The sequence below is a fragment of the Pelagibius sp. Alg239-R121 genome (assembly GCF_947331435.1).
GTDB lineage: Bacteria > Pseudomonadota > Alphaproteobacteria > Kiloniellales > Kiloniellaceae > Denitrobaculum.
In genome coordinates this window covers 1-230,686 of record NZ_CAMZOF010000013.1, presented here as the reverse complement: position 1 = coordinate 230,686, position 230,686 = coordinate 1, and the positions used below count along the sequence as shown (strand labels likewise).

General features: G+C 58.5%; 204 protein-coding genes and 1 pseudogene (1 of these 205 cut by a window edge). 89 read left to right on the top strand and 116 right to left on the bottom strand.

From position 1 onward, the window contains the following. From QMZ18_RS33240 to QMZ18_RS33230, 3 genes are all read right to left on the bottom strand, one after another. Positions 1–125, bottom strand: the 5' portion of a protein-coding gene (locus QMZ18_RS33240; RefSeq protein ID WP_282610748.1) for a TetR/AcrR family transcriptional regulator. The gene continues 457 nt to the left of window position 1, outside the view; only the first 125 of its 582 coding nucleotides appear in the window; its start codon is at positions 123–125; its stop codon lies off the left edge, out of view. Positions 126–280: 155 nt separating this feature from the next. After that, positions 281–1,456 (bottom strand): MFS transporter, encoded by a 1,176-nt coding sequence (locus tag QMZ18_RS33235; protein WP_282610747.1) that lies wholly within the window; start codon positions 1,454–1,456, stop codon positions 281–283. Between the two features lie 60 nt (positions 1,457–1,516). After that, entirely contained in the window at positions 1,517–2,500 is a 984-nt protein-coding gene (locus QMZ18_RS33230) for an aldo/keto reductase (RefSeq protein WP_282610746.1), read from the bottom strand. A 111-nt stretch (positions 2,501–2,611) separates the two neighbouring features. Between QMZ18_RS33230 and QMZ18_RS33225 the strand changes: the two genes are divergently transcribed. From QMZ18_RS33225 to QMZ18_RS33200, 6 genes are all read left to right on the top strand, one after another. Further along, complete coding sequence (locus QMZ18_RS33225) at positions 2,612–3,517, top strand: LysR family transcriptional regulator (protein WP_282610745.1); 906 nt, start codon at positions 2,612–2,614, stop codon at positions 3,515–3,517. Positions 3,518–3,905: 388 nt separating this feature from the next. After that, positions 3,906–4,511, top strand: a complete 606-nt coding sequence (locus QMZ18_RS33220; protein WP_282610744.1) for a hypothetical protein — start codon at positions 3,906–3,908, stop codon at positions 4,509–4,511. 149 nt (positions 4,512–4,660) lie between these two features. Next, the gene (locus QMZ18_RS33215) at positions 4,661–4,993 is read left to right on the top strand and encodes a helix-turn-helix transcriptional regulator (RefSeq protein WP_282610743.1); all 333 of its coding nucleotides are present in this window, start codon (positions 4,661–4,663) and stop codon (positions 4,991–4,993) included. A gap of 50 nt (positions 4,994–5,043) precedes the next feature. Further along, a complete protein-coding gene (arsB, locus tag QMZ18_RS33210; protein WP_282610742.1) occupies positions 5,044–6,144 on the top strand; it encodes an ACR3 family arsenite efflux transporter in 1,101 nt (366 codons plus the stop codon). Positions 6,145–6,165: 21 nt separating this feature from the next. Then, complete coding sequence (gene arsC / locus QMZ18_RS33205) at positions 6,166–6,573, top strand: arsenate reductase (glutaredoxin) (protein WP_282610741.1); 408 nt, start codon at positions 6,166–6,168, stop codon at positions 6,571–6,573. 201 nt (positions 6,574–6,774) lie between these two features. Beyond that, a complete protein-coding gene (locus QMZ18_RS33200) occupies positions 6,775–7,182 on the top strand; it encodes an OsmC family protein (protein ID WP_282610740.1) in 408 nt (135 codons plus the stop codon). Between the two features lie 46 nt (positions 7,183–7,228). Here the strand turns inward: QMZ18_RS33200 and QMZ18_RS33195 are convergent, their stop codons facing one another. Next, positions 7,229–7,780, bottom strand: coding sequence for a MarR family winged helix-turn-helix transcriptional regulator (locus QMZ18_RS33195; RefSeq protein ID WP_282610739.1), 552 nt, complete (start codon positions 7,778–7,780; stop codon positions 7,229–7,231). A gap of 93 nt (positions 7,781–7,873) precedes the next feature. Here QMZ18_RS33195 and QMZ18_RS33190 point away from each other — a divergent pair, with 93 nt between their 5' ends. Genes QMZ18_RS33190 through QMZ18_RS33180 form a run of 3 tightly spaced genes read left to right on the top strand, consistent with a single transcriptional unit; the run spans position 7,874 to position 9,650 of the window. Beyond that, a complete protein-coding gene (locus QMZ18_RS33190) occupies positions 7,874–8,653 on the top strand; it encodes a hypothetical protein (protein WP_282610738.1) in 780 nt (259 codons plus the stop codon). Between the two features lie 60 nt (positions 8,654–8,713). Beyond that, positions 8,714–9,253, top strand: coding sequence for a redoxin domain-containing protein (locus QMZ18_RS33185; RefSeq protein WP_282610737.1), 540 nt, complete (start codon positions 8,714–8,716; stop codon positions 9,251–9,253). A gap of 37 nt (positions 9,254–9,290) precedes the next feature. After that, positions 9,291–9,650 (top strand): GFA family protein, encoded by a 360-nt coding sequence (locus QMZ18_RS33180; protein WP_282610736.1) that lies wholly within the window; start codon positions 9,291–9,293, stop codon positions 9,648–9,650. A 3-nt stretch (positions 9,651–9,653) separates the two neighbouring features. Here QMZ18_RS33180 and mgtE read toward each other — a convergent pair whose 3' ends face one another. Next, positions 9,654–11,054 (bottom strand): magnesium transporter, encoded by a 1,401-nt coding sequence (mgtE, locus tag QMZ18_RS33175; protein WP_282610735.1) that lies wholly within the window; start codon positions 11,052–11,054, stop codon positions 9,654–9,656. A 70-nt stretch (positions 11,055–11,124) separates the two neighbouring features. Beyond that, complete coding sequence (locus tag QMZ18_RS33170) at positions 11,125–13,410, bottom strand: NADP-dependent malic enzyme (protein WP_282610734.1); 2,286 nt, start codon at positions 13,408–13,410, stop codon at positions 11,125–11,127. A gap of 305 nt (positions 13,411–13,715) precedes the next feature. Between QMZ18_RS33170 and lipB the strand changes: the two genes are divergently transcribed. Together lipB and pabB are read left to right on the top strand one after the other, a co-directional pair. Next, positions 13,716–14,477, top strand: coding sequence for a lipoyl(octanoyl) transferase LipB (gene lipB / locus QMZ18_RS33165; RefSeq protein ID WP_322097562.1), 762 nt, complete (start codon positions 13,716–13,718; stop codon positions 14,475–14,477). Positions 14,478–14,486: 9 nt separating this feature from the next. Continuing rightward, entirely contained in the window at positions 14,487–16,385 is a 1,899-nt protein-coding gene (pabB, locus tag QMZ18_RS33160; RefSeq protein WP_282610732.1) for an aminodeoxychorismate synthase component I, read from the top strand. Between the two features lie 26 nt (positions 16,386–16,411). Here the strand turns inward: pabB and QMZ18_RS33155 are convergent, their stop codons facing one another. After that, on the bottom strand, positions 16,412–16,786 hold the full coding sequence (locus QMZ18_RS33155; protein WP_282610731.1) for a nuclear transport factor 2 family protein: 375 nt from the start codon (positions 16,784–16,786) through the stop codon (positions 16,412–16,414). Between the two features lie 163 nt (positions 16,787–16,949). On the opposite strand from QMZ18_RS33155, the gene QMZ18_RS33150 reads away from it, so the two are divergent. Beyond that, positions 16,950–17,852: a LysR family transcriptional regulator gene (locus tag QMZ18_RS33150; protein ID WP_282610730.1), complete on the top strand. Its 903-nt coding sequence runs from the start codon at positions 16,950–16,952 to the stop codon at positions 17,850–17,852. A gap of 43 nt (positions 17,853–17,895) precedes the next feature. On the opposite strand, the gene QMZ18_RS33145 is transcribed toward QMZ18_RS33150, so the two are convergent. From QMZ18_RS33145 to QMZ18_RS33130, 4 genes are all read right to left on the bottom strand, one after another. Next, positions 17,896–18,519, bottom strand: a complete 624-nt coding sequence (locus QMZ18_RS33145; RefSeq protein ID WP_282610729.1) for a LysE family translocator — start codon at positions 18,517–18,519, stop codon at positions 17,896–17,898. A 112-nt stretch (positions 18,520–18,631) separates the two neighbouring features. After that, positions 18,632–19,312, bottom strand: a complete 681-nt coding sequence (locus QMZ18_RS33140) for an isochorismatase family cysteine hydrolase (RefSeq protein ID WP_282610728.1) — start codon at positions 19,310–19,312, stop codon at positions 18,632–18,634. Beyond that, positions 19,312–20,271, bottom strand: coding sequence for a DMT family transporter (locus QMZ18_RS33135; protein ID WP_282610726.1), 960 nt, complete (start codon positions 20,269–20,271; stop codon positions 19,312–19,314). Before QMZ18_RS33135 ends, QMZ18_RS33140 begins: the two co-directional genes overlap by 1 nt. Before the next feature lie 7 nt (positions 20,272–20,278). Further along, entirely contained in the window at positions 20,279–20,566 is a 288-nt protein-coding gene (locus QMZ18_RS33130; protein WP_282610725.1) for a putative quinol monooxygenase, read from the bottom strand. Between the two features lie 338 nt (positions 20,567–20,904). Between QMZ18_RS33130 and QMZ18_RS33125 the strand changes: the two genes are divergently transcribed. Beyond that, entirely contained in the window at positions 20,905–21,558 is a 654-nt protein-coding gene (locus tag QMZ18_RS33125) for a PEP-CTERM sorting domain-containing protein (RefSeq protein ID WP_282610724.1), read from the top strand. 152 nt (positions 21,559–21,710) lie between these two features. Here QMZ18_RS33125 and QMZ18_RS33120 read toward each other — a convergent pair whose 3' ends face one another. Beyond that, on the bottom strand, positions 21,711–21,965 hold the full coding sequence (locus tag QMZ18_RS33120; RefSeq protein WP_282610723.1) for a PEP-CTERM sorting domain-containing protein: 255 nt from the start codon (positions 21,963–21,965) through the stop codon (positions 21,711–21,713). A 208-nt stretch (positions 21,966–22,173) separates the two neighbouring features. After that, on the bottom strand, positions 22,174–22,410 hold the full coding sequence (locus QMZ18_RS33115) for a hypothetical protein (RefSeq protein WP_282610722.1): 237 nt from the start codon (positions 22,408–22,410) through the stop codon (positions 22,174–22,176). A 347-nt stretch (positions 22,411–22,757) separates the two neighbouring features. On the opposite strand from QMZ18_RS33115, the gene QMZ18_RS33110 reads away from it, so the two are divergent. After that, positions 22,758–23,384 carry a hypothetical protein gene (locus QMZ18_RS33110; protein WP_282610721.1) on the top strand — a complete coding sequence of 209 codons (627 nt, stop codon included), beginning with the start codon at positions 22,758–22,760 and terminating at the stop codon, positions 23,382–23,384. 186 nt (positions 23,385–23,570) lie between these two features. Here the strand turns inward: QMZ18_RS33110 and QMZ18_RS33105 are convergent, their stop codons facing one another. Beyond that, positions 23,571–24,026, bottom strand: coding sequence for an AAC(3)-I family aminoglycoside N-acetyltransferase (locus QMZ18_RS33105; protein ID WP_282610720.1), 456 nt, complete (start codon positions 24,024–24,026; stop codon positions 23,571–23,573). Positions 24,027–24,059: 33 nt separating this feature from the next. After that, positions 24,060–25,289: an ROK family protein gene (locus QMZ18_RS33100; protein WP_282610719.1), complete on the bottom strand. Its 1,230-nt coding sequence runs from the start codon at positions 25,287–25,289 to the stop codon at positions 24,060–24,062. A 246-nt stretch (positions 25,290–25,535) separates the two neighbouring features. Between QMZ18_RS33100 and xylF the strand changes: the two genes are divergently transcribed. From xylF to QMZ18_RS33080, 4 genes are all read left to right on the top strand, one after another. Beyond that, positions 25,536–26,570 carry a D-xylose ABC transporter substrate-binding protein gene (gene xylF, locus QMZ18_RS33095; protein WP_282610718.1) on the top strand — a complete coding sequence of 345 codons (1,035 nt, stop codon included), beginning with the start codon at positions 25,536–25,538 and terminating at the stop codon, positions 26,568–26,570. 163 nt (positions 26,571–26,733) lie between these two features. Further along, positions 26,734–27,999 carry a sugar ABC transporter permease gene (locus QMZ18_RS33090; RefSeq protein ID WP_282610717.1) on the top strand — a complete coding sequence of 422 codons (1,266 nt, stop codon included), beginning with the start codon at positions 26,734–26,736 and terminating at the stop codon, positions 27,997–27,999. 3 nt (positions 28,000–28,002) lie between these two features. Continuing rightward, complete coding sequence (locus tag QMZ18_RS33085) at positions 28,003–28,809, top strand: ATP-binding cassette domain-containing protein (protein ID WP_282610716.1); 807 nt, start codon at positions 28,003–28,005, stop codon at positions 28,807–28,809. Positions 28,810–29,097: 288 nt separating this feature from the next. Continuing rightward, a complete protein-coding gene (locus tag QMZ18_RS33080; RefSeq protein ID WP_282610715.1) occupies positions 29,098–30,552 on the top strand; it encodes a sulfatase-like hydrolase/transferase in 1,455 nt (484 codons plus the stop codon). A gap of 210 nt (positions 30,553–30,762) precedes the next feature. On the opposite strand, the gene QMZ18_RS33075 is transcribed toward QMZ18_RS33080, so the two are convergent. Then, entirely contained in the window at positions 30,763–31,326 is a 564-nt protein-coding gene (locus QMZ18_RS33075) for a cysteine hydrolase family protein (RefSeq protein ID WP_282610714.1), read from the bottom strand. A 200-nt stretch (positions 31,327–31,526) separates the two neighbouring features. Here QMZ18_RS33075 and QMZ18_RS33070 point away from each other — a divergent pair, with 200 nt between their 5' ends. Further along, the gene (locus QMZ18_RS33070) at positions 31,527–32,117 is read left to right on the top strand and encodes a LysE family translocator (RefSeq protein ID WP_282610713.1); all 591 of its coding nucleotides are present in this window, start codon (positions 31,527–31,529) and stop codon (positions 32,115–32,117) included. Positions 32,118–32,389: 272 nt separating this feature from the next. On the opposite strand, the gene QMZ18_RS33065 is transcribed toward QMZ18_RS33070, so the two are convergent. Continuing rightward, positions 32,390–33,220, bottom strand: a complete 831-nt coding sequence (locus QMZ18_RS33065) for an AraC family transcriptional regulator (RefSeq protein WP_282610712.1) — start codon at positions 33,218–33,220, stop codon at positions 32,390–32,392. Positions 33,221–33,816: 596 nt separating this feature from the next. Here QMZ18_RS33065 and QMZ18_RS33060 point away from each other — a divergent pair. The 3 genes from QMZ18_RS33060 to QMZ18_RS33050 are packed head-to-tail and all read left to right on the top strand — an operon-like array spanning position 33,817 to position 36,159. Further along, positions 33,817–34,524, top strand: coding sequence for an ABC transporter permease (locus tag QMZ18_RS33060; protein WP_322097552.1), 708 nt, complete (start codon positions 33,817–33,819; stop codon positions 34,522–34,524). Next, entirely contained in the window at positions 34,517–35,278 is a 762-nt protein-coding gene (locus QMZ18_RS33055) for an ATP-binding cassette domain-containing protein (protein WP_282610711.1), read from the top strand. Before QMZ18_RS33060 ends, QMZ18_RS33055 begins: the two co-directional genes overlap by 8 nt. 26 nt (positions 35,279–35,304) lie before the next feature. Next, entirely contained in the window at positions 35,305–36,159 is an 855-nt protein-coding gene (locus tag QMZ18_RS33050) for a substrate-binding domain-containing protein (protein WP_282610710.1), read from the top strand. A gap of 9 nt (positions 36,160–36,168) precedes the next feature. Here QMZ18_RS33050 and QMZ18_RS33045 read toward each other — a convergent pair whose 3' ends face one another. Both QMZ18_RS33045 and QMZ18_RS33040 read right to left on the bottom strand, forming a co-directional pair. After that, a complete protein-coding gene (locus QMZ18_RS33045; RefSeq protein ID WP_282610709.1) occupies positions 36,169–36,846 on the bottom strand; it encodes a bifunctional 2-polyprenyl-6-hydroxyphenol methylase/3-demethylubiquinol 3-O-methyltransferase UbiG in 678 nt (225 codons plus the stop codon). Positions 36,847–36,861: 15 nt separating this feature from the next. Beyond that, positions 36,862–37,770 carry a helix-turn-helix transcriptional regulator gene (locus QMZ18_RS33040; protein ID WP_282610708.1) on the bottom strand — a complete coding sequence of 303 codons (909 nt, stop codon included), beginning with the start codon at positions 37,768–37,770 and terminating at the stop codon, positions 36,862–36,864. 199 nt (positions 37,771–37,969) lie between these two features. On the opposite strand from QMZ18_RS33040, the gene QMZ18_RS33035 reads away from it, so the two are divergent. From QMZ18_RS33035 to QMZ18_RS33010, 6 genes are all read left to right on the top strand, one after another. Then, positions 37,970–38,344 (top strand): VOC family protein, encoded by a 375-nt coding sequence (locus tag QMZ18_RS33035; RefSeq protein WP_282610707.1) that lies wholly within the window; start codon positions 37,970–37,972, stop codon positions 38,342–38,344. 262 nt (positions 38,345–38,606) lie between these two features. Further along, positions 38,607–39,032 (top strand): hypothetical protein, encoded by a 426-nt coding sequence (locus QMZ18_RS33030; protein WP_282610706.1) that lies wholly within the window; start codon positions 38,607–38,609, stop codon positions 39,030–39,032. 78 nt (positions 39,033–39,110) lie between these two features. Continuing rightward, on the top strand, positions 39,111–40,226 hold the full coding sequence (locus QMZ18_RS33025; protein ID WP_282610705.1) for an ABC transporter substrate-binding protein: 1,116 nt from the start codon (positions 39,111–39,113) through the stop codon (positions 40,224–40,226). A gap of 73 nt (positions 40,227–40,299) precedes the next feature. Next, positions 40,300–41,349, top strand: a complete 1,050-nt coding sequence (locus tag QMZ18_RS33020; protein ID WP_282610704.1) for an iron ABC transporter permease — start codon at positions 40,300–40,302, stop codon at positions 41,347–41,349. Continuing rightward, a complete protein-coding gene (locus QMZ18_RS33015) occupies positions 41,346–42,104 on the top strand; it encodes an ABC transporter ATP-binding protein (protein WP_282610703.1) in 759 nt (252 codons plus the stop codon). Before QMZ18_RS33020 ends, QMZ18_RS33015 begins: the two co-directional genes overlap by 4 nt. A gap of 94 nt (positions 42,105–42,198) precedes the next feature. Further along, positions 42,199–42,660 (top strand): GNAT family N-acetyltransferase, encoded by a 462-nt coding sequence (locus QMZ18_RS33010; RefSeq protein WP_282610702.1) that lies wholly within the window; start codon positions 42,199–42,201, stop codon positions 42,658–42,660. A gap of 45 nt (positions 42,661–42,705) precedes the next feature. Here QMZ18_RS33010 and QMZ18_RS33005 read toward each other — a convergent pair whose 3' ends face one another. Continuing rightward, a complete protein-coding gene (locus tag QMZ18_RS33005; RefSeq protein WP_282610701.1) occupies positions 42,706–43,284 on the bottom strand; it encodes a TetR/AcrR family transcriptional regulator in 579 nt (192 codons plus the stop codon). A gap of 69 nt (positions 43,285–43,353) precedes the next feature. On the opposite strand from QMZ18_RS33005, the gene QMZ18_RS33000 reads away from it, so the two are divergent. After that, a complete protein-coding gene (locus QMZ18_RS33000) occupies positions 43,354–44,028 on the top strand; it encodes a hypothetical protein (protein ID WP_282610700.1) in 675 nt (224 codons plus the stop codon). A gap of 399 nt (positions 44,029–44,427) precedes the next feature. On the opposite strand, the gene QMZ18_RS32995 is transcribed toward QMZ18_RS33000, so the two are convergent. Together QMZ18_RS32995 and QMZ18_RS32990 are read right to left on the bottom strand one after the other, a co-directional pair. Continuing rightward, positions 44,428–44,859 carry a DUF1801 domain-containing protein gene (locus tag QMZ18_RS32995; RefSeq protein WP_282610699.1) on the bottom strand — a complete coding sequence of 144 codons (432 nt, stop codon included), beginning with the start codon at positions 44,857–44,859 and terminating at the stop codon, positions 44,428–44,430. Between the two features lie 95 nt (positions 44,860–44,954). Then, positions 44,955–45,845: a dimethylarginine dimethylaminohydrolase family protein gene (locus QMZ18_RS32990; protein ID WP_282610698.1), complete on the bottom strand. Its 891-nt coding sequence runs from the start codon at positions 45,843–45,845 to the stop codon at positions 44,955–44,957. Positions 45,846–45,939: 94 nt separating this feature from the next. Here QMZ18_RS32990 and QMZ18_RS32985 point away from each other — a divergent pair, with 94 nt between their 5' ends. Continuing rightward, a complete protein-coding gene (locus QMZ18_RS32985) occupies positions 45,940–46,869 on the top strand; it encodes a LysR family transcriptional regulator (RefSeq protein ID WP_282610697.1) in 930 nt (309 codons plus the stop codon). A gap of 9 nt (positions 46,870–46,878) precedes the next feature. On the opposite strand, the gene QMZ18_RS32980 is transcribed toward QMZ18_RS32985, so the two are convergent. Next, positions 46,879–48,831, bottom strand: coding sequence for a hypothetical protein (locus tag QMZ18_RS32980; protein WP_282610696.1), 1,953 nt, complete (start codon positions 48,829–48,831; stop codon positions 46,879–46,881). A gap of 235 nt (positions 48,832–49,066) precedes the next feature. Beyond that, positions 49,067–50,023, bottom strand: coding sequence for a nitronate monooxygenase family protein (locus QMZ18_RS32975; RefSeq protein ID WP_282610695.1), 957 nt, complete (start codon positions 50,021–50,023; stop codon positions 49,067–49,069). Between the two features lie 210 nt (positions 50,024–50,233). On the opposite strand from QMZ18_RS32975, the gene QMZ18_RS32970 reads away from it, so the two are divergent. Next, positions 50,234–51,304 carry a DMT family transporter gene (locus QMZ18_RS32970; RefSeq protein ID WP_282610694.1) on the top strand — a complete coding sequence of 357 codons (1,071 nt, stop codon included), beginning with the start codon at positions 50,234–50,236 and terminating at the stop codon, positions 51,302–51,304. Between the two features lie 332 nt (positions 51,305–51,636). Here QMZ18_RS32970 and QMZ18_RS32965 read toward each other — a convergent pair whose 3' ends face one another. From QMZ18_RS32965 to QMZ18_RS32930, 8 genes are all read right to left on the bottom strand, one after another. Next, positions 51,637–51,978, bottom strand: coding sequence for a RidA family protein (locus QMZ18_RS32965; protein WP_282610693.1), 342 nt, complete (start codon positions 51,976–51,978; stop codon positions 51,637–51,639). A 65-nt stretch (positions 51,979–52,043) separates the two neighbouring features. Continuing rightward, positions 52,044–53,042 (bottom strand): ABC transporter ATP-binding protein, encoded by a 999-nt coding sequence (locus QMZ18_RS32960; RefSeq protein WP_282610692.1) that lies wholly within the window; start codon positions 53,040–53,042, stop codon positions 52,044–52,046. After that, positions 53,039–54,019, bottom strand: a complete 981-nt coding sequence (locus tag QMZ18_RS32955) for an ABC transporter ATP-binding protein (RefSeq protein WP_282610691.1) — start codon at positions 54,017–54,019, stop codon at positions 53,039–53,041. Before QMZ18_RS32955 ends, QMZ18_RS32960 begins: the two co-directional genes overlap by 4 nt. Then, positions 54,019–54,903 (bottom strand): ABC transporter permease, encoded by an 885-nt coding sequence (locus QMZ18_RS32950; protein ID WP_282610690.1) that lies wholly within the window; start codon positions 54,901–54,903, stop codon positions 54,019–54,021. Before QMZ18_RS32950 ends, QMZ18_RS32955 begins: the two co-directional genes overlap by 1 nt. 9 nt (positions 54,904–54,912) lie before the next feature. Beyond that, a complete protein-coding gene (locus QMZ18_RS32945; protein ID WP_282610689.1) occupies positions 54,913–55,857 on the bottom strand; it encodes an ABC transporter permease in 945 nt (314 codons plus the stop codon). Between the two features lie 93 nt (positions 55,858–55,950). Further along, entirely contained in the window at positions 55,951–57,537 is a 1,587-nt protein-coding gene (locus QMZ18_RS32940) for an ABC transporter substrate-binding protein (RefSeq protein ID WP_282610688.1), read from the bottom strand. 52 nt (positions 57,538–57,589) lie between these two features. After that, on the bottom strand, positions 57,590–59,632 hold the full coding sequence (locus tag QMZ18_RS32935; RefSeq protein ID WP_282610687.1) for a CocE/NonD family hydrolase: 2,043 nt from the start codon (positions 59,630–59,632) through the stop codon (positions 57,590–57,592). After that, entirely contained in the window at positions 59,625–61,625 is a 2,001-nt protein-coding gene (locus QMZ18_RS32930) for a CocE/NonD family hydrolase (protein ID WP_282610686.1), read from the bottom strand. The genes QMZ18_RS32935 and QMZ18_RS32930 overlap by 8 nt, the downstream gene beginning before the upstream one ends. A gap of 188 nt (positions 61,626–61,813) precedes the next feature. Between QMZ18_RS32930 and QMZ18_RS32925 the strand changes: the two genes are divergently transcribed. Beyond that, positions 61,814–62,659 carry a helix-turn-helix transcriptional regulator gene (locus QMZ18_RS32925; RefSeq protein ID WP_282610685.1) on the top strand — a complete coding sequence of 282 codons (846 nt, stop codon included), beginning with the start codon at positions 61,814–61,816 and terminating at the stop codon, positions 62,657–62,659. 10 nt (positions 62,660–62,669) lie between these two features. On the opposite strand, the gene QMZ18_RS32920 is transcribed toward QMZ18_RS32925, so the two are convergent. Then, a complete protein-coding gene (locus QMZ18_RS32920) occupies positions 62,670–63,986 on the bottom strand; it encodes an aspartate aminotransferase family protein (protein ID WP_282610684.1) in 1,317 nt (438 codons plus the stop codon). Positions 63,987–64,168: 182 nt separating this feature from the next. On the opposite strand from QMZ18_RS32920, the gene QMZ18_RS32915 reads away from it, so the two are divergent. Continuing rightward, positions 64,169–65,728, top strand: coding sequence for a trimethylamine methyltransferase family protein (locus tag QMZ18_RS32915; protein WP_282610683.1), 1,560 nt, complete (start codon positions 64,169–64,171; stop codon positions 65,726–65,728). Here QMZ18_RS32915 and QMZ18_RS32910 read toward each other — a convergent pair. After that, positions 65,719–66,483 (bottom strand): hypothetical protein, encoded by a 765-nt coding sequence (locus QMZ18_RS32910; RefSeq protein ID WP_282610682.1) that lies wholly within the window; start codon positions 66,481–66,483, stop codon positions 65,719–65,721. The two genes, QMZ18_RS32915 and QMZ18_RS32910, sit on opposite strands and share 10 nt — an antisense overlap. Then, on the bottom strand, positions 66,480–67,469 hold the full coding sequence (locus QMZ18_RS32905) for a LysR family transcriptional regulator (RefSeq protein ID WP_282610680.1): 990 nt from the start codon (positions 67,467–67,469) through the stop codon (positions 66,480–66,482). Before QMZ18_RS32905 ends, QMZ18_RS32910 begins: the two co-directional genes overlap by 4 nt. 145 nt (positions 67,470–67,614) lie before the next feature. On the opposite strand from QMZ18_RS32905, the gene QMZ18_RS32900 reads away from it, so the two are divergent. Both QMZ18_RS32900 and QMZ18_RS32895 read left to right on the top strand, forming a co-directional pair. Further along, a complete protein-coding gene (locus QMZ18_RS32900; protein ID WP_282610679.1) occupies positions 67,615–70,071 on the top strand; it encodes an FAD-dependent oxidoreductase in 2,457 nt (818 codons plus the stop codon). Continuing rightward, positions 70,068–72,497: an FAD-dependent oxidoreductase gene (locus QMZ18_RS32895; protein ID WP_282610678.1), complete on the top strand. Its 2,430-nt coding sequence runs from the start codon at positions 70,068–70,070 to the stop codon at positions 72,495–72,497. Before QMZ18_RS32900 ends, QMZ18_RS32895 begins: the two co-directional genes overlap by 4 nt. 78 nt (positions 72,498–72,575) lie before the next feature. Here QMZ18_RS32895 and QMZ18_RS32890 read toward each other — a convergent pair whose 3' ends face one another. Genes QMZ18_RS32890 through QMZ18_RS32880 form a run of 3 tightly spaced genes read right to left on the bottom strand, consistent with a single transcriptional unit; the run spans position 72,576 to position 77,298 of the window. Then, positions 72,576–73,757, bottom strand: a complete 1,182-nt coding sequence (locus QMZ18_RS32890; RefSeq protein WP_282610677.1) for an ABC transporter substrate binding protein — start codon at positions 73,755–73,757, stop codon at positions 72,576–72,578. Further along, positions 73,754–76,162 (bottom strand): MFS transporter, encoded by a 2,409-nt coding sequence (locus QMZ18_RS32885; protein ID WP_282610676.1) that lies wholly within the window; start codon positions 76,160–76,162, stop codon positions 73,754–73,756. Before QMZ18_RS32885 ends, QMZ18_RS32890 begins: the two co-directional genes overlap by 4 nt. 26 nt (positions 76,163–76,188) lie before the next feature. Then, a complete protein-coding gene (locus QMZ18_RS32880) occupies positions 76,189–77,298 on the bottom strand; it encodes a hypothetical protein (RefSeq protein ID WP_282610675.1) in 1,110 nt (369 codons plus the stop codon). A gap of 363 nt (positions 77,299–77,661) precedes the next feature. Here QMZ18_RS32880 and QMZ18_RS32875 point away from each other — a divergent pair, with 363 nt between their 5' ends. The 4 genes from QMZ18_RS32875 (at position 77,662) to QMZ18_RS32860 (ending at position 83,487) form a co-directional block, all read left to right on the top strand. Then, positions 77,662–79,776, top strand: a complete 2,115-nt coding sequence (locus QMZ18_RS32875; RefSeq protein ID WP_282610674.1) for an ATP-binding protein — start codon at positions 77,662–77,664, stop codon at positions 79,774–79,776. Continuing rightward, on the top strand, positions 79,773–80,234 hold the full coding sequence (locus tag QMZ18_RS32870) for a response regulator (protein WP_282610673.1): 462 nt from the start codon (positions 79,773–79,775) through the stop codon (positions 80,232–80,234). The genes QMZ18_RS32875 and QMZ18_RS32870 overlap by 4 nt, the downstream gene beginning before the upstream one ends. Before the next feature lie 21 nt (positions 80,235–80,255). Beyond that, positions 80,256–81,479, top strand: a complete 1,224-nt coding sequence (locus QMZ18_RS32865; protein ID WP_282610672.1) for a hybrid sensor histidine kinase/response regulator — start codon at positions 80,256–80,258, stop codon at positions 81,477–81,479. A gap of 544 nt (positions 81,480–82,023) precedes the next feature. Beyond that, a complete protein-coding gene (locus tag QMZ18_RS32860; protein WP_282610671.1) occupies positions 82,024–83,487 on the top strand; it encodes a hypothetical protein in 1,464 nt (487 codons plus the stop codon). Positions 83,488–83,538: 51 nt separating this feature from the next. Here the strand turns inward: QMZ18_RS32860 and QMZ18_RS32855 are convergent, their stop codons facing one another. The 4 genes from QMZ18_RS32855 to QMZ18_RS32840 form a co-directional block, all read right to left on the bottom strand. Beyond that, positions 83,539–83,952, bottom strand: a complete 414-nt coding sequence (locus QMZ18_RS32855; RefSeq protein WP_282610670.1) for a hypothetical protein — start codon at positions 83,950–83,952, stop codon at positions 83,539–83,541. Positions 83,953–84,585: 633 nt separating this feature from the next. Further along, positions 84,586–86,565 carry a tyramine oxidase gene (locus QMZ18_RS32850; RefSeq protein WP_282610669.1) on the bottom strand — a complete coding sequence of 660 codons (1,980 nt, stop codon included), beginning with the start codon at positions 86,563–86,565 and terminating at the stop codon, positions 84,586–84,588. 178 nt (positions 86,566–86,743) lie between these two features. Next, positions 86,744–87,163: a nuclear transport factor 2 family protein gene (locus tag QMZ18_RS32845; RefSeq protein WP_282610667.1), complete on the bottom strand. Its 420-nt coding sequence runs from the start codon at positions 87,161–87,163 to the stop codon at positions 86,744–86,746. Between the two features lie 241 nt (positions 87,164–87,404). Continuing rightward, positions 87,405–88,256: a hypothetical protein gene (locus QMZ18_RS32840; RefSeq protein ID WP_282610666.1), complete on the bottom strand. Its 852-nt coding sequence runs from the start codon at positions 88,254–88,256 to the stop codon at positions 87,405–87,407. Between the two features lie 169 nt (positions 88,257–88,425). Between QMZ18_RS32840 and QMZ18_RS32835 the strand changes: the two genes are divergently transcribed. Continuing rightward, entirely contained in the window at positions 88,426–89,007 is a 582-nt protein-coding gene (locus QMZ18_RS32835; RefSeq protein WP_282610665.1) for a helix-turn-helix domain-containing protein, read from the top strand. Here the strand turns inward: QMZ18_RS32835 and QMZ18_RS32830 are convergent, their stop codons facing one another. Next, on the bottom strand, positions 89,008–89,880 hold the full coding sequence (locus tag QMZ18_RS32830) for a LysR family transcriptional regulator (protein ID WP_282610664.1): 873 nt from the start codon (positions 89,878–89,880) through the stop codon (positions 89,008–89,010). Between the two features lie 120 nt (positions 89,881–90,000). Between QMZ18_RS32830 and QMZ18_RS32825 the strand changes: the two genes are divergently transcribed. Together QMZ18_RS32825 and QMZ18_RS32820 are read left to right on the top strand one after the other, a co-directional pair. Further along, positions 90,001–90,723, top strand: a complete 723-nt coding sequence (locus QMZ18_RS32825) for a hypothetical protein (RefSeq protein ID WP_282610662.1) — start codon at positions 90,001–90,003, stop codon at positions 90,721–90,723. A gap of 77 nt (positions 90,724–90,800) precedes the next feature. Beyond that, on the top strand, positions 90,801–91,316 hold the full coding sequence (locus QMZ18_RS32820; protein WP_282610661.1) for a hypothetical protein: 516 nt from the start codon (positions 90,801–90,803) through the stop codon (positions 91,314–91,316). 25 nt (positions 91,317–91,341) lie between these two features. On the opposite strand, the gene QMZ18_RS32815 is transcribed toward QMZ18_RS32820, so the two are convergent. The 6 genes from QMZ18_RS32815 to QMZ18_RS32790 all read right to left on the bottom strand — a co-directional run bounded on the left by QMZ18_RS32815 (position 91,342) and on the right by QMZ18_RS32790 (position 99,490). Next, on the bottom strand, positions 91,342–91,971 hold the full coding sequence (locus QMZ18_RS32815) for a MarC family protein (protein ID WP_282610660.1): 630 nt from the start codon (positions 91,969–91,971) through the stop codon (positions 91,342–91,344). A gap of 79 nt (positions 91,972–92,050) precedes the next feature. Continuing rightward, a complete protein-coding gene (locus QMZ18_RS32810) occupies positions 92,051–93,394 on the bottom strand; it encodes a C45 family autoproteolytic acyltransferase/hydolase (protein ID WP_282610659.1) in 1,344 nt (447 codons plus the stop codon). Between the two features lie 136 nt (positions 93,395–93,530). Beyond that, a complete protein-coding gene (locus QMZ18_RS32805; RefSeq protein ID WP_282610658.1) occupies positions 93,531–94,838 on the bottom strand; it encodes an FAD-binding oxidoreductase in 1,308 nt (435 codons plus the stop codon). Beyond that, complete coding sequence (locus tag QMZ18_RS32800; RefSeq protein WP_282610657.1) at positions 94,835–95,518, bottom strand: TetR/AcrR family transcriptional regulator; 684 nt, start codon at positions 95,516–95,518, stop codon at positions 94,835–94,837. Before QMZ18_RS32800 ends, QMZ18_RS32805 begins: the two co-directional genes overlap by 4 nt. Positions 95,519–95,522: 4 nt before the next feature. Then, positions 95,523–97,070: a trimethylamine methyltransferase family protein gene (locus QMZ18_RS32795; RefSeq protein WP_282610656.1), complete on the bottom strand. Its 1,548-nt coding sequence runs from the start codon at positions 97,068–97,070 to the stop codon at positions 95,523–95,525. Then, positions 97,070–99,490, bottom strand: a complete 2,421-nt coding sequence (locus tag QMZ18_RS32790; RefSeq protein ID WP_282610655.1) for an FAD-dependent oxidoreductase — start codon at positions 99,488–99,490, stop codon at positions 97,070–97,072. Before QMZ18_RS32790 ends, QMZ18_RS32795 begins: the two co-directional genes overlap by 1 nt. A gap of 292 nt (positions 99,491–99,782) precedes the next feature. On the opposite strand from QMZ18_RS32790, the gene QMZ18_RS32785 reads away from it, so the two are divergent. The 3 genes from QMZ18_RS32785 (at position 99,783) to QMZ18_RS32775 (ending at position 103,008) form a co-directional block, all read left to right on the top strand. Next, positions 99,783–101,306, top strand: a complete 1,524-nt coding sequence (locus QMZ18_RS32785) for an alpha/beta hydrolase (protein ID WP_282610654.1) — start codon at positions 99,783–99,785, stop codon at positions 101,304–101,306. 155 nt (positions 101,307–101,461) lie between these two features. Further along, positions 101,462–101,626: a hypothetical protein gene (locus QMZ18_RS32780; RefSeq protein WP_282610653.1), complete on the top strand. Its 165-nt coding sequence runs from the start codon at positions 101,462–101,464 to the stop codon at positions 101,624–101,626. Positions 101,627–101,646: 20 nt separating this feature from the next. After that, positions 101,647–103,008, top strand: coding sequence for an MmgE/PrpD family protein (locus tag QMZ18_RS32775; protein WP_282610652.1), 1,362 nt, complete (start codon positions 101,647–101,649; stop codon positions 103,006–103,008). 40 nt (positions 103,009–103,048) lie between these two features. Here QMZ18_RS32775 and QMZ18_RS32770 read toward each other — a convergent pair whose 3' ends face one another. Beyond that, complete coding sequence (locus tag QMZ18_RS32770; protein ID WP_282610651.1) at positions 103,049–103,597, bottom strand: recombinase family protein; 549 nt, start codon at positions 103,595–103,597, stop codon at positions 103,049–103,051. 142 nt (positions 103,598–103,739) lie between these two features. Between QMZ18_RS32770 and QMZ18_RS32765 the strand changes: the two genes are divergently transcribed. Further along, a complete protein-coding gene (locus QMZ18_RS32765) occupies positions 103,740–105,176 on the top strand; it encodes an NCS1 family nucleobase:cation symporter-1 (protein WP_282610650.1) in 1,437 nt (478 codons plus the stop codon). Between the two features lie 60 nt (positions 105,177–105,236). On the opposite strand, the gene QMZ18_RS32760 is transcribed toward QMZ18_RS32765, so the two are convergent. The 4 genes from QMZ18_RS32760 to QMZ18_RS32745 form a co-directional block, all read right to left on the bottom strand. After that, the gene (locus tag QMZ18_RS32760; RefSeq protein ID WP_282610649.1) at positions 105,237–105,596 is read right to left on the bottom strand and encodes a cupin domain-containing protein; all 360 of its coding nucleotides are present in this window, start codon (positions 105,594–105,596) and stop codon (positions 105,237–105,239) included. Between the two features lie 82 nt (positions 105,597–105,678). Then, on the bottom strand, positions 105,679–107,370 hold the full coding sequence (locus QMZ18_RS32755; protein WP_282610648.1) for a thiamine pyrophosphate-binding protein: 1,692 nt from the start codon (positions 107,368–107,370) through the stop codon (positions 105,679–105,681). Beyond that, positions 107,367–109,316, bottom strand: a complete 1,950-nt coding sequence (locus QMZ18_RS32750) for an FAD-dependent oxidoreductase (protein ID WP_282610647.1) — start codon at positions 109,314–109,316, stop codon at positions 107,367–107,369. The genes QMZ18_RS32755 and QMZ18_RS32750 overlap by 4 nt, the downstream gene beginning before the upstream one ends. Continuing rightward, positions 109,313–110,848: a trimethylamine methyltransferase family protein gene (locus tag QMZ18_RS32745; protein ID WP_282610646.1), complete on the bottom strand. Its 1,536-nt coding sequence runs from the start codon at positions 110,846–110,848 to the stop codon at positions 109,313–109,315. The genes QMZ18_RS32750 and QMZ18_RS32745 overlap by 4 nt, the downstream gene beginning before the upstream one ends. 145 nt (positions 110,849–110,993) lie before the next feature. On the opposite strand from QMZ18_RS32745, the gene QMZ18_RS32740 reads away from it, so the two are divergent. Further along, positions 110,994–111,887, top strand: coding sequence for a LysR substrate-binding domain-containing protein (locus QMZ18_RS32740; protein WP_282610645.1), 894 nt, complete (start codon positions 110,994–110,996; stop codon positions 111,885–111,887). Here QMZ18_RS32740 and QMZ18_RS32735 read toward each other — a convergent pair whose 3' ends face one another. Both QMZ18_RS32735 and QMZ18_RS32730 read right to left on the bottom strand, forming a co-directional pair. Beyond that, positions 111,888–112,565 (bottom strand): HAD family phosphatase, encoded by a 678-nt coding sequence (locus tag QMZ18_RS32735; protein WP_282610643.1) that lies wholly within the window; start codon positions 112,563–112,565, stop codon positions 111,888–111,890. Positions 112,566–112,574: 9 nt separating this feature from the next. Then, entirely contained in the window at positions 112,575–113,438 is an 864-nt protein-coding gene (locus QMZ18_RS32730; protein WP_282610642.1) for a 2OG-Fe(II) oxygenase, read from the bottom strand. A gap of 189 nt (positions 113,439–113,627) precedes the next feature. On the opposite strand from QMZ18_RS32730, the gene QMZ18_RS32725 reads away from it, so the two are divergent. Beyond that, positions 113,628–113,912: a hypothetical protein gene (locus QMZ18_RS32725; protein ID WP_282610641.1), complete on the top strand. Its 285-nt coding sequence runs from the start codon at positions 113,628–113,630 to the stop codon at positions 113,910–113,912. Positions 113,913–113,955: 43 nt separating this feature from the next. On the opposite strand, the gene QMZ18_RS32720 is transcribed toward QMZ18_RS32725, so the two are convergent. Next, positions 113,956–114,909 (bottom strand): DMT family transporter, encoded by a 954-nt coding sequence (locus QMZ18_RS32720; protein ID WP_282610640.1) that lies wholly within the window; start codon positions 114,907–114,909, stop codon positions 113,956–113,958. Between the two features lie 313 nt (positions 114,910–115,222). On the opposite strand from QMZ18_RS32720, the gene QMZ18_RS32715 reads away from it, so the two are divergent. Further along, positions 115,223–116,200 carry a DMT family transporter gene (locus QMZ18_RS32715; protein ID WP_282610639.1) on the top strand — a complete coding sequence of 326 codons (978 nt, stop codon included), beginning with the start codon at positions 115,223–115,225 and terminating at the stop codon, positions 116,198–116,200. A gap of 23 nt (positions 116,201–116,223) precedes the next feature. Here the strand turns inward: QMZ18_RS32715 and QMZ18_RS32710 are convergent, their stop codons facing one another. The 9 genes from QMZ18_RS32710 to QMZ18_RS32670 all read right to left on the bottom strand — a co-directional run bounded on the left by QMZ18_RS32710 (position 116,224) and on the right by QMZ18_RS32670 (position 127,248). Continuing rightward, positions 116,224–116,718, bottom strand: a complete 495-nt coding sequence (locus QMZ18_RS32710) for a hypothetical protein (protein WP_282610638.1) — start codon at positions 116,716–116,718, stop codon at positions 116,224–116,226. Position 116,719: 1 nt separating this feature from the next. Further along, the gene (locus QMZ18_RS32705; RefSeq protein WP_282610637.1) at positions 116,720–118,723 is read right to left on the bottom strand and encodes a CHAT domain-containing protein; all 2,004 of its coding nucleotides are present in this window, start codon (positions 118,721–118,723) and stop codon (positions 116,720–116,722) included. 277 nt (positions 118,724–119,000) lie between these two features. Beyond that, on the bottom strand, positions 119,001–120,002 hold the full coding sequence (locus tag QMZ18_RS32700; RefSeq protein ID WP_282610636.1) for an ABC transporter substrate-binding protein: 1,002 nt from the start codon (positions 120,000–120,002) through the stop codon (positions 119,001–119,003). A gap of 156 nt (positions 120,003–120,158) precedes the next feature. Further along, complete coding sequence (locus tag QMZ18_RS32695) at positions 120,159–121,289, bottom strand: ABC transporter permease (protein WP_282610635.1); 1,131 nt, start codon at positions 121,287–121,289, stop codon at positions 120,159–120,161. Beyond that, positions 121,286–122,167: an ABC transporter permease gene (locus tag QMZ18_RS32690; RefSeq protein WP_282610782.1), complete on the bottom strand. Its 882-nt coding sequence runs from the start codon at positions 122,165–122,167 to the stop codon at positions 121,286–121,288. The genes QMZ18_RS32695 and QMZ18_RS32690 overlap by 4 nt, the downstream gene beginning before the upstream one ends. Positions 122,168–122,225: 58 nt before the next feature. Then, positions 122,226–123,059: an ABC transporter ATP-binding protein gene (locus QMZ18_RS32685; protein WP_282610634.1), complete on the bottom strand. Its 834-nt coding sequence runs from the start codon at positions 123,057–123,059 to the stop codon at positions 122,226–122,228. 184 nt (positions 123,060–123,243) lie between these two features. Then, positions 123,244–124,476, bottom strand: coding sequence for a Zn-dependent hydrolase (locus QMZ18_RS32680; RefSeq protein WP_282610633.1), 1,233 nt, complete (start codon positions 124,474–124,476; stop codon positions 123,244–123,246). 61 nt (positions 124,477–124,537) lie between these two features. After that, positions 124,538–125,815, bottom strand: a complete 1,278-nt coding sequence (preA, locus tag QMZ18_RS32675) for an NAD-dependent dihydropyrimidine dehydrogenase subunit PreA (RefSeq protein WP_282610632.1) — start codon at positions 125,813–125,815, stop codon at positions 124,538–124,540. 86 nt (positions 125,816–125,901) lie between these two features. After that, the gene (locus QMZ18_RS32670; RefSeq protein ID WP_282610631.1) at positions 125,902–127,248 is read right to left on the bottom strand and encodes an NAD(P)-dependent oxidoreductase; all 1,347 of its coding nucleotides are present in this window, start codon (positions 127,246–127,248) and stop codon (positions 125,902–125,904) included. Between the two features lie 454 nt (positions 127,249–127,702). Between QMZ18_RS32670 and QMZ18_RS32665 the strand changes: the two genes are divergently transcribed. The 3 genes from QMZ18_RS32665 (at position 127,703) to QMZ18_RS32655 (ending at position 130,002) form a co-directional block, all read left to right on the top strand. Further along, complete coding sequence (locus QMZ18_RS32665; protein ID WP_282610630.1) at positions 127,703–128,401, top strand: TetR/AcrR family transcriptional regulator; 699 nt, start codon at positions 127,703–127,705, stop codon at positions 128,399–128,401. A 13-nt stretch (positions 128,402–128,414) separates the two neighbouring features. Beyond that, positions 128,415–129,008: a hypothetical protein gene (locus QMZ18_RS32660; RefSeq protein WP_282610629.1), complete on the top strand. Its 594-nt coding sequence runs from the start codon at positions 128,415–128,417 to the stop codon at positions 129,006–129,008. 118 nt (positions 129,009–129,126) lie between these two features. After that, positions 129,127–130,002 (top strand): hypothetical protein, encoded by an 876-nt coding sequence (locus tag QMZ18_RS32655; RefSeq protein ID WP_282610628.1) that lies wholly within the window; start codon positions 129,127–129,129, stop codon positions 130,000–130,002. 12 nt (positions 130,003–130,014) lie between these two features. Here the strand turns inward: QMZ18_RS32655 and QMZ18_RS32650 are convergent, their stop codons facing one another. Then, entirely contained in the window at positions 130,015–130,203 is a 189-nt protein-coding gene (locus QMZ18_RS32650) for a hypothetical protein (RefSeq protein WP_282610627.1), read from the bottom strand. A 500-nt stretch (positions 130,204–130,703) separates the two neighbouring features. On the opposite strand from QMZ18_RS32650, the gene QMZ18_RS32645 reads away from it, so the two are divergent. Together QMZ18_RS32645 and QMZ18_RS32640 are read left to right on the top strand one after the other, a co-directional pair. Beyond that, positions 130,704–131,720 carry a hypothetical protein gene (locus tag QMZ18_RS32645; protein WP_282610626.1) on the top strand — a complete coding sequence of 339 codons (1,017 nt, stop codon included), beginning with the start codon at positions 130,704–130,706 and terminating at the stop codon, positions 131,718–131,720. 138 nt (positions 131,721–131,858) lie between these two features. Then, a complete protein-coding gene (locus tag QMZ18_RS32640) occupies positions 131,859–132,305 on the top strand; it encodes a GNAT family N-acetyltransferase (RefSeq protein WP_282610625.1) in 447 nt (148 codons plus the stop codon). A 56-nt stretch (positions 132,306–132,361) separates the two neighbouring features. Here QMZ18_RS32640 and QMZ18_RS32635 read toward each other — a convergent pair whose 3' ends face one another. Continuing rightward, positions 132,362–133,261: a LysR substrate-binding domain-containing protein gene (locus tag QMZ18_RS32635; protein ID WP_282610624.1), complete on the bottom strand. Its 900-nt coding sequence runs from the start codon at positions 133,259–133,261 to the stop codon at positions 132,362–132,364. A gap of 130 nt (positions 133,262–133,391) precedes the next feature. On the opposite strand from QMZ18_RS32635, the gene glyA reads away from it, so the two are divergent. Then, positions 133,392–134,714 carry a serine hydroxymethyltransferase gene (gene glyA / locus QMZ18_RS32630; protein WP_282610623.1) on the top strand — a complete coding sequence of 441 codons (1,323 nt, stop codon included), beginning with the start codon at positions 133,392–133,394 and terminating at the stop codon, positions 134,712–134,714. A gap of 7 nt (positions 134,715–134,721) precedes the next feature. Here glyA and hutG read toward each other — a convergent pair whose 3' ends face one another. Beyond that, positions 134,722–135,516, bottom strand: coding sequence for an N-formylglutamate deformylase (gene hutG / locus QMZ18_RS32625; RefSeq protein WP_282610622.1), 795 nt, complete (start codon positions 135,514–135,516; stop codon positions 134,722–134,724). Positions 135,517–135,711: 195 nt separating this feature from the next. Between hutG and hutC the strand changes: the two genes are divergently transcribed. The 5 genes from hutC (at position 135,712) to QMZ18_RS32600 (ending at position 140,922) form a co-directional block, all read left to right on the top strand. Continuing rightward, on the top strand, positions 135,712–136,437 hold the full coding sequence (gene hutC, locus QMZ18_RS32620) for a histidine utilization repressor (protein ID WP_282610621.1): 726 nt from the start codon (positions 135,712–135,714) through the stop codon (positions 136,435–136,437). Between the two features lie 218 nt (positions 136,438–136,655). Then, complete coding sequence (locus QMZ18_RS32615; protein WP_282610620.1) at positions 136,656–138,173, top strand: DUF4173 domain-containing protein; 1,518 nt, start codon at positions 136,656–136,658, stop codon at positions 138,171–138,173. A 229-nt stretch (positions 138,174–138,402) separates the two neighbouring features. Beyond that, a complete protein-coding gene (locus tag QMZ18_RS32610; protein WP_282610619.1) occupies positions 138,403–138,984 on the top strand; it encodes a LemA family protein in 582 nt (193 codons plus the stop codon). 19 nt (positions 138,985–139,003) lie between these two features. Beyond that, positions 139,004–139,942, top strand: a complete 939-nt coding sequence (locus QMZ18_RS32605) for a DUF3137 domain-containing protein (RefSeq protein ID WP_282610618.1) — start codon at positions 139,004–139,006, stop codon at positions 139,940–139,942. Continuing rightward, a complete protein-coding gene (locus QMZ18_RS32600) occupies positions 139,939–140,922 on the top strand; it encodes a DUF3137 domain-containing protein (protein ID WP_282610617.1) in 984 nt (327 codons plus the stop codon). Before QMZ18_RS32605 ends, QMZ18_RS32600 begins: the two co-directional genes overlap by 4 nt. A gap of 237 nt (positions 140,923–141,159) precedes the next feature. Here the strand turns inward: QMZ18_RS32600 and QMZ18_RS32595 are convergent, their stop codons facing one another. Both QMZ18_RS32595 and QMZ18_RS32590 read right to left on the bottom strand, forming a co-directional pair. Further along, positions 141,160–142,689, bottom strand: coding sequence for a PAS domain-containing methyl-accepting chemotaxis protein (locus tag QMZ18_RS32595; RefSeq protein ID WP_322097540.1), 1,530 nt, complete (start codon positions 142,687–142,689; stop codon positions 141,160–141,162). A 1,101-nt stretch (positions 142,690–143,790) separates the two neighbouring features. Beyond that, positions 143,791–145,554, bottom strand: coding sequence for a methyl-accepting chemotaxis protein (locus QMZ18_RS32590; protein WP_282610616.1), 1,764 nt, complete (start codon positions 145,552–145,554; stop codon positions 143,791–143,793). Between the two features lie 1,038 nt (positions 145,555–146,592). Here QMZ18_RS32590 and QMZ18_RS32585 point away from each other — a divergent pair. The 7 genes from QMZ18_RS32585 (at position 146,593) to QMZ18_RS32555 (ending at position 154,063) form a co-directional block, all read left to right on the top strand. Further along, the gene (locus QMZ18_RS32585; protein WP_282610615.1) at positions 146,593–147,756 is read left to right on the top strand and encodes an ABC transporter substrate-binding protein; all 1,164 of its coding nucleotides are present in this window, start codon (positions 146,593–146,595) and stop codon (positions 147,754–147,756) included. 99 nt (positions 147,757–147,855) lie between these two features. After that, positions 147,856–148,716 (top strand): branched-chain amino acid ABC transporter permease, encoded by an 861-nt coding sequence (locus QMZ18_RS32580; protein WP_282610614.1) that lies wholly within the window; start codon positions 147,856–147,858, stop codon positions 148,714–148,716. 4 nt (positions 148,717–148,720) lie between these two features. Beyond that, positions 148,721–149,569: a branched-chain amino acid ABC transporter permease gene (locus QMZ18_RS32575; protein WP_282610613.1), complete on the top strand. Its 849-nt coding sequence runs from the start codon at positions 148,721–148,723 to the stop codon at positions 149,567–149,569. Then, on the top strand, positions 149,566–150,342 hold the full coding sequence (locus QMZ18_RS32570) for an ABC transporter ATP-binding protein (RefSeq protein WP_282610612.1): 777 nt from the start codon (positions 149,566–149,568) through the stop codon (positions 150,340–150,342). Before QMZ18_RS32575 ends, QMZ18_RS32570 begins: the two co-directional genes overlap by 4 nt. Then, positions 150,335–151,042 (top strand): ABC transporter ATP-binding protein, encoded by a 708-nt coding sequence (locus QMZ18_RS32565; RefSeq protein WP_282610611.1) that lies wholly within the window; start codon positions 150,335–150,337, stop codon positions 151,040–151,042. The genes QMZ18_RS32570 and QMZ18_RS32565 overlap by 8 nt, the downstream gene beginning before the upstream one ends. Before the next feature lie 408 nt (positions 151,043–151,450). After that, positions 151,451–153,136, top strand: a complete 1,686-nt coding sequence (gene hutU / locus QMZ18_RS32560; protein WP_282610610.1) for a urocanate hydratase — start codon at positions 151,451–151,453, stop codon at positions 153,134–153,136. 90 nt (positions 153,137–153,226) lie between these two features. After that, on the top strand, positions 153,227–154,063 hold the full coding sequence (locus QMZ18_RS32555; protein ID WP_282610609.1) for a class I SAM-dependent methyltransferase: 837 nt from the start codon (positions 153,227–153,229) through the stop codon (positions 154,061–154,063). A 79-nt stretch (positions 154,064–154,142) separates the two neighbouring features. Here QMZ18_RS32555 and QMZ18_RS32550 read toward each other — a convergent pair whose 3' ends face one another. Next, complete coding sequence (locus QMZ18_RS32550) at positions 154,143–156,098, bottom strand: sodium:solute symporter (RefSeq protein ID WP_282610608.1); 1,956 nt, start codon at positions 156,096–156,098, stop codon at positions 154,143–154,145. A 266-nt stretch (positions 156,099–156,364) separates the two neighbouring features. On the opposite strand from QMZ18_RS32550, the gene QMZ18_RS32545 reads away from it, so the two are divergent. The 5 genes from QMZ18_RS32545 to QMZ18_RS32525 all read left to right on the top strand — a co-directional run bounded on the left by QMZ18_RS32545 (position 156,365) and on the right by QMZ18_RS32525 (position 163,378). Continuing rightward, on the top strand, positions 156,365–157,903 hold the full coding sequence (locus QMZ18_RS32545; protein WP_282610607.1) for a helix-turn-helix domain-containing protein: 1,539 nt from the start codon (positions 156,365–156,367) through the stop codon (positions 157,901–157,903). Between the two features lie 999 nt (positions 157,904–158,902). Then, the gene (gene queA, locus QMZ18_RS32540; RefSeq protein WP_282610780.1) at positions 158,903–160,003 is read left to right on the top strand and encodes a tRNA preQ1(34) S-adenosylmethionine ribosyltransferase-isomerase QueA; all 1,101 of its coding nucleotides are present in this window, start codon (positions 158,903–158,905) and stop codon (positions 160,001–160,003) included. Further along, positions 159,996–161,129, top strand: coding sequence for a tRNA guanosine(34) transglycosylase Tgt (tgt, locus tag QMZ18_RS32535; RefSeq protein WP_282610606.1), 1,134 nt, complete (start codon positions 159,996–159,998; stop codon positions 161,127–161,129). The genes queA and tgt overlap by 8 nt, the downstream gene beginning before the upstream one ends. A 12-nt stretch (positions 161,130–161,141) precedes the next feature. Beyond that, positions 161,142–162,272, top strand: coding sequence for a tRNA epoxyqueuosine(34) reductase QueG (gene queG, locus QMZ18_RS32530; protein ID WP_282610605.1), 1,131 nt, complete (start codon positions 161,142–161,144; stop codon positions 162,270–162,272). 80 nt (positions 162,273–162,352) lie between these two features. Continuing rightward, a complete protein-coding gene (locus QMZ18_RS32525; protein WP_282610604.1) occupies positions 162,353–163,378 on the top strand; it encodes a M23 family metallopeptidase in 1,026 nt (341 codons plus the stop codon). 45 nt (positions 163,379–163,423) lie between these two features. Here QMZ18_RS32525 and QMZ18_RS32520 read toward each other — a convergent pair whose 3' ends face one another. The 3 genes from QMZ18_RS32520 to QMZ18_RS32510 all read right to left on the bottom strand — a co-directional run bounded on the left by QMZ18_RS32520 (position 163,424) and on the right by QMZ18_RS32510 (position 165,335). Next, complete coding sequence (locus QMZ18_RS32520) at positions 163,424–163,816, bottom strand: VOC family protein (RefSeq protein ID WP_282610603.1); 393 nt, start codon at positions 163,814–163,816, stop codon at positions 163,424–163,426. Between the two features lie 143 nt (positions 163,817–163,959). Then, positions 163,960–164,316 (bottom strand): hypothetical protein, encoded by a 357-nt coding sequence (locus QMZ18_RS32515; RefSeq protein ID WP_282610602.1) that lies wholly within the window; start codon positions 164,314–164,316, stop codon positions 163,960–163,962. A gap of 92 nt (positions 164,317–164,408) precedes the next feature. Continuing rightward, positions 164,409–165,335, bottom strand: a complete 927-nt coding sequence (locus QMZ18_RS32510; protein ID WP_282610601.1) for an OmpA family protein — start codon at positions 165,333–165,335, stop codon at positions 164,409–164,411. Positions 165,336–165,918: 583 nt separating this feature from the next. Here QMZ18_RS32510 and QMZ18_RS32505 point away from each other — a divergent pair. After that, complete coding sequence (locus tag QMZ18_RS32505) at positions 165,919–166,848, top strand: trypsin-like serine protease (protein ID WP_282610600.1); 930 nt, start codon at positions 165,919–165,921, stop codon at positions 166,846–166,848. Positions 166,849–166,884: 36 nt separating this feature from the next. On the opposite strand, the gene QMZ18_RS32500 is transcribed toward QMZ18_RS32505, so the two are convergent. From QMZ18_RS32500 to QMZ18_RS32485, 4 genes are all read right to left on the bottom strand, one after another. Continuing rightward, positions 166,885–167,667, bottom strand: a complete 783-nt coding sequence (locus QMZ18_RS32500; RefSeq protein WP_282610599.1) for an SDR family NAD(P)-dependent oxidoreductase — start codon at positions 167,665–167,667, stop codon at positions 166,885–166,887. A gap of 201 nt (positions 167,668–167,868) precedes the next feature. After that, complete coding sequence (locus QMZ18_RS32495) at positions 167,869–169,044, bottom strand: PAS domain-containing protein (RefSeq protein ID WP_282610598.1); 1,176 nt, start codon at positions 169,042–169,044, stop codon at positions 167,869–167,871. A 72-nt stretch (positions 169,045–169,116) separates the two neighbouring features. Beyond that, a complete protein-coding gene (locus QMZ18_RS32490) occupies positions 169,117–169,671 on the bottom strand; it encodes a hypothetical protein (RefSeq protein ID WP_282610597.1) in 555 nt (184 codons plus the stop codon). Between the two features lie 23 nt (positions 169,672–169,694). Beyond that, positions 169,695–170,387, bottom strand: coding sequence for an AAA family ATPase (locus QMZ18_RS32485; RefSeq protein ID WP_282610596.1), 693 nt, complete (start codon positions 170,385–170,387; stop codon positions 169,695–169,697). Between the two features lie 462 nt (positions 170,388–170,849). Here QMZ18_RS32485 and QMZ18_RS32480 point away from each other — a divergent pair, with 462 nt between their 5' ends. Next, the gene (locus QMZ18_RS32480) at positions 170,850–171,947 is read left to right on the top strand and encodes a mandelate racemase/muconate lactonizing enzyme family protein (protein WP_282610595.1); all 1,098 of its coding nucleotides are present in this window, start codon (positions 170,850–170,852) and stop codon (positions 171,945–171,947) included. Positions 171,948–171,980: 33 nt separating this feature from the next. Here the strand turns inward: QMZ18_RS32480 and cysE are convergent, their stop codons facing one another. Beyond that, complete coding sequence (gene cysE, locus QMZ18_RS32475; RefSeq protein WP_282610594.1) at positions 171,981–172,784, bottom strand: serine O-acetyltransferase; 804 nt, start codon at positions 172,782–172,784, stop codon at positions 171,981–171,983. Positions 172,785–173,061: 277 nt separating this feature from the next. Here cysE and QMZ18_RS32470 point away from each other — a divergent pair, with 277 nt between their 5' ends. Together QMZ18_RS32470 and QMZ18_RS32465 are read left to right on the top strand one after the other, a co-directional pair. Then, entirely contained in the window at positions 173,062–173,679 is a 618-nt protein-coding gene (locus QMZ18_RS32470; protein ID WP_282610593.1) for a pyridoxamine 5'-phosphate oxidase family protein, read from the top strand. Further along, a complete protein-coding gene (locus tag QMZ18_RS32465; protein ID WP_282610592.1) occupies positions 173,680–174,531 on the top strand; it encodes a DUF4344 domain-containing metallopeptidase in 852 nt (283 codons plus the stop codon). It begins immediately after the preceding gene. A gap of 39 nt (positions 174,532–174,570) precedes the next feature. Here QMZ18_RS32465 and QMZ18_RS32460 read toward each other — a convergent pair whose 3' ends face one another. After that, the gene (locus QMZ18_RS32460; protein ID WP_282610591.1) at positions 174,571–175,197 is read right to left on the bottom strand and encodes a glutathione S-transferase family protein; all 627 of its coding nucleotides are present in this window, start codon (positions 175,195–175,197) and stop codon (positions 174,571–174,573) included. A gap of 29 nt (positions 175,198–175,226) precedes the next feature. Next, positions 175,227–175,658, bottom strand: a complete 432-nt coding sequence (locus QMZ18_RS32455) for an Lrp/AsnC family transcriptional regulator (protein WP_282610590.1) — start codon at positions 175,656–175,658, stop codon at positions 175,227–175,229. A 107-nt stretch (positions 175,659–175,765) separates the two neighbouring features. Here QMZ18_RS32455 and QMZ18_RS32450 point away from each other — a divergent pair, with 107 nt between their 5' ends. Then, positions 175,766–178,816 carry an aminotransferase class III-fold pyridoxal phosphate-dependent enzyme gene (locus tag QMZ18_RS32450; protein ID WP_282610589.1) on the top strand — a complete coding sequence of 1,017 codons (3,051 nt, stop codon included), beginning with the start codon at positions 175,766–175,768 and terminating at the stop codon, positions 178,814–178,816. Here QMZ18_RS32450 and QMZ18_RS32445 read toward each other — a convergent pair. Next, on the bottom strand, positions 178,813–179,439 hold the full coding sequence (locus QMZ18_RS32445; protein ID WP_282610588.1) for a TetR/AcrR family transcriptional regulator: 627 nt from the start codon (positions 179,437–179,439) through the stop codon (positions 178,813–178,815). The genes QMZ18_RS32450 and QMZ18_RS32445 overlap by 4 nt on opposite strands. 264 nt (positions 179,440–179,703) lie before the next feature. On the opposite strand from QMZ18_RS32445, the gene QMZ18_RS32440 reads away from it, so the two are divergent. Further along, positions 179,704–180,108 carry a DM13 domain-containing protein gene (locus tag QMZ18_RS32440; protein ID WP_282610587.1) on the top strand — a complete coding sequence of 135 codons (405 nt, stop codon included), beginning with the start codon at positions 179,704–179,706 and terminating at the stop codon, positions 180,106–180,108. Between the two features lie 130 nt (positions 180,109–180,238). On the opposite strand, the gene QMZ18_RS32435 is transcribed toward QMZ18_RS32440, so the two are convergent. The 13 genes from QMZ18_RS32435 to cysG form a co-directional block, all read right to left on the bottom strand. Further along, on the bottom strand, positions 180,239–181,021 hold the full coding sequence (locus QMZ18_RS32435; protein WP_322097531.1) for an ABC transporter ATP-binding protein: 783 nt from the start codon (positions 181,019–181,021) through the stop codon (positions 180,239–180,241). Then, the gene (locus QMZ18_RS32430; protein WP_282610586.1) at positions 181,018–181,854 is read right to left on the bottom strand and encodes an ABC transporter ATP-binding protein; all 837 of its coding nucleotides are present in this window, start codon (positions 181,852–181,854) and stop codon (positions 181,018–181,020) included. Before QMZ18_RS32430 ends, QMZ18_RS32435 begins: the two co-directional genes overlap by 4 nt. A gap of 1 nt (position 181,855) precedes the next feature. Beyond that, a complete protein-coding gene (gene nikC / locus QMZ18_RS32425; RefSeq protein WP_282610585.1) occupies positions 181,856–182,779 on the bottom strand; it encodes a nickel transporter permease in 924 nt (307 codons plus the stop codon). Next, entirely contained in the window at positions 182,776–183,789 is a 1,014-nt protein-coding gene (locus QMZ18_RS32420) for an ABC transporter permease (protein WP_282610778.1), read from the bottom strand. The genes nikC and QMZ18_RS32420 overlap by 4 nt, the downstream gene beginning before the upstream one ends. A 73-nt stretch (positions 183,790–183,862) precedes the next feature. Next, complete coding sequence (locus QMZ18_RS32415) at positions 183,863–185,449, bottom strand: ABC transporter substrate-binding protein (RefSeq protein ID WP_282610584.1); 1,587 nt, start codon at positions 185,447–185,449, stop codon at positions 183,863–183,865. Between the two features lie 145 nt (positions 185,450–185,594). Continuing rightward, the gene (locus tag QMZ18_RS32410) at positions 185,595–186,467 is read right to left on the bottom strand and encodes a DMT family transporter (RefSeq protein ID WP_282610583.1); all 873 of its coding nucleotides are present in this window, start codon (positions 186,465–186,467) and stop codon (positions 185,595–185,597) included. Between the two features lie 67 nt (positions 186,468–186,534). Next, complete coding sequence (locus QMZ18_RS32405) at positions 186,535–187,659, bottom strand: M14-type cytosolic carboxypeptidase (protein WP_282610582.1); 1,125 nt, start codon at positions 187,657–187,659, stop codon at positions 186,535–186,537. Between the two features lie 161 nt (positions 187,660–187,820). Further along, positions 187,821–188,132, bottom strand: a complete 312-nt coding sequence (locus QMZ18_RS32400) for a 2Fe-2S iron-sulfur cluster-binding protein (RefSeq protein ID WP_282610581.1) — start codon at positions 188,130–188,132, stop codon at positions 187,821–187,823. Between the two features lie 62 nt (positions 188,133–188,194). Then, on the bottom strand, positions 188,195–188,944 hold the full coding sequence (locus tag QMZ18_RS32395) for a phosphoadenylyl-sulfate reductase (protein ID WP_282610580.1): 750 nt from the start codon (positions 188,942–188,944) through the stop codon (positions 188,195–188,197). A gap of 10 nt (positions 188,945–188,954) precedes the next feature. Further along, positions 188,955–189,455, bottom strand: a complete 501-nt coding sequence (locus QMZ18_RS32390) for a DUF934 domain-containing protein (RefSeq protein ID WP_282610579.1) — start codon at positions 189,453–189,455, stop codon at positions 188,955–188,957. Continuing rightward, the gene (locus QMZ18_RS32385; protein WP_282610578.1) at positions 189,442–191,097 is read right to left on the bottom strand and encodes a nitrite/sulfite reductase; all 1,656 of its coding nucleotides are present in this window, start codon (positions 191,095–191,097) and stop codon (positions 189,442–189,444) included. The genes QMZ18_RS32390 and QMZ18_RS32385 overlap by 14 nt, the downstream gene beginning before the upstream one ends. 7 nt (positions 191,098–191,104) lie before the next feature. Beyond that, positions 191,105–191,422: a DUF2849 domain-containing protein gene (locus QMZ18_RS32380; protein WP_282610577.1), complete on the bottom strand. Its 318-nt coding sequence runs from the start codon at positions 191,420–191,422 to the stop codon at positions 191,105–191,107. Between the two features lie 14 nt (positions 191,423–191,436). Further along, positions 191,437–192,891, bottom strand: a complete 1,455-nt coding sequence (gene cysG, locus QMZ18_RS32375; RefSeq protein ID WP_282610576.1) for a siroheme synthase CysG — start codon at positions 192,889–192,891, stop codon at positions 191,437–191,439. 972 nt (positions 192,892–193,863) lie between these two features. Between cysG and QMZ18_RS32370 the strand changes: the two genes are divergently transcribed. Continuing rightward, positions 193,864–194,877, top strand: a complete 1,014-nt coding sequence (locus tag QMZ18_RS32370; RefSeq protein WP_282610575.1) for a crotonase/enoyl-CoA hydratase family protein — start codon at positions 193,864–193,866, stop codon at positions 194,875–194,877. A 185-nt stretch (positions 194,878–195,062) separates the two neighbouring features. Here QMZ18_RS32370 and QMZ18_RS32365 read toward each other — a convergent pair whose 3' ends face one another. From QMZ18_RS32365 to QMZ18_RS32335, 7 genes are all read right to left on the bottom strand, one after another. Further along, entirely contained in the window at positions 195,063–198,002 is a 2,940-nt protein-coding gene (locus QMZ18_RS32365) for an ATP-binding protein (RefSeq protein ID WP_282610574.1), read from the bottom strand. A 13-nt stretch (positions 198,003–198,015) separates the two neighbouring features. Then, a complete protein-coding gene (locus QMZ18_RS32360; RefSeq protein ID WP_282610573.1) occupies positions 198,016–199,614 on the bottom strand; it encodes an ATP-binding protein in 1,599 nt (532 codons plus the stop codon). A gap of 297 nt (positions 199,615–199,911) precedes the next feature. Continuing rightward, the gene (locus tag QMZ18_RS32355; RefSeq protein ID WP_282610572.1) at positions 199,912–200,328 is read right to left on the bottom strand and encodes a PPC domain-containing DNA-binding protein; all 417 of its coding nucleotides are present in this window, start codon (positions 200,326–200,328) and stop codon (positions 199,912–199,914) included. Positions 200,329–200,402: 74 nt separating this feature from the next. Then, entirely contained in the window at positions 200,403–200,966 is a 564-nt protein-coding gene (locus QMZ18_RS32350; protein WP_282610571.1) for a PPC domain-containing DNA-binding protein, read from the bottom strand. After that, complete coding sequence (locus QMZ18_RS32345; RefSeq protein WP_282610570.1) at positions 200,963–202,570, bottom strand: acyl-CoA synthetase; 1,608 nt, start codon at positions 202,568–202,570, stop codon at positions 200,963–200,965. Before QMZ18_RS32345 ends, QMZ18_RS32350 begins: the two co-directional genes overlap by 4 nt. Before the next feature lie 44 nt (positions 202,571–202,614). Further along, the gene (locus QMZ18_RS32340; protein ID WP_282610569.1) at positions 202,615–203,781 is read right to left on the bottom strand and encodes an acetyl-CoA acetyltransferase; all 1,167 of its coding nucleotides are present in this window, start codon (positions 203,779–203,781) and stop codon (positions 202,615–202,617) included. A 238-nt stretch (positions 203,782–204,019) separates the two neighbouring features. Continuing rightward, on the bottom strand, positions 204,020–204,928 hold the full coding sequence (locus tag QMZ18_RS32335; RefSeq protein WP_282610568.1) for a LysR family transcriptional regulator: 909 nt from the start codon (positions 204,926–204,928) through the stop codon (positions 204,020–204,022). Positions 204,929–205,056: 128 nt separating this feature from the next. On the opposite strand from QMZ18_RS32335, the gene QMZ18_RS32330 reads away from it, so the two are divergent. Continuing rightward, a complete protein-coding gene (locus QMZ18_RS32330) occupies positions 205,057–205,350 on the top strand; it encodes a DUF1330 domain-containing protein (RefSeq protein WP_282610567.1) in 294 nt (97 codons plus the stop codon). A gap of 283 nt (positions 205,351–205,633) precedes the next feature. Here the strand turns inward: QMZ18_RS32330 and QMZ18_RS32325 are convergent, their stop codons facing one another. Continuing rightward, positions 205,634–206,083 carry an ankyrin repeat domain-containing protein gene (locus tag QMZ18_RS32325; protein ID WP_282610566.1) on the bottom strand — a complete coding sequence of 150 codons (450 nt, stop codon included), beginning with the start codon at positions 206,081–206,083 and terminating at the stop codon, positions 205,634–205,636. Between the two features lie 12 nt (positions 206,084–206,095). Then, positions 206,096–206,908, bottom strand: coding sequence for a PAS domain-containing protein (locus QMZ18_RS32320; protein ID WP_282610565.1), 813 nt, complete (start codon positions 206,906–206,908; stop codon positions 206,096–206,098). A gap of 263 nt (positions 206,909–207,171) precedes the next feature. Here QMZ18_RS32320 and QMZ18_RS32315 point away from each other — a divergent pair, with 263 nt between their 5' ends. The 3 genes from QMZ18_RS32315 (at position 207,172) to QMZ18_RS32305 (ending at position 208,543) form a co-directional block, all read left to right on the top strand. After that, on the top strand, positions 207,172–207,570 hold the full coding sequence (locus QMZ18_RS32315; protein ID WP_282610564.1) for an NUDIX hydrolase: 399 nt from the start codon (positions 207,172–207,174) through the stop codon (positions 207,568–207,570). 137 nt (positions 207,571–207,707) lie between these two features. Then, positions 207,708–208,133: a MarR family winged helix-turn-helix transcriptional regulator gene (locus QMZ18_RS32310; protein ID WP_282610563.1), complete on the top strand. Its 426-nt coding sequence runs from the start codon at positions 207,708–207,710 to the stop codon at positions 208,131–208,133. Continuing rightward, a complete protein-coding gene (locus tag QMZ18_RS32305) occupies positions 208,130–208,543 on the top strand; it encodes a DUF2000 family protein (RefSeq protein WP_282610562.1) in 414 nt (137 codons plus the stop codon). Before QMZ18_RS32310 ends, QMZ18_RS32305 begins: the two co-directional genes overlap by 4 nt. A 34-nt stretch (positions 208,544–208,577) precedes the next feature. On the opposite strand, the gene QMZ18_RS32300 is transcribed toward QMZ18_RS32305, so the two are convergent. Continuing rightward, complete coding sequence (locus QMZ18_RS32300) at positions 208,578–209,924, bottom strand: dihydroorotase (protein WP_282610561.1); 1,347 nt, start codon at positions 209,922–209,924, stop codon at positions 208,578–208,580. 48 nt (positions 209,925–209,972) lie between these two features. Beyond that, entirely contained in the window at positions 209,973–211,025 is a 1,053-nt protein-coding gene (locus tag QMZ18_RS32295) for a glycosyltransferase (protein ID WP_282610560.1), read from the bottom strand. A 218-nt stretch (positions 211,026–211,243) separates the two neighbouring features. Between QMZ18_RS32295 and QMZ18_RS32290 the strand changes: the two genes are divergently transcribed. Further along, positions 211,244–212,170, top strand: a complete 927-nt coding sequence (locus QMZ18_RS32290; protein ID WP_282610559.1) for a folate-binding protein YgfZ — start codon at positions 211,244–211,246, stop codon at positions 212,168–212,170. A 102-nt stretch (positions 212,171–212,272) separates the two neighbouring features. Here QMZ18_RS32290 and QMZ18_RS32285 read toward each other — a convergent pair whose 3' ends face one another. Beyond that, positions 212,273–213,175 (bottom strand): LysR substrate-binding domain-containing protein, encoded by a 903-nt coding sequence (locus QMZ18_RS32285; protein ID WP_282610558.1) that lies wholly within the window; start codon positions 213,173–213,175, stop codon positions 212,273–212,275. 319 nt (positions 213,176–213,494) lie between these two features. Between QMZ18_RS32285 and QMZ18_RS32280 the strand changes: the two genes are divergently transcribed. Beyond that, entirely contained in the window at positions 213,495–214,697 is a 1,203-nt protein-coding gene (locus tag QMZ18_RS32280; RefSeq protein WP_282610557.1) for a M24 family metallopeptidase, read from the top strand. A gap of 112 nt (positions 214,698–214,809) precedes the next feature. Here the strand turns inward: QMZ18_RS32280 and betC are convergent, their stop codons facing one another. The 6 genes from betC to QMZ18_RS32250 form a co-directional block, all read right to left on the bottom strand. Beyond that, the gene (betC, locus tag QMZ18_RS32275) at positions 214,810–216,420 is read right to left on the bottom strand and encodes a choline-sulfatase (RefSeq protein WP_282610556.1); all 1,611 of its coding nucleotides are present in this window, start codon (positions 216,418–216,420) and stop codon (positions 214,810–214,812) included. A 71-nt stretch (positions 216,421–216,491) separates the two neighbouring features. Continuing rightward, positions 216,492–217,994, bottom strand: a complete 1,503-nt coding sequence (locus tag QMZ18_RS32270) for a sulfatase (protein WP_282610555.1) — start codon at positions 217,992–217,994, stop codon at positions 216,492–216,494. Positions 217,995–218,112: 118 nt separating this feature from the next. Then, positions 218,113–219,102, bottom strand: coding sequence for a TAXI family TRAP transporter solute-binding subunit (locus QMZ18_RS32265; RefSeq protein WP_282610554.1), 990 nt, complete (start codon positions 219,100–219,102; stop codon positions 218,113–218,115). A gap of 56 nt (positions 219,103–219,158) precedes the next feature. After that, complete coding sequence (locus tag QMZ18_RS32260; protein ID WP_282610553.1) at positions 219,159–221,063, bottom strand: TRAP transporter permease; 1,905 nt, start codon at positions 221,061–221,063, stop codon at positions 219,159–219,161. Further along, entirely contained in the window at positions 221,060–222,325 is a 1,266-nt protein-coding gene (locus QMZ18_RS32255; RefSeq protein ID WP_282610552.1) for an ROK family transcriptional regulator, read from the bottom strand. Before QMZ18_RS32255 ends, QMZ18_RS32260 begins: the two co-directional genes overlap by 4 nt. A 334-nt stretch (positions 222,326–222,659) precedes the next feature. Next, positions 222,660–223,559: a LytTR family DNA-binding domain-containing protein gene (locus QMZ18_RS32250; RefSeq protein ID WP_282610551.1), complete on the bottom strand. Its 900-nt coding sequence runs from the start codon at positions 223,557–223,559 to the stop codon at positions 222,660–222,662. Positions 223,560–223,735: 176 nt separating this feature from the next. Here QMZ18_RS32250 and QMZ18_RS32245 point away from each other — a divergent pair, with 176 nt between their 5' ends. The 4 genes from QMZ18_RS32245 to QMZ18_RS32230 all read left to right on the top strand — a co-directional run bounded on the left by QMZ18_RS32245 (position 223,736) and on the right by QMZ18_RS32230 (position 228,534). Next, positions 223,736–224,191 carry a hypothetical protein gene (locus QMZ18_RS32245; RefSeq protein WP_282610550.1) on the top strand — a complete coding sequence of 152 codons (456 nt, stop codon included), beginning with the start codon at positions 223,736–223,738 and terminating at the stop codon, positions 224,189–224,191. Positions 224,192–224,245: 54 nt separating this feature from the next. Then, positions 224,246–225,256, top strand: coding sequence for a serine protease (locus tag QMZ18_RS32240; protein ID WP_282610549.1), 1,011 nt, complete (start codon positions 224,246–224,248; stop codon positions 225,254–225,256). Between the two features lie 45 nt (positions 225,257–225,301). After that, complete coding sequence (locus QMZ18_RS32235; protein ID WP_282610548.1) at positions 225,302–227,314, top strand: LTA synthase family protein; 2,013 nt, start codon at positions 225,302–225,304, stop codon at positions 227,312–227,314. A gap of 137 nt (positions 227,315–227,451) precedes the next feature. Beyond that, positions 227,452–228,534, top strand: a complete 1,083-nt coding sequence (locus QMZ18_RS32230; RefSeq protein WP_282610547.1) for a PA0069 family radical SAM protein — start codon at positions 227,452–227,454, stop codon at positions 228,532–228,534. Between the two features lie 71 nt (positions 228,535–228,605). On the opposite strand, the gene QMZ18_RS32225 is transcribed toward QMZ18_RS32230, so the two are convergent. Both QMZ18_RS32225 and QMZ18_RS32220 read right to left on the bottom strand, forming a co-directional pair. After that, complete coding sequence (locus tag QMZ18_RS32225; RefSeq protein ID WP_282610546.1) at positions 228,606–230,108, bottom strand: pentapeptide repeat-containing protein; 1,503 nt, start codon at positions 230,106–230,108, stop codon at positions 228,606–228,608. A gap of 103 nt (positions 230,109–230,211) precedes the next feature. Beyond that, positions 230,212–230,535 (bottom strand): annotated as a pseudogene (locus QMZ18_RS32220) (hypothetical protein); the annotation flags it as partial. Between the last annotated feature and the right edge of the window lie 151 nt (positions 230,536–230,686).

Here is a 230,686-nt window from a genome sequence, read left to right as displayed (position 1 = left end):
CCCCTGTTGATCTCCATAACCGTCAAGAGGTCGTTGACCGATGTCGCTTCGTATCCGCGCGCCCAGAAAGCCCCCATTGCGCGGTCGAGCACTTCTTCTTCGTTGAACTGCTTTTCCCAAGGCATACTCGACGCTAGCAAGTTTGGAACGAACGGTCAACATAAGTGCATGCCTCTACTTTCGAGCAAGCTTATGAGAAAACGGCGGAGATTTGGGGTTAGTCGAGCACGACTCACCTTAACCGTGAAACCCTTCAGAAAGCGCCCACGCGGCCCGCGGTTCAATCCCCTTGTTTCGTGCTGAGTATGGCGATCAGCAACAGCACGAAGCAGATTGCGAAACCGACAGGGACCGCTTCGTGACTGGCAAGTTCCAGCACGGCACCGGCACCGATCATCCCCAAGGTTCCAGCCAAGGTGAAGCTCATTGAAAAGACCGCGCTGCCGGCGACCAGCATACCCCCGGCAAAGCGCTCGCCGAGTAACGTCAATGCCGTCGTGTAGACACCACCCAAACAGGCGCCCAGCACGATCAATGTGATCCAAATGCCTGCACCCTGAGCCGAAAGGAACGGCATTGCTGCGAAGGTCAGGGCCGAACCAGCGGCGCAGACAGCTGCGACCCGCAGACGCGGCAGCCGGTCGAGCGCATAGCCGGTCGGCAGGGCAAAAAGAATCATGCCCAGATGCACAATCGAAACCATGGTCGATGAAAGAGACGGCGCCATACCTTTTTCAAGGAAGTAGACCGGCATCATGGAAATCATAGTCCAGTCAGAGAAACCGAACGCCATCACCATGACGACCAGCAATGGCGCAGCGAACAGGAACTGCTTCAACGAACCGGGCGGTGCAATGCCCGTCCGTGCTTTGGCGCGCTTGGAAAGCAAAGCAATGACGATCGCCGTCATCGACACGAATACTGCACAGACCGCAAAGGGCAGCGCAGACGCAGTCCCGAACAGTGGAACACCGAGAGGTCCGAGCGCAAAGCCGATGGTCAGCGACATGGCATACCCGCTGACCGCCCGGCCCCGGATATTGTCGGCCGCCGCCTCGTTGACCCAGGCTTCGGTCAGAACAAAGACCGCGTTAACATTGAACCCCAGGAAGATCCGCAACGCGAACCAGACCGCGATATCGTCAGTCATCCCAAAAGCCAGGATGACGGCGGCCGACCCAAGCAGGCCAACCGTGATCAGAAATCCCGGACTGAAGCGCGCGGTGAGCCGGGACATGACCAACGTTGAGAGTGCAATCCCGATCCCCATCGCTGCCGCATTGAGACCAATGATGTGAGATGGAACGCCACGCTCAGCCATCAGCAAGGTCAGCAGAGGATAGGTCAATCCCAACGCCAGACCAAACGCTCCGATACCAAAGCTCGCTGCCAGAATGGATGGAAAGTCGCTTGTTTTGCGTGTCGCGATCGAGGGGACCATAGCTCTGGTTAGCACATCGGATGCCCCAATATAAGAGCCGTGCGAAGACGGTGGCTCCCCATAGCTCAGCCCGAACTAGGCATCCACGCCCTTCATCCCTTCTTCCGTATAGCGCGCACCGGACACGACATGCCGGGCGATTGCATCCGCAAGCACGCGTTCCTCGGCCTCGCTCAGCACAACCTCGGCAGCCGCCATGTTTTCTTCCAGATAACGCACACGCTTGGTACCGGGGATCGGCACGATCCGGTCACCCTGCGCAAGCAACCAGGCAAGCGCGAGCTGTGCTGGTGTGCAGCCCTTCTCTGCCGCCATTGACTTAACTGCGTCGACGATGGCCTGATTTGCCTGCAGGTTATCACCCGAGAACCGTGGCAGGTTCGCGCGAAAGTCGCCCGCCTGAAACGCGGTGCCGCTGTCGAAGCTGCCGGTTAGAAATCCTCGGCCTAGTGGTGAGTAAGGAACAAATCCCACGCCGAGTTCACGGCAGGTCGGCAAAATCTCTGCCTCCACATCCCGGGTCCATAGCGAGTACTCGGTCTGCACCGCAGCAACCGGGTGGACCGCGTGCGCGCGGCGCAAGGTCTTCGCGCTGACCTCGCAAAGACCGATATGGCCAATCTTGCCCTCGTTGACCAGATCGGCGAGCGCGCCCATCACCTCTTCGATCGGCCGGGAGCGGTCAACCCGGTGAACGTAGAGGAGATCGATCCGCTCGACCCCCAGACGCCGCAGCGATCCCTCGCAGGATTTGCGCGCATAGGCCGGACTGTTATCGATGCTGCGTGCGTAACTGTTGCCTTCACGGACAATCCCGAACTTGGTCGCAATAACCGCCTCGGGTCTTCGCTCTTTGAGAAAGCGTCCCAGCAGGTCTTCGTTGTGATGCAGACCATACATGTCGGCCGTGTCGAAAAAGCCGATTCCCAGATCCACGGCACGATGCAACACCCGCATCGATTCCTCGTCGTCCCGCGGCCCGTAAAATTCGCTCATCCCCATGCATCCCAGCCCAAGGGCGGAGACTTCGAGGTCGTCGGTTAAGTGGCGGGTCTTCATAAAAGCCTCTCGAAAAGTGGTGAGGTGCGCAGTTATCTAAGAAGATGGAATTCCATTTCTGCAGGTAACAGAGGTAAGATTGGAAAATTGAATTCCAAATATGGAAGATAAATGCCCAAGGATTCGAAACAGCTTTTGTGGGACGACGCCCGGGTTTTTCTGGCCATCGCGCGTAAGGGCACCCTCACCAGCGCCGCCGGCCTGCTGGGCAGTGGTGTCGCGACCACCTCCCGCCGCATCGACCGGCTCGAGTCGGTCTTGGGCGTTCCGCTCTTCGTCCGTCATCAGACTGGTTACCGCCTGACCGACGAAGGCGAAGCGCTCCTGCCCAAAGCGGAAGCACTGGAAAACGCGGCCCTGGCTTTCGAAAGCCAAGCCGATCATGAATCCGACACAGTCGGATTGGTTCGTATCGCAACAGCCGAGAACCTCGCGAACCCCATCATCATCCCCAGCCTGCCTGTCCTGCTCGCACGCCATCCGCAGCTCGAACTGGAGGTCGCAACCGACGTCGCTTCGGTCAATCTGCACAGGCGGGACGCAGATCTCGCGCTGCGTATGGTCAAACCCGAACGCGGGAACGTGACGCTCCGGCGGCTCGCAACACTCGGTTTCGGGCTCTACGGAGCTCAGGCGTATCTGGACAAGCGGCCGTCAGGTGCCGATACCGGTCCTCTCGATCACGACAGCTTCATCGGGTGGTCAGAGGCCCAAAGCCACCTGCCCGCAGCGCAATGGATCGAGCGCAGTCTTCGTGGGCGCGCCCCGGCGATTACAACAACGACCCTTTCGGCACAGCTTTCTGCCACCGCTGCTGGACTGGGGCTTGCAATCCTTCCGCATTTCCTGGCTCGAAGGTCCGGTCTCATCCAGCTGCCGATCGATCTAGGGGTGGATCAAAGCATTTGGCTGGTGATCCATGCGGACCTCGCGCAGTCACGGCGCGTGCGCGTCGTTGCCGATCATCTTGCTGAGGTCATTTATGGTCTCCGGAACAGTCTCGCCGGCGAAGCTTAAGCTGAAGATCTGCAAGTGAATCTGTCGCCGGGCACCAAACCGGCCTGCGTCATGAAAGGCCAGTCCGGCTCCTTTACAGCCGCAGATAGCTTCAGTAACCTTGCGCCCGATGATAGTTTTTCGCGAGTGAGCTATTCACGTTTTGGGAGCACATCACCTTGCGGGTTTTTCCGTAGCCCCGCGGCTTTTGATGGATCGAGAATCCAAAGCAACCGGCAACTCAATCTTCTATTCTCAAGGTCTCCAGAATTAAGTCCGGTCATTGAAAGGTTCGGCAGAAATGCGGCGATTTCTTCTCCTTGTTTTGCTTGCAGGATTATCCGCCTGCGCAAACCCCACAACGGACTTGAAACAGGTCAAGGCCAATAGAATCGGGTTGATCAACAACTTGCCTAGCCAAGCGGATGTCAACGACATCGGTATAACAATTCTGGAAAACGACTTCGACCAAGTCAGCCTCGAATGGAGCTTTCCGGAGATGGTTACCCAGAGCTTTCAGGAAGAAGCGGAGAGCCGCGGTGGCAAGGTCATCGACCTTAGTGAAATTCCTGAGATTAAGTCTCGAAGGGGCGCCTGGTTCCAGACAGGTTATTCCCTGAACTTGGGTCTGTCCGAACACAAAATCAGCGATGAGACTCAGAAGGTTCTAGTCAAGGTCATGGTCGACAAGCAACTCGACGTCATCCTCCTGCTGCGCCCCGATAACTACAATAGCGGCCTCTCCTACAACAAAAAGCCGCCTACCGGTGCATTCGGGCTCTATAAGCGGGTGGAAATCTTCGCCAGCAACCCGGTCCATACTTTCGTTCAGATTGAAGGCCGTGTGATCGCTGGCAATCCGCCGACTGTGATTGAGGATATAAACGGCAGCAATCTCTCAAGGAAAACTCCGGCAGACAAAAGCCTGAAAGTCACCAGCACAGACTTTCAGGCCGCCATTACCCGGCAAACCGGTTCGGCGGTCGACGAAATTCTTGGTGGATTGGGATTGTAGAATCCGACGGCTTCGATCTGCAGTAAACGATATTGGAACCGCCAAGACCCCATCGATTGACGCCGAATACAAACGATCGGAACCGTCCGCAACAACTTTGCTTCCTATAGCTTGTGGACTCTTCGATTTATATCGAGTATTCTTGATGTATGGATACAAAATATGCTCTTAATGCCTTTGCTGCCCTCAGCCAGGAAACCCGCCTGGAAGTTTTCCGCCTGCTCGTTCAGGCTGGCGAACGGGGCATGCTCTCCGGTGAAATCGGCGAACGCTTGGACGTCCGCCAGAACACCATGTCGACCAATCTTTCGATCCTCCTGAATGCAGGACTCGTCCGCAACGAACGCGAAGGCAGAGCCGTACGTTACTTCGCCGATTACGACGGAATGCGCGGTCTGCTGGGCTACCTGATGGAAGACTGCTGCGGCGGCAAACCGGAACTCTGTCAACCGACCATCGATCAGATCGCCTGCGCCTGCTGAACAAGGCTCCCTATCATCACCGCCTCCGTTTCAAAACCGAAAGCTACTACATGAGCACTCAACCCATCGCGCCGCCTTCAGATCCCTCCACGGAAGTCCTACCGGCGGGCGGAATTGGATTTTTCGAAAAATGGCTGTCGGTCTGGGTTGGTCTTTGCATCCTTGCAGGCATCGGCATCGGAACCGTAACGCCCGGCCTCTTTGAATTCCTCGCCAGCCTTGAGTATGCCTCGGTCAATCTGGTGGTGGCGGTGCTGATCTGGGCGATGGTTTACCCGATGATGGTGAATGTCGACTTTGCCAGCCTCCGCCATATCGGTGACCGCCCGAAGGGGCTGATCATCACATTGGTCATCAACTGGCTGGTCAAGCCCTTCTCTATGGCCGCACTCGGTGTCTTGTTTTTCGAGATCCTGTTTGCGGATTTGATCGCGCCCGCAGACGCCCAGGAATACATTGCCGGGCTTATTCTGCTGGGTGCGGCGCCCTGCACGGCGATGGTGTTTGTCTGGTCACAGCTGACCCGAGGCGATGCGACCTACACCCTGGTGCAGGTCTCGGTCAACGATGTGATTATGATCTTCGCCTTCGCACCGATCGTCGCGCTGCTGCTCGGCGTGACCGATATTGTTGTGCCTTGGGCGACCCTTATTCTCTCTGTTGGTCTCTATGTGGTCATACCCCTGATCGCGGGCTATTTGACCCGTCGCTGGCTCATGAGCCACACCCGGAAATCCGAAGCCGGTGAAGAGGCCGTGACCCGCTTCGTTGCAGGCATTAAGCCTTACTCCGTAATCGGGCTGTTGGCGACGGTGGTTCTGCTGTTCGGCTTTCAAGGCAACATCATTATCGAGCAACCCCTGCTGATCGCCCTGATCGCAACGCCGCTGATCATCCAGTCCTACGGCATATTCTTCGTGGCCTATGGTGCGGCCTGGCTGTGGCGCGTGCCCTTCAATGTCGCTGCACCCTGCGCTTTGATCGGCACCTCGAACTTCTTCGAGCTTGCAGTTGCCGTCGCCATCAGCCTGTTCGGATTGAATTCCGGTGCCGCCTTGACCACGGTTGTCGGCGTCCTGGTGGAGGTACCGGTCATGCTCTCCCTGGTCGCTTTCGCAAACCGGACCCGCAGGTCGTTTCCTGAAAGCTGACTTTCGATCAGAGGAATCCACATGAGCGTCACCATCTATCACAACCCGGACTGCGGCACTTCGCGCAACACCCTGGCGATGATTCGCAAATCGGGCGTCGAGCCAAGCGTGATCGCGTACTTAACGAGCCCGCCGACCCGCGAACGTCTGATCGAGTTGCTGGCGGAGATGAAGATGCCCGCCCGCGATCTGCTCCGGCAAAAGGGCGCACCCTACGCCGAGCTCGGCCTGGACGATCCCTCGCTCAGCGAAGATCAACTGATCGATGCCATGATGGACCACCCGATCCTGATCAACCGCCCGATCGTTGTGACCCCGAAAGCAACCCGCCTCTGCCGGCCGTCCGAAGTGGTGTTGGAGATCCTGGAGAATGTCGAGATCGGCAACTTCACAAAGGAAGACGGGGAAGCAGTGACTGCGGGCGCCTGACAAGCCCAAATGAATCGAAATCAAATTAGCTTTTTGCGACATCCGCGCCGACTTTGAAGATGAGCGGAGGACCGATTCCAGGCTCCGCCCGCTGAAAAATATGCTGCTGCACTGGATTTCAGGCTAAAGAGACGAATAGACTGAACCTACCATTGTTTTCAGACAAGGCGTCTGCATACCCGCAATGAAGGGAGCGCAAACATGGTTTCCATGACGGTTCAACTGCGTAATGTGGCGGGCACAGAAGCGGCGATGGGATGGGCCGGCGGGCACACCATCGTGGTGGACCGGCCCGACGGCACCGCCGGTGGTCTGGGGTTGGGTTTCAATGGCGGGCAGCTCCTGGCCCTGGCCTTAGGCGGCTGCTTTTGCAACGACGTTCGTTACGTCGCCCACGAGATTGGCGTGGGCCTGGAACGGATTGCAGTTGAAGTCACGGTAGAGATGGAAGGTGACCCGCTGATCGCCACAGCCGCGACCATGGAGGTCTCCTGTGAAACCGTGGACGGATCCGATCCTCAGGCTGTTATCGACAAGGCTAAGGGTTCCTGCATGGTCAGCAACTCCCTGCGGCGCGGTCTCCCGGTTACGATCCAGTCGACAGCTTAAGGACGTCCAGAGGAAGCGATGGGAGGCCCGTTGCCGGTCCAGCGGATCATGCAGCCGCCTCATGCTCATGGCAAAGCTGTTCGGTCTCTTCCGGCAATAATTCCACTTCCAGCAAGGCGCAGTGAGCGCCTGTCTTCCCTTTACGATGATGCCGGCAGGTCTTGCAGATACCGAAGCTGCGGCCTTCCCTCGCAGATAGCAAACACTTTGCCAGCGCCTTCATAGAGGTCGTCAGGTTTGCCGCATCCTTCGTGCCCAGATCCGCCAAGGCTGCATCTAGAAGCGTGTCGACCTCCAGGGCATTCTGACCTTCTGGGGTGACCTCATAGGACACGCTGCGCCGGTCACTCTCTGACCGCACCTCTATCACGAGCCCCTTACGGGCCAGCGCCTTCAGAGTCTGCGACACGGTTCCGCGCGTCGCTGAGAGGTAGTCTGCGACCTGCGACGGCATGCGCGAGAAACGGTTGGCGCGCGCCAGATAGGAAATCGCCGCGCGTTGGGTAGGATTGAGGCCGTCGCTCCAGTCTTCGGATGCACTGATGCGTGCAATCCGGTCAATCAGGAAGCGAAGCTCGGAACGGGTCTGCTTGGTCATCTCAATATAATAGCGACTCGAAATCACTATTGCAATAATATCGACTCGCTACTATTTTCACTCCACCAACAAACGATGGAATGGAAATTCGCTATGAAAACCCCTTCACCCGCCACGGCCCTTGCTCTGGCAATGATATCCCCCGCACTTCTCGCGGCTTGCTCCGCGTCCGCCGGCAGCGACCATGCCGGTCACGCCACTCACCAGGCCGACGCGGTCCGCTCACCTGCCGATAGCGGCAAAACAGCCTCTTTCGACATCCTTGCCGCCCATGTGCACCGGGACGGCCGAACGGTTACCTTCCATATGACGACCAACGGCACGGCTGGTGCCGACAAACCGGCGGCCGTCGGCGCCCTAGCAGGCGCACCCGTCCATGCTTACGTTTGGCCGACCTCCCTTGATCCTATGACCGTTGGTTTCGAGGGCGGTACCGGGATCCTGGCCCTGGCTGCAACCAGCCACCCCGACTTCGACGATACGCCGCTGTTCGATGAAGACGGTGACGGAGACCCGGCCAATGACGGCACGCGCTGGCACAGCCATTGGGTGGTCCTGACCCCAACCGAGACCTGCGGCCCCGGTGCACTTGGCGTGCGCGATATCCCGGACGGCGAAACACCGGCCATGCCCGCGACCTGGCCCGGCCTGCCTATTTTCATCGACAGTCCCGGCTACACACCGCTGTTCGACGGACCTGAGATCAAGGTGAATGTGCCCTTTGCCAAAGCCGAAAGTCTGGCAGGTGCGTCCTACGACGGCGTCACGTCGGCACTGCGGGTAAACGCCAACGTCCATGCGCCCCTGCTCTGCGTCACTGACATCTTCGACGTGGCTTCGGGTGACCTCAGTCTGCCCGGTAAAATTAAATGATCCGAGAGGCGCAGCCTTTTTTGGGGCTGCGCCTTTCTTCAATTCATGGAGAAAACAAAAATGAACGAAACGCCCGCCCCCGAACTTCACGTGTCTCAATGGTTCAACAGTCCGGAGGATTTACGCCTTGCGGATCTGCGCGGCCGGGTGGTCATGATCGAAGCCTTTCAAATGCTCTGCCCGGGCTGTGTCGCCCACGGCCTGCCCCAGGCCCAGGCGGTTCATCAGGCCTTCCCGCAGGACAAGATATCGGTCATCGGCCTGCACTGTGTGTTTGAACACCACGCTGCCATGACCCCGGTCTCGCTGGAGGCTTTTCTCTACGAATACCGCATCGCCTTCCCGGTCGGCGTCGACTTGACCGGAAATGACGCCCTCCCGCAAACCATGGCTGCCTACGAAATGCAGGGCACCCCCACCCTTATCCTGATCGACAAACAAGGCCGCCGCCGCGCGCAGTATTTCGGTCAGATTCCCGACCTGAGGTTGGGGCACGATATCGGCCTGCTGCTATCTGAGCTACCGGGCAAGGAAAGCTTCGAAGCCCCTGTGACAAAAGAAGAAACCCGCTGCGACGAAGAGGGATGCAGGTTAGAGTGACGCCCCCGTTTTGAGAAAAATACAAAGGAGCTACGCCATGATCCACGGGTCCTGCCATTGCGGCGCCGTCACCTTCGAACTGCTGGAACAGCCGAAGTGGCTGACGGACTGCAATTGCTCGGTTTGCCGTCGGATCGGCGCCCTCTGGGCACATGCTGATGTGGGAAAGATCAAGGTGAGCTGCGCTGACGACGCCACAATCGGCTACATTACCGGTGACAAGACCCTCATCATCCGAAGCTGCAAAACCTGCGGCAGCACGACCCATTGGGAAAACCTGGACCCGCCCCGGCACAAACATATGGCCGTCAATTGCCGCATGGCCGATCCCGAGGACATCGCCAGCCTGCGCATACGACGGTTCGACGGCGCGGAAAATTGGGAATATCTGGATTAAGGCCTAAAGCAAAAAGGCCGCAGCCAAACCGAGAAAGGCGAAGAACCCGATCACGTCGGTAACCGTGGTCAGGAACACGCTGGAGGCAATCGCGGGATCGACGCCGACTTTCTCCAGCCCGAGCGGGATCAGAGTGCCCGACAGACCCGCCACCACCATGTTGATGACCATGGCCGCGGCGATCACAAGACCGAGAGCCTGAGAATCGAACCAGAGCCAGGTCACGCCACCGGCCAGCAGCGCAAAGAGAACACCGTTGATCGAGCCGATCAGGAGTTCCTTGCCGATAAAGCGCCGTGCATTAGCCTCGGTGAGATCCTTCATGGCCAGTGAGCGGACTGCGACCGTCAGAGTCTGAGTGCCCGCATTGCCGCCCATGGAGGCAACGATGGGCATTAGAACCGCCAGTGCCACAATCTGTTCGATGGTCGCATCGAACAGACTGATTACGACCGATGCCAGAATGGCAGTCAGCAAATTGACCACCAGCCAGGTAAAGCGTGCTTTTGTCGTATCCAGCACGGCATCGTAGAGATCGGGCTCGCTCAAGCCACCCAGCTTCATGATGTCGTCGCCGGCTTCCTCGTCAATGATGTGCACCACGTCATCGACGGTGATCACACCCAGTAGGCGCCCTGGATCGTCGACCACCGGGGCCGACACCAGCCCATACTGGCGGAAGAGATACGCCACATCCTCCTGATCCATGGTCAGGGGAATGGTTTTCAGGTCGGTTTCCATGATCTCGGTCAGCCTGACATGACGCCGGGTACGCATGATCCGGCTGAGCGGCAGGAAACCGATCGGATGGTGTTTCGGATTGACGATGTAGATGTCGTAGAAATCGTCCGGCAGATCCCTTGCCGCACGCATGTAGTCAATGGTCTCGCCTACGGTCCAGGCCGAGGGCACAACCACGAACTCGCGCTGCATCAGGCGACCGGCGGAATCTTCCGGATAGGACAGGCCTTCTTCCAGGACCAGCCTGTGTGCCTGCGGCAGCTGGCTCAGGATGCGGTGTTGGAATTCCTCGTCCAGGTCCTCGAAGACCTCGACCGCATCGTCACTGTCGAGCTCGGTAACCGCCCGTGCCAAGCCGGTCGGGCCCAGCCACTCGATAACCTCCTCACGAACCGAGGCATCGAGGTTCGGCAGGATCTCGGGATCGAAGGTCGCCCCCAAAATCTCGACGAGGAGTTTCCGCTCATCCCGGCTTAGGCTTTCCAGCAGGTCAGCAGCATCGGCTTCGTGCAGGCCGGGGACCAGTTCCTCGACTTCGGTAACGCGTTCTTCCGCCAGCGCGTCCTGTACCGCAAAGACGAGTTCCATCGAGAGACCCGGGCTTTCGTCCGTGTCGCTCGACGGCGCTTCCTCGGCGCTGGGGGCAGGCTGCGGTTCGCTCATGGAGTCATCTTATAGCAGGAAGCCTACAAAACTATTTCTGTACGTCGCCGCTTACAGGCGACCTTCGTTTTTACAGGACATGTCCCAACTTATGATCCTGAGCATCGACCACCGCCACTGCCGACATATTGACCACACCGCGCGCCGTCACCGAGGGCGTCAGGATGTGCGCAGGCGCTGCGCAACCGATCAGGATCGGCCCCACTGAAAGTCCCTCACCCATCGACTTAACCAGGTTGAAGGAAATATTGGCGGCATCCAGCGTCGGCATAATCAGCAGGTTGGCACGGCCTTCCAGCCTGGAATTTGGGAAGACCCGCTCGCGCAGTTCCGGCTTCAAAGCAGCATCCGCATGCATCTCGCCTTCGACTTCCAGGTCTGGGTGGCGCTCATGCAGGATAGCAGCGGCGTCGCGCATTTTACGGGCACTTTCGGAATCCTGCGCGCCGAAGTTCGAGTGAGAAAGCAACGCAACCTTCGGCTCGATGCCGAAGCGCCGAACATGAGAAGCCGCCAGCACCGTCATCTCGACGATTTCGGTCGTATCCGGATTCTTGCTCACATAGGTATCTGCAATAAAGAAGGTGCCGTTGGGCACGATCAGAAGACTGAGTGCCGAGAAATCATGAACTTCCGGTCCTTTTCCCAAGACGTTAGAAATCTGCTCCAAGTGCTTGTTGTAACGACCAGCGGCACCGCAAACCATGGCATCGGCGTGCCCCAATCGGACGGCGATTGCCGCAATGGCCGTGGTGTTGGTGCGGATGATCGTTTTCGCGCCATCGGGTGAAATACCCTTGCGCTGCATCAGATCATGATAGGTCTTCCAATAGATGTTGAAACGCGAATCCTTCTCCGGATTGACGATCTCAAAATCCTCGTCCTGCACCAAACGGAGCCCCAGACGTTTGATCCGTGTCGAAATAACTTCTGGACGCCCGACCAGGATGGGTGTGCCGATCTGCTCGTCGACCACCACCTGCACGGCACGCAGAACCCGTTCGTCCTCGCCCTCTGCATAGATCAGGCGCTTCGGTTTCTGTCGGGCACGCTCGAACACCGGCTTCATCACCAGGCCGGAGCGGAACACGAACTCGCCGAGTTGCTGGCAATAGGCGTCGAAGTCCTTGATCGGCCGGGTCGCCACGCCGCTCTCCATCGCCGCCTTGGCGACGGCGGGCGAAATCTCCAGCATCAGGCGCGGATCGAAAGGCCGCGGAATCAGATACTCGGGGCCGAAGCTGCGCTCGCCGTCGCCGTAAGCCTTGGCCACGACTTCCGACTGTTCGGCCATGGCCAGATCCGCGATCGCCTTGACGCAGGCCAGTTTCATTTCCTCGTTGATGGTGGTCGCCCCGACGTCCAGCGCACCCCGAAAGATAAAGGGAAAACACAGCACATTGTTCACCTGATTGGGGTAGTCCGAGCGGCCGGTGGCGATGATGGCATCGGGCCGAGCCTCCTTGGCTTCTTCTGGCATGATTTCCGGGGTCGGGTTGGCCAGCGCCAGGATCAAGGGATTCTCGGCCATCATCTTGACCATCTCGGGCTTGAGCACACCCGGCGCTGAAAGCCCCATGAAGACATCCGCGCCTTCGATGACATCGGCCAGGCTACGTGCTTCGGTCGCCTGGGCATAGGTCGCCTTCAACGGGTCCATCTGTTCGGTCCGGCCTTCGTAGACCACGCCGGCGATATCGGTGACCCAGATGTTTTCACGCTTGATGCCGAGGGAGACGAGCTGATTGAGGCAGGCCAAGGCCGCCGCGCCCGCACCGGAGGTCACCAGTTTGACCTCGGCCAGATCCTTCTTCACCAATCTCAAGCCGTTGTACACCGCCGCCGCCACGATGATCGCCGTACCGTGCTGATCGTCGTGGAAGACCGGGATCTTCATGCGTTCGCGCAAACGCCGTTCAATTTCAAAGCACTCCGGCGCTTTGATGTCTTCCAGGTTGATGCCGCCGAAGGTGGGCTCGAGCGCCGCAACGATATCGACAAACTTATCGACATCCAGTTCATCCACCTCGATATCGAAGACATCGATCCCGGCGAACTTTTTGAAGAGAACCGCCTTCCCTTCCATCACCGGCTTGGAAGCCAGCGGACCGATCGCGCCCAGACCCAGCACCGCAGTGCCGTTGGTAACCACGCCGACCAGATTGGCACGAGCTGTAACTTCGGCGGCGACCTGCGGATCCTCGACGATGGCGTCGCAGGCGGCGGCGACACCGGGAGAATAGGCCAGCGCCAGGTCGCGTTGGTTCCCCAGCGGTTTGGTCGCCGTAACCTCGAGCTTGCCTGGTTTCGGAAATCGGTGATAGGCCAGTGCCGCGTCGCGTAGATTCTCGGCCAAGGTTCTCTCCTCCCTAAACTTTTTACTTCTGCAACGGCGGCAAGCCCCCAACTGCGCTCATACTTAACTGCCAAGTATCGGGCCCGGCTTGTCGGGTAATGACCTGGCAGGCGAATCCCACAACAACGATAATGCCCCGTGACCCGAACTACGGACTAGACTAAAAAGCCCCTTACAACCAGTCCGCCGTCGAATAATGTCGCTTTAGAGCCATTGCTCCCCTGCGGATTATGATTACTTAAGAGGCCTAACAGTCCCCTCGGGCGACTGCAAGGCGCTCAGGGATACAAGAGAGAATGCGTGCGATGGCGGCACCCGGTGCTCCTCAGCCAGAAACGAGTTCTGAGCCGGTCGACTGGCGTATCGACGATGCGCTTGTTGCCTATCCCGATGCCATTGCCTTTATGGAGCGGCGTGTTGCAGAGGTTCGCGCGGGGACAGCACCCGATAGCGTCTGGCTGCTCGAGCATCCGCCGCTATATACCGCCGGCACCTCGGCTCAGGAGGCCGACCTGATCGAGCCTGACCGCTTTCCGGTTTTCAAGACCGGCCGGGGGGGGCAGTACACCTATCACGGCCCGGGGCAACGGGTCGGTTACGTCATGCTCGACCTCAAGAAGCGCAACGGTGACCTGCGCCGCTACGTGCAGGACCTTGAAGAATGGATCATTCGCGCCCTCGCCAGCTTCAACGTAAAGGGTGAGCGCCGTGAAGGCCGCGTCGGCATCTGGGTGGACCGTGGACATGGCCGCGAGGACAAGATCGCGGCCATCGGCGTGCGGGTGCGCCAGTGGGTAACTTTTCACGGCATTGCCATCAACCTCGACCCCGACCTTACGCATTTCGGTGGGATCGTGCCCTGTGGCATCGCCGAGCATGGCGTGACTTCATTGGCCGATCTCGGACTGCCCGTAACCATGGCCGACCTTGACGTGGCACTGCGTGTGGCTTTTGAAGATGTCTTCGGGCATCAGGCCAGAGAGAATCTGGTCGGGGAGAATCTGGTCGGGGATAATCAGGATCACGGATCGCAAAACGACGCGGCAGCAGCTTCGATTTCAGCGTAGACCCAGGCAATGACTCGTAGCGGGACAACCAGCAGCGAAGCCTTCGTGCTTCTCGACGACAGCCTGACGGCCGGCGGTCAAACTCTGTTGTTTAAGAATCCGATCGAGGTCCTACGCTGCGAGTCGGCGGACGAGGTCGAAGCAACCTTCGCAAGAATGGAAGCCCTGAGTGCCGCCGGGCACTACCTTGCCGGCTATCTGTCCTATGAACTCGGCTATCTCTTCGAACCACGCTTGGCCCCTCTTCTTGAAGAGCGCGGGGCAGGAACCGAGCCCGCGACGCTTCTGATCTGGATGGCAGCCTTCAAGTCGCCGCAGACTCTTGATCAGACCAAGCTTGCGGCAAGCCTGCCCCCTGAGGGTGACTATGAAATCTCATCGCTTGAGCTCTCTCTCTCCCGCAGTGACTACATTGCCAAGGTCGAAAAGGTGCGCGACTACATCGCGGCCGGTGACGTCTATCAGATCAACTTCACCTTCAAGTATGACTTTAGATTTTCGGGTGACCCAATTGCTTTTTATCACGATTTGAGGAAGAAACAGCCCGTTTCCTACGGCGCTTTTATTCACGATCCCGATGCTGAGGGACACGGCTTCGATTTGCTGTCGCTTTCGCCCGAACTCTTTCTGCAGCGGGAAAGTGAACGTGTTTGGGCCCGGCCCATGAAGGGAACCGCCGCGCGCGGTCTCGACGACGAAGGCGACCTGCTGCAAGCGACTTGGCTGCGGAGCGACGAAAAGTCCCGTGCTGAAAATCTGATGATCGTCGATCTGCTGCGCAATGACATCGGCCGAGTATCCGAGACCGGCAGCGTTGAAGTCACGGATCTCTTTACCGTCGAGACCTATCGCACGGTGCTGCAGATGACATCCGGCATCACTGCCCGCCTGCGTGCCGGCATGACATTTCAGGACATCGTCCGCAACATCTTCCCCTGCGGCTCCATCACGGGCGCGCCCAAACTTCGCGCAATGGAGATCATCCACGAACTGGAATCCGAAGCCCGGGGCGTCTACACCGGCGCCATCGGCATGATCGAGCCAAACGGCGACTGCCGCTTCAACGTCGCCATTCGCACGGCGAAGATCGAAGCCGGTTTCAACGGTGATGACGGTGTTTCGAGGCATGGCCAAATGGGGATCGGCAGCGGCATTGTTTACGACTCCAACCCCGCTGACGAATATGACGAATGTCTGCTCAAAGGCCGCTTCCTGACTGAAGCGATGGAAGAGTTCGGACTGATCGAGACCTTGCTTTGGCAGCCCGGCGATGGCTATCACCTGCTGACCTATCACCTGCAGCGCCTCGAGGCCTCAGCCCGCTATTTCGGCTTTCGGCATGATCCCGCCGCTGCCGAGAGTGCTCTGAGCGAAGCTGCGGAAACGCTGTCGGACGGCGACCATCGCGTGCGGCTTTTGCTCGACCGACAAGGTCAGATCTCGATTACCAGCACGGCTTTGCAGCCGCCCGGTCGCGACGCGACATTTCAATTCGTCATTTCGGAGTACCGGATTGACAGCCGCGATCCCTTCTTCCGTCACAAAACCACAAGACGAGAACTCTACGACAGCGAGTTCGCCCGCCTGAGCAAGACCACGGGCTGCGACGAGGTTTTGTTCCTGAACGAACGCGACGAGCTGGTTGAAGGAAGCCGCACAAATCTATTCATCGAACGCGATGAAATGCTGGTGACCCCGCCGCTGGCCAGCGGCGCCCTGCCCGGCACCCTTCGCAGGGCCTTGTTGGAGGACCCTTCGCGCGTGGCGACCGAGGCCGTCCTTACGCTGCAGGATCTGGACTCCGCGTCGCGTATCCTCTTCGGCAACTCTGTCCGCGGCCTGCAATCGGCGAAACGGTTGCAGACGCCAGTCGCCGATGATCCTCCAAAAACCGCCAAGCAAGCCTGACGATTAGGCGCTCACCAGCACACGCTCTAGCCCAATGCCTCGAATTCGTCTTCGCGCAACAAGACCGAGCCATCGTCCTGCAGCACCCAAAGCTCTTTGGTGATTACGCCGTGGGCCTTGTTCATTTTCCAGCGTGACGTCAGCAATGCCGTCGTATCGTTCTGGGCGGTGAATTCCGGTTCGAGATATTCCACATCACTGAAACCGTCACCAATGACCTGACGCCACAAGGCTTCGATTTCTGATCGGCCATGAAAGCTTCCGAAGGGTTTGGCAACCACGACGGCCGTCTGCTCGTAACAGGCGGCGCAAGCTTCAGCGTCACCAGCATTAAAGGCAGCTTTCCACTTTTCACTCGCTGCCTTAGCAGCGGCAACGATAGCATTGTCTTGATTGGGCATTTTGATGTTCCTCTCGACCCGATTGTCTTCTGGCGCCGGATGCCCTCGCAGTCGAATTTCAGTGTCGGTCGGCGATCCGGCGATCGTGAAGGCAGATATAAGGAACATTACGTTTCACGATAATATCTTGCTTTTTGAAATGATTGTTTAGATAAATTTAACAATGAGTGTATCCCTTAAAGACATGATGGTTTTGAGCGAGGTCGTGGAAACGGGCTCTTTCACGGCGGCATCGGACAGGCTCGGCCGGACGAAATCTTCAGTCAGTCAAAGCGTTACACGCCTGGAAAAGGATCTCGGCGTCCGACTGATATTGCGGACAACCCGGCGGCTGACCCTGACCGATGCCGGGGAGAGGTTTTATCGTCATTGCACCAGCATTCGGGAGATCCACAAGCTTGCACAAGAAGACGCCCGCGAAGAATCCAGTGTGCTTTCCGGGCGCCTGAACATAACGGCACCACACGCGCTGGCGTCCGCGTTTGTCAGGTCAGCAGTCGAGAGCTTTCTGAAGGCGCATCCTGCCGTGGGCATTGGCTTTCTCACCGACGACCGGCAGATCAACCTCGTCGACCATTCGGTCGATGTCGCAATCCGTGTCGGGATGCCACGGGATCAATCCCTGAAGGTCTCCAAACTCGGTGAGTTTCACGACCTGCTCTGTGCCCACAAAAATCTGGTTACGGAAAATGGCGGCTTGCCTAAAAGCCTCGCACCCCTGGCCGATTGGAACCATATCGGCAACGAATGGCAGGGGACGCAGATCGAATACCGGCGCGGCAACGAAGCGCCGATCCGTGTAACGCCCCACATCCGCTGCAATGCCTTCAATGACGTGCTGGCTTTTCTGCGTGCCGGCTGCGGGGTCGCCCTCCTCCCCGATATAGCGGTCCGTGATGACCTGGTTTCAGGTAATGTCGTCTCACTCTTTCCCAATGACAGCGTCGTACCGGCAGCGATATACGCCGCCCATGCTTTCGACAGTTTCCCACCCAAGCGGGTTTCCGTCTTCGTTTCCCATTTGAAGAGCGTTCTGGCGGAAGCGGGAGAAACCGGCCTGCGCTGATGGGTCGAGGGATCCGTGAAGTGCTACGCGCCGGACTTTGCGGCTACTGGAGGCGCGCCGTCACGATTTTCAGACTTGCTGCGCCGAACGCCAGCGCGAAAACACCTTCAAACCATCGCCTGAGGCGCAGGTAGGTTCGCGTCGAGGCGGCACTGGAAAAGAGTAAGGCATAGGCATGGAAGATCACGAAGCTCTGAAGTCCTACAGCCAAAATGACCGTCGCCAGTGTCAATAGCGACGCGCTATGGGGGATCCCTATCGCGTAGAGGGAACCAAAAAACAATATCGCTTTTGGGTTCGTGATATGCAGTGCAAATCCCTTGGAAAAGATATGTCCCAATGCTCCCTTGATTTGACGCGGCTGTGACGCTTCGGGAGATAAGGCAGACCGCGCGGACTTGTAGGCCAGGAACATCAGGTACGCGGCGCCGAAGTATCTGATAACCTCAAAGACCCAGGCATTTGCCAGCATCAAAGCCCCAAGGCCAAAGGCTGCGGATACAGACCAGACCAGCGACCCTGTGGTAATGCCGGATGCCAGCACCAGACCCGCCCTTCGTCCGGACGCCATCGACGTCCCCGCAATCGCCAGCGTCGCCGGTCCCGGGCTCGCGCTTGCAATCAGAGCAGCCAACAAAATAACGGAGAGGTTTACGTCTTCAATCATCGAGCTTCTTTCCGCCGATCTGCCGCAGTGAGTTTCACGGCATTGAGCCCCACCGGCCGAACACTGTCAACGTGAGCAGAGGTGTTGAAATGGACCAAACGCAATTTGGACGTTAGGTCGACGCTTCTAAGCTCTGGAGTTCCGCCAGCAGTGCGTCGGTCGTCACCTGACGGCAGTAACCCTTGATCGTCTGCAGCGAATTGTCGTGCCGTTCCCGGGTGATCGAGGCGCAGGCATCGGTGACCTGAGTCACCAGATAACCGAGATCACAGGCGTCGCGGATCGCGCTTTCGACACAGTGGTCGGTCCTCAGGCCGCAGATCACAAGCTGCTTTACCCCGAGATTGCGCATGACATAGTCGATGTTGGTCGAGATGAAGACCGACGACGAGGACTTTGGAAAGAGCATCTCATCTTCGCCCGGCGCAAGTTCATCGATGACCTTGCCGTCCCACGATCCCTTCGGCACGTTGAAGCCTGAGATTTTGTAATCCACGCTGCGGTCCCGCCCATCTTGGGTCAGACTCTCGATCGTGGTATAGAGCACTTCGATGGACACTGCCCGAAACCCTGCCAGCAGCCGCTGCATATTTGGGATAGCAACGCGTTCGACCTGTTCGAAATAACCCGCATAGTCGCGCGTGATCTCCGCATCCGATAGCCCCTTGAACTCCCCGCCGTCGCGCCGGGCACAGAGATTCTGGACATCGACGATAAGCAGTGCGGAGTCCGCCGGAACGACTGGCAGATCGCGGGTCAGTTCACTATCCAGAGCCATTGTATTTCCATCCATTACGAGATTTCTTGAGCAGCATTCGCGGCGCGCCCCCTGCCCGGCCGCCAACCTGCCGCCAGCAGAATGCCGCCTGTGGCCAGCACGAGCCCGGTCCAGGCAAAGAAGCTCGGCCATTCTCCCAGCAAGGGGATCGCCAGCAGCGCCGCCATGCCCGGCACCATTGCCATCATCGCGGCAGTCGAGGACGTGCCGATGGAGCGGACCGCCGTGGTGAAACACAGCACCGCAATAACACTCGGTCCTAAGCCTTGATAGGCGCCTTGGAGCAGGATTTCCGACCAGGGCGCCGCAGCAATCCCTTTCGGCAGGAACAAGAGATAAAACGGCGCGAACCACAGTAAGTTGAGTGTCGGAATGCAGACCATGGTCTGCATAGGGGTCAGTTGCCAGGCCTTGGTGGCAATCATGAAGAAGGCAACGAACAACGTCGCGGCCAGAAACATGAGATGCCCGATCCAGACATCGGACGCCACGCCGCCGGTTCCCCGGTCCCATCCGATCAGCACGCATCCGGCCAGGATCACTGTCATACCGGCAACCCGCCAGCGGTCCGGCCGGTCTTTCAGCCAGACCCACCCCAGGATCGCTGCGAAAACCGGCAGCGTGCCGTTCATCATGATGCCGGCGTGCGAGGCCGGCGCGAACTTGAAGCCGCCGAAGGCCAGCAGCAAATAAGGCACACCCTGTCCACAGGCAACCAGTGCGATCTGCCACCAGCGCAGCCTTCGCGGCCAGAACCGCCAGACGAAGGGAGAGACGGCGACGGCGGCGACCGCAAACCGCAATATCAGCATGTCGTAGATCGTCAGGGTCTGGACCACGCCAAACCTGGACACCACGACCCAACCCGACCAGACGAAGACCACAGTAAGGGCGGCCAGCCACCCGAACAGTGGCCGCACGGGCGCCGGCACGGCAGTGGATATGGGTGCGGAGGCTCCGCTCCCAGCACTCATTGGGCCATTACGCGATTTTACTCATTTCGTTGAGCTGGAAGTCGGCAACCGCGCCCTCGGTCGCCGCCCGATAGGCCGCAATATGGGGTTGGTTCGTATGCGCCTGCCAAAGGTCGCGGTTCTCCCAGATTTCGTAAAAGACAAAGAACGCAGGGTTGGCGTTGTCCTGATGGAGATCGTACTGCACACAACCTTCCTCCGTTCGCGTCGGCGCGACGAGCCTTTCCAACTCGCTGCGAACGAGGTCCTCCTTACCGGATGCGGCAGTGATCTGGGCGAGAATAATCAAGGGCATGTGGCGAATTCCATTTGGAGGCTGAGAGAGGCAAATATCGGAGGAAGATCTCCACGATGCAAGTGCCGCAAGAGACCTCTCTTCAGATCTCATTGTTCCATATTGGACAAAATTGCCTGCATTTTGGACAAACTGCAGCTCGACCCTACCTTTTTCATTCGTAAACAGCCATGGATCACGCGCGAAGCCACGCAGCCCCCGTCTCGGTTGTGGGAAATGGCCTTGGCGCTTTATCGGCGCGCGGCACTCACGCCTCCTGAGGGGCGGCTTCGAAAACTTAATCCATTCGCCACCGATGTTCGGCATCGATGCGTCGGCGGCACGGCGGGAGACACGAAATGAACTTTTTTAAATCGGCATCAAAACCCAGGACGTCCACGCGTGTAGTGGCGTTCAAGACCTTTCTCGGAACGCTTCTGCTGGGCGGGCTCTTCGCTGGCTTCACCACGGGTGCACAGGCAACTCTGATCGGGCAAACGGTGGGTTGCTCAGCCTCAAGTGACCTCGGACCATTGACCTGCTCGTCAGGTAGTGCCGTGGTTCAAGCCACTGGCCCCGAATTCATTTTGAACCAGGCGAGCAGTGGTTTTCCTCTAACCTTAACTTGGGATATCGACATCGAGGAGTCCTCGGTTCGGATCGGCTATAGCTTCCAAAGCGGCAGTGGATTTAACGACGCGCAGCTCGATGTCCTCTTATCCAATTTGCTCTGGCTCGGAAGCCCGGACGCCGTCATCACCGGTTTCCTTCTCTCGGTGAGTGGCGTGACCGGATTTGATGAGGCAAACATATCTTTTTCTGACAATGCCATCGGATTTGATCTTGGGGGCGGCCTGAGAGACACAACTTGGACCGTTGGTTCGTCTGCAACCATCACCCTCATCACGGAAAACAGAGCGAGCGTGTCCGTGCCCGAGCCCGCCACGCTGGCGCTCTTCGGCCTGGGGTTGGCCGGTCTCGGCTTTGCAAGGCGCAGGAAGACGACGCGCTGATCGCCGACAACTTCCGCGCGTTCCTGACCAAGCGCGGCATCAAGTAAGGCCACACAGAAAACAAAAGACCGGCGCGTTACAGAATGATGGGAGCGCGCCGGTTTCTTGTGTTCAAGTCTGGAATCAAGATGTGGCTGGAATCAGGATGTGGATTAACGCCCTCGGCGCCGCGCCGCGAAGCCGAAGACCGCGAGCCCGGCGGCAAAGAGCGGCAGGCTGGTCGGTGCCGGCACGGCGATCACATCGGGCGCCTCGACGAAGTCGTAGGTCAGCGTCGCACTTCCCGAGAAGCTATTTTGCAACACAGTACTCTCCACGCCCCCGGTCCCGGTTACGCGGGCGAAGGCGAAAAGCGGCAGGTTCACAGGTCCGGAGAAAAAATCGTCCAGCGGCAAAAGCTCCAGCAAATCCAGCTCGCGCTGATAGTCGCCGGCAATGCGCCCGTTTCCGCCTGCCCCCAGTGCGAGTAACGGCGTAAATCTCGAGCCTACAGCACCGATAGAATCTCGCGTGGAAGATGGAAACGGGTCGATAAGGTTGATAGAGGAAATTGCGCCAACTTCGATACAGGCGGTAAGGTTCAGCGGCAGCGGTCCGGCACAACGGAGCGAAAAATCAGCCTGCGCTATGCCTTGTAATGTTGATCGTTACAGCATTCAGTGACCCCAGGGTTTGGTCGAAAGGATTAAAATTCAGGTCCGCTCGCAAAACCGACGACGCTGGGTTCCCCGTCGTGGTGATGACAGAAGACTCAGCAAAATTCCGGGTTTGCGTGATGAGGGTGGCGTTGGCCGAAAGCGGCGCAGCGAGCAGGCCCGCGAGGGCAATACCGAGCGGAAGCAGGCGTTTCATGGTGATAATTCCTGTTAATTAAATCCGGCGTCCCGCCGATGTACCGGCGGCCAGCATAAAAATTCAATTCCGGCCCGGCGGATACAAAGGCTGTCCACCGCGCTTTCTTCCATTAAATTTTGGGATTACAGCCACGCGCGCAATTCACCAAATTCGTATAACCCTATGCGAAATTGATGAACCCAACGAACGCGTTACCTAAGACATCCGACCTAAGTGCTCTAGAAACTTGCGAATTTTGCCGCACCACAGCACCAGCTCGATAAGATGCTTGATTGCTCCTAAGCGACCTTCTTGCTGGTCAGCTTCAGTGAAATTGAGACGGCGCCGAAAGGATTCCTCAAGTTATGTTCCGTAAGAAACCCGGTATTGAAATTGAAAGATGCGCGGCATTAACAAGTGAAATCCTCGATCTTTTTGATCGCCAAACAAGCGACGAAGTTCTCGAGGATCCAACGATGAATGCGCTGGAGTTTCTATGGGACCAGTCTAATTTCCTGGCCGAGTTAGTAGAGCAAAGGCCGGAAAATCAAGGCCGATCCGGGCAAGAGTACTTCGATGGTGTCAGGCTGGGTGAACTGGCATACGAGATTGCTCTCAGGCTCCGGCAAAGAGAGCTTCGAAATCCCGAAGAAATCGCCTTGAGAATTCGCTTAAAGGCACTCACCAGAGTGCAGGGTCATTATTACGATATCATCGGTCCCGCCATGATCGAGCACGCCCAAGTCCTCACCGAACTGGAACGATTCGCTGAAGCCAGACAGAATTACGATTGCGTTATTTCAGACTTTTCATGGCTTTTAGATGAGGTCGAGGATACCGGTAGCGAATTGGACGACGGAGACAAGGTTTCAATCGAATCTCTGCACACTGCGTTGGTTCGCCGCCTGAAACTGGGAGAGCTCTCACATGACACAGCAGCAGATCTGAAAAAGAAGCAGTCAAGGGCCGCTAAATTATTGTCCATTGCTTGATCCGCCCTTCTTTGGCCGAAAGAAAGATCTCTTTAAAATTTTCTCTCTTTTTTATGAGGATGGTTTTAGTACCGTCTGCGCATTGGGTCTCAAAACCGGTATCAAATCTGCTCGAACGATAACCCTAAAGACTGCGCGCAGGTATTAAACTGACGCCACCGGCGGAGGCGAGAACGCAAGTAAGTTTCAAGGAACCTCGATGTCAAAGTGCAGGACGTCTTCACGCGTTCCCAGCTTCGTATAGAGAGCAATGGCCGGCGGATCCGCCAGATCGGCCTGAACATAGATGACATAGGCCCCGCGCTCGGCGGCGATGCGCTTCAGGTCCTCGATCAGTGCCGTGGCGATCCCCTTTCGCCTTTGATCATCCGCGACTGCAAGGTCGTAGATATAAATCTCACTGCGTTCCTGCTCGAATTTCTTCAGGACATAAGCCGCGAGTCCACCGATCACCTGCTCACTCTGAATGGCGGCCAGCGCGATGAAATCCTCGCTGCCAAGCAAGCCCTCGAGATACGTCGTGCCGGGCTGCGCACCGCTGTAGGTGTCACTGTCCTCAAATGCGTCGCCGAAAACGGTGAGCAGATCGCGGAAGAGTTCCACATCGCCCGCTTCCAGGTGGCGGATAGAATAGTCGTTCACGCGCATTGCCCCTTCATTACAGGTTTCAACCGTTTAAGACGAAACCTGCAACGCCGCAATATCCTCTGTGTCCAGTCGGTTGAGCGCGCCCATGGCCAGTCCCTTAAAGACCAGTGCCGCCTCGTCGCCCAGAGTCTCGAAGACCAGTTCGCCGCGCAAATCCTCGACCAGGCTTTGCTCGAAGCCATCGCGCAACCCCTCCTCCAGAAGATCCATCGTGCGGGTGCCGCTGCCGGTGAAGGCAACCGGCACTGGGCCGATCAGGGCGAAGAGGCGCCCAAGGCCGAAACCGATGGCGCAACCTGCCTCCCGATAGGCAGCAAGTGCTTGTTCGTTGCCTTGCCGTGCCCGATCCTCGATCAATGCCATCTCCTCGGCGCTTGGCGGCGCGACCAGTTTCTGGTCGTCTTTACCCTTGGCCCGGCGCCAGATGGCATAGTCCGCCGCGTAGGCCTCCACACAGCCGCGCCGGCCACAACGGCAGAGCGCACCCTCCGGCACATGGTTCATATGGCCGAATTCCACGGCGGAATCGCGCAGACCGACCAGAGGTGCGCCATCCAGAAACAGCCCCATGCCGACGCCATAGCCGATCAGGATCGCGGCGAAACGCTCGCGATAACGCGGCGGGTCAATCCACTGCAGAGCTTCGGTCATGGCCGCACAGTCATTCATCACCGAAACCGGCACCCCGAAACGCCGGGAAAAGCGCCGGGCGAGATCAATCTCGCGCGCCCTCAAAACCGGCGACCAAAGGATCTTTTCCCCGGCCCCATCGGTAATGCCCTGGACCGAAACCTCGATGCGTGACAGCGGGCCGGCGGCGTTAAGCGTCTCATCGAGCAGGCTGAAGACCGCATCACCGATGGTGCGGATGAACTCGCCGCGTTGCATCTCCAGCGCCGCAACGTCGACATGGCTTTCGGTGCACTCCTTACCGGCATAGTCAACCAGCTTCAGACGGATGCGGTTGACTGCAATCATGACGGCCACAACGCAGCCGCGCAGCGGATTGAGCGATAGTTTGACCTGCGGCCGGCCGCGGGCCTTTGCCGTGCCGCTCTCGCCGTCGGCCTGCAACAAAACCCCTTCGTCCAGCATCGCCGAGGTGATGCCTGATATGGCGGCCGGACTGAGTCCGGTCACTTGCCCTAATGCCGTTCGTGACTGTGCGCCACCGCGGCGGAGCGCGCGCAGGATCAGGGCCCTATTGTTCTCGCGCACGAGGTCGATCGTTGCCTTGCGGATCGTCTCACCTCCCATTGCCTCACGTGCTTTTTTTGTCGGCCCAGAACCTGATCGGTTTTCACTGAACAGTGAAAAGCGTGAACCAGCCTCTACGCCATACAGTTGGAGAAGGTTCGTTCTCCAACGCCAGCACTTCAGCAATATGTTGACACAGAGAACGTCTCGTGTCACATTTTTTTCAGAGCGTGAAATAAATAAACGAAAGCGTCGGGATTGATTGCCCGCAGCGCTTCGACTGCAATAATACTCGGGAGGAAATCGATGAAAAAATTTATGCTCGGTCTGGCCGGCGCGGCAATGGCGGCAAGCTTCGCCGGGACAGCGCTCGCACAGGACATCACCGTCGGCGTTTCCTGGTCCAATTTTCAGGAGGAGCGCTGGAAGACGGACGAGGCCGCCATCAAGGCCGCACTTGACGCTGCCGGCGCCAAGTACATCTCTGCCGATGCTCAGTCCTCGTCGTCCAAACAGCTTTCAGACGTCGAAAGCCTGATCGCCCGCGGCGCCACGGCGCTGATCATTCTGGCCCAGGATTCGAGCGCAATCGGCCCGGCCATCGATGCGGCCGACAACGAAGGCATCCCCGTGGTTGGCTATGACCGCCTGATCGATGACGCCCGCGCCTTCTACCTGACCTTCGACAACGTTGAGGTCGGCCGCATGCAGGCCCGCGCCGTGCTCGCGGCTCAGCCCAAGGGCAACTACATCATGATCAAGGGTTCGCCGACCGATCCCAATGCAGACTTCCTCCGCGGTGGTCAGCAGGAGATCCTGCAGGCGGCGGTGGATTCCGGCGCCATCAAGATTGTCGGCGAAGCCTATACCGACGGCTGGCTGCCGGCCAACGCCCAGCGCAACATGGAACAGCTTCTGACTGCGAACGATAATAAGGTCGATGCGGTAGTCGCCTCTAATGACGGTACCGCCGGCGGCGTGGTTGCCGCACTGACCGCTCAGGGAATGGAAGGCATCCCGGTTTCCGGCCAAGACGGCGACCATGCAGCCCTGAACCGGGTCGCACGGGGCACGCAGACCGTTTCGGTCTGGAAAGATGCACGGGATCTCGGCAAGGCCGCCGGCGAAATCGCCGTCGCGTTGGCAAAGGGAACGGCTGCAAACGCCGTGGACGGAGCGCAGGCTTGGACCAGCCCCGGCGGCACCAAACTGACCGCCAAGTTCCTGGCACCGGTTCCCGTCACCCGGGCAAACCTGAATGCGGTGATCGATGCCAACTGGATCGCAAAAGACGCCCTCTGCGCGGGCGTGCCGGCAGGCACCGTCGATATCTGCGGCTGACGCTACTTCGGCGGCGCATTACTCGACAGGCGGCCCCGACCGGGAGCCAGCCCGGCAGAACGTCCGGGCCGCCTGATCGCCCTGTATCTAACATTTTTCAGCTGAGAGCCGGTGCACCGCAGTCTGGAGCTGTTGCGCGCTGATCTCGCAATGGAGGCTCATCATGCGTGACGCCTTATCCCGGGCCGTTCGCACTTTGCAGATAGATACACGCCTTTTGGGCATGATTGCCGCATTGGTGATCGTTTGGATCGTGTTCGACCTGCTGACGGAAGGGCGTTTCCTGACGCCACGAAACCTCTTCAACCTTTCGGTTCAAACCGCGTCGGTCGCGGTCATGGCAACCGGCATGGTGTTCATCATCGTGACACGGCATATCGACCTCTCGGTTGGTGCGCTGCTGGGTTTCATCGGCATGACCATCGGCTGGCTGCAGGCGCAGGTCTTGCCGGATCTGCTCGGTATCGGCCACCCCGCTATCTGGGTCATCACGATCTTCTGCGGAGCCCTGATGGGCGCAGCGATCGGCGCGGCGCAAGGATATGTCGTCGGTTACCTCGCAGTCCCCGCCTTTATCGTCACATTAGGCGGCCTGCTGGTCTGGCGCGGCGCGGCCTGGTGGGTTACCGGTGGGCAGACGGTTGCACCCCTTGATTCGACCTTCAACCTGCTGGGCGGTGGCGCGGAAGGCACGCTCGGCGCGACCTGGAGCTGGCTCTTGGCGGCCGTCACTTCGCTCGCTGCCGTTGGCTTGCTGTTTCTTTCCCGCAAACGCAAAAGCGACCACGGATTCGCGGTCAAACCCTTCGGCGCGGACATCGCATTAGCCGGGATATTCGTTGCGGTGATCTTCGGCTTTACTTCGGTGATGAACGCCTATGCCATTCCAGCCCGAGCCGCGGCGCGCATGTTTGCAGCCCGAGGTGAGACAATGCCGGAAGGCCTCGTCCTCTCCCACGGCATCGCCATTCCGGTGGTTATCGTGTTGATCGTCGCCACGGTCATGACGGTGGTCGCCCGGCGCACCCGCTTTGGCCGCTATATTTTTGCGACCGGCGGCAACCCGGATGCGGCGGAACTCGCCGGGGTCGATACCAAACTGCTGACCGTCAAGGTCTTCGCCTTGATGGGCTTCCTGACCGCCATCGCCGCGGTCATCGCTTCCGCCCGTCTGCGTTCGGCAGCCAACGACTTGGGCACCCTGGACGAACTCCGGGTCATCGCGGCGGCCGTGATCGGCGGCACCGCCCTTTCCGGCGGAATCGGCACGATCTATGGCGCCATTCTCGGGGCTGTGGTTATGCAGTCGCTGCAGTCAGGCATGGCTATGGTCGGCGTCGACGCACCACTGCAGTCTATTGTTGTTGGTCTGGTCCTGGTACTCGCGGTCCTTGCCGACATCATCTATCGCCGCAAGACGGGAGATTGAGCCATGAGCACGCAAGCTTCACACGCCGGACAAACCCCTCTCGTTGAACTGCAGGACATTCACATCGCATTCGGCGGCGTCAAAGCCGTCGACGGGGTCGATGTTGACCTTTACCCCGGCGAGGTCGTGGGTCTGCTCGGCCACAACGGCGCCGGCAAATCGACCCTTATCAAGACTCTCTCGGGTGCTTACCGGCGGGACAGCGGCAGCATTCGCATCAACGGCCAGGAGGTCACGATCGAGAACCCGCGCGACGCCCGGCACCACAACATCGAGACGATCTATCAGACCCTGGCGCTGGCAGATAATCTGGACGCGGCCTCAAATATTTTTCTGGGCCGGGAATTGGTCTCGGGCAGCGGATTTCTCGACGATGACCGTATGGAGGCCGAGACCCGCAAGATCATGGGACGGCTGAACCCGAACTTTCAAAAGTTCTCCGCCCCCGTCAAAGCGCTCTCTGGTGGCCAACGCCAATCGGTCGCCATCGCCCGCGCCATCTACTTTGACGCCCGGGTCCTGATCATGGACGAGCCCACCGCCGCGCTCGGCCCGCAGGAAACCGCCCAGGTCGGCGAGCTGATCAAACAGCTCAAATCCGAAGGCATCGGCATCTTCCTGATCTCCCATGACATCCACGATGTCTTCGACCTGGCCGACCGGGTCAGCGTCATGAAGAACGGCCAACTCGTGGGCTCGGCACGCACCGAGGACGTCACCAAAGACGAGGTGCTGGGCATGATCATCCTGGGCAAATGCCCGCCGGGTGCCACGCCGGGTCCGGGCGCGTTGGATGGGGATGCTAGTTGAGTAGGAAAGAGGCGCTCGCGCTCATCCTAGAGTTTCAGATTGGCTAGCGGGCGCCTCAGGGAAATTAGCCGTAACTGCTGTCAAGATCGACAGTACGTTCAGATTGTGCGTTCACGTTGCTCGGCTCGGCGCCAGCAGTTGATACCGCCGCCAAATGCTGTCATTGCGAATGGACACCGTTCTGACAGCCACCCGCCAATAACGGAAAACCAGGCCATTTTCTGAAGATTGTTTTCAGGCCGGTTCCGATACACTCTCCGGATTGCGGGTGCTGAAGTAGGAGGTCTCATGGCAAATCAGCCCAATATCGTTTGGATTGTGGCCGACCATTTGGCATATGGAAACCGCCCGACCTTGGCAACGGCGTTCAAGCTTCAATCCCGTCTGGCCCGCGAGGGAATGTGCTTCAGCCGTGCTCATACAGTTCTTCCAGTTTGCAGCCCAGCCCGGGCCTCCATGCTCACAGGGGTCTACCCGCATGCCCATGGCTTAACGGAAAACGATGGCAGATTTGGTGGTCGGGCAAGTATCAACGAAGCCGAATGGCTTCTGCATCAGCCATTGCGACAGCGGGGCTACCGCTGCGCCTGGTTCGGGAAATGGCACCTCGACAATAACCGATCTGCCCATGACTATGGCTTCGAGGGATTTTCACTTCCAGGGTACGGATATCCATACGGGACAGCCGAATATCGAGATTATCTCAGACAAATCTGTTGCTCGCCACCCGTCGCCGAGGTCGAATTGCCGGGAGAGTCAGGGCTTCAAAAAGGCACGCGGATAAATTTGACTGAGGCATATAAGTGGTTTGACTATGAGTCCGGAACCGCTCTGCTTGACGGGCCGGCCAAGAGCCACGAAACGTTTTTCTTATCGCATCTTGCTACGGATTGGCTCAACACAGTCGGCGACGAACCATTCTTCATGAGAGTTGATCCTTGGGGGCCGCACCCACCCTATCTTGTATCCCGCCCCTTTTTTGGGTCTGTGGAAGCAATGGGAATCGACTTAGGGCCAAACTTCGATTTCGAACTCCATCAGCGGCCGCCACATCATAGGGCGTATCGTGATTATTGGCGCAAGACCCTGAATTTTGACGCCTCCGAATGGAACCTGATGGCAGTGAGGTCGCTTGAACATGTAGCCCAGGTTGAAGCAGGCCTGAGTAACCTCCTGGACGCCCTCGACCATATGGGGTTTGCAGAAAATACCTTTGTGATCTTCTGCGCTGACCATGGGGATGCCGTTGCGTCAAATGGAGGCATCGCCAATAAAGGTGGTCTGATGGTTGAAGAGACGATGCGCATTCCATTGTTACTGCGTGGGCCTGGCATCCCGGCTGGCACGACCGTCGGACATCTGGTGAGCAACATGGATATTGTGCCTACCGTCCTCGAAGTGAGCGAGATTTTGACGCATCCCGAAATGCACGGGCAAAGCCTCGTTCCATTGTTTGACAATCCAAACGGTGCATGGCGAACCGGGCTGATGGCTCAACACTATGGATTACATGAACCGGTCCTTCAGCGTGCCTACTACGAAAAGGACTGGAAACTTGTCGTGCAAGAAGACGGATTTCTTGAATTGTACAATTTGGACAATGATCCCCACGAGATGCACAACCTGGCTTTTCTGAATGAGTTTGCTCATGAGTTGGAATGCATGAAGACCGGGCTACGGACCACCATGATTAAAACCGGGGACGATGGAACTCGAATATCAAATGTCATAGCCCCCATTTGATCAGAAATTTTCTGGGTGCGAAACCACGCTCATTGGTTACGACTGCCGGCGGTCGCTAACTAACGTCAATTGCAGCGGAGAGGAATAATGGTTGCGCCATGCAGCATTATAAGAATTCGCGGCGGACCAGGGATAAAATATAGAACGGCCAGCGTATGGGCACCGCTCGGATGGCCGAAATGCAGTCCAAGCCACAAGGTAACACGGCGATCAAGCTGAGGTGCGATTGAGCTTTGCGATGATCTGGTCGCTTGTCGTGACCGAGGCGATTTTGCCATCCATATACTTCAGTGACACTTGCGCATGTTCGTTGTCGTATGAGCCTATGCAGTCAGCGGCCAAGACGACGCGCATGTCACGTTGATAGGCATCAATCGCAGCCATCCTTATGCAAGCGTGCGTATTCACACCGGCGAGCACGGGCGCTGTCACCCCAAGATCCTTTAACACCTCATCCAACTCAGTTTGAAAGAAAGCGCTGTATCGTTTCTTGATGACCGTCATATCTCCTGACTCAAAAGCAAGATCGCTGTGTATTTGCGACCCTCGCGTCCCTTTGATGGTGATCGATATTTGCTTATCACGCATGTCAAGAAAGGCGTCGCTGAGATCAGGCTCGAACTCTTGGCGAACCCAAAGGACGGGAAGAGCAAAAACACGGAACGCCTCAATGAGCCTATTTGTACTCTCTATCAGCCTGTCGCGGCGATCCGCTTCCCATTGATCCAGGAAGTCATGCAACATATCGATGATGATGAGGCAGTGATTACGCATGGCACCTTGATACCACCTGTTGCACTCAGGCCCAATCCTACAGTGGATAAACTGCCTGAGCTTGCTGCTTATGCGTCGCGCCAGTTCCCAGAGGCCTACGCGCCGACTTTATGAGCAGAAACGGGACTGGCTACCTCCAGGAATAGCTGTTTCGGGTCGACACTCTCGACAGCTGAATTGAATTCCGTTATCAGCGACGCATGCTCACATTTGCCGCTGCCGTATTCTTCCTCCTCATCACGCCGGGGCCAGGTGTCCTTTCAGCGGCGGGCGTCGGATCCGCGTTCGGGTTCCGATCAGGGGCCCGCTATATTGTCGGGTTATTTATCGGCACGAATCTCGTTGCCCTGGCGGTGATATCGGGGCTCGCGGCAATCCTTCTGGCTACATCCGAAGTGCGGTTTCTTCTGCTGATTGCTTCGGCCTGCTACCTGGTTTTTCTCGCAGCGCGCATTGCGTTGTCAGGAACAAAAGTAGCCTTCATTGAAACCGCGAAGCCGCCTGGGGTCTGGGGCGGCATCACCTTGCAGGCCATCAACCCGAAAGCCTATGCGGTCAATACAACCCTCTTTACCGGATTTGCTTTTTGGCCGGAGAGCCTGGCGAGCGAGACCTTGATCAAGCTCGTCGTGATCAACGGGATCTGGATCCCGATCCATTTCCTCTGGCTTGGGGCCGGTGTCTGGCTCCATCGCCTCGATCTCCCGGCACGCGTCCAGTTTCGCATCAATTTGGCCATGGCGGTGTCCATGCTGGCCGTTGTCGCTCTAGCGGCACTAGCCCCAAAGTAAGATGCAGAAATGAAGTGGCGGCACTTAACGACGCTGCTCCAGAACGTGGTTCCCGGAACTCATAATCTTGTTGCCCGAGCGGGTCGTATTTAGGGAGGTTTTAGGAGCGTCGCCCCCTCTCACCGGGCCTGCTTTCGAGACCTCTCCTACCTAAAATCTCCCAAAATAAGATCAAGGCCATGAAGGAATATGAGTCCTTAACCTAGATCAGATCGCGGGCTTGTATGAAAAACGTATGCCTGGGGCTGTCAATTAGACCCTGAGCGTCACCTTTAACGCACCGGCACCCAAATCTCGACCTCGCCCCTGCCCGTCGTGCCGTCGAAACGCTCGTCATAAAGCTCGAAGTCCGGCCCGCCCGCGTGACTGACTTCAGCTTCGGGCAGCCATTTGTTCCAGATGCTATATACCGTTTTGCGGATGTCGGAGATGTGTCCGCTGTGGATGAAAACCGCATAGCGTTGCGCCGGCACCGTTATCCGCGCGAGGCCGTCATTTTCGTCCTCCGCACTGCCGACCTCCACACCCGCCATATAATCAAAGTTCCCCTCTGCATCGCCATTAAAACAGATGCCGTAGCTGGTTTTGCCGATTTGATTTGGAATCTGCTCGAAGTGGGGCGCAAAACGACGCCAGAGGTCCGGAATGCTGTGATTGGTCTCAAAACTGTAGCGCTCCGACAGGCCCGCGATTCTAAAGGCCTCCCGGTCGACGATGCGTGGCGGTTGGAGATCGGTCAGTAACGAAGCGTCCATGGCAATTGGCTCCACAAGCTGAAGGTTTTCGAGGCTGCGTGCCGCGCGGAGCGCTTCGGGCGTGATGCCGAAGAGTTCGCGAAAAGCCCGCGTGAAGGCTTCGTGGGATCCGTAACCTGCATCCAGAGCGACGCTCAGGATATCGTCCGCGCCGCCGACCAGCAGCCGGGCCGCTTCACTAAGCCGGCGCGCCCGTGCATAAGCCATGACCGAGCGGCCAGAGACACTTTGGAAGACGCGCGAGAGGTGAAAACGGGAGACACCGCAAGCCTGCGCGACATCCTCGAGATCGAACGCCTCGCGTCTGCGCCACTCCACGTACCAGACCACCTTCTCCAGAATGCTCATCTATGTTTCCCTTAAAGCCAACAGTGAGAATAAGGGCTTGCTTGCCTTCTCTGCTTGATCGCTCTTGCTGCTGGCTGATCGTGCCCCTGGCTTAAGAGGTATCTTGGCTCCGGAATCCATCTCCTAAAAGCCGGATGGCGTCACTGGTATCTTTCGTCAGCCAATCACACATGCGTTGAGTGGGTGTGGATTGGGTGGAGAAAACCTGCAACCATTGAACCTGCTTAGGCAAAATCGACAAAAGTCCCGTACTCGTGGAGATGGCAGGCTTGCAAAACTTTTCAGAGCGCTGACCGCTTTTGCATCGGCTTTGGCCTCGGACTCGCGATCGTTCTCATCTATGGCGATTTTGTCATCCATATTCCGGTCATTGTGGGCATTCTGGCGACCGCTCTTTATCTGACCAAGGAGAAGTGGTGGGCCTTTTGGGTCTAGCCGACGATCGGATTCCAGCCAGATCTGATCTGCCCTCGTAACCTCAAACTGCATTTACTGTCGTTTTTTGTTGTTTTTTTCCGTTTTTTCCCGAAAATCAAAAACCAACCACAAGGGTTCAGAAACGGTAGAGCCCTACGCCAGGATTGCAGGGAGCATACGTGCAGGATTTTGGGGCAGCTTTTGGCGAGGCCTTCGCGTTAATTGCGGGGCTGGACGCAGGCTTGATGGAGATTATCGGCCTCTCCATGCGCGTAACCTTCAGCGCCGTTCTGATCGCCTGCGTCATCGGCCTCCCCCTGGGTGCCGTCCTCGCGGTCGGGCGTTTTCCAGGCAGGCACATCCTGGTGGTGCTGGTCAGCGCCCTGATGGGCCTTCCCCCCGTCGTGGTAGGCTTGGCGGTTTATTTGATGCTTTCCGCGGCCGGGCCGCTGGGTGTGCTGCAGCTGCTGTACACGCCAACCGCCATGATCATCGCACAAGCCATTCTGGTGACTCCGATCATCGCATCTCTTACCCGGCAGGTAATCGACGATCTTCACGGCGAATACGACGAGTTGCTGCGCTCCATGGGTGCAAACCGCGTTGGCATGATCGCAACCCTTCTTTGGGACGCCCGTTATTCCCTGCTGACGGCGGCGCTCGCCGGGCTTGGCCGGGCGCTGGCGGAGGTAGGCGCGGTCATGATTGTCGGCGGCAACATCAACCACGTCACCCGGGTCATGACTACCGCGATTGCCCTGGAAACCTCCAAGGGCGCGCTGGCGCTGGCGCTGGGGTTGGGTATCATTCTGGTCGGCCTCTCAATCCTGGTGAACGCTGGTTTGATGGGATTGCGCAAGTCTGCGGAGCGGCTGGCCTATGCCTGAACCTATATCCCGCGCGAGCCATCTCTCGGTCATCGAAGCCGGGGTGAAACCGCCCGCGGTGGCGTTGCACGACGTGGTCCTTGAACGCCGTGGCAAGGCCTTGGTTGATGGCCTGACTCTTTCGCTCTCCACCAGCGGTACCACAGTCCTGATGGGCCCCAACGGAGCCGGCAAAAGCTTGACCCTGCGGCTGATGGCCGGGCTGATCGCGCCTGACGAAGGCCGGGTCCGCTGGAACGGTGTCGAGACGACGCCATCACAAAGCGTCGCGCTGGTCTTTCAAAAGCCGGTTTTGCTGCGCCGCTCGGTTCGCGCTAACCTCAAGCATGCCCTTAAGACCTACGGCGTGAGCCGGATCGAGAGACCGCGCCGGCTCGAGAAACTCCTGGAAATGGGTGAGCTGGAAAACCTGGCCGACCGGCCTGCGCGCGTGCTGTCGGGCGGCGAGCAGCAACGGGTCGCCTTGGTCCGGGCTTTGGCGGCGAGGCCAAAACTCCTGTTGCTCGACGAGCCGACCGCCAGCCTCGATCCGCAGGCAACCGCAGCAATTGAAAGCCTGATCCGTATGGCGGCGCAGAACGGCGCGAAAATCGTTCTCGTCACCCATGATCGCGGCCAGGCTCAACGGCTGGCAGACGAGATCGTGTTTCTGAATCACGGTCAGGTCGCGGAGGTTACACCGGCGCAACGTTTCTTCGATGCTCCACAGTCTCAAGAAGGCAGAGACTATCTGGATGGCCACCTTCTTCTCTGATGCAGGCAATTCCCAAGGAAGTTACAATGTTCAAACGCAGTATCCCGGTCTTGCTGTCCAGCGTCGTTATTGGAAGCGCGGCCCTTGGCAGCGCAGCCTTCAACACTGCGTCGGCCGAGGAGAAGTTCATTGTGGTGCAGTCCACGACCTCGACCCAGAACTCCGGTCTCTACGACGCGCTGTTGCCCCGGTTCACGGCAAAAAGCGGGATCGAAGTTCGCGTCGTCGCCGTCGGTACCGGACAAGCCATCAAGAATGCTCAGAACTGCGACGGCGATGTGCTGCTGGTCCATGCCAAATCAGCCGAAGAGAAGTTCGTGGCTGCGGGCCACGGCGTCTCACGCTCAGATGTCATGTATAACGATTTCATCATCGTCGGCCCGGCATCGGACCCGGCTGGCGTTGCCGGATCGAACGACGTAAAAACGGCGCTCGCCAATATTCAAAGAGCAAGGGCACCCTTTGCCTCCCGCGGGGACGACAGCGGCACCCACAAAAAAGAACTGGCACTCTGGGAATCTGCGGGAATCGACCTCTCCGGTGCAAGCGGCGGCTGGTACCGCGAAACCGGATCCGGCATGGGGGCAACGCTCAATGTCGCCGTGGGTATGGGCGCATATGTCATGACTGACCGGGCGACCTGGATCGCCTTCGGCAACAAGGCGGGTTACGGCATTGCCGTTGAAGGTGACGACGACATGTTCAATCAGTACGGCGTCATTCAGGTTAATCCGAAGATCTGTGCCAACGTGAAAGCGGAGCTGAGCAAGACCTTTATCAATTGGGTTCTCTCCAAGGAAGGTCAGACCGCCATCGCCGATTTTAAATTCAATGGTCAGCAGCTGTTCTTCCCCAACGCAGGGGACAAGCCAAACAGCTAAATCGAAATACTAAATCCCCGAACTTGCCGGGCTTGCACCTGGTCCGGCATTGAAGCGGCGGCGCGCGGCAAGTCGTTCCACCGCGGCTTCTCCCGCGTGCCGCCGTCCTTCTTCCAAACGAACAAAACCGCTCGTCGCTTCGACGATCAGGGCATCAGACAGCCACCGGGTAAGCTCGTCTTTGTCATAAAGTTTATCCGCGTTGTCGGGCCCCATCTCAGGCCGTTCCGCCTGGGCCTTGGAAAAGCCTTCCAACAGCAGCCAGCCATCGTGCGTAAGGGATTCATAGGCAAGTCGAACGGCCCGTTCCCGCAGTGCGGCCGTGCCGTGCAGATAGAGAATGCACGCCAGATCCCAGTTTCGCCCGGTCTCTGGCGCCCAATCGGCAAGATCAGCGGTAATGCGTTCCACTTTCACCCCAGCGGCATCGTCTCGCGCGAGCGCACGCCGGGTCGCTTCAGCTGAATGGTCAACAGCCGTCACGTCCAAACCCTGTTGCGCCAGCCAGGTCCCGTTTCTGCCGTCCCCATCCGCCAGGCAAAGGACCGTGCGCGGATTGAAGGCGCGGAAATCCCCGCGCGCGCAAAACATGCGCAGATATTCGTTCGGCACTTCGCCGAACAGCCCGCCATCGACCGCACCGTAGCGGGCGTCCCAGGCTTGTGCGCTGCCCAGCGGCTCACGCATTACAGATCGCGAACATCAGGCGCCGTTCCAATGTACACGGCCATGGCCGCTGAGGTTGTACCCGCCAAGTTCCTCTGCCTTGGCGGCAAAAGCATCTCCGCGGCAGAATTCCAGTAATGCCTGAAACGGCGGTTCGAACCAGCTGCGCCGATCGACGACCAGATCGAAACGCTCCTCCTGCGTTGGAACGAATGCCAGGCCGAACTGTTTGGCCATGGCTTCAAGACCGGGTGCAGCATCCGCCCGGCCAGAGGCGACGGCGACCGCGGCATCGGTTTCGGTCCGAGCCACGTCCTTACTGAAAGTGATCTCGTTTGAAGTGATCCCGGCCTCCTGCAGCAGATGATTCAGCAGGATACCTGCACCTGCCGCCGGCTGCCGGCGAACCAGACACTTGCCACGGAGATCTCCAATGCTCCGTACGGATTCAGCAAGCCCGGCAGACAGGATCAAGCCCTGGCGGCGGATTGCCCACTCGACCAGAACAACAGGTGCCGATCCCAGGCTATTGGTCACGTGCCTGATGTTCCAATCGTCCCTATCCGGCTCGAAGACGTGAAGCCCTGCCGCCATTGCATCGCCTGTTTCCAAGCGTGTTAAGCCGTCCAGGCTGCCGTCGAAGAAAGTCGCAAGACCGGAACCGGATTCTCGAATTGCCCAGTCGAGCAGCGGGTCGTGACTGCCCGCAACGACACTCGCCGGCGCTGGGCGGGCAACGGCCACGGCACGACCGCCTCCTACCGGCAGTTCGCCAACCAGCCAGGCTTCCAGCTCAACGCGTGGGAACAGGAGTTTGCCGGTCACGCGCCGGCAGGGAATCTCCTCGGCCGCCGCCATTTCATAGACCTTGCGTTCCTTGACGCGTAGCAACTCCGCCACCTCGCGGGTCGTCAGATACTCGGGGGGGCTGCTTCGAATTTCCATACCCTTCAATACACCGGCTGTGGGGGAAATTGAAACTGCTAAGCGTTCAACATCCACGTCAGCGCCCCAAGTTTAGCTCCGCCGGGTTGATGCGGTGGTATTGACAGAATTATCGTTTCGATGGTGTCATCTCCAGAAAATTTCAACTTTTCTTAGCAACTCAATCATACAGAAAGTCAATAGAACCATGATCCGCTCAATGCCCGTTCTTCAGGTCACCGACGTCACGAGAAGCGAGAGGTTTTATTGTGAGAAGCTGGGTTTTAAATCTCACGGCACCTGGGGCGACGGCCCCGACTTTTGCATTGTCCAACGTGGACAGGTGACGATCGCTCTGGACCGCTCCCGCGGCGACGGCCCTCTCCCCAACAATCAATACTGGGCAGCCTATATTTACGTCAAAGATGCCGATGCCCTACACGCGGAATTTAGCCGAAATGGCGTGGAGATCGCCCGCGCGCTGGAAGACACCTTTTACGGCTCACGTGACTTCGACATCCGCGATCTCGATGGCCATCTGCTCGCCTTCGGTCACGACCTCAAACCCGATACAGACGAGCCGGGTCTGGCGTGACGTCCAGCTTGGTATTGCGTTGGCTATGGGTGTCTCAAACAGTGAAACGCACATCTTCTGGAAATTTGCCGGAACACCAATCTAAATCGCGAATAATCGGCGCCACGTATGTAATACAAAAGCGGGTCGCTACCGTTTACATTCGCATCCTGTGCGGTCAACAGTTCTGGCATCTCTGCCAGCAACCACGCGAAAAACCGATTGACGGCATTGTGTAATACTATAACGTCACGCCATCGTTTTTTCGGCACGGGTTCCTCCCTTGGCTAAACTCCGCAAATTCCGACGATTGGCACTGCTGCCATTGATTGCTTGGCTGCTCGCGCAGATCGCGACGACGTCGGTCTTTGCCCAGCGTGTGGATGTCGCGTCTCCGGTGAAGTACGCGGCGGATTCCTTTTCTGCGGTCGAAGCTCTAGCCGTCGATACGCTGGTGATTTGCACGCCGAAGGGCCTTATGGTCATCAGTCTGGATTCCGAAGGCAGGGAACTGCCAGAAGAATCCACCTTCTACCCCGGTTGCCAGTGGTGCCAACCGTTCGGCGGATCGGCTGCAATCTCTGGCCCTGAACAGTCGGGCCCGACTGCTTCGCTCTCGACGACTTGTCACTACAGGATAAACATCGCGCAAGTTCTGCCGCGCGACGGTGGTGCGACAGCATTTCACAGCCGCGCCCCTCCCCTTTGAGCGCCGCATAAACCACAGACCACCGCAGCCCAGAATTGGACGCCGGTCGTTTCAATATGCTCAAAGGAAAAATCTGAAATGTACAAAGCTCTGAACGGGCTCGCTGCCGCCGTCGCCGCGATGGCCCTCTCTCTGTCACTTACTCTGGCTGCGTCAGCCGAAACCATCACCATCACCGACACCGAAGGTCGCGAGGTCGTCGTGCCGCATGGTGCGGAACGGGTTCTGCTGACTTTCTATTTCGAAGACTTCTACGCCATCGTTGGTAAAGGTGCCTACGACCGGGTCGTCGCGATCTCCCGCGAACCCTGGGAAGGTTGGCGCAACACCCAGTTTCAGGTCTACAGCAAGGCAATCCCCCGGATCACCGGTTTGATCGATGTTGGATACGAAGAGGCCGGCGGCTTTTCCATTGAGAAAGCGGTGGCGGCGAAGCCCGACGTGGCGATCATCGCCAGCTGGCAGTACCGGGGCCTAGGTGCAGAGGGAATCGCCAAGTTGGAGGCCGCCGGCATCCCTATTGTGGTCACCGACTACAATGCGCAAACCCTTGAGAAACATTTGGCGAGCACACGGATCATCGGCCAAGTCATGGCCAGTGAAGCGCGTGCCGAGAAGCTGGCAGACGAATACGAAGCCGCTGTCCTCGATGTGATTCAACGGGTTAAATCCAGAGGCAACGCCCCTGCCCCGGTTTACGTCGAACTCGGCAACAAAGGTCCGGGGACCTATGGTAACTCCTACGGTCCCACCATGTGGGGTGGCGTGGTCAAAATGGCCGGTGGCCAAAACATTGCCGAGAGCAAGATCGAAAACTGGGGCCCGCTGAATCCCGAGTATGTCCTGGCCAGCAAGCCCAAAACTGTCTTTCTGGCAGGTTCCGACTGGGCGGGCCGGGACAAAGCGGTTCTGATGGGCTTCGGTATCGAAGAAGACGTCACCCGCGCAAGGATACAGCCTTATGTCAAGCGGCCAGGTTGGAGCAACCTGCCTGCCGTACAGGAGGGCGAGATCCATGCCGTCTATCACGGTGGCGCCCGCACTCTCTATGATTACACCTTTCTGCAATACATCGCGAAGGTACTGCACCCGAAAGCCTTTACGGACGTCGACCCGGTCGCAAACCACAAGCGTTTCTACGAAACCTATCTACCGATCGAAGCCGAGGGCAGCTTTATGCTGAAGCTCGATTGAGTTTCGAGCAACACCACCGGTGCGCCTACCAGCGCACCGGCATCTCCCGCATTCGCACAAAGGGCGTCCTGACATGGCGTTAATTGGTTCGGAAACGCTGACCTACGTCGCGCTCGTCAGACGCCGCAGCCTGATCCTCTTTTCGGCAGCGATCGCCCTGACCCTGGTCGTCGTCATCGATATCCTTGTCGGGCCGGCATTTCTGGCATTCGGCGACGTGGTTTCCGCCCTCGTTCTACCGGCGAGCCAGGTCGATCCAACAGTTCATGTCATTGTCCGCGAAATCCGTCTGCCAATGACTCTTATGGCATTACTGGTCGGCGCCTCTCTCGGGACCGCAGGCGCCTTGATGCAAACCATCCTGGGCAATCCCCTCGCGAGTCCCTACACATTGGGTTTTTCGGCTGCTGCCGGTTGCGGGGCCGCGCTCGCGATCCTGACCGGCTTTGAACTGCCGGTGATTCCGGATTTTTCGATCCCTGTCGCCGCCTGTGTGGGTGGTGCGCTGGCCGCCTGCATCGTCTATGGCATGGCAAGGATGCGCGGCATGACGTCGGAAGTCATGATCCTGGCGGGAATCGCCACGCTCTTCATGTTCCAGTCCCTCCAGTCTCTGGTGCAATACATGGCCGCGCCCGAGGTTCTTCAGGAGATCGTCTTCTGGCTATTCGGCAGCCTGGTCAAGGCGAGCTATCTTTCCGTATCCATCACGTGCGGCATTCTCCTGACCGTCGCGCTCCTGCTGATTCCGGACGTCTGGAAGTTGACAGCACTCAGATTAGGTGACGAACGCGCTCAGAGCCTGGGTGTCGCAGTTGAGCGTTTGCGCCTCAAGATCTTTGCCTTGATCGTCCTGCTGACCGCCGGCGCCGTTGCTTTTGTCGGTACCATCGGTTTCATCGGTCTGGTGGCGCCGCATATCGCCCGCATGCTGGTCGGGGAGGATCAGCGGGTTCTGCTGCCCATGTCGGCGGTCACCGGCGCCTTTGTCATGGCCAGTGCCTCAGTGGCCTCTAAACTCATCTCCCCCGGCGCGATCGTTCCCATCGGCATCGTCACCGCAATTATCGGTGTGCCATTCCTGTTTCTTTTGATCGCCCGCGGCCGCCGGAGGTTCTGGTGACTTTAGCCGTTAAGGATCTGGCGGTCTCGCTCGGCGGGGTTTCCATCGTAAAGCGAACCAGCCTGACCTGTGCGGCCGGACAATTCGTCATGCTGATCGGTCCGAACGGTGCCGGTAAATCGACGCTGCTCAAGGCGGTGTCAGGCCTCCTGCCCTCGAAGGGCCAGGTCCACCTGCAGGATAAGCCCCTCGCAACGGCGGACCGGCAGAGCGTCATTGCCTATATGCCTCAGGATATCGGGCCGGTCTCCTCGCTTACGGTTCTGGAAGTGGTTCTCTTGGGTCGTCTTCGCTCGCTTGGCTTATCGGTTCCAGGCGCCCTCGCGGAAGCGGCGGGTGCCGCCCTGGATCAGTTCGGCCTGGCCGCACTGCAGGGCCGCACGCTCGATGCCATCAGCGGCGGTCAGAGGCAATTGGTTTACCTCGCACAGGCCCTGTTCCGGCAACCCGATGTTCTGTTGCTCGACGAACCAACGGCAGCCCTGGATCTACGTCATCAACTGGTGGTTCTAGAGGCCGTGCAGCAGCACTGCGCAGCGCATGGTACGATTGCCGTCGCCGCCATGCATGACCTGACACTCGCCGCACAGTTCGCCGATCAGATGATCTGCCTTTCCGAAGGCCTTATCGAAGCAAAAGGCCCGCCCGAGGACGTCCTGACGGCGGACCGTCTACGCCACGTCTACGGTGTCGAGGCCGAGGTCGCCTACAGTGAACGCGGGCGCCTGAACGTCACGCCGTTGCGCGCCGGTTAATGTGGCCCTGTCGGGTTGTTCGAACCGGATCTTTACGCTGAACGACCCATAGAGGACTTTGCCGTTTCGTTTTACTGAAATGCGGAAAGCCCTCATGCCTGAAGACACAACCGTTCGCGTCCCGTCACAATCTGAATTCGATCCGTGGCTGCGCCTTTGGGAGGGCTACAACAGCTTTTACAAAAGAGCCGGCCCAACGGCCGTTCCCGACGAAGTGACAAGAATGACGTGGGACCGCTTCTTCGATCCTTCCGAACCGGTTCACGCACTGGTCGCCGTGCGCGACGGCAAACTCGTTGGCCTGGTCCATTACATCTTTCATCGCAACACAACGATGCTGGGGCCGAATTGCTATCTGCAGGACCTCTTCACCGATGAGACGACGCGCGGCAAAGGTATCGGACGTGCGTTGATCAATGCCGTCTATGACCGGGCGAAGGCAGCCGGTGCAATCCGTGTGTACTGGCACACACACGAGACCAACGAAACGGCCATGAAGCTCTACGACAAGGTTGCGGAGCATTCGGGCTTTGTCATGTACCGCAAAAACTTCTGACAACCACCACAATCTCCGCGCGCCATCTCGACCCGCAACCAGGGTCTAGCGAAGGCATGACATCGCGGCGTCGGAAATAATCTCTAATCGGGTTTTATCCCTTGTCAGCCGGCCTGTGACACCGAGCCCTTGATAGCAGGACGCAAGATGAACTGCGAGAATGGCCGGATCCTTATCCGTTCCGAGGTCTCCGGCAGCCTGGGCCTCGAGCAGTCGATCCCTGAAGGCAGATTCAATGCGTGCTATGCCGGCCGCAACCCGTTCTTGGACCTGCGCATCGACGGAACCTATTTCTGTCGCCGAATTGGTCAACATGCAGCCCATCAGCTGATCCTTTGGCAATTCCACATAAGCCGTTCGAAAGAAGGCTTCGATTGCCTCCAGCGGCTTCCCGGCCTGCAGAACGGTCTCCACGCGCAGACCGACCACCCGCTCAATGTAGTAATCGATCACCGCGAGAAATAAGCCCTTCTTGCTGCCGAAGGCGTTGTAGATGCTGCCGGTCTGCAATCCGGTCGCCGCCTCCAGATCGACCAGGGAGGTCGCGCGGTAACCCTTGTCCCAAAAGATCCACATCGCGCGCTCCAGGACATCCTGTGCGTCGAACTCCTGATGGCGCCCCATAGTACCTCCTTGCATTAGCTGGCCCATATGATAACATTTTTGAGCAATCACTCAAGAATAGGTATTTCGATGACCAATCAGCTGTCTGCATTCGAGAAACTGGACGGTGTCGTTGGCGTATACGTCGCCCACAAAGGCAACCTGCGCTGTGCGGCGATTAGGTTGACGGATGGGCGCCTCTGCCTCTTCAGTCCGGTCAGGGGTATCGGCCCGACCGCCCTCGAAAGCCTCGCGGAGATTGGAGAGGTCGCATTTCTGCTCGCGCCAAACCATTACCACCACATGGGCCTACGAGAATATGCCGGGACCTTTCCTGATGCGCGGGTCTGCGCGCCGGATGGGGCAGCGCCGAGGCTGCGCAAGGTCACAGAGCTCCCTGTGGAAAGCCTGGAAGCCATCGAGAATCTATTGGGCGATGAGGCCAGCTTCATCACACCCGAGGGATTGAAGACGGGCGAGGTGTGGCTGCGCATCAAAGGCGCAAAAAAGACAAGTTGGCTTGTGGTCGATGCCTTTTGCGGCCCGCAGTTTCGTATTGACGCAATGACGTCAAGCGAGCCAGAGGTTCTCAAACCCTTTCCGACCTATGGAACAGGAAACAAACCGCTGTACGCTGCTTGGGCAACAGCCCAGATCCGCGACGACAAGCCCGAAATCCTTATCCCCTGTCACGGAACAATCGTCCGCGCGCAGGACTTACCGGCGAAGCTGGAAAAGCTGATCGAAGTGACATTCAAGACCTGAGAACTTAAGTGAACGGCTCCTTTTCCAAGCAAGCCCGCACACGGAGCCAATCTGATTTGACCAGGGACATCTGCCTGCGGGAAATCCAGTTATAGAACCAAGAGAAAAGTCTCGTTCGCGGCCGCGTCCTGAGTTTCTCACAAACCAATTCGCACACCTGCTCCTTGCTCCATGGAGCCCATTCACCCGCAGGTTTGCAGAGATTCGTCCAAAAAACGGGGGCGACTTCGGTACGCAGAATCTCTTCTGCTTCGTTCGCTGAAAAGCCCGCACGCCTGATATTATCCGCAATATGTTTGATATCGGTCGCGGACAGCTCCGTGTCCAAAAACAGATCTGACAGTGACTGCCACACAGACGACCTCCGCTCAATTTCGAGAACGTCGTGCATGCGTCACGCTAACCGGCACTCTGCTTTCTTGCGTGATAAGTCAGCGCCAGAGCGATGCAGTGCCTAAGCGCTTCGTCGTCAAGCTGATCGGCGGCGTCGAGGATCACTGCACGATTGCCCTCGAAGCGGAAGTCATCGGGATAGAGTGCACGAAAGCTCTCGATCAGCGAGGTCTGGCAGTGGCAATAGAGCGCGTAACGCCCCTCCTGCCCTTTTACCTGGTCAATCCGGATAGTGCTGCCGCTCTTCGATTTCGGTGTCAGATAGCTCGGCTGCCCCCACTTCAGGGTTTCCTGTAGCGGCCCGACGCCTTCTGTGTCTGCAGCCGTCTCAAGGATTAAACGGCGCAAGTGAAGCAGCTTGTCTTTCACCTCGACCGGATAGGCCACGAAAACCGCGCGCACAGCAGGATCGGCTATTTCTTCGCCCTGTTTCCCCATCGTCCCGGCTCTCTCATGCTACTGCTTTGAGTACAGGACAGGAGATTAACCGGCCACAGGCAATCTGCGCAATGGAGGCACCGCCGGACCGGACATCAAACAACGTCCCGGCAAAGTGCCTGGCAGAGGCAATGCACACCGCCGCCGCCCAGCGTGAACATGGACATATCCGGATCATAGACGGTGAAACCAAGCGCACGCATCTTCTCGTTGAGCTCACTCGCCCCCTTCATGGAGAGGACTTTGCCGTTGCCCAGTGCCACCAGATTGACCCCGAGATTTTTGGCCTCCCGGTAGGGCACGTCGACAAAATCAAACCCCCAGTCCTTGAGCTGTTCGACCACCCAAGGCTCCAACGCGTCGATGCAGGCAACCAGCAGCTTTTCGGCCAAAGGTACGACCAGCCCGTCCATATGGACAAATTCCCTGCTGATCGGTGCAGTGACGGCCTCCCAGCCTTCCTTCCGCACCATCTCAGCCACCTGTTCGGAGCCCTCTTTTTCCGAGCGCTCACCACAATAACCGATCAGCACCTTGCCCGGTTCCAGAATGACAAAGTCGCCGCCTTCGAAATGTCCCGCCGTTGCGTAGTTCCAGATCGGGACGCCGTTTTCCTGATAGAACTTAATCGCGGTGACATAGTCGGCCCGGCGGACCTTGAGCTGCATATGGCAGATCAGCGCACCCCAGGGCGTCATGGCTGAGCTATCGCGGGCGAAAAAATTACGGTGCAATACCGGATCGGCCTCTAGGTAGTGACAGGCAACACCGTTATCCTCGTAAATCGACACCATCTCGGCGTGCTGGGCCATTGCGGTCTGGAGGTCGAACTTCGCACCGGTCTTATGTGCGTTGGCCAGAGTCCGGCCAATCAAGGGTCCGGCCTCAACCCAGCGAAAATATTCAGGCTTACCCAGCAGGACATCGCGCAACGGCGCATAGTCGTTGTTGATGCCCCAGTTCTTGAGGATGGTATCGTCCGGCATAAGTAAACTCCTTCGCATGCGTGCCAAGGCTAGCGAAATACAAAGTTATTAAAAATATCGATTATTGGCTTCTTACTTGTATATAATTACAAATATGATAACGCATCGGTCTTCGCCCCTTGGAAAGCTATCCAAGACTGACCTTCATCATCTCGCGGTCTTCGCCACGGTCGTCGAAGCGGGCGGGTTTTCCGCCGCTCAGGTTTCGCTGAACGTGGCCACATCCACCATCAGCCGGCAGATCTCTGAGCTGGAAAGCCGTTTGGGCATGCGCTTGTGTCAGCGCGGCCGCGGCGGTTTTCGGATCACCGAACAGGGCTCAACGGTATTCAATGCAGCAAAACAACTCTTTGCCGCATTGGAAAACTTCCGCGGGACGATCGATGCCAGCCGCGGCCGCCTGACCGGCCAGCTATCCCTTGCCATCATAGAGAACTGGGTTGCTGACGAACGCTCTCCACTGGCGTCGGCCCTTGCTCAATTCAAATCCCTGGCTCCTGAAGTTCAGATTGATATCTATTCCCTTGCTCCCGACGAGATCGAACTGGCCGTCTTCGATGGCCGTGCAGACATCGGCATAGGCGTATTTCACCAGCACCGGCCGGGCCTGATCTACGAAACCATCGGAGATGACCCGGTCGAGCTCTATTGCGGCAAAGGACATCCGCTTTTCGAACAGGTCACAAACGGTCTGACCACCCGTGACCTAAAATCCGCAGAGTTGGTACGGCGTGCCTATCTGTCCGAAGAGCAGGTCGCACCCAGGACCGCCCATCTGGCCTCAACGGCAGCAGCACATCAGGTCGAAGGCGTCGCCTTCATGATCCTGTCAGGAAGTTTCGTCGGTTACCTGCCGGTTCACTACGCTGCACGTTGGGTGAAGGAAGGCCGCATGCGCTCCCTCCTGCCCCACCGCCACCGGCTCAACACAAAGATCGAGATTGTCACCAAACGGGGAAGTAATCCTTCAACCGCCCGCCAAACCTTTCTGGAAATCCTGGAACGCAAGCCCGTTGGCGGTTAACGCAACGTCTTAATAGCAGCCGTTTTCCTGCGCAATGGTGACCAAAGTCGGTTCTATCAAGACATCCAGATTCCGGTCATCGTTTTTCGCGCCCTTACGAAACAGACGGCCCACGATAGGCACGGTCGTTACTGGGCTTTTCTCCGGCAGAGTCGTGTGGACAACGACATCCATCGGCATGACAAAGTCCTCCTTCTTGATTTTGAACAGCACACCGATGGAACGCAGCCCCTTGTTCGCAGTTTCGAAGCCCATCAGCTTCCACAATCCAGCGTCCTGTGCCAAACCCTCTGTCAGCGAGGAAGCAACATAGACACTGCGTCCATCGTCGCTCCAACCGCCGCTTTCCTCTTTAACCAGCTCGTTGTCGACCCATTCCCGGTACGTCCAGGTCACAGTCAACTGCCACTCGTGCCAGAGGCCGTATAGCCGAATCTCATCCGGCGCCCTGCGTCGGCCCTCATAATCCTCCAGAAAAACCGACTGAAAAGTGCCATCGCCGGGCGAGTCCTCAATATTGATGCTGACGAGCAGGCCTTCGTTGGTCCAAACCGCCCCGGTGGCAAGCTCGACACCCTGAACCTCCTGGGTCACCTTGTCGTCGTCATCGATGGGATCGTCGTCGAGATCGGGTTTGGGCCCCAATGCGGGGCGGCCGCCACCGCCGCCGAAAGTGCTGCGTCCTTGACCGAATCCGCCACCGACTGAACTTCCGCCGCCGCCGCCCACTCCGAAGCCACCGCCAAATGCTTCCTTGGCTTTGTTCTTGAGGCGGGCGCCGCTTCCGATTTTGTCATTGGCACCGACCACAACCGCCAGATGCGCCGGCGGCATCGGACAGGCGTAAGCCGTCTTGGAGCTCTTGGGCTCGTTCTTACCGCCCTTCACGGGTTTTGACGTGGCGCCCTTCTTTTCAAGGCAGGGATAGTCGTCCGGGCAGGTCAGGGTTGTTTTCTCGCCGGCCGCCTTGGCCTGAGCGATACAGCGTTTCAGACAGTCGTAGTAGGCTTGACGCGCTTCGTCCGCATGGCGTTTCATCCACTTGGCATGTTCCCTCCAGCTGGCTGCTTCCGCTTTTGCTTTTTTCAGTGCTTTTCTGGCGAATTTCAGATCCCGCGTGTAGCGTTTCACCTCGTTTTCGGCCAGTGAAAGGTCCCGACCTGCCTTTATGACCGCCTGGCGCTCGGCGAAAGTACTGTCGCCGGAGATTCCCCGGCGGGTGATACGTTTGGCTTTGGCGGCGCGCTTTTCGCTCTCCGCCAGATCCGACTCCAGTTTCGAGACCGTCTTTTGCGCCTTGGCAGCATCCTCATTTGCCTTCTGAGCTCTGGCCTCGGCTTTCTTTTCTGAGTCCTCCCAGACTTTCATGTTGTCGTATTCGCCCTGGCAGCGGTGACGGCAGATGGCATCGGCAATGGTTTCCCCGGGAAGCGGCGTGATCTTCCATTCCTCCTCCGGCTCGTCCTCCTCGCTGCTGTCCTCTTCGGCGTCGTCTTCTTCGCTCTCCCCTCCGCCACCAGTCGGTCCGCCATCGCCGATCAGGCCGACCCGCGTGCATTCCAGCTCCAGCTTTTCGACAAATTCCCGCATTTTCTTGATCACTTGCGTGTGCCGGATCTGTTCTTCACCCGAAAGCACAGCGTTCTCGATGATCATATTGCGGATATCGACCCGGAAGCTGATCAGCCAGGCATTGCAGATCAGTTCGCCTGAATTGACGGTCAACTCCTCCAGCGCTCCGCTGGCGCCTCGAACCGCCCTGCCTTTCGTGGCCAGGGCACTTAGTTCGCTTCTGAGCGTGTCACCCAGGTTCTGCACCTGTTCGTTCATACCCGCTTCGCCGAGCGACTTGCCGACCACACCGGCCTGCGCTGGCGATTGCGCGACCGGGAATAACAAAATTACGGTTGCTAGGAGTAAACTGGCAACCGAAGCCGCAAACAAACGATGAAAATGACACATGAAAATTCTCCGCCGAAGAGAAAATACAATAGGTGACGCGACTTGCGCGCAATCGCAAAGTCTTATTTCTCATTATGCAGAGCTATACTACGTTATTTTTATCGCAATACACATGAAAAATGCAGTCACGAACACAACACTTCTGTAATTTCTGGTATAATAGTTAATTTATTAACGTTAATTTATCGAACTTAGATGAAATCAAATCCATAACAGATCAGAATCTGTTTCGCAGTCAGGTCAGGTAATTTTGCGCATTGGAGAGCAATTCTTCGGCCTGAGCCACAGTATCAGAGATAATTTCACCTGCGGGTTTGATGGCATGAATAAGATCCACGACCTCGCCGCCAATCACGACCCGTGTCGCATAGTCCTCAGCTTCTGCTTCGTTATAGCGTGTCCGCTCGGATTCATTTGCCTTTAAGGCGTCGATATCGCCGTGCCAGCGCCGTGAATAATCGTTCTGCAGAACCCGGCCTGAAAAATGCCAAGGCCAGTCCAGGCCACGCGCGACATCGAAGACCTTCGTGCGAAGAGTATCGTCACCCTTTGCTTCGACCAGACGCGCTTTCGCACTGTTCAGGCCATTGGCTTCTGTCGCAGCCCAAAATCGCGTCCCCATCATGATTCCGTCTGCGCCCAGCATCAACGAGCCTGCAAGCCCCCGCCCGTCGCCGATCCCACCGGCCGCAACGATGATTTGATCGGGCCCGGCTGCATCACGCACCGCCGGCAACAGGGTCGCCAGGCCGCGATCCATTCCATGCCCGCCAGCCTCCTGCCCCTGCACCACGATGACGTCGGTTCCCGCAGACAAGGCCTGACGCGCTTGCTCAACCCGATGTACCTGCCAGATCGACGGAACCCCGGCGTCGCGGCATTTCATCACAAATTCCGTTGCATCACCGAATGCGAAAATCATGGCACGTGGTTTGCGCTCCAGACAGAGATCCATCAGATGCGGTTTCTCCGCCAGAGCCCAGGTAATGAAGCCCACGCCAACAGGCTGGTTATTGGCCGCAGAAAATTGCTCCTCCAACCACTCCGCATCCCCATATCCACCCCCGATCAGCCCGAGACCGCCCGCCGCCGTTACTGCAGCGGCGAGGGTACCGCCGGACACCTTGTCCATCGGCGCCAGCAGGATCGGATGATCTATGCCGAACTTCGTGGTGAGCTTGGTGCGGATCAAAACAGATCTCCCTGATTTCAAATTTTGGATACTCGTCTCGTCGTTACAGGTTCGCAGCCGGTTCCACTCGGCGTCAAGAATCCTCATCAACGACCGGGTCACTGCGCGCTGGACACTCAACTTTCGGTGCCACAAGAAAAACACATACGTATACAAATGACTATGTTATGTTATGATAATATGTATACATATGATCAAGCGAACTGAGAAATGACGACACCCATTGATGAGGTCGGGCGGGCGAAGTTAATCGGTCAACGAGGGTCGGCCGACCGCGGGCAAACGCAAGCGTGTTTATCCGGTGCGGACGAACCCAAACGCTGGCACCACAGCCTCTTGCTGTTTCTGCTGGGCGCGCTCTGGGGCCTGCAATTCACTCTGCTCAAAATCGCGGCCGACGCCGAGCTGGACGAACTTTCCATCCTGACGATCGCGATGTTTCTCCTGGCGTTGGCTTTTCTCGCAGCAATGGCCTGCCGGCGTGCCTGGTTCCGCCCAACTCTAGGGCATATCTGGTTTTTCCTGATCAGTGCACTCTTCGGATTCGTCGTACCTCTCAGTGGCGTCATTCTGGTGGCGGAACAGCTTTCCGCGGGGCTGATCGTCTTTTTCGAATCTCTGACCCCGGTCCTCACCGTTGCAATCGTAGCGTTGCTCGGCACCGAGCGCTTGAAATTGCCTCGCCTGCTTGCCGTTGCCCTGGGTATGATTGGTGTGTTGCTCGTGCTCTGGCCCAACATCGTCAGGCCCGGATCTGCCCGCCTGGAGAGCATGTTGATCGCTCTTGTCATCCCTCTGGCCTACGCAATCGACGGTGTCTACGTCGCGGCGCGTTGGCCTTCGGATTTGAGGGCATTCCAGGTCGTCACGGGTGAAGCCGTTGCAGCAGCGACGATGCTGCTGCCGTTTTTATTATGGCAGACGCTCGCAGCACCTGCACAGTTGGCATATCTGACCGATCCCTGGTTCATCGAGACCTGGGGTTGGGGACATTGGGCGGTACTTGCCTTCGTTCCTGTGAGTTTTCTCGAGGCTTATCTCTACTTCTACCTGCTCAAGCATGCGGGTGCTGTCTTTGTCTCTTTCGGCAGCTTCATCTCACTCTTCGCCGGCATCTTCTGGGGCTTGGTCTTGCTTGGCGAGCGACATTCAGTCTTGGTCTGGATCGCAGTTCTGCTGGTCTCATTCTCGCTCTATCTGGTCAACTATGGTGCATTCCGACAAGACCGGACAAAGGCTCCCGTGCAACACAAAACGGCCATCCCCGCCACACCAGACTGATTCCGTGGATTTTACGTGTGACCGGCTTTCGGATCATTTTCCGAAACAGCATAGTTCGCTGAACAAGCGGCACTGCAGAAGGGCTTGTTCGCACCGGGTGTAAAGAGTGCCGGCGCGGGCCCGATACCCGACCAATAGGTCGACCCTTTTGTATCCCGACCGCATAGGGCACAAGGCCCTGATGCAAATTCATGGGCTTCGAGCTGGTCGTAGATAAAGGTCATCTGAAAAGCGCGCTCCAGAATCTTCCGCCTGGTATCAGGTTCGTCATTTCATATAGGAACTGTGCCGCTAATCCGCGAGGTAGGGTCTCCAAGTTTTGAGGCGCCGGTCTACTTCGCCGCGATCAATTTGACCTCCACCAGATCGCCGGGAGCAAGGTCGGTACCAACACAGGCCCGGCAAGGCCAGCCGTCATCCGGAATCCAGTCACACCAGACTTCATCCATCTCGGCCTTGGTGGCCATGTCGGTCAGATAGACAGTCGCTTCCAGAATACGGTGCTTGTCCGTGCCCGCCTCTTTCAGATTGTTCTCGATCTGCGCCAGAGTGCTGCGGGTCTGCTCCGCAACACTCGCACCCGTACCGGTCCCCACGGTCCAGACAAAGTCGCCATACGTGACTGAGCGGCAGCGGCCGCGCGCACCCCCTGGTGTTCTCTCAATCTCACTCATAAACGCACTCTCATCTCGGCCTGGGTGTCGGCACCCGGCAGGTGAAGGAAATGCGGACTATAACATCAAGCTTCCGCGTTCTGCCAATCCGCCGGCCAGTGACAGCGGTGGGAATGAACCTCGGACGAAGACTGCCATCCCGGCGGGGCGCCGGTTCTGCAGTTGTCGCGCACAAAAGGACAGCGCGGGTGAAATTCGCACGCGAGCGGCCGCTGGATCAGGCTCGGCGGCTCACCCTTTAACTCGATCCGGGCCAGTTGGGCATCGGGATCAGGCTCAGGATTGGCTGCCAGCAGGGCCAGCGTGTAGGGGTGTTGCGGTTGGGCAAAAATGTCGTCCGTCCGACCTTCTTCCACGAAGCGGCCAAGATACATGATGCCCATCCGGTCGGTGATATGCCGGACCACATTCAGATTGTGGGTAATAATAATGATCGACAGACCGAGCTTGTCCTGAAGGCGGGCCAGCAGATTGAGCAATTCACCCTGTACGGAGACGTCCAATCCCGCGGTTGGCTCGTCCGCAAGGATCAGCTTAGGATCGAGTGCCAACGCACGCGCAACGCCAATACGGCGTGCCTGACCGCCGGAAAGCTGATGGGGAAAACGTCCGGCAAAGTCTGCGGGCAATCCCACCATGGCTAACAGCCGCTTGGCTTCTGCCTCGAGATCGCGATCCTTCAGGCCCTGGATCCGGTATGGTTCGGTCAAGAGTGACTTGATGGTCAGACGCGGGCTGAGTGAGCCGATCGGATCCTGGAACATCATCGCGATATCCTTGCGGAACCCGCGGAACTGCGCCTCAGCCAGGCCGCGCAGATCCGCACCCTGGAACAGGATCGAACCTTCCTGAGCATGATGAAGCCCGCCGATCGCGCGTGCCAGCGTCGTCTTGCCCGAACCCGACTCGCCGACGATTCCATAGGTCTCGCCCTCCTGAAGAGAAAAGGAAATACCTGCCACGGCTTCTATGGAACCACCGCTGGAAAACCCAAGGCGCCCCAACAGCCCCTGCCCGCTGCCGAAGCGGACCTTTACGTCTTTGACCTCGAGAAGTGCCGTCATGATACTGTCTCCGTTTCGGCGAGATGACAGAGCGCATGGTGACCGGGTTTGCATTCATTCCATGCCGGCCGATTGGATCGGCACGCGTCGAAAACCTGTGAACAGCGGGGTGCAAACGCACAACCCGCAGGCAGGTTTACCAGATCGGGAATCTCGCCCGGAATTGTCGGCAAGCTCCGGGTCTTTTCCTTGATGTGGCCGGGATCGCAATCCAGAAGCGCTTTGGTGTAAGGGTGGCTCGGGCTGTGGAAAACGTCACGCACGCTGCCCTGCTCCACCACCTCTCCCGCGTACATCACAACAACCTCTTCGCAGAGTTCGGCGATGACACCGAGATGATGAGAGATAAAGAGGATGGAGCAACCGATTTCCGCCTGCAACTCGTGCAGCCGCTTGATGATCTGAACTTCCAAGGTGGCGTCCAGTGCTGTTGTCGGCTCATCTGCTATCAGCAATTTAGGTCGCGCCATCAGGGCCATGGCAATCGCAATACGCTGGCGCATACCTCCGGAAAATTCGTGAGGGAATTGATCGAGCCTTTGCACTGGATCGGGAATACCGACCAGTGCCAGCATGTCGGCCGCACGATTGCGTTTTTCGGCCGTCGTCGATTTGTCGCGGTACTGAATGTCGGTCATCTGGCGCCCGATGGTCAGCACCGGATTATGGGTCTGCATCGGATCCTGAAACACCATGGAAATATCGGTGCCGCGTAGGCCGCGCATCTGCGTCTCCGACAAAGCCAATAGATCCTGGTCATCGAATACGATGCTGCCCGAAGCGACCTTGGCGTTATTTGCCAACAGGCGGATGATCGTCGAGATCAATGTCGATTTGCCGCAACCGCTTTCTCCCACGACACCAACGATTTTGCCTCTGGGAACCGAGACGTTGACGTGGCGCAACGCTTTCAACGCTCCGCGCGGCGTGTCGTAGTGAATCGATAGATCGGTGATCTTTAGAATGTCGGCAGTCATCACCTACGCCCCCGGAGTTTAGGATCCACCACATCACGCAAGGCCTCACCCAGGAAAGTGAATCCTAACGTGGTCAGGATCAGCGGAACGCCGCCCGCAATGATGATCCAGGGCGTGTTGCGGATAAGCGAGTAACCATCGTTGAGGATCGACCCCCAAGACGGGGTTGGCGGTTTCACGCCCATACCCAGGAACGACAGACCTGCTTCCAACCCGACAACGGTCGGGATGTCCATGGCGGCAAGGACCGCCAGAGGGCCGAGCACGTTTGGCAGGATATGGACCGCGAGAATGCGGCCTACGGACGCGCCCATGGAACGTTCGGCCAGAATGAATTCGCTGTTGCGCAACGTGAGCGTCTGCGTGCGCACGACCCGGCCGTATGTTGGGATCGAGGTCATCATGATAACGAAGATCACGGTGGTGAGGCTCGGTCCGACCAGTGCCACGACGGCCAGGGCGAACATGACTGTCGGAAACGAACGCACGGTGTCAAAGAACAGGATGATCAGATTATCCAGCCAGCGCGGTCCGAATCCCGCAATCATGCCCAACAACACGCCGATGGTGATGGCACCGCCAATCGTCGGCAAGGCAACCTGGAGCGCAATGCGCCCGCCCATGATAACTCGGGAAAGTGTATCGCGGCCCAGCTGATCGGTTCCCATCAGATGGTTCATCGATGGTCCCTGCATGCGGTCCTTGATGTTCAGGGCGATCGGGTCATAAGGCACGATCCAATCGGCAAAGATGGCCGCGGTGAAGATCAGCGATACGATGATCAGGCCGGTCAGACCTAAGGGATCTCGAACCAGGTGATGCAGAACTTCAGCAAATTCGCCGCGAGTCTTGAAGCTGTCGCTTTTGGTTTCGGTTATTGCCATGGCCTTGTCCTACGAAGATTGCCGAATGCGCGGATCAAGCAGCGCATTGACGATGTCGGAAAGCGTCGTGGAAGCAACGAACAGGATCGTACTGACCAGGACGGAGCCCATGACCACCGGATAGTTCCGTGTGGTTATGGAATCGATCACCAGTTTTCCGAGGCCCGGTCTTGCGAAGACAATTTCGGCAAATACGGCCGCCGACAGCAGGAATCCCATTCCCACGCCGATCACGGTGATGGTCGGCAGGATCGCCAGTCTGAGTGCATAGCGATAGGTGATCCATTTTTCCGGAAGCCCAAAGGCCCGCGCGGTGCGGATATGCCCTTCGCCCATGATCTCCAGCATTGAGGCCCGCACCAGCCGGGCGATGTAGCCGACCCACGATAGGCCGATCGCAAAACTCGGCAGTACGAGATGCCACAATTGATCGCCGATATCGCCGGGTTCGCCGGCCCCGATCGCTGGAAACCATCTCAGCTCAACGGCAAAGAAAAGCAGAGAATAGAGCGCGATGACGAAGGCGGGTGCGGCAATGAAACTGACAGCCAGAACGCCCGTAAGCCGGTCGGCCAGAGAATTGCGACGCACCGCCGAAAAACACCCGAGGAAGATCCCCAGAACCGCCGACCAGATGATCGAGGCAAAGATCAGTGCCAGCGTATGGGGCAGCTGTTCGAAAACGATGGTTGCGACCGGCCGGTTCGAAAACATATCCATGCCGAGATCTCCGCTCAGCATGTTGCCGAAAAAGATCAAAATCTGCACCGGCAGGGGCTGGTCGAGCCCCATGCGGAGCTGCAGGTCGGCGATCAGTTCCGGCGTCGCGCGCGGGCCCAACATGGTCCGGGCCGGATCACCGGGGATCAGATGAATAATGATGAACAGCAAGGTGACTGATAAGGCAGCGATCACCGCTGCCAGAGCCAGTCGCTTGCCAACATATTTCAGCATGGCATCGAGCCTTCCTCAAGCGGATGAACCGGTTCGGGAATGGCGTTCAGCAAGAAATAGATCGTGCCGAACGCCTTCCTGGTCAGGACAACATCAGGCTTTGGCGAAATACCGCAGCAGCGGCAGGCCATCGGGACGCAGAGCCGGTTTGACGGAGTTACGATAGATTACCGGTGTCGCCTCATGAGTGAGGAACTTGTATGCACCGGTTTCTTCCATAAGGTCCTGGGCCCGGCGGTACATCGCATCCCGCTTGCCGGCATCGCCTTCCGCCTGGGCAGCCTCGTGCAGCTTGTCGAATTCGTCGATGCAGATGCGTTCCCAGTTCCAGACACCAACCTGCTCACATGTGAACCAGGCCGTCGCGTAGTAGGGATCAGGTGTCATCGAGAAACGGTTCAGCAGCAGTTCGACGTTCTTCCATTGGTCGCCTGCCGACTTGTCGCCGAGCGTCCAGAAGGTCGCACCCTCATGCAGACGCACTTCAAGTTCGATACCGATCTGCGAGAGATTGGCCTGAATGATCTGGGCAGCGGTTACGTTGGCCTGCTTGTTCAGCACATCGATCGCGAGTTTGGTTCCTGCGGCGCCGGATTCATCCAGAAGTTCCTGAGCTTTTGCAAGATCCTGCGCGGCCGGCACCAGACTGGCTTCACGATGTCCGGCAAGGCCCGGCGCGATGATCCCCGTCGAAGGCTTGGCCACGCCGAAGTATGCCGCCTCCATGATCGAGGGCACGTCGATGACATGCTGGATGGCCTGACGCAGTTTCTTGTTTTTGAGCTTGTCGTTTTCCACGTTCATGCCGACCCAGGCATAGTAGAGCGACGGAAACTCATCGACCGTCGAATCTTCCGGCGGACTGGATTTGAGCCGGTCGAGAGAAGCAAGCGACACGCGGGTGAAATCCAGTTCCCCGGCCTCGAATGCGATTTCAGCGGTCTTTTCATCGTCAATGTGGAAAATCTGGATCTCGTCGAAGGCGGCCTTTTCGCCCTTCCAATCCGGATTACGCACCAGCGTCGTCTTCTGCTTCGGCTCCCAGGATTTGTGCATATAAGGTCCCGAGGCTGCAACTGCGCTGGTTTCGATTTTTCCGCCGGCTTCCTCGAAGGCTTTCTTGGAGACGATATTACCGGTGATGTAAGGCAGGGTGATCGACCACAGCGGCTGAAAGGCATTCTTGAGAACGATCACGCCCTCGCGTTCGCCGGTCACTTCGACATGATCGAGCGGTCCCCAGTCCGGTTTGTTGGTTGATTTCAGGTCATCGTCGATGATGCGTTCAAAGGAATATTTAACATCCTCTGCGGTCATCGCGCCAAAACCATTGGTAAAGCCCATGTCATCGCGCAGGGAAAATTTGATATGGGTTTCGTCAACCTGTTCAACTGACGCCGCGGCATCCAACTGCCATCCCCATTCACGCCCAGGCTTGTACTGGATCAGTTTCGAATAGATCGGGGCATGAATTTCTTCGTCCACAACCCCCTGGCTGAACGCCGGGTCGAGCGAACGCATGTCGGCGTAGGTGCGTGATTTCAGGGTCGAGCCCTCGGCCCAGGCCGAGATCGGAAAGCCTGCGCCAGCGCCTGCGGCCAGCCCCAACGCGGAAGCGCCCTGCAAAAAACGCCGCCTCGGTATCGGCATCTTGGTCCATTCAATGTTTACTTTGCTCATGATTTCCTCCGTAGTCTTTTTTGGCTTGATTGCGTTTTCAGAGCGGTTCGTTTCAGTAGACCACTCTTGGTATCTTCACGTCCCAATCCCGCTCAAAGATGCGGGTTCCGTCCTCAACAGCGGCGATACGTCCCTTCAGGAAAAAATGGACAGCGTCGCAAGTTACGGTGAGTTCGCTCTCGGTGCTCACACACCAGTCGTCGCGCGCGAAAGAAAAATCCGCCCGGTACTCCGCGCGCGCCGATAAAGGATTGCCTCCGGTGATGATGTAGCGTTGGGCATTGTATGCACCGTAGCTCAGGCCGGTATTTTCAAAGTGGATTTCTCCGCCATCGCTTTCAACGTTGTAAACAACTTCGCCAGTCTCGACGTCCCTATGGATCTGGCGGCTGCCCGACCCTTTACGAAGCACTTGGTGCGGTGGCGGATCTGCCGCCAAAGGCTCATCAAACGGAAAATCGGTCTCGCCACCCGCATCACTCCGCCTGATCGGAAGCGTAAGCCTGGTGCTTGCCAGATCGACACTCAAAGTCGGCAAAGCGGATAAGGGCCAGGCCATGGGCCAAAGCTGGTTCGAGAGCGCGAGCCGCAAACGGTGTCCTGCTAACAGGCGCCAACCCGTATCGTTCAGCCGAACGGCCACATCCAACGCGTCGCCAGGAATAACGTCGGCAACCTGTTCGCGGCCATCGCGGAGTTTCAGGTTGAGAACGCCGTAACTGATGAGAGTCGAACTGCCGTCTGGCGCGACATCACAAAGTCGTGCGGCAACAAGGCCGAAAGGCATGTCGCTGGTCAGCCGCAGGTGCAGCCGCGGCGTGCCAAGAAGCTCGAGCGGATGAACCAGCGGTTCCGTATCGAAGCAGACCGAGCAGGCATCGTCGCTGCGTTGATCTTGAGGTAACTCCGCAACAGCGGTGATCGGCATGTACTCGCCTGTGGTAAGGCCGGTCGTCACGGGCGAGCATACATCGATCGATCCGGTTGATAACTCGTCCCTCTCCGACAGACGGCCCTGCGAGAGAAAATAATCGCTGGAATCGATATTGGGTGACGGCCAACATCTCTCACCGACCCAGCGGCCCGGGCGATCGCTTGGGTTGGGGTCCGGCACATGACTGTCTTGAATAAAGGCGAGCAGCGATGGCCGGTCCGCGGCCCCATTCTCGATTCCCTTCAGCCAGTGGTCCCACCATTCGAGGGCAAGCTGCAAAAAACCTGCCGACGGCCCAGGTCCGCCAAGGTTTGGATAGACATGTCCCCAGGGGCCGGAAACCGCGTGACAGGGTGCAGTAACATTTTCAAGCAGCCGGTTCATCGTATTCGGCCAGCAATCATTCCAGCCGCTCACACCCAGTACCGGCACCTGAATCCGGTCATACTGCTCACAAACCGAGCCCTGAACCCAGGTTTCGTCGCGCAGCTGGTGCTGCAGCCATTTTTCCGCAAACATCGGTGTCTGCTCCAGGCGCGCCAACCAGATATCGCGCCATTCTTCACCAACCACGTCGGGGTCCGGCGGGCGGATGCAGTAACCGAACATCACCCCACCCCATCCCAACCCCTGACCGGGGTAACCACCGACGAGATAAGCACCGTCATCGTAGTAGCGATCGACCGACGATCCGACCGGTATGATTGCCTTGAGCGCAGCCGGCTGTCTGGTCGCGGCCTGAAGGCTCGCGATGCCGCCCCAGGAGAGCCCCATCATACCGACGGAGCCGCTGCACCAGGGCTGCTTGGCAATCCACTCAATCACCTCGACAGCGTCGTCTTGTTCGCGCGGCAGATATTCGTCGAGCATGATACCTTCGGAATCACCGTGCCCGCGCATATCAGGGCGGATGCAGGCGTAACCGCGCGCGGCGAACCAGGCATGATTCCGATGATCCCGGATCGCCACCGAGTCCCGTTTGCGATAGGGAATGAACTCCAGAATGGCGGGAACCGGCTGAGCAACTGCATTCTTCGGCAACCAGATCTTCGCGGACAGACGAACGCCGTCGGACATCTCAATCCAGACATGCTCAATGATCTCGATGTCGTTGAGCACCGGAAAGTCCGTTGTATCTTGCTCGAGAGCTGCTTCAGACATGATCGCGCTCAATGCTTTCCTGCCAACTTCTTTTGAACAGGGTTTCGCCGTTCTCGAAGGCTTCCAGTTGAGCCGAGAGGTGAAAATGGGTTTCATCACAGGTCATGGCGCTCGATGAGCGTGTATTGACCTGCCAGTTCCCGCGCCGTGTCTCGAAGGTCCACGCCGCCTCGACTTCCGCCGAAAGAGGATCGTCCGGATTGATCCGATAGCTGTGGCGAACCGTGCTGGCCGTCTCCAACCCGCTTGAACGGCTCCGCATATGACCGAGATCGTCAAAGAGTTCGAAGGTGACAGTACCGTCCTTGCTGTAGTCGATGTCCTTTCGGTTACTGCCATCCCGCAGAATTTCGAAAGCGCCCTTCGGCGGTTTATTCGGCGCGTCGAACGGCACCGTCGCGCTGTCGTCTGAGGCTCTCACGGGCAGGGTCAGAGAGCTTTCGCCGACAATCAGGTTCACGTTCGTCGTCTCGGCACTCGGCCAGATCAATGGCCAATACCCGTTGGACAAAGCAAGTCGTACGCGATGTCCTTTCGCAAAAATGTAACCGGCGTCGGCCATCTTAATCCGGGCTCTGTAGGTCTTACCGGGAACAAGCGCCTCGGGTGTCTCATGGGAATGCATATGGGTCAGATTCATCGGCGCGAGAGAAACCCGCGTACTGCTGCCATCCGGAGCAACGTCGCAGAGGCGCGCAACGATCATTGCATTGGGATTGTCGCAAGAGAAGGTAAAGGCAATCTCCGGTGCGCCAAGGATGGCGAGTTTTTCAGACAGCGGGGCACTGTCGAAGACGACCGACTTCTCGTCATCCTGACACTGATCTCCGGGCAACTCGTCGTCGACCCGCATCCCGGGACAGAAGTTTCCGCTTTGAAGCCCCAGATCCTGTGGCGTCGAGATTGGGATCGATTCCGGATCGGGCGGATGATCAACCAGTCCGTTTCGCATTAGGAAATAGGCTTTGGGTGCGCGCTCCACCGGCGGCCAGTTCTCTTCCGCCACCCAAATGCCGACGCGCGTGCCGATCCGAGAGCTCGGTGGCGCAGACTCAAGCAGGTAAGCTCTGAGCGCCGGGCCGTCGTCTGCACCGTTTTCGATGCCCTTCAGCCAACGATCCCACCACCGCACACATTCCGCCAGAAAATCGATCGCTTGCCCAACCTTCGCGATATGCGGATAGCGATGTTCCCACGGCCCGATAATGCCCTTGGCCGGCGCGCTCAAGCCCGACAGCAGACGCGGTATTGCGTTGCTGTAGGCGTCGTGCCAACCGCCGACGGCCAGTACCGCTGCTTCGATCGCGGCGAAATCTTCACATACCGAACCATGTTTCCAGAAGTCGTCGCGGCGTGGATGCTTCAGCCAATTCGCCGCAAGGAAAGGCAGTTCCTCCAGCCGCTCCAGCCACAGCGTCTTCCAGCCGTCGCCAACCAGTTCCGGATCCGGCGGGCGGGAGGAGTAATTCAGCATCTGCTGCGACCAGGTCAGATTGTCATTGAGCAGGCACCCGCCCATGAAGTGGATATCGTCCGCATAGCGGTCATCGGTCGAGCAAACGGTAACGATGGCCTTCAACGCAGGCGGCCGCAGGGCTGCAATCTGCAATCCGTTGAAACCGCCCCAGGAAATACCGATCATCCCGACATTGGCGTCGCACCAATCCTGGCGGGCGATCCAATCGATGACTGCAACACCGTCTTTGAGTTCCGTGGCGGTGTATTCGTCTTCCATCTGCCCTTCGGATTCGCCGTTGCCGCGGATGTCGACCCGAACCCCCGCGTAGCCATGGCGCGCGAAGTAGGCATAGGTTTCGTCGTCGCGCGCATCTGTACCGCCACGCTTTTTGTAGGGAAGATATTCCAGTATCGCGGGGACGGGCTTTTGGGAGCTTTCATCGGGCAGCCAGATGCGCGCAGCGAGCCGCACGCCATCGCTGAGCGTAATCCACTCGTTTTCCAGAATCCGAAAGCCTTGATCAGATGGTGCCATGACGCCAATTCAGCCGATCCATTCGTTTTGCTGGACTCGAAGCTGTCAGACATCTCGGAGGCGCTCAATTGCGCCAGTCTGCGTCACTTGGCGCGAGTTTATGCGTTTAAAGCTTCAAGTCGCATAAATTTCAGTGCGAATTTTGAAGAAAATACGCTATTCTGCCGATCTGCAAGGGGGCGGCTAAAGTGCAACAGATCGATTTATCCCAGAATCTCAGGCTGCTCTGCAGCTTTGAAAAATCGGTATCCGAGGTCTGTCGGGCCATCGATATCAACCGGCAACAGTTCAACAAATACCTGAGCGGCGCCTCGAAACCCTCCGCCTTTAATCTTCAGCGGATCTGCGATTATTTCGAATTGCCGCCGGCGGAGCTGTACCTTTCGCACAACGAATTCGCCAGCCGTCTTCAGTTCCGCGCGGACGGCAGGGGTAAGGCCCGCGAGCCACATGCAAACCGCCTGCTGAAAAAAGCTTTTCCAGGGGACCGCCGCAGCCTCAGCCGCTACCTCGGCTACTACATGGCGCACTTCCATTCCTTCAGTTGGGAAGGTCACATCCTACGCTCTCTGGTCTGCCTCTACGAACAGGACGGCATGATCCTGACCAAGACGATCGAGCGCAGCAAGGATCCCGCAGACGACACCGTGTATCTTTCAAAGTACACCGGTTACGTCTCGATCCTCGGTAACCGCATCTTCGTCGTCGAATTCCAGACCCTGGCACAGGACGCCATCGTCGAGACGGTGCTTCATCCGGCCGGGCGCAGCGAACTGACCTTGTTGCGCGGTGTGACTTTTGGTCTCTCGAGCAAACACCGGAACCCTTACGTTTCACGCACAGTTTGGAAGTACCTGGGACGCAGCGTGGACCACCGCTCGGCGCTCAAGGCCCTGGGCATTCTCCCCACCTACTCTGCCGCCCTAGACCCGCGGGTCGTGCAAATCCTGGGTGACAAACCCTTCCCCAACGAGCACCTGCATTACGACCTGGAACCTCAGAGCGGGCAGCTGGGACCACCGCCGAACCGTTGAGGCGCTGACCTTAAGTTAGATCGGCCTGTGCAAAGCTCGCTTCCAGCGCTTCGGCGACCATCGGCAGATCGTCTTCCGACAAGCACAGAGGCGGCACCATTCTCAGGACAGACCGGTGTGGCCCGGATTTGGAGAGTATGAGACCTTGTTTTCGAGAGGCCTCAAAAACGCGGACCGTTTCCTCAGGCGCCGGCGCCTTGGAGTGACGGTCCTTCACAAGTTCGATCGCCAGCATCAGGCCGCGTCCGCGGACGTCGCCGATCACTTCGTATCGCTGTTGGAGGTCCCGAAGGATTTCGAGTAACCCGTTCCCGACCTTTCCGGCATTCTCCTGCAGTTTTTCCTCTGAAATCGCCTGAAGCACCGCCCGTCCTGCCGCACAGGAAACCGGATTTCCGCCGTAAGTGTGAAAGCAGAATTTATCGCCGATCGCATCGGCGACCTCGCGCCGCGCGATCACGGCGGCCAGCGGATAACCGTTTCCGATCCCCTTGGCCGCAACCACGACGTCCGGCACCACGCCATGAGCCTCGAACGCCCAGAAGCCATCACCTGTCCGGGCGAAACCTGACTGCACTTCATCGATCACCAGCAGTCCGCCATGCGCGCGGACCCGCTCGGCCGCACCTGCGATGTAACCCTCGGGCATCTCGACGATGCCGCCGTAACCCTGCACCGGTTCGATGATCATGCCGGCAAGATGGCCATTGGTCGCCCCGGTTATCGTGCGATCGATTTCATCCAGATAGGGCTCGCTGCCGGGTCCGAAGATGCCACGGTACTGGTTCGGTTCGGCAACGTGATGAATGCCACCCAGCAGCGGAACGTTGTGCCGAAAAGCCGCGATGCCGGTGAGTGACTGGGCACCAAAGGTAGCACCGTGGTAACCGCTGCGTAGAGCCAGAAAATCGACGTTTGCGGTCGCGGCCCGCGCCATCATCAGGGCGAGATCGATAGCCTCGGCGCCGGAATTCGTAAAATGCACCACCCAGTCGTGACCCGCAGGCATGGTCGCCGCCAACTCCTCCGCCAGGTGCGCAGGCGTTGGATGACAGAACATGGCGGTGCAGTGAGCAAGATTGGCTGCCTGTTCGCAGACCGCCTGCGTCACCCCCGGGTGAGCATGCCCCACGCTGATACAGACGTTCATACCCAGCAGGTCTGTGTACTTATTATCCTGCTCATCCCAAAGGTACTGTCCCTGCCCTCGCTTGAAGATCAGCGGCGTCTTATAGGGCATGAACGACCGTTGCGATGCGGCGTAATGCGCCTCTCGGCGTGCCAGGACGCTCTCGGTCGACCAATCGATCTCTGGCGCAAGCGACATCCCATTAACTCCTCGTAGAAATCCCTTTGTCGGCAGTCAATCTATCCGCCCTGGAGCCGCAATGACACCTTAGCCACCCAAGCATCAGTAAAACCTGGGGCACGCCATTAGGAAGAGGCCGGGCTATGGCTCGGCAATCCATTCAGGCGTAGCATCATCCTCATGAACCGGATGAGCCGAACATGACGAGCCGCCAATCAAGAGGTGGATCACGAGGGCGAACAGGCGGCGGGCGCCAGGCTCGCAGGGCAAGCCGCTTGCAAGCTTCCTCCGTACGGGCCCCCTATATCCAACGTAAGATCTCCACCTTCGATATCCTTTCGGAAGAAGGGCTTGAGCTGATCGAGCACAACGCCGACCTGATCTTGAAGGACATCGGCGTCGAGTTTCGCGACGATCCGGAGATTCTGGAACTTTTTCGAAATGCAGGCGCCGATGTTTCCGGCGAACTCGTGCGTTTCGAGCCAGGCCATTGCCGCAGCATCATCGCGACCTCTGCGCCGGCTCAGTTCAAACAGCATGCGCGCAATTCGGAAAACACGATCATCCTGGGCGGCAGCAACACCGTACTTGCACCGGGTTGGGGGCCGCCCTTCATCCACGATCTCGACGAGGGACGGCGCTATGGCACCATCGAGGATTTCCGCAAGCTGATCAAAATCTGCCACATGCTGCCTGAGTACCACCATTCCGGCGGTGTGATCTGCGAGCCGGTGGACCTGCCCGCCAACAAGCGTCACCTGGATATGCTGGCCAGCCATTTCCGCTATTCCGACCGGGCCGTGTTTGGCGCACTCATCGGTGCCGAGCGCGCGCAGGATTCGGTCAACATGGCCAAGATCGTCTTCGGAGAGGATTTCGTCGCCAACAACGCGTGCCTCTATGCGGTCAGCAACTCCAACGCGCCACTGGTTTGGGACAGCGCCATGACCGGCGCCTTAAAGGTCTACGCGCGCAACAATCAGGCTGTGGCGGTCACACCCTGGACGCTCGCCGGTGCCATGAGTCCCTGTACGGCGGCAGGCACCCTTGCGCAGGTTCTTGCCGAAGCCCAGGCCGGCCTCGCCCTAGCACAGTTAGTTAGTCCCGGCGCGCCCTGCCTCTTCGGCTCCTTCGCCAGCACCATCTCCATGCAGTCCGGCGCACCGACTTTCGGCTCTCCTGAAAGTGCCCATCTTGTTTTGGCGGCGGGGCAGCTCGCCCGCCGTCTCGGCGTCCCATTCCATACGGTGGGCGCTCTGACGTCTTCGAAAGTTCCGGACGGCCAGGCCATGGAGGAAGGTACCTGGGGGCTGATGATGTCGGTGATGGCAGGCGCCAACTTCATCAATCACGCAGGCGGTTGGCTAGAGGGCGGCCTGGTCCACGGTTTCGAAAAAGCGGTCATGGATGCCGACATCTGCGGAAAGGTCGCTGCTTTCGCCCAGGGTCTCGATCTGTCGGAAAAGGCCCAGGCTCTGGACGCCATCCAGGAGGTCGGGCCCGGTTCGCATTTTCTTGGCAGCAGCCACACCCACGCAAACTTTCAGACTGCCTTTTTTTATCCGCAGAACGCCGATGCCAACTCCTACGAACAATGGGTCTCGGATGGCAGCAAGGACGCAGCGGCACGCGCAAACAAACGCTGGAAGAAGCTGCTGCAGGACTACCAGCAACCACAGCTCGATCCCGCCATTGACGAGGCACTGGAAGACTACATAACCCGGCGGAAATCCGAGGCACCGGATCTCAGCTACGCCTGAACGGAGTATGTTCCAGCTTGGGCCTTTAAGCGTTCATAGAAGCCCCAATGATGCTCCAGGAAATCCTTGAGATGTGGTGCCTTTGCCGCCGCGGCCTCGAATACCGCGTCCGGATCAGATGCATCCTTACGGATACCGCTGGAGGAGAGAACATCCGCGTGCCAGCCCTCGACATGCTGCCAGCCTTCAGGCACGTCGCTGGTCCGCCATTCGAAAGCTTCTTTCTTGAAAGGCAGATCAGCAAATTCCCAAAGCCGGCCGATAACGCTCTTCGGGTTTTCGGAAACCGCCTCCGCTTCAATCACAAGCGGCTGGGCGCCGAGCGCGTCTCGCAGGAAGCAAAATTGCCGCCACTGGGCCTCAATTCCAATTTCTGTCAGCGACAGTTGGGGATCGAGTTTATAGTAGGAAGCGATCGACCGTCGTGGGTCGCGAACCAAAAAGACATTGCACAGCCGGTGCGCAAAAGCCTCATCCTCAAAGATCCGTGGCACCACATAGTAACTCATGTCCTTGAAGAATACGGGCCCGGCGTCGGCTGCCTCCAACAGCATTGAACGCACGTCGTTATAGTCCATCGGTGCGGTCTTTTCTTCGTCCAGCATCGGCAACGGCCGGACCGACCGATGAAGGTAGTAGTCTGCCAGAAAGGGTTCGTGGAACACTTCGCAGTCACCGCGCTCGCGCATGATCCGCTCGGTCGCGGTCGACATGGAACGCGGATGGGCCCAAAGCGCTACGATCGGATGGCTCATAAGATTGCCTCTGATTTATCCATCGGGCCCGCCTCGCCAAAGTCAGACGCTTCGGCACAGAGTGCCCCCAAGTCACCGATTGTCTGCTGCAGCCTCTCGGCAATTGAAACCGCCATACGTTCAGGGAGATCGCCGAGCTCACGGGCCCGGCTGACCACAGTGATTTCCCGCCGGAATCCGACCACGGGCAAAGGCGAGATCTCCAGCTTCATGCCTTCCTGCACCGCATCGAGCAGCAGTGTCGGACTCATGATGGCAAAGGCATGGCCGGCATGAACGGCAGCCGTCACCATGCTGGCCCGGTCTGCCTGCATCACACGCACCAGATCGAGACGCAGGCGCCGCAGGTGCTGGTCGATCCGCCGTCCGACCGGGGTTGAGTCGGAAAAGCGAGCAAGCGGTAGCTGCTGAGCCAATTCCGCCAAATCATCCTTTGGGCCGGTAAATCCGCGAGGCGTGATCAGCAGAAAAGCCTCGCTCATAATATGAAAGCGTTCGAGCCCGCTGGTGTCGTAGAGCGCATCGGACGTCACCACCATATCGGCGCGCCGGTTGCGCAGCAGGTCGGTGTGATCACTGGCCAGACCCGCGAAACAGGCGACTTCCGGAATGGCTTGCCGCTTGGCGAACTCCGTCACAACCGGCATGAGTGTGGTGGCGATCGAGGCCAGCATCCCAACCCGCAAATAAGGCACCGGCGCACTCTCCACCCGGCGCATTTTGGAACGCAAATCTTCGACTTCACTGAGGATAAGCCCGGTTTTGCCATGCAATACCACCCCCGACTTGGTGAGTTCGATCGGCCGGGCATAGCGGTCTATCAGTTTGGTCGCAAAGGCGCGTTCCAGCGACCCGAGGTGTTGGGAGGCCGCGGACTGAGTTATGCCGAGCATCTGCGCGGCCTTGGTGATGTTGCGTGTCTCGACGATCGCCGCAAAGACCTCCAGCGCACGCATCAGATTGAAATCGAAGCTCGAGCGCCTCATCGCATTGCTTTCCTCATCCCGAATTGTCGGATGATTGACCTTGAGAAACCATCATAAGTTATTCTTATTTTGGATGCATCCCATTGCGTCGCAAGCACATCCCGTCCTTCTATTGTGCGACTCAGATTCACAACCCGGGAAATCCATGGCTAGCGTTCCAGAAAGCGCCGAAATCGTCATCATCGGAGGCGGTGTCATTGGCCTGTCTGTGGCTTGCCATCTCGGTTGGCGCGGGGCGCAGGATGTAATTCTGCTCGAACGGCATCAACTGACCAGCGGAACTTCGTGGCACGCCGCCGGGATCATAGGTCCTCTGCGGGCGAACATGAACCTGACCCGACTGTCGGTCTACGCCATTGACCTTTTCGCGCGGTTGGAGCGCGAAACCGGGCAATCAACGGGTTACAAGCGTACGGGCGGCCTCTGGCTGGCGCAGACCACCGACCGCATGACCGAATTGAAGCGCACCGCTGACATGGGACTCCTGGCCGGGCTCGAGACGAGAATATTGGACAGGGCCGCGGTTCAGGAAAGGCTGCCTCTGCTTGAGACCGGGGATCTTGCGGGCGGCCTCTGGGTCGAAGAGGACGGACAGGCAAACCCGGTCGATGTCTGCATGGCCTACGCTAGGGCTGCGCGTCAGGCTGGCGTGCGTATTTTCGAAAACACACCGGTTGAGACCGTGAACACACGTGGCGACGCTGTGCATTCAGTGGCGCTCGCGGATGGCAGGAACATTCGCTGCAAGACCGTGATCAACTGTGCAGGTGCCTGGGCGCACGAACTGGGTGCCAGTACAGGGGTCGCCATTCCGCTGCAGGCGGTGGAGCATATGTATGTGGTGACCGAACCCATCTCCGATCTACCCCGGCCCTGCCCCATCGTCCGCGATCTCGACGCCCGCATCTACATCAAGGAGGACGCCGGACGCCTCGTCCTAGGCGGGTTCGAGCTCAACGCCAAGCTGTTCGACGTCGAGGCTGAGAGTGGCAATGTGCCCTTCCTCGAGCTTCCACAGGACTGGGATCAGTTCGAGCCTTTCATGCTGGCGGGCCTAAACCGCATTCCTGCCCTTAACGACAGCGGCATTCAGCACTTCATGAATGGGCCCGAGAGCTTCACCCCTGATACGAAACAAATCATGGGTGAAGCACCGGAATGCCGGAACTACTTCGTAGCCGCCGGATTCAACTCCATCGGCATCGTCTCCTCAGCCGGTGCCGGCAAGGTCATGGCCGATTGGGTCCTCGACGGCAGTCCGCCAATGGATCTTGCCGATGTCGATATCACCCGATTTGAATCCGACATGTCGGATTCAAAATTCCTTACTTCCAGAACACAGGAAGCGGTCGCCAGTCAGTTTGAGATGCATTGGCCTTACAAGCGCATGAAGACGGGACGAGGTCTTCGCCGCCTCCCCTGCGACGAGGTCTGGCGCCATGCAGGTGCCACCTTCGGTTCGCCCGCAGGCTGGGAACGTCCGCTTTGGTTTACCGCTGGTTCCCGCGTCAATGAGGAACGATACAGTTATGGCGATCAAACCTGGTGGCCGGCAGCACAGCAAGAGTGTCTCGCAGCCCGCGACGCCGCGGTTCTGATCGACCTCAGCCCCTTTTCCAAGTTCAGCATCTCGGGTTCCGCAGCCCTCGCAAATATTCAGCAGGTCTGTTCAGCCGACATGGATGTTGCAGCGGGTCATAGCGTCTACACACAGTTACTCAACCAACGAGGCGGGATCGAAGCCGACGCGACGGTCACACGGCTCGCTGAAGATCGATTTCTCCTGGTTGGTGCCGCGCCCTCCAGGCGCCGGGACCTCGCCTGGCTGGAACGGCACCTGACCCCGGTCATCGTCCACGACAAGACCCGTTCCCATGCCGTGCTCGGCCTGATGGGCCCGAAGGCACCGGAGATCTGGTCTGCTGCCGGTGGCGATCCGGGTGCCCTCGCTTTGGCCTTCGGTGCATCAGCCCAGTACATGCTCGGCAACACGAGGCTGAGAGCCACCCGGTTGAGCTTTATCGGTGAATTCGGCTGGGAGCTTTATCTGCCATGGAACGAAGCTGCTGCATTCGCGGAGCACCTCCTTCATATAGGCCAGCCGCTTGGCCTGCGTCCAATGGGTCTGCATGCCGTCGACAGTTGTCGCATGGAGAAGGGCTTTCCCCACTGGGGTCATGATATCGGCCCTGAAGACACACCGCTGGAAGCCGGTCTCGGCTTTTCGGTCTCATGGAAAAAACCCGATAATTTTATTGGCCGCAGCGTGCTTGAACGGCAGCGCGAAACGGGCATCGAACGGCAGCTGTTACAGTTCGCCGTCGAGGACGGCCACCCGCTTCTGCTGCATGACGAACCTCTGTTCCGTGACGGAAAACTTGCGGGGCATACCACCTCGGGGGCACGGGGTTTCCGCACAGGCCTGTCGCTCTGCATGGGCTACCTCGCGCTGGAGAAAGGCGAAACCCTGGACGCGCTTTCTGCGAGCAGCTTCGAAGTTTCGATCGCAGGTAAGCGCCACCCCCTTCGGCTTCTTGCCAGGTCACCTTACGATCCAAACGGCAGCCGCATGCGCGGCACGACGAAAGAAAATGGCTCATGACCCAACAGGCGCGCGTGATTATTATCGGCGGTGGCGCCATGGGTGTCTCCGCGCTTTACCATCTCGCCAAGCTCGGCTGGCGGGACGTGCTGTTGATCGAAAAGAACGAACTGACCGCCGGCTCGACCTGGCACGCTGCCGGTCTTTGCACTCACTTCGCCCATAATCTCACCATTCAGGCCCTGCGTGCCCATTCGGTGCGGCTTTACTCGGGCGAGCTGGAACAAGAGACCGGAAGCCCTGTGAGTTTCCACCAGACCGGCGCTCTGCGGATCACGCGCTCGAAGGATCGCATGGATGAGTTCCGGCACGTCAAGGGCATTGGCAAGTACTCCGGCTTCGACTTCAATCTCCTCTCGCCGAGCGAGTTAAAGGACATCTACCCTCTGGTCGAACTGGACGGGATCGTCGGCGCCATTCACGAACCGCTCGACGGTCACGTGGATCCTTCGCAAGCCACACACGCCATGGCCCAAGGGGCTCGTAATAATGGCGCGCGGATCCTGCGGCACACACTGGTGACCGGTCTCGCGCGAAGGTCATCAGGCGAATGGCGGGTAAGCACCGACAAAGGCGAATTCGACGCCGAACACATCGTCATGGCGGCTGGAACCTGGGCCTACGAGATCGGATGTATGGCGGGACTTGAGCTTCCGGTCGTTCCAATCCTTCATCAGTACCTGGTAACCGACCGCATCGAAGCCGTCGCCGCTCTGGAGCAGGAACTGCCGATCATCCGCGATCCGGAGGAAAGCTGGTACGTGCGGCAGGAGCGCGATGGTCTGATCATTGGGCCTTACGAGAAAACCGGAAAGCCCTGGTCTGTCGATCAGGTTCCGCCGGAGTTCGGGATGGAACTGCTGCCGTCCGCTCTCGATGATGTCGAACACATCGTGACCGCTGCGATGGAGCGGATACCGGTCCTCGCCGAAGGCGGCATCAAGACTGTCGTCAACGGGCCGATCACTTTCACACCAGATGCCAACCCACTGATCGGACCCGCCTTCGGGCTCGATAACTGCTGGCTGCTCACCGGCTCCAGTATGGGCGTGATGGAAGGAGGCGGCGCCGGTAAATTTCTTGCCGAATGGATCGTCGGCGGCGAAGCACCGATGGACGCCCTTGCCCTCGACCCGCGCCGCTTCGGCGCCTTTGCTGATCGCAGTTACAGGATTGACAAGGCAATCGAGAGCTTCGGCAATCAATTCGCCATACATTTTCCTTTTGAAGAGCGCGAAGCCGGACGGCCCCGCCTGACTTCTGCGATCCACGACGAAATGGATGCCGCCGGCGCCGTTTTCGGCCAAGCCTACGGCTGGGAACGTCCCAACTGGTTTGCGCCCGCAGGAGACGCTCGCCAGTCCACACTCGGCTTTGGTCGCGCCAACTGGTTCGACGCCGTCGCCAGTGAATGCGCAACCGTATCGCAGCGGGTCGGCATCGCGGATATGTCGGTCTTTTCGAAGTTCGAGATCTCCGGTCCCCAGGCATCGCAATTCATGGCGCAGCTCGGAGCCAATAGTGCGCCAAGGATCAACGGCCGGGTCGGCCTCATTCACTCCCTTACAAAGAGCGGCGGGGTCGCATCTGAATTCACAGTGGTCCGGCTGTCCAAAGACCGTTTTTATCTGACATCGGCGGCTGCGGCGCGCCGGCAGGATCACGATCTGCTCCGCCGGATCGGCGTGTCGCACGAGGGTGTTGGGATAGCTGACATCACGGAAAGCAAGGGCGTCATCGCCTTGATGGGACCAAGTGCGCCTGAGGTACTTCAAAGTCTCACCGGCAGCGACCTTTCCGCCGATGACTTTCCGTGGCTGAGTGCGCAGGAGATTGACGTTAATGGTCTCAGGGTACTCGCAATCAGGGTTTCCTACGTCGGCGAAACCGGCTGGGAACTGCACGCGGACAAAGGCGTTTTACACAAAATTTACCGCAGCCTCTTGACGGCAGGACGCGAGTTCGGCATTAGCCCCTTCGGTGCCTTCGCAATCAATTCCCTGCGGCTCGAAAAAGGCTATCCCGCCTGGGGGATGGATCTTTCGACCGAACGCTCGCCGTTCGAAGCCGGCCTCGATCGGTTCGTGAAATTCGACGGGCGAACCTTTACCGGATGCGACGCCATCAAAACACGGGCGATTGAAATGTCACTACAGCTTATCGAAATCGATACCCGTCAGGTGGATGCCTTTGCACTGCATCCGCTCTTTGACCGGGACCGCGTCTGCGGACTGGTCACATCCGGCGCATATGGACACCGGACCGCCAAGAGTCTGGCTCTGGCCTACATCGATACCGGCCAGCCCGAAAAGATTCACGACTTATCTGTCGAGATTTGCGGGCAGCGTTATCCGGCCCGGAGACTATCCAAAGCACCCTACGACCCTGAGAACCTGAAGCTGCGTGGAACGGCTGCACCCGTTTAAAACGAAACCGGCACCGGTCCGATGTATGGACCGATGCCGGTGTATTCTTCGACCTGCCGAGGCAGGGCCTAGAGCGGGTCAGCCGCCTGTGCTGCGCACGGCTTCACCGTCGTAGCCGTAGATAAAGCTGGCACTTTCGATGAAGCTAAAGGGAATCTCCAAACCGATTTCCCGCGCCTTCAGGAAGTTGATGGCGATGTCCGGAGGCGACACGATACCGACATCGAGATCACCGATGTTGGCCGTACGCTGCAGGACACTGTGGGCGTAGAGGCTTGCTAAGTGGGCATTGCTCTCAAAGCTGATGCCGATCGACATCACAGCACTGTCGGGGCCCTCGGCAACGACTTCCGGCACGACACTCAGGACCGGAACACGGTCTGAGTTGGCGTTGATCGTCTCGATTTCACGGAACACGGCGGTGCTGCCGGTGATCCAGAACAGGCTGCGTTCCAGCAGTGGGTCCGACTTGCGCATCGTCGTCACGGCAGAAGAAACCAAACCCTCGAGTTCAGCCGCTGCATTCGCCGGGTCCTCGACAGAAATCATCTGAACACTGATGCCTTTTTCCCGGGCCAACTCGGCCATGGGATTGGCCTGGGTTTCAACGGCACTGATGTTGCGGCTGTCGACCAGAATGGAGAAATTGCGTAGGTCCGGCATGAAGTCGACGATGTACGCCATCTGCACCTCGACCGGCATGTTGAGCGAGGTAAAGGCGAAGTTTGTGCCCGATCCCTGATCATAGGCCTCGGCCTGCCCCAGAAGCACAGGATCCTTCGAGCAAACGGATATGACGGGGATTGCGCCGCCCTTGTAGGTGTCCCAGAGGAAAGCCGTGGAACGGGAGCCCATGGAGAAGATCAGTTCACTCTCGCTCTGCTCGGCCAGCTTGATGGCATCCATGCCGCGCTGCTCATCGCCTTTGTAGTTATAGACGGTGATCTCGGCATTGACGCCTTTGTTCGCAAAGACCGACAGGATCTTCGAGATAGCGACCTTGTAGGCAGAAGAAGGCTTCGGATAGAGCACGAAGAGCTTGCGGACCGGGCCGACACCATCGGTTCGCGTGATCACCAGCTGATTTTCATCGCCAGGTACTTCATTGAATTTCCAGTGCGCCTCCTGTTCCGTTTCGTAGCGGAACCAGTTGGCATACGCCGGTTCCGCTGAAACTGCGGGCTGCCCTGCAAAAAGGGTCAGGCAAACGGCAAACAGGCAAGACGCCACGATGCGGGGAAGATGCTGTACAGCATTCATTGTGAAGATTCCTCTCTTTCGCCAACGCGATTGTCGATCGGTGTAAACCGAACCGCGAAAAACAAACCGAACACGGCAACGACGATGCCGATATAAAGAATAACCATTGGACTCTGGCCGTAGAACGCGAAGAGCTGTCCGATCAGCAGCGGACCCGTGACATGGCCGACGCGCTCCAAAAAGCGATAAGCGGCGGCTGCCGGCGCCTCGCCGATCTGCTGCGAGATCGGAGAATCCACAACGTGTGTGACGACAGGTGCATTGATCAGGCCGTGCGCCGCCCCGGTCGTAGCAGCACCGACGACCAGCAAAATGGTTGAAACCATTGGACTGGAAGGCAGGAAGGCGAGCGATTGACTCGAAGTCAAACCGATGATCACCATCCCAACGCCGGACAGGAGTGCGCCAAAAACGAGGACCGAGCGGGTTTGGCCCGAGCGATCGACGCTTCTGGAAATATATGCGCTGCAAACCACCACTGCGACGGCGTAGATCATCAAGACCTGACCGATGTCCTCCTGCCGGTAGCCGGCGGCCTGCATAAGGAGAGGCAGAGCAAAGATGATGACACCGGTGAGCACCGCTTTTGCCGGAATACCGATCAGCGTGATCGTGCGCAAAAATTCCAAGTTCCGAATCACATCCGAGATATCGGCGAAAACACTTCGAAGACCGCGGCCCGTTTCGTCGAGCGACGCGGTCGACTTAACCTTCGGAACCGCTGCGAAAGTGTAAACGGTCATGGTCAGCGCAACGGCACTCGCCACGAAGAACACACCCTGAGTACCAAGCTGGGTCACCAGCAGAGAACCGATGGCCATCCCCGAGATCATACCGCCCTGGAACCCGAATACGATAATGCCGGCGCCTCTGGTGCGTTCCGATGGCGCAGCAGCCGCAAGGATGTAGGACTGTACGCCGATAAACAGCATGCCCTGCCCCAAGCCGGAGAGTGTGCGCGCGACAAGAACCGCTTCAAATGTCGGCATCAGAGCAAGTGTCAACAGTCCCGAACCAGAGATGACAAGGCCCGCATACATCAGCGGGCGGGCGTCTTTTTTGCGCTGCGCGTAAAAGCCAGCGGGGATCAAGGTGGAGGCAAAGGCGATAAAGTAGGTCGTGAACGCCATCGACGCGGCGCCTTCGGAAAAACCTGCGGTCTGCGCTGCGGCCTGAACCAGCTGCGGCAAAAACGCGTAGGTCAGATGCTCCGACAAAACTGCGACAAAAAAGACGGGCTTGACCAGCAGCAGAGCCCTCTGCTGCTGCGTGCTGCTGGTCTCCGTTCCATCATCCTGCCTTGAGCGCTGCGCCATCTGGACCGAGCCTGCAAACTGCAGAAATATGCCAGCCATGAAGGCCGACGCCAGGAACAAGGCCGCAAAGTTTTTCACACTGCGCGCTGTTTGCCGCACGACGATATCACTCGGTACTGCCACCGCGACATGTACTGACCGGCCGGCGGAAACACCTAAGTCAACGGTGTATTCATAGTCACCCGCCTCGGTCGTCCACGACTTGCCGACCGCACCATCGTCGGTGTGGATACCGACTTGACCATCGATCACCAGTCCGGCCGAGCGGATGTCCGGATGCAACTGTTTGAAATCGAGAAAGACTCGTTCGAGCCCTTTAACCTCAAGGATGTTCAGGTTCAGACGCAGGACGTTGCCGATGCGCTGTCCCAGGGAATCTGCCAATCCTTTGGTCTTTGCCTGAGCGCCGTCTGAATAGAGAGAAACCAGCGTGGCAATCACAATTGCCGATATGCTGGTGAAAATCAGTCCATAGACGATCTGCATCCATCTTCGTCGCCGGCCCGCCAACTGCGGCGCCTGAAGGGCAACGAACAACCCAAAAGTGATGGCAGCAATGGCGGACGCAATCAATACCGGCTGGAAGCTTTTTTGCACCCTCTCCTCGACTAACGAGAGCGGCATGCTCAAAGTCAGGCTGCCAACTGTTTCAAACCGGTTGCGCAGCGGCAGTATGACCTGCAGCGTCGTTTCGCTCTGCCGGGCAGTGAAAGTTTTGGATTCGTTCTGGCCAAGCGGCTCAGCGTCGGCCAAGAGCTCGGCCGCGGCGGCGCCATGTTCAAAGGCAACCTGACCGCGCGCGTCGAAGGCGGCGATCGAAGAGATTGTGGCATCTGAAGTCAGGAGCGCTTCCGCGCTGGCACGAAAGCCGACGAACTGCTTCAACGGAAGACCGGGGCGCAGGAAATGTTCCATCTTGTTTTGCAGGCTACGGCCCTGCGCGGCGAGCTTCTCCACCTGGAAATGGGAAAAGGTGCGCTTGGCCTCCCCCGTCCCGACATAGATCAGCAACAGCAAAGAAAGGCCGGTGACGATTGCCATCGTCAGACCCTCCAGTGCCGAGCTATGCCAAGTGGTGCTTTGCTTCATTTCTCCGGCTCAATCCGCAGTTTTTTTTATCCGAGCGTCGACTGCGCGAACAATGTGTGTAGGTGGTGCACCGTGCCGCGGCGCTGACAAAACAGCAGGTCGATCCTGTCGGCGAAGAGCGAGAGCACGAGATCGTCGTAATCCATCCCATGTGCCGCAAGCCCGGCACTCACCAGACTGGTCTTGTCGCCGCTGGGCTGCTTGAGGTCCGGTTTCGGATTGGCTTCGAGGATGTAGAGCTCGCCATCGTCCGCCATACGCAGATCCAGGCGGACCAGCGTTTCAAGATTCAGACCCATAAAGACTTCGAGCGAGACTTCTTCGAGTTTGGCCACCGTATCGGCATCCATCTCCGTGGTGAGGAGGCGAAGGCGATCCGCCGAAATCGGTTTTTGATCCATCGATGTGAAGATCTGTTCGTCTTCCTCCAACACACGTTCGGTTGGCGAAAACACGAAAGGCTTGGTGTCGATCTGCAGCTGCTCACTGCGCGCCGTCACAGGGCCGGCAACCGCAACACAGAACTCTCTACCAGGGAGGAAGCGTTCGATCATCACGTGGTTCTGGGTCGCGTGAAAGACTTCGTCGACGACCGGCGCCAAGTCCTTGCGGTCTTCAACCACATGAACATGCAGGGAGGCTCTCCCGGAGGCGGGCTTGACGACAAAAGCGCCATCATAACCAGCAAACACAGTCTTGAAGTTGACGTTGCTCTCCGGGTCGAAAGTGCCTCGTGCCAGGTGCCAGGTCAGAAAAGGTGAGGTCCTCAAGCCGCGGGCTTCAACCTCGCGCTTAAAGAAGGGCTTATTATCCAGGATACTTGTTGTGAGAGGATCGTGCCCGAGATAGGGCACGCCGAACATTTCGAGCATCGCGGGCCCGTGCGCCATGGGATTATAACCCTGCGTGCCACCCGTATTAAGCCAGGCAAATTGGATCGATCGGCGGCGCAATTCGTCACCGAGATTCATATCTTCCGGCAGAACATGAATCGACTGAAAACCCAGGCGGCGTAAAGCGCCGGCAATGTCTTCAGCAACGCTCTCGTAGCTTTTCCAGGGGCGCGTGTTGGGAGTCTGATAAATCACGTTGCCGGGGACGCGTTTATCGCCGCCATAAATTACAGCGATGTTCATTCGCTGCTTAAAACAGGCGATTTGATCTTCAAGCTGAGAAATTCTGCTTTGCCTTCGGGGCGGGTGCTGCCGGGACTCAAGCCAACGAACCCGAAACTCAGGCTCTTGCTCCAAGGCTTGATAATTTATGTCCATAGGTCCCCCAATTGGTCTCACTCAAAGATGTGCCAGCGAGCGAAAAGGTAGATTATTAGTAGTTAAATTTCGATGAAAACGCCAAAGAACGAGTAAAGCTTTCAGCACCTTCGAATAAAGGAATACTTAATTACTGTTGTTTACATATGAGTGTAGTTTGAACGGGAAATTGGTCGGTAAGGCAGGCGTACTATGGAGGACGTGAGAGCGCACCAGGAGGGGGAACGAGTGTCAACCGATACAATCGATACGTCATCGGATGGCAGTTTTTTACAATCTCCGGAATGCAGTAACGACAGCAAAGTCGGCAGGTTTGACAATGACCTGCTGCTGCGCCTTTTACGTTGTCAGAGTGAGGTCCTCGGTCACATAACTCGTAAGGCTTCTACTGACGCAACCTTTTCACCGATCTTTACGGCCGCCCAGGAACAGCTGTCTCCGTTCGCCTGCGGCATCGAGATCCAGAGCCCGCGGTCGGGCCTGGTTTATCACCTGGCCCAGCAGGGACTACCAAAATCCTTCGTGCAACAGGGTGCACGGCACCCCTTAAAAGCGGGTAAGAGCCTTGGCGCACTCTGCATTGCAGAGGGTCAGACAATCCTAGTGCCAAATCTGAAAAATTCATCAAAGCCGCTCAGCGATGAATTACGCGACCAGATGTTGGAAACCGAAATCCAGGCCATGTGGGCGCTGCCAGTCCCCGATGACGAGGGTACGGTGCTGGGCGCTCTGACCTTCTATTTCGACCGGCCCTTCGAAGTTGCCAGCGAAGACTGGAATGTCGTTGAGTTCATGGCGGATATGGCAAGTCACGCCGTAATCCACAGGCTCAGCAGGCAAGCGAAGAAAGTCGCGGACAGCCGCTTCGATGTGCTGGCCGACGCTATTCCCGGCGTCGTCTACCAACGCATCGTAACACCGGATAATCAGATTCGTTATACCTACATCAGCGACGCTGCGGAGGATCTGTTTGGCGTTTCCGCGCGAGAAATCCTCGAAGATCCCAACGCACTGTTCGACTGCCATGGTGAAGGCTACCGGGAGAATTTTCGCGAGCGCCTGCTGGAGGCCTCCCGAAAGTTAGAGATATGGGACGTGGAGGCAACCATCGCCGCCCGCGACGGTACCACCAAGTTCACGCATGCAATCGCAAAACCACTAAAGCAAGCCGACGGTACAGTTGTCTGGAACGGTGTCATCCTCGATGCGACCCGCATCAAGGAAGCGGAAATGGAAGCTGCGGCGGCCGAAGCCAGAACCCGTCAGGCCATCGTTGAAAACCTGAATCAGGGCTTCGTACTGTTCGATGCGGAAGACCGGCTGATCATCGCGAACTCGAAGCTTCGAAGCTACTATCCTGATCTCATCGCCAAGTCTCATCCGGGCACAAGCCTGGAGGATTTTCTTGCTGCAGAACACGCGGCCTGCTGCGGAGACGACGAAAACTGCAGCACTGCCATTGGCGAGTCTTTATCGGGCGTGGAAGAGCGCAGCCTGCCAGACGGCTCCTGGTTGCTCGTACAAACTCACAAAGCCGAGGGCGGTGAGACGGTCATACTCTATACCGAGATCTCAGAACTGAAAGAACGAGAGGCCGCACTCGGACGCTCGAACCGGGAACTCCAGGATTTCGCCTCGGTCGCCTCCCACGATCTGCAGGAGCCGCTGCGCAAAATCGAAGCCTTCGGCGACCGCCTCGCCTCACGTTGTGAAGAGCAGTTGGACGAGCAAGGCCAGCTTTATCTGGAACGGATGCTCAGCGCCGCCGGAAGAATGCGCCTGTTGATCAACGACCTGCTCACCTACTCCCGCGTGACGACAAAGGGACGACCCTTCGAACCCTGCAATCTGGACACGATCGCCAAGGAAGTAGTTTCGGACCTTCAGGTTCGCATCGAAGAAACCGGTGCCGCCATCGACCTGGCGTCCCTACCAACCATCGATGCAGATCTGGTGCAGATGCGGCAGCTCTTTCAAAACATCATCAGCAATTCCCTGAAGTATCACAAGGAAGGTGTGCCTCCGAAAATTACGATTGGCGGCACCGTTGGGGATAAAGAGAGCCGATCATATTGTGCGCTTCAGTTCGCCGATAACGGGATTGGATTCGAAATGCGATATGCGGATCGCATCTTCAGCATCTTCCAACGTCTTCACGGCAATCAGGAATTTGAAGGCACCGGCATCGGCCTCGCAACCTGCCGCAAGATCGTTGAACGTCATGGCGGGCTGATCGAAGTGGACAGCGTAGTGGGTGAAGGTTCGACCTTTACCGTAAAGCTTCCTGTTGTTCAGAGAAGTGAGACGACGAAGAGTGATAAAATGGAGAAGAAGCCGCTATGACGCTAGGTAAGCCCATAACGATTTTGGTTGCAGACGACGACCCCGATGACCGCATGCTGATTGAGGATGCTTTCCTTGAGAGCAAGCTCAGTAATCGGCTGCATTTCGTAAAGGACGGGATCGAACTGCTCGAATATCTGCGGCATGAAGGTTCCTTTGCAGACCCAGAGTCGTCGCCCCGCCCCGGTATCGTCCTGCTGGACCTCAACATGCCGCGAATGGACGGGCGTGAGGCCTTGGCCGAGATCAAAGCCGACCCCAACCTCAAACAGATTCCGATTGTGGTGCTGACGACCTCAAAAGCGGAAGAAGATATCCTGCGCACCTACGACATGGGCGTTAACTCCTTTGTCACCAAACCCGTAACTTTCGAAGGTTTGGTGGACATGGTTCGCGTTCTGACCAGTTACTGGATTCAGATCGTCGAGTTACCTCCTGCTGAAGCTTTGGCAAGCTAACAAGTGGGGTCTTTGGTAAACATGCAGGACGAACGCACCATCAGGGTACTGCTCATCGATGACGATGAGGATGACGTCCTGTTGACGCGTGAGCTCTTTAGCGAGATCAATCAGAAGGACTCTCTGGTCCGATATGAACTGGTGTGGGAGCAAAGTCCCACTGCCGGATTTGATGCTTTGTGCCAGGATCAATTTCACGTCGCATTGCTGGATCATTATGTCGGCGGACGAACGGGAATTGAGATTGTCGCAGATGCGGTTGCCGCCGGAACCAATACGCCAATGATTCTGCTGACCGGCGCAGGTAACGAAGATATCGACTTTGCCGCGATGGAAGCCGGCGCGTCCGATTATCTGGAAAAAGGTCACCTGTCCGCGAGCTTGCTGGGTCGTTCGATCCGCTATGCAATTCGGTCAGCCCGCGTACGTGGCGAGCTGGCGGCCGCCAAGGATGCAGCGGAATCGGCTAACCGCGCGAAATCCGAGTTCATCGCCAACATGAGTCACGAGCTGCGTACGCCGCTCAATGCCATTATCGGCTTCAGCGATATCATGCTGAAGGAACTCAAAGGGCCGATCGGAAACGAAACCTACATCGAATACATCTGCGAGATTCGGCAGAGCGGAGAGCATCTGCTGAACCTCATCGTCAGTGTACTGGATATCTCCAAGATTGAGGCGGGTAAAACCGTATTGATCGAAGAGGAATTTGACTTGAAGTCCGTTGTGAAATCCTCGCTTGCTATGGTCGCTCCGCGCGCGGAGGCCGGTGGCGTGTATCTCGACATGACGGTCGACCCTAAGACTGAACGAGTCTTCGGTGACGCACGTGCCATGAAGCAGATCGTACTCAATCTGCTGTCCAACGCAGTCAAGTTCACCAATCGTGGCGGCCGTGTGTCGGTCTCGACAACGTTGGAATCAGACGGCGCGATCACTCTCTCGGTTGTTGACAACGGTATTGGGATTGCCGAAGACGCACTCGCGCGCATTCTGGAGCCTTTCGAACAGGCCGGCAGCGCTCTGACAAGGCGCTGGGAAGGCATCGGATTGGGATTGCCGATCGTAAAACGCCTGGTTCAGCTTCACGACGGCGAGTTGGTCATTGAAAGCGTCGAGAACGAGGGCACTTGTGTCCACATGCACCTGCCGGCTGAACGGACGATGGGCAAAGACGCCGTTGCCAAGCGGCTTGAAGAGGCCGCATCCGAAGAACTGGACTTGCCGCCGGCAATCCGCGCTTAGAACGCGATCTACCTGAACGACCAGGCACTCATGCCGATGGAACCATAGCTGCAGCTATGATGAAGCCTGCGGGTTGTTGCCCCCTCTCCTCCAGCCAACTAACTGTCAAAGGCCTGCGCCCAAGCGGGCACTGCCGTACCTTGAGCGCCAAGGCGCGCAGATTGTGTACGCTCGCGCCGGACCCGACATCGAATCGAGGCGCTTAGTCGCTCTGTAACAGACGTCAACGCCTTGAAGCTCGGCATCTACGTCGTCTACGACAGCAATCGCAGCCTTGTGCACAGGGTCCGGGCCTTCGTTGATTTCCTTGTGGAGTCCTACAGGACACGGCTCTAGGGTCCGGTCGCTGGGAACGCCTCTTTGCAAGCCAGCAACAGCCGGAAAGGCAGCAGATCGAAGGATCGGTTATCCGGTTACCGACGATATGCATCACGCTGCGCAGAGAGTGAGATTCCAGTGGCGCAGGGACGTTCCCTTGACGGATCTAGCGGTTTCCGACGAAACTTGGTCGTATGCACGATGGGCGCCCGGGGGCTAGGTGGCTATGAACGATGCAAATGAAAATCTTTGCTTGAAGGCCGTGGCGTCTTGGAAGCTCGAGGAACGCGGCGAAGAAAACGCGCGCTACTTTTTCGAGACCCAAAAGATCGCTGGCCTCTATAGCGGTGAGAACTGCTTTGTCATCGGGCGAAAGGGTTCGGGCAAGACAGCAATCGCCGAGCACATTCTGAACAAGCAGGACTACGGCACGTTCGCGCAAACACTGTCGTTCCGGAACTTCCCGTTCAACATCTTGGCAAAGTTCGAACAGGAGGGCTTCGCCACTTCGTCCCGATATACCAATATCTGGAAGTACATCACCTATATGACGATGCTCCAGACCTTTGCAAAGAACGAATCAGTTTCACCCGAACTCCGAACGCTTATCGACGAGGAAATGCCTCAAAATCTCGGTCGGGCCACATCCGATTACATCCAACGGATTACCGATCGCTCGTTTGGACTTAAAATTCTGAGCAGCGGCGGCAACGCATCGACCAAAAACACCTATCTTAGCAACGACACAGCGATCTATGAACGGGTGGCGATCCTGGAAAGCATCATCGATGAGCACATCGACGATAGCACCTATTTCATTCTTTATGACGACCTTGATGACGACTACGACCGCGAAAGCGCACACCCCGACAGCACCTACGCAAAGCTCCTCGGCGGACTGTTCAGGGCAACTCTGGACATCAAGGCAAAATTTTCGCGGCGCGCAAAAATATACCCGATCGTGTTTTTGCGAGACGACATCTATGACCTGCTCCGGAGCAATAACAAAGCCAAGTTGATGAGCGACATCATCGATCTGCGTTGGCAGAACTCGGTGCTCAACGACATGGTGTCCTATCGAATCCTGAAAGCAGCGGGCACCAACCCGTCAGAGATGGCGGCGGACTCTGCTGCCAACATGGAAAAAGCGCTGGGTCTGCTGTTCGAGAGCACCCGTGTTACGCTGAGCGGCAAACGACGGACCCGCCCCCTTATTACTGAGATCGAAAGGCGGAGTTACGGCCGCCCGCGCGACATCATCGCCTATCTGCAAATTGCCGCGAGTAACGCCGTTCAAAAAGGAGAGAAGCTTGTATCGGCGGACACACGTAAGAGCCTCGATCGGCTCTATTCCGAATACCTTATCACCGATCTGATCGACGAATTACACACGCGGATCCCGGATATAGAGGATGTGCTTGCGATCATTTCAAGCAGTGGAAAGGCCAGTCTTCATTACCAAGACGTGGAAACGCGCTTAAAGGAAAACCTAGGTCAGTTCAGCGAGCACACCCGTGCGCTCGGCACACGGGGGATCGTGGATTTACTGGTAAGGTCGAGCGTACTTGGCAAACAGCTGCCCGTCGAGAATCAGCAGGAGTTCCGCTACCAGAACCGCTTCATCCGTGTATCCTCTAACGATAAACTATATATTCACCGGGGCCTTCACAGCGGACTGATTGTATCGTGAGACGGTCGCACGAATAGTCTTCGCTACAGACCAATCCGCGGCGACAATTCATCAGTCGCGATTAAGAAACTGCGCCATTTCCGTAAGCGCAAATCCGGCCGTATCTTCGATGAGCGCAGATGCCTTCGGTTGCAACTTCACGTAACGCGGCCGCTTCTGCGGATCGCTAAGAGTCACAAAACCAGCTTCTTCCGCGATGGTGATTGCACGGCGCACCTGCGAAGCCGAAAGATGCGGCACAAACTTCTCGGCTTCCGACAAGCTGGTGCGACGCCCCTTGGCATCGTTGCGGTAAATCTGGGTCAGAAGCGGCCAGTAGTAGGCCGAATCCATTTTTTCGAACTTCGAGACCTCATCAAACCAGCGCATGCTCGCCTTTTCGACGGCCTGGATATAACCAATCACGCTGTCTGTCACATTGTCGGCTTGTTGGGTTTGTTCGGTTTTCGACATCTTGTCGAGCATGGTGAATTCCTTTCTCCCCGTCTTTGCGGTCAGACAGACGTTAAATTGCGCGCGTTATAATGTCAATATGAATGACAATAAAAAATTAATTTGCCATTCAATTAAATTTCAATTTGACAATTATATGAACCTAACCTACATAAGAGAACGTGAGACGCAAATGGTCTCACAGAGTTTCTACAGAGAAACGGCTAATAGGAGAGATGATCATGTATGCAATACAACATGGGAACCCTTCGCTGAGTTTGAAAACGCAGCGGTCATCCGTGGGTATCGCGATCGTCTTCACCCGGATGGCAGGCAGTCGAGCTGATCCCTTCGAGGACCCAGATCGCTGCCGACGTCAAGAGGAAGTTAGCCGCTTCACTGTGTCAGGCCTTTCAAGTTGATTGGGCACAGCTGCTGGTTTCACAATTTAAGGAATTGGTGAAGCAGAACATTCCTCAAAATTATTTTAAGTATCCAAAGCGACAGTTTTTTTATCAGGCGGCAGTCAATTGACTGCCGTTTTTTTTTGCTGCTTCGGGTTCGCGGCAAATTCTCCAGCCAGGAACGATTCATCCCCGGTACCGCAACGGACCGGTCACTCTCGGATCGCGCTTAAAACACCCAGCATGGTGAAAAAAACGCCCCCTACTCCCCCTTACGGATCGTCAGCGCAGGATTATGGGCGAAGAAATTGTGCGGCATGATGTGCACGGTCTTCCACTCCGTCGACATGACAGGCCAATCCTCCATACGCGGGATGTGGTGAAATCCGGCGGAGAACCAGGTGACGATGTCTTGGCCCATCAGGCTGCGATCTGCCTTGACCCATTCCGCAAGCGTGTCCGAACCGTCACCCTGCATGGGGAAAGTGCCGCCCGCGTAGCGCTGCGCCGGATCGTGGAGCGTATTCCAGACGCTGTACTCGATGTAGGCGTTACGTTTCATCGGCGGATCGTTCTCGAAATCGAAAGGACCGTAGGCGATGCTGCCGTGGTGGATCATGTAGCCGGGCGTGTGGCCCAATGGCCCCTTCCTGTCGGGGTTCATGAGGTGATAGTAGCGCGGCGACTTCGCGCTGACCTGATAGCGCGCTTCGAGCTCGGTCTTGGGCATCTTGTGCTCGACTGTCCACATGGAACGGCGCGGGCTGTCGGCATCTAGCTTGGCCGGCACGATCTCCATGACACCGAAGTTGTTCTTGGGCTGATCGATGTCGAAGTCCAGGCGGAAGTTGAAATAGTGATCGTGGAACGGCGCCACCAGATGGGGCGCGATCAGCGTGCCGAAGCGGGTGTCGGCGGCGGCGGTCGGATCATCCATCGAGGTCGCCGCCACACCCTTGACCGCGTCCAGACCCGTGGCGCCGATCTTGATGTAGATCTCGCCGTTTTGCTTGAAGCGGTAATCGATCAGGTAGTCGTAGTTCCCGACCTCGGACGCCGAACGGACAACCAGCTCGGTCTCCGGGCGTCCCTCGGCCGGCACAAAAGTCTCTTCGCTCTGTGCGAAGACTTCGAAATGCCGCCAGGCCGGGTCGCCGATGTTTCGTTCGAAGATGCAGATCGCATCGGGGATCTCGAGAGGCTGTCCCGTGTCATCGTTGATCACAGCCGGCAGGTAGGTGGCATATTCCGGACAATCGACCCCGGGTGTCAGCGGGGTCAGGAATAGGCCGAAGCCATATTCGCCGCTGTCCATGTAGGTGCGCCAGTACCAACCCTGGCCTGGGTCCATGTAGGGAACGAAGACCTCTGAAAGATGTGCCTGATAGAGCACCGAACGCCAGTCGCTGCCGTCGTTCACATCGATGTTGGAAAGCACTACCCCGGGGCGCTTGTCGATGCGGTAGCGGAAACGCCAGATGTCCCACTCGATCAGACTGCCCGTCACCTTGTAGTTCGGGCCGCCTGCCTGTGACAGCCCTGCCGGATTGCTTTCCGGGCGCAGAGCCGTCCGCGCCGCAACCTCCTCTTGCGTGTAACCCCAGGGATCCTGCGGCAGCGGGATAGCGCCCTCGTCAATCACACGCAGTGCCTCTTTGGTCGTGAGGTCAACCACGGCGAAAAGACCTTCGATCGGCTTGGCGTAGAAGTTGGAGCCAGTGGGATTCACGTAGCAAGGTACTTTCATCAGGCGTGTACCCTGGTACTCCTCCGTCAAGAAATTGCCTGCGGTCAATGGCAGGCAGAAGACATCTTCCGGCGTCAGGCCGCGCTTCTGAAGTCCGGCGACCATATCGGGATGCCCCAGCGCCGCCTCCATGGCGCTGATGAATTCGGCGAACAACACCATAGGCTGGCCGCCCGCAGGGCCGTGCTCGTCGATAAGGTCATCGGTGATGTTCACGATTGCGCTCTGGAAACCCAGGGCGTTGCTGTAGTGCACGCGGGCCCGGCGGTCGAGCACATCACCCTCGGACCAGGCCAGCACTTCGGCCTTAGAAGGCTCGATGAGTTCGATCAAGGGATACAGCGTTTGGTCGTCAGCCAACCCTTGTTCGCGCATAATCTCGCTGACCCTTGCGACCTCTTCGGCCGACAAACCATCGAGCGGATGGGCGGACAGCAATCCGCTCCACAAGGTCGTTCCCAGAAATCCTCCGATTAAAAGACCCTTGAACCTCATCGCACTCTCCCTTGGGCTGCCGGCAAGCGTTGTTTAACATGTTATTCGCGCCGGGATGGAATTCCCATTGGAAAAAACGGCAACGCCGTCGCTGGTCCCGCCACCAAACCTAAAGCTACGCGGAATACAGGATCATCACCTGTAGCAATCAGGCCGACGCAAATCAGGAGTTCCCAACCTAGGCTTCACATGCGGCGAGTGCGGTATGGGTATCGTAGTGCTCCATAAACTGGGTGGCTTTGCCATCCTGGAACATCCAGACATCGACCTTAGGTATCGTGATTTTTTTGCCGGTCGCCCGGTTGGTAAAGGAGATCTCTGCCAACGCCACGACACGCCCGCCCTGGGCGACGAATTCGTTCACGTGATAGAATTCCATCGACCAATCTCGGGCCAGGCCCTCGAAGTAACCGACAACTTCGGCCTTGGAAGCGCAGGGTTTCGTGAATTCCATGCCCGGTTTCCCGTCGGCGAGAGACCCAAATGAAATTTCGTCCGCGAGGATGCCGTACCAGACCTCTGCATCACCCTTGGTATCGTGCCAGGCCGCATAAGCTTTGCGCAATGTGGCTACATTGGCTTCTTCTTCCCCGGTCATCTCCGCCTCCCTTGGTTGCTGGACTTTTTGTTTGTACGCAATAGTAGCAAGTTTCGGAGAGACCGGCACCTGGGTTAATAGGCAAATCCAGATCAGGCTTTTGCCGCGCCGAGAGACTCCTGGCGCCCTTGCTGTTTCTTGCCGACGCCAATTCCGTTAAGAGCGATCATACTCTCGTCTAAATCTCTGCCGTGCTGAAAGGCGCCCGACAAAAAAACAGCGAGATTTGATAGTAAGCAGCTTAATCGATAAGCGCGTCGGCGCGCAGCCCCGCACGCTCAAGATGGATCGGCAGCACGCGGCCGTAGAGTTGAAGCGTCCGTTCAGGACTGCCCACCATATCCGGCTCTTCCACATAGGAGAAAATTGCAACGTAGCGTTTACGCGCGCCGCGCAGGGGCTTAACGCGGTGAAGGGAATAGCGGCCCTTGAAAATCTGCAGATCGCCCGGCTGAAGTTCCAGGGTCTTTATCCGGTCGCTTCCGCCGTCCAGGACGGCTTCCACGCCATTGTAATTCTCATGGTCCGGCGTACGGAGGTTCGGACAGTATTGAAACTCCCCGCCCTCGCTGCCGTTCTGGATGGCCAGAGTCACGGTGTAGTTGTTGGTATCGAAATGCCAGGGAAAGCCGCCGCCCTCTTCGGCAACATTTACGATCACGTCAGCCAGCGGATCTGCGTAACGGTGGAAACTGGCTTCGTTGAGTGCCGACTGAATCAAGGCCGGAAAGAAAGTCCATTCGTAGAGGCTGCGCAAGATACTGTCGGCGCCGAATTTATCGGCCGGTACAAAGGAATTCGACCGGTCGTAGAAGCGCCGCAGAGCGTGAGATTCCGGAAGGTCGGGGTTGTCCGTGGTGAAGTAAGCGTTTGTCCGGTTGAAGGAGCGATGGCCCTGCGCCGCAACACCGTCCGCTTCGGCCACGAGATCGGCGATACGTTCAGCACGAATGAAACCCCGCAGCACCGCGCAACCGTCTGCCTTCAGTTGGGCGCGTAGGCTGGACAACAGCTTGAGGCACTCGGAAGAATCGGGCGTGTCGATCGGATAGGTCTGGAGATCGACAAAGTCCCGGGCATCGGGTCTGAGCATAGACACTCCCTGGTTTCGGCACCACATCAGGTTTCGGGAAAAAGGGTAATCTGAAGTGTTTTTTCCTGCAATATTTAACGTATGATCATACAACACACTGTTATTAATATATCTATTGAAGAAGTTTGTTTGCTATACTGAACAACTTAACAACAAAAAAGCTGAAACCATGACGCGGGACACAGAGCAGCAGATCGGCGGGGAAGAGCTGGACCGCGTGGACCAGCGTCTCCGGCTCATCCGCGAAAAGTTCGGCTATTCCCAGCGCAAGCTGGCCAAACTGAGCGGTGTCAGCAATGCCGCGATCTCCATGATTGAAAAGGGCACGCTCAATCCCTCTGTCGGCACCATGGTCAAGCTCTTACGGGCTTTCCCGGTCTCCATGGCAGAGTTTTGGCAAACCGAACCGTCCAGCATGAAAAAGGTATTCTTCCGGTTTGAAGAGTTGCGGAAAATCACCAACAACAGAGTCCAATTCTGGCAGATCGCCGCCGACAGCGATCCCTCATTCCTTTTCCAATACGAATGCTACGAAGCAGGCGCCGATACGGGTCTATCGCAGATGGAAGAGGAATGCGAAATGGTCGGTATCGTCATCGAGGGAAATCTTCGTGTGCAAGTCGGCGATCACGACCAGATCATGAGAGCAGGCGACGTTTACAAATTCGATGGCCGCATTCCCCATCGCTTCAGGGTCCGCGGCAAGAAACCGGTGACCATGGTGTCCTGCACCTCGCCGGCGGTGTTTTGACTATCCCGCACGGCCTTCGATCAGGTCGCGCTTGCGGATAATTGCATCGGCCAGATGTCGCATCAGCGTCGAAACCCGAGGTGTGTCTTTTAGGTCGGGGTGGGTCAACACCCAGATATCGCGATCGGGTTCCGGCCGGGCGCCGGGCAGCCGGATCAAACCCTCTTCAGGATCCGCCAACAGACAGGCCTCGAAGATCAAGCCCTGTCCCGCCAGTGCAGCGGCATGACGCACCAACGGATCTTCGATCCGCAATCCCACCGGCACCTCGGGATAAGGACTCCCGCGCACCCAGTCAGGGCACTCGGAATCGTCCGGCCATCCGAGCCAGCGAAGGCTCTTTGAAGCGTGTGTCTCAATGTAATCAGGGGCCGCATAGCCGCAGCGGGCATATTTGAACAGCCGCCGCCCAACCAGATGATCCGGCGGCTCATTGGTGATCCGCACCACGAGATCCGCTTCACGCCGATCGAGGTCGGCGAAACCGTGGGAAGTCTGCAAGGTCAGTTTGATAGCGGGATAGGTCTCCTGAAAGCGACCTATATCCTCCATCAAGAGATGCCGCGCAAGGACGTCCGGCAGCGAGAGAGTCAGCACACCGCTCATGCCTTGCTCGCGCCCCATGGCTTCCCGCTCAGCCGCATAGACGGCGTCCTCCATCCTTAGGGCCGCCGCGACCAAAGACCCGCCCAGGGATGTAGGTTTATAGACGCCGTCCAGTCGTACGAAGGCCGGCGCGCCCAGGCGTTCGTTCAAACCGGCAAGCCGCCGCGACACCGTCGCATGATTTACACCCAGGATCTGTGCGGCGCCCCGGACCGAACCCGAACGCTGCAGTGCCAGGGCAAAGCGGTAATCATCCCATTCACTCATTGGTGCGTTTTTACACCAAACATTGACAAAAGAAAACCGAGACACCCCGGTTTACCTGAATATAACGTCATAAAAACGCACCAGTTAATCTGATATTTCTATGCAACAAGGATGTAAGCCATGCAGCAGAATTCGTCTTCGACCTTCAGCAAATCTGTAAAATCAGTAGGCGCAGCCGCCCTCATGACGGCAGCTTTCGCAGGACATGCGGCGGCGGAGTCCAATGGTCGAGCCCAGGGGCTTCTGCTGCTGCACGCAAAGGAACAGATTGCAGTGATGGAAGATGTTCTGCCGAAGCTCGCTCGGCAGGGCTGCACCCTCTGGCAGCGTGGGAGTCTTGTCGGCGCACAGGGCAACCTCGACATCGGATCGCCAGGACGCTTTGTTCTGCTCGATTGCAGTGAACCAGTGCTTTCGGGGGCGGAAAGCTACGCGGCGCTCGCCCCTCTGTTTGACGCGGACGAATCCCTGCGTGCCGTGGAAGGCCCCCTGCTCTTTCGAACGGCGGATGAGGCCAGTGACGACAAGCACGTGGAGCGCGATTACGTCTTGAAGATCAGCCACTACAACAACCGGGATCCGAAAGCGCGGAACGAGGATCTGGAGCAAATCAACAGCATCGCGGGTGGCCGGAAAAATACCTGGAAGACCGAAGGTTTTATCGCCGGCCTACGCGCCGTCGGTATGCCCACGCCGGACGAGGTGGTCGTCATCCATTACGACAATCCGCAGCAAGGCGAAGACTTCCGGAACAGCAATCCGGATATCCTGAAACAAATTGGCACCTTCAACGAACAGCACCTGACCGAATTCACCTACCTCTCGGCCGCGCCTGACCGGTAACAGGGCGGTTCTGTGGTTTCTATGCTAACGCCCTCCAGATATTGTTAGGCAGCGTTGCAATATATCTGGGACCAATGATGATCGAGCTGACGAGTGGACGCTGGCAGGAACTGAGCCACGCCTATGGGCCCGCTTCCGACATTCCCGATCTGCTCGCCAGCCTCGCATCCTGCCCAAAGTACACAGACTGGCGGAGCGAACCTTACTTCTCCCTGTGGAGCGCACTGTGCCATCAGGGAGAGGTCTACACGGCATCCTATGCGGCAGTCCCGCACGTCATCCAAATTGCACTGCACAATCCCGGGAACGCCCACTGGGACTTCATCCTGCTGCCAACTTCAATCGAACTTGCGCGGACGGATGAGCGTGGGCCTGAAGTGCCTGCAGATTTGAGTGACAGCTATTTCGCAGCATCGAAGCAACTGCCTGAAGTCATCGCCGGAATGCAGAAGTTTCAATCAAGCAACGACTTTGCCATTTCAGCCGCAGCAGGGATCGCCGTTGCGGGCGGTCACGCCAGCTTGGCCAAGGCGATCCTGGAACTATCACCCGATGTGATTCCGGACTTCTTGGAATGGGTTTCCAACAGATAAAGTGACAGCCTAGGTGCCTGGAGACCTAAGACAACAGGCCGCTGTTCGCCACCCCGTCGAAGATGAACTGTACTGCCAGCGCCGCGAGCAAAACACCAATCACGCGCGAGAGTACATGCAGCCCGGTTACGCCGAGCAGCCGCTGTACCTGGGTCGCCACCAGCATCAGCAGAAAAGTCAGCAGCACGATCGCCAGCATGGCACCGATCACGATGGAGATCTGTGTGGGATCACCGTCCGCATCGGCGACCAGCAGCACTGCGGCGCCGATCGCGCCGGGACCAGCGATCAAAGGCGTTGCGAGCGGAAAGACCGAGAGGTCTTTCTTGCCTTCCGCCTCCTTGTTTTCTTCGCTCGTGGTGGTCGTGCCACCGGACGGGCGTGCGAAGACCATGTCGATGGCGATCAGAAGCAACAAGATACCACCCGCTGTCCGTAAGGCCGGCAACGAGATCCCGAAGTTGGCCAGCACCACCTCTCCGAATAGTGCAAAAAACAACAGAATACCGGCCCCGATCAGCGACCCTTTCAGTGCCATGGCACGCCGCTCGGCCGCTGTGTTGTCGTGCGTAAGCGCGGCGAACAGCGCCGCGACATCGGGCGGACCGACGGTTGCGAAGAAGGTGGTCAGGGCAACAAACGCGGTTTCGGTCATAACGGTCTCGCAGAAATCACGCGTTCACTCTATGGGCAAGAGTTGTTCACGCGTCAATGGATTCATGACGAAGCCGACGTCACGAGTCCTTCGCTGATCCACGATTTCTGTAGGCCTCAAACAAATCCTGCACACGCACACCCGCTATGGTCATGCCCTTGAAGTTACAGTTCCGGGTGATCTCGACGTCGGAAAGATTGATGTTGTCGAGGCGCGCGCCGGCCAGGTTTATGTCGGTGAATTTTGCGCCGGCCATATTGGCGTTCTCAAAGAGTGCGTCCTTTAACGACACGTCTTTGAAGCTGGCACCGCTGAGGTCGGCATCGACGAAGGTTTTTTCGGATTCAGCGCCCCCACTTGCTGGGTTTTTTCGGGCGCGCCGGCTTGGATCAAAGGGTTTGAGCCTACCACCCAGTTGGCCTGTCAGTTGCGCGACCGTAAGATCGCTGCCCGTCACCCAGGCACCGAAGTCGAGTTGCATCGGCGTGGCATCGCCGCCAACGCCAACCAGCATCTTCCGCCGTGAAGCTTCGCAGACGAAGCTGTGCAGCGTGCCGCCGCCGCGTGTGTAGCCATGTGCGAAGACCGGTGAGCGTGAGGCATTGAGCCGAAAGAACAAATCCTCTGCCGCGATCAATTCCTGCGACCAGGCCTCCAGTGTTGGGAGCCGCCGGAAAGAGCCAGCGTTCCGCCGGTTTTGATCCTGCAGATCCGCCGACTGAAAATGGTTGGTACAGGCGAGCGCCGCGCCCTGGCGTACGGCAATCCCGGCGGGCGAGGCCTCGACCACGGCCGCGTTCCCCAGCGCATCGATCATGGAGTAGTTGAAACCGAGCCCGTGCGGCAAACGTTTTGCCAGATCCACGGCCTCTGCCGTGTTCGCACACTGATCCAACAGAATCCGGACGATCAGAATGCAGACCAGCCCGGGCTGCCAGTTGGCTTCATTGACATAGTGCAGGCCGACGCAAAGACCATGCTCGTTCATGCCGTCGTCGCGCCCGGTGAAGCGGTCGGAAAAGCCGATGCTCGCGTTCACGCCATCGGGCTGAATGGCGACAAGCAGGCGGTCGTAGCGCTTGGGTGAGAAGTCGTAGTTGCGTCCGTAAAGCCCGCCGGTCATGACCGCCGAGCAACCGCGTTTGGGATAACGCAGGCGGCCATTGGAAAACTCGGCGACCGCGCGCTCTAGAGAAATCTCCAAACCATCCGCGAGACCATGCAGCTCCTCCCAGATGTTCGGTGCGTACATCGTCAGAGCGGCCTCCGCATTCTTCAGGCTGAAGGCAAAGGGGCGGCGTTCCTTACGGCGCTTGAAGGCGCGGCCACGCGGTGTCTTTCGAAAGCCTTCCGCGACCTGCCGCCCGACGTCATAGGAACTGCCCCGGCAGGAAAGGACATCGACGTTCCACAATGCTGCCATAAGTGATGTCCTGTTATACCGGGATTATCTGGACAGGGAAGCTATCCCTAAAGACGATACTACAGCGGATTTGCCCAGCCGATCCAGTCGGTAACGCCGATTTTTGCGGCGATCACCAAACTTCGGATTTCCAGCATCACCCCAGAACCGAATAACTCGATTCCTGGTTAATCGGGCGCTTACGGGAATAGAAGCCCACGTCGATGCCCCGTTGAATATAGGGCAGCGTAAACTGCAAGGGCACCGAGTCGTGGTCATTGCCGTTTTCGCAGTAGTCGACCAGGGCCGCCATAAGCTTTCCGGCGATGGGGGCGTTCTTGTACTGATTGCCCGAGCTCCCGCAGGCCATATAGAAGCCATCGAGCGACGACTTGTCGTATATCGGAATCCAGTCGGTCGAGGCGTCGTAGAGATCGACCACGCCGCGGGTTCTGTTCGGGATCTTAAGGCCTGGCACGCGCTGGGCGTAGCGCATGGCCTGCGTCGTCCACTGGTCGGAAAAGTTGCGGTCGTAGTCGCTATCGTCCTCGACCCATTGGTGGGTATCGCAGGGCGGATCTTCACTGCCGACAAGGATATGGTTGCCGTGTTCCGGGCGGCAGTAACAGGCGATGTCGCTGTCCGAAACGATGGTGCCGTCGGCTTCGAAATCGAAGCCTTCCGGCGCGGGTACGTGCACGACCTCCTGACGCAGGGGGCGCGTTTCGATGGTCATATCGTCGAGCACGCCGGCCATCCGGTTGATGATCGAGGAGCCCGGCCCGGCCACGTTAATCACGACAGGCGCATGTATCTCCTCGCCGCCGGTCAGCCGCACGCCCCGCACCTTCCCGCCCTCGCTGAGGATTTCGGAAACCTCCACACCCAGGCGGAATTCCGCACCGTGCAGTTTCGCCGCATCGGCCAGATTTTGCGAGGAAAGCGCCGGATCCGTAACATAACCGGCCTTAGGCCAGTAGACGCCGCCCTTGAGTTGCGTGTCGTTGGGCAGTCCGAAGGCCGGGTCATCGCTACGCTTCGCCGGGGCATAACTTTCCAGCGAATAGATCGGTAGTTTTTCGATGATCCTTTCAGCGGACCATTCCTCGAACGGACAGTCCAGCGCGGCACTGTTTTCAATATGTTTGAACAGGTGCCCGTTGGCATCTGTCTTCATGACGAGGCAGCCGACCTCCAGAAACTTGGCCAGGTCCGTATCCGAACCAAGGCCTAAATAGTCCGGCCAGTCCCTCCAATAGTGATAGCCCTCCCAGGCAAAAGCCGTCCCGTCGAATGTGGAATAGTGCATTCGGATGATCGCGCAGGAGCCGGCGGTGGAGCCATGTCCGATCTGCCGGTTCCGGTCGAGCGACAGAGTCTTCCAGCCGGCTTTCGCCATCTCGAAGGCCACCGCCGTTCCGATAACGCCCGTTCCGATGATGATGGCATCCGGCGACTGACTCATTGGACTGTCCTTTCCTCAACCGATTTTGCAAAGACCTCGAACGCGCGGATCTCTTTGGGCCGTCCCTTCTTGCCGGTGAACGCGACCAGATAGTCGGGCAGCAGCTTCAGGCGCTCGCTCATGTCTTCCTTGAGGTCCGCCGTGTTGTAGCCGATCTGCATGTAGTAGAGTGTCCGCGCACGGGCGAGAGATTCCTTTTGGGGATAGCCGAAACGCCTGAACATCTCCTCCAGAGCCCCGATCCTTGCGCTGTCGGAGCGGTCCAGGACGGTGCGCACCTTGCCCGAACGCCGCGCCCATTCGCGCACCGCGAAGTCGAGAGCGTTGTTAAAGAGCGAGGGATCGACGAAACAGCGAAAGACATTGCAGACCGCCTCGGTAATGGTTTCTGCAGGCGCCTTCGACTGCCCGATCAAGGCGGCGGTGTTGGTTTGCTCCCAGTGCTCGAGCAGGGCATCGAGCAGATCCTGCCGGCTTTTGAAATACCAGTAGAAGCTCGAGCGCGACACCTCCAGGCGTTCCCCGATGGTCAGAACCTTGACCTGCTCGACGCCGTCACTGACCAGCAGGTCCATGGCGACATTCAACCAGTCCTGACGCATGACCTTTACATTGCCCGGCAGGCTGTCAGTCTGGCCGTCGTCTTGCGTTGGCAGAGGCGTGACTTTGGCTGCGCACATAGTTTTAACTCTCCGGCGGCGCGCCACCCGCCTCTGCGCGCGCCTCGATGTAATTCTGCAGGGCCTCGGCCCGTGACGGATCGACTTCAGGGTTCGGGGATGTCGCGAGAATCTCTCTCCAGACTTCCGTTGCGCGTTGATCCGCGTCCTTGGCACCCCGTTCCGTCCAGGTGCCGAAGTTCGCCCAGCTATGCAGGAAGGGTTCGTAGAACTCCGTCTGATAGCGCTCCATGGTGTGCGTTGCACCGAAGAAATGTCCGCCAGGCTGGACCTCTGACAGGGCCTCGAGCGCGATCTCGTCGTCACCGGCCTGCGCCTCGGAGCAGAGTTCGGCCACCATCTGCAGGACCTCGCAGTCGGTCACGAATTTCTCAAACGACACCGTCAGGCCGCCTTCAAGCCAGCCAGCCGCGTGAATGACGATGGTCGAGCCGGCGAGCAAACAACCCCAAAGGCCGAGCTGGGTCTCGTTGGCTGCCTGCGCGTCGTTGATGTTGGCGGCACTGCCGGTCGCGCTGCGCCAGGGCAGGCCGATTTTCCGCGCAAGCTGCCCAGCGGCGAGACTGGCGCGGAAATGCTCCGGCGTCCCGAAAGCGGGCGCGCCCGACTTCATGTCCACGTTCGACGTGAAGGTGCCGTAGGAGACCGGCGCGCCCGGCTTGACCAGCTGGGTCAGGGCGATCGCCGCAAGCGCTTCAGCGTGCGACAGGGTGATCGCGCCGGCGACGGTGATGGGCGCCATCGCTCCCATCAGGGTGAAGGGGGTCACGATGGAGACCTGTCCGGCCCTGGCGAAATCGATCAGGCCCTGGGCCATCGGGATATCGATCTGACGTGGCGAATTGGTATTGATGATGGTGTAGCAGTGACTGCTGGCATGGAACTCTGCATCGGAAAGACCGCGAAAGTCCCGGATCATCTCGAAAGATTCCGTCACCTGCGGCGTACCCCTCGAAAAGACGAATGGCACCTTGGTTGACAAGGTCAGCTGTGCCAGCGCCGTCTCATAGTGCCGCAGATGAATGGGCACATCCTGCGGCTCGACCACCGGCGGCACCATCTGGAGCACATCGAAGTGCTCGGTGAGCCGCACAAACTCGCAGAAGTCGTTCAGGGTGCCCGGCCGTCTGCCGCGCTCCCGGTCCGTAGCATGAGGCGCGCCCGCACCGGACTGGAACACGAGTTGCCCGGGCGCGAGCAGAATGTCCTTCTCCTGGCGGCCGGCATGGATCACGAAGGATTTTGGCGCGCTTTCGAGCGCGGCCTCGATCATCTCGCGGCCGATACAGACCATCTCACTGGTCTCATCCACACTGGCCCCGCCCGCACGGAACAAGTCGCGTGCCTCGGGAAGCAGAACCTTGATCCCAAGCTCCTGCAACAGTTTCAGGGCGGCGTCGTGAATCGCCTCGATCCGGTCATCACTGAAGACCGCCATGGGCGGAAATGGGTTGCGCAGATTGTGGTAGTCAGTGACGCGCTGCGCCCTGGGAGCCGCAGAGCGACTTCGCCGCCGCCCACGTCTTTCCTGTCTGGAGTCAGCCTCCACCATCAGCTTGCGACCCTTTTGCCACGCATGGCGAGGCCCTGGGGATCGTAGGGAGACGGCGAGATCACCTTTGCCGGCCGTTCGGCGCCCACGATATGAACGCTTAGTTCCTGCCCGACTTGCGCCAGGTCGTGATCGACAAGCGCCATTGCGAGCGATTTCGAAAGGCTGTGTCCGTATCCGCCGGACGTGACGAAGCCGACTCGCCGGTCGCCCGACCAGATCGGCTCGAAGCCGCTCGCATCCGCATCCGCAGCGTCAACTTCAAGCGTCACCAGGACCTGCCCCTCCTGGGCGCCATCGCGTTCTTTTATTGCAGCGTCACGGCCGACGAATTCTTGTTTTTGCCAGTCGATCCAGCGGTCCATGCCGGTCTGCCGCGGCGTGTAACCTTGGGTGAATTCAGCGGACCAGATTCCGAAACTCTTCTCCAGCCGCAGACTCAGCAGAGCATTGAAACCGTATTCCGCGATGCCATGATCAGCCCCTGCTTCCAGGAGCAGGCGCCGCAATCCGATATGCTCGGCGGCGTGGCAGTGGATTTCGTAGCCGAGCTCGCCGGCCACCGACAAGCGCCCGACCTTTGCACGAACCAATCCCATGTCGAATTGACCGCAGCCCATGAAGGGCAGCTCGCCGACCGGACCGTCGGTGAGAGTTTCGAGGACCTTCAGAGAATTCGGACCAGCCAGCGAAAACCCGACAATATCATCCGCGATGTCACGCACGACAACGCCGTCCTCCATGTATTGATCGAACCAGCGCATGTGCCAGGCGCGCAGATAGTAGGACCCCATGATCCACCAGGTGCCGTCGCCCCAGTTAAAGAGGGTGAGGTCGCCCTTCAGCTTGCCTTCCGGTGACAGCATGGGCGCCAGTTTAGCCCGACCCGGAGCCGGAAGTTTTGAGGCCATCACCCGGTCGAGCCAGCGTTCGGCGTTCGGGCCGCTGACTTCGAACCGTGAAAAGCCGGAAATATCGAGCAACCCGACGTTTTCGCGCACGGCACGGCATTCCGCCCCGACGATGTCATGCGCGTTCGATCTCTTGAGTGATGGTGTCTCTTCAAATCCTTCGGGCGCGAAATACAGTGGCACCTCCAACCCCCAGCTGGCGCCCCAGCGGCATCCGGCATCCGTCATGGCATCATGCGCAGGCGCCATCTTCAGAGGCCGGCCTGCCGGTAACTGCTCGTTGGGATAAGTCATGACGAAGCGCCGGGTATAGAACTGTCCGGTCGTCTCTTTAATGAATCGCTTGTTCGCCGCGAAATCGCCGTAACGGGCAACGTCCATGCCGAAAACATCCGCCTCCGGTTCACCGTGGATCATCCATTCCGCCAGCGACTTGCCAACCCCGCCTCCCTGAAGGAATCCGGCCATCACGGCACAGGCACACCAGTAACCCGGTTTGCCGGGAACGGGGCCGACCAGCGGGTTACCGTCGGGAGAGAATGTGAAAGCCCCGTTGACCCAGTTCTTGACCCCGGCATGCTGCAGAACGGGATAGCGCTCAAAACCGAGAGTGAGTTCGTCTTCGATGCGGTCGATGTCTTCCTGCAGCAGCTCGATACCGTAGTTCCAGGGCGCGCCATCCATCATCCAGTGCTTATGCCGGATCTCATAAATCCCCAACAGCATGCCCTTCAAGTCCTGGCGCATATAGGTAAAGCCCTCCAGGTCCACGACCAGCGGCAACTCTCCATCGAGCGCGGCTATTTCCGGAATAGTCTCGGTGAGCAGGTAATGGTGTTCCAGCGGCGATACGGGAAGTTCAATTCCCGCCATACGGCCGACCTGCTTGGCCCAGAGACCGGCCGCGTTGACCACGTGTTCGCAGGTAACGGTGCCCTTTTCGGTAACCAGCCGCCAGCCTTCGGGAATCTGCTGCAGCTCCAATACCCGGTTGTGCTCAATCACTTCCGCGCCGTTCTTCCGGGCCGCCCCTGCGTAGGCATGAACCGTGCCGGTCGTATCGATATAGCCTTCCCGATCCGCCCACATGCCGCCCAAAATCCCATGGGTCGACATCACCGGGCAGAGCGCACCGGCCTCCTCCGGCGTTACGAGGCGCACGTCTTCAATGCCGAGACTTTGAAAAACCCTGTAGGCCGATTGAAGCCATTCCCATCGGTCTTCCGTTCCGGCGAGCGTGAGACCGCCGGTCATGTGCATGCCGACCGAATGTCCGGACTCTTTCTCAATCTCCGACAAAAGGTCGATGGTATAAGCTTGCAGCGCGGCGATGTTCGGATCCGCGTTCAGAGCATGAAATCCGCCGGCGGCATGCCAGCTTGAACCCGCCGTCAAGACCGATCGCTCGATCAGAGCGACATCTTTCCAGCCGAACTTGGCCAGATGATAGAGCACCGACGCTCCGACGACCCCACCACCAATCACGACAACCCGATAGTGCGACTTCATTCCATCCTCCCTGAAACGACAGCACGGCGGCCTTTCCGGCCGCTCCTTACTGCAAGTCTGATTCACGTTTTTCGCTGACGGGTGAGTAACGATCAGACTCTAGACACTCTTGTCCATAACACTATGGACAGTGATGTACAATAGCCTTTCACCGCCTCTTCGGACCGCAGCCTGCCGGTTGCTTTCCCTACAGGAAAACCACTAAAAGGAGTCTGCGTGGCTAGGTTATCATTGAGGCGGATCAGAAAAGTTGCGGACCATAATCCTGATCATATCCCTGAGTATTTGTATCGTGATCGCTACCGAGCACGAGATCTTTTGGCCATTCTCTCCGGAATCGGACAAGTACCCAAATCCCGAGAGCATCGAGTGGACCAGATGTTGGTTCGATGGCGGGCGCGACTGGCCGGAGTCAGACTGCGGCCATCTTCGGGTGCCGGAAAACTGGGACAGGCCGAACGGGCGGAGCGTGACTCTTCCTTTCATAATCTTTCGGACGCATAAGTCCGTTCCGGGGCGTGTACCGGTTTTGGTCGCTGGCGGCGGCGGCCCGGGTAATCCCCTGGGCGTCGTCCCGGAAAACTCCGACGAGATGCATAAGAGCAGCTGGCTGACCTACGTCTACATGAGCCTGGATGCCGGCCGGGACCTCATCCTGACCGATAACAGGGGCGTCGGCAGCTCGAGTCCCAGACTGAACTGCCCGGAAGTCATCGACGCGGAAATGCGGTTGATGCAGCAGGTCATGACGCCGAGAGTCGCGACGAAGGATCGCGCCAAGGCTTTTCACGCGTGTAAGGAACGCCTCACCGACGAGGGGATCGACGTCAGCCAGTACAACAATGTCGCCGCGGTCCGCGACATCGACTTCCTCCGAGACTCCCTAGGTCTGGAAACGTTGAACATCTACGGAATTTCCTACGGCACGCGCATTGCCCTGACCTATCTTCGAGAATTCCCCGAGAGCACCCGTACACTGGTCCTGGACAGCGTCGATCCCCCCGAGGTCAACTTTCTAGAAGTGTCCCCACGGCAGAATTTCTCCTCTCTCAAACGAGTCTTTGAACTCTGCAGCCGGGATAGCTTCTGCAGGACCCGCCACGGAACCGCGCTCTACGACGGTTTCGTGGACCTTCTCACCGAGTTGAAGGAAAGACCGAAGTCCCTCCAGCTCACGGATCCAAGAAACTCTCAGAAATTCACGGCGCAGCTCACGCCGGAGCTGCTGGTTTCATCCATTTTCGGGGCCATCTATGACGAAGGAAAAATCGGCCGTATTCCCGGCACGATTCAAGCACTTATCGATGGGAACGTTCGCCCCGTCACCAAGCTCGTACAAGAAGAATACGTCGATTTTCTGACGCTCTATCCGCTCGACGCAGGCGCCTATGCCTCTTACCAGTGTTACGATGAGTTTCCCTTCAACGATATCGAAATCGCCGCCGAGGAATCCGGAAAATACCCCCTGCAGGATCACATGAATATTCCCTGGATCCTGTCCGAGAAAGCCATGTGCGAAGTCTGGGACTTAAAGAAAACCGATCCCATAGAAACGGCGCCTGTTTCCTCCAATGTTCCCGTCCTGCTCTATTCCGGTGATCTCGATCCGGTAACGCCGCCGGTCTGGGCCAGAGAGGCCTTACGCTTTCTTCCCAACGGCCGCCACAGAGTCTGGATGGGTATCGGACACGATGTCATGTCCGTCTCCGAATGCGCCGACAGATTTGCAGCCGCATTTCTTGCCAGCCCCATGGATAATCCATTTCGGCTTCATTGCGTCGACAAGCCTCGCGCTATTGTTTTCGGAGTGCACTGAATTTACCCATCCCGTGAGGCGGCTCTCGCAGTTTAGGAAAGCTTTGAGTAGACTCTCGAGGGCGCAAGGCCGATGCACGGCCGTCGGCACCTGCCGCCCAAGGTTGAGGACTCCAATTTCTTGATGGCCTTGATCGTATTTTGGGCGACAAGATTATGAGTTCTGAGAACCACGTTCTGGACAGCGTCGCGTTGCCGGTCCAATTCTGGCAGGTGCACGATGCCCAGTGGACTTATGCAGCATCGCTCCGCTCCTTACTTATTGCCAGAAAACACAATTTTATCGTCAAGACCGTCAAGGAATATGTGTTCCCAACCTAAGAAAGCGATCACGGACTGCTATGACTTCCCTTCACGACTTCGTCTTTACAACCCGCTTCGAGGATCTCCCTGCAGCGATCCAGCGGATCATGGAGCGCTCGGTTCTGGATACGCTCGGCGTGGCGGCTGTCGGCACCACAAATGCGATGGGCCGGACGATCACGGATTACGTCAGGGCGCACCACTGCGCCGGACCGGACAGCCCCACGGCGCGTCTGCTGTTCGACGGCCGCCCGGTCAGTCCGGAGGGCGCCGCACTCGCCGGTGCCTATACCATCGATTCCATCGACGCCCACGACGGACACTCCCCGGTCAAGGGGCACGCGGGATCCGGCATCTTCCCCGCGCTACTGGCCTTCGTCGAAGTTCTGCGCGGCCAGGGCAAAGCTCCCTCGGGTCCCGACTTTCTCGCGGCCATGGCGGTCGGCTACGAGGTCGCCTACCGTGCCGGATTGGCGCTTCATGCAACGACACCGGACTATCATACTTCCGGCGCCTGGACGGCGGTCGGTGCGGCCGCCGTGGGCGCGCGCCTGCTCGCGCTCTCGCCGGAGGAAATGCGGCATGCCATCGGGATCGCCGAATACAACGGTCCGCGCAGCCAGATGATGCGCTGCATCGACCACCCGTCGAACCTGCGCGACGGTGTGGGCTGGGGTTCGCCCACCGGGGTCGCTGCAGTTTTTATGGCACGGCACGGCTTCACCGGTGCGCCCGCCATCACAGTCGAGGGCGAAGAGGCAGCAGGCTTCTGGTCCGATCTCGGGTCACGCTGGGAAATCGGGAACACCCACTACAAACGCTATCCGGTCTGCCGCTGGGCGCACCCGGCCATCGACGCAGCGCGGGATCTCATGACCGAATACAACTTGACCAGCGCGCAGATCGAAAGCGTCCGGATTACGACCTTTCACAATGCCACGCGGCTGGCAGGCTATGATCCACACAACCTGGATGAACTGTCCTATGGCATCGCCTATCCGACGGCGACCATGATCGTGCGGGGTGAAATCGGCGTAGCGGAAGTCTCGTCCGAAGTGCTGGAAGATCCGGAGATCAGACGAATCTCCTTGGCGACAAAGCTGCTCGAAAACGATGACTACAATGCACGGGCACTTCGCGGAGAACGCTGGGCCGACGTAACGCTCCTCTTGACGGATGGGCGTGAGTTGCGCTCGGATCCGCGCACGCCAAAAGGCGATCCTGATGACCCGCTGAGCGATGCCGAAATCTCTGAAAAGTTCCATCGCTTCGCCGCTCCTCTTCTAGGTAAAGAGCGGGCGGCCGGGATCGAAAACCAGGTGGCGGAACTGGGCGGCAAAACTTCCAGGCTTACTTGGTTCGATGAACTCCTTTATGCACCAGCGAACCCGATTGCCTGATTTGCTTTAGACACGTTATCGCTTTCGACACGTTGTTGCTCTAGACACGTTTCAGCCGCGAAATCGTACTGCGGCTGACATTGAACAGCCTGCCAATCTCCGCGGCCGATTTGCCGAGCCTCAACAGCGAGATCGCTTCATACTTTTGAAGCTCTGTCAGTTTACGTGGCCGTCCGGGAGCAACGCCCATTGCCATCGGCTCCATCTTTTCATCCGATTGGCTGGCTTTCAAAAGGTCGATTTCGAAATTGACCAGCCCATCGAGGACCGTAAGAACCGCATCGCCGTCCGGCCTGTTGGTGTTGATCCAAGGCTCGGCAATCGACTGAAAGTGGGCGCCCTTTTCGCGGATCGAATTGACGATCATTACCAGTTCACGGTTGGAACGCGCGATGGAAGTCAAACGCGTGGTGATAACCGTGTCATCCGGTTTGAGGCCATTGATGAACTCCTCGAACTGCCGCTGACTCAAATCCCGGTCAGAGGAATTTTCACGCCAAATCCGGTCACAGCCTTCGCTTTCGAGCGCGGCAATCTGCACTTCCTTGCTATGCCATTTCGTTGAAACACGGGCGTAGCCAATCTTCATTTCCATCTCCCCGCACAAAGCGTTTGACTTTTGCACGAAATTTTGCACGACTATTTTGCGCGTAATTATGCACGCTTCATGGTTATAGAGTCTTGAGGCCGCTTCAACAACAATTAGAACATATTCGGAAGGGCATGGGGGGATGAGCGAAAATCTGGAGATCACGAAACTTGATCCGAGTCTCTACAACGAGGATCTTGCTCCGATCGAGCACAAGGACCGGACCTGGGGCTGGTTCGAGATATTCAACGTCTGGGCCAACGACATTCAAAGCCTTTTCGGCTACACACTGGCGGCCTCGATGTTCATCAGTTACGGCCTGAATGGATGGGCCGTCATGGCAGCCATCATCCTGGCGGCCTTTTTCATCATGATTCTGGTCAATCTATCCGGCGCGCCCAGCGTCAAGTACGGCATCCCCTATCCGGTCATGGCACGCGCCAGCATGGGCATTCGCGGCGCCAACTTCCCAGCCATGATCCGCGCGATCGTCGCGATCTTCTGGTACGGCGTACAAACCTATTTCGCCTCGACCGCGGTCACGCTGCTAATTGATGCAGTTCTTGGCACCGGCTCTGACGCGGAAACCTATCTGGGTATCACCGCCATCGGCTGGTTTTCCTTCGCCCTCGTCTGGGTGTTCCAGGTTTATCTTTTCATGAAAGGTATCGATTGGATCCGCAACTTCCTGAACCTTGCCGGACCCTTCGTTTATGCTGTCATGATCGTCCTGATGATCGTCATCTGGTTCAAGGCAGGCGACGGATTGCTGACGGCCGTCGGCGACATCTTCGAGGGAGCGGGCGATTACGAAGGCGGTGCCATAGCGGCATTCTTCACCATCGTCGGCACCATGATCGCTTACTTTGCCGCAGTGGTGATTAACTTTGGAGACTTCTCCAGGTTTGTTAAAGACGAGCAGGAACTGAAAAAAGGCAACCTTTGGGGTCTGCCTGCCAATGTGGCGATTTTCTCCTTCATCGCCCTTTTCGTGACGGCGGGCACCGCGGCCATTTACGGTGAGAACCTGACCAATCCGGCGGAAATCGTCGACCGGGTCGATTTCCTTCCGCTGACCATCATTGCCGCCGTGACCTTTTTTGCGGCCACCATCGGCATCAATCTGGTCGCCAACTTCATCCCCCCGGCCTACGACCTGGCCAACCTCATGCCCAGCAAGATCGACTTCAGGATGGGCGGGCTTATCACCGCGGTCCTGTCGCTATTCGTCGGAGCATTGTGGGTGGCCTGGATTAGCCAGATCGGGATCGGTCAGTTCGTGAATACACTCGGTGCCGTGTTGGCGCCGGTCTACGGAATCATGATCGTTGACTACTATCTGATCAAAAGTGGCAAACTGGACATCCAGCAGATGTTTTCCGCCGATCCCTCCGGGGCCTATTGGTACGACAACGGCTGGAACAAAAAGGCCCTTCAGGCCTTTGCGATCGGTGCGGTCTTTTCCATCGCGACGGTCTGGTTGCCCGCGCTCGGGTTCCTCTCCGGCTTCGGTTGGGTGGTCGGTGCCCTGATCGGCGGCGCCGCCTATAAAGTCCTCATGCCGGGTAAGTCGGCATAACCACAAATGAGCCACAGGCAGCGCGCGGATAACTCTGTGCGCTGCCGACGCTCACAATCGCTATGTTTTTTCCTGCAGGCCGAGCTGGATGATCAGCAGATCGATATCCGCATCGGTGTCATTGACCAAACCATGTGCGCCGCCAGGTGGATTGAGGATCATGTCACCCTTTTTGACCGTCGTCGGTTCAGTCCCGATGGTCATGGTGCCCTGCCCTTCGAGTACGATATACATTTCTTCGTTGTTGCCGTGTCTGTGGTACCCGACGGTCGATTTAGGCGGTACGACCACGCGGTCCATGAAATCGACATTGCTTTTGAAATCGGCGCGACCCCAAAGCTCGTAGAGTTCGACCAGCCCTTCACCTTCGTGCGAGCTCATGTGCCGCCGCGCGGCGGCGTCGAGAAAATTTTTGATCATCGGGGAGTACCCTTTGTTTCGTCATCAAGATGATTGCACGCATCCTACGAAACACCATACCGTCAGAACAGCGGCGATTGCGCTATGGCGCCGGTGCGGCAAAGAGATCCTTGCGCAGGGTATTGAGAGCCGTGGGATCGATCCTGACATGGATGACGGCGGGACGGCCGCTGGCGAGCGCTTCTCCAAGCGCTGACTCCAACTCCCCAGGCCGTTCAACAGCGAACCCCAGCGCGCCGCAAAGCTTCGCCACTTCATCGTAAGGCGGGCTTTCGATCTCGGCCCCCAATAGACGGCCGCCGAAGAATTCGTTCTGATAGGCTTTCTCTGCACCCCAGGCGCCATTGTCGAGCACCACAGCGACAACAGGCAGGTTGTGACGGACCGCAGAGGTGATCTCCGACAAGGTAAATCCAAACCCGCCGTCCCCCATCACCGACACAACGGGGCGCTCGGGCGCGGCAGCCTTGGCGCCGATCGCGGCGGCGTAACCGAAGCCGACCAATCCGAAGTCGAGCGGAGTGATCAATCCGGGTGTGCGGTAGTGGGCGAGCCGGTCAGCCGCCTGCAGGCAGGCATTACCGGTGTCCAGCGTCACAATGGCGTCTTCCGGCAGGCTCGCGCGGATTTCGGCGAGTGCCCGGCGCGGGTGCATCGGCACCGCATCGTTTTCGGCTTCTTCGGAACGTTCCGCCAGTAATGCCGAAGCGTCTTTCTCAAAGGAATTGCGCCAGGCTGTCCAACCCTCTGCGTCGATGCCGCGCCGCTTCGCTTCCTTCATCAGCGCGCTTGCGGTCTGCCCCGCATCGGCCTGCAGGCCTAAAGCGACCGGAAAATAGCGGCCGATCGCGCTGGCTTCGATATCGACCTGGATGATCCTGGCACTGTCGGAGATGTAATCACGGCTGAAAAAGGTTGAGTTGAAGGCGAGGCGCGCGCCCAGCACCAGCAACAGGTCCGCTTCGCGCGTCAGGCGGCTCGCCACCTTGTTGCCGCGCGGTCCGCCCTGCCCGGCAAAGAGCGGGTGTCCATGTGGCATGACATCTGCGTGGCCCGTGGAGGCAACGACGGGAACCTCAAGGGTCTCCGCCAGCGCTCTGAGAGCCTCAGTGCCGCCAGACCACTTGAAGCCGCCACCGGCGACAATCACAGGCGCCTGTGATTCACCGAGGAACTCCAGCATCGTGGCGATATCCGCTTCCGCAGGCGGTCCGCCCCGTGCGATCAAAACCGGGTCCGATACAGATGCTTCCACCTGAGCCGCAAAGAGGTCACGTGGCACATGCAGCACCACCGGTCCGCGCCTGCCGCTCATGGACAGCCGGATCGCGTCACGCAGCATCTCGGCCAGGCGGTTGGGATCGCTCACAAGGATGGACCGCTTCGAGATCGGGGCGAAGAGCGCCACCTGGTCAATTTCCTGAAAAGTATCCTTGCCGAGGTCGCTGCGGCTGATCGCGCCTGCAATCACCACCAGTGGCGAATAAGCCAGGTGCGCTTCGGCAACAGAGGTTGCGAGATTGGCCACGCCCGGCCCGGCCTGGGCACCGAGAACGATCCCCGGCCCGCCGGTCACGCGGGCGTAGGCGTCGGCCATATGGCCCGCCGCCCGCTCGTCTCGGGCGCCGACGTAGGTAATTTCACCACCGTTGTGCATGGCGTCAAAGAGCTCGAGCATGGAACCGCCGAGCAAGCCGAAAACACTCTTCACACCCTGGTCACGCAACACCCGGTAAACGGCTTCGCCGCCAGTGACCTTATCCGAGACCGTCATATTTTCCATCCTGCCTGAAGCCCTTCGAACACTGCTTCTTCCGCCGTACGCGGCGTAACACAATCGCCGACCGAGAGCATTTCGACGTCTTGGCCGGCGAGTTCCTGTTCCAGCGTGATTTCTGATTGATGGCCGAGCGCCAGTACCAGCGTATCGACGCCCTCCAGTATCACTGGCTCGTTGCTCAGCGTATCCTGGAAGTAGACCGTCTCGCCATCGATGCCAAACAGCCGCGCATGAGTCCTGATATCAACCTCCAGCCGATGCAGTCGCCCGACATAGTGGTTGCGCGTATAGATCTGCAGAGATTCACCCGCCAGCGCCGCATTGGTGCAAAGGGTTACGTCACTGCCCGCTTTCATCAGACGCTCCGCAAGTCCAAGGCCGATCCAGTCTGACCGCCAGTCGGCAATCACGACCCTCGCCCCGACCTTGACCCGGTCTTCGAGCACATCCCATGCAGTGACGGCATTCGAGCTCGCCAGTCCCACGCCGGTGGGAAGATAGGGTTTGGCGCCAGTGGCAATGAGCACCACATCCGGTTGCTCAGCGCGGATAAGACCGGCGTCCACCGCCATATCCTTGACCACTGAGACACCGGCCAGCGCCATCTCCCGTTCCAGGTTCCCGATGATGCCGCCGAACTCCTCGCGTCCCGGCAAACGCTGGGCCAGCCGGGTCTGACCGCCAAGCTGCCGGTCGCGCTCGTAAAGCGTGACGTGATGACCGCGGGTCGCAGCGATCGCGGCGGCCTTCATGCCTGCGGGGCCGCCGCCGGCAACAAGGATGCGCTTCCGCCGCGTCACCGGAGGCACAGAGGCATAGTCCAGTTCCCGGCCGCTTTCGGGATGCTGTATGCAGGAGATACCCAGCCCCTTGTGTGCGCGGCCTATACAGGCCTGGTTACAGCCGATGCAGGCGCGGATATCGTCCAGCCTGCCCGCGCGCGCCTTCACCGCCATCCGGGAATCGCAGACCATCGCGCGGGTCATGCCGCAAAGATCTGCATCTCCCCTCTCGATCACCTGCTCGGCGAGCTGCGGCTGATTGATGCGCCCGGTCACGATCACCGGCTTGGAAACCGACGCCTTGATGGCCGCGCCGAAGGGCGCCACATAGGCGTGCTCGAGCCCCATCGGTGGCACGATATGGACCGAGCCCCCAAGGCTGGCCGAAGAGCCCGCGACCACACTGAAGTAGTCGACGTCGCCGGTGACGGCCTTGCATATTCGCAGAACCTCCAGATCGCTGAGGCCACTCTCACCCATCTCATCCCCGGAGATCCGCAGCCCGAGTGTTCGGTCACCAGCGGCCGTTCTGATACTTGCAATCACATCTCGAAGGAACCGAAGCTGCCGCTCGAAATCGCCGCCGTAGGCATCTTCACGCCGATTGGCGCGCGGATTCAGGAACTGCGCCGGCAGGTACCCATGACTGGCGACAATCTCAAAGCCGTCGAAGCCTGCCTCGGCCAGCACGGCCGCGGTCCGGCCGTAACCCGCGACAATCTCTTCGATCAACGAAACCGGCATCGGCTTCGGCATGATATGAAAGCGTTCGTTGGGAACAGCCGACGGCGCCCAGGCGATGGGCAGCATCCCCGACCAGGCCGACAGGATCTCGCGGCCGGGATGAAACAGCTGAGCGAACATACGCGTACCATGCCGCTTGCACGCCTTCGCCAACTTCGCGTAGGCACGAACGGCCTTTGGACTCGTGGCCTTCAGAAGATCGCGGGAAAAGCCCGCCGTCTCGTGCACCGCCACGATTTCCGAAACGATGAGGCCGGCTCCGCCCTTCGCGCGCTCTTCGTGATAGGCGATCAGGCGGTCGTCGGGAACATCGTCCGACAGATAAGTATGATGGCCGGTGGAGACGATCCGGTTTGCCAGCCTGCAGTTCCCCAATGTGATCTCGGAAAAGAGGTTTGGAAACCGACTTGTCACGCCGGCCTCCCGATATCGGCGCGCGACAACAGAAGATGGTAGCGGTCGCGCAGAAGACGGTCCGTCTCCTCCGCCAGGTGACCTGGATAGTGGCGAGCGAGGATGTCCCTCGCACGGGCTCGCGCGCGTGTGCGCATATCCAAGCCGCCGTCTTCCTCCCAATCCGTCGGTGATCGGCGGTCGGCAACGACCGGATAGACGTAGTCTGCCTTCATGCGTGCCAGGGTTTCGGGATGACCGAGATAATGCCCTTCTCCCCGGCAGACCTCGGCGATGACGTCAGCGGCCAAGGTCTTACCCGAAACCTCGACACCACGCACCGAGCGCAGAATGCCGCCCAGCATATCGTTGTCGACAACATAGGCTTCCAGGGACACGCCCAGCAGACTGGCCTGCATGCCGCAGGACTGGGTAATCAGATTGGATCCCGCCTGGGCCGCGAGGCTGACCGCCAGGTTCTTTTCGTAGCCGTGCTGCACGTCGGCGATCTTGGCATCGGTTATGCCCGCGATCGAGCTGGTCGGCAGATTGTAATACCGGCCCATCTGCGCCGCCGCCGCCATCAGGATGGCCTGCTCTCCACCGCCACCGCACATGGCGCCGGTGCGAAGATCCGCGACCAGCGGCTTCGGTGCGAAAATGGCGGCGGCGGCGGGATCAACCAGCCGCGCGAATACCAGTCCCGCAAGGGTCTCCGCCACTGCCTGTACGAGCGAACCGGCAATGCTTGCCGGACTGGTGGCACCGGCCTGTCCGGCGGAAATGATCTGCACCGGGAAACCGGCCAGGATTGCTGCCTCCAGCGTCTGACAGGCCTCCTCCGCAAAGCGCATGGGCGGCACGACGTGGCAAACCATGATGGTCAGGAATGGCCGCGCCCGGAAGGCCGCCTCGCCACCGGCAATGCTGTAGCAGATATCAGCAATCGTTTTGACGTTTGCGGGGTCGGACGCACTGATACTGACATGCTTGGCGGTACCGCAGAGGCAGGCATAGGCCGTGTTGACGTCGAGGCTCAAGGGATCAGTCGCATCGCGCGCCACCAGCGCGCGGCTGAAATGCTGCACATGCTCCAAAGCGTCGACGAGCCTGGCGGCATCGTAGAGATCCCTGGCGGTCGACTCCCGGTAACGGCCGGTTTCGAGATCGACGATGTTGGGCGAAGCGCCGCCTGAACTCATATGGACGCGCCCACCGGACAGATCGAGTTCCAGACCGGGCTGCTGACCGTAGAGCACAAGGTCCCGGCGCGCGTTCTCTACGGTCTTCAAGACCAGTTCGCGAGGAAACAGCAGCCTGTCGTCATGGGTGAGCCGGCCACCCTCTGCCGTCACCTTCTCGATCATCGAGGGGATCGCCTGGCTCAATCCGAGGTTTTCGAGAAGGTCCAGTACTGCCTCATGTACGGAGGCTTCTTCCGGATCCGAAAGCGGTCTAAAGCGGCCCCCTTCTGCAACAGGTCCGATGACGGGCCTGGTCAACGCAGCCGCCTCCGCATCCTCGTCAATCCGGGTTCTGCGGCCCCGCCTCATACGCCCGCCTCTTTGATGGTCATCGTTCAGTCAGACAATGAAGAAAAATTCATCTTGCTTGACACTAATTCGGCTAACCTTCTTTGACAAACCAGTTCGGTTCGCTCTATAGATGATAAAAATTCATCTGTAGAGCTGGACGTTCATGCTTCCTCCCTTCGCGGCAATTCGCGCGTTTGATGCGGCGGCCCGTCATTTGAGCTTCAAGGACGCGGCAATTGAACTGGGCCTGACTCCGACCGCCATCAGTCACCAGATAAAACAACTCGAAGCCTTATGCGGCCAGCCGCTTTTCATCAGGCACACCCGCCGTGTGGAACTGACCCCGAACGGGTTGGGTTTCGCCGAAAGCATCGGCCCGGCGATCGCGAACATCGCCGCGGCATTCGCAAAGCTGTCCGCCAACCCGGGTAGACGCAACGTGACGCTTGGGGCAGGACCGATCTTTTCGGCGCGCTGGCTGGTTCCCAGGCTGGCGGATTTCTGGTCGGCACACCCGAGCATCGATCTACGGCTGCATCATTCCCCCCTGCCCGTGTGGCAGCAGATGGCCCAGTTCGATCTTGCGGTCGCTTGGGGTAAAGGCGATTGGCCAGCCGTTCGTTGCGAGCCGCTCCTACGCATCGAGGTCAGTCCGGTCTTCGCGCCTTCCCTGTTGAAGACTCCGGATTCCCTCCTCTGTACCGAAGACCTGCTCTCGCTGCCGCTGCTCCATCATCGTGACGACAAAGGCTGGCGCCAGTGGTTCGAAAAGGCCGGCGTGATGCCTCCCGTCAACCTACCGGGCACTATATTTGAGGACGCGAACGTTCTGCTTCAGGCCGCACTGGCCGGCCGAGGCATTGCCCTAGGTATATTGCAGTTTGTCGGCGATGAACTGGCGGCGGGCCGGCTGCTGCGTCCCTTCGAGACCAGCTTGGATCCCGAAGACGCTTACTACCTGATCTACCAGGAGAACGCGCTCAGCAGTGAGGCGACTGCCGCAGTCAGAGACTGGCTGCTGGCGGGACGAAATCGCAAAGCTTCCACCAGGTCATGATTAGCGCGCGAAGGCCTTTGCGGCGGGAAGCATGTCCGGATAGTTCGAAAAGACTTTCCGGGCGCCTGCCTCTTTCAACCGGCCAGACAGGCCGGCGTCTGCGTGGCCGCCACCGGTGAACCCCCAGACCTCCATACCCGCGGCGACGGCAGCACGAACACCGTTGATGCTGTCCTCAATCACGAGGCATTGCGCCGGATCCCGCTCAATGCGTTCGGCCGCCAACAAAAAAAGATCCGGTGACGGCTTACCGCGTGCAACTTCGTCGCCGGAATAAATGTGCGGATCGAAGCGCCCGTGCAGCTCCGTTATTTCCAGCTTCCTGTGCAGCAGAGGCTTCGAGCTGGAGGATGCCACCGCCACCGGGCCGCGGAGAGTATCGAGCAGCGGCAGCAATCCCTCGAAAGACGTGAGTTCACTTTCATAGCGTGCCCAGCAGGCCGTTTTCAGCTTTTCGAAAAAGTCGGTTGGCAACGGACGATTGTGGATCGCCCGATGGTCGTTCTCCAAAGCAAGATAGAAATCCTGATTTGTCAGCCCGACGAAACGGCTGAGGTAGTCCGCAGATTCGTACACCAGGCCAATCCGCGCCAAATGATCGCGCTCCACGGCGATCGCGATGCGTTCCGAATCCACGAGAACGCCATCGCAGTCGAAGATGATCGCCGCATCCGTCATGCCTGGTCCTTAATTTGCTGTCATTGCTTTGGCCCGGCCATAGAAGCCAACGCGTTCCGCTTCACTGAACATCACGCCGGGCGTTTCGTAGTAGGAATATACCGCGACGATGCGTGGCTCGTTCCCTTCTACCGGTGTAACGCGGTGGGCCGTGTACTTGCCTTTGAAAACGTTCAATGTCCCCGGCGTCAGTGACAGCGTCTCCACTTGGTCGTCTTCACCGGCGAGCAAGCGCGCAACACCGTCGTAGTTGGGGTTTGCTTCGGTGCGAAGACCGCTCCGATTCTGAAAAGCACCCCCGCCGTCCGGCCGTTGAAGCAGCAGCGTCGTTGTGAACTCCGAGCGGTCAAAATGCCAATTGAGCGCTTCGCCTTCGCGGTACGCCATGACGTTGGCCCGCGCCAGAGGGTCAGCCATCTGATAAAGATTAGGCTTGCCGGTAACCGCCGCCAGAAATGCCGCCAGAGGTGGCCATTCGTAAATCCTGCAGACGATGCTGCCCGGAATCTGATCGGCACAGATCGTATGATTGACGGTCTCGAATTGCTTCAGTGCCGGATGCTCAGGCGGCACGTCGGCCACCTCCTTCTTAAAATAGATGTTATGACTGCGGCTGTGAGTAAAGGCCGAAGCCTCGAGTGGCGGTTTCACCTCAGCCAGGCATCGTTCGAGCGCTTCCGGGCGAAGAAAGCCTTCCAGATTGAACATCCCTTGCTCAGTCAGTCCCCGGCGGCAACCCTCCAACAGCGACTGACCCCGCGGCGTCGATAAAGCATCGAGCGGATACTGCTCAAGATCGAGTATGTCATGCATCACAGTTGCCCCCCGCTTCGCCTGGCTCAAACCCAACACCAGTCCTTGATTTCCCTTCAAGTCCAACTCTCTATCATGATTTTCTCGGACATTGCTACTCCGGCTCGTAAGAATTGCAATCAGATGCTTGCGCGACCACCCCGCCAACCTAGATACTATACGCATACGTCCCAAATACCCGCATCGGGAATTCGTACAGAACCAGCGGCACAGACCGCCGGAACCGGTCGTCAAAGATGGGAGACAGTCTTGGACTTGGAGACTTTCAAAGCCTCTCTTGAAATGTCATCGCCACCCGAAGGCTGTAGTCTCGCGCTCCAGGCCTTGTGGCATCAGGCCAACGGCGACTGGGACACCGCCCATGAACGGGCGCAGGCCGACGACAGCAAAGCCGGAGCCTGGGTTCACGGCCACCTGCATCGGGTTGAAGGCGATCAGTCAAATGCCGCCTATTGGTATCGGCGGGCCGGCCGAGACGTTCCTGCAACATCCCTGCGAGAAGAGCTTGCGAGCATCGTTGCTGCTCTAGAGTGAGATTGTTCTCAAAAAACGGCTGCGCCCTTAAATCGTTCGATGACTAAGCTGAAGGTGTTTCAGCTTCCAACTGCTTGCGGCGGCGGGCCGCAAGGGTTTCACGATGGGAAATGTAGGTGGCCGCCCCAATCACAATGGCACCCCCCAGGAAGACGAAGGGATCGAGAGCTTCGTCAAACACCGCCATCCCCAGCAACGCGGCCCAGAGCAACTGAAGAAAGGCGATCGGCTGGGTGACCGTTATGGGCGCCGCGCGAAAGGCCTTTGTCAGGGTATAGTGTCCGGTGGTGGCAAAGACAGCCGTCAATGCCAGCCAGAGAACCTCTTCCAGAGTGGGATCGCGCCACTGCAGGATCGCACCGGGCAGAAGCACGATTGTACAGAAGACCGATAGCATGCCGACGATGATTGCCGGGTCGGCCCGGTCCGTGAGCTTCTTGGCGAGTATGAAGGAAGCCGCAAACAACGGCGCCGCCACGACCTGCGCCAACTGGCCCGCGTTGATTTCCTGAAAACCTGGCCGCAGGATGACCAGGGACCCGGTCAGGCCGACCATAATGGCGACGACGCGGCGCACCTGAAGTTTCTCGCCCAGAAAAAACGCGGCACCGATCGTCACGTAGATTGGTGCCGTATACCCGATGGCGGTGACCTCCGCGATGGGAATGCGCGCCATGGCAAAAAACCAGAGCATGACCGCAATCCCATGCACCAAACCGCGCGCAGCATAGAGCTTCATCACATCAGGCTCGATCCGCTGCCGGGTCAGCTTGAACAAGAATGGCAGGATCAGCAGCAATCCCAGCGCATAGCGAATGAAGGCCGCTTCGATCGCGGGCATATCCGAGCCGAGATGACGGACAATGCCGGTGACGGCGACAAACAGAAACCCGGTGACAAGCATCCAACCGATGCCCTGCAGCACATTGTTTCTGGGAACCGGAGGGATTGCGGCTTGATCCGCAGGACTGGCAGTCTTTGATAGATCCGAGGGCACGTGGTCTCCTGATGTCCGCTCGAATCTAGGGGTCGGAACGCCGAACTGTGAAATCGAGAGGGGAAGGGCGGCTCAGTATCAAGACGGCTAACGCCCTGACACACTGCCATCCTTCTTATAGCGGGTTTCATTGGGCTGCTTCAACGAAAGCAGGTTATCCACTATGTAAGCCTCGACCCAAGATAGCAATCGGAAAGCATTTTTCGCCTTAAAGCAACCTTCGGCAATTGCGGCAGAACCCTGGTAGTTCGGCATAAAACGTGCGACAGCTAACCCAAGGATAGTTGGATTGTTCGGGGAACCACGCCACCTCATGACAACTGTGAAGCAGCAAGGCGCCCCATCACGGCAACAGGGGCGCAGCCAGCATGCCCTCGGCGTTTTCTACGGCGCTATGGGAGGCCTGTCACTTAGCCTCGGTGGGCCGATCGTCCGTCTGATGAGCGAAGAAACAGGCGCTTGGCAGATCCTGACCTGGCGCAGCTTCGCCTTCATGATTTTGATGTTTACGCTCGCGGCTTGGAAGTCGGGTTCGATTGCTGGCCTTCTGCATCAGGTTCGAAAAATCGGCTGGATGGCACCGCCGATCGCCCTCGCTGTCGGTTTCGGCCAGATCACCTATGTTCTCGCCCTTCTCAACACCACCGTGGCCAATGCAACCTTCGTACTTGGATCCGCGCCGCTCTTTACCGCGTTCGCCGCTTGGCTGCTGTTCGGCGACCGCCTGAGTGCCAAAGCGATGATCGCCCTTGCCACCGCCATGGCCGGTGTGTTCCTGATGGTCTCCAATGGTCTGGCCGACGGAAAGTTCCTGGGCAACCTCTATGCCCTCGCCGCCATGGTCTGTTACACGGCCTATGTCCTGCTGCTTCGCAAGTCCCGCGACATCGACACCTTTGCGGCTTCAGGCCTCGGTGGGATGTTGGCAGCTGTCCTTGCCGCTGCCATGGCATTGACAGCCGGCACCGCGGTCCCAGATTCAGAAGGTGCACTTTTGAGCATGACAAGCCTCGTCATCCCGCCGGTCGATTTAGGCCTCTCGCTATTTTCCGGTGTGTTTCAGGTCGGCGCGGGATTCGCCTTCGCAACGCTCGCCACCAAACTGATCCCGCCGGCTGAAGTCACACTACTGATCCTGATCGAAGCAATTATGGGACCGCTCCTGGTCTGGGGTCTGGTCGGCGAAGTCCCCTCCTCGCTCACCTTGCTTGGTGGTTCCGTCGTGCTCGGCAGCGTTACGGCTTTCGCCCTGATCGCGTTGAAGGAAGAGCGCGGCCGAGTCAGAGTTTAGAACCTGGACAGCGCATTTCTGGCTCAGACGGGCTCTTGATCCTGAGTAAGCTCACAGAAGGTCTGCAATCCGACCTCGAGCAGGATCGCCGCCAACGCGCAGATCAGACCGGCGAAGGCCATGCCAACCCCCAGTGCCCCCGCAATTCCGGCAATCAAAGCCTTTTTGTCGCTTTTGCCCTGTTCGACCAACAGCGCGTAGAGCTGCCCTTCCGGATCGCAAAGCGAAGCGCGCAGCTTTTTCCGGTAGAGGCTCCAGAATCTCTCCCCCAACGCTTGGTCCTGCACAGATGGATCACGGGTGCCGGAAGGGTCTCCCGCTCCTTCGATCACCAGACTCTGGCTCAAATTGCTTCGCAAGTCGTCGGGCAGCGAAGCATCGTTCTGGGAGTTCGCCGTTGCGCGAACTTCGCCGCCCAGCGTCTTTAGTCCGGCGCCCCGTTCAAGCAGGTCGTCCAGCCTGCTGCTCATCAACTCGAGTTCAAGATCGCTTACCGGCGACGCCGCTTCTTGCGTCATATCAGTCACCCTTTCCTATCGCCACGAAGGGCGCCCAGTATTTCCTGTCGGCGAATTGCTGTGAAGAGATCAATGCGCGCTGGCCCTGTCGTAAAGCCTCCGGTGCCGAAACACCGTCGCGGAACAAATCATAGAAATTGTCGAAAAGCCGACGCGAGGCCGCATCGTCCACCGGTGCCAGAGCCGCGATAATGGCGCGCGCACCGCTGAGCAGCATGGCCCGCGCAAGCGAATCATAGCTGTTCCATTCGGAGAACTTCGGGAAACCCGACCAGCAGGATGCCAGCGATACCAGATTCGCCTCGAATTTCAGGTGGGCAAGATCGGCAAGGGTCAGACGCTCTCCACCGGCCAGAATCAGGCCCGGCGGTTGCCCGTCTCCGGCATGCAGATCGAAATGACAGGCGAAGTGCACAACGTCGAAACGGCCGCCGCGCAGGCGTCCCTTGATCTCTTCCGCAGTCGCATCCTCACCGATAATCGCATTGCAGCCCAGCTGCGCGGCAACTTCCTTTGCTTCGATCCGGGCTTGCGGCAAGGATCCGTCGGGATCACCGATCACCAGGCATTCGCGGGTCTGGACTGATGGCAAAACCTTGAAATCGGGAAGCAGGGCCGGTGACGGCAGGACGACGATCTCATGGTCTTCGACGAGATAGCGCCCTGTAATCGGCGAGCGGTAGCAGGCGAAAGGAAAGAGCTGCTGCACACCGTGTGGCACAATATATAGCCGGTCGCCCGGCTGAAGCCGGCCTTCCAGCGGCTCCCAGACATGGGCCAGCAAACGCTCGGCATCCGATGAGCCGTCGCCACCGGCGTCGAGGATCGCTCGGAGTCCGGCGACCCAGTCCCAGGCCTCCTCTTCCTTACGGCGGTGGCATTGAATGTCCTCGCCTTTTCTGAAGATGTAACTGGTGGTTTCGCGCGGATAGACCCAAAACTCGAGCAGGATTTCCTGCGCGGTCAAGGCTTCTGTCCAAGCTGGAGCGCCGTCGTTCGAACGATCGTCAACGCCAATCGTCCCGGCGTGCCGCGCTCTAAACAGTTCTCGCAGGGTCCGTGCGCGCGTCCGGGCGATAAGTTCATAGGCGTCCCGGTAGCGCTCACGCGACAGGCAGAAGCGGATGGCCCGCTCGTAATGCCGGTTGTAACGGGAGTCGAAGGCATCAAGGGCGGCACGGTTGCCAACGGCGGCGCGCAGCTTCTCCACGTTTCCAAGTATCTCACCCAAATAGGCCTCGAACCCCTGCTCATCTCCCGCGGCCTCTGCAAGGTCTGCAGCACCGATGAGCGCATTGCGGTAGCTGGAGTGGTCGCGGCATCTGGGACCTAGAGCCAAGGCCTCCCGTATGGCCTCATCGGCCTCCTCGTAACACTCCGCCGCGAGATAAATTCTGGCCAGCATGGTCAGGCTGTTGACGAGTTCATCCGCATTGTTCAATCCGCGCCTGACCGTCACGGCCTCCAGGCCAAGCCCAAGCGCTTCGGTAATTTCGGCGTTCTCCAACAAGGCAAAAGCCAAATTGTGTAGCGAATATCCCAAACCCTCCGGATCACCCTGTTTACGGTCCAGTTCCAGCGCCAGACGCTGCGACGTCACGGCTTCACTCGTGCGCCCGCGCCCGAGCAACACCAGCCCCCGGTTACTTAGCGCCGCGGCATAGAGCAATGGCGATTGATCGGGTGTAATCCTGGCCAGGGCTTTCTCATAGTTTTCAATGGCCTCGTCAGGATAACCCAGAAACTTAAGTGCCTCGGCCCGCGCGTTCAACGCACCGGCTGCCAACTCGTCCGCCTCTGACCCGGATTGGCCTTCGAGCAATCGGACAATCTTGTCCGCTGCCCGCATACCGCCTTCATAGTCACCTGATTGAAGACACTGCTGAACCGTCTGGAAATTGAGCTTCGCCGCGTCGAGAGGACTGGACTCGCCAAAGGCCTCCAGGGCTTTTTCCTCAAGCGCCTGCTGCATCATCTGCTTCACGAAATCCGGCAAGTCTTTCATTTCCGCCTCGCAGCGAATATCGGTTGGCCACTGCCAGTCCTCCTCAACATAGAAACACGGAGCCTGGCGCGGAACACTTCGAATCAATCAAAAAACGTCGACAAAAAAATTCATATGTAGACATCTTAACATAAATTGAGAGCTGTGCCCTAATGCCATGCGGTCGAGGCTGCAGGCGAAGCGATCGCAAAGCCGGACAACGAAAAAGGGGAAGCCTGAAAGCTTCCCCTTCTTATTCAAAGTCCAACCGGCTTCGGTCTGACCATATGCCGTAACTTTACTTGCCCTTAGACATTTCCCAAACTGCGTGAGTCCAGGCCCCTTCGGGTGCTTTGGTGATAACCGGAGTCGAAGCGTTGCCGAGCAGAACATCGACCGTCCGCTGATAGTCAGCCGGATCGAGATACCCGATACCTTTGGCCGAACCCGCGACCAGCTTGTTGATCTCGCCGACCATGCGCTTCTGATGCTTCTCGGTCTGCGCACCGGTGGCATCGTTCTCAAGCACGATCTCAGCGGCTTCATCCGGATTGGCGGCTGCATACTCCCAGCCCTTCACGGAGGCAGCGACGAACTTGGCCATCTTCGAGACGAAAGCAGCGTCCTTCAGGTTATCTTCCATAACGTAAAGACCGTCTTCCAGCGTGGCCACGCCCTGATCTTCATACTTGAAAACGAGCAGATCTTCGGGCGTCAAACCGGCGTCGATGATCTGCCAATATTCGTTGTAGGTCATGGTCGATACGCAGTCCGCCTGCTTCTGCAGGATCGGGTCGACATTGAAGCCCTGCTTCAGGACCGTGACGCCATCCGCGCCGCCTTCGGTCGGCAGGCCCAGTTTGCTCATCCAGCTCAGGAACGGGTATTCGTTGCCGAAGAACCAGACGCCCAGGGTCCGGCCCTTGAAGTCGGCTGGCGAGGTAATGCCCGAATCCTTGCGGCAGGTCAGCATCATGCCCGAAGTCTTGAAGATCTGTGCGATGTTGACCAGCGGCACGCCCTTCTCGCGCGACGCCAGGGCCGAAGGCATCCAGTCGATGACAACATCGGCGCCACCGCCGGCGATCACCTGCGGCGGTGCAACGTCGGGTCCGCCGGGCTTGATAGTGACGTCGAGACCGGCGTCCTCATAAAAGCCCTTGTCTTTCGCCACGTAGTAACCGGCGAACTGCCCCTGCGTCACCCACTTGAGCTGAAGCGTCACCTGTTCGGCGGCCTCGGCCGCGAAGGCTGACAAACCAACCGCAGCGGCGGCGGCGAGCAATGTAATTTTTTTCATTCAACCTCTCCTGTTATTGTCCCTGCATAACGACCCCGGTACGGCGGGCTCGTCGTTCTCTCCGGTCGCTTCCTTGTTTCTTCTTTTGAGCGCCGACCGGTTTTCTGCGCCAAAGTCTCTCTTTATCGTTCTTCCGTCTTCGATAGATCGATTCTTCTATCTCCGGTACGAAGGATGCCAGAAGGTCAGGCTGCGTTCCAGCATCGCCAGAAGGCCATAAAACAGGGATCCCGACAACGCCGCGATCGCAATGGTCGCCCAGACCAGATCCACGTTCATGCGTCCAACCTCGGTCGAGATCCGAAAGCCCATGCCGACGATCGGCGTACCGAAGAATTCGGCCACGATCGCGCCGATCAGTGCAAGGGTCGAATTGATCTTCAGGGCGTTGAAAATAAACGGCAAGGCCGACGGCAGACGCAGCAACAACAAGGTTTTGACGTAACCGGCGGCGTAGGAGCGCATCAGATCCCGCTCCATCCGGCCCGAGGCGGCCAGCCCGGCGATGGTATTCACCAGCATGGGGAAGAAGGTCATGATGACCACCACGGCTGCCTTGGACTGCCAGTCGAAGCCGAACCACATCACCATAACAGGTGCAATTCCGACAATGGGGATGGCGCTGACGAAGTTACCGAGCGGCAAAAGCCCCCGCTGCAAAAACGGTACCTTGTCAACCAGGATCGCCACCAGCAGGCCGGAGCCGCAGCCCATCAGATAACCGGGAATCACCGACTTGATGAAGGTCTGGTAGAAATCGGCCCACATGGTCCCGGTGCTGCCGCCCATCACCTCGCCGATGGCAGAGGGCGACGGCAACAGCACGCGCGGCACCCCGAAACCCTCGACCAGAACCTGCCAAAGATACAGCAGCCAGAACCCGAACACGGCCGGAACAAGAAGTGCGTAAACCGTGTTGGTCTGAGAAGAACTGCTCCGTAACTCAGACAACAGAGCCATCGCCCGCCAGGCGAAGAATGCGAGCCCGAAGAGATAAATCCAGAGACCGAAGCCCAGGGCCAATCCACTTTGCCCTTCGGCGGCGCCATCAATGGCTGCCAGGGGAACATACGCACCGGCAAGCAGGCCGGCGACCGCAACACCGGCCGCTAATGCTCCGCCCTGCCGGTTCCAGAAACACCAGAAGGCGGACAGAAAGGTAATGCTCAAAGCCACGATCGCCGACAGGCTGCTGAACCAGGCGCTTCCGCCTGCGGCCGTATCGACAAGAATACCGAGCGCGGCAATCAGAATGAATACCACCAGGGAGTTGACACTCAGCCTCATCCCGCCCCTCCCGTCTGGGCCACGCCCATACGGCGCAGCACGAACTTCTCCGCGACGCCCACCAACGCGACCAGCAGCCCGGCCAGAATCGAAGCCATGACAAGGGCCGACCAGATCTGGATGGTCTGGCCATAGTAGGATCCGACCAGCAGCCGGGCGCCGATACCGGCCTGTGCGCCGGTCGGCAGCTCGCCGACAATGGCACCGACCAGGCTGATCGCGATGGCAACTTTCAGGCTGGCGAAGAGGAAGGGCACAGACGAAGGCCAGCGCAGCTTCCAGAAGACCTGGGATGTGGAGGAGCTGTAGGTCCGCATCAGATCAAGTTGCAGTGGGTCGGGCGAGCGCAGGCCTTTCACCATGCCGATGGTGACCGGAAAAAAGCAGAGGTACATGGAGATAATCGACTTGGGCACCAATCCCGTTAAGCCGATGGCCCCCAATACGACGATGATCATGGGGGCGATGGCGAGGATCGGGATGGTCTGGGACGCAATCACCCAGGGCATCAGGCTTTTGTCCAGCGCCTTCACATGCACGATGCCAACCGCCAGCAGCATGCCAAGCGAGGTTCCCAGAACGAAGCCCAGGAGCGTCGAGGAGATGGTCACCCAGGAGTGATAGATCAGACTGCGCTTGGAGGTGATCTTCTTGCCGAAGATGGTTTTGTTCAACTCGACCAGCACCTGATGCGGCGCGGGCAGAATGGGCCGCTCCATGGCCCAGGCATCGTCGGTGAGCTGCGAAAAGGTCCACTCGGTATCGCTGCGCTCGTAACCATCGATCAGGCGCGGCGCGTTGAGATAGACCGCACCGGCGTACCAGATCACCAGGATCAGCAGCAGCATCAGCCCGACCGGGCCAGCCTTGCCGCTCATCAGGCGCGATACCACTCCCGGCCGCTGAACCGCTGGCACGTCCGCGGCATCGGCAACCTCAGTCGTCATAGCTGTGCCCTGCCCGCAAGCCCTCACGCACCCGATGGGCGATCTCCAGGAACTCGGGCGTCTCACGTGCATCCAGCGTGCGGTCCGGCGGAAGATTGCAGTCGATCACATCGATGATTCGGCCCGGACGCGGCGACATCACCACGATCTTGGAGGACAGGAAGACGGCTTCGGGAATCGAGTGAGTCACAAAGACGACCGTCTTCTGGGTTTTCTCCCAGAGACGCAGTAGCTGTTCATTCAGATGGTCGCGGGTGATCTCGTCCAGCGCGCCGAAAGGCTCGTCCATCAGCAGCAGGTCGGGCTCGAAAGAGAGCGCGCGCGCGATCGAAACACGCTGCTGCATGCCGCCGGAAAGCTGCCAGGGATATTTCTTTTCGAAACCGGTCAGGTTGACCATCTCGAGATAACGGGCCGCGCGTTCCTGCTGCTCGGCCTTGGACAGCCCCATGATCTCCAGAGGCAGGGTCACGTTGCGGTCGACCTGACGCCAGGGATAGAGCGCGGGTGCCTGAAAGACATAGCCATAGGCCCGGTCCAGACGGGCTTCACGGGGCGAAACCTTGTTGACCGTGATGCTGCCTTCGGTCGGCTGTTCCAGATCCGCGATGACACGCATCAGCGTGGTCTTGCCGCAGCCGGAAGGTCCGATAAAAGATACGAAATCGCCCTGCTCGATCGTCAGGTTGACGTTCGACAGGGCGTAAACAGGTCCGTCCGCCGTCTGAAAAGTCAAAGACAGCTTGTCGGTTTCGACGACGGAGCTTTTGCTGCCCCGCTCCACGGCCGCCGTTGGTACGGCTTTTACGGCCACATTCTGCATTCCAACCTCAATTCGCTGGTCCGGCCCGTCGGCCGGCCCCTATCCCCCAGATCACGCCTCTTGCGGCCTCCGCCGCTCGTTTGTTCTTTTTTTACGTCCGTTAACGATGGCGCCCGTCAATCAAAAGTCCCCGTCAATCGGCGACCCCTGTCAATCGGCGGCGCCCATTAAACAGTCGCGCCCGCTAAACAGTCGCCCTGGCAACCATTGCCTGCAGCAGCACATTACAGCCGGCGGCGAGATCTTCCGGCGTGGCGTTCTCGACCTCGTTATGGCTGATGCCGTCTTCACAGGGCACGAAGATCATACCGGTCGGGGCCACGCGGCTGATATAGCAGGCATCGTGTCCGGCACCGGAAATGATGTCCCGGTGCGCAAAGTTTTCGCTGCTGGCACCATTGCGCACAGCGGCCACACAATCGGCATCAAACGCAATCGGCGGCGAATACCAGATCTCCTTCAGATCCAGCTCCAAGCCGTCTTCGCTGCAGACCTTCTCGCAGATTTCCGTCAACTCCGCCGCCATGGCCGACAGCGCTTCGTCTTCCGGATTGCGCAGATCGACGGCGAAGAATACCTCACCGGGAATGGTGTTGCGCGAATTGGGGCTGACCTGCATCAGGCCGACCGTGGTCACGGCGTTCGGGGCATGCTTCATGGCGATGTCGTTAACCGCCGCAACCACTTTGGATGCCCCCAGCAGCGCATCTTTCCGCCGGTTCATGGGCGTGGTGCCGGCGTGGGATTCGGCGCCGGTCATCGTAACTTCGAACCAGCGCTGGCCCTGGGCGCCGGTGACCACGCCAATGGTTTTCTCCTCGGCTTCCAGAATCGGGCCTTGCTCGATGTGCGCTTCGAAGAAAGCACGGATCTCGCGGCCGCCGACGGGTTCGCTGCCTTTGTAGCCGATGCGGTCAAGCTCCTCGCCCATGGTCTTGCCATCCAGATCGGCCCGGCTGTGGCCGTACTCAAGATCGAAGACACCGGCAAAGACACCGGATGCCACCATTGCCGGTGCGAAGCGCGAGCCCTCCTCGTTGGTCCAGACCGAAGCCTCGATCGGCGCATCGGTCTCAATGCCCAGGTCGTTCAGGGTACGGATCACTTCCAAGCCTGCCAGCACGCCGTAGACACCGTCGAACTTGCCGCCGGTCGGTTGCGTGTCGAGGTGACTGCCGGTCATAACCGGGGGCAGGCTGTCGTCCTTACCCGCTCGGCGGGCAAAGATGTTGCCCATCTGGTCGACCTTGATCGTACAGCCGGCGTCCTTGCACCATCCCACGAAAAGGTCGCGGCCTTCCCTGTCCAGGTCGGTCAGAGCCAGCCGGCAGTTGCCGCCCTTTTCGGTTGCGCCGATCTTGGCCATCTCCATCAGGCTTTCCCAAAGGCGATCGCCGTTAACCCGCAAGTTCTGCATAGATACTCCCCGTTATCGTGCAGAGAGACCTTGGTCTCCCCTGTCGGTCCTAAAGACCGGTTTATTCAGCAGCCTTGATGTTCGCCGGATTGCGCGGATCCTGCAACCAGTTCATGTAAGGCTTGCCGTTATCGACTTCGCGCATGGTGATACAATCTTCGACCGGGCAGGCAAGCATGCAGAGATTGCAGCCGACGCATTCCGGATCGTTGACCTCGTAACGGCGCTCGCCATCGACCCGTTTCGCGAAGATCGCCTGGTGCGAGGTGTCCTCACAGGCGACATGACAAAGACCGCACTTGATGCAGAGGTCCTGATTGATCTCGGCAATGCACTCGTAGTTCATGTCGAGCTGATTCCAGTTGACCACGTTCGGCACCGCCGCACCGCGGAAGTCTTCCAGGCTCTGATGTCCCTTGGAATCCATCCAGTTCGACAGACCGTCGGTCAGATCGTCGATGATCTTGAAGCCATAGTGCATGGCCGCCGTGCAGACCTGCACCGAACCGGACCCGAGTGAGATGAACTCGGCCGCGTCGCGCCAGGTGCTCACACCGCCGATACCCGAGATCGGCAGGCCCTGGCACTCCGGATCGCGCGCGATCTCGGCCACCATATTCAGCGCGATGGGTTTGACCGCCGGGCCGCAGTAGCCACCGTGCGCCCCCTTGCCGCCGACGATCGGTGTCGGCGCCATGGCGTCCAGATCGACGGTAACGATGGAGTTAATGGTGTTGATCAGCGAGACGGCATCCGCACCACCGGTGTTCGCGGCCCGTGCGGGGTGCAGGATATTGGTGATATTCGGCGTCAGCTTCACGAAGACCGGCATGCGCGTGTACTTCTTGCACCAGCGCGTCACCATCTCGATGTACTCGGGCACCTGCCCGACCGCCGAGCCCATGCCGCGCTCGGACATACCGTGCGGGCAGCCGAAGTTGAGCTCGACCGCGTCGGCACCCGTGTCTTCCACCAGCGGCAGGATGCGTTTCCAGCTCTCCTCTTCGCAGGGCACCATCAGCGAGACCACCATGGCCCGGTCCGGCCAGTCGCGTTTGACCTGTTTGATCTCGCGCAGGTTCACGTCGAGCGGCCGGTCGGTGATCAGCTCGATGTTATTGAAGCCGGCCATGCGGGTGCCGTTATAGTTCACCGCGCCGTAACGCGAGGACACGTTCACGATCGGCGGGTCCTCGCCCAAGGTCTTCCAGACCACACCGCCCCAGCCCGCCTTAAAGGCTCGGACAACATTGTATTCCTTATCGGTGGGCGGCGCGGAAGCCAGCCAGTAGGGATTGGGAGATTGCACGCCAGCTATGTTGCAACGAAGATCAGCCACCTCGACCTCTCCTATAATTTTCAGCTTATTAAAGCTGCCTGTTAATCTTTTTTCTCATTTCGCCGCACGCTATGGCGACGCTTTAGTCAGCCGCGCAGATGACGGTCGATTGCCCCCGCGGCCACCTTGCCGTCCTGGACCGCGGCAACCGTCAGATCGTCGCCGGTCACGCAGTCGCCCCCGGCCCAAACATCCGACAGAGAGGTTTTGCGGTCTTCGTCGACGGCGATCCGCCCACTCGAAAGTTCGAGCACATCGGCCGCGCCATTCATCAGCGGCGCAGGAACGAAGCTCTGCCCGATTGCCTTGAAGACCTGATCGACAAGCAGGGAAAAGTGATCGCCGGTGCCCATCAGGCGGCCATTGTCATCGAGCTGAGTATATTCGAACTCGATCTCCTTCACCTGCCCGTCCTGCCCCATCAGCTTGGTCGGCTGAGCCCAATGTTTGATCTTCACACCGTTGAGCTGTGCGAATTCCTGCTCGTGCCAGGTGGCGTTCATATTGTCCTTGCCGCGCCGGTAGACCAAGGTGACGTCTTCGGCGCCCAGGCGTTTGGTCTGGACGGCAATGTCGATGGCGGTGTTGCCGCCGCCGATCACCACAACCTTGCGGCCAACCGGCAACTGGGCAAGATCGCCGCTTTGACGCAGTTGGGCAATATAGTCGACCGCGTCGACCACCCCTTCCAGATCCTCGTTTTCGAGCCCCAGTGCATTGACACCCGCCATCCCCATCGAGAGGAAGACCGCATCATAGTCACGGCGCAGCTCGGTCAGAGAAAAGTCCTTGCCGATCGCCTGACCGCAGCGCAGTTCGATACCGCCGAGCGACAGAATGAACTCGACCTCCCGCTGGGCAAAATCGTTAGGAACCTTGTAGGCCGCGATGCCGTACTCATTCAGACCGGCCGCCTTATCCCGCGCCTCGAAGACGACCGCGTCATGGCCCAGAAGCGAGAGACGATGCGCCGCCGAGAGACCGGCCGGCCCGGCACCGACAACGGCAACTTTCTTGCCGCTGGACGCCGCGCGCTCAAAGACCTGCTGGCCGCTATCGAAGAGATGGTCTGTCGCGTAGCGCTGCAGCTCTCCGATGTTGACCGGCTTTTCCTCCTGCGTGTTCCGTACACAGGAACCTTCGCAGAGTATCTCGGTCGGACAGACCCGCGCACAGGCCCCGCCCATGATGTTCTCGGTCAGGATATCAACCGCCGATCCCTTGACGTTATCGGTCGAAATCTTGCGGATGAAACTCGGGATATCGATGCCCGTCGGACAGGCCTCGACACAGGGCGCATCGTAGCAGTAGTAGCAGCGCGCCGATTCAATCAGCGCCCGTTTTCGGTCGAGCGGCGGATGGACATCGTTGAAGTTTTCGACGTAATCGTCAGGACGCAGCCGTCCTGCCTGGATATCAGCAGAAGCCGTCATCGTTCGGTCCCAGTATGTCTCTGTTCAAAACGTATTTCTTAAGGCCGATTCTAGTGTCCGGCCCTGTTGTTAGAATAGAGGTTAGTCAAATTCTGACCATTTGGTCAACTTTTTTAATTTCCTGACAAAGAACATTTAATATCAATAGATTAAAACTTGCGAATGCGTCTCATTTTTACTTATAATCCCACACTCTACAGGCCGTTACGTCAAGGATCCCCGCTTTACCGCAGAGAAGGAATTTTGCACCGCAGCCCGACTGACGCTATGCTTTGACGACTCTGGAGCCTGATCGCATTCACTGAATCAGCCTCTATCGAAATCGTTGGGAGGCGATTTACCGTCTTGACCCTTGCCATCAAGAACAATCGCACTCTGAGAGGTGAAATGAGAGGAGCAACAGCAAGCAGGACCTGCGGTCCGGGGCCGCGATGAGAGGAAAAGTCAAAAGTTCATGACCGAAGATGTAAGGCGCAGTGAAGCGCTCGGGGATACGCAAAACGGGGATAACGGCGGCACCGCCACCAAGAACTCCAGCAAAACCGGCCAGATCCGGGCTCGCAACAAAGCCAGGATCATCGCTGCCGCTGAAGAGGTGTTCGCCGCCAAGGGATACGAAGGCGCAACAACCGCCGAGATTGCGCTCAAGGCCGCGCTGCCGAAGGCCAACGTGCACTACTATTTCAGCACCAAGGAAGCCATCTACCGCGCGGTGATCGACAATATCCTCGACCTCTGGCTGGAGCCCTTTCAACGCATCACCGAAAACGACGATCCCGCCGAGGCACTCTCCACTTACATCCGCACCAAAGTCATGCTGTCACGCGACAGGCCCCTCGCCTCGCGCATCTACGCCAATGAGATCATCCGCGGCGCACCGATCCTCGCAGACTATCTGGGTTCGGATCTGCGCGAATGGGTTGCCGAGAAATCCTGTGTGTTGCGCGGCTGGGCCAAGAAGGGTCTGATGGATCCGGTCGAGCCCGCCCACCTGCTGTTCCTGATCTGGGCCTCGACCCAGCACTACGCCGACTTCCAGGTTCAGGCCAAGGCGGTCCTGCATCACCGCGATCTGACCGAAGACGACTTCGAGACTGCGGTCCAAACCATCACCCGCATCGTCCTGAAGGGCTGCGGGGTGAAGGCAGACTAAGGCGGCAAGAGCAATGACCCACATCTACGACTGGTATTCCGTTCCAGACGTGTTGGCCGTCAAGTGTCCGGGATGCGGTTCTGCAGCCGTGTTTGAATTCGCAGATATTCGCCACATTCAGCGGCGCAAGCATGTGGCCGCCTTTAAGAGAAGCCGGGCCTTCGAGTATCATTGGTTCCAGAATTCCTGGGGCAACCGATGGCATGGCGCGGTTTATTATCATGGGCTTCGTGGAACCACCCACCGAGAGGCCGAGCACAGCCTGCCAAAAGGTTACCTACCCAAGGGTTGGGCGGAAGGTCGTGGATTTAGGAGCCACAATCCCGACTTCGGCACGCTTTGCTGCCCATCGTGTAACATTCGGCGCAAACATCGGCTAACCTGGCCAGAAGAAGCCTTTTTCCAGGTTGACTACCGGGGCAAAACACTCTGGGCTTTCGATCGCGATAGCTTAAACGCGCTAAGGTCTTTCATCGCTTCGAAAGATCGAAAACGCATGGGAACAGCCTGGGCATCGTTCCTCTTTCACATCCCCGGCCATTTCCTTTCACGGAAGGCCCGTGCCGAAATCTCCAAAAAGCTGGATGCGATAGCGAAACCAGCCTGAGGGCGAACACCGGATTCGGTATCATGCGGTCGTGCAGTCATCGTGATTCCGGCGCCACTCGTACTGGCACATTCTTTGCTACCTAAAGGCGAATGCGAAACCTATAGGGATGCAGGCGATGACTCATGAAACGGCAGGCTTCGACCTCAGCGCAGCCAATGTCAGAGCAATCGACACCAGCAAGCTGAAGAAAATCAACATTGCCGAAGCGTCGAATGAAACCTTCCAGCACTTCGTCGAAATTCAGCAGAAGTTTCTGGAACTGCGCTTCAGCAGTGGCGCAGACACATCGCAACACCCGGGTTACAACAGCTACGCGACCGTCACTTTGAACGGCAAGGTCGTTGCCAGGCTCGATAACAATGGCTTCGTCAAAACCTCCAACGACCTTGGCAGCCGGTTGCATGGGGAGTTGCCCGGAGACGTAAACGGCAAGACCGGACCTGTCCTGGCGGAAGCTCGTGCGGAAAAGATTGCCGAGCTTCTGGGCGGGAAGGTGGAAAGATCTGCCTCTGCCCTGTCCCAATCGCAATACGAGGGACTGGCCAAGCCGCAGTCGAACATCGACTACGCTGCGATGAAGGCGGATCCGGCCTACGAACAGCTGCAGAAGACCAAACAGGCCAGATCCGCGTTTCTTGCTCAGCAGATGGCGCAGAGCGAACAACCGACTCCAGAAGAATCGACTGCAGAAAAATCGACCGCCAGCGACGCAGTGCAGGACTTTCTCGACTACATGAGCAAGAGCCCGGAAGAACGCTACTTCGAAGCGTTTCTGAAAGAAAAGGGCCTGACCCCGGAGCAGTTCGCAAATCTGCCGTCAGAGGAAAAGGAGAAGATCATGGAGGCGTTCGAGCAGCGCATGGAGCAGCAGGCCATGATCAGCGCGGCCGAAAGCATGACGGCCGCGGCTGCCACAAAAGCGGCGGCAATCGCCACGACGCAGACCGCCACCGCTTCATCACGGCGTGAGCAAGACGAGCGAACCCGTTAGCGGGGTTTTACTCTATTTGTTTCCGATGTTCTGTGTCCGGCGTATGCGCCAGGCGATCTTGTCGTACTCCGCCTTCTCGCAATCGGCATAGGCCTGGCTACCGGGCTCCAGGCCCCGCTCGCCGCGGCAGACTTTCTGCGCCGTGGTTTCACAGGCGGTAAGGGGAATGGCAAGGCAAGTGATGATCAGTAGTGAACGCATGGCGAGTCTGCTCCTGAGTTTCTTTTCATTTCGAACCAGCACTCGAGATCACGTCTGATAAGCTCCGTTCAAAGCAGCCTGGACCGTACACATGACCGCTTCGCAACCTACCCGCAGTGTTGGGTTCCGGCGGCCCAAGAAAAGCCGCAAGAAAACCCAATACCTATTTCCATATGGGGAGAGATACGATCGATAAAAAGGCGCGCGATAACATCATGCAGTGTAATATGGCGGCTCGACGACTTAGAAAGATATCAGCCTGCGTACTTTCATGTACGCCCGGTCCTATCAGGACGCACGACTTGACGGAGCTGTTGTACCAAGGAGCGTTGGTATTAAACAGCATCGCCACCGTTCGCAATGAGCAGCATTGCCGAGACGAGCGTTCATAGCGCACGACCGCTTCTAATGGAGACAGTCAAAAACGCGAACGCCCTTTCATTGACCGATCAGACTCTTGCGAAAAAGCTCTAACGGGCCGCCTCAATAGGTAATGACCAATGTTCTCTGGCATCAAACAATCCGAGTCTCAAACCGCCGAAGTTCCTGGAGAAAACACTACCTTCTGCCAAGGACTGTTGTATTGCGGTGGATACTTTCTTTGCATCGCAATCACTGCTGTCATCGGCCATACCGCGTTTGAGTCGAGTCCCTATTACATTTCCGGCGCCGCGCTTGTAAGCGTCATAATTGCTTTTCGTTTTTCGCTGAAATCCAAATTTTTCCACAAAGAAGCAGTGGACGCGCTTTACTATAGCGCTGGCATAATTGGTGTGCTGGTCTTTTTCGCACATCAAAGCATCGAGAGATTTGAGCTCGAACAAACTACCGCCCTAAAGTCGATTGGCAAATCTCATATAGAAGCATTGGACCAACTGGAAAATTTCGAATTGACTGTTTCCCAAATGCAGAAATTACTCAGCATTGTGTCAGAAAACACGAATGCATTCTTGAGAGAAGCACGACGAGTCGAAGTTAATGCAACAACCCGTTTGAGCCCTGAAGATGCCGCAGCTTGTGGAAGAGCAATGGTCTTTCAGGTCCAGCTCGACGACACCCAAACCCGGCAAGAAATATTTCAGCAACAGATACAGCGAGAGCTTGACTCACAAGCCTGCGATAAAGCCACTCAAGCTTTGGGAGTCGAGAGAAACTTGCAGATATCTCAACAAATAAATCTCGAACACATCATGAAAAATGCCGATGCTTTCAGGAACTATGGCAGTGGCACAATAGTCATTGGTTCGAACAGCTTCGAGTTGAGCGAAATAGTTCGGGCCCTGACCGACTTTCAAGATGCCGCAAGCACCAATGAAGAGCGCGCGAAACTGGAATCAGCGGTCCACAAAACAAAGAAAGCGTTTGACGAGGGGAAAAGCGCGATCAGCTCGAATATTACAGAGGAAAAGCAGAAATCCTCCACGGTTCTGGGTATGTTGTCGCTCTATTTCTGGCCATACGTGCTCATTTTTTTGCTATCTCTCAAGATTGCGAGACCCATGAAAGTGAGCTGCTGAAACCTTGTGAAACACGTCGTTCGCAAGATTTCATTTGTTTAATGCGCCTGTCGACATTGGCCGGATCTTCACGGCAATGCACCCTGATATGACAAGTTATCTGTCTAAGGACGCGGCCTGTTAAGAGGACACACATCGATGGCAATAAGCATTCGCCCGGCGCAACAATCGGACCTGAGCGAGTTACTGAGATTGTATCAGCAGCTCAATCCAGCGGATCCGCTACCCGACCGGGAAACGGCGGACGGAGTGTTGTTGCAAATGTTGGAGAATCCTATGACGCGGATTCTCATCGCCTTGGAGGATGGGCACGCGGTTTCGACCTGCACCCTGGTGATCGTTCCAAACCTTACCCGCAATCTGGCCTCTTACGCCGTGATTGAGAACGTGGTGACCGATACCGCCTGCCGCGGGCGCGGTGCAGGCAAAGCCGTGATGAACTATGCCATCGAGCAAGCCTGGGAAGCCGGCTGCTACAAGGTCATGCTGATGACGGGAAAGCAGCGGGATAACACGGTCGCCTTCTACGGGTCGCTCGGCTTCAGTGCAGAACGCAAAACGGGTATGGAAATTCGCAGGCCCTAAACGCCTCTGCAGATCAGCCACGCCGCAGCAGGCGGACTTCCTGGAAGATCTTCCCCTTACGACTTCAACCAATCGACCACCTGTTTGCACAGACCGCTCTCGGCACTGTCCTTGGGATAGAGCGCGCAGAGCGGTTTATCGCTGGGGAGGGAAAAGTTGAAAGCCTGGACCAGACGCCCGCGTGCCAGCGCGGATTCGACCAGCGGCTGATGGCCGATCAGCAGGCCGGCTCCGTCGACCGCGGCCTGGACCGCGAGACTGTAGAGCGAGAAAACCGGACCGCTGCGGCCGTCACTGGCATGGCGGTGTTTACCGCTGTGTGCCCGTGCGGCACGCAGCCATTCCGGCCAGTCGTCGCGCCAGGTCTCGTCATGCAGCAGAACGTCGTGGGATGGCGTCCCCGCCCGCTTCAACTTCTGTGCAAGCTCCGGCGTGCAGACGGGAAAGAGGCGGTCTTCGGACAGCACGCTGCACTCGACGTCTTGCGGCATCTGGTTCAGAAAAAACAGCGCCAGATCGAAGGATTCGCGCAGCAGGTTCGGCGGCGGCTCCAGGGCGGTCACGGACACCAGCAGCTCCGGAAAGGCCGCCCGCAAAGCAGGCAGGCGTGGGGATAGCCACAGCTGCGCCACGGACGGCAGCGCCGCAATACGGATCGAACCCGGCATCCCCGCCCGACGCAGATCCTGCGCTGCCGCACCCAACGCATCGAAGGCCGCCTTCAGAGCAGGCAAAGCCGCATGCCCCGGCTCGCTCAAACTGACACCCTGCGCTTTGCGCTCGAACAACCGGCAACCGGCCCATTCCTCCAACAGCTTGACCTGTTGCGCAATGGCGCCCGGCGTAACGGCGAGCTCTTCGCCAGCCAGAACGAAGCTCTCGTGGCGGGCCGCCGCCTCGAAAGCCCGCAGGGCCTTCAGGGGAATCGCTCTGGGTCTGGGGGGATCGACAGCCATGATAAGACTCAATTTTTCTATGCCTAGTCTCGACGATAACTGGTTTGCCCAGACGCCACCAGCGCTGCATCCTTCTTCTCATCGAATTCCCGGGCATCACTGCCCGCACAGCATCTACAGAGAGACGAACATGCCGAACCTGAACCACCGAAACTGGGTGCCTGCGGACGCCGAGCGCTACATCCAATCCATCGCCGTGGAAACCGCCGGTACGGATTCAGAGGCGATCGAAGCCCGTGTCGACAGCCTGATGCTGGAAAACCGGACGATCCACGAACGCGACTGCATCAACCTCAATCCCGCGACCAATGTGATGAACCCCAAGGCGGAAGCGGCGCTGGGACAGGGCCTCGGATCACGCCCGTCCCTCGGCTACCCGGGCGACAAGTACGAGATGGGCCTGGAAGCCATCGAGAAGATCGAAGTCATCGCCGCCGAACTGGCTGCGGAAATCTTCGACGCACGCTACGCGGAAATCCGCGTTGCCTCCGGTGCGCTCTCCAACCTCTATAGCTTCATGGCAACCTGCCAACCCGGCGACGCGATCATCGTGCCACCCGCAGAGATCGGCGGGCACGTCACCCACCACGGTGCAGGCGCCGCCGGCCTTTATGGCGTAGAGATCCACACCGCGCCGGTCGATGCGGCAGGCTACAGCGTCGATGTCGAGGCGCTGCGCAGTCTGGCGCAGCGGGTCAAACCGAAGCTGATCACCCTTGGCGGCAGCCTCAACCTGCTGCCTCATCCGATCGCCGAGGTGCGCGCGATCGCGGACGAAGTCGGCGCCCATCTGCTGTTCGACGCCGCCCATCTCTGCGGCATGATTGCAGGCCGCGCCTGGGCGAACCCTCTCGCCGAGGGCGCGCATATCATGACCATGAGCACCTATAAATCGCTGGGCGGACCGGCAGGTGGCTTGATCGTCACCAACGATGCAGCCCTGGCGGAACGGCTTGATGCCATTGCCTTCCCCGGCCTGACCGCGAACTTCGATGCCGCGAAATCGGCGGCCCTCGCCATCAGCCTGCTGGACTGGCGGGAACACGGCCAGGCTTACGCCGCCGCCATGGTCGAGACCGCCACGGCTCTCGCCGAAGCGCTCGCCGAGAAAGGCTTACCGCTGTTCTCGACAGCGCGGGGGATGACCACATCCCATCAGTTCGCCATCGAAGCCGCCCGGTTCGGCGGCGGTCAGGCTGCGGCCAAGCGGCTGCGCCGGGCCAACATCCTGACCTGCGGCATCGGACTGCCGATCGAAGCGGTTACCGGCGATATGAACGGCCTGCGGTTCGGCACGCCGGAGATCGTGCGCTGGGGCATGACCGCGAAGGACATGCCGGAACTCGCCGGTTTTATCGCGCGGGCCTTGACGGAGGAACGGGCCGAGGATGTGGCAAGCGAAGTCACGGCGTTTCGCCGAGGTTTCAGCAAGCTACATTTCATCCGGGATTAGCTGGAACTCAGGCGTCTCGCGCCCAGGCCGCGACACTCTCGAGAAACCGCCGCAGTACCGGGCGAACGCCGGTTGCCAGGTCCTCGCGGAAGCCAAACGGCGGGTCTTCGTTCATATAGGTTGCCCAGGACTGTTCCAGCTGGATGGCATGGACGTTGTTCGCCGGGTCGCCGTAGTGTCTGGTGATGTAGCCGCCCTTGAAGCGTCCGTCGATGACGAAGCTGTAGTCGGCTGTCACCTGCGCAATATCGCCGAGCCGCCGCAGCAGCTCGGGAGCCGCGGTCACGCCGCCGCCGCTTCCCAGGTTCAGATCGGTCAGGCGGCCTTCGAAGAAACGCGGCACCTCGCTGCGGATCGAGTGCGCGTCCCAGAGCACCGCAACACCATGCCGTTCCCGGATGGCCGCAAGCTCAGTGGCGATACGGTCGTGATAAGGCTGCCAGACCGCTGCCCGGCGGGCATCGATTTCCGCTTCGTCAGGCTGTTCGCCGGGCCGGTACAAAGGCGCCTCTGAAAAACTTGTGGTGGGGCACAGCTCCGTGTTGTTCGCGCCCGGATAGAGCGGTTGTCCGCTGGGATCGCGGTTCAAATCGATGACGTAGCGCGAATGCGTTGCGCGAATGGCTGCGATGCCCAGGTCGTCTAAAAAATCGTAAAGCTGGGGCAGATGCCAATCGGTATCCGGCACCTCCAATGCCGCCGGCGTCATGCGCGTCTGCAGCTTGGGCGGTATGAACACGCCACTGTGCGGCATCGACAGCAGAACCGGCACGTTTCCCGGCGTAAAGACAAAGGGCTCCATCGGATTCTCGTAAAATGATACTTGCCCTACAGAAATGCCTCTTCCTCGCCGATCTGGCAAGGCATGCTGGTCAGACTGGCCTCACTTGTCTATACAAGCAGGCGGTCTGCGATTACGCCGTCGCGACGACTTCGGCACGAAGTCATTGCACGGCGGCATGATTTGACGGGCCTGGAGACGATCGGAACGGGCCGCATGACTCTTTCTCAGGACGATAATAACCTGCCTGCTTATCAACAGGTTAAAGACTACATCCTAAAGCGCGTTCTCAAGGGGGACTGGCCCGAAGGCGAGCGCGTGCCGTCGGAAAACGAGCTGACCCGCACGCTCGGCTTCTCGCGCATGACCGTCAACCGCGCCCTGCGGGAACTGACATCCGAGGGCTGGCTGACCCGCACCCAGGGCGCCGGAACCTTCGTCGCCGAGAGCCGGCCACAGTCCGCCGTTTTGGACATCCGCAACATCGCCGACGAGATCCGCGAGCGGGGACACGAACATCGGTCGGAGATTTATATGCTGCGCGCCGAAACCAGCGGCAGCACCGAGGCAGGCTTTTTGGGACTGGAAGAAGGCAGCGAGATTTTTCACTCCTTGATCGTGCACTATGAGGATGGCCGCCCGGTCCAGCTCGAAGACCGCTATGTCAATCCAGCGGCCGCTCCGGACTATCTGAATCAGGATTTTCGCAGCATCACGCCCTACGAATATCTGGTCAAGGCCGCGCCCTTGAGCGAAGCCGAACACGTGATCCAGGCGATCCAACCCGATGCCGAGACTGCCCGCCTGCTGTCGATCACACCGCAGTCTCCATGCCTGCTGCTCAAACGGCGCACCTGGTCCGGCGACAAAAGCGTCACCTTCGCCCGCCTGATCCATCCTGGCGACCGCTATCAGCTCTGGGGCCGCTTCAGCAGCAGCTAAAACGACGCGCCACCGCTCATTTCGCCCCCGCGCCATCCCATCCTTGCCTGAATTGTCCGCGGTAATGACGTAATCCGACCCCGGAATTGCCGCTTAATTCCCTCCCACTGGCCCTCGCCCGATGCAGCCTAGGCGCAGCCGATTCTTCGCGCCCCATCCCCGCCCTTCGGTGCGGTCGCCGCAGCGGCAGACGTGAGTAAGCAGGGGACACAGCTCAAATGTCATTTCATCTCGTAAACCTGGCGGCCAAGGCCCGGCAATCCGTCACGGCGAAAATCGGTACGGCCCTGGCACTGGCCTTCGCTTCAGACTTCTTGCTTTATGACCGGACCATCGGCTGGAACCTGGCAGTCTTCACCTGGCTGTTCCTGCCGCTGCTTGTGCTCCACAACGGCACCTGGCTTCGCGGCTTTCAGGGCAAGGTGATCATCACGGCATCGCTGTTGATGACATTGGCGTTCGTCGAGGCTCCCGGTCTTCTCGCGGGCAGCCTGGTGATCGCAGGTGCGGTTGCGCTGGCCTTGCCGCCGAACCATGCCTGGCCCGAGTCGGCAGCCGCCTGGGTCAAGCGGCTGTACGCATCCGTCATCCAGCTCCCCTATCGCATCGTGGAGGACGCTTACCGCCTTCGCCGTGTCAAACGTCATCGCCCCAGGCCCTGCTTTTTCAAAACCCAGGTTCGCGGCTGGGTCCTGCCAATCGTACTAGGTGCGGTCTTCTCGCTGTTTCTGGTCCAGGCCAACCCCGTCATCGACTCCTGGTTTCCGGAAATGGACTGGTGGTGGTTCATTTCTCTCCTTCATCCCCTGCGTCATGTTTTCTGGCTCGTCAGCCTGATCCTTTTCTGGGCCTTTCTTCGGCCGCGCCTGTCCAAGATCCAGGCGGCCGTTCAGCCGCCAATCGCTCCAAAGCGCGCAGCATTGTCGTACGGGATCGAGCATTTCTTTTCCGCAGAAGCGGTCTTCAGATCCCTGGTCCTGTTCAACCTGATCTTCCTCGCCCAGACTTTCACGGACATCACTTATCTCTGGTCCGGTTCTGCTTTGCCCGAAGGATTGAGTTACGCCGGCTACGCCCATCGCGGCGCCTATCCGCTGATCGCGACCGCCCTGCTGGCGGGCGCCTTCACCGTGATTGCATTCCGCGATGGCGGCGCGGCTCAAAAGTCAAAAGCAATCCGTTACCTCGTCTATCTCTGGATAGGACAGAACATCTTCCTGACCGTCAATTCGATATGGCGCACTTTGAACTACGTCGAGGTCTACGGTCTGACCTATTTGCGGGTCGCGGCGTTGATCTGGATGGGACTGGTCGCCTCGGGCCTCGCCTTGATTATCTATAGAATTGCGCGTGCAAGGTCGGAAACCTGGCTGGCCAATGCCAATGCAGTCTGCCTGCTTGCAGTGCTCGGCATATGCAGTTTCCTGAACTTCGGCGGGATCGTCGCGGACTTCAACGTGAGAAACAGCGAGGAGCTGGGCGGGGCCGGCCAGCGGGTGGACTTGGGTTACATCGAACAGATCGGGCCGGAGGCACTGCCGGCGCTGCAGCTCTATCTGCGGGAAACGTCGTTCCGCAACCCAAACCGCCGCCTGGCAGAGCACCTCGTCAAGGTCCTCGAACGCGATCTTCTTGAGGCAACGGATAACTGGCGGAGCTGGTCCTTTCGGCGTCAACGCTTGCTGAACAGCCTGCAAACACAGCGGCGCGACGACCCGCAAAACAACGACGAATAGAGCGCAGGATCTCTGGCGCTTACAGTCCCAGACCAGGTATTTTTCTCTTGAGTGACCTCCCACCTGGATTTTTCTGCGCCGTGGGTCATTACGGTTAACCTTTGGTTACTGTTCGGGGGTTATTTTGCTTTTTGAAATAGACCTCGAAAATTTACGTCGGCTACACTAAGAATGATCGCTGTTTGTTTCAGTCTTCGACGAATCCTAAACTTTCGGGGGGAGTGACAGGATGGAATTCGGAACGATACTAATGATCGTTATCGCGGTACCGGTTGTTCTCGGCTACTTCTGGTATGCGAAGTTGATCAGCCGCCGCAACACGGCACGCGAAGCGCTGTCTTCCGTAGATGTTCAGCTCAAAAAGCGGCACGACCTTCTGCCAAATATCCTGAAACTCGCCGGTCGCTTTATGGAACACGAAAAGGATCTGCTGGAAGGCATGACGGCCCTGCGTGCCCGCGTCGACTCGGGCTATGACCCCAATGACCCGGAAGCCGTGCAGGCTCATCTGACCGCCGGGCAGGAGCTGCAAACGGGGATGGCGCGGTTTTTTGCGGTGGCAGAGAACTATCCGGAACTCCGCTCTGCCGATACCATCGCCAAGGCGCAGGACACCTTCACGGAGGCCGAAGCTCACATCTCGGCCGCCCGGCGATTCTACAATTCTGCGGTATCGGACCTGAACAATGCAGTCGAAATCTTTCCAGGAACCCTCATTGCGGGCTGGGCACGCGTGAAGTCCATGCCGTTCTGGGAGATGGAAGACACCAGTCATCGCGCGGCGGTCAACGTCGACGATTACTTGAAATAGAGGGGATTGGAAAATGCAGATGCCCCAAGCACCCCAACCCCGGTCTCTCATGGAAACCTTCGAAGCGGAGTTCGAAGAAAACATCGCACCGCGTCTGCAGGCACGGGATCACGAGCGGCTCGCATTCAAGAGAAAGATGGTGCGCAACTGGCTGCTCGTTTTCGCTGCCGGCGCAGCGGTGGCCATTGCGTTCTTTTTTGTCTCACGGGATGTGGATTCCGTCTTCTTTGCTTTACCTGCGGGCGCCGCCACTTACTGGTTTTTGATTGCCCGGCCGTTGAAGCAGCTGACCGAAAGCGTAAAACGGGAAATCTTTATTCCACTCTGCGACGCGCTGGGCTTCACCTATCATCTCTTTCCCGACGGCTCGAACGCCCAGTATTTCAGCGAACTCGGATTGGTGGGCAGCTTCAACCGCAGCCAGTTCGAAGACGAAGTTTCAGGACGCTACCAGGGCCTCGCCTTTTCGCTCGTCGATGCGCATCTCAAGGACAAGGACGACAAGAATACGCGCACCGTCTTTCATGGTTTGCTCGCGGCCTTCGAAGTGAACAAGGGCTTTCAGGGCCGCACAGTGGTGTTGCGCGACGGCGGATTGATCGGGAATTTTCTAGGCGGTATCGGTAAAAACCTTGACCGCGTCAATCTGGAAGACCCGCGCTTCGAACGCGCTTATGAGGTCTACGCCAGTGACCAGATCGAGGCGCGCTATCTTTTGACGCCCGCCTTCATGGATCGCCTGATCGCATTGGAGCAGCGCCTGGGTTCCAAGGTCCGCCTGGCCTTCGACCGCAATTCTCTCCTGATGTCGGTCGAACTCAATCGTGATGCCTTCAACATCGGGAACCTGGACGCCCCGCTGGCCGACAGGAACAGGCTGCGGGCGATTGTCGCCGACCTGTCCATGATCTTCGAAGTGGTCGATACGCTCCGCCTCAACGCCGAGACGAAACTTTGAACGCCACCACGGCCAGCCCCGAACGATCCGCTTCAACGCGCACGAGTATTCGCCTCTCCACCGAGATGGCGGTCTCCATCTACAATGACGGGATCGCGCCGAGGCTGATCGAACTGGTACGAAAGCAGCGTGCCTGGAAACGCAACTCGGAACTGACCTGGATCGCTGCTCTGGCGCTTGCTGTCGTGGTCGGCAGTCTTTCGCTGATAGCCATGGACGTAACGAATGCCGTCCTGCTCGCTCTGCTGGTCGGTGCAGGCGCCCAATGGGCCTTGAGCAAACGCCCGCAACGCGATATCGGGCTGGCAATGCGTCAGGAGATTTTCAAACCGCTCTGCGATGCGGCGGGCATTTCCTACAGCCTCGCCCCGATGCAATCGAACGCGGAGAGTTTCGCCGGCTTCGGACTGATCGACAGCTTTAGCGCATCGCGTTTCGAAAACCAGCTGGCAGGGGCTTACAAAGGCATCGTCTTTCTGCAAACCGATGCCCAGCTCAGCAAGCACGGCAGCGATGCCGGCAGTATCGTCTTCAACGGACTGCTTTCTGTGTTCGAACTGAAGAAGAACTACGTAGGACAAACCCTCGTCCTGAAAAACGACCGTTGCCTGCAAAACGTTGCGGATCGTTTTCAGCACCCCCCGGAACGGGTCGATCTCAAAGACTGGACTTTCGAGCAAAGCTTTGAAGTCTATGCAACGGATGACGCAGAAGCCCGGAGTATCATGACTCCGGTTTTGAGGGGGCAATTGCTGGCGCTGGAAGAGCTCTTGGGCTTTGACATCCAGCTGGCATTCACGGGTTCATCCATGTTGATGAGTGTCGATCTGACCGAGAACGCCATCGACATCACCGATCCCGGTTTTACTGCAACCGACGAACGACGCCTGCAGGCGGCCTTGATCCGGTTTCAGGCGATTTTCGAAACTCTCGACGTGCTGCAGTTGGCTGGCAAAAGCAAAGCACCTTCTCCCATCTGATCCCCGAACTCGGAATTAACACCAAGAAGCGTTGGTAATGACCCATAGAGAGTGTCTACAGGGATCTTCGGGTAAGGAGAAAGACCGCGGGCGATGCAGCGTCATCTGATGCGGCGCATCGCGACCAGGCTTTTCGACACACTCCGAAGGCCCCTAACCGGTATCTGTGGTTTAACCGGGCTTTGAGATGAGGTGCCGAGGCCGGCACATCAACTCATTAGCCACAATTAGTAGATATTACGCTGCGTTGGTCTTAAGGCTCCGGAAGAGTTCGGTACCTTCCTTCGCAAAGCTGTTTGCGTCGCCAACAGCGCCAGAGATTGTATCGAGGTTCGTGTTGATATCGCCGACCGCGGTCGCCGCTGCCTGCATATTCTCTGCGATCTCTCGCGTGGTTGCCGTCTGCTCTTCGACGGCCCCGGCAACGGTTGCGACACTGGTTTCAACGGCCTGGACCGCGCCTCTGATGCTTTGCAGACGCTCAACCACATCCCCGCACACCGACTGCATGCCGCCGATTTCCGAAGAAATCTGCCCCGTCGCGTTCGCGACCTGGTTTGCCAGGGATTTGACCTCGGAAGCCACAACGGCAAATCCCTTACCGGCCTCTCCGGCTCTTGCGGATTCGATGGTCGCGTTCAGTGCAAGCAGATTGATCTGCCCGGCGATTTCCTGAATGACGTCAACGACGCTGTTCATCGCCTGCGCCTGGTTGGTGAGTTTCTGGGTCGACTCGTCCGCCGTCACGACCTCTTCAAGCGCCTTGCTAACTTCCGTTCTGGAGGTTTCCATGCTGCGCCCGATCTCATTGGCGGTGGACTGAAATTCCTCTGTCGCTGCGGCAACCGACTGAACCGTCTGCAGCGTCTGGGAAGAAGCGCTGGCAGCCGTTGCAGACTGCTCATTGGCAGACCCCACCGAGTTCAAGATTTTATCGAGATTTTCGTCAACCAGCTTACCGACGCGGTCAGCTTCCTGGCGCGCCAGGACCGCCGCCGTAATATCGGTCGCAAACTTCACGACCTTAAAGGGTTTGCCGTTTGGATCGTAAATCGGATTGTAAGAGGCCTGGATCCAGATCTCCTCGCCGCTCTTGGTAACACGCTTGTATTCGTCAGCCTGATATTCGCCGCGCCCCAATGCCTCCCAGAAAGCTTTATATTCAGCGGACTGAGCGAAAGCGGGTTCGACGAACATCCTGTGATGTTTACCTTTGATTTCGTCGAGCGCGTACCCCAACGCACCAAGGAAATTCTCGTTGGCTTCGATAATCGTACCGTCCAGTTCGAAGGCAATGACGGCCTGCGATTTATTCACCGCAGCGATCTGACCGCGATAGTCGGCGTTTTGCAGCGTCTGCGCGGTGATATCGGTCGCGTATTTCACAACCTTAACCGTCTTACCGGACTTATCGAGAATCGGATTGTAGGAGGCCTGGATCCAGATCTCCGAACCGTCCTTGGTGATACGCTTATATTCCGCGGCCTGGTAATTCCCCTGGGCGAGGCTTTCCCAAAACTGCTGATACTCAGCGGTTTTCGCATAACCAGGCTCGACGAACATGCTGTGATGCTGACCCTGAATTTCATCGAGTGCGTACCCCAACGCACCCAGGAAATTCTCGTTCGCAAAGAGGATCGTTCCATCGGGTTTGAAATGAATGACAGCCTGCGATTTATCCAGGGCCGCGAGCATCATTTCCATCTCGCCCGCACCGAGCTTGTTCTGTGCAGCGCCACTGGCGCCACTCGAGCCGAATTTAAACACCTATTATCTCCTTTCACCCGCCTCACATCGCGGAGGTAAAACCGCTTCATGAATGCCTGGTACCGTGGAGCGCCGCAGTTTGTGGCCGGGAAGAACTTTATCGCCGGTATCCACCCAAAACAGGCTGTATTCTTCTACGAGCCTGAAGGCGAAATTCACCGATAACTTCTTTCAAAATCCCTTATTCACAATACGACCACCACAACGTTGACAGTCTGCTCGAACACCCTGCCGAGCTCGCAAATTTCCCATCAAAGAGATCAATCTGATTCCGGCTTAACGCCTGGCACCTATCTCCTCGAACGCTCAAATAAAAGCAGTATGCGAATTAATTTTTTCTAAATTTTCGGCAGCCTCGAAATAAACTCAGGAGTTTTTTTACTCAGTAAATCAAGTCGTTCGACCGATATTGTTTTCGTTTAATTGTATCTTAACTTAATCTCGCCAGGCAGATATGATGTGAATTGGATACATCTAGACAAAACTGCTACCATGAACGGGTTCCACCTAAGCGGTATCTTTGCTTTTCACGGCAATCTCTTCAAAACCTTTTGAATTTAATAACTTCGCGAGTGATTCAGGTCGAAACAAGTATCATCGCCATCACAACAAGGCGCCGAATAAATCTATCTATAGTTAGTTAACTGGGTTTTTCAGGTAGGGTTTCTGACCAATACTTCAGCCTACCTTTTGGGGAAAAACCAATAGCCGTTTAATTTGCTTCCGGGTCTGCAGGAAGCCCCGCGCTGGCGAGATTTCAAGGCATAAAAAAAAATGCCACTGATACAAAAAGAGCATTCTATCAAAACAGCCTGCGTTCGTTTTCTTAACGAAATCCTGTTGTATGCAACACACATTCACCGATTTCGGATAATCCCGGTAATCGGTCTCGAGACATGTCGAAAGAGACGTCCTGCACGACTGGGCGATCTGCTGGCTGTACGCCGCATTTGCCTCAGCCATGTCTTGGTCCCCGTTCTGGGCGGCCGCGTTGCTGCAGCGGCCACGGCGCTCACCTCGCCCATTTCAGACCTTCGGCAAAAAAAGAGCCTCGCCGGCAAGCGGACGAGGCTCTTATCGATAAGGCGGTGTCAGCCGCTGTTACGCCGAGCGGAGTTCCACAAGAAAACCGTCGATTTCCTGCCGCAAAGTCTCAGACTGGGTGGACAGCTCGCCTGAAGCTTCAAGGACCTGGCCTGCCGCCTCCCCAGCCTCACCGGATGCTTGAGTGACCTTGGAAATGTTCGACGTCACCTCCTGGGTGCCCTGTGCGGCCTGTTGCACGCTCTGCGCAATCTCTCTTGTCGCGGCCCCCTGCTCTTCCACAGCAGCGGCAATGTTCGTTGCGATGTCGTTGACCTCGTTGACAGTCGCGCTGATGCTTTCGATCGCCTTGGTGGTTTCTCCCGTGACCTCCTGCATACCGGAAATCTGGCTTGAGATCTCCTCCGTCGCCTTGCCGGTCTGCGTGGCCAGGTTTTTGACTTCGGACGCAACCACGGCAAAGCCTTTTCCGGCCTCGCCGGCCCGCGCCGCCTCGATTGTCGCATTCAACGCCAAGAGATTGGTTTGCTCGGCAATATCGTTGATCAGGTTCACGACCTTGCCGATTTTTTCCGCCATCTCGGCCATGCTCTGCACGGTCGCAGTGGTTCTACTGGCCTCATCGACCGCTTTCTTGGTGATTGAGGAGGACTGCCCCACCTGTCGGCTGATCTCGCTGATCGAGCTCGAAAGCTCTTCGGTTGCACTGGCGACCGTGTGCACGTTGCTGGTCGCCTGGTCGGAAGCAGCCGCGACCGCCGACGCCTGAGAGTTGGTTTCATCGGCCGTCGAGCTCATGACCTGAGCGGACGCCTGCAACTCCGTCGACGCGGACGCAACGACCTGGACGATACCGCCAACCGAGTTTTCCAGCTTGTCAGCCATGGTCAGCAGAGTATCCCGACGCGATTGCTCCGCGCGCTCCTTTTCCTGAGCGGCCTTGACTTCAAGTTCTTGATTTTCGATCAGTTTCCCGCGGAAAATATGGAGCGACTTTGCGACTTTGCCGATCTCGTCGTCGGCATCCACGGACACCTCGACGTCGGTGTTACCGGCGGCAAGGCCATCGACCGCTGTCACTAGAGACTTCAGCGGCCGCGTGACAGACGTGCGTACCAGCAGCAGCGCAAGAGCAAGTGCCGTCACAAATACAATGATCGTCGATATGACCAAAAGCTGCAGGGCGGATTTCTCATGCGCCTCGGCGGTCAGAGTTGCCGCCGCAGTGAAATTCACCAGTTCTTCCAGCAAGGCTTCCAGTTCATGATTCAAAGCCTCTTCCGCCTGTTCGATCGCCGGCTCTTTCGTAACAGCCTCGTCAATGTTCCCGCTGGAAAGCAGCGAGAAAATCTCAAACGCCTGTTCGTCGAACGCCGCATGTTCGGATTCGACCTTGGTCAGGACGTCCAGCACGTGCTGAAACTCCTTGGCCTCCTCGGCAGAGTGCGCATGGCCCACCGCCTCGTGGGCAAGCTCCTCGCCTTCCTTGATCTCCGCATCCACCTTCTTGGCGAGCTTTTCAAAGGTCTCGACGGCCTTCTCAAAGCCTTCCGCGGCATGACTGTCGTGCGCCATCGACTCGCCGTAACGCATCGCACGCTCCAGGCTGATCGCCTGCTCGAGCTGATGAACGGTGATGTTGGTCACCATCCCTGTCAGCGGAACGTCCTGCTCGGCGATGGCTTCGATCTCGCCACCAATCTTATTCATCTGAACAATCGCCAGAGCCGCGACCCCGACCAGCGCCGCCAGACATATGCCGACGACAGCCAGCACCTTGGTGCTGACGTTAATGTTCTTGAACCCAGTTAACATTGTCATTCCCTCTCTTCTCTCGCTTTTCCCAGGCTGTCACCTGTGCCTCTGCCAAAACCCGAAACCGAACCGACGAGAAGGCTTATAGCCGCCATAGTCGGACCGGAGAGTCAGCGGTGATGGTTTGAATGCAGCCGTAGGCGGGAGCCGTACCTTCAGAACCTTGTCAGGCTGCCGCTTATCATCTCGCGCTCCGGAATTGCGAAGCCGCTCTAGCCGATACGCGAAGGACTCCGGAAATTCACGTAAAGCCCTCATTTCAAATCATCAATTCTCGCAAACAAACCATTTGCGAGTTAAATTTTTACTAAAATCATTATTTATCTGACGTTATTTTTCACTTTTACTATATTCACCAAATACAACTTTAGAATCCAATTACCCTGCGATTGCAAAACACATAAAGTCTCTGCACAATCTCAAGTATTACATGCATTGTTCGCTTCAAAGAAACACTCCAGATAAACGACAACCGCAGAGCTGTTTCCAGTTCATGGGAAAACCTCCATAGCTCTTTGAAAAAAGACGAAATTGCATAACTGCACGTGCGGCAGGTCACCAAAGCTGTCGCGAGAAAACTCTCTTCAGACGATTATTTGGCGGCTGTTGCGCCACACTCTGACGCGCAGCGGGCTCCGATAGTGTCGTATGGGTTGAGGGAAAAAAGTGATCACAACCACCGCTCACTGGAAACCCGCGATCGGGCCCCGTCGACAGCCACTCTTCCACGGCCTGACCGGCCGCATCCTGTTCTCACCTGGTCAGAGCGCAAGATTTGACTCTCGAAAAAGCCCTTGCCTATACTTGTATATACAAGTGAGATAAAACGCCGCAGCCAGTGGCGCGCAAAAAAGACAGGCTCGAGGGGCAAAGGGGTTCTTTTTCGGGACAACGCGGACAAAAAGGACCCAAAGTGACACAGCCGCAGACCTCGGCCTGGGACAACAGCTGTCCGAAAAACAAGCGTCGAAAGCGAGTTTCGGCGTAACGGCAAAGCGCGGTGAATAAACGCTGCGCCGGTCCATCAGGGGAACAGGATTCGACATGCAAAAAGACTTCATCAGGTTCGCGGCTTTCGCGGCCGCGCTCGGCGCCTCAGCGACGTTTGGTCTCACCGGCGCCGCGCTGGCCGACAGCATCAAGATCGGCATCAACGTGCCGCAAACCGGCTTCGCGGCTGCGGACGGCAAGTCGGCCCTGATCGGGGCGCAACTGGCCGCCGAACAGGCCAATGCCAATGGCGGGATCAACGGCAAGACGATCGAACTGGTGATCTACGACGATCAGGCTTCGCCGAAATCCGCCGTTCCGATCGCGACCAAACTGATTGAGCAGGACGAAGTTAAAATTGCCATCTCCGGCAGCTATTCCGGGGCCACCCGTGCTGCCGCAGGCGTCTTCCAGGGGGCCGGCATCCCTTACATTTCGGCCTTCGCGGTTCACCCCGAAATCACCCGTTCCGGCGATTATGTCTTCCGCACCTCCTTCGTCGGGGAAGTTCAGGGCCGGGCCGGCGCCAAGCTGATCGGGGAGAGCCTGGGTAAGACAAAGGTCACTCTGATCACCCTGAAGAACGACTTCGGCAAGTCCCTGGCGAATGGCTTCAAGGACGCGGCGGAGAAATTCGGCATCGAAGTGGTCAGCGAGTACGAATACTCCATCAAGGACCGCCAATTCGGCCCGATTGTCGCCAAAGTAAAGTCGGATGCGCCCGAAGCGATCTATGCCTCGGGCTACTTCTTCACGGCCGGTCCGCTCGTCTCTCAGCTGCGCGCCGGGGGCATCGAGGTACCGGTTATCGGTCAGGAAGGTTATGATTCGCAGAAATTTATCGAGATTGCGGGCCCAGCCTCGGAAGGCGTGATCATCACGACCTCACTGGACCGGGATTCTGACTCGCCGGAAGCAAAGTCCTTTATCGCGGCTTTTGAAGAAAAGGCCGGCTACAAGGCCGACATGGTCGCAGCCTCGGGCCACACGGCCATGAAGGTTGCGGTTGCCGCCCTGAGGAAAGCAGGCGGCGACGACCCCAAGGCGATCCGCGACGCCATCGCAGGGCTGTCGGTCGAAGCCTCCACCGGCACCATCTCCTTCAACGGCCTGGGCGAAGTGCGTAAGGACGTTCAGGTTCAGGTGGTCAAGGACGGCAACTGGCATCGCCATTCCATCATCAGCGATCCCGAGCTGCTGGCACCGCCGGAAAAGTAAGCTGAACCCGAGGGGCCGTTTTCCGCCTTCCTGCCGCATTGATGGCAGCAAGGCGGGACGGCCTCTTTTTTTGCCGTTTTCTCACCGAGGCACAACCCGATGCTCGCTTTCGAACTCCTGCTGCAAGGCCTTGTGCAGGGCAGCATCTATGCGCTGATTGCCGTCGGCCTGACCCTGGTCTACGGCCTGCTGCGGATCCTGCATGTGGCCCACGCGGGGCTCTTTACCCTGGGCGGCTACATCGGCGTTCTGGTGACGAACGCAACCGGCAGCCTGGCGCTGGCCCTGCTGATCGCCATGCCCGCCATGGGCCTGTTCGGAATCGCGATCTACCGCACCTGCTATCAGCCCCTGCTCGGGCGGCCGCCTTACGTTGCGCTCATCGCCTCGATTGGCCTGTTCATCATGATGGAAGAACTCTTCCGCCTGATCTTCGGCCCTTATGGTCTTTCCTATGTCGCACCGCCCCTGCAGGATCCGGTCGGTATCCTCGGCGTTAATCTGAAACAGGCCGAGCTGGCCGCCATGGTCGGTGCCGTGGTGTTGATCGGGGGTCTCGCTTTTCTCGCCGGCCGCACGCGCATCGGCACCGCCTCGCGGGCCACCGTCACCGACCCCAAGATGGCCGAAGCCTTTGGGGTCAATATCGCCCGCATCCGCGACATCAATTTTTTCGTCGGCTCGGCCCTCGCGGCCTCGGCCGGAGTGATCGTGGCGCTGCTGAACAATCTGGTGGAGCCGACCATGGGCAGCGTGCCCAGCTACAAGGCTCTGGCGATCATCGTCCTTGGTGGCCTGGGCGACCTGCGCGGCACGCTGATCGCCGCCCTGGCACTCGGCGTGATCGAATCCTTCGGCACCATCTATCTGGGCAGTTTCCTGGACCGCGACGCCATCGCCTTCGCATTCCTGATCGCCGTGCTGATGATCCGGCCTCAGGGCCTCTTCGGGAAAGCCTGACGGCATGGCCTACGAAATCACGCTCCTGACCGCGATGGGCATTTCGGTAATCTTCGCCCTCAGTCTAAATCTGATAACCGGCTTTTGCGGACAGATCAGCCTGGGCCACGCCGCCTTCTACGGCATCGGCGCCTATTGCGCGGCGATGATCACCAAAAGCGGCCTGCCCTTTCCGCTCGCACTTGCCGCCGGAACCCTGCTGGCCGGCGTCATCGGCACGGTCGTGGGTATCGCCTCGCTCCGGGTCCGGCACGACTTTCTGGCCATCACCACCATGGGGGTCGGTTTTCTTTTTCTCGGCATCGTTCGTCAGCAGGATTTTCTGGGCGGCGAAATGGGTCTCTCCGGTATTCCGGGCAGCGGCCTTTCCAAAGCGGGTTTCATGCTGCTGGTGCTGGTGATTGCTGCCGCGGCCGCCGCCTTCAGTCTTTACCTCAAGCGGTCCTGGATGGGTTACGTTTTCGATTCCATCGCCGACGATGAAGACACCGCCCGCATGCTGGGTATCGACGTCTCCCGCTATAAGCTTTCAGCCTTTGCCATGGGCACGGCCCTGGCCGGGCTGGCGGGCGGACTCTATGCCCACAACATCCGTTTCATCGACCCGGACAGCTTCGGCTTTGTCGAATCCATCACGGTCTTGGCCATGGTGGTGGTCGGAGGTATCGGGTCGGTCTGGGGTGTCGTCCTTGCCGCGGCTGTGCTCTCGGTTCTGCCGCTCTGGCTACAGTTCATCTCCGACTACAAACTGTTGCTCTACGGTGCTTTGTTGTTCTGTGTAATGCGGTTCAGTTCCAATGGCCTGGCAGGCATGGTGACGGCACTGGCAAAACGCGCGGGAGGCAGACCATGACCGCGCTGCTCAGCGTTAAAGGCGTCACGGTGCGCTTCGGCGGTGTCACCGCCCTCGAAGACGCCGGTTTTGACCTGCAGCCCGGCGAACTGCTGGGGTTGCTCGGCCCCAACGGCGCGGGCAAGACCACTATGATGCGGAGCATCACCGGCGTGGTCACGCCACAGGCCGGCGAAGTCACACTGGAAGGTCATCCGATCACCAGGCTGCCGACTCACCAGCGCGTTCGCCGCGGTCTCGGCTTGTCGCAGCAGATCGTACGCCCTTTCCGCAGCATGAGCGTCGTCGACAACGTCACCCTCGCCGCCGGGCACGCCAAGACCGCGTCCCCGCTCACGGCGCTCGGTCGCCGCCTGCGGAGCGCAGAGCGTGAGCGCGCGCTTGAACTGCTGCTGCAGGTCGGGATTTCGGAAGTCGCGGAGTCCGAGCCTTCGTCGCTGCCCCTTGGTATGCTGAAGCGCCTGGAAGTCGCCCGTGCATTGGCACTGGATCCGAAACTGCTGCTGCTTGACGAGCCCCTGGCCGGACTCAATCACCTGGAAGCCGGACGCCTGGCCGACACCATCGTGGCCCTGAACGAGAGCGGCCTCTCCATCATCCTGATCGAACATAACCTGAGCGAAGTTCTGCGCATCTGCCAGCGCCTTGTCGTGCTCGACAACGGCCGCAATCTGGCAGCCGGCGAGCCGCGCGCGGTGATGGACGACCCGGCGGTACAGGCCGCCTATTTGGGAAGTGGCGCCAAGCCGGACGAGGAGCGGGCCGATGCTTAAGTTGGAGAACCTTAAGTGCGGTTACGGCGCCTTTACTGCCGTACATGGTCTCAGCCTGGAGATCCCCCAGGGTGAGATCTTCGCATTGGTCGGTGCCAACGGTGCCGGCAAGACCTCGACCATTATGACCATCGCCGGCCAGGTCGAGCTGCAGGGTGGAAGCATTTCCTTTGACGGCCGCGATATCTCCAACCTGCCGGCGCGCGAAAGGGTTACGGCAGGTATCGCCCTGGCGCCGGAAGGCCGCCGTCTCTTTGCGGATATGTCGGTCGAGGAAAACCTGACGATGGGCGGATACAGCCGCCCGCGTGCCGCCGAGGCCGAAATGCGCGAGATGGTGCTGGCAACCTTTCCGCGCCTGAAAGAACGCATCCATCAGCGCTCCGGCTCGCTCTCCGGCGGTGAACAGCAGATGCTGGCCATCGGCCGGGCGCTCATGGCCGATCCGAAATTGTTGATGATCGACGAGGTTTCCCTGGGCCTGATGCCCAAGATCGTCGATGTCTGCTACGACGCCATCCAACAGCTTAAAAAGCGTGGGATCACAATCCTGCTGGTCGAACAGAACACCCAGCGCGCCCTCGCCGTCGCCGACCAGGTCTGCGTCCTGGAATCCGGCCGCAGCGTCTGGATGGGGTCTGCCGCCGACGCCCGTGAAGACCCAAAATTGATCGAAGCTTATCTGGGTCTCGCCGGTTAACGTCCTGCCGCGTCGTTCTGACAGCTACGATAATCGGGACAGTGATTCCTCCAGGCCGCAGACGCCGATATGAGCCACTACCCGACCGACACGGTTCTGATCGGCGCCGTCGAACGCCACCGCAGAGGACCCATGCCATTCGAGCAGTGAGGTTGGAAAAATATACCGAGCTGAGAGCGTCAGGGACGAACGGTCGCCCTGGCCTACTCCTGCAAAGTGCCGGGTTTTAGGGTGTCGTGTGCCCATACAAAAACCTGAGATCCGCTTTCAAATCCTCTCCTGCCCGGAACCCGATCAAACGTAATCACGTCCATCGCGGCCTGTGTATCCCCAGTCCCGAGACTCCATCTCGACAGCCTGTTCAAAGTTGTATATACAACTTCACATCAGACAGACTGGAGAGACCCAATGACCACGACATCCGGCCCCCACAACCGCCAGGACAATCAGCGCCAGATCCGTGCGCCGCACGGCAATGAACTGACCGCCAAGAGTTGGCTGACGGAAGCTCCTTTACGCATGCTGATGAACAATCTGGATGCCGAAGTCGCGGAACGTCCGAGTGAGCTTGTGGTCTACGGCGGGATCGGCCGCGCCGCACGTGACTGGAACAGTTTTGACACCATCTCGCGCTGTCTGAAGGAGCTCAATGAAGACGAGACCCTGCTGGTCCAGTCTGGCAAGCCGGTCGGCGTCTTCAAGACCCACGCCGACGCCCCGCGTGTTCTGATCGCCAACTCCAATCTGGTGCCCCACTGGGCCAACTGGGATCACTTCCATAAGCTCGATAAAGCCGGCCTGATGATGTACGGCCAGATGACCGCCGGCTCCTGGATCTACATCGGCAGCCAGGGCATCGTGCAAGGCACCTACGAAACCTTCGTAGAGGTCGGGCGTCAGCACTATGGCGGCGATCTGAAGGGGAAATGGATTCTGACCGGTGGCCTGGGCGGCATGGGTGGGGCACAGCCCCTCGCGGCCACCATGGCCGGTGCCTGCATGCTGGCGGTCGAATGCCAGCCAAGCCGGATCGAGATGCGCCTGGAAACCGGCTATCTGGACCACAAGGCCGACAATCTGGACGCCGCGCTGGAGATGATCACGACGGCCTGCGCGGAAGGCCGTGCCATTTCGGTCGGCCTGCTGGGCAATGCAGCGGAGATTTTTCCGGAGCTGGTTAAACGCGGCGTGCGGCCGGATGCCGTGACCGATCAGACCAGCGCGCACGATCCGCTCAATGGCTACCTGCCTGCAGGCTGGAGCCTGGATCGTTGGGAACGCACCAAAGAAAGCAATCCCGCTGAGGTCACCCAGGCCGCCAAGGAATCCATGAAGGTGCAGGTCGAAGCCATGCTCGACTTCCACAAACAGGGAATCCCCACCCTCGATTACGGCAACAACATCCGCCAGATGGCATTGGAAATGGGCAGCGAACACGCCTTCGATTTCCCCGGCTTTGTGCCTGCCTACATCCGCCCCCTCTTCTGCCGTGGCATCGGCCCTTTCCGCTGGGCCGCTCTTTCAGGCGATCCCGAGGACATTTATCGGACCGACGCCAAGGTCAAGGAGCTGATCCCCGACAATCCGCATCTTCACAACTGGCTCGATATGGCCCGCGAACGTATCCAGTTCCAGGGCCTGCCGTCGCGGATCTGCTGGGTTGGTCTTGGCGAACGGGCCCGCTTGGGTCTGGCCTTCAACGAGATGGTGGCAAAGGGCGAGCTTTCGGCCCCGGTCGTGATCGGCCGTGATCATCTGGACTCCGGTTCGGTGGCCAGTCCCAACCGCGAGACCGAAGGCATGATGGACGGCTCCGACGCGGTCTCCGACTGGCCGCTGCTGAACGCCCTGCTCAACTGTGCCAGCGGAGCGACCTGGGTTTCCCTGCACCACGGCGGCGGGGTTGGCATGGGCTTCTCTCAGCATTCGGGCATGGTGATCGTGGCCGACGGCACCGACGAAGCCGCGCGCCGTCTGGAACGAGTCCTGACCAACGACCCGGCGACCGGCGTCATGCGACACGCCGACGCCGGCTACGACATCGCCATCGACTGCGCGCGGGAGCATGGCCTGAACCTGCCGATGCTGAAGTGAGGAGGTCTGCGCGCACTTGTCACTTCGGCCGCGCGACCCAAAGTAATCAGCTTGCCGACCGACTTCGGATCAATCTGCAGGTGCCGTGACATGAGCAGTGAGTCATCGATTGCCAAGCATTATACCAAGGGCAACCTTCTGGAACGGCTGCTGTCTACCTTAAGGGACGACGGTCTTGAGCTCGAACAGGCGTCAGTCGAAACACTGGCGCCTTACGACCAGTTCCACGGCCGGGGCCTTGAAGCAACGAAAGAACTCGCCGACGCGCTGAGTGTTTCGGACAAAGACCACATTCTGGATATCGGCAGCGGGATCGGCGGACCGGCCCGCTACATCGCCGATCGCTTCGGCTGCCGGGTGAGTGGAATCGATTTGACCGAGGAGTTCTGTGCGGTCGCCAATCACCTGACCAACTCTCTCGGGCTCGAAAACCGCGTCACCTTTGACCAAGGCAATGCCCTGGACCTGCCCTTTGGCGCCAACTCCTTCGACGGCGCCTATTCCATGAATGTCTCCATGAACATCGCCGACAAAGCGGGGTTCTACGCCGAGATAATCCGTGTGCTCCGGCCCGGCGCCTGGCTGGCTCTCTCGGAGATCGCGCAGGGTCCCGGCGGCACGCTGGACTATCCGACTCCCTGGGCCCGGACGGCAGACGCGAGTTTTCTCGCCACACCGCAGGAAACCCGGGATGGTCTGTCCGCAGCAGGATTTACGGACATTCATCTGCGCGACACGAAGGAAGAAACTCTCGCGTTCAACGCCCGCGCAAAGGCCATGGTCGAGCGGGGCGGGAAACCGCCGCAACGCGCCGTGAAGCTCATCCATGGTGAGCTTGCCAAAGCTGCAGCAGCGAACACCTCGCGCGGCTATGCAGATTCCGCCATCCTCCCCATCGAAGTCTTTTGCCGAAAACCGGACCGGTAAAAAAAGAGGGAGGCGCAATGCCTCCCCGAAGTAACCAAACGCGCGATGGCGCCTCAAATTTGCCGCTTAACTGCAGATTTTATCCACGAGATTGGCCCGGCGCGAGATCGCCGATATCCTCGGCAAGCACTTCGATCTCCTTCTCCGGCACCGTGGACATTTCCATCTTGTAAGCCAGGAACCACATCATCCCGCAGCCCAGGAGCCAGAAGAGAATCTGCCAGGCCCAGATGGACGGAATCCCAAAGGTCCAGGACGCGGCATCGTTCGGCGCACCGAAAATATCGTTGCCGATAACCGCACCCGGGCCGATACCGAAAAACATCCAGCCCAGAGTGACGATCCACGCGATCGGCACCAGTTTCTTCTTATCCACTGGCAGACTGGAATGCTCGCGCAGGAAGTTGTGATAGATCATGCGATGCGCAGTGTCGTCGGCGTTCTGGGTCGCCATGGAGACCGGGATCAGAACCGCCAGATTACAGAGCATACCCCAGCCGGCGGAGTGGATGGTCATAGGCCAACGGCCCCAGGGCAGAGCCCCGCCGGTGATCTGCTGACCGATGGTTTCCGTAAAGATCACGCCGAGCAGACCGGCGGCGAGTCCCCAGGTCGCCCCCTGACGGGTGATCCAGGGGAACCAGGTGACGGCTGCCAGTGACGGCCACATCTGGAAACCGAAGGCCACCGCCAGTCCACCCAAGAGCACCAGGGCATCGCTGGAGAAGGTCGCCACCAATAACGCAGAGATCACGATGAAGGCGACGCCCATCCGCCCGAACAGCTTCTGCGTCGCATGGTCGGCGGTCGGATTGAGATAGCGCTTGTAGAGATCCCGGGTCAGCATGCCGCCGGCCGTCGACATATAGGCCGCGCCCGTAGACTGCATCGCGGCCAAGGCACAGACGGCCAGGAGTCCGACCAGCCAGGGTGCCGCATCCGCAATCTGATTAAAGTAGTACGGCACCAGCGAATCCGGTTTGGCGGATATCGCCTCTCCGTCCAGTACGTTGGAGAGCGCAAGGCCCGCTTCGCTCACGGCTGGGTTGGCCCCCAGAAGATGTGCGCCCATACCCTGAAAGGCCGTGAAGAAGAATAGAATGCCACCGATGCAGAAGGAGGAGGCCCAGACCTGTTGCGGCGCGAAGGGTTTCGGATCGGCATTGCCAAAGGCCCACATGGTAAAGGCAGGGGCCGACTGAATGCCCATCAGGGCAAACATGTAGGTCAACACCATAATGCCCGTCCAAAGCCCGCCGACCGGTGTTTCCTTGCCGAGGCCCGCGGTGAACTGGATCACGCCCGGGATGGCAAAGTAGGCATTATAGGCATCGCCCGGGGTCGTGCCCCACTTACCCACGTCAGAGGCTGCCAGATTGGCAAAGCCCTGGTTTAAAGCGGCCCAGCCACCGGCCAGGTCCAGTGCGATCAGGCCCGTGATCATGATACCGACCGCGAGCAGAACACATTGCACGGTGTCCACATAGGCCACCGCCCGCAGGCCGCCTGAAGCCACGTAGATCAACACCACGAGCGACAGCAGCCAGGTACCGGTCGTTTTGGAAATCAGATCGTCGGTCAGGACGTTGAACAGGAAGCCCGATGCCCCGAGTTGAACACCCAGATAGGGAATCGAGAACAGCAGCGCCACCAGAACCACCAGGATGCGAATAGCATCCCCCCGGAAATAATCCGACAGCATCTCGCCCGGTGTGACATAGCCGAAGCGCTTACCCAGCATCCACTGGCGCTTCAGGAACATGACGCCGGTAAAGGGGATGGTGATGGTATAGAAGGATGCGTAGGCATATTGGAAACCGTCGCGATAGACCAAGCCGGGATGTCCCATGAAGGTCCAGCCCGAGAAGGACGTGGCGGTCGCCGCAAGGATGAATACCCAAAGTGACAGTCTGCGTCCCGCGATAAAATAGTCACTCGCGGTTTTCGCCGTCATGGCTCCCTTGATGCCCCAGAAGACACAGTAGGCCCAATAGAGTCCCACGAAGGCGAAGAGCCAAATTACTTTTGGTGCCATATCAGGCTCCTCCCTCTTTCCTGATCCAAGTCAAGAACGGGGTCGCGTGGCGCCCATTACAGAAGTGACTGGGTGACCCCGACTTCGCCGTGGAGAGGAGCGTATCCATGATTTCGCCAAATGGATTCGCTTTTGTAAACAATCCACAGACGAGGGAAATTTACTATAACCTCTTGATTTTGCAATTGTTTTACTGTAAATACATAACCTAGTCTTTTTACATTTTGTAAAGTTTGTAAATCGATGCGGCGGTCGAGGAATGTTCGATGGCCAAAAAAGCGTTGTTAGGCAGTAAGGTACGCCGGCTGCGCCGGGAGCGGAGCCTGACCCAGCTCGAGATGGCAAAGGGCGTGGGAATTTCTGCCAGCTATCTAAATTTGATCGAACACAATCAGCGGCCACTGACTTTACCGCTTCTGTTCAAGCTTTCCGACCTCTACGGAGTCGATCTTCAGTCCTTTTCACAAGACGATGAGAGCCGACTGCTCGCAGATCTGAACGAACTCTTCGGCGATCCCTTTTTCCGGGACACCGCGATCAAGCGCGACGAGTTGAACGAGGCCGTTCGCGCGGCACCGGCCATCTGCCAGGCGATCCTGATGCTTTATCACGCCTATCGAAATTCGCGCAGTGAAGTTCAGGCGCTGGGTGAACGCCTGTCCGACGACTCTTTTTTCTCCACCTCGACCCACGAGTTACGCACGCTGCTGACATCGATCCTGTCTTTCTCGGAAATTCTCGAGGATCACGAAAACCTGGAACCGGAACAGCGCCAACGCTTTATCGGCGTCGTAGCCGAAGAAAGCCGTAAGCTCGCAACCATCATGACCCGGATGATCGAGCAGACGACTCTCGACAGCCTGCCGCGCAGCGAACAGGCCCCGCCACCGCTCGAAGAACTCGACGATTTCATTCATGAGCACAGCAATCACTTCCCTGCCTTGGAGGAAGCTGCCAAGCGCCTGCGCAGCGATGCCGGACTGGGGTCGGAGGAGACCGATCCGGAGCGGCGCTTCGGCACCCTGTCCGCGCTGTGGCGCCGATTGGAGACCGGCGCCCCACCGGAGAGCGGACTTGCCAAAGCCCGCAGCCCCGTCCTGAGCAGCCGCTGCTTTCGGCTGGCGCAAAGTCTGGCGGTCCGGCACTACAGCGCAGAACTGGAAAGCCTGATTGCCGGCTCGCATCTCTCATCGAACGCCGCGCGCGATCTTGCCCGTGAGGTCATGGCGAACTATGTCGCTGCCGCTGTGATGATGCCCTATGAGCATTTTCTCGTGACGGCACAGGACCTGCGTTACGACCTGGATCAGCTGACCTGGCGCTTCGGCGTGAGTTTCGAACAGGCCTGTCAGCGTCTCTCCAGCCTGCAGCGGCCCGACAATCCCGGCATCCCCCTCCATTTCGTCCGTGTCGATATCGCCGGTAATATCTCCAAACGCTTCAGCGCATCGGGTCTGCGCATTGCCCGCTACGGCGGCGCCTGTCCCCGGCTGAATCTCCATTCCGCCTTCCTGACCCCCGGGCAGACCAATCTGCAGGTCTCGCAGATGCCCGACGGCAGCACCTTTTTCTGTTTGGCCCGCAGCATCGTGAAGGCAGAAGGCGGGCATCACAGCCCCAAGAGCCACTTTGCCGTTGGGATCGGCTGTGACATCAAATTCGCTCCCGGAATCGTCTACGCCGACGACATCAACCTCGCCAACCGCAGCATCGTCGTTCCGGTCGGCGTGAGCTGCCGTCTCTGTGCACGCAAGAACTGCCGCCAGCGTGCCTTCCCGGCGATCCTGGAGAGCGATCGTTCTTGATTGTTTTAATCAAGAACGTAAATCGCCCTCAAACCCAATGGATGAGAGACTGATTCACGCTTTTCACTGCATCAGTGAAAAACGATCAGGCTCTCGAGAGCGATCGTTCTTGATTGTTTTAATCAAGAACGTAAATCGCCCTCCAACCCAATGGATGAGAGCCTGATCGTTCTTGATTGTTTTCGTCATTCCATCGACCAGTCACAGCCTGCTGAACGCCTCCCGGTCAAACCAGAGTATGACACCCAAAATTTTACATATTTTACAGATCATAGGGCGTAAAAGAGTAAAATATTTTCTATTTTTTCCTTATAAAACATAATGTTATTGACTTAATTGCGATTCTGTAAATATTTTTGACTCCAACCTTCATTTGCCGGTCATCCCTGTTGGCGATGCAGTTCAGATGATAAGCGACCCGGATCGTGATCGGACCGAGTCCTTGGTCAAAGACCTGGCCAAGACGTGGTCGAAGAACAGGCCAGTGGACACACCAAAGGTCTGAAGGTACCGGCGAGCGACGAGAACCTGCGGCGCGACGATGGGAGAAGCATTCGATGTCCGAAGATCGGAAAGTGAAATCCGGAAACGGCCTTTCCTGGCTTTGGCTTCTCGCCGCACTCGCCGTTCTGGTTGCCGTCGGGATTGCCACGGGTTGAACGCAAAGCCGTCGAGCAGGACTTGTACACCGGGATTGGCGACGCTATTCCTGCCTCAGGGGATTGATCTCTAGACCATGCACTCGCCCGTTCAAGGCAACATCGTTACTTCGCTGTAGCCCTTTCAGGTCTTCAAGACCGATCAGCCAAGATTTCAATAGCAATCAACGCACCGTCCCCACCTAGATACGACCGATCCAAGCACGGTGGACGTGAATAGCGCAAATCCTTTGCCTGGCCGGGTCGAGGTGTTAGATAACCCCCGAATTTGGCCGACCAGATGCCTGGCGCCCAGATGCCTGGCGCCCAGATACCCAATACGCAAACCCGCGATGCCCTGATGAAAACCGACCTTTTCGATTTCGACCTGCCGCGTGAGCTGATCGCGCAACATCCTGCCAGTCCGCGCCATGCCGCGCGGCTGCTGTCGGTGGGCGATAGCCTGGGCGACCACAGCATGGCGGCACTGCCGGAGCTTCTGTCTCCCGGCGATATTCTGGTGTTCAACGATACGCGCGTGATCCCGGCGCGCCTGACCGGCCGGCGCGGCATGGCAAAGATCGAGGTGACGCTTCATAAGCGCGATGGCGGAAATCCTGCCGACGCGGCCGGTGACCTGGACGCAGGCGCGCCGGCACAGTGGAGGGTCTTCGCGCGGCCCGCGCGCAAGCTGAGGCTCGGCGAGCGGGTCGACTTTGCCGAGGACTTTTCCGCCGAAGTGATGGCCAAGGGCGACGCAGGCGAAGTTACCCTCAAGTTCAACACCGAAGGGCCGGAACTTCTGGAGCGGCTGCACCGGCACGGGATCATGCCCCTGCCCCCTTACATTCAACGCGAAGCGGCAGGCGAACAGCAGGACAGCGACGACTATCAAACCATCTTCGCGGTGCACCATGGTGCCGTGGCCGCTCCGACCGCCGGGCTGCATTACACACCCGAGCTGCTCGCCGCCCTGGACGCGCGCGGCCTGAAGCGGACCACGGTCACTCTGCACGTGGGCGCGGGAACCTTCCTGCCGGTGAAGGTCGATGACACCCGCGATCATAAGATGCACGGCGAAACCGGTGTGATCACCGCCGAAACCGCGGAGACCATCAACGCCGCCAAGGCAGCCGGCGGGCGGGTGATCGCGGTGGGCACGACAGCACTCCGGCTTCTGGAAAGCGCGGCGGACAAGGAGGGTATGCTTCACCCTTTTGCGGCCGACACCGACATCTTCATTACGCCCGGCTACCGCTTCAGGATCGTCGATCTTCTGCTGACCAATTTTCACCTGCCACGCTCGACGCTCTTCATGCTGGTCAGCGCCTTCGCCGGCCTGGAGCGGATGCAGGCGGCTTATGCCCATGCCAAGGCAAGTGGCTATCGCTTTTACTCCTACGGCGACTGTAGCCTGCTGCAGCGCGCCGCCCCTGAAGGGATTGCAGCTCGAGATGACTGAAGACGCCCTCAAATACGAAGTCCTGGCGAGCGATGGCGCCGCGCGGCGCGGCCGCCTGCACACGGCGCACGGAACGGCGGAAACACCGGCTTTCATGACCGTCGGCACCGCCGGCACCGTCAAGGGTTTGCTGCCCGAGAACGTCGCAGAGACCGGTGCCGAGATCGTGTTAGGCAACACCTATCACCTGATGCTGCGCCCGACCGCCGAGCGGATTGCGGAACTGGGCGGGCTGCATAAATTCATGAACTGGAACCGGCCGATCCTGACTGATTCCGGCGGCTATCAGGTCATGTCCCTATCCGAGTTGCGCAAGATCACCGAAGAGGGTGTCGCCTTTCGGTCCCACCTTGACGGCAGCCGCCACAACCTGACACCCGAACGCGCCATGGAAATTCAGCACCTGCTGGATTCCAACATCACCATGGTGCTGGACGAATGCACCCCCTACCCGGCCGAAGTCGACGTTGCGGCAGAGTCCATGCGTCGCTCCATGCGTTGGGCGCAGCGCTGCCGGGAAGCTTTCGTCAAGCGCCCTGGCTACGGCCTCTTCGGCATCGTGCAGGGATCGGTCTATCCCGAACTGCGCCGGGAATCGGCGGAAGCGCTGCAGGAGATCGGCTTCGACGGCTATGCCGTCGGCGGTCTGGCGGTCGGCGAAGGCCAGGAGGTGATGTTCCAGGTCCTGGACGCCACCATGCCGCACCTGACCCAAGCCCGTCCGCGCTACCTGATGGGCGTTGGCAAGCCTTCTGACATCGTCGGCGCCGTTCAACGCGGCATCGACATGTTCGACTGTGTGCTGCCGACGCGCTCCGGCCGAACGGGGCAAGGCTTCACCCGCCGCGGCACGATCAACATCCGCAATGCCCGGCACCAGGCCGATCCTCGTCCGATCGATCCGGATTGTACCTGCAAGACCTGCGGCAGCTACAGCCGCGCCTACGTCAACCATCTGGTCAAGGCGAACGAAATGCTGGGCCCGATCCTTTTGACGATCCACAATCTGCATTATTATCAGGAACTGATGGCGGGCCTGAGAGATGCCATTGAAAACGGCCGTCTGGATGATTTTGCTGATGAGTTCGCCCGGCAGCAGGCGGCCGGCGACCTGCCGCCGCTATAGAAAAATGACGATATGACCAACGCGCCGCTTGAGCCCAAAGAAGTTATTCGAGATCAGGCGCTGGCGCTTGGCTTCGATGCCGTGGGCTTTGCGCCGGCAGCCCTGGGCGCGCACGCCAAGGAACACCTGCGCAGCTACCTTGATCAAGGCTTTCACGGCGACATGGGCTGGATGGCGGAGACGCAAGCGCGCCGTGCCAATCCGCAAGTCCTATGGCCCGACGCCAGAAGCGTGATTGTGGTCGGCCTCAACTACGGTCCATCGCACAATCCGCTGGAGCTGCTCGCACGTCCCGAGCGCGGCAATATCTCGGTCTATGCGCGCAACAAGGATTATCACGACATCCTGAAAAAGCGGGTCAAGGCGCTCGCGCGCTGGCTGCACCAGGAACACCAGGCCGGCGTGAAGGTTTTCGTCGATACCGCGCCGGTGATGGAAAAGCCGCTGGCGGCGCGCGCCGGTATCGGCTGGCAGGGCAAGCACAGCAACCTGGTCTCGCGAGAGGCCGGCTCTTGGTTTTTTCTCGGCGAGGTTTTCACGAGCCTGGACCTCACTCCGGACTCTGCGGAGATCGATCACTGTGGCTCCTGCAGGCGCTGTCTTGACGTCTGCCCGACCGAGGCCTTCCCGGCGCCTTACCGGATTGATGCGCGGCGCTGTATTTCCTACCTGACCATCGAGCACAAAGGTCATATTGAGCGGGAATTCCGCAAGCCGATGGGCAACAGGATCTATGGCTGCGACGACTGCCTCGCCGTCTGTCCCTGGAACAAGTTCGCCGAACCCACCGGCGAAGAGGCCTTCCTGCCGCGGGTCGAACTGACCGCACCGCGCCTGCGAGATCTGGCCATGTTGGACGACCCCGGGTTCCGGCAGGTCTTTTCCGGCTCGCCGATCAAACGCGTCGGCCGGGACCGCTTCGTACGCAACGTCCTGATCGCGATCGGTAACAGCGGTTCTGCAGAGGATCACCTCGATGTGGTGAAGATCCTTCTGGATGACGCTTCTCCTCTGGTGCGGGCCATGGCGGTCTGGGCACTCAGACAGCTTGCTCCGGACGGGGACGCCGCAACGTTGTGTGAACAGCACAGAGCTCGGGAAAGTGATCCCGAAGTGTTGGCGGAATGGAATAGCGAGAGCTAGACAAGCGGTCCTGAGGCAACCATCTATACTCGCCAATCTTATTCAAAAAGCTCACGGTTAGTTTTAGGTGAACCGAAAACATGATGGAAAATCGCTGGTACAGGGCCGGACTCGCGTTGTGCGCCATTGCTGTTGTCGTCGGCGCAATATGGTATTTTTTTCGTGACTCCGATCCAGCAAGCGAAATGGGACTCTCCTTGCCTCTTGAATGTGAAATCGGCAGCAATTGTTTTATCCAGCAGTACGTTGATGTCGATCCAGGCCCCACGAAACAGGACTATGCCTGCGGTTCTGCGACCTATGACGGGCACAAGGGCACCGACTTTCGGGTCAGGACTCTGGCTGACGTCGCGCGCGGCATTCCAGTTGTTGCATCGGCAGCCGGGCAAATTACAGGTCTGCGTGATGGGACGCAGGATCGCCTCGTCAAAACCAAAGCCGACCGGGCGGCTGTTCAAAACAAGGAGTGCGGCAACGGTGTTGTGATCACGCACGAAGATGGCTGGCAGACCCAATACTGCCATCTTCGCAAAGGTTCGCTCACCGTGAAGGAAGGCGACGTCGTGGCGCGTGGTGATCGGCTTGGCCTGGTCGGTTACTCGGGAAACGCATCCTTCCCTCATGTTCACCTGTCGGTCCGGAAGGACGGCAAGACCATCGATCCCTTCCGAGGGGCTGAAGGCGGTCCGGCCTGCGGCGCGGGGTCGGCGCCACTCTGGTCCACACAGACACTCGCGAAGTTGGAGTATCAGGCCTCGCAATTGCTCCACATCGGCTTCTCCGAAGGTCCGGTAAAAATCGGAGATGTCGAGCGCGGAACAGTGCAGGGTTTCATGCCCGCTATGTCTTCACGCGCGCTGGTGGCCTGGGGTTGGGCGATCAATCTCAGAAAGAACGATCAAATCATCACCACGCTTGTCAGTCCCAGGGGCGAGTTGGCCCGTAATACGGCGACGCTCGATAGAAACAAAGCCCAGTACATGTTGTTCGCGGGGAAAAAGCGCCCTGCCCGTGGTTGGCCGGCGGGTAACTATCACGCCGTCTTCACTGTCATTCGCAACGGGAAAGCGGTCATCAAGTCTGATCTTCCGGTGGATCTTCGCTAATCGGACAGGCGTGCGATGGACACCGCCTTCTACCCAAATAAACAGTCAGACTTTGGGTGAAATCAGATCCCATTTGTTGCCGTAGAGATCGGTGAAGACAGCAACCGTCCCATAGTCTTCCTCACGTGGCGACTCCAGGAAGGTGACGCCCTTCGCGCACATCCTTTCGTAGTCCCGGTGAAAGTCATCGGTGCGGAGAAAGAGGAGCACGCGGCCGCCGGTCTGATCGCCGATCCGGCGTAGCTGTTCATCGTTGTCGGCCTTGGCCAAGAGGATGCGGGTCTCTTCCGATCCGGGCGGTGCAACCAGCACCCAGCGTTTGCCAGGCGCGAGTTCGTTGTCTTCGATCAGATCAAAACCGAGCTTGTCACAATAAAATGCGATCGCAGCGTCATAGTCTTCGATGACGAGCGCCACTGCAGAAATGCACTGTTTCATACCGCTAGCATAGAGTGCGATCGTTCTTGATGGAAATAACCAAGAACGTGAAGCGCTCTCTCACCTATCGAGATCCGAAGGCTGACTTTCAATGGATGATCAGCCGGTCTGCCGTTGGTCCGCTGCGTCGATCCGCACCGAAGCTATCTAAGGAGCGACTGTTTAGAGCTCTCTGAGTTCGGCGGATAGCAGAGAAACGTGACGCGAACCGGCTGAAACAAAGGACACTTGGTCCAGAGAACGTCTTCATCCTGGAAATGGAGTTTCCCGCCCGAACAGGCTTCGCGTGCGGTGGCCAACACCTGCTTCGACCAATTCAGCTGACTGCTGTAACAGTAGGACAAGACCACAGGCTTTCGCCCGCCCTCGAGGCTTGGCGCAATCTGGTCTTCAATCTCTAAAGGCGGTGCCGTCTTGATCGGCTCGGGTGTGCAGGCGCCAAGGACCAAAAGCCCGACCAGCACAAGACTGCTGCGCCAACAAGATAGGCCAGCCGCCACTCTACCGCCCTCTCACGCTTTGAATAAGAGTCTGAAACATCGCAGGCGCGCCGGAAGCTTTTCGAACCAAATGCCTGTCGGGGAAATCTAAATCAGAAAAGGCTGATTTCGACCGCACGGTTGCCCGCTTCACGCACTCCGTCACCGGTGGGTACGAGAGGCGCCGACTCACCAAGTGCATCTTCCTCGCTGATCCGGTCAAGGGAAATGCCGGAGGCAATAAAAGCGTCGGTGACGGCATCAAGACGCCGGCGCGACAGCGCGAGATTGTAAGCGCTGGATCCGGTGCTGTCGGCATGTGCGGTGAGGCGCACGGAAAGCCGCTCGTCCGCTTTGACAGCCGCAACGACACCGTTCAGGGAATCCTGGCCCACAGGTGTGGGGTTCGCACTATCGAATTCGAAGTAAACAATAAAGGAAGCAGCCTCAGGTGCCGGTGCCGGCTTGGGGACTGCCGCCTCCTGCGTGTAATTAACCTGGGTCAGGACGTGCGTTGCTGCATCCTCGACCTGTGCCATGGCGGTTTCGAACTCGCCCTTACAGGAATCTTCGTTCGGATTGTCGGCCCGGCGGACGGTCCGATTGGCTTCCGTCGCTTCGATCCAGCAATCGTAACTGACCTGCGCCGTCGCGGCAGCCTGCGGTGCCTTGGTTACACCACCACGCTCGAATGCAATACGCATGCGGTCCAGCGCGTCCTGGAACATCGGCTTCTGGGCATCGGTCAGATCGCGGTCCATGACCGCGTCAGGCTGAACCGACGAGCGCCGAGCGGCGGTACGGGCTTTGTGATTGAAATGTTCGCTGTCGGTCAGATCAAAAGCGCCATCGCGTTCTTCGGCTAGGTCGCTGTAACCCTGATACAGGGCATTCCCGAAGGCGGTCCCGTTTATGCTCAGGTCTTCAGCACTATCGGTGTCAAACCATCCGCTGAAGATTCCGTCGAGAGGACCGGCGGATACCGGAGAAGCCACCAGCAAGGCAGCGCAGGTGCCCAATATCAAAGACTTCGTTTTCATTCCCATCCCCACTTTTTGTATCCCCTCCCCGCTGCGAAGCGCATCGTCACAGTCGGACAAGCCTATTCCTCGATTAGAATCGAACACACCAAACACGCGGTATTCCTCCAGCGGTATAGCGATTTTTTACAAACCGGGCAAGCTGCAGTTTCCCATGCCGCCGCGTAAGATCCTAGAAAATATGAAAGATTAGGTGAAGGCGGGCACTGTCTTTCACATCCGTCGCCTGTATTCGGTTCTAGTGCCAAAAGATTGTGCGATTCCGCTGTTCGCGCGCGCCTCGCGCGTAATTGTTTAAAAGGTTAATACTTTTTAAGATTCATGCCCCAAATTTAACATGGGACAAGCCTCAAATGCTTCATAAATGCTGTGTACTCTACTGCTGCGTACGGTATTTATGTTTCTTCTATGCATGACGCCACGCGCTCTTTAGAGATCGTAAGTACAAGTATTATTTTGGTTAGTTGGAAAAGGCGGATTTATTGTGGCGCGGCGCGGTCTTAAATACATTGGGATAGGCATTGCCTGCTTGGGATTCGGCTTCGGTTCCGTCACCGTGACGGCTCAACCGACACAGACAAGCATGACTTTCAGCAACGTCAATCCAGACGCAAACAAAGACGCCGTGCCCGACGCGATGATCGTGGACGCCGCCGAGTATCCCTGGAGTGCGGTCGGGCGCCTGAACACAGGTGGCCGCGGCTACTGTACCGGCATTCTTGTCGACGAGTATCACGTTCTGACCGATGCGCACTGCCTCTTCTACGCCACCGAAGGCCGGTGGTGGCAGCCGGGCGAACTGCATTTCGTTGCCGGCTATCAGCGCGACACCAACGTCACCAACTCCAAGGTCAAGAGCTACGAAGTTGCCCCCGGGTACCGCGCACATGGCGGAGTCAGCCTGGCCAGCATCATGAACAACTGGGCACTGGTCAAACTTGACAAACCGCTGGGCCGTCAGGCCGGTTGGCTCGGTTTGAAAAACCTCAACCGCAAACTGGTTCGCCGTCTGCAGAATGGTCAGGGTGCGTTGATCCAGGCGGGATACCGCCGCAATGCACAGCATGCCATCACTGTGGGTTTCGACTGCGGACCAGACGGATTTTTCTCCGCCCAAAATCGAATCGGAAATCGCTGCCAGTTAAAGCCTGGCCGCGCCGACTTACCCTTCCTGGTCTACATGGACGGCAAATTCAACGTTGTGGCCAACCGGGTTTTGACTTCGATTGCGCAGCATCCGCCGCGCTCCGGCTCTTTGTCCAAGGCAAGCTTTCGGGCAAAGATGAACCGGGGTGAAAGCCAGGCGCCCAAAGCCGGTGCAGCGTCACCGGTCCCAATGACCACTATCTCGAGCCTGCTAGAATCGCTGGGCTATTCCGGCGAACGCGCCAGCAGAAACAAGGCCGTCGAGTCCAAAGCTGCGATCCGCTCCTTTGAGAGCAACATGGGTCTGCCGGTAACAGGCGAACCCTCTGTCTCTCTCCTCGGTGAGATCATCGACGCCTCGCACTAAGTGCCGCGGCCTCCCGTTCAAACTCTTTGACTTCAGTTACGCGGCTGAAATGCCGCCATTGGCGCTGATCGCCTGACCGGTAATCTTAGTGGCTGCCGGACTTGCCAGAAACACGGCCAGCGCGGCGAGATCCTGCGGCTCGACGACACCAAGCGACGCCATGGATTCCGCCTTTTTAAACAGCTTTGCAGAAAAGGGATCTGCCATCAGGACATCGTACTGAGGTGTCCCGCGCACAATCGACGGCGTTAAACAGTTTGCCCTGACCCCCGACCGCTTAGCCTCGATCGCCAGCCCGCGCGTAAACATCACAATGCCTGCCATTGCCGCACCGATGATCGATTCGCCCGGCGTCGCAATCTTGGCGGCATCCGATGCGACCGTCAGGATGACCCCGCCCTGCTGTTCCATCATGACCGGCAGCACTGCGCGCGACGGCAAAACAGCTCCCATTAAAAGCCCGTCAATGGTCGGCTGCACCTGGTCCAGGGGAATGCGATGGAGGATCGAGGGGACCGGCGACCCGCCGGCGGAGCTCAGCATGATATCAACCCGGCCGAATGCCTCGACGGTTCGGCGCACGCCAGCTTCCGCGCCCGTGACACTTGCGGCATCACCTTGAACATAGCGGACATCGCAATCGTGGCCCAGAGACCGCAAAGACTCAGCGGCCTGCTCTCCGCGTGTCTCCGTACGGCCAATCAAGACCAAAGCCTCGGCGCCCGCTTCCAGGAACCCTCTGGCACATGCGAGCCCTATTCCCCCGGTGCCGCCGTAAACCAGTGCGACACGACCTGACAAAGGCGCTTCCACCGTCATGCATTCCTCTCGTGACCAAGTGGGGAATCGCCCACCACGCCGGCAGGGTCGCACCAAAAAGCGAGCGCGACAATGGCCGGTCTGCAAAGGTTAATTTGACAGTTAGGCAGGACTGCGAAGAGATCGCTGCGGCCGCTCTTAACGCAGCCGCAACAGCCCCGAGTTGGCAGCCCCCCAGTCAGTAACGAGGTGAAGGTGCGTTTAAGCGTGAGAGATGTAGCAGAGCGCGTGTACCGTGCCCAATCGTTCTCCACTGAGAGGCAGAGCGATGACACGGTAGCTGACGTTGCCCAGCGATGTCGGGAAAACCTCGATATCCTGGATCGGTCTGCCGGCGCGGGCCACTTCCCGGCCGACGGTCATGATCCATTCGGTCACCATTGGGGTGTATTCGACAACGACTTCACCTTGCGACGAGGCCTTCTCGCGGGCACCACGCATCACCTCTGCGAAGGAACGCTCCAAAGTGGCAGCGCCGTTCAGGTCGTCACAGCTGATGAGGAGCGAATTCGGCCAATGCTGCGCGACTGCCTTCGGATCGATCTCGATCAAGGAGGGCACCTGACGACCGCGCCGTAATTCATCCCAATAGGTCGCAATGTCGCGTGGCTGGTTGTTCGCCTGCTGACTTTGAGCTTCGGTCAGTTTTCGATGCTGCTCCAGAGCTGCCCGGCGGCGCTCCAGCGCAGTCATTCCGCCCTGAACCAAACTCCGCCGGCGGCCGCCCGGCGCCTCTCGCGCAGGCGCCTGCCCGTTCCGCAGCGGATCGATACTGTGGATATCACTGGCATCAACCGGCGGGTTTTGCCGCGTCGGGGCCTGAGTTTGGGAGGTCTGGGCTTGCGGGGCCTTTGGCGCTTCGGCCTGACGCGCCTGAGGTTTTTCCGCAGCGCCATTGGGCGCACTTTCACTCGTGCTCGAGCGGCGAATATTGGGGTATTGAGGTTTCGTTTCGGTCTTTGCAGGCTGATCCTGCGAACCCAACGGGCGCCGCTGTGCCTCTGCCCGTTCGGCAGCCAGACGCCGCAATTCCTGCTGGCGGGCCTGCAGCGCCTCGTTTTGCGCGGCCGGACTTTCTGCAACCGGCGCAGAAACTGGCTGGGGAGGCCTGCCTGCTTCCGGCGACCTATCGGTTTCGGGAGGTTTAGCGGTTTCGGGCGACCTGGTTGGCGCCTCTTCCGAGAACGCCGCCTCGACCCTCGCCGCCAATTCCTTTGCCGCCTTGACGGGTGCATCGGCCTGCGGTGACGCAGCGTCCTCCGGTGTCGCAACGCGAACCGGCCGACGGCGCTTGATCATGCTGCTGGTCAGCGAAGCCGCTGGCCGCACCGTCTCGGCAGCACTGCCTTGAGGCAGATCCTCTGTCATTGGATTCATTCCCTCGAGAACTCCCGCCCGTCTTGCCTGAAATCCTGGTTTCCCAGGTGTCTTTTTATACCCAAACCGCCGTCAGGCCTTCTTGGCCCAGCAGCTGCTGTCGTGGACATGTCCCGCGCCACCCTTGACCAGCGCCGAAAACTGAGAACAGCTGATATCACCGGCAAGCTTATTCAGGTGTCCGTCGAGGGCTTCGACAAGAAGCTCCTGCGCAGACTTGTTCAAATGTGCCGCAGCGAGTTTCAGCATCAAGTGCCGCTTCTCGTCGAGCCGCAGAGACATCTTGATACGGCCAAGGTCATCGAGCTTAGGGCTTGCGGCCCGCTTGCCTCTGGCGCGCTTGGCGCTTGTCCTCTTGCGCTGCGGCGCGGCACGCTTCACGACATCGGAAACTCTGGAGGCCGGCGTATTTGCCTCTGCTGCGTCTTTATCGGCAGCGCTCTCCCGCCCAAAGGATGTCGTCAGGGCGGCAACCTGCTGCCGCAAGGTTTTCTGATCGTGTTCGAGATGCTCTGGCGCCAATTGGACCTGATCATCGCCGGCAGCCTGAACCGGTGGCGCAATTCCCGACGGAGCTGCAGCCCCTTTGGGAGCCAAAAGCGAGGAAGTCAGCGAAGCCGCTTTCATTATCATATCCCGTCCACCCTATTTTATGCGCCAACGTTGAAGACTTGTTTTTGTCCCTGCGCTGCAGTGCTGGACGGCATAATCGTTTTGCGTTGTCCCGAACCCAAGCGTCCGTCGAGATAATCCCAAAGCTTCGTGATCTCCTCGGCCGAGCGTCCGGCCTTGGGAATTTCCATGACCGTACGTCCATCGATCATCGACGCCGCGAAGTCTGTCCGGTGATGAATGATCGAAGGGGCCACCGTGCCATGTTGCGACAGGGCAAAGGCAGCTTCCGTGGTCAGACGTGCCCGTGGGGTCGCACCGTTGATCACAAAAACCAGAGGTTTACCTAGATTTTCGACAAGTTCGACCGTCGCACCCGCAGCCCGCAGATCGTGTGGGCTCGGCCGAGTCGGAATGACGATCAGGTCGGAAACCTGAACAACGTCTGCGATCGTGTCCGTAATCGCCGGCGGCGTGTCGATGACCAGCAGCTTGATTCCGGCGTCACGCATCCGTTCAACATCCTGTGCCAAACGGGACACGAAGGTGCTCACGAAGACTGGCGTTTCAGCCTGTCTCTCGTTCCACCAATCGGCCAAGCTGCCCTGGGGATCGGTATCGACCAGTGCCACTGGACCGGCGCCCATCCTTTCGGCCTGAACAGCAATATGACCCGCCAAGGTCGTCTTGCCAGAGCCGCCCTTCTGGGAGGAAATCGCCAACACCCGCATTGATATCACGCTCCTATTTCGCGCAGACCCGCTTCAGGTCCGCTGGCTTGTTCCCAAACCCTGTCTATCAGTGACAAAGCCGGAACTCCTGATTCCGCCGAAATTCGCCGCTGCGACGCGCCGGGATCGCCCCTGAACCACAGGGTCCGGTACATCACAATCGGATTACGATAGGATGGTAGAACTTAGCTCTTAAGAAGGCGTTACTATTGAAAACATCTAAGACAATAACGCGTTGTTTATTTACATAAAATTTTACACATTAAGAATTTCTATTTGGAACAGTTCAAAATATACAGGAATATTCTATTGAGAAAATCGGCTCTATATCAAATTCGAGAAAATATTATTGAAAATTCCCTGCTTTTCTCAAATCACCGTTAGAATATACTTATCAATCAACTTAGAATCATCTCGACAGCGCCGCTTTCGCTCTGGCGACGCCAACACAAAGGCCCCTTTATGGCGAACGAAACGGTGATCACAGCCGTCGAGGCAAAGCTTTTTGCCATTCCCTTAGCTGAAGTGCTCAGTGACGCCAAACACGGCGATCACAGCCATTTCCACCTGATCACTGTGACCGTCAAGCTCGCGAACGGTACGGAAGGCACCGGCTACAGCTATACCGGCGGCCGGGGCGGTCACGCTGTCCTGGCGATGATCGAACATGACTTGGCACCTCAGATAATGGGACGCGATGCCGGTGGGATCGAGCGGATTTATGAAGAGTTGGAGAGCTACATCCACTATGTCGGACGGGGTGGTATTGCCTCCTTCGCGAATTCGGCAATCGATATCGCGCTATGGGATTTGCTTGGCAAAACGCAGGGACTGCCGCTCTCGAAGATGGCAGGTGGCGCCGGGACGACGGCGAAGGCCTACTGCGGCGGGATTGATTTAGGCTTTTCCCAGGAAAAACTGCTCGCAAGCGTCCAGGGCTACCTGGACCGAGGCTTTAACGCTGTAAAGATCAAGATCGGCCTGCCGGATCTCACCGAGGATCTGGCCCGGATTGAAGCCGTGCGCAAACTCATCGGCCCCAACGTCACCTTTATGGTCGACGCCAACTACTCCATGACGGTCGCAGAGGCGATCGCCGCCGCCAAAGCCTTTCAAGCTTTTGACATCTATTGGTTTGAGGAACCCATCGTCCCTGACGACTATCAGGGCTATGCCCGTATCGCCGAGGCTACGGGGGTGCCACTTGCCATGGGCGAAAATCTCCACACCCTGTACGAGTTCGAATTTGCCTTCGCACAGTCTAAGCTATCCTTTATCCAGCCGGACGCCTCAAACTGTGGCGGAATTACCGGCTGGCTACGCGTCGCCAAGCTCGCCGAGCGGCACGGCATTCCCGTCTGCAGCCACGGCATGCAGGAGCTGCACGTCAGTCTGCTGGCCGGGCAGAAAAATGCCGGTTGGCTGGAAGTGCACAGCTTTCCGATCGATCAATACACCACCCGGCCTCTGGTCGTAGAAAACTGCCGGGCAGTTGCGCCCGATACTCCGGGAACCGGCGTGACCTTCGACTGGGAAAAGCTGCGGCCTTTCCGGGCGTAGTGTCTTAGGGGAAACAAAAGCCAGTACAGCCCTTTAAACGTCGGGCAGGCTCTGGTCCATCTGGCGGGCAGGCTGATCGCAGCAGGTGCCGACGATTTTGCCGGGCACGCCAACGACCGTGCAGCGCGGCGGGACGTTGATCAGTACCACGGACGCAGCGCCGACCTTGGCGCATTCGCCGATTTCGATATTGCCCAGGATCTTGGCGCCGGCACAGATCAAGGCGCCGCGGCGGACCTTGGGATGACGATCCCCGCTGTCCTTGCCGGTGCCGCCAAGGGTCACGTTCTGCAGCAGGGACACGTCGTCTTCGATCACCGTGGTCTCACCGATCACCACGCCCGTACCGTGGTCGATCATGATGCCCCGGCCAATCCTGGCCGCAGGGTGAATATCCAGACCGAAGACTTCGGAGATCCGGTTCTGCAGAAACAACGCCATGGGACGCCGGTCGTTGTTCCAGAGCCAATGACTGAGACGATAGCACTGCAGCGCATGGAAACCTTTGAAATACAACAAGGGTTCCAGATGGCTGGTGCAAGCGGGATCACGATCGAGAACCGCCATGATGTCAGCCCTTATGGCGGCACCGATGTCCGGATCGGCCGTAAAGGCCCCGTCGAACACCTGGCGCAGCAGCATGGGCGGCATTTCGGTGCTGCCAAGCTTTTGGGCGAGATGGAAGCTCAAGGCCTCTTCCAGGCGCTGATGGTTCAGCAGCGTGGAATGAAGGTAACCGGCCAAAGCGGGTTCCTGCTCCACCATCTCGATCGCTTCTTGACGGATATGCGACCAGACCGGATCGCAGGTGGCAAACCTCTCAGCCGTACGTGACATCGATGTTTCCTCTTTCGCGTGGTGCCTAGACCTGATTCGGGTTCTATCATCGCCCGAATCATTGCGCAAAATCAATGCATTAGTGTTTCATTTTTGTGCCGCTCCGTCACAAGTGTCGCGACGGGCCAGCCAGACCGCTGGACGGCTCTCCTGTGATAACGTAAGAACTTCGGTTCCCAAGTCCAACAAAAAACGCCGTTAACCCTAAAGCGCTTTTATGGGCCGGCAGGCTTAAACCCGGGCCGACGCTCGATCAGCCTTCGACTGCGAGAGGATTATGGATCAGCAAATCATCGACAGCGTCGCAGAGCTCCAGGCGCATTACGGCCCGCCCGGCGATCTGGCGGTGAACAAGGAACTGACCGCGCTCGATCAGCACTGCCGCCGGTTCATCGAGCTTTCGCCCTTTGTCGTAATCGCCACGGCCGCAGCCTCCGGCGCCGCCGATGCCTCGCCACGCGGCGACGCGCCGGGATTTGTGCAGATCGTCGACGACAAGCACCTGCTGATCCCCGATCGCGCCGGCAACAATCGTCTGGACAGCCTGAAAAACCTGGTCGAAAACCCCAACATCGGCCTGTTGTTCTTCGTTCCGGGTATGAACGAGACGCTCAGGCTCGCCGGCACCGCGGTGCTCACCAGGGATCCGGACGTCCTGGCCCCCATGGCAGTCAACGGAAAACCACCTCGTACCGCTTTGCTTGTCACGATCGACCAGGCCTTCCTGCAATGCGCCAAAGCCCTGATGCGTTCGAAACTCTGGGCTCCGCAAAGCCAGATCGAACGTAAGAGTTTTCCTTCTTTGGGGAAAATCCTCTCGGATCAAATCGATGGCGTGAACCAGGGCGATGCGGACGAGGTGATCGAGGAATCACAGCGGATCCGGATGTACTAAGTGCCCCGCCTGCTTTCCCAATTCTTACGGCCGGCTGCCCTGATCTCTGCCCTCGGCCTGATGTGCGGTCTCGCCGCCTCATACGCTTTGGCTGCCGGCGCCGAGACGGGGAAACTGGACAAGGAGCTCGAACGCCGCGCGTTCGTCGCCGAGAACCTAGTCTTCACCTTCTATCACGAGTTGGGGCACGCCCTGATCGATTTGCTGGAAGTCCCTGTCCTGGGTAAGGAAGAAGACGCCGTCGACGCCCTGGCAGTTTTACTCAGCAGTCAGGGACATGCGCCCGAAGCCGCCGACGCCATGATCGCTTCCGCTGCCGAGAGCTTTGCCATTTCAGACGAATGGGCGGCACAGGGCGGCGAGGAATTCGCCTTTTGGGACGAGCATTCCCTCGACGCACAGCGCTTTTACAGCATCATCTGCCTTTACTACGGGGGCGAGCCGGACGAGCTCGAAACGATGGCGGACGACATGGAACTGCCGGACGAGCGCCGCGATCTCTGCATCGACGAGCGCGCACAGGCCGAACGTGCCTGGAGCAACGTCTTCGACAGTATGGACAAAGAGATGGACAGCGCATTCACACAGGGCGTAACGCTGATCCGCAAGACACCGTCGAGCGATGAAAACAAGCAGGCGGCCAAGCTGCTCGCCGGATCGGATCTCCTGGAGCAGGCGATCGCCGGCTTCAACAGCGCCTTCGCGACGCCGGCGGCAGTGACGGTCACACTGACCGGCTGCGAGGAGGCAAACGCCTTTTACGACACCGAAACCCGCGGCATCACGCTCTGCTATGAACTGATCAGCGAGTTTGCCGAACAGATCGATTGGGCACTTGAGAACGAACAGTAAGCTGTAGAAAATCCCGCGCCGCGCAGCCTGATCACGCTGTTAGCTCTCCAGCTCGGGAGGAAAGCGCGTTGCCTGCACCGAGGCGCGCTCGGCCATAACGTCGAACCAGGCGGTGAGCCTGGGGCAATCGGACAACAGGCCCGGACCGCTCGGCGCCAGCCTCAGATAGCTGATCATCGGCAAGGCCCAGAGGTCCGCCAGTGTCATCTCTTTGCCCAGAAAATACGGGCCCTGGACAAACGCTTCGATCACAGCAAGGACGTGCCCTGCCTCCGTGACGGCTTCGGCGGGCAGCGGTCGTTCGCGCTCTCTTTCCTCGACGAAGATCCCCCAGACCAATTTGGGATAAGCGTAGTTGTCGCAGATCCGCATGATCTGGAGGCAACGTGCCCGCTGCTCTGCTGCAGCCGGAAGCAGGCGATCGCCGTCAAAAGCGGTGATAAGGTACTGCGCGATGGCGTCGGTTTCGTAGAGGCGGAAATCGCCGTGTTCCAAGGCCGGAATCTTGCTGAAGGGATGGCGCTGCGGATAGTCATGCGGCAACCCCTCCTTGTCGAAGATATCGATCTCGACAAAGTCATATGAAAGCGCGCATTCCTCGAGGACCAGTCTCGCAATTCGGCTGTAAACGCTGTAAGGCGCAGCGTGAAGCTTAAGACCTGGCATAAATCAAACCCCAATCCACATGGCGGCCGTCAACAGATGTCATCGAGCACCAGGAGAGTCGTGGCGTCCCGCACGCCATCAAGTGTTGCAATTCGATCGCGGGCCGCGTTCAAGCCCGACATCTGAGGTGCGGAGAGCTCCACCAGGATGTCGATCTCACCGGCGAGGGACGCGCAACGCCGGACTTCGTCAAAAGCAGCGATACGCGCGACCAGTTCATAGTCGGGCGTCTTCTTTAAGCGCAGGAGCAGAAACGCCGAAACGGGCGCGGCTTCGGCGGCGGCATAATCGATTTCGACCCGGTAACCCTTGATCACACCCTGGGCCTCCAATCGCGAGACACGTTCACGCAGAGACGATCGCGCGAGGCCGACATGCCCGGCGATGGTTTTCAAAGGCATGCGGGCATCCTTGTTGAGCAGATCCAGGATCTGCCGGTCCTTGTCATCAAGCGCGCGCATCGATCGCCCAACCGTCAAAGTGCCGGGTGAACCGGTCAGAATGGCGGTCGCGACCGCCGGGACGAAGTGACATCATTTCCCTGCAAACCCATTGGGGAGTTCCTATCTTGTCCAGTCTTACCACGCCTGTGCCCAGCTATTCGACCACGCAAGTGGCCGAAGCTCTTTTCCTTCACTTTGGGCTGACCGGTGCCTTGGACCCTTTGCCGAGTGAAAGAGACCAGAACTTCAGGCTGACCGGTGCTGACGGCATGTGCCATATCGTCAAGATCGCAAACGCCGGTGAGGACCTTCAACGGCTGGACTTGCAGATTCAGATACTCAAACATCTGCAGGAGGTTGATGCCACTCTACCCCTGCCCCGCGTACTTCCGACTCGAAACGGCGAGACTTCCGCTTCAATCAAGAGGCACGAAAATCGCGACGCCGCGAACGCTCTGCGCGTCGTCAGCTATCTTCCGGGAACGCCCCTGGCGGAAGTCGAAAAATCGCCGGCGGTTCTGACGGAACTGGGAGCTTTGCTTGGGCGGGTGGATCATACACTGCGCGGGTTCGGTCACCCCGCCGCACATGCGGCCTTCGACTGGGATTTGCGCACCGCTCTGCGCTCCCGCGGACGTCTGCACTTTATCACCAACGACGCACAGCGCGCCCTTGTATCCGGCTTTCTGGATCGCTTCGAAGAAAACGTCGGGCCTCATTTGAACCGGCTGCGATCAGGCATCATTCATAACGACGCCAACGACTGGAACATTCTGGTCGACAACGAGGGTAGGATCTCGGGACTGATCGACTTGGGCGACGTGACCCACTCCATCATTATCGCCGAACTGGCCATTGCCTGTGCCTACGCCATGCTCGACCAGGCCTCACCGCTAGAGGCCGCAGCAGACGTCCTGCGCGGGTACCATGCAAGCTATCCGCTCGAAGAAATCGAGCTGGACCTGCTGTTCGACCTGATCATCGGCCGCCTCTGTACCAGCGTGACCATGTCGGCCTCGCGCCGGGACCGCGTCACCGACGAACCTTATCTCGCCGTCAGCGAGCGGCCCGCCTGGGACCTGCTGGAACGCCTGGACGCCATCGATCCCCTGATCGCACGCGCAATATTCCGCACGGCCTGCGGCTATGACGCCGTGCCGGGCGCCAGCGCGGTTACGGAATGGATCGACGAAAACCGTCGGCACCTGGCACCGGTCATCGACCCGAGGGCGTCGATGCAGGCGAAGCGGGTACTGGAAGCAAGCAACCCGGATCTCCCTTTCACCCGCGCCATGTCCACGACGGATATCAATCTCGCCGACAAGATCTGGAACGAGGTCAAGGACGAACAAGCCTTCGATCTGGGCATTGGCCTGTGGGGCGAACGCCGGGTCGTCTACACCGTCGATATGTTCAAGTCGAAACTCTGTGAGGGCGACCGGCGTGACGTTCACCTGGGGCTGGATCTCTTTGCGCCTGCCGGCACAGCCATTATGACGCCATTGGATGCCGAAGTGGTCGACTGCCGGATCATCCCTGATCACCAGGATTACGGCGGGGTCGTTCTGCTCAAGCATGAACCCGTACCGGGAGTCGTTTTCCATACCCTCTGGGGCCATCAGGCTCATGCTCCGGTGAAAGCGCTCAAAGTAGGACAGAAACTCGTCAAGGGTGACGCATTTATCGAACTGGGCGCCCCAAATGAAAACGGCGGATGGATCCCGCATTTGCACCTGCAGATCGTCACCCACCCCGTGACCGACGCCCGTGACGTCCCCGGCGCCGGCGAGGCACGCTTCATGGACGTCTGGCGGCAGTTCTATCCCGATCCCTCGACGCTTGCAGGTTTGCCGCCGGAAACCTTCCGCCGCAGCGGCCGCTCGGCGGAAGAACTGCTCGAGCAGCGTCGAAAGCGTCTGGGCAGCAATTTGAGTGTTTCCTACAAAGATAATCCTTTGAAAATCGTCCGGGGTGAAGACGTCTGGCTGATCGATGATCAGGGCCGCGCTTATCTGGACTGTTACAATAACGTTGCGCATCTGGGGCACGCACATCCGGGTGTCGTTGGTGCGTTGAGCGAACAGGCGGCGAAACTGAACACCAACACGCGTTATCTGCAGGATGGCCTTATCGACTATGCGGAACGTCTGACGAGCACACTCCCCGATCCCCTGAGCGTATGTTACTTTGTCTGCAGCGGCAGCGAGGCCAACGACCTGGCCCTGCGTATGGCCCGCGCCCACACCAGGCAAAGCGACGTCATCGTAGTCGATTGGGCCTACCACGGCCATCTGGCTCCGCTGATCGAAGTCAGCCCCTACAAATACAAACGCAAGGGCGGCCATGGGCAGCCGGAACATGTTCACGAGGTCCCCCTACCTGAAACCTACCGCGCGCCGGATGACTGGCCCTCCGAAGAGTTAGGGCGCCGTTACGCCGAACCGGTCAGATCCATCGCGCAGATGCTGGCCTGCCGGAACAAGAGCCCGGCGGCCTTCATCGCCGAGACAATCCCCAGCGTCGGCGGCCAGGTTTTCCTGCCCCGGGATTACCTTTCGGCCGCCTATGGCCATGCGCGAGAAGCCGGTGCGGTCTGTATCGCCGACGAAGTCCAGGTCGGATTTGGCCGCAATGGCAGGCATATGTGGGCTTTCCAGGGACACGATGTCGTGCCCGATATCGTCACCATGGGCAAACCGATCGGCAACGGTCATCCCATGGCCGCGCTGGTCACGACACCGGAGATTGCGGCTTCATTCGACAGCGGCATGGAATACTTCAATACCTTCGGCGGCAACAGCGTGTCCTGCGCTGTCGGGCTTGCTGTGCTCGACGCGCTGGAACAGGAAAATCTGCTGGAGAATGCCCGGATCATCGGCGACTACCTGCTGTCGGGCTTTCGCCAACTACAGCAGAAATACGATGCAATCGGTGACGTTCGGGGTGAAGGCCTGTTCTTTGGCCTGGACATCGTTTCGGACCGGACAAGCAAAGCACACGACAGTGATACCGCAGGGCGTGTGGTGGAACGAATGAAGGCGCGGGGCGTTCTCGCGGGAACCGATGGTCCCTATGACAATGTGATCAAGATGCGGCCCGCCATGACCTTTTCCCGAGAGCATGCAAGTCTTTTGCTGGAGGTTCTTGACCAGGCATTCGGGGACGTCGTCGATTAGAGCGGATGCAATCCCTTCAGAGCACCTGATTTAGCATCATCCATGATGGCGACCGGCGCGCCTGATTTTGCGAGAACCCGCATCCCGAAGTAGACCGAGAGAAGATGCCGCGCGGTGCGGCGGCCTTCCGACACCGAAGCCACAAAGTCGGGTATGGCCCGCACGGCTTCAAGGAAGGCCTCTTCCATGCATTCCAGGCTCGCGGTCACGCTTCGCTCGGTGGCCGAATCCAACGGCGCCTGATCGACCGCAGCGTTGCAGAGCAGGCACCCCCGGCGGTCGCCTTTCACCGACACCGCATCGATGACCGCCTGCAACAGGGCGGCAATACGAAGATAGCCGGCATCCGGCGCTTCCAATTCATAGCCGCCACACTTGCCGCTCAAGAGATCAACCGCCAAAGCAACTTCGGTTTCGTCGTAAAAAGCGAGCGCTTTGAGATAGAGAGTCCGCTTGTCGCCGAAGGCGCCGTAAAGGCTCCCCTTCTGCAAGCCGGTCGCCTCTACCAGGTCGCTCATGGCGGTACCTTCGAAGCCTTTTTCCCAAAAAATATCCATGACGGCGGCAAGAACGGTTTGTTCCTCGAACTTCCTCGGCCGCCCGATAGCTGTGACTTCACTCATCTGTGATCAACTCACTTATTGACTGTACGGTCAAAAATATCATCTTATCTCTCATGACCAAGGCAAAACCTGTTCTTTCGATAATTTGTGACCGATCAGTCAAAAAAACAAGAGGTCCTTTTCGAATTTTAGGGGGATTAGCCGTCAGTGCGGCGCAGATTTAGGAGGGGAAATCGCTTTTCCGCGTACGAACTGCACAAAATAGCGGGTGCCCTCGCCTCCCGGTCGGACTGATTAAAAGAGTAACTCAAGGAGAATAAGATCATGAAAGCTTTCCAGTTTCTTCGTGCCGCCTTTGCCGCCGCTGTCCTCGCAACCGCTGCAATCACCGTGGGTGGAAACGTGGCCCTCGCTGACGGACACGGCATCACCGGCAGCTTCACCGGCAAGAACAAGCACACCGTTGCGGGTTCTTTCGAAATCGTTAAGACCGATGGCGGCTACACCCTGACCCTGAGCGACGACTTCGAGCTGGACGGCGCGCCGGATCCCAAACTGGCATTCGGCAAGAACGGCTATGTCAAAGGCACGATCTTCAGCAAGCTGAACAACCTCAAGGGCAAGCAGGTCTACAAGCTGCCGGCCAGCATCAATCCTGACGACTACAATGAAGTCTGGGTCTGGTGCGAAAAGTTCGACGTCGCCCTGGGCGTTGCCAAAGTCAAGTAACGCGGTCATTCACGTGGATCCGGACGAACATCCGGATCCACCACTCCGAGGAACCCTCTTCGCCGGTCGGACAAGGTGGGGAGGGTTTCGGTATTTTTGGAGGTCCTGCCACCTAAAGTGCGCAGACCTATCAGCCAAAGTCCTCGAACTGATCGATGGCTTCTCGATCATAACCCCTGCTCGCCACCAGCAGCTGACGGGTATAGCGCTGGCCGGGTTCGCCGCGTGCCAATTCATCGGCCGTGACTTCTTCGACCACCTCGCCATTGCGCATCACCGCAATGCGATCGCAGATATGCGAGACCACAGCCAGGTCGTGACTGACCAGCACGAAGGTCAGCGACAGCTCTTCGCGTAAGCGCATCAGCAGGTTCAGCACTTCCGCCTGGACCGAGACGTCGAGCGCCGAAGTCGGCTCGTCAAGCAACAGAATTTTCGGTTTTAAGATTAAGGCACGGGCAATGGCGACACGCTGTCGCTGTCCGCCGGAAAGCTGATGCGGAAAGCGGAAGCGAAAACCATGGCCGAGACCAACCTGCTCCAGCGCCTCTTCCACCCGCGGCCCCGGTTTGTCCAATCCCTGGATCGCGATCGGTTCGGACAGGATGCGGTTGACCGTGTGGCGCGGATGGAGCGAACCGTAGGGATCCTGAAAGACCATCTGCACAGTCTTGTAGAAGGAATCCGAGCGGCGCGCCGTCGGCTCCAGAGCCTCGCCGTCGATGGAGACACGACCGCTCCAGTCCGTCGCCAGACCACAGAGCGCGCGCAGAACCGTCGATTTGCCAGAACCGGATTCCCCTACGAGACCGAAGGATTCGCCGGCGGTGATCCGGCAACTCACGTTCTTGACGGCATGCACCAGATCAGCGCCGGTGGAAAAGGTAACGTTGAGATCCTGAATATCGATCATAGGAGCCAGGCCGGATCGCGGGTGAGCACCGGCAGCGCCGCATGCCGCGCATCGATCTGCGGCAAGCAGTTCAACAGTCCCTTTGTGTAGGGATGCTGCGCCTGATGAAGTTCGGCGGCAGCGAGCTCCTCCATGACCTGACCGCCATACATCACCAGAATACGGTCACAGAAGGAGGCCACCAGGTTTAGATCATGACTGATGAAGATGAGCCCTAGCCCGCGAGTCGTCACCAAATCGTCCAGGATCGCGAGAACCTGAAGCTGGACCGTAACGTCGAGGGCCGAGGTCGGTTCGTCCGCGATCAGAAGGTCGGGATCGGTGATCAGCATCATGGCAATCATAATGCGCTGGCCCATACCACCCGAGACCTCGTGGGGATAGGCGCGGTAAACCCGTTCCGGATCGCGGATCCGCACCGCCTCCAGCATTTCCAGCGACTTGGCTTTGGCAACGGCCTTAGAGGCTTTGGCATGCGCCCGGTAGGCTTCGGATATCTGGCGGCCGACGGTCATTACGGGATTGAGCGAATATTTCGGATCCTGCATCACCATGGAAATGCGCCCGCCGCGCAGATCACGTAGTTGCCGGTCGGAAGCCGCGAGCAGGTCGATACCGTCAAAGGTCATAGTTGACGCGGTTACGCGTCCCGGCGGTGGAGTCAGGCGGAGCAAGGCACGCCCGGTCTGGGACTTGCCGGATCCGGATTCGCCGACGATCCCCAGTTTTTCCCGGCCAAGATTAAAACTTACGCCGCGCACCGCCTCAACCAACCCCTTGCGGGTATCAAAAGAGACGGAGAGATCGCGAACCGAAAGCAGGTGGTCACTCATCTCAATCCCCACTCTTTGGATCGAGCACGTCGCGCAAACCGTCGCCAAGCAGATTGAAGCCGAGGCTGACCACGAAGATTGCGATCCCCGGGATCGACGCCAGCCACCACTGGTCCAGCAGGAACTTGCGGCCGGAAGAAATCATGGCCCCCCACTCGGGCAGCGGCGGCTGTGCGCCCAGTCCCAGGAACCCAAGTCCAGCCGCCGTCAAGATGATCCCGGCCATATCCAGAGTAACGCGCACGATGATCGAGGAGGTACAGAGCGGCACGACATGGCCCCAGATCACCCGGCCCGCCGACGCGCCCTGCAGGCGGATGGCGGCTATGTAGTCGGCGCGGCGGATGGTGAGGGTTTCGGCACGGGCAATACGGGCATAGGGCGGCCAGGAGGTGATCGCGATGGCGAAGATGGCGTTTTCGATCCCCGGGCCAAGTGCCGATACGAAAGCCAACGCCAGGATCAGGCGTGGAAAGGCCAAAAATATGTCGGTGATCCGCATCAGAACCTTGTCGATCCAGCCGCCGAAATATCCGGCTGAGGTTCCCACCAGCAGGCCGACGGGTGCGGCGATGATGGCCACCAGAACGACCACATAGAGAGTCAGGCGGGTGCCGTAGACGATGCGGCTGTAAATATCCCTGCCCAGCTCATCCGTGCCGAACCAATAGTCGGCGCTCGGCGGCAGCAGGCGGCTCTGCAGATCGGGCGCGATGGGCGACGCGGTGGCAAGAAGCGGCGCCAGAGCTGCGACGAGAACCAGAAGGCCGACAATGATCAACCCCAGCAGCGCCAGGCGGTTGGCCGCAAAGTCGAGCCAGGCGTAGTAGGCGCGCCCGCAACTTGCCTGGAGATGGGACTCGGGATTTTCATTGGTCAGCCAGGCTTTGAGACCCGTGGGAGAGCGCGTTGAAAGATCGGTCATTTGGCACGCGGGTCCAGCAGCCGATAGAGAATATCGGACAGAAGGTTCAGACTGATGAAAACGCTGCCCACCACGACGGTCCCACCAAGAACCGCGTTCATGTCAGCCTGTAAAAGGGAATTGGTGATGTACTGTCCAAGACCGGGCCAGGCAAAGACGATTTCGGTCAGGACCGAACCCTCCAGCAGATTGGCGTAGGACAGCGCAATCACCGTCACCAGGGGCACCATGACGTTGCCCAGCGCATGGCGCCAGATGATCCGGGTTTCGCTGAGGCCCTTGACCCGGGCAGTGATGATGTATTCCTGGCTGAGCTGCTCCAGCATGAAGGAGCGCGTCATGCGGCTGATATAGGCGAGGCTGAAGTAGCCGAGGATGATGGCAGGCAGGGCAATATGACTGAAGGCATTGAAGAAGACGTCGATCTCTCCGGCAATCAGGCTATCGACCAGAAGCATGCCGGTGACGGGATCGACCAGATATTCGTAAGCGATGTCGAGACGGCCCGGACCCGCCACCCAGTCGAGCTTTGCATAAAACAGCAGCAATCCGACCAGGCCGAGCCAGAACACCGGCACGGAGTAGCCCAGCAAACCAAAGACCCGAACCAGCTGATCGGGCCAGCGGCCTTTGTGAACTGCAGCAATCACCCCCATCGGAATGCCCAGAACCACTCCGAAGATGGTCCCCATGCTGGCCAGCTCGAGGGTTGCCGGAAAGACCCGTTTAATGTCGTCGATGACGGGATTGGCCGTGAGAACCGACTCGCCGAAATCACCGACGGCCACGTTCTTCACGTAGACCAGAAACTGCTGCCAGAGAGGCAGATGAAGTCCCAGTTCAATTTTGGCCTTTTCATAGGCTGAAGCCGAAGCGTGATCCCCGACTGCCGCCAGCACCGGATCGATCGGAACCACCCGGCCAATGAAAAAGGTGACCACGAGAAGACCCAGAAAGGTCAGTCCCAGGGTTGTCACCAACCCCAGGACCACCTTGACGGGCTGCGGCAACCGAAAGCGAGTCGAATTTACTTCGCCGGTTGCCGCGTTATGCGAACCGTTTGTCACAAAATGTCCAGACCGATCAGTCCTTGGTCACTTTGTGATAGCGGTTGTCGTCGAACGCAGGGCCGATAATGAAGCCCTTGGTGTTGGCGCGCTCCGCGATGACTTCGATATCCTGAAGCATCACGACGAAGGGCGAGACCTGCTGGTGCTCACGCTGCAGAGCCAGATACATCTCGGCACGCTTGGCGGCGTCGCGTTCCAGTACGGCGGCATCGGCCTGCTTGGTCATCGCAGGAATATCCCAGGAATTCCGCCATGCCAGCGGCTTGGACTTGGCGTCGTCGGAATTATCCGGGTTCCGTGCGAAGGTATCGGCATTGGTGTGCGGATCCTGATAATCCGGGCCCCAGCGGCCGATGTAGATGTCGTGGTTGCGGGCACGGTACTTGGTCAACGTCTGCTTGCCGTCACCGGGAATGATTTCCAGCTTGATGCCGGCCTGGGCGAAGGTCGATTGAATCGACTGCGCCATCTCGGTGATCTCAGCCGTGTTGCGCGTATCCATGGTCAGGCTGAAGCCGTCTGCCAGACCAGCTTCGGCCAACAGAGCCTTGGCCTTTTCGACGTCGAGGCTGAAAGGTGTTTCGGTCAGGGCGCCGAGGAAACCCTTGGGCAGGAAGGCCTGATGCACGGTGGCCTTGCCCTTCATGATGGTCTGTTCGATGCCTTTGTAATCGACCAGATACTTCAGTGCCTGACGCACCTGCGGCTTACTCAGGAATTCGTTTTTCTGGCTCAGTCCGAGATAGTAGACAGCCCCCTTCTCGCCCTGGCGCGCACGAATATCGGCGTTGCCTTCAAGGCCCGCCAACTGGTCGGCGCCAAGCTTGCGCGCGATGTCGATGTCGCCTTTTTCCAGCAAAAGACGTTGGGTAGCGGGTTCCGCGATGTGACGGATGACCACGCGTTTCATGGCCGGAAGTTCGCCCCAGTAATCGTCATTCCGGTCGAGCACCAGAACTTCATTGGCCTTCCACTGACGCAGCTTGAAAGTGCTGGAGCCGGCGAAATTTGTGCGCAGCCACTTGTGTCCCAGATCGCCGTCCTGCTCGTGGGCCATGACTTCTTTTTTGTCGACCACGGAACTGATCGTCGCAGTCAGGCAGTAAAGCAAAAAGGTCGGCGCATAAGCCTGATCGGTTTCGATCACCAGTGTGGAGTCGTCGGTCGCCCTGATCTTGTCTTTCACGTTCTCCGGAGTGAAGCCGAACTGGGTGAGGATAAAGGCTGGCGACTTGTCGAGAATGATCGCGCGCTGCAGAGAGAAAGCGGCGTCTTCAGCGGTCAGCGGATTGCCCGAAATGAACTTGATGCCCGGGCGCATTTTGAAGGTGTAAGTCTTGCCGTCGTCGGAAATGCTCCAGCTCTCGGCGGCGACGCCGTAGATCTTGGAGACGTCTTCAATTTCATAACCAATTAAACGGTCATAGGTGTTGCCGGCATACTCGGCACCGGAAAACTCGAAAATCTCCGCCGGATCCAAAGTGATGATATCGTCGATGGCATTGGCCATCACGAGCGTATCTTTCGGCGTCTCCGCGAACGCCGCCGGAGTCGTCCAAGCCATAGCGGCAATCGCAACCGCCCCCAATAGTCTTCGCATATTCCTGACCTCCTGATGTTATTAATTTGTGCGCGCCCGGATGGGACTCCGAGCGCCAAATCTGCACTTTGCCGCAATCGTTTGCGGGCTATTGCCGGAAAGCATGCCCTATCGGCGGAAGGCTGTCCACGATATCAAGTTTACCTCAGGTAGATGAGCGCCCACCCAGGCGCAGCCAGCCCTGCAGCACGACGGTCGCACCGAGAACAATGAAAACGCCGGGTAAAATCATGAGGCTCGGCGGTGTCTGGCCAAGAGCCCAGGTCAAAGCCAGAACCAGCGCCGGATTCATGTAGCTGTAGGCCATGACTCTTGTCGGCCCGAGTCGCACCGTCGAATACTGCGTCAGGAAAAAGGTGATCAGGGTCGTGAAAATTGCCAGATATGCGGTGCCCAGATAAACCTTCGGTTCGATCGCGGGCCAGTCGATTTCAATGAGCCTCGGGATCGAGAGAAGAAACAGCCAGAGCGCGCCGGTTGCCAGGGTCCAGAAGGTCATGACCGGCATCGCTTCGCCCTTATGAAAGAACTTCACCAAAGGGGTATAGAAGCCGAAGAAAATGCAGCCGAGAAAGAAAATCAGATCGCCATGATTGAGTTCCAGCCCCAGCAGACGGCTGGGATCACCGCGGAAGACCACCCACAGTGCCCCAACCGAACCAAGCACCAGCGCGATCAGCTTCTTCCGGTCCAGACGATCCTTGAGGAGAACGGCTGAAACGAGCGCGGCGATGCTGGGGATGAAGGTAAAAAGCGCGCCCGTGTTGAGGGCAGTGGTGGTCCGCAGGGCCTCAAACATGCACCAGAAAAATCCAACCATACAGGCACTGATCGCCGCATAGCGGGCAAGGTCGCGCAGGCCCGGCAACGTGAGTCCGTACTTCAGGATTACAATCGGCAGAAACAGTACAGCCGCGATCAGGAACCTCAGGAACGTGAGAACCAGCGCGTCCAGTCCATCGGCGATCGCCGCGACGACAGGAAAGGACGTTGCAATCAGCATCGTGGCAATCAGCATGCGCCCATGGTCACGCCACCCGATGGGAGGCGCGGATGGTGAAACCGAGGATAAAGCGGTCATCAACCTATAGACGGTCGACGACGGAATAGATGGTGTCGATACAGGACGAAGCCAAACGGCCGCAGCGCGCCGGCGACCAGCCGAAGAATTCGTCGGGCGAGTCGACGGTGTCCTTGAAAGGCTGCTCCAGGGTCATGGAGAGAGAGCCGAAGGTTTCCGCCGTGTAATTGGTGCACATCGCGAGACTGGCCTTACCCGGCTGGGTCTCGGGGTAGCCGAACTTGGTTTGGAAGTCCGGCGAGATTGCCGCAAGCTTTTCCCTGAAATCACGGTAGAGCGTGATCTGGGCGTCGGTCATCGAGGGGATCCCGTTGAAGCCCGCGATGAAGTTATAAGGCAGGGCCTCGTCGCCATGGACGTCCAGACAAAGCCTCACCCCGGTCTGATGCATACGCTCGCGCACCAGAAAAACCTCCGGGCTGCGCTCCATCGACGCGTTCTCCCATTCCCGGTTCAGGTTCACGCCCCTGGCATTGGTCCGCAGGTGCCCGCGGCGGCTGCCGTCCGGATTCATGTTGGGAACCACGTAGAAGACTGTCTTCTCCAATAGCGCGCGGACAACCGGGTCGTGCGGGTCGGTCATGCGGTCCAGAAAACCTTCCATCCACCATTCGGCCATCGTCTCGCCGGGATGCTGGCGTCCGATAACCCAGCAGGGCAAGCGGTCCTCGCCGGGAGTTCCGATGGTCAGGAGGTCCATTGCCTGGCCGTCCAGGGTCTCGCCCAGAACATCCAGCGAGACATTGGAAGCTTCGGCCGCACTCGCCACCAGGTCCGCATGACGTTCCATGGAAAAGGGTGCAAAATAAGCGAAGTAGATCGCGTCCTGCTCAAGCGTATGCCGCAGGGTCATGACCTTGCCGTCGAAGGATGTATCGACCCTGAACCAGGTTTCCCGATCGTAGGAGGCGACGGCCCGATATCCTTCGAACCCGCCGGCATAGGTGACTTCGCCGGCATTGACGACGTCCACGGCGATATCTGTACCGCGACGATCGATCAGCCGGAAGTAGAACCACTGCAAAAAGTCGGATTCGTTGTCCTTGCAAATCCGGACCTTGGGATTTGCGGCGTTGGAGAGGTCAACGACCTCTATGTTGCCACCGTCGAAACTGCTGTTGATCTGCACGGAACCTCACTGAAAACCGGGAAGCGCAGATCAAGCGCCAGATTCTATCGCCGCGATCTGCTGGAGAATGACTTAGCCGGTTAGCATAGAAATTCCGCCGGGCACGGCAACCGCTATATTGCCCCCTGCAGGCGACCTAAGCGCTCCGATCGCCGCCGCGACTATTGCGGGGCGAGCTGCAGCTTCAGGCCCGCCAGTTCTTGGGAAAAAAGGATCTGGCAGCTCAGGCGGGACTCCTCTTCGACTTCGAAGGCTTCGTCGAGCATATCGACTTCTTCATCCGTGGCTTGATACAAACGCTCCTGCCACTCGGGCGCGACATAGACATGGCAGGTGGCGCAGCTGCAGGCACCGCCGCACTCGGCCTTGATCGGCAATCCATGGTCCCGGATGATTTCCATCACCCGCCAGCCTTCGACGGCCTCCAAGTGGTGTTCGGCGCCTTCACGGTCGGTCACAACGATATAGCTCATCAATCTTCTCTATTATCTTCTGGAATTGAAATTCTGCGAGAGGCCGGTCTTTCAGATCCTGCTCAGCATCCCGGCAAAGGTGCGCCGGGACGTCTCATCGCAGAAGCGGCAGGCGGCGCCGGACGGTTATGGATCCCGCACTCGGTTTTCCCCGACCCCGCCCAGCGGCCGGACCGCACGGCGTTGTCATCAAGCGGCGCCTGGGTGCAGGGCGCACAACCGATCGACAGGAAGCCATCATCGGTCAGGGGATGCCGCGGCAGGTTCAAATCGTCAAAAGCCGCCTCAATCTTCTCGGCCGACCAATCGACTATTGGATTGACCTTGTAACGCTCGCCGTCGAACTCGATCCGGGGCAGATAGGATCTGAGTGCGCCGTGGAAACGCTTTCGGCCCGTCACCCAGGCGTCGAAGCCCTCGAGCGCGCGCGCCAGCGGCGCGACCTTTCGCAGTTCGCAGCAGCGGACCGTATTACGCTGCCAGAGCGTCCCGTCCGGATCTTCAGCCGCCAGATCGGCAGCGGCAGGCTCGATCGACCGCACATCGGTCAGGCCGAAGCGATCGATCAGCTGATCCCGGTAGTCCAGGGTCTCGGGAAAATGCTTTCCGGTATCCAGGAAAATCACCGGAACCGAGGGGTCGATCTGTGCCACAAGGCTCAGAACAATCGCAGATTCCGCGCCAAAGGACGACACCACCGCGATCCGGCCGGGAAAGGCTTCCCCGATCGCAACGCGCAGCAGGTCCCTGTCCGGCAGATCCTGGTAACGCTTCACCAGGCTCTCCGGCGCAACTTCAATCTGTTGCACCATGTGTCCGGGCCTAGGCCACGGCCGGTCGGCTGCGGCGGAGCGCCAGGGCTGGCCGCCGGGCATCAGCGCCCGGCTGATAGGTCACGGAGATCTCCGAGACCGCCTGCTCCCATGCCTCCACAGCTGCCGGATCGGCAACCTCGAACGCATCGAAGCCGCAACGCTGCATCAGCAGAAACTGATCCCGAAACACATGACCGACGGCACGGACTTCGCCTTTGAAGCCGTAACGGTCACGCAGCAGACGGGCATAGGAATAGGCCCGGCCGTCAGCGAACTTCGGAAACTCCAGAGCAACAACCGAGAAACGTTCCAGGTCATCGACAACCAATGCCGGAGACTGATCGCTTCTCAGGCGCAGCCCGAGCGGTGTATTGCGGGCCAGCAGGCTCTCGCGCTCTTCCTGCCAGCGCTCGAGGCTGACGACAATCGGGCCGTCAACCAGATTGTCTTCGTCGGCGAGGGACTGCCAGTTGTCCTCGGCCAGCACGCCTTCCTTAATGAGCGGCATAGAGCTTCTCCTTGAATGGTGCCAGTCCGACCCGCCGGTAGGTATCGTTGAATTCTTCGCCGTCTGTTCGGTATTCCAGATAGGTGTCGACGATGTCCTCGACCGCGCCAACAACGTCGTCGTAGGAAAAGGCCGGCCCGACAATCTTGCCGATCGCGGTGTTTTCGTCGGCACTGCCGCCCAGGGTGATCTGATAGAACTCTTCACCCTTTTTATCGACGCCCAGCAGGCCGATATGGCCTACGTGATGATGCCCGCAGGCATTGATGCAGCCGGAGATCTTGATTTTCAGAGCACCGATATCGTGCTGGCGTTCCAGATCGCTGAAGCGCTCGGAGATGCGTTGCGCGACCGGGATGGAACGGGCATTGGCCAGATTGCAGTAATCCAGGCCCGGACAGGCGATCATGTCTGAAAGCAGGCCCGCATTGGGCGTTGCCAGCTCCAAGTCCCGCAGGCCCAGCCACAATGCATAGAGATCGGCTTTCTTCACATGCGCCAGAACCAGATTCTGCTCATGCGTCACCCGGATCTCGCTAAAGGAATAGCTCTCGGCAAGGTCTGCGACCGCATCCATTTGCCAGGCGCTGGCATCTCCGGGCGGCTTGCCGACGGGCTTCAAAGAAATCGTGGCAACCGCATAACCCGGCTGCTTGTGCGCTGTCACATTGGTCCGCACCCAGCTGGCGAACTCCCGGTCCTCGAAGCGCTTGACCTCGAATTCCCGGACGTTGTCGTCGAGATGCTCGTAGCGGGGTGCGGCGAAGTAGTTTTCGATGCGCGCGATTTCGTCCAGCGGAAGCTGAAGCGCCGAATCCTTGATGTGCGACCACTCTTCCTCAACCATGCGGGAGAAGCTCTCAATGCCCTCACTACGCACCAGAATCTTGATCCGCGCCTTGTAAAGGTTGTCTCGGCGGCCGAGCTGATTGTAGACCCGCAGGATCGCCTCGAGATAGGACAGTAGATGCTGCTTCGGCAGAAATTCGCGGATAGTCTGACCGATTACCGGCGTACGGCCAAGACCGCCACCGACGATGACCTCAAAGCCCACTTCGCCGGCTTCGTTGCGGCACATCTGCAGTCCGATGTCGTGCACGCGCACGGCGGCACGATCATGATCGGCACCGGTTACGGCGATCTTGAACTTGCGCGGCAGGAAGGTGAATTCCGGATGCAGGGTCGACCATTGCCGAATGATTTCGCAATAGACGCGCGGATCCTCGATCTCGTCTGCGGCGGCACCGGCAAACTGGTCCGAGGTGGTATTGCGGATACAGTTGCCGCTGGTCTGGATGGCGTGCATCTCGACTTCGGCCAGTTCCGCCAGGATATCGGGTGTCTCTTCAAGCTTTGGCCAGTTGAACTGAATGTTCTGGCGCGTAGTGAAGTGCCCATAGCCTTTGTCGTAACGGCGCGCGACAAAGGCCAGCTTGCGCATTTGCGTGGACGACAGGGTGCCATAAGGAACTGCAACGCGCAGCATGTAGGCATGCAGCTGCAGGTAAAGGCCGTTCATCAAACGCAGCGGCTTGAATTGGTCTTCGGTCAGCTCGCCAGCGAGACGCCGCTCGACCTGATCTCGGAATTGGTGAACACGCTCGCTGACCAAGGTGTGGTCGAACTCGTCGTACCTGTACATGACTTACTTATCCCACTAAGGAGGGTGAATTGTTTTCGGCCTGATAACCGAGGTCTGTCCGGTTGCTGGGCCCTTTTGCACGAATGAATTCCCGCATCTCGACCGGGCGGATCTCACCGGCGGCATTGTCGACCGGCATCAAATAAGGACCGACCACTTCCAGGGCGGCGGCCGGTGTCTCCGCTTCCGCCAGGATCCGGGCGGCATCTTCCGCCGTTGCCAGGACACGGCTCTCACCCAGTCGCGCAGTCCATTCGCCCGCCTGCGAGCGATAGACGACAGCTCCGTCGCCGAGGCGATTTGCGGTCAAAATTTGCACAGTCATCTTCATATCTTCCTTTAAACCGCCAATCGGTGCAGAGGTTCAGTCTGCGCACCAAGGCCGATGCCTGCGGATCCGGCAAGAGCAGCCGCGCCACCCGCAGCGGAAACGACGTCTCCAACGATAAAGAGCCCCGGCCCCTTGATGCCGTTCGCGGCAACAAGGGAAGCCAGATCGGTAAGTGTGCCGGTCACGGTGCGCTGTTCGGGCAGAGTTCCGTTTTCAATCACAGCCGCTGGTGTCTGGGGATCCAGACCATGCTGAACCAAACGTTCGCAGCTACGGGCGATCGTCGAAACGCCCATGTAAATGACCAGGGTCTGTTTTAGGTTTGCCAACGCAGACCAGTCTAGGTCGGGTTCGCCGTCCTTGGCGTGGCCGGTCACAAAGGTGACAGCCTGCGCATGGTCGCGATGGGTCAGCGGAATGCCGCTCGACGCCGCACAGCCGGCCGCTGCCGTAATGCCGGGGACAACTTCAACGGCGATGCCGTGCTGGACCAGGTAATCCTGCTCCTCGCCGCCCCGCCCAAAGATGAACGGGTCGCCGCCTTTAAGACGGACCACCTGTTTGCCCAGGCGCGCTTCCTCAACCAGGATCCCATTGATTTCATCCTGGGTGCGGGTGTGGTTGCCGCGGGTTTTGCCGACGTAAATGCGTTCGGCATCACGGCGCGCATAGTCCAGGATCTCAGGGCCGACCAGCTTGTCGTAAACCACGACATCGGCATGCTGGAGCGCCCGCATGGCCTTAAAGGTCAAAAGATCGGGATCTCCCGGCCCGGCCCCAACGATTGACACCCGGCCTTGAGGATTCTCCCTGGCAGACGCGGCATTGACCAGGGTGAGCATTTTCTCGCGGGCTGCGGTCTCGTCACCGGCGATCACCGATGCGGCAACGGGGCCATCGAAGAAACGATCCCAAAAGCGAAGGCGTGCCCGGCCATCATGGATGTTAACCTTGACCGCACGGCGGAAGCTGTCGGCGAAGGAAGCCAGTGCGCCCAGCCGGTTCGGCAGAAGCGCTTCTATCTGCGCGCGTAGGCGGCGGGCCAAAACAGGCGCAGTTCCAGCGCTCGAAATCGCAATGGTCACGGGATCCCGGTCCACGATCGCCGGGGTGATGAAATCGGAGAGATCCGGCCGATCAACGACATTGACGGGGCGCCCCGCCCGACGGGCGGTCAAGGCGACAAGCTCGTCACGGGCAGGCATCTCCGTCGCAGAGATCACGACGGCCTGGCCTTCAACGTCCTCTGGGCGGAACCCGCGCCGCTCCAGGCGGATGGCTGCGTCGCGCTCCAGGGTAAGGAGTTCTGTTGCGATGTCACGCGGATCGATGGCGTCGGCCACAACTGTGACGGCTGCCTGTGCCTTGCGTAGCAGGCGGACCTTGCGAAGAGCTGTCTCACCGCCGCCAACCACGAGGCAGGGCCGCTCCGACAGCCGGAGAAAGGTTGGGAAGTACCTCATTTCAATTCGACCCCGACCATCATCTCGTCATCCAGTTTCGCGTCCATTGGACGCCGGTTTTAACCCCTCGGCCGGCTGTCTGAAAAAAGCACCTCCTCAAAGCCGGAAGACGCTTAATGTGCAGCCTACGCCTGCGCAGAGCCTATTTCACACAATGCTTTGTGCAAATCTCATATTGTACATTTAATCATGTAGTAAATTATTTCAATACAAATCTTTTATGTAAATATGAGAAACTCCCGCACTCATCAGCTTCTATCAGCAAGCTAACTTCTCGAACTAAATTCCAGGGAAAACATGCACCTTTAAGGCGTTTTATATTTCCAAATAACGCGTAAAAGGAAATTCGACTAAAGTATCCAGTGTTTTTTGGTCATACGACCATGCCGCGCAGCGATGACACAAAAATACTCGGCCATTAACCCTAATAATTAACGAAATATTTACTAAAATTTAAGACTCTCTTTACATACTCGTTTGTGTTCAGACGAAATAACCGCAAAAAAGGCCGCACAACACAGGAACTTTATCTTATCGCATGCGAACGAGACTCGCAGAATCGGACAAAAGATGAATCTTATCCCATTTCATCGCTTTGGAGATCCCGCAACAACTCGCAATACGCGTATTCCCCGACTAGGAATTCAGATATATTTCTGTAGATTGGGCAAATGGTTAACAGGATTTAGCGCAATTCCAAATGCTTATGCGTAAGAGAGAAGAGATGAACTAATTTGGTTAACCGTAAAGCGATCTGATCAACCAACACTGAGGCGTTAACACTTAACGGAAAAAAATCCTAAAATGAAGTGTTATAATTTGATAAAATTTGAATCTAGTTTTTCCATTCCCGAGGAAAAAAGGGCAGCATGTAGTGCAAGGTATGCTGGTCGGGGTGGAAACTAACCCGCCGCGAGTATGCCGGTTGGCGAGACCCGGTAGACCGCTTGAATTTTGATATGGAGAACAGGAATGCTCGAACAGCTTAGCACGGCAGCTGAAACTGTAGAGAAAGACGTCTCACCAAACTCACTCTTTGACCACCGATCCTCGTTGTCATCGTCGGCCACGGAAAAAGCCCGCACCGCTGTTAAGCGCGCGATGGCGGATCGGTCGACGGATATCAAGGATGAACTCGCCAGTCTGAACCTTGATGAAATCGATGTGGTTTTTTCCGGGCGGGATGAGATTTGCACCTGCTGGTTCGACTTCGAAGACCGCCCAAGCTTTACCCCCGCCCTGCTGAACGACATTGGCAAGGTCCAGCAAAGCATTCGCTCGTGGTACGAGAAATCCAACGGACGCAGCAGCAAGCTGAAGTATCTTGTCTGGGGCTCGCGGATGCCGGGCGTGTGGAACCTGGGTGGCGATCTGAGTCTGTTTTCTCAGCTGATCCAGAACCAGGAGCGCGAGAAGCTGCGCGAGTATGCCTATCGGGTGGTTCGTGAAGGCTACGCCAACTGGACCAGCCTGAACGTTCCCATCATCACAGTTGCCCTAATTCAAGGCGATGCCCTGGGCGGCGGGTTCGAAGCCGCACTCTCGAGCAACGTGATCGTGGCTGAGCGCAGTGCAAAGTTCGGTTTGCCGGAAATCCTCTTTAGTCTCTTCCCCGGAATGGGCGCCTACAGCTTTCTGTCACGCCGGATTGCACCCGGCCGCGCTGAACGCATGATCATGTCTGGACGCCTCTACACCGCCGAAGAGCTATACGAGATGGGTGTCGTCGACGTATTGGCCGATGACGGCCACGGCGAAGAAGCTCTTCATCAGTATGTTGCCAAGAACGAGCGGCGGCACGCAGCGCACCGTGCGATCTTCCAGGCCCGTCAGCGCATCAATCCGGTGACCCTGAAAGAGATGATGGATATCACCGATCTTTGGGTCGAAACGGCCATGACGCTGGACGAAGCCGATCTGAAGAAAATGGGCCGTCTGGTCTCGGCTCAGGACCGACGCCGAAACCGGGTTCTGAAGTCTGCCTGACGACGCAGCGGCAGCGGGATATTTTTGAGAAAGAGTCTGTCTCTCCATAGCAGGCCTCTTCGAGACAACGGAACAGCTCCGAAGCGCAACGCGTATGCGATGACTTCGGAGCTGTTTCTGTTGGAAGACGGGAAAAACGAAAGGATGAGCCAATCAAGGGCGTCAGCGCGATAAGGGCGTCAGCGCTATAAGGGCGTTGCCCTGCGCGTCTCAGAAACTTCTTGGCCCGCGGCCACCCGCACCATTTCGAATTCTTCACTGAGCGCGCTCAAGAGTTCGCGCGTGCGCTTGTTGTCCCGGTCGGGTCCGAACTCGCGCATATCAAGCAACAGCCTGACCATACGCTTGGCGCCGACATAGCCTGCGCTGCTGCGCAGGGCGTGGGCCTCGTCATGAAACGCCGCCAGATCGCCGTTGTCGAAGGCATCGTTCAGATTGACCATGGTTGCCGCGGCGTCGGCCAGGAAGTCATCGAACACCTCCGCCATGAAGGCATGATCGCTGTCCAGGGCACGCAGCGCGTCGACGGAGTCCGGATCGAGCACCGGCTCGTTCGACGCCCCTCCGTACTTCGGGTGCGCCGATATAGGGGTTATCAGCTGCGGCGGGCGCGCCGGCGCCTGCGTTTGACTTGCGCCGGCCTCCTCCGCGCCTAGAGACGCTTCTTCTGGCGCCGTGCGATCTGGTGAATCCGGTGACAGGGTCTCAAGGAATTGGGCATCGTCCAGGCCAACCGCACCAGCCGTCAACTCCCGTACCAACGCTATGAGTTGCTGCGCTTCAACCGGCTTCGTCAAAAAGCCGTCCATGCCTGCATCCCGGCAATCCTGCTTTGCCTGTTCTGTGGCATCAGCGGTCAGGGCGACGATGGGCATATGAGGCTCATCGGCATGAAGAACCCGGTACATCTTGGTCAAATCCAGACCGCTGGTCCCCGGCATGTTGATATCGGTCAGGACAATATGGAACGCATCGACGTCAAGGCGGTCCAGAGCGTCGTCGCCATTTTCAGCCGTCTCCACAACGTGCCCGGCATTCTCCAGAACACGCGAGATCACGCGGCGGTTCGTACGGTTGTCGTCGACCAGCAGAATGCGGCGACTGGGAACCGGCTCGGAAGCCGCATCACCTTCGGCACCCTCTTCCTCTCCGGACTTCGACAATCCCGACGAATAGAACAGACCGCCCTGATGCAGTGCCGTCGAGAAAGCTTTCTCGGTTGGCGGGCTGGCAATGACCACATCAACGGGCCAGACCCGTTCAACACCGGTCTGCTGATCACCGGACGAGACTTCGACAAGGGCAATACCATCGTTCGAGCCGCGGTCTTCAAGATAACGAAGCAGTTGCCCCGAGAGCCCGTCGCGCTCGACAGCATCGGCCGCGATCATCACATGCCCCTGATCCCGGTAGGCCTCGATCGCGGACACAGCTTCGTCTATGCCGTCGGCCGCCGTTGTCACCGTGCTATCAAGGGCCGCCATGATTTGCGCCCGCCGGGGGGCCGGCACACAAACGACGACCGGCAAATGCCCGGCAGCAGGACCCGCGACGTCCGGGCTCTCGGATTCAGTCTCACTGCTCGAGTCGGCGCCGGATGACAGCAGGTCGAACGGAATGGTCAGATTAAACTGGCTGCCCTGCCCCTCTTCGCTCAGAACCTCAATTTCCCCGCCCATCATCTCGACGAGCTGCTTTGTGATGGTCAATCCCAGTCCGGTACCGCCATAGCGCCTGTTAATCGCATCGTCAGCCTGAGTAAAGCCTTCGAAAATCGATCCCAGTTTTTCGGCCGGCACGCCAATCCCGGTGTCCCGGACGGAGAAAAGGACCCAGTCCTGGCGCCCCTTGGTCTCAAGAAGACAGGCGGAAATTTCAACTTCGCCCTCACCGGTAAACTTGATGGCGTTTCCCACCAGGTTGACCAGAATCTGCATCAGCCGTTTGGTGTCACCGCTCAGTCCGCGCTGAAGGCGGGCATCCAGAGAAACGCGCAGATGCAAACCCTTTTGCTCGGCCTGTGCATGCAGCATACGCCAAACCGACGAGACGACTTCGCAGACATCGACATGGCCGATATCCAGGTTTTGCTTACCTGCCTCAATACGCGACAGGTCCAGAATTTCGTTGATCAGCGACAGCAAGGCCTTCGCCGAAGCCCGGACCGTGCCAACCATCGAGCGCTGATCGGCATCAAGAGAAGTTGTCTCCAACAGGTCGCCGGTCGAAATAACCGCCGTGAGCGGTGTCCGCAGCTCGTGGCTCATGGTCGCGAGGAAGCGGCTCTTGGCCTGGCTTGCTTCCTCGGCCTGGGCTCTTGCTCTGTTGAGTTTTTTAATCAGGGTCGAAACGTAAGCCGGCAGCACGATCAACGAAATGAGCAGGCCATAGGCGACGAAGCTGTTGCTCGACCAATAGCTGCTGGTCAAAACGGCACCGCCGAAGCCGAAGGCACTGATACCGGCCGAAAAGACCAGGAAGCTGACACCGTAGCGGAAACCGTTGCCGAAGGTGACCCAGAGATAGATCGGAAACAGCACCGAAGCGGGACCGCCGCCGACCGCCAGCATGTAGCTGAGGGTCAGCAGATCCACCATGGCCATCGCACCGCGGCGGGGGGTCGATTGCCCTGGCGACACGACGATATGCAAAAGAGCCAGCCAGCCGACGCATAGTCCCCACGCCATGGCTGTTGCCGCCTGCTGAAGCCCGTCATCGGCATCGAGGTACAGACTCGCAACCGAGAGGTAGAGCATGGCAACGCCGCCCAGCGCCATCCGGATTGTTGCCTGCTCGTGTTCGCTGTCCGGCCGCCGGGCAAAGACCTGATCGACGACATACCGCCGCGGCCACCAAACCAGGGCCAGCGCAATCGGTGTGGCTAACAGAAATACGATCAGCAAGAGGGCCGCAAGCGGCCATTCGGTCGGGGGCCGACCGGTGACCCAGAGTGGGCCGGCTACCAGCGCGATACTGGCAAAAGCCGTGACCATCAAACCGACGAAGGCGATACGGGTGCGCTTATCCAAGGACTTTGGAGCCGCCATGGCGGGAGCCTTGACCGCCGTCTGTTCCGATGGCTGCCCTATCGATGGGTCCCGTGTTATGTCGCGATCATTCGCCATCTAGCGGACTTTTTCAGCCGCCAACGCTCAACTCGTCCGGCGGCTCTTCCATAATTCTATCGTGGGGGAACAGAACGATAATCGTTGTGCCTACTCCCTTTTCACTCTCAATCTCCAACCTGCCGCCATGCAGCTCGGTCAGATCGATCGAGAGCGGCAACCCGAGACCAGTACCAGGAACGGCCTGAGTCTCTGAATTTCTCAAGCGTCCGAAGCGGGTCACGGCAACTTTGATTTCCTCGGATGTCATGCCGACGCCATTGTCGGTTACCGCGATTTCAACCCCGTCACCCGCCCGGCGCACCGCCACCGTGACCTGTCCGGCTACGAGCGTGAACTTGAGCGCATTGACCACAAGATTAAGCAGGATCTGCTTAACCTTGACCGGGTCGACGGTCAGGAGCGGGACGTCCGGCTCAATTTCCGTCCGGATCGCAATGCGTGCAGCGGCGGCCCGTTCCTCGGCAAGACGCAAGACGTCATCCACCAGCGTCGCCAGATCGACAGGCTCTTCATGCAGCTCAATGGTTCCCGCCTCGATCATCGAGACATCGAGGATGTCCTTGATGATGTGCAGCAGCAGGCTTCCACTTTCCTCGATGTTTCGCGCGTAATCGCCGTATTTATCGTTCCCGACCGGACCGAGCAACTCGGTGCCGATCACCTGGGCGTAGCCGATAATGGCGTTCAAAGGTGTCCGCAGTTCGTGGCTCATGTTTGCCAGGAACTCGGTCTTGCTGCGGTTGGCAACCTCGGCCAGTTCTTTGGCGTGTATCAGTTGCTGTTCTGCGGCCTTCCGCTCGGTGATGTCGAACGACACAGTCACGATGTTGGTGACCTGTCCGCCCGAATCCCGGACCAGGGATTTTGAGGTCAGGAAGATACGCTTGACCTTGTTGACCGTGACGAACTCTTCTTCGAACAAGGACGGCGCTTCGCCGGTCACGAAAGCCCGCTCGTCCAAAGCGATGGAATTCCGGGCATAGTCGTTGTTCAGGAGCTCCATCGCCGTGCGTCCGACGGCTTCATCCGGAATGACACCGAAGAGCTGAGCCTGATAGTTGTTCATAAAGGCGTAGCGCGCGCCCGCCGTCGTCGCGGAAATCATTGCCGGAACGGCATCGATGACCAGAAGCAGGCGTTCGTGACTTTCCGTCAGGGCCCGTTCGAGCTGGTCGGTATCCTTTTCATAACGGCGCTCAAGGGTGATCGCGCGTTCGTTCAGGAGCTTTTGATGTTCACGAAGACTGAGCAGATTCCGCGAGCGGGCCCGGAATTCGTGATGATCCACAGGGCTCAGCAGGAAATCGGTCGCGCCTGATTCCAGGGCGGCATAACGAAATGCCTGATCCTCGTATGCGGTAACGACCATCACCGGCACATCGATACAGGGCGGCAGTTCCCTGAACTGCCGGATGAACTCGGCGCCGTCCATCTTCGGCATCTTGAAATCAGTGACAACGAGATCGGGGATATTGCTCTTCGACCACTCGAGCGCAGCCTGCGGTTCGGCAAAAGCCTTTACCGTGATGTTGTCGCCAATCGAGGACGCGAGTTTCTCAAGAACCCGACGATTGGTAACGCGATCGTCTATAACGACGATTATCGACATCAAGCAGTCACTCGCATCAGATACACCCTCGCCCCCAATCGACGGCCCCGACGACGAGGACCCAAAAGCATTCGATACAAATACACGAAACAGCCTAAAGGTATTGTTAACGCTCTTAAGAGCTCACTTGAACCGCACACCGTGCCTTCCGCCACAGACATGCAGCCGTTCCACCAGAGGTGAACAGCTGCGATGTCATTAATAACTTAATGAATCAACAACATCGATGGTTAATTTTTGATTAGCACATCACGTATCTGCGTTCATTCGCGCAATATTATCCGTTAGTATACAAATTTATTGCGGTTGTGCAGCCTTTGTTTCAGGCAACCATTCCTGCAAAACCAGCTCGAGGGTGATGCAGATTGAATTCTGCCCGCTGAGAAACCGGCCTCCTAATACACGCGCGTCCGGAGTCGAAATGGTGCCGCGCAGATTTGCCCGGGGATGCCCATCCGCTCCGGGGGCGATCTCGCCGGCCAGGGTGAGAATCTCGACTCCCGGCCCCCGCGCGGAGACGGTACGTTCATCGTCGGCACCACCGTAACTCAACACCGCGTCGACAAGGCTTCCCACCGCGGAACGGACAACCGCGTGCAGTATCCCGTTTTCCCTGCAAGCTTGTTCGACACCTTCGACCAGGTCCTCGTTGGGACGCAGACGGATGATCGCGGAACGGCCATAAGCCCCCTGCTCGATCCTTGTTGCGGTCACTTCCATCTCCTTCCCCTGAAGCTGCGCCACCGGCTTTTGTGCATTGGTGCGCGTACATCTTGAGCCTGCGGCCGTCAGTTTACGGGTACCGATGCCGTAGGGTGAAACAGGCTGTAGTTGGTCTCGCTGTCGTAGGAAACTTCGAAACCAGCGCCTTCCAGAGGCGCAATCATGATCACGGCCCCTTCGGTGCCCAGAATACAGCCCTCCAGAGGCAGGTGCCCGCCATGGACGCGGCCTTCGGTATCCACCATGACAGCGTGGCAATGAACCAGAGGCTCGCCGGCCTCGCTGCGCCCGAAGACGGCATTTGCCCCAAGAAGCATTACGGGACCGCTCAGTTCACGCGGCGCGCCATAGGTCGCGACCCGCGCCCCTGTCGCATCGATCATGCCTGTAAAGTAGCTTACCCTGCCGAAGCTGCCGGAAAGCATCTGTATCGCCGCGCTTTTGATGCCTCTGGCTGACAGCGCAGCGGCGAGGTCCTTGAGCAAATCGGCGCCCTCGGGAAGGATAAGCCGCAGCTCCTGCCCCGTCTCCGCCCAGACACAGAGCCGGCGGGGTGACAGCGGAGCGCCGGGCTGTGTGACGCGGCGGCGCGATGCTTTACCTTCGATGCTCTGCGACAATTCCGTCATGGTTCCTTACCGCCGTTCGCCGCAGCTAAATCTCCGCGGGCGTAGAGCTGCTCTCTAATCAGGTGTTTGGGCACCTTGCCGTATCCGGATTTCGGCAGTTCATCCCAAAACACGAAGGTTTGCGGAAGCTTGTAGCGCGAGAGCTTCCCTTCCAGATGACCCAGAAGTTCCGCCGCCGAAAGCCCCCTGGTTTCAAATGCCGGCGATTTGACCACGACTGCCACACCGGCCTCGCCCCATTTCGGATCGGGCACCCCCAGGACCGCGACTTCCTCCACGCCTGGATGGGTCAGGAGCACCTCTTCCGCTTCACGCGGATAGACGTTCGAGCCGCCCGAAATATACATGTCGGACGCCCGGCCCGTCAGATAGAGAAATCCGCGTGCATCCAGATATCCGAGATCGCCGGTGTGGAACCACCCCTCCTTGAAGACTTTGGCGTTGGCTTCGGGATTGTTGAGATACCCGGCAAAGACCGCCGGACCGCGCACGCAGATTTCGCCGCGCGCATCGGCAGGCAGGATCTCGCCTTCGAGGCTCTTGATGGTGATCTCCATGCCGCTGCGGGCAAACCCGACACTGCCGACCGGCATTTGCGCATCATCGATCGAATGAATTTCGGCCGGCAGATAGGTGATGCTGCCCGTCACCTCGCCGAGGCCGTAATATTGGACGATGACCTTGCCAATTTTTTTGAGCGCCGCGACCTGGTCTTCGCGGTACATCGGCGCACCGGCGTAGATGACATGCCGCAGGGACGAATGGTCGTAGCGGTCGACGGCAGGGTGCCGGACCATGCGGGTCAAAATCGTCGGCACGGTAAACATGTTTGCGACGCGATGCTCTTCGATCAGGCGCCAGACGACCTCTTCGTCAAAGCTGGTGCCCGGCAGAAGCACCGACTTCGCGCCGCGGGCAACCTGTGGCATGGCATGGACGCCCGCACCGTGCGAGAGCGGTGCGACAATGAGAGACGCCGCATCGGGCCCCAATCCGGGCATCTGATCGGCAAGGTAGTTGTTGACGACGAAACACATCTGGCCGTGGGTCAGCACCGCCGCCTTGGAGCGTCCTGTCGTCCCCGAGGTAAAGAAGTACCAGCAGGGGTCGTCATGCTCGACCTCGGCCTCGGCAAAAGCCGTCCCAAGGTTTTCAGACACAAGCGTCGCATATTCCAGTTCGCCTTCGCGCGCAGACCCGATGGAAATGACCTGCTCAAGCCCCGAGGACTCCCTGCGCACAGCGTCAACATGCTCGGCGAAAATCGGCTCGTAGAGCATCACCCTGGCACCACTCGCCGATCCCAAATAGGCGACTTCCGGCGGCGTGAGCCTGAAGTTGCATGGCACCCAGACCGCGCCCAGCTTGAAAGCTGCCCACATGGATTCGAACATCTGGTTCGAATTGCGGGAGATGACCAGAATCACGTCGCCCTTGCCGATGCCGCGCGCGCTCAGTCCGGCGGCCACAGCGTCCACGCGGGCACCAAGCTCCGCCCAACTCCAGGACTCGTCCCCCCAAACCAGCGCTGTCCTGTCACTGTAGCGCCGCGCTGCCTGGGTCAGAAAATGCCCCAGGTTCATGACGGAATTCGTCTCTCTCACCTGTTTCCCTTCGTCAATACAGCCCTGGTCTCCGGCAGGCCCGCTTAACGCAGAGGTTCCAGGATCGACACGTAGTTTGCAACCGCTGCCCCGCCCATGTTGAAGACTCCAGCCAATTTTGCATTGTCGATCTGAATGTCACCGGCCGTATTGGTCAATTGCATCGCCGAGAGAACGTGCATGGATACGCCGGTCGCTCCGATCGGGTGGCCTTTGCTTTTCAAACCGCCCGAGGCGTTGATCGGCAGTTTTCCATCCTTTTGAACCCAGCCTTCGGCGATCGCCATTGCGCCCTGGCCTTCCGGCGCCAAACCCATGGCCTCGTATTCGATCAGTTCGGCGATCGTAAAACAGTCGTGGGTCTCGACCAGCGACAGGTCGTCCAGGCCGACCTTGGCTTTCTCGAAACTCTTCTGCCATGCGGTCTTGCAGCCTTCGAAGAGGGTGATATCGCGTTTGCTGAGCGGCAGGAAGTCGTTGACCTGAACCGCCGAACGGAAAACCACCGCCTTCTTCATGGTCAGCGCGGTCTCAACATCCGTCAAAACAACGGCGGCCGCGCCGTCGGAAACCAGCGAACAGTCGGTGCGCTTCAAGGGGCCGGCAACTATCGGATTCTTATCAGAGACATTGCGGCAGAAGTCGTATCCCAGATCCTTGCGCATCTGCGCCCAGGGATTCAGTGCGCCGTTTTTGTGGTTCTTTGCGGCGATCGCGGCCAAGGCGTCGGACTGATCGCCGTATTTCTGGAAATACTTCTGTGCGATCAAACCGAAGACACCGGCAAAGCCGCCTTCAATCTCCCCGTCTTCCTTCAGATAAGAGGCCTTGAGCAGAGTGTTGCCGATTTCCCGGCCTGCCAATGCGGTCATCTTCTCGACGCCGACCACCAGCACGACCCGTGCGTGCTTGGCGTCGATCGATTTGATGCCCTGATGGATCGCCGCCGAACCGGTGGCACAGGCATTCTCAATCCGGGTTGCCGGCTTGAAGCGAAAGCGATCGTCGGTCTGCAAGACCAGGGAGGCGGGAAACGCCTGAGGAGAAAAGCCTTCGTTGAAGTGACCCACCAGAATTTCATCGACATCGTCGGGACCCAGCTCGGCGTCTTCCAGTGCCTGCAGGGCGACTTTGGCAATCAGGGACTCGACATCGTCATCTTCGTGTTTGCCAAAAGGCGTATGGCTCCAACCCACAATACAGGCCGTCATGCTTTCCTCCATCTTCGAGCGAGGCACGCTCCCGACGGTGTGTCTGCAGCGACCGTGGCACGTACCCAATGATCCGAATTTGCCCAAAACCTAACAGACGTTAGGTGCTCTGGCCATAGACGACAAAGCCAGTAGTGAATCAGTTTATCGCTACCCCCCGGCAAGTCACCGAAAATCATACTATTGGGGCGCTCGGACGGCCGCTTTTGCGGTTCAGCCTATCTCAGGCTACCAGCACTCACATGACCGGCTGCGGCTTACGGCCTTCAACCAGATCCCGAAAGGGCACCAGGGCTCCGTTCAAGTGATCCAGAAAGGCCCTGATGCGGGCCGTGTATCGCAGATCCGCATGGGTCAACAGCCAGAAGTCCCGCCGGCTGACGATCTCAGCAGGCGGAACCCGGGCCAGACCCGGGTCTGCATCACCCATAAAACACGGTAGGATCGTCGCGCCGACACCCTGACGCACGGCTTCAAGGAGACTGGGCACGGAATCAACCCGCAGTCGGCAGAGCGCATCCGGGATCTCGGGCGCAAGCCTGGGCCAGACCGGACCGTCAGACCCGTCATCAAGGTTCATCCACAGCATCCGTTCCGTCCTGCCGTCACAGGATTCGAGATAGGCCCGTGACGCATAGGCTGCGAATGCCGCCGTCGCCAGCCGCCGGCCAACCAGATTCTCAGGCGGATTGTCTGAAGTCCGCAAGACGACGTCGGCCTCCAGACCCCGTTGCGAGATCTCGTCATAGCGGGTTTTGAGAGACGTTCGAATCCGCAGATTAATGCCAGGGTAGCGTTGCAGGAACGAAGCGGTCACGGGAAACAACAAATGGTTCGAGAGGCTGTCGGCAATCGAAATTCGGATGGTTCCCGACAACTGTTGATCCTGTCCCGCAAGCCTCCTGTCCAGTTCGATGACATCCTGTTCCATGCGTAAAGCGGTCTCGTAAAGCTTTTGCCCGGCCGCATTCAGACTAGAGCCTCCACCGGTACCACGCTCGAAGACACGCGCGCCCAGCTTTGCTTCAAAGCTTTTTAAACGCCGGGAGACGGTGCTTTGATCCATTCCCATCAGGCGTGCCCCCGCAGCCCCCGAACCGCCGCGCACCACTGCGAGGAAAATTCGAATGTCGTCCCAATTCTTCATCCATGCAAATTATCATAGTCAGAGTGCAAAATCACATATTTTCAAGCGATTTTGCATAGATTAGTCATACGTAACCTTGCGTCTGTGCAACGGCGAAACATGCAAAGTCAATCCGAAGGGAAACAACAATGACTGCCTATTTCGTGGCTCAGTTTACGGTCAAAGATCCGGCGGTTCTCTCATCTTATTCACAGAAAGCAGCACCGGTTATTGCTTCCTACGGCGGCGAGCTTTTGTTCAAGAGCCCGATGGGCGAAGCCTTGGACGGCCTCAATCCACACAAAGGCATCGCGGTCTTCCGATTTCCCAGCGATGACGCCATGAAGAACTGTCACGCATCCGATGCCTATCAGTCATTGGTGAGCGAGCGGCGTGAAGGCGCCGACATGGTGATTACCGGCTATACGGCGCCTGCGGGATAACCATCTGCAAGCTGTTGAGCGGTCAAAATTTTTGAGAAAGGCGGTCGACTCTAGGATGAGGGCTCCCATTCCTTGATGGCCTTGATCGTAATTTGGGCGACAAGATTATGAGTTCTGGGAACCACGTTCTGGGAACCACGTTCTGGGATCCACGTTCTGGACAGAGTCGCTTCGTCAATCCAATTCTGGCAGTGGCACGGTGCTTTGGCATCGCTCCGCTCCTTACTCCTTGCCAGAAATCAAAATTTTGTCGTCAAGATCGTCAAGGAATAGGAGTTCCAACCTAGCGACTTAGCTGTATCCGCAGGGCAATGGGGTCTCTCTCTCCGCGGCGCCGGGCATATTCCAATGCGTCGCGGCCCCATTGATCCCTGATCGAAGTATCCGCACCACGCTGCAACAGCATGACGGCGATCTCCTCATGCCCTTTGAACGCAGCAAGTATCAAGGGCGTCACCCCCTCGCCGTCAATCCAATCGACCGTCGCACCGCGTTCGAGCAACAGGCGTGCGATCGCCGTTCGGCCATCGCGTGCCGCAAAGATCAGTGCGGTGTTGTTATGGCTATCCTTCGAATCCGGGTCGGCCCCTTTGTCGAGCAACATATCGACAAGGGCCAGATCACCTGATTTTGCCGCTGCGATCAATTCCGCACCGCTCGTATCCTGGCTGGACGCGGAAAAGGGATAGGCACCTAGAAACAAAAGAAAAACGACGATTGTCCTACTGGGCACTTGCGGCTCCGGTCAGTCCAAACTTTCAAACAGCGGCACACCGTTTCCCAGATCGAAAAAGGAACGCTCCAGAATGTTGTTATACACAACCTTCTGTTTGCTTTCTTCACCGTATGTCGGTTCTTCGACCTGTTCTCCGGCGAAGAGAACGATATAGCTTTCGTCGCGCGGATTGAAGAAGGGGAACCCAAGCGTTTCCACCGTATTGATCTTTCCGCTATCGAGGATAAACCGCGTCAGCACACCCATGCCGTAAGGGTGCTCGCACATGCGCTTTAGGTGACCGTAGGCTTTCGCCCGTCGTTTTTCGGGTACGAAATCCAGATAGTTCATGCCGGTCGGATCGTGGTCAATGCGTTCGACGACCTTCGTTCCCACCAGGCGGAACAGGACTCCGCCGCTCTTCGGCAGCTCGTACATTACAAGGTAAGGCAGGAGTTTCGGAACCTCGACCGGATCGAACTGCTGCTTGAGCGGCAAGGATGTCCGCCAATCGAATTTTCTTAAGCAGTGATCCGCGTATTCGCGGCAGATCTCGGTTCGGAGTGTTGCTCCCTTCGCGGCTGTGTTCTGGCAATAGTACGAGACCAACGAAGGTATCCTCTCTAGAACCAGGCCGAGTCGCTTGGGGAATCGCAAAGGCAGACTTGAATTCGAAAGCACGCGGGCCTGGACAAAGACAAAGGCTCCAGCCGGCAGTATGAAGTTCCCCCAGGCAAAAATTTGACGCCGGAAGTAAGCCTTATGCTGCTTCCCGCCAGTCGCCTGTCTCGGTCGGTCCCAATCAATTACAATCAAAGCTGAAGACAGTAATACATTTGTCATTTCAACTCTATACTAACATTTATACAGATCTCTTCAGTTGTTTTTCTCACAGGATAAACAACTAAAATGAATATTACATCATATATCTGGCAAAGTTCTACTATCCTAAGGACTGAGAGAGAGCTTCTTTTCCCTTCAAAGGCGAAACACCACTCCGAGGCGATTGGCTCGCAAGGATCCGCAGGTCGCGTTACAAATCAATGGTGCTCTGGCGGCTGGAACCCCTGCCTGACGAGCGCTTGTTTCAACCAGATGGAGCCACCATGACGGAAATCGTCAACGCACTGGTTTTTCGGAAAGAAAAGATCCTGCTCGTGAAGCGGAGTCCTCATCGCCGGAATTATCCCGGCAAATGGAGCTTTCCGGGAGGACACGTCGAAGCGGGAGAAAGCATCGAAGACGCCCTCAAACGAGAGCTGATGGAGGAACTCGCCATCCGCCCGACCGATTATGCTTTTCTTCAGATCATTGCGGACCCCAACGCTTTGGGTGCAGAGGTCAATTACCATATCTTCGCGGTCACCGCGTGGGAAGAAGGCGAACCGACGCTTCAAGGCAGTGAACACACTGAATTCAAGTGGGTTTATCCGGTCGACGCGATTTCCACACCTGATCTTGCGCTGAGCGCGTACCTAAATTTGTTCCGGCAAATCTGTTCTTGACCGCAACACCACAAAATTAGCCATCCATCGCCAGGCGCCAGAAATATCGACTGAAAATCCATGATGTACAATTATCTTGTATACGAGTTAATTATATACATACTACTTGTCTATCATGTAAGTTTATGAGGCAAGCTATGGATCGCGTGGAAGACTGCATCAGTTTTCTCATCGGCAAGGCCGCACAACAGATCGCACGGCGATCACGGGAGAAACTGGCGTCCCACGGCGTTACCCCGACGCAGTATGCAGTGATGAAGGTGCTGTGGGAGAATGAGCCGCAAAGCGGCTCAGAAATGGGCTCTCGGCTCCAGATGGACAGCGCGACCATTACCGGTGTGATTGACCGTCTGGAGGCTGCCGATCTTGTGGAACGCCGCCCCGATCCGTCGGACCGCCGTATCCACAGGCTCTTTTTGACGAGGCGGGGCCGGTCTCTTCAAAAACCGCTGGACCGGGCAATGGATGAGCTCAATGCCGAGGCGCGGGAAGTTCTCGGGAAGCAGGCCTCCGCGGTCCTAAAGGGCTTGAGACAACTTGGTGGAGGAGCCCTTACGACATGACCCTATTCGACACCAAAATCGCGATCGTCGTTCGGGACGATCTTGCCGGCTGGCAAAAGCTGAACGTCACGGCATTTCTGACCAGCGGCATTATCGGTAAATCAGGCGATCTGCTGGGCGAGGACTACGAGGATGCGGCCGGCAACAGATACAATCCCCTCGCTATTCAGCCCATGATCGTTCTGAGTGCCGATGCCTCCGGCCTGCGCAAGATCTATCAGCGCGCCATGGGCCGGGGTGTGAGACTGTCGCTTTACATTGACGAAATGTTCGCCACTGGACACGACGCGGCCAACCGGGCCGCCGTCAAACAGCAGCAGCCGGAAGAAATGGCCTTCGCGGGCATCGCCCTGCGTGAAGAGAAAAAGATCGTCGACAAGATCACCAAAGGCGCCAAGCTACATGCATAGCTGAAACGGAGCCGGATCGGACCTTGCCGAAAGTTCAGCCGTTGACCGGCGGCAGAGTATCCTGGAAGCGGACAGGTCGGCCTTCCGGATCGCCGAGCAACTCGCCGTCACGCATGACGCTGCGTCCCCGGATCACCGTCGCCACGGGCCAGCCGGTGACGGTCACGCCCTCGAAAGGCGACCAGCCGCATTTATAAGCCAGCCAATCAGAGGTGATTTCGGTCCTGGCCTTGAGGTCGACGATCGAAAAGTCGGCATCGTAGCCAACCGCGATGCGGCCTTTACCGGCAATATTGTAGATTCGCGCAGGCCCCGCTGAGGTCAGATCAACCAGACGCTCGAGCGACAGGCGCCCGGCATTGACATGGTCCAGCATCAGCGGCAGCAGCGTCTGGACACCGGGCATACCCGAGGGTGACTGCGGATAATCGCGGGCCTTTTCCTCCTTGGTATGCGGTGCGTGATCCGAGCCGATCACATCGACGATTCCCTGGCGAATTCCCTCCCACAGGCCTTCGCGGTGACGCGCATCGCGTATCGGCGGATTCATCTGTGCGAAGGACCCAAGACGCTCGTAACATTCGGGCGCGGCGAGGGTCAGATGCTGCGGTGTCACTTCGACGGTCGCGAGATCCTTGTTAGCCCCGAGGAGAGGCATTTCGTCGGCGGTCGTGATGTGGAGCACGTGTATGCGCCGCCCCGCTTGCCTGGCCAGACGCAGAATGCGGGTCGTGGCCTTGATCGCCACCTCCTCATCCCGCCAGACCGGATGATCCGAAACCGGCGCACCGTCGCGGACCAGCGACAGGCGCTCACGCAGGCGCGGTTCGTCCTCGGCATGGATCGCGACCCGGCGGGTACCGTGCTTGAGCACGCGCAGAAGCGTCTCGTCATCTTCGACCAGCAGGCTGCCGGTTGAGGATCCCATGAAGATCTTCACACCGCTGCAGCCCGGGTGCCGCTCCAACTCGCCGAGCCGATCGGCATTTTCCTCGGCGGCCCCGATGAAAAAGGCATGATCGGTCCAGGCCCGTCCTTCCGCGCGGGAGAACTTGTCGTCCAGATCGGATGTCGCCAGGGTCAACGGCATGGTATTGGGCATCTCGAACACCGCGACCACGCCCCCGAGCGCCGCAGCGGCAGTCCCACAGGCCAGATCTTCCTTGTGCTCCAGCCCGGGTTCGCGGAAATGCACCTGACTGTCTATGACCCCCGGCAGGACATGTAGTCCGCCGGCGTCGAAACTCTCCTTGGCAGCGGAAGCGTCCAGGTCACCCAGACTGGCGATCCGTCCAGCTTTAACGGCAACGTCGGTTTCGACAAGACCGGCCGGTGTTGCGACGCAACCGCCCTTGATCACCAGGTCATAGCTTTGTGTCATGATCTTTTGGTCCTTGGATTCATAACGGCACAGATGGCCGCGGTTTGCTTATCCGGGCTCGCCTCTTGTCGCCCGTCTTTCCTGCGCCAATGTCTCGAACAGCGTAACATATCGCTGCACGCAGGCGGTCTCGGTAAATTCGGCGTCGAAGCGTTTTCGGCCCTCCACCACTAGACGTGCCCCCAGGCCTTCCTCATCAATCACCCGAGCAAGGGCCACGGCAAGCGCCGCGTGGTCGTCGACGGGTACCAGCAGGCCGTCCCGGTCGTTGCGCAGTAACTCGGCAGGCCCTGTCGACGCAGCGGCCACAATGGGTTTGCCGTATCCCCAGGCGTCGAGGACAACGTTGCCGAAAGGTTCCACTCTGGAGGGAAAGGCGCAGATGTCGGCGGCGCCGAACAGTGCGGCCTTGTCGTTGCGCCAGCCGAGAAAACGAACCCGGTCGGCAACGCCGAGTTCACGGGCAAGCGTTTCCAGTTCAGTCCGTAAGGCCCCTTCCCCGCCGATCCAGAGATAGGGCCGGGTTTCGATCGCAAGGGCCCGCAGCAGAACATCCAGGGCTTTGACAGGATGCAGCCGCCCCAGCGCCAGCAGCAAAGGAACATCTTCGGGCGTATCGAAAGCGGCCCGCGCCATCGGCGGAGCGCTCTCAATCCGGGCGAAGTTGGGCAGATAATCGGCCCGCTCTCTTGGCCAGCCGCTCTTTACAACGTGGTCGACCAGATCCGTCGTATTGCAGATCAGATGATCGCAATTGCGGAAATTCTTGATCGGATAATAGCCGCCGAGCCGGGCCAGGCGGAGGAAATCGCCGGTCGGACAGATCGCGCTGGCACGGCTCATCCAGGTCATGACCACATCCGGCCTGAAATCCGCGATTTCGCGCTTCAAGGCCGCTTTGGTGGTGAAATCGAACCACTTGCGGAACGGCAGTTCCAACGGCACGACGCCTCCCGCCTCGATCAGCGCCGCACGTTCGGGATGACTGCGGATCACCGCGCGGCTTTCATGGCCGGCATCGTGAAGCGCCAAGACCAGAGAAACAAAAAAGGTCTCGGCCCCGCCGGCCTTACCGCCGGACATGACATTCAGAATTCGCATCAGTCCGGCTTCACGCTAAAAGGCGATCCGAAAGGGGCGACAGAACAAAGTGGTGAAACGACAAGAAAACGCATAGCCTGAGATCAGCCTCCGCGGCGGTTATACGAGGGGGGCAACCGCTTGCCAAGCGGCCCTTGCGCAATTGTTGCCGCGGCACCAATTCCTGCTCTCGAACGGCGCTCTAAACCGGCGCGGACAGAACGAATCGAAAGACACCTATGCCTGAACCAACCGAAGCCAAGGCCCTCATACTGTCGCACCGCAGCGTTCTGCGGGTTTCGGGTCCGGATCGCGTCGCTTTCCTTCAGGGTCTGGTGTCGAATGACATCGAATCTGTGTCGCCGGCACGGGCGGTCTGGTCGGCCTTCCTCACGCCCCAGGGAAAGTTTCTGCACGAATTTTTCGTCACCCCGGACCCCTCCGGCGCACAAAGTGATCATGAAGAAGCTCTGCTGATTGACTGCGAGACAGAGCGCCGCGCCGACCTCCAACGGCGTCTGAAGCTCTATAAGCTGCGCTCCCAGGTGGAACTGGAGGACGCGCACGACCGCTACCGGGTGGCGGTTCTGTTCGGCGCAGACACGCTGGAACTTTTAAAACTCGGTGACACGGCCGGTGCAAGCGCCGCTTTCGCAGGCGGTCAGGCCTTCGTCGACCCGCGCCTGCCGGAACTGGGGGCCCGAGCGATTCTGCCTTCTGAAAACGCAGAAGCCAGTCTGCGGGACGCCGGTTTTCAGCCGGCTTCACTCACAGATTACGACCATCTGCGCAGCTCACTCGGTGTTCCGGACGGCAGCCGCGATCTGGAAGTCGACAAGTCGATCTTGCTGGAAAACGGGTTTGATGAACTGCATGGCGTCGACTGGGACAAGGGTTGCTACATGGGCCAGGAACTCACCGCCCGCACCAAGTACCGTGCCCTGATCAAGAAACGCCTGATGCCGGTCGAGATCTCCGGGCCCGTTCCCGATCCGGGAACACCTCTTCTGCGTGCGGGAAAGGAAGTCGGGATTATGCGCTCATCCGTCGAAACGCGCGGCCTTGCGACCATCCGCCTGGATGCCATAAAAGCCTCGGATCCCCTGGAAATGGAGGCCGGGACAGCAAAGATCACGGCCCGCAAGCCGCAATGGATGCAGGCCTGATTGGATTCTGGCCTGATTGGATTCTAGCCTAATTGGATTCTGGCCTAATTGGATGCAGGCCTAATTGGAGGCTGGCCCAACGCAACCAGAACGCGGTTGGCCCTAAGCCCTGATCCGCCCCTGATCGGCGCCGTCTGATTGTTCGGCCAGTTCGTCGAGCGCCTGCCTGACAAAACGCGCCAGCTGCTCTGCCGGGGCGTTGGGGGGATCTGTGCGCGCAAACAGATCAATGTTCACCACGCCCAGTTCCGGCAGTTGCACGGACTGCGGCAGGGGATGAAGCCCTTCAGGCACCGTGCTGCGGGATAAGGCCATGATCCCGAGGCCGCTTTTCACCGCCATCTGCAATCCCGAGAGGCTGGAGCTTGAAAAGGCGATGCGCGAGGGAATGTTGGCGGCATCCAGCGCGCGTAAGATCGCAGCGCGGTAGCGGCAGCCCTCTGGATAGACCACCAGCGGCAGCGGTGAACGGTTTTCGCTGCTCTGGTTTGCGCCGGCAACCCATACAACGGGTTCGGACCAGGTCTTCAAGGGCCGGGCCGTGGTCCGCTCGGTCCTGATGCCGATCATCACATCCAGGTCCGAAGACTCGAAATGACCGCCCAGCGTCGCGCTCAGATCGCAGGTCACTTCGAGATTCACATTGGGGTGTGCCTGCGCGAAGCGGCCCAGGACCTGGGGCAGGATCGAAGTTGCAAAATCATTGGGTATTCCGACCCGGATCGAGCCGCTGAGGTAGGGATCGCCCATCACCTCGAAACAGGTGTCATTCAACGCAAGGATTTCATGCGCCGTATCCAGCAGGATTTCGCCCTGCCGGGTTAAAATCGGCGCCCGGCTGTCGCGCATGAGAAGCGATGCGCCACAAAGGGATTCCAACCGTTGTATCTGGAGAGAAACCGCCGACTGCGACCGCCCGACAACCCTGCCCGCGCGTGTGAAGCTGCCGGTTTCTATGACAGAAACGAAGGTCCGCAGGCTCTCTATGGGCAAATGTTTTCGCATCGAAGCAAGCACTTCTCATGGTAGCATTTGTGTTGTATACAAATAAGATTATACGATTACAAAAATAAATCAAACAATAAAAAACATTAATTTCTCAAATTCTAATCCCCATGATATCGACGTCGTAACGCTTCGAAATGCGAAGCCATTCAATAGAGACGAAACTCGAGCGACCGGCAAAGCGGCAGCGCCTGCGTCCGTACAGCGATTTTCGCAATGCGCTGCGAAAGAGCGTTCGGCGGGACCGGAGACGCAAGGCAATGAGCGACAGGTCGTCCGCGGGCGCCCGCTACGGGCGGTATTCAGTAACGAGGTAAAGATGGAACAGTTTCTCAAGATACGTAACGGTGCAAAGGTGACGCCCACCTTCTCGGCAAGCGAATCAGAACGGCGCCTGAAGATGCTCCGGGATCACATGGCGAGCGAGGATCTGGAAGCGGTTCTGTTCACGTCGATCCATAACATCAACTATTTCAGCGACTTCCTCTATTGCGCTTTTGGGCGGACCTACGGCCTGGTGGTCACCCAGGATAAGGCGATCACACTTTCCGCCAACATCGACGGCGGACAGCCACACCGGCGTAGTGTCGGTGACAATCTGGTCTATACGGATTGGCAGAAAGACAACTATTTCCGGGCCGTCCAGAACGAAATCGGCGGCCGCAAGCGGATCGGCGTCGAGTTTGACCACCTCAACCTGCAGAACCACGCGAAACTCGGCGACGCTCTGCCGGGTGCCACCTTCTCCGATGTCGGCGCCCCCACGATGCGGATGCGGATGATCAAGTCGGACGAGGAAATCGAGTTGATCAAACACGGCGCACAGGTCGGCGATATCGGCGGCGCCCACTGCGTTGAAGCCATTGCCGAGAACGTGCCCGAGTACGAAGTCGCCCTGCATTCGACCCGTGCCATGGTCCGCGAGATTGCAAAGCGCTTTCCGCACGGCGAACTGATGGATACCTGGACCTGGTTTCAGTCCGGCCTGAATACGGACGGCGCACACAATCCCGTCACCTCACGCAAGGTCCAGAAGGGCGACATCCTGAGCCTGAACTGTTTTCCCATGATCGCCGGGTACTACACGGCCCTGGAACGGACCCTCTTCCTGGATCATGCAAGCGACCGTCACCTGGAGCTCTGGGAAGTCAACTGCAGGGTGCACAGGCGCGGCCTGGAGCTGATCAAGCCGGGCGCGCGCTGCTGCGATATCGCGCTGGAGCTCAACGAGATCTACAAGGAGCACGATCTCCTGCAGCACCGGACCTTCGGCTACGGTCACTCTTTCGGCACGCTCAGCCACTATTACGGCCGCGAAGCCGGACTGGAACTGCGCGAAGACATCGAAACCGTGCTCGAACCCAACATGGTGGTCTCGATGGAGCCGATGATCATGCTGCCTGAAAGCATGGAAGGCGCCGGCGGTTACCGCGAGCACGACATCCTGGTAATTCAGGAAGATGGCGCCGAGAACATCACCAAGTTCCCCTTCGGCCCCGAACACAATATCGTGCCGGCCTGATTTTCTGCGCCGCTATGGCTGATGCGTGAAAGCCCGCTTCCTCGAAAACCGGGCTTTCACGCAGCCGATTGCACTGGTCGTCGGCCCTCCGTGGTATCGGGAACCATAAGCGTTAAATGAGCACGTCCTTCAGCGCGCGTTTGCCGTCGATCAATTCCTCAACGACATCTGCCTCGAGTACAGGCCAGTCGCAGGGCACGGCTGGAACCGGCGGCAATCGCATACGGCCTTTGGTTGCGTCGACACCGTCAGCCCGCACATAGCGTCCATCGTCACCTTTACGCGCCAAATAGTTCCAATCCGGTGCGTCTCCCGGCATTTCTGAAATCAGCTTGCGCCGCCGTTGGCTTTGCAGAACCTTTTCCGTCAGGGCATCGGGCTCCCACCCATTCGTGGCGATCCGGTGAAGTTCGGCAACGACCCCGGCCAGCTGCGGGTCTCCCACAACGTCGTTTAATTCCAGCGGATCAGTTTCCAGATCAAAAAGCATGGGCGGGTGCCCATGGGTCAGGATATATTTGTACCGTCCCCTGCGCAGCATTCGACAGGGAACACAGGGCCCGATCGCCAGGTAATCGGAGATTGCGAGATCGGGCCAGTCTTCGGCCGCTCCGCGCGCAAGTGGCAGGACACTATTACCGTCGAGCGCCAAATCCGAGCCGCTATCGGAACCGTTTCCTGCAAGATCCAGAAATGTCGGCAGCAGGTCGACCAGGGACACCACCTGCCTGGAGCGGCAGCCCTCCGGCATCCCGGGTATCGAAGCGATAAAAGGCACCCGTGCCGACCAATCCCAGAAGCTATGTTTGAACCACATTCCCCGCTCGCCCAGCATTTCACCGTGATCGGAGACAAAGAAAATCGCCGTGTTATCCCGCTGCCCGGTTTTTTCGAGCGTTTCGATTATCCTGCCCACCTTGTCGTCGAGATAGGAGATCATCCCGTAGTAGGCGTGCCGTGCACGCCGCAGATGGTCTTCGGTTATGCGGTGTCGATGCCGGCCATGGGCAAAGAACAAGGCCTTCGAGTGATAGTCGAGCTCTTCAAAGGGAATCGCCCCAACCGCCGGCATGTCGATCTCCTCGTCGGTATAGCGATCCCAGTACTCCTGGGAGACCGTGAAGGGCGTATGAGGGCTGGTGAAGGAGATGATCTGAAAGAACGGACTGCGCTCGGGCCGACGTGCCAGGTCGTAGAGGCTCTGGAGGCCGGCATGCTCGACCTCGTCGTCATAGTCTTCCTGCAGGGTGCGAACACAAGGGCCCGCTTCGACCACACCGTTGAGCGCTGTTCCCGACGCCACGAAGGAGGGTCCTGCCGCCCAGTCTGCGATCCACTGAAAGCTGGCCGGATAAATGTCGGTCACGCTGCGGTCATTGAAGCCGTGCAGCTGATCCGGTCCGATAAAGTGCATTTTACCGCAGAGCTCGGTCCAATACCCACAGTGTCGAAGGTAATGCGCCATCGTGGGCACAGAGCTCGCCAGTTCATTGGCGTTATCGTTGACCCCGATGTTTGGCGACAGCAAACCCGTCAGCATCGAGGCGCGGCTTGGCACGCACAACGGGTTATTGGAGTAGGCGTATTCAAAGACGGTTCCCCGTGTGGCCAAGCGGTCAAGGTTCGGAGTCTTGCAAACGCCGTTGCCGTAAAGGCTCAAGGCCTGAGCGGCCAGTTGATCTGCCATTATCAGCAGGATGTTCGGCTGATTTTCCCGAAGCATTTCGAGTGTTCTCCCATCAACGAAGACATTTGCCTTACTGCATCAACAAACCTGACGCCGGCATATTCCGGTTAGACCGGATCCAGGTTAAAACGCGCAAAGAGTTCGTCCGGCGCGTCTGCCTCTCTCATCAGCTGCGTCATCGCAGAGATCAGACGCTGTTCCGTTTCCGGGTCGTCGAGCGGATTTTCCTGATGCGGATCAGCTCCAAGATCGTAGAGCCGCGTTTGCGTATCTTCGAAATTCATACCCTGGACTTCGACGGGATTCCCTTTCTCACCTGCGCGCGGCCGCAGTTTCAGCAGCGGCACGCCCTTGGAAAATGAAAAGGGGTTGGCCAGGGTCGCGCCCACCAACTCGCTGATGGCGAACCGAGACGTCATTCTTGTCGGCATCAAGGTATATTCGTAGAGGTCTTCGGCGGTGAAGCGCTCCGGGTAGCGGAAGTAGACGTACCTGCCATCCGTGACATTGCAGGCCGCGCCGAAGTATCCGAAGATCGCCGCTTCGCGCAGTGCACGATCGCCGGCCATCAAAGGCAACAGGGACTTGCCGAGGACGTCTCCTGGAATGTTCTGACCATGCAGATCCAAAATCGTCGGCATGATGTCGGTCGCCTGCGTAAGGGACTGCCGGCGTGTTCCCCCCTGTCCTGCCCACGCGGGGTGATAGATCATAAGCGGTATGCGCGCGATCTCGTCGTAGACCGGCATGCGGTTCTTTGACCACCAGTCGTGTTCGCCGAGCAAAAATCCATGATCGGTGGTTAGGATAAGGCAGGTGTCCTTCCACAAGTCCTTCTCGTCGAAAAAATCCAGAAGGCGCCCGAAATACTCATCGCACATACTCGTAAGCGCAGCATAGTTTGCCCGCAGCTCCGCGATTTCCTCTGGCGTTTCGCGCACCCTTTCATAGAACGGCCAGTCGAGGATCGGACCGTCATAACTTGTCGGATACATCTCGCGAAATCGCGGGGGCGCGTGGAAAGGTTCATGGGGGTCAAAGCATTCGACTTGAAGCAGCCAATCGTCGCAATCGTGATTTTTATCCAGAAACTGCTGCGCGAGACCAAATACCTGGGGACCGCAGTAGTCTTCCTCGCGTGTCACATATTGTCGGTTGGTCATGTAGTTCACGCGATGATGCTGAAGTGGATGATAGTCTGCACGCATCGCTTCCAAATCAGGCTTTACATGTGCTTTCCAGCGATCGATCGCCTGCCCCCGCACGAGTTCCCAGGAGGCGTATCGCTGATGATAGGTCGCACCGCCATCGGCGAAGTAGTGATGGTGATCTGTAACGATGTGCGTATAGGTGCCTGCCTGTTTCAAAATTTCAGGAAAGGAATCGTCGAAGGGCTCCAGAGGACCCCAGCTACGATGCAGAAAATTGATCCGTCCGCTGTGCAGATCCCGGCGCGCAGGAATACAGGGAAGGCTTCCCACATAGTGATTATCGAACGTCACCGCCCGCTCGGCGAAACGCGAGAAGTTCGGCGTGTAAACCTGTTCACTGCCATAGGGTTCCATGGCATTGCGGTTCAGCGAATCAAGGAAAACGAAGACTGTTTTCATAGTTTGTATGTCTTACACTTGCGAGGTTATCGGCCGCGCGGCCTTCTCTGGAGTCTGATCGTTTTTACGGGTTCAACGACAAACGATCAGACTCTAGCGCCGCATGGACGCGGACTTGTTACTGAGCGGTACGGGCGGCAAATTCCTCGATGCCCGGAACGCCGGCTTCGCGGTAATACCGCAGGGCGCCGGGATGAAGCGGTGCCTGAAAACCGCCCAGGACAGTCGCGGACGAGACCCGTTTCCAGGCCGGATGGACGCCGGCCATATGGTCCAGGTTTTCCATAACGACCTTGGTTGCCTGATAGACGATTTCTTCCGGAACGTCCGCCCTGATCAACAGAACATTCCCCAAACGATAGGATGCTATTTCCTCAGGCTGTTCCGCATAGGTGTTTGCAGGAAGGTTTCCCGAGGTGTAAGCGCCGTATTTTGCCTGTATTGCCTTAGAGACGTCCGAGGGAATCGGCAGGATCCGCACGTCACGCTGCGACTTCAACTTGATGATCGGTGGCAGCGGGATCGAACCGTTCCAGACGAGCGCATCGATCTGACCGTCGGAGAGCATATCGACCATCTGCGGCAACTTGACTCGAAAATCCTTGAAGTCTTCGCCGGGTTTCAAGCCAATCGTCTGCATGAGAATTTCGGCGTCGAGCATGGATGTTCCGCCCGGTTGACCAATGCCGATCCGTTTGTCTTTCAGATCGGTTAGCGCCTTGATACCGGAACTTTCCAGAACGACCACATGCTGCACAATCGGTGCGATCGATATCCAGCTGACGATCTGGCCCGGTTTGGTACCGGCGTAGTCGCCCTCACCTTTATAGGCTTCGTAGGCAAGCTTGGAGTTGGAGAACCCAGCCTCGATCTGGCCGTCGAGCATAAGCCGCACATTGGCGACATAGCCTTTGGTGCCTTCCGCCGTCATCTTGACACCTTCGACGTTGCGATTGACCAGATCCGAGATACCGGCCGCCCATTGATAGGCTGTATTGCCGACCGGGTTGGATCCGATTGAAACGAACGTGTCCTCGGCTTGGACGGTCGCAGCCGTTAAGAGACTGCCTCCCATAGCGACGACTGCCAGCGTTTTTTTAAGGTTCATTGTTCCCTCCCTATATGAATTCGGTTTTTTTGGGGACACAACCAGCTCTCTGCTCTCTAACTCCCTACATCCAATTGTGTCTTTTCTTTCTTGCCGCTGTTGCTGCGGGCAAGCATTTGAATGGCAATCACAGTGGCGATCGCCAGCAATCCGGCTATATCGCTGTAGGTGCCAGGCGCGATCAGCATGACGGCACCGGCCAGCAGCAGGGCGCGAAGAGGCCAGGGAGCATGATCGGCGAACCAGCCTTGCAGGGCACCGGCCAACGCGACCGCACCGAGGGCCGCGGTTGAAACAGGAATGACAAGGCTGGAAAAATCCCCGATCCCGAGCAACCGGACATCGAAAACGAAGAAGTAAGGAATCAGGAACGCGACGAGGCCGTATTTCACGGCGGTAAGCGCAATCCGCATCGGATTTTCACCTGACAGGGCAGCGGCGGCAAAAGCCGCGAGCGCAACAGGTGGCGTAATCGCCGACAGCATTGCTGAATAGAAGACGAACATGTGCGCCGCAAGAATGTTCACGCCCATGTTGACCAAAGCAGGCGCCGCCAATGTCGCCACCAGAATATAGGCCGCCGCCGTTGGCAGACCCATGCCCAGAATCAGGGACGTAGCCATGGTCAGCATCAGCGCAACAACAAGATTGCCGCCCGACAATGTGACAATCAGCGAACTGAATTTCAGGCCGACGCCCGTCAGGGTCACAACGGCGATGATGATGCCCGCCGTTGCGGTCGCCATGGCCACCGGCAGGACCGCGTGGGTAGCGGCGACGCAGGCTTTGGCGAGCGCCCCGGCTCCCATACGGGTTGCGCCGCGCAATAATGATAGAACGAGCAGCGTGCAGATGGCCCAGAGGGATGCATACATCACCGAGTAGCCATTGACGATAAACCCGACAAAAGCCGGTATCGCGAGCAGCACATGCCCTCTCTCGAGCAAAGCCTGCCGTGCCGACGGAAGCTCCGATTGCGCGAGCGGCTTGAGGCCGGTTTTCACGGCTTCGAGGTGAACGGCGGCGAAAACCGCGATGTAAAAAAGTGCGGCGGGAATAATTGCCGACTTGGCGATCTCGGCGTACGGCGTTTCGATGATGTCCGCCATCAGGAAGGCAGCCGCCCCCATGATCGGCGGCATCAACTGGCCGCCGGTCGAGGCGACAGCTTCGATAGCCGCTGCGACATGGCCGCGGTAACCGCCGCGCTTCATCAAGGGAATGGATATGGTTCCGGTCGTCAGGACGTTGGCAACGGCCGTGCCGGATATCATGCCCATCAGACTGCTTCCCACCACCGCGGCCTTGGCCGGGCCGCCCCTCGAGCGGCCGGTCATCGCAACGGCAACATCCATGAGCACCTTCGAGGCTCCGGAAGCTTCCAACAAGGCTCCGAGAATGACGATCAGAATGACGAAAGTCGCGCTGACACCAAGCGGCGTGCCGAATATCCCATCTGCCCCCAGATAAACCTGGCTGAGAACCCGCTTGAGGTCATAGCCGCGATGCGCCAGATCGCCCGGCAGGACGTTCCCCCAAAAAGCATAGGCAAGAAATACCAGTGCCAGTACCAGCATCGACCAGCCGATGGTGCGGCGCGTCGCATCCAAGAGCAGAACGACCGCAACGGCGGCAATGATAATCTCCAGGTCCGTTATGGCACCGTACCGCGACACGACCGCATCGTAGAAAACGACCTGATAACCGGTGACGCTAAACGCGACGACACCCAGCAATAAAGCTACGACTCTGTTTATTGCCTGGATGTGACCGGATCGGGAGATCGAAGCCTGCAGGTACACAAGCACGATCGCCAGGGACAGATGGACGCCGCGCTGAATAATGTCGGGAAAGATACCAAACGCCGCTGTATAGAGGCTGAAAGCAATCAGAAGGATACTCACGCCGGTGACGGCTTTGCCGAGCTGGTTATCAACAGCCGTGCCCGCAGTGTTGTTCACAACACCAGCGCCTCGTCGCTCCCGGCCGTGGCGGCGGCCGGAGCATCAGCAAACAGCTGCCGAATATCAAAGGATGGCGCGTAGACCTGAGTTGCAAGTGCCAGTGCCGCGGCGGCGGGCGCCGGACCCGTGATCTGGTGGTCGTGCGCGGTCACAATCCGCGCCGTTATGCCATAGGCCGTGAGGGTCTTGCGAAACGCTTCGCAATAAACCGCATTTCTTCCCAGCGGCCCGGTGAGCACCACCGCCTGCGGGTCGAGTGAGAACAGAAGCTGTTTGCTGTGCAAAGCCAGCAGTTCGCCGGCCTCCCGCACCGCATTTTCCGCCGCCGGATCGCCTTTCGCCGTGAGATCCAGCACCTTCTTAAGCCTGTTCTCCTGGCTCTCCAGCGTCCCCGGACCAACCTTCTGTGCATCGGACAGACCCAGCCGGTCGAGTATCGCCCAACCGGATGCGATAGTGTTCAAACACCCCCGCGCGCCGCAGGAACAGAGCTGTCCATCTGGATCAACAGGGATATGGCCGATGTGGCCGGCCTGATTGGTGTGGCCGCGCAACACTTCACCTGCGTTGATGATTGCACCGCCCAAACCGAGTGCGGCCCGAATCAACACCAATTCCTCGGTCCCTGCGCAACAGCCCATCCGGCTTTCCGCAACAGCTATGCAGCGGTTCACGTTGTCGACCGTGACATCGAGTTTCAGGCGTTCGGCGAGACTGCGGCGAACGTTAAAGGCAGGCCAGCCCAAATACGGCGACCGGTCCCATACTTCTCCGCTGCTGTTCAGATAGCCCGCGATCGCGGCTCCGGCGCCCAAAATCCGGCCCTTATCCAGTTTATGCTTTGTAATCAGGGCCTGCGCTGCGGCGGCAATTTCATCGAGCGTGCTCTGCGGGTTTCCAATGTCCGTAGGGTCGATCCTTACGGTCTCAATAGTGCGGCCGGCCATGTCTGTCAGCGCGATACTGGAGTTAAACGCGAGGATGCTCAGACCCAGGACGAAACCGCCCGGCCCGACTATTTCGAGTCCCGAGCGTTTGCGTCCCCGGCCGTTGCCCGTTGCAAGCGCGCCGACATCCTTCAGCAATCCGGCGCTGATCAGTTCCTGCACGATCCGAGTCATTGCCGCGGTGGTCAGTCCGGTTGCATCGGCCAGTCGCGTACGGTCGATGCCGGGCTCTTCGAGCACCAGTTTCATGACGCTGGCACGATTGTATCCGCGCGCGCTGTCGCCGCCCCGCTTGCTTCCCGCCCCGCTCATGCTTCGCATCTTCATTGCCAATAATTTTTTAATTAAGTTAATTAATAATATAAACTCTAAGTATGCTGTCAAGTGAGGCGTTAGCGCAGCCAGGGTTGCTTGCCGGAGAATTTGCTGCGCGACCCGGCAGCACCCGCCAACAGATCAGCGCACAGTTTCAAGCTGACCGGACCGCGCTCGGCGGCATTAAACCGCGCTGCCCAAGCCATCGCGCTATTGAGTCTGAACGCTTATTACGGATCCTGTGAAAAGCGCGGATTAGGCTTCGCTTCAGATAGCTGGAAGACGATTTGCCTTCTTTATCGGTTCTATCGAGAAGCTCCGCGCGCTCGGATCAAAAGTTGATCAGGCCCGCCGCCTCTGCCGCAGGCCGGTGTGTTTTGCTGACCGGTACTTCCAGCCCGTCGTGAAGGACCAGCTTGATCTTCCGGCCCTCGCGCTTGGCCGATACCACGGCTTCACAGGCAACCCAGAATGAACGATGGACCTGCAGACCGCTCAGGTCTTCGACATCGCGCACCGCATCGGCAAAGCGATAGAGGACCAGCTCCTCGGTCTTATCGGTGTAGACCTTGACGTAATGTTCCTGTGCCTCGAGTGCGCGGATTTTCTGTCCCTGAAGCTTCGGAAAGCGGGCAATCAAAGGCGTGTCGCTCGCAGCCACCTGTTCGGTTACTTCTGGCCGGATGGCCGTGTCGATCTCGGTTTCGGTATCGGCGGGCAACGCCTGGGAAGGCTCAGCCGGCGGAGCCTCAGCCAGCGAGGTCCTCTCGCCAGCCGCAGAAACCTGGGTAACTTCGCCTTTGCGACCGGCATTCGATAGAAAAAACCACAGGACCGAAAGAAACAGTATCGACGAGAAGTAGCTTTCGATGACGCTGCTGATAATCAGTTCTGTCTTTTCGTCCGGTGCTTCGGCGATCTCCTGCCCCAGATCCGGATTCACATAGAGATCCAGCATGACAACAACGATCGTGGCTGGAACACAGGCGATCATGACCGTCAAGACCTCCCGGGAGATCGAAAAGGACCGGTATTTCGGCCTGCTCCGAATGAAATACGCGGTGAGATAGAGAGCGATGGTCGCACAGGCAACGGCGGTGGGGTAGTAGACCACGGCTTCGAAATTCGACGTTTCATCGTCGAGGAAATCGAGCGAAGTCAGGAATGCCGCCATCCCGAAGGCCCAAACCAGGCCTTTGCGGACAGGTGCTATGCCAATTTCGTGCTTCATGAAACGTACAGCTGCTTGTTTCGCGCTGCATGTAACTATCCGCTCGGGCGTTTTCACGCAAGTTACGACTATTTCATGAATGGGCATTTGCCCGGCTCACCGGCTCAACCCAAACAATACTGCAGTTTCACGGGCATTCCACCCGGACTGTAAATGAAATTTGGGAGACCCCACTCATGAGCCTTCACCTTCTGCGCCCTCACCGGCTTTTCCCCCGTTACCGGCTTCGGCAGTCGGCATCACATCTAAAACTGGTCGGGCTTAGCGCCGTTCTGGCGGTCAGCCTCTCGGCATGTGGAAACTCCGGTGCCGACTATCGTCCCGTCGTCGATCTCGAAAATCCGGCAATCGGACCCGAGCAGCTTGCCCGCTACGACAGCGATCTTGCGGCCTGTCAGGAACTCGCCCGGACCTACAGCTACACCAATGACCATGCCTTAACCAAAGCCGGCGCGGGCGCCGTCATCGGAACCGGGCTGGGCGCATTGGGCGGCGGCCTAGAAGGCGCCCTTGCCGGTGCGGTCATCGGAACCACCGTTGCCGCGGTCGACAGTGGGTTCGACAGCTGGAACAAGCGCGAGAGCATTGTCTCCAAATGCCTGGAGAACCGCGGCCATCAGATCGCCGGCTGAAACCGAAGACATTTTTACGCCAAAGCATTCAATTCAAATTAACAGGTACCCAAAATGCTATTTCGCCTCCCCCCGGCCGTCGTTGCAGCGGCGGTCGGCTCAATCGCCGTGACAGCCCTGTCCGCGCAGGCACAGGCCGTCGCAATCCGGCATGACGCACCGGAAGCGCTTTACCTCAAATTAGGCGCCCAGTTTACCTCGGTCGGATATCTGCCGCTCATCGGCGGTTCGGCCGTGTTGGTCGCTCCTGACAAGCTTTTGACAGCCGCCCACGTTGTTGACGAGAACCGCGACGGCAAGCTGGACAACGAAGTGCTGGGGTCGCCCATCCTCTTCGGTGCCGACGTGAACAAAGCCATCGACGCGGTGGGTAGCATCAAATCGGTCGAGATTCTGCCCCAGTACTACAGCCCCGTGGATAACGCCAATGATGTCGCGGTGATCACACTTGAGACGCCGATCACCAACATTGAACCAGCCAAAATCAACCTGTCGAACATCGTCGGCAAGGTCGTGACCGTCGTCGGGTACGGCGTCACCGGCACGGGTGCGGACATCGACCCTGATGAGTTGGAGCAGGACGGCCGGCGCCGGGCAGCGCAAAATACCGCCGATGCGATCGGGCCGATGGATGCCGATGAACCCGAGATCCGTGGCGTTATTCTGACCGATTTCGACGATCCTTCGGGAGACTCCAGCAGCCTGGCCGAGCTTGCGGAGGACGAGACCATTTCCGACCCCCTTCCAATCGCGCTGGAAGGGATCGGTGTTCCAGGCGATTCCGGCGGCGGTGTCTTCGCCGACTTCGGCCAGGGTTACCGGCTGGTCGGGATCAATTCAGCGGGCACGCACCCCGACGATGACGAAGGCACACCTTACGGCCGCTACGGCTCGCTGGAGCTCAATGCGCCGCTGTCCCGGCCCGACACCATCGATTTTCTGTCACGGAACGGCGTGTCCTTCGAAAACCCCCAGATCGCTGTTTCAGAGCCATCAACCGCAATTCTCTTTGTCGCAGGACTGCTGGTGATATCGGGCTTTGCCGGACGGCGCCTGCGCGCCTAGAGCCTATTCCAGCCCGTTGGGATCAAAAAGGATCTGTCCCCTAAAATGAATGAAGTCTCTCCCGAACCAGGCAGTTCCGGCTCCGGACAGCCGGGGTTGTCACCAAAGTTTGGCTTTTGGCTCCGCTGTGTTCTCCTGGTCACTCTGCTCGGCAGCCTCACCCGTTTCGGCCTCGCAGCCTGGCTGGCATTGACGACCAAAGCCAGTTGGGAAGAACTGAGCGCGGCGGTCCTGACGGCCGTGCCACTGGATATTGCCATGACATTTGTGGTGGCCGTCATCTTCCTTCCGGCATTCGTGTTGCCGAAGGATTTCTGGCGCAGCGCCGCCCCGAAACTGTTCGCCCACCTGTTCGTGATTGCGACAGCTTTCGTCGCGCTGTTTACCACTGTCGCAACCTACTTTTTCTGGCACGAGTTCGACAGCCTCTTTAACGGCATTGCCGTCAGCTATCTGATCTTCCCCCGCGAAGTCATCGGCAATTTGCATGAGAGTTTCAATCTCTCCCTCTATCTTCCGCTCATCGGGCTCGCCGCCGTCTGTATCTACCTTCCGCTGCGCCGCTTGCTCTCGCAAGCTTTGACACGCCCCGAAGCAAAGGGGCAGCGCCGGAGAGCTCTGGCATTTGCCGGCATAGCCACGGCACTCAGTGCCGGCATGGTCTGGAACGGGCCGTTGGCCAGCTTTGAAAACCGCCAGGTCAACGAGATTGCATCGAACCCGGTCTGGTCCCTGTTTTACGCCTTCCTGACCAACGACGAAGACTACGATGGCCGCTACCCGGGCATTGCCGAACAAGACGCAATCCCGATCATGCGCACCGCCGTACGCCAGGACAACACCAGCAACATGGCGCCGCCGGATAAACGCAGCCTGCTGCGGCAGGTCGACAATGGCCGGCCTGCGGACTTCAAACCGCTGAACATCGTCATCGTGATCGAAGAATCTTTTGGTGCGACCTTCGTTGACAGCCTCGACAACGACCGCGGCGTTTCAATCAGCCCGAACCTGGATCGCCTGGCAAAGGACGGCCTGTTTTTCGAAAACATTTATGCGACCGGTGACCGTACGGTGCGCGGCCTCGAAGCCATTCTCACGTCTTTCACACCGATCCCGGGGATCTCGACCACACGCCGGGCCGGCTCGGAGGGCATGAACTCCCTCCCGTTTCTGCTCAAGGATATGGGCTACGACTCCGCATTCCTCTACGGCGGGCTCAACGTGTTCGACAATATGGGCAGGTTCTGGAAAGGCATCGGGTTCGACCATCAGTGGGATCAGAGAGACATCGCGGATCCGGATGCCTTTAAGACCATCTGGGGGGTTGCCGATGAGTTTCTCTTCACCGAAGCCTTGAAGCGCCTCGATGAACATGCCCACAGCCTGGAACAGATCGAACGGGGCGAAGGCAAGCCGTTCCTTCTTTCTCTTCTGACCGTTTCAAACCATCGCCCCTATAAGTTTCCGCACGACAATGTCCCCTGGCGTGAAGACCGGGGCCGGATCGAGAACACGGCAAGCTATGCCGACTGGGCCTTTGGCGACTTCATTGAAAGAGCCCGTGGGCGCCCCTGGTTCGACGACACGCTTTTCGTCTTCGTGGCGGATCACGAACCAAAAATCAACGGCTCGGCGCGTGTGCCCGTCGAGTGGTTTCACATTCCTCTTCTGATCTACGCGCCAAAGCACATAACGCCGCAGCGCTCAGCCGTGCTCGGCTCCAGCCTGGACGTAGCGCCGACCCTACTGGGCCTGCTGTCATTGAGTTACGACAACCCCTTCTTCGGTGTCGACCTGCGGCGTGTCCCGGCTGGCGGCGGCCGCATCGCCATGGCCCACAATTATTCCGTCGCCTACGGCAGGAAAGATCAGATCGTGGTGCTGGAGCCAACCGGCGATATCAAGGGCTATCGGATGCCGCCGAAGGGCGGGACCACGACCCAGTTGCCGGCACCGGCAGAGGACCTGGCTGAAGAGGCGGTCGCAATCACCCAGACCGCGCATCGGATGTTTTACCGGCGCGAGTACCATTGGCGTTCGAAAGCACCAGCCGAGTGACCGCTTTTCCTGCGACACCGGTTGATCTTGATCGCCTCAATCGAGAACGATCCTTCTCGCATTTTATCCGCTGACGGTTCTCGAAACAGAGTCTAATGTTCTTGTTTTGTTCCTATATTTGGGATACTCTGGAACACATGGACGAAGCCATTTTCGCAAAGCCGAAGAAGGGCCGGGGTGCGGTCGGAAACCCGAAGCCGAGATTCGATGCAGAGGAACGCCTGACTGTAGATGACGGCTGGGGCAGCGCCGACCCGGACGAACTTCCGCCACTGCGCACCACAGTCTCTCCGGATAGCAGCCGCAAGGTCATCGCCCGCAACGACTCGCCGGATCTTCCTTTCGATCGCTCGATCAATCCTTACCGGGGTTGCGAACACGGCTGCGTTTATTGCTTCGCCCGCCCAACCCATGCCTATCTCGGCATGTCGCCGGGCCTCGATTTTGAAACCAAGCTGGTCGCAAAACACAGGGCGGCGGAGTTGCTGCGTGCCGAGTTGGGAAAGCCGTCATACCGGCCTGCGGCCATGGCGCTGGGCACCAATACCGACCCCTATCAGCCGATCGAGCGCCGTCTGGAGATTACCCGTCAAATTCTCCAGGTCCTGGCCGAAACCAAACATCCTTTGGGGATCGTCACCAAATCACACATGGTCACCCGCGACATCGACATTCTGGCACCTATGGCACGCGAGGGACTGGTGCGCGTCTTTCTCTCGGTTACGACCCTGGACGGCGACCTTGCAAGGCGCATGGAGCCCAGGGCCAGCACGCCGGCCAAACGCCTGGAAGCTATCCGGACACTGAACGAAGCCGGCATTCCCTGCGGCGTCCTAGCGGCTCCCATGATTCCAAGCCTGAACGACCACGAATTGGAAGCGATTCTCGAAGCAGCTTCGACAAACGGCGCGCGTTGGGCCGGTTACATCCTTTTGCGGCTGCCGCTGGAGATCAAGGAGCTGTTCAACGACTGGCTCGACGTCCATGCACCCGACCGCAAGAACCGTATCCTCAACATTCTGCGCGAATCCCGCGGCGGCAAACTCTACGACAGCAAGTGGGGGCAACGCATGACCGGCAAGGGCGTGTTCGCCGACCTGCTGGCCCGCCGCTTCGAGCGGGCGACGAAACGCCTGGGCCTGAACCATGAGGAGCCCAAGGTCGATTGTTCAAAGTTTCAACCGCCGGCAAAAGATCCAAGGCAGTTCGATCTCTTTTGATCCGCCGGGTGCCGACGGCCGAAGGTGCAACGAAGAGCAATGGGCGAGAATAACGCAGAGATGAGACGACGTTACTCGCAGGTGTCGAGGAGAGTTTGAGGCGGTAATTTGGTAGCCGCGTCGCCGCAGGCCTCTTCAAGCTCGCTCTGGGCGAGTTGTTTCGCATCGGTTAGATCACTCGCGCTCAAATCGGCACCGGCGAAGCGGGCAAACTGCAGATTGGCGCGGCGGAAATCAGATCCGCGCAGGCTGCTTTTTCGCAGGTCCGCGTACCAGAGATCTGCACGGCGAAAATCGGCCCCCTCGACACTGGCGGAGGAAAGATTGATGGCACGCAAATTTGTGCCGCGCAGATCGGCGCCATCGAGCAGCGTGGCGCTCAGATCTGCGCGTTCCAGCTTTGCATTCCGCAGGTTGGCCGCGCGGAGGTTGATTCCGGACAAGGCAACTTCGTTCAACTCGGCCCCCTGAAGATCGGCGTAGAGACGAAAGCCCACGCCCTCGATCGGACGCTGGGCAGTTAACGCGATGTAGGAACCCGTAAAGGTCATGATTGCCATGAATACCGCGACGCCGATTTCCGGCAGGCGCTCAGAAGGCCGCCATCGCGCACGTTCACCAAGCAACGTGGCTTTGGTGATCCGGTACATGGAGCACCCCGTCCAGAAGGCCAGAACCACGAGAATGGAGAGGCCGAAGCTGCCGATCCAATCATGCTTGGGCAGATAACGGAGCCAAAACAGAAACACCGTCAAGGGGACCAGCACCCAGGCGCAAATGACTGAGATCCCGACCTGCAGCCACCAGAGCGGCGGCCGGTTTACGGTGAGGCGCTGCATGTAAAGCCGAAGCAAGCTGGTTAGCAGCCAGGGATAAGCCTTTTCATCCAACGAAAAAGCGTCCGGGAAAAAGGCGGGCAGCTTGGACAATCCGCGCCACAAGCGCTGCAGGTACATATGCAGGTAGATGTAGATGCCCAGCAGGACGACAGGCGCTGCCAGGAAAAAGCCCGCTATTGGAACTTCAGTCTGAATAATTGGCAGCTGTGTCGAGGAGGCGTTGACCACCAACGCCAGATCGGTCGTGGTCGCAAGCGCCAGCCAGGCATACACGCAACCGCCCACCACCCCGAGAAATACGCCGCGTCCATGCCGGGAAATCTCGGCAACGTAGTCCAGGCCAACGAACCTGGCAGCCTCCGGTTCCACCAACGCATCCGTCAGGTCGGCTCCGGCAAGTTGTTGGACCTGGAGCCCCTTGACCGGCGAGAGCGTCGCACCACGAAGATCGGCGTCACGAAGATCGGCACCGGTGAGGTCGGCGTTGGTGAGGTTAGCGTTTTCAAGCAGCGCGCGGCGCAGATCCGCATCGATCAATTCTGCTTCCGGCAACCAGGCATTTCGAAGATCCGCCTGCTCACCCTGATCACCATCCGAGTCCAGCCAAAGGGCGTGAGAGGCGAGAACCTGCGCCAACTCTTCGTCGGTGAATTCGGCCGGACATCCGCCTCGCCCCAATTCGTGTTCCGACGGTTCTTTCCCCGGTTCGTCTGTCTGGTGCAAATGTTCGACCACTCTTCGATCCCCCTGAACCAGGACCGGCAAGGCCCTCTTCCCCGGCGAAGATTACCCCATCCTTCCACTGCGTGCAGCGTTCTTTGTCTTTACCTGGTGTGGTCCAGAAGATGACGGTGGGAGCGTTACAGATTGCCGACATGAATGTTTGTGCGCATCGCTCGTATCTAGTTGCTATGCATCGCCAATCTTTGAACATTGCAGACTTGTTCTCGATCTTGCGGCGCCGTTTGAACAAGATTTTGGAACAGGGCCTTGTGCGGGTCATCGACTTTCGGTGCATTCCGCCACTTCATCCGTTCCGGACAACGCGTATTACTCCACTGATGACCTGCCGATCGTCTACACGGGGTCTGCCCCAAGGCCTTGGGAGCTGAGACTTGATGCGCTTAAGTTGGTGTTCGGTCAGCCAGTTGCAATCAGACATAGGTAACTCCACATACCCATTTGAACCACACCTTGCTGGAAATTTGAATCCATGAAGTTGCGAATGACCGAACTGCGGAGATGATGTTGAAAAAGGCCTCTTGATCGCCGCTTCGGTCAATGATTCAGTTCTCCTAATGATTTGGGAGGCT

Excerpts from the sequence above, each read along its gene's own strand:
- QMZ18_RS32845 (WP_282610667.1), bottom strand. The coding sequence starts at position 87,163 with ATGACCGGGGAAGAAGAAGCCAATGTAGCCACATTGCGCAAAGCTTAT.
- QMZ18_RS32680 (WP_282610633.1), bottom strand. The coding sequence starts at position 124,476 with ATGCAGAACTTGCGGGTTAACGGCGATCGCCTTTGGGAAAGCCTGATG.
- QMZ18_RS33150 (WP_282610730.1), top strand. The coding sequence starts at position 16,950 with ATGAGTGTATCCCTTAAAGACATGATGGTTTTGAGCGAGGTCGTGGAA.
- QMZ18_RS32765 (WP_282610650.1), top strand. The coding sequence starts at position 103,740 with ATGAGCGAAAATCTGGAGATCACGAAACTTGATCCGAGTCTCTACAAC.
- QMZ18_RS33000 (WP_282610700.1), top strand. The coding sequence starts at position 43,354 with ATGACCAATCAGCTGTCTGCATTCGAGAAACTGGACGGTGTCGTTGGC.
- tgt (WP_282610606.1), top strand. The coding sequence starts at position 159,996 with ATGACTGAAGACGCCCTCAAATACGAAGTCCTGGCGAGCGATGGCGCC.
- QMZ18_RS32965 (WP_282610693.1), bottom strand. The coding sequence starts at position 51,978 with ATGAGTGAGATTGAGAGAACACCAGGGGGTGCGCGCGGCCGCTGCCGC.
- QMZ18_RS33180 (WP_282610736.1), top strand. The coding sequence starts at position 9,291 with ATGATCCACGGGTCCTGCCATTGCGGCGCCGTCACCTTCGAACTGCTG.
- QMZ18_RS33090 (WP_282610717.1), top strand. The coding sequence starts at position 26,734 with ATGCGTGACGCCTTATCCCGGGCCGTTCGCACTTTGCAGATAGATACA.
- QMZ18_RS32230 (WP_282610547.1), top strand. The coding sequence starts at position 227,452 with ATGGACGAAGCCATTTTCGCAAAGCCGAAGAAGGGCCGGGGTGCGGTC.
- QMZ18_RS32500 (WP_282610599.1), bottom strand. The coding sequence starts at position 167,667 with ATGACGGTGGAAGCGCCTTTGTCAGGTCGTGTCGCACTGGTTTACGGC.
- QMZ18_RS32510 (WP_282610601.1), bottom strand. The coding sequence starts at position 165,335 with ATGAAAACGAAGTCTTTGATATTGGGCACCTGCGCTGCCTTGCTGGTG.
- QMZ18_RS33075 (WP_282610714.1), bottom strand. The coding sequence starts at position 31,326 with ATGCGTAATCACTGCCTCATCATCATCGATATGTTGCATGACTTCCTG.
- QMZ18_RS32885 (WP_282610676.1), bottom strand. The coding sequence starts at position 76,162 with ATGAAGCAAAGCACCACTTGGCATAGCTCGGCACTGGAGGGTCTGACG.
- QMZ18_RS32470 (WP_282610593.1), top strand. The coding sequence starts at position 173,062 with ATGGATCAGCAAATCATCGACAGCGTCGCAGAGCTCCAGGCGCATTAC.
- QMZ18_RS32435 (WP_322097531.1), bottom strand. The coding sequence starts at position 181,021 with ATGATCGATATTCAGGATCTCAACGTTACCTTTTCCACCGGCGCTGAT.
- QMZ18_RS32305 (WP_282610562.1), top strand. The coding sequence starts at position 208,130 with ATGACCCTATTCGACACCAAAATCGCGATCGTCGTTCGGGACGATCTT.
- QMZ18_RS32760 (WP_282610649.1), bottom strand. The coding sequence starts at position 105,596 with ATGATCAAAAATTTTCTCGACGCCGCCGCGCGGCGGCACATGAGCTCG.
- QMZ18_RS32670 (WP_282610631.1), bottom strand. The coding sequence starts at position 127,248 with ATGACGGCTTCTGCTGATATCCAGGCAGGACGGCTGCGTCCTGACGAT.
- QMZ18_RS32280 (WP_282610557.1), top strand. The coding sequence starts at position 213,495 with ATGGAACAGTTTCTCAAGATACGTAACGGTGCAAAGGTGACGCCCACC.
- QMZ18_RS33130 (WP_282610725.1), bottom strand. The coding sequence starts at position 20,566 with ATGCCCTTGATTATTCTCGCCCAGATCACTGCCGCATCCGGTAAGGAG.
- QMZ18_RS32320 (WP_282610565.1), bottom strand. The coding sequence starts at position 206,908 with ATGACAAATGTATTACTGTCTTCAGCTTTGATTGTAATTGATTGGGAC.
- QMZ18_RS33020 (WP_282610704.1), top strand. The coding sequence starts at position 40,300 with ATGGCGTTAATTGGTTCGGAAACGCTGACCTACGTCGCGCTCGTCAGA.
- QMZ18_RS32350 (WP_282610571.1), bottom strand. The coding sequence starts at position 200,966 with ATGACGGAATTGTCGCAGAGCATCGAAGGTAAAGCATCGCGCCGCCGC.
- QMZ18_RS32960 (WP_282610692.1), bottom strand. The coding sequence starts at position 53,042 with ATGACGGCACTTCTCGAGGTCAAAGACGTAAAGGTCCGCTTCGGCAGC.
- glyA (WP_282610623.1), top strand. The coding sequence starts at position 133,392 with ATGCCGAACCTGAACCACCGAAACTGGGTGCCTGCGGACGCCGAGCGC.
- QMZ18_RS32780 (WP_282610653.1), top strand. The coding sequence starts at position 101,462 with ATGAGTTCTGAGAACCACGTTCTGGACAGCGTCGCGTTGCCGGTCCAA.
- QMZ18_RS32385 (WP_282610578.1), bottom strand. The coding sequence starts at position 191,097 with ATGTACAGGTACGACGAGTTCGACCACACCTTGGTCAGCGAGCGTGTT.
- QMZ18_RS33125 (WP_282610724.1), top strand. The coding sequence starts at position 20,905 with ATGAACTTTTTTAAATCGGCATCAAAACCCAGGACGTCCACGCGTGTA.
- QMZ18_RS32300 (WP_282610561.1), bottom strand. The coding sequence starts at position 209,924 with ATGACACAAAGCTATGACCTGGTGATCAAGGGCGGTTGCGTCGCAACA.
- QMZ18_RS32900 (WP_282610679.1), top strand. The coding sequence starts at position 67,615 with ATGGCTAGCGTTCCAGAAAGCGCCGAAATCGTCATCATCGGAGGCGGT.
- QMZ18_RS32335 (WP_282610568.1), bottom strand. The coding sequence starts at position 204,928 with ATGAAGAATTGGGACGACATTCGAATTTTCCTCGCAGTGGTGCGCGGC.
- QMZ18_RS32745 (WP_282610646.1), bottom strand. The coding sequence starts at position 110,848 with ATGAGGCGGGGCCGCAGAACCCGGATTGACGAGGATGCGGAGGCGGCT.
- QMZ18_RS32685 (WP_282610634.1), bottom strand. The coding sequence starts at position 123,059 with ATGCAGAATGTGGCCGTAAAAGCCGTACCAACGGCGGCCGTGGAGCGG.
- QMZ18_RS32755 (WP_282610648.1), bottom strand. The coding sequence starts at position 107,370 with ATGACGGTCTCGGATAAGGTCACTGGCGGCGAAGCCGTTTACCGGGTG.
- QMZ18_RS32570 (WP_282610612.1), top strand. The coding sequence starts at position 149,566 with ATGACCGCGCTGCTCAGCGTTAAAGGCGTCACGGTGCGCTTCGGCGGT.
- QMZ18_RS33085 (WP_282610716.1), top strand. The coding sequence starts at position 28,003 with ATGAGCACGCAAGCTTCACACGCCGGACAAACCCCTCTCGTTGAACTG.
- QMZ18_RS32310 (WP_282610563.1), top strand. The coding sequence starts at position 207,708 with ATGGATCGCGTGGAAGACTGCATCAGTTTTCTCATCGGCAAGGCCGCA.
- QMZ18_RS32930 (WP_282610686.1), bottom strand. The coding sequence starts at position 61,625 with ATGGCACCATCTGATCAAGGCTTTCGGATTCTGGAAAACGAGTGGATT.
- QMZ18_RS33045 (WP_282610709.1), bottom strand. The coding sequence starts at position 36,846 with ATGCGTGAGCCGCTGGGCAGCGCACAAGCCTGGGACGCCCGCTACGGT.
- QMZ18_RS32810 (WP_282610659.1), bottom strand. The coding sequence starts at position 93,394 with ATGGCAGCATTGTGGAACGTCGATGTCCTTTCCTGCCGGGGCAGTTCC.
- QMZ18_RS33225 (WP_282610745.1), top strand. The coding sequence starts at position 2,612 with ATGCCCAAGGATTCGAAACAGCTTTTGTGGGACGACGCCCGGGTTTTT.
- QMZ18_RS32415 (WP_282610584.1), bottom strand. The coding sequence starts at position 185,449 with ATGCGAAGACTATTGGGGGCGGTTGCGATTGCCGCTATGGCTTGGACG.
- QMZ18_RS32580 (WP_282610614.1), top strand. The coding sequence starts at position 147,856 with ATGCTCGCTTTCGAACTCCTGCTGCAAGGCCTTGTGCAGGGCAGCATC.
- QMZ18_RS33005 (WP_282610701.1), bottom strand. The coding sequence starts at position 43,284 with ATGGGGCGCCATCAGGAGTTCGACGCACAGGATGTCCTGGAGCGCGCG.
- arsB (WP_282610742.1), top strand. The coding sequence starts at position 5,044 with ATGAGCACTCAACCCATCGCGCCGCCTTCAGATCCCTCCACGGAAGTC.
- QMZ18_RS32880 (WP_282610675.1), bottom strand. The coding sequence starts at position 77,298 with ATGAACATCGCTGTAATTTATGGCGGCGATAAACGCGTCCCCGGCAAC.
- QMZ18_RS32640 (WP_282610625.1), top strand. The coding sequence starts at position 131,859 with ATGGCAATAAGCATTCGCCCGGCGCAACAATCGGACCTGAGCGAGTTA.
- QMZ18_RS32890 (WP_282610677.1), bottom strand. The coding sequence starts at position 73,757 with ATGAATGCTGTACAGCATCTTCCCCGCATCGTGGCGTCTTGCCTGTTT.
- QMZ18_RS32835 (WP_282610665.1), top strand. The coding sequence starts at position 88,426 with ATGACGCGGGACACAGAGCAGCAGATCGGCGGGGAAGAGCTGGACCGC.
- QMZ18_RS32985 (WP_282610697.1), top strand. The coding sequence starts at position 45,940 with ATGATAACGCATCGGTCTTCGCCCCTTGGAAAGCTATCCAAGACTGAC.
- QMZ18_RS32455 (WP_282610590.1), bottom strand. The coding sequence starts at position 175,658 with ATGCGCGCGCTTGATGACAAGGACCGGCAGATCCTGGATCTGCTCAAC.
- QMZ18_RS33155 (WP_282610731.1), bottom strand. The coding sequence starts at position 16,786 with ATGCCCAATCAAGACAATGCTATCGTTGCCGCTGCTAAGGCAGCGAGT.
- QMZ18_RS32650 (WP_282610627.1), bottom strand. The coding sequence starts at position 130,203 with ATGCGTTCACTACTGATCATCACTTGCCTTGCCATTCCCCTTACCGCC.
- QMZ18_RS32380 (WP_282610577.1), bottom strand. The coding sequence starts at position 191,422 with ATGACTGTGCAAATTTTGACCGCAAATCGCCTCGGCGACGGAGCTGTC.
- QMZ18_RS32850 (WP_282610669.1), bottom strand. The coding sequence starts at position 86,565 with ATGAGGTTCAAGGGTCTTTTAATCGGAGGATTTCTGGGAACGACCTTG.
- QMZ18_RS32940 (WP_282610688.1), bottom strand. The coding sequence starts at position 57,537 with ATGAGCAAAGTAAACATTGAATGGACCAAGATGCCGATACCGAGGCGG.
- hutG (WP_282610622.1), bottom strand. The coding sequence starts at position 135,516 with ATGGAGCCCTTTGTCTTTACGCCGGGAAACGTGCCGGTTCTGCTGTCG.
- QMZ18_RS33110 (WP_282610721.1), top strand. The coding sequence starts at position 22,758 with ATGTTCCGTAAGAAACCCGGTATTGAAATTGAAAGATGCGCGGCATTA.
- QMZ18_RS32295 (WP_282610560.1), bottom strand. The coding sequence starts at position 211,025 with ATGCGAATTCTGAATGTCATGTCCGGCGGTAAGGCCGGCGGGGCCGAG.
- QMZ18_RS32990 (WP_282610698.1), bottom strand. The coding sequence starts at position 45,845 with ATGCCGGACGATACCATCCTCAAGAACTGGGGCATCAACAACGACTAT.
- QMZ18_RS32430 (WP_282610586.1), bottom strand. The coding sequence starts at position 181,854 with ATGAGTGACCACCTGCTTTCGGTTCGCGATCTCTCCGTCTCTTTTGAT.
- QMZ18_RS32895 (WP_282610678.1), top strand. The coding sequence starts at position 70,068 with ATGACCCAACAGGCGCGCGTGATTATTATCGGCGGTGGCGCCATGGGT.
- QMZ18_RS32575 (WP_282610613.1), top strand. The coding sequence starts at position 148,721 with ATGGCCTACGAAATCACGCTCCTGACCGCGATGGGCATTTCGGTAATC.
- QMZ18_RS32545 (WP_282610607.1), top strand. The coding sequence starts at position 156,365 with ATGGCCAAAAAAGCGTTGTTAGGCAGTAAGGTACGCCGGCTGCGCCGG.
- QMZ18_RS32770 (WP_282610651.1), bottom strand. The coding sequence starts at position 103,597 with ATGAAGATTGGCTACGCCCGTGTTTCAACGAAATGGCATAGCAAGGAA.
- QMZ18_RS33145 (WP_282610729.1), bottom strand. The coding sequence starts at position 18,519 with ATGATTGAAGACGTAAACCTCTCCGTTATTTTGTTGGCTGCTCTGATT.
- QMZ18_RS32250 (WP_282610551.1), bottom strand. The coding sequence starts at position 223,559 with ATGAAGCACGAAATTGGCATAGCACCTGTCCGCAAAGGCCTGGTTTGG.
- QMZ18_RS32255 (WP_282610552.1), bottom strand. The coding sequence starts at position 222,325 with ATGAGCGGGGCGGGAAGCAAGCGGGGCGGCGACAGCGCGCGCGGATAC.
- QMZ18_RS32365 (WP_282610574.1), bottom strand. The coding sequence starts at position 198,002 with ATGGCGAATGATCGCGACATAACACGGGACCCATCGATAGGGCAGCCA.
- QMZ18_RS32905 (WP_282610680.1), bottom strand. The coding sequence starts at position 67,469 with ATGAGGCGCTCGAGCTTCGATTTCAATCTGATGCGTGCGCTGGAGGTC.
- QMZ18_RS32715 (WP_282610639.1), top strand. The coding sequence starts at position 115,223 with ATGACAACTGTGAAGCAGCAAGGCGCCCCATCACGGCAACAGGGGCGC.
- QMZ18_RS33190 (WP_282610738.1), top strand. The coding sequence starts at position 7,874 with ATGAAAACCCCTTCACCCGCCACGGCCCTTGCTCTGGCAATGATATCC.
- QMZ18_RS32505 (WP_282610600.1), top strand. The coding sequence starts at position 165,919 with ATGACTTTCAGCAACGTCAATCCAGACGCAAACAAAGACGCCGTGCCC.
- QMZ18_RS33185 (WP_282610737.1), top strand. The coding sequence starts at position 8,714 with ATGAACGAAACGCCCGCCCCCGAACTTCACGTGTCTCAATGGTTCAAC.
- QMZ18_RS32800 (WP_282610657.1), bottom strand. The coding sequence starts at position 95,518 with ATGTGCGCAGCCAAAGTCACGCCTCTGCCAACGCAAGACGACGGCCAG.
- QMZ18_RS33050 (WP_282610710.1), top strand. The coding sequence starts at position 35,305 with ATGTTCAAACGCAGTATCCCGGTCTTGCTGTCCAGCGTCGTTATTGGA.
- QMZ18_RS32860 (WP_282610671.1), top strand. The coding sequence starts at position 82,024 with ATGAACGATGCAAATGAAAATCTTTGCTTGAAGGCCGTGGCGTCTTGG.
- QMZ18_RS33215 (WP_282610743.1), top strand. The coding sequence starts at position 4,661 with ATGGATACAAAATATGCTCTTAATGCCTTTGCTGCCCTCAGCCAGGAA.
- QMZ18_RS33080 (WP_282610715.1), top strand. The coding sequence starts at position 29,098 with ATGGCAAATCAGCCCAATATCGTTTGGATTGTGGCCGACCATTTGGCA.
- cysE (WP_282610594.1), bottom strand. The coding sequence starts at position 172,784 with ATGTCACGTACGGCTGAGAGGTTTGCCACCTGCGATCCGGTCTGGTCG.
- QMZ18_RS32440 (WP_282610587.1), top strand. The coding sequence starts at position 179,704 with ATGAAAGCTTTCCAGTTTCTTCGTGCCGCCTTTGCCGCCGCTGTCCTC.
- QMZ18_RS32690 (WP_282610782.1), bottom strand. The coding sequence starts at position 122,167 with ATGAGCGGCAAGGCTGGCCCGGTCGGGCTGATGCTGCTGCTGATCCTG.
- QMZ18_RS32395 (WP_282610580.1), bottom strand. The coding sequence starts at position 188,944 with ATGGTGCAACAGATTGAAGTTGCGCCGGAGAGCCTGGTGAAGCGTTAC.
- QMZ18_RS32390 (WP_282610579.1), bottom strand. The coding sequence starts at position 189,455 with ATGCCGCTCATTAAGGAAGGCGTGCTGGCCGAGGACAACTGGCAGTCC.
- hutC (WP_282610621.1), top strand. The coding sequence starts at position 135,712 with ATGACTCTTTCTCAGGACGATAATAACCTGCCTGCTTATCAACAGGTT.
- QMZ18_RS32735 (WP_282610643.1), bottom strand. The coding sequence starts at position 112,565 with ATGACGGATGCGGCGATCATCTTCGACTGCGATGGCGTTCTCGTGGAT.
- QMZ18_RS32315 (WP_282610564.1), top strand. The coding sequence starts at position 207,172 with ATGACGGAAATCGTCAACGCACTGGTTTTTCGGAAAGAAAAGATCCTG.
- QMZ18_RS32485 (WP_282610596.1), bottom strand. The coding sequence starts at position 170,387 with ATGCGGGTGTTGGCGATTTCCTCCCAGAAGGGCGGCTCTGGCAAGACG.
- QMZ18_RS32340 (WP_282610569.1), bottom strand. The coding sequence starts at position 203,781 with ATGACGGCCTGTATTGTGGGTTGGAGCCATACGCCTTTTGGCAAACAC.
- QMZ18_RS32235 (WP_282610548.1), top strand. The coding sequence starts at position 225,302 with ATGAATGAAGTCTCTCCCGAACCAGGCAGTTCCGGCTCCGGACAGCCG.
- QMZ18_RS32460 (WP_282610591.1), bottom strand. The coding sequence starts at position 175,197 with ATGCCAGGTCTTAAGCTTCACGCTGCGCCTTACAGCGTTTACAGCCGA.
- QMZ18_RS32285 (WP_282610558.1), bottom strand. The coding sequence starts at position 213,175 with ATGCGAAAACATTTGCCCATAGAGAGCCTGCGGACCTTCGTTTCTGTC.
- QMZ18_RS32590 (WP_282610616.1), bottom strand. The coding sequence starts at position 145,554 with ATGACAATGTTAACTGGGTTCAAGAACATTAACGTCAGCACCAAGGTG.
- QMZ18_RS32825 (WP_282610662.1), top strand. The coding sequence starts at position 90,001 with ATGCAGCAGAATTCGTCTTCGACCTTCAGCAAATCTGTAAAATCAGTA.
- QMZ18_RS32740 (WP_282610645.1), top strand. The coding sequence starts at position 110,994 with ATGCTTCCTCCCTTCGCGGCAATTCGCGCGTTTGATGCGGCGGCCCGT.
- QMZ18_RS32935 (WP_282610687.1), bottom strand. The coding sequence starts at position 59,632 with ATGTCTGAAGCAGCTCTCGAGCAAGATACAACGGACTTTCCGGTGCTC.
- QMZ18_RS32400 (WP_282610581.1), bottom strand. The coding sequence starts at position 188,132 with ATGAGCTATATCGTTGTGACCGACCGTGAAGGCGCCGAACACCACTTG.
- QMZ18_RS32370 (WP_282610575.1), top strand. The coding sequence starts at position 193,864 with ATGCTCGAACAGCTTAGCACGGCAGCTGAAACTGTAGAGAAAGACGTC.
- QMZ18_RS32520 (WP_282610603.1), bottom strand. The coding sequence starts at position 163,816 with ATGAAACAGTGCATTTCTGCAGTGGCGCTCGTCATCGAAGACTATGAC.
- lipB (WP_322097562.1), top strand. The coding sequence starts at position 13,716 with ATGGCGGCACCCGGTGCTCCTCAGCCAGAAACGAGTTCTGAGCCGGTC.
- QMZ18_RS33040 (WP_282610708.1), bottom strand. The coding sequence starts at position 37,770 with ATGGAAATTCGAAGCAGCCCCCCCGAGTATCTGACGACCCGCGAGGTG.
- QMZ18_RS32615 (WP_282610620.1), top strand. The coding sequence starts at position 136,656 with ATGTCATTTCATCTCGTAAACCTGGCGGCCAAGGCCCGGCAATCCGTC.
- QMZ18_RS33035 (WP_282610707.1), top strand. The coding sequence starts at position 37,970 with ATGCCCGTTCTTCAGGTCACCGACGTCACGAGAAGCGAGAGGTTTTAT.
- pabB (WP_282610732.1), top strand. The coding sequence starts at position 14,487 with ATGACTCGTAGCGGGACAACCAGCAGCGAAGCCTTCGTGCTTCTCGAC.
- queA (WP_282610780.1), top strand. The coding sequence starts at position 158,903 with ATGAAAACCGACCTTTTCGATTTCGACCTGCCGCGTGAGCTGATCGCG.
- QMZ18_RS32710 (WP_282610638.1), bottom strand. The coding sequence starts at position 116,718 with ATGACGCAAGAAGCGGCGTCGCCGGTAAGCGATCTTGAACTCGAGTTG.
- QMZ18_RS33195 (WP_282610739.1), bottom strand. The coding sequence starts at position 7,780 with ATGACCAAGCAGACCCGTTCCGAGCTTCGCTTCCTGATTGACCGGATT.
- cysG (WP_282610576.1), bottom strand. The coding sequence starts at position 192,891 with ATGAGGTACTTCCCAACCTTTCTCCGGCTGTCGGAGCGGCCCTGCCTC.
- QMZ18_RS32790 (WP_282610655.1), bottom strand. The coding sequence starts at position 99,490 with ATGAAGTCGCACTATCGGGTTGTCGTGATTGGTGGTGGGGTCGTCGGA.
- QMZ18_RS32585 (WP_282610615.1), top strand. The coding sequence starts at position 146,593 with ATGCAAAAAGACTTCATCAGGTTCGCGGCTTTCGCGGCCGCGCTCGGC.
- QMZ18_RS33100 (WP_282610719.1), bottom strand. The coding sequence starts at position 25,289 with ATGGGAGGTGAGACGATCCGCAAGGCAACGATCGACCTCGTGCGCGAG.
- QMZ18_RS32995 (WP_282610699.1), bottom strand. The coding sequence starts at position 44,859 with ATGGGGAAACAGGGCGAAGAAATAGCCGATCCTGCTGTGCGCGCGGTT.
- QMZ18_RS32550 (WP_282610608.1), bottom strand. The coding sequence starts at position 156,098 with ATGGCACCAAAAGTAATTTGGCTCTTCGCCTTCGTGGGACTCTATTGG.
- QMZ18_RS32700 (WP_282610636.1), bottom strand. The coding sequence starts at position 120,002 with ATGAAAAAAATTACATTGCTCGCCGCCGCCGCTGCGGTTGGTTTGTCA.
- QMZ18_RS32480 (WP_282610595.1), top strand. The coding sequence starts at position 170,850 with ATGGCGAACGAAACGGTGATCACAGCCGTCGAGGCAAAGCTTTTTGCC.
- QMZ18_RS32270 (WP_282610555.1), bottom strand. The coding sequence starts at position 217,994 with ATGAAAACAGTCTTCGTTTTCCTTGATTCGCTGAACCGCAATGCCATG.
- QMZ18_RS32855 (WP_282610670.1), bottom strand. The coding sequence starts at position 83,952 with ATGCTCGACAAGATGTCGAAAACCGAACAAACCCAACAAGCCGACAAT.
- QMZ18_RS32245 (WP_282610550.1), top strand. The coding sequence starts at position 223,736 with ATGAGCCTTCACCTTCTGCGCCCTCACCGGCTTTTCCCCCGTTACCGG.
- arsC (WP_282610741.1), top strand. The coding sequence starts at position 6,166 with ATGAGCGTCACCATCTATCACAACCCGGACTGCGGCACTTCGCGCAAC.
- QMZ18_RS33115 (WP_282610722.1), bottom strand. The coding sequence starts at position 22,410 with ATGAAACGCCTGCTTCCGCTCGGTATTGCCCTCGCGGGCCTGCTCGCT.
- QMZ18_RS32330 (WP_282610567.1), top strand. The coding sequence starts at position 205,057 with ATGACTGCCTATTTCGTGGCTCAGTTTACGGTCAAAGATCCGGCGGTT.
- QMZ18_RS32955 (WP_282610691.1), bottom strand. The coding sequence starts at position 54,019 with ATGACTGCCGACATTCTAAAGATCACCGATCTATCGATTCACTACGAC.
- QMZ18_RS32705 (WP_282610637.1), bottom strand. The coding sequence starts at position 118,723 with ATGAAAGACTTGCCGGATTTCGTGAAGCAGATGATGCAGCAGGCGCTT.
- mgtE (WP_282610735.1), bottom strand. The coding sequence starts at position 11,054 with ATGAGCGAACCGCAGCCTGCCCCCAGCGCCGAGGAAGCGCCGTCGAGC.
- QMZ18_RS32865 (WP_282610672.1), top strand. The coding sequence starts at position 80,256 with ATGCAGGACGAACGCACCATCAGGGTACTGCTCATCGATGACGATGAG.
- QMZ18_RS32490 (WP_282610597.1), bottom strand. The coding sequence starts at position 169,671 with ATGAAAGCGGCTTCGCTGACTTCCTCGCTTTTGGCTCCCAAAGGGGCT.
- QMZ18_RS33200 (WP_282610740.1), top strand. The coding sequence starts at position 6,775 with ATGGTTTCCATGACGGTTCAACTGCGTAATGTGGCGGGCACAGAAGCG.
- QMZ18_RS32945 (WP_282610689.1), bottom strand. The coding sequence starts at position 55,857 with ATGCTGAAATATGTTGGCAAGCGACTGGCTCTGGCAGCGGTGATCGCT.
- QMZ18_RS32610 (WP_282610619.1), top strand. The coding sequence starts at position 138,403 with ATGGAATTCGGAACGATACTAATGATCGTTATCGCGGTACCGGTTGTT.
- QMZ18_RS32980 (WP_282610696.1), bottom strand. The coding sequence starts at position 48,831 with ATGTGTCATTTTCATCGTTTGTTTGCGGCTTCGGTTGCCAGTTTACTC.
- QMZ18_RS32645 (WP_282610626.1), top strand. The coding sequence starts at position 130,704 with ATGTTCTCTGGCATCAAACAATCCGAGTCTCAAACCGCCGAAGTTCCT.
- QMZ18_RS32565 (WP_282610611.1), top strand. The coding sequence starts at position 150,335 with ATGCTTAAGTTGGAGAACCTTAAGTGCGGTTACGGCGCCTTTACTGCC.
- QMZ18_RS32870 (WP_282610673.1), top strand. The coding sequence starts at position 79,773 with ATGACGCTAGGTAAGCCCATAACGATTTTGGTTGCAGACGACGACCCC.
- QMZ18_RS32265 (WP_282610554.1), bottom strand. The coding sequence starts at position 219,102 with ATGAACCTTAAAAAAACGCTGGCAGTCGTCGCTATGGGAGGCAGTCTC.
- QMZ18_RS32410 (WP_282610583.1), bottom strand. The coding sequence starts at position 186,467 with ATGCTGATTGCCACGATGCTGATTGCAACGTCCTTTCCTGTCGTCGCG.
- xylF (WP_282610718.1), top strand. The coding sequence starts at position 25,536 with ATGAAAAAATTTATGCTCGGTCTGGCCGGCGCGGCAATGGCGGCAAGC.
- QMZ18_RS33025 (WP_282610705.1), top strand. The coding sequence starts at position 39,111 with ATGTACAAAGCTCTGAACGGGCTCGCTGCCGCCGTCGCCGCGATGGCC.
- QMZ18_RS33135 (WP_282610726.1), bottom strand. The coding sequence starts at position 20,271 with ATGAGTGCTGGGAGCGGAGCCTCCGCACCCATATCCACTGCCGTGCCG.
- QMZ18_RS32655 (WP_282610628.1), top strand. The coding sequence starts at position 129,127 with ATGACTCATGAAACGGCAGGCTTCGACCTCAGCGCAGCCAATGTCAGA.
- queG (WP_282610605.1), top strand. The coding sequence starts at position 161,142 with ATGACCAACGCGCCGCTTGAGCCCAAAGAAGTTATTCGAGATCAGGCG.
- QMZ18_RS32840 (WP_282610666.1), bottom strand. The coding sequence starts at position 88,256 with ATGCTCAGACCCGATGCCCGGGACTTTGTCGATCTCCAGACCTATCCG.
- QMZ18_RS33070 (WP_282610713.1), top strand. The coding sequence starts at position 31,527 with ATGCTCACATTTGCCGCTGCCGTATTCTTCCTCCTCATCACGCCGGGG.
- QMZ18_RS32815 (WP_282610660.1), bottom strand. The coding sequence starts at position 91,971 with ATGACCGAAACCGCGTTTGTTGCCCTGACCACCTTCTTCGCAACCGTC.
- QMZ18_RS32920 (WP_282610684.1), bottom strand. The coding sequence starts at position 63,986 with ATGTCGCTTGCGCCAGAGATCGATTGGTCGACCGAGAGCGTCCTGGCA.
- QMZ18_RS33230 (WP_282610746.1), bottom strand. The coding sequence starts at position 2,500 with ATGAAGACCCGCCACTTAACCGACGACCTCGAAGTCTCCGCCCTTGGG.
- QMZ18_RS32525 (WP_282610604.1), top strand. The coding sequence starts at position 162,353 with ATGATGGAAAATCGCTGGTACAGGGCCGGACTCGCGTTGTGCGCCATT.
- QMZ18_RS32445 (WP_282610588.1), bottom strand. The coding sequence starts at position 179,439 with ATGAGTGAAGTCACAGCTATCGGGCGGCCGAGGAAGTTCGAGGAACAA.
- QMZ18_RS32795 (WP_282610656.1), bottom strand. The coding sequence starts at position 97,070 with ATGGTGGAGGCTGACTCCAGACAGGAAAGACGTGGGCGGCGGCGAAGT.
- QMZ18_RS33140 (WP_282610728.1), bottom strand. The coding sequence starts at position 19,312 with ATGGATGGAAATACAATGGCTCTGGATAGTGAACTGACCCGCGATCTG.
- QMZ18_RS32915 (WP_282610683.1), top strand. The coding sequence starts at position 64,169 with ATGACGAGCCGCCAATCAAGAGGTGGATCACGAGGGCGAACAGGCGGC.
- QMZ18_RS33010 (WP_282610702.1), top strand. The coding sequence starts at position 42,199 with ATGCCTGAAGACACAACCGTTCGCGTCCCGTCACAATCTGAATTCGAT.
- QMZ18_RS32635 (WP_282610624.1), bottom strand. The coding sequence starts at position 133,261 with ATGGCTGTCGATCCCCCCAGACCCAGAGCGATTCCCCTGAAGGCCCTG.
- QMZ18_RS33055 (WP_282610711.1), top strand. The coding sequence starts at position 34,517 with ATGCCTGAACCTATATCCCGCGCGAGCCATCTCTCGGTCATCGAAGCC.
- QMZ18_RS32360 (WP_282610573.1), bottom strand. The coding sequence starts at position 199,614 with ATGTCGATAATCGTCGTTATAGACGATCGCGTTACCAATCGTCGGGTT.
- betC (WP_282610556.1), bottom strand. The coding sequence starts at position 216,420 with ATGCTTCGGGAAAATCAGCCGAACATCCTGCTGATAATGGCAGATCAA.
- QMZ18_RS33065 (WP_282610712.1), bottom strand. The coding sequence starts at position 33,220 with ATGAGCATTCTGGAGAAGGTGGTCTGGTACGTGGAGTGGCGCAGACGC.
- hutU (WP_282610610.1), top strand. The coding sequence starts at position 151,451 with ATGACCACGACATCCGGCCCCCACAACCGCCAGGACAATCAGCGCCAG.
- QMZ18_RS32290 (WP_282610559.1), top strand. The coding sequence starts at position 211,244 with ATGCCTGAACCAACCGAAGCCAAGGCCCTCATACTGTCGCACCGCAGC.
- QMZ18_RS32555 (WP_282610609.1), top strand. The coding sequence starts at position 153,227 with ATGAGCAGTGAGTCATCGATTGCCAAGCATTATACCAAGGGCAACCTT.
- QMZ18_RS32820 (WP_282610661.1), top strand. The coding sequence starts at position 90,801 with ATGATCGAGCTGACGAGTGGACGCTGGCAGGAACTGAGCCACGCCTAT.
- QMZ18_RS32660 (WP_282610629.1), top strand. The coding sequence starts at position 128,415 with ATGACCCACATCTACGACTGGTATTCCGTTCCAGACGTGTTGGCCGTC.
- QMZ18_RS32240 (WP_282610549.1), top strand. The coding sequence starts at position 224,246 with ATGCTATTTCGCCTCCCCCCGGCCGTCGTTGCAGCGGCGGTCGGCTCA.
- QMZ18_RS32805 (WP_282610658.1), bottom strand. The coding sequence starts at position 94,838 with ATGAGTCAGTCGCCGGATGCCATCATCATCGGAACGGGCGTTATCGGA.
- QMZ18_RS32970 (WP_282610694.1), top strand. The coding sequence starts at position 50,234 with ATGACGACACCCATTGATGAGGTCGGGCGGGCGAAGTTAATCGGTCAA.
- QMZ18_RS32910 (WP_282610682.1), bottom strand. The coding sequence starts at position 66,483 with ATGAGCCATCCGATCGTAGCGCTTTGGGCCCATCCGCGTTCCATGTCG.
- QMZ18_RS32775 (WP_282610652.1), top strand. The coding sequence starts at position 101,647 with ATGACTTCCCTTCACGACTTCGTCTTTACAACCCGCTTCGAGGATCTC.
- QMZ18_RS32605 (WP_282610618.1), top strand. The coding sequence starts at position 139,004 with ATGCCCCAAGCACCCCAACCCCGGTCTCTCATGGAAACCTTCGAAGCG.
- nikC (WP_282610585.1), bottom strand. The coding sequence starts at position 182,779 with ATGACCGATCTTTCAACGCGCTCTCCCACGGGTCTCAAAGCCTGGCTG.
- QMZ18_RS32950 (WP_282610690.1), bottom strand. The coding sequence starts at position 54,903 with ATGGCAATAACCGAAACCAAAAGCGACAGCTTCAAGACTCGCGGCGAA.
- QMZ18_RS32695 (WP_282610635.1), bottom strand. The coding sequence starts at position 121,289 with ATGAGGCTGAGTGTCAACTCCCTGGTGGTATTCATTCTGATTGCCGCG.
- QMZ18_RS32665 (WP_282610630.1), top strand. The coding sequence starts at position 127,703 with ATGACCGAAGATGTAAGGCGCAGTGAAGCGCTCGGGGATACGCAAAAC.
- QMZ18_RS32830 (WP_282610664.1), bottom strand. The coding sequence starts at position 89,880 with ATGAGTGAATGGGATGATTACCGCTTTGCCCTGGCACTGCAGCGTTCG.
- QMZ18_RS32495 (WP_282610598.1), bottom strand. The coding sequence starts at position 169,044 with ATGAATCCAATGACAGAGGATCTGCCTCAAGGCAGTGCTGCCGAGACG.